We start from the raw sequence: 230,686 nt of genomic DNA, 5'->3' as shown, positions 1-230,686 counted from the left end.
TGCAAGCTCTTGAATTTCGGCATGGTAAAACCAAGCAAAGTCAAGACCAGGACTAATACTAAGGCTACTGCCACAGCGATGATCCAGCTCATACCGGTATCGGTTTGGTACACTTTATAAATCCCACCAAGACCGAGAATCGGTGCGTACAAGACCATGCGAATCGTCATGACTAACCCCATTTGAATCTGTTGAATATCATTGGTACTCCGGGTAATCAACGAAGCTGGGGAGAATTTTTCCATTTCCGCATTGGAGAATTGCAAAATTTTGTTGAATTGACCAACCCGCAATTCTTTCCCCACATCGGAGGAAACTAAGGATGCGATCAAGCCCACAAAAATTGCTGCAACGGCAGAGATCAAGGTCAAGATGACCATTTCGGTCCCTTTTTTGATCATGTAATCCGTTTGAATCTTTTGCGTGTCTTCATCTAGTGCTTTGTATTCTGCCAAGGTCAACTGGATTCCCACAGTTTTCATGGAGTCAGCACCTAAATCCCCTAGCTCGTCTTCCGTAGCTTCCCGAGCTGCCGCAACTTTGTCCGGCATAGCGTCGTTGGTTTTAGTGATTTCATCAGCGAGCTGTTGCGCTTGAGCCCCTTTGGCTTGAGCTTCTTCTCCCAGCTGGCTAGCTTCTGCACCTTTGGCTTGGGCAGTGGCCATATCTCCCGCCGCTGCGGCCGCTTGGGCATCTGCTCCGGCAGTTTTGGCTTGTTCCGCCAAACTTTGGGCTTCTTCTCCCAAGGCTTTGGCTTTTTTGCCATCTTCACCTAAGGATTGGAACGTGTCCATGACCTCTTTGGCTGGACTCTTTTCCTCATCGGATTGAGAAGTGGCTAACATCATCATGGGCAATTCAAAGATTTTTCCTAACTTTTCTTTGGTCATGCCTTTTTGTAAATTGAGTTCGTAAACGGTGGTTTCTTTGCCGTCTACTTTTTCTGTCTTTTTCTCGTAATTGTCTGCGATGGTTTCTTTTTCTTCATCGGTCATAAACAACTGGATGGCAGACAGCGTAGATTCGCGGATTTTCGTCGGGGTGACGGTTTCCAGGCCCCCTTGTTGAATTCCCACATCCACGATCTCCGAAGTAATACTTGGTAATGTCAAATCGCTGTGGGCCTGGACGACTAACAGCACCAGCGCAGCCAAGATGGCATACCAATATTTTTTGAGATACTTGAATAATTTCATGGCTTAACCTTCCTTACCTTATTCATTTTTTTCGGTGATTTCTTTGGCAGCACCGGATTTTAACCAGTTCAACTTCAACCGAAATTCTGTTTCGATTTTTTCCGTGTCAATCTTCTTATCCCCGGTGAGCATTTGACGATAGCCTTCTGCTACGGTGGAAAAGACAACGTGCATCAGCAATTTCACTAGAATCTTGAGTTCTTCCTGATTTTTCAACTTCAGCAACGAAAGATCCACGATGTCGTAAAAAGCCTGCCACTCTTCGTCCTGCATTTTGCGATGGGATGGATGATTGCTTGGGTGACTCCTGTCAAAAGGAGGCGCTACTTTATGGAAGGAACGATAGTCCATGTGCATAAAGAGGTTTTGGTAAAACGCCGCATTTGGTCCTTGCAACACTTCATTGACCATTTTGGAGAAATACAACTCAAACCCATCAAATAAGTTGCCATTGGCTTGTTCCATTGCCACTTGTAACTCTTGGCGAGCGTTTCTATGCATACTCTTGAAGTAATAGAAGTACAAGTCTTCTTTGTCTTCAAAGTACTGGTAGAAACTACCTCTGGGAATTTCCGCATCCTTGATAATTTGCGCAATTGAAGCCTCTCCTAAAGGCGCTCTAGAAAATTCTTTTTTCGCAGCTTTCATAATCCGTTGCTGCTTTTCTTTTGACAGATGAAAAAAGGTTTCCTTGGGCATGATTTTCCTCCTTACTTAAAAAATACTTTTGCAACACAAGTGACGCATTGTCATGTGACACTGTGTCATTATACGCTCATTCCCCTAGAATGCAAGGATTTTTGATTGAATTTTATTAGAAAACAGTCGCTTCTTTAATACCTGCCTAGGTACATTTGACATGATTGCTTTTACAAAAGAGATGGCAGGGGTTACAAACCTAAACAAAAAATCACCATTTTTCCAAACAAAAAAACCGAACCCACTCGTTGTTACTTTTACTCCCAGATTTTTCCAAGGAGTAAAAGCTAGCAAACGAGCGGGTCCGGTTCATTATTTTTCTTAGTGTGCTGCTACTTCAGCCACGTCTTCAGTAGTGTTCCCTTGACGACGAAATGCTTTGGTAATTTCACTAACAATCAATGGTACTAAGGACAACGCAATCACGATGATCCATTCGGTACCGGTCAAGCTTTGAACTTTGAAGATTTCTTGCAAGAATGGAATGAACAAGACAGCCAATTGCATGGCTAAACTTACAACAAAGGCTTTGTTCATGGCGCTGTTGGAGAAAACCCCAATGCTAAAGATCGAGCGAGTTTCACTACGAACGGCGAAGGCCCGGGTTAATTCCCCGAAGACCAAGGTAGCAAATGCCATGGTGTTGGCAGTGCCGTCAGCGATGTTTGGATCAGACAAGACGTATTCCCCTAACCAGTAAGCGGCTAGCGTAATCGCTCCGACCAAGACCCCGTAGAAAATCATGCTGGCAGCAAAACCATCGGCGAAGATGCTCTTTCTAGAATCCCGAGGTTTTTGTTTCATCACGCCAGGTTCCACGGGTTCCATCCCCAATGCCAACGCAGGTAGAGAGTCGGTTACCAGGTTCAACCATAACAATTGAATCGCCACAAGAGGCATTTGGTGGAAGTTCAAGGCAGTCGCCACGAAAATCGTGATGATTTCCCCGATATTACAGCTTAACAAGTACTGAATGGATTTCTTGATATTGGAGAAAATCCCCCGACCTTGTTCTACCGCATGAACGATCGTCGCAAAGTTGTCATCCGTTAAGATCATGTCCGCAGCGCCTTTGGCTACGTCTGTCCCGGTAATCCCCATGGCACAACCGATATCGGCTACTTTCAAGGCGGGCGCGTCATTGACCCCATCCCCGGTCATGGCAACAACCATGCCTTTTGCTTGCCATGCTTTAACGATTCGCATTTTATGCTCTGGTGAAACCCGGGCATAAACGGAATATTTGGTAACTTCTTCTTCCAAGATTTCTTGGGGCATTAAGTCTAGTTCGGCACCGGTTAGCGCCAAAGCCCCGTCCCGGAAGATATCCAATTCTTTGGCAATGGCTACGGCAGTCAACTTGTGGTCCCCGGTAATCATTACTGGACGAATCCCAGCTTCGTAACATTGTTCAACAGCTGCTTTGACTTCTTGACGAGGTGGGTCGATCATTCCGACTAAGCCCACAAAGGTCAAGTTGTTTTCCAAATCTTCAGAGGTTAACTCTGCTGGTACTTCGACGATATCTTTATACGCAACGCCTAAAACCCGCAATGCATTCGACGCCATTTCGGCATTTTTCTCGGCTATTACTTGAGCTTGAGCTGCTGGCAAAGTGCAACGATTCAACAAGACATCTGGTGCCCCTTTAACCATTACGCGGTAGCCTTGTTCCATTTTGTGCACGGTACTCATGAGTTTCCGTTCTGAATCAAAAGGAATTTCCGCTACCCGAGGCATGCCTTGTTCCAATTGATTTTTGTCCAATTTTTCTTCAAACGCTTTTGAGACAAAAGCCGTTTCGGTAGGATCACCGGTTACGTTAAAGTCGCTTGTGCTAGTGACGGTCAATTTAGAGTCGTTACACAACGCCCCAATCGTCAAAATATCGGTTTCCGATTGCCCATTGTCCACAAAGGTTTCCACGATGGTCATCTTGTTTTGGGTCAAGGTACCAGTTTTATCACTACAAATAACCGAAGTTGCCCCTAAAGTTTCCACGGCTGGCAATTTTTTCACGATTGCGTGACGTTTTACCAAACGTTGTACCCCGAGTGCCAAGACAATGGTCACAATTGCGGCCAAACCTTCAGGAATCGCCGCTACCCCTAAGGAGACCGCCATCATGAAGATTTCCAAAATCGGACGGTGATACAAAAGCCCTACGATAAACATCAAGACACAGATACCTAAACAGATAATGGACAACATCTTGGAGATTTCTGCCATTTTTTGTTGCAAAGGTGTGGTATTGTCGTCTTCGGTAATCAAAAGATTGGCAATCCGCCCCACTTCGGTTTTCATCCCCGTGTCCGTTACAACACAGGTTGCCCGGCCGTTGGTGATCACCGTAGAAGAAATCAGCATATTCTTCCGTTCTGCTAAAACCGTATCTTCTGGCAGACTATCCAAAGCCTTCTTGTTCACTGGCACGGATTCCCCGGTCATGGCAGACTCGTCTGCTTTCAAATTCGCCGCCGTCAACACTCGAGCGTCGGCAGGTACCAAATCACCAGCTTCTAATTCAATGATATCCCCGGGAACCAAAGTCGCAGTTTCCACGTGTTCCAGTTTGCCATTGCGGATGACTTTCGCTAAAGGCGCAGACATCTTTTGCAAAGCTTCTAGGGATTTGCTGGCATTGTTCTCTTGAGAAATCGAAATAATTGCATTGATTACCACGATTAAGAGGATAATCACGGAATCGATCCAGTCTTCAAATCCACTGGACACATAAGATAGAAACGCCGCGATTAACAAGACGATAATCATCGGGTCTTCCAGTTGGCCTAGCACTTTTTTCAGCAGGCTCTCTTGTTTCTTTACTTCTAATTCATTTCTACCGAACGATTGCAGTCGTTTCTCTACTTCTTGACTGGACAACCCTTCCTCGACATTTGTATCCAAAGAGCTTAAAACTTCCTCTTGGGATTTGGCAAACCATAACGCCACAGTATCCATCTCCTACTTTCTTTTCTGAATGTTTCCTTGTTATTGTACTTCATTTTCTGTATTTTTTCATTGGTTATCAAAAAAAACACCTGGAAAACTTTTTGTGCTTTCCAGGTGTTCCTAAGACTTCGCTAACTAGGATAAGTCAGCTCGGTATAAATTCCGAAGCAGACTGCTTCTCGCTACTTGTGCTTACTTTTCTCACAAGAGATGGTTGTCTTTTAAGACATCCCCAATGTACGTATGATCAACTTTCTTGGCGAAGTGTTCCAAGACGTGTTTTTCCACAAAAGGCAAGTCCATTTCCGATAATTTCTTCCGGTCGGATAAATAGTAAACAGAACTTGCCAAAGTGCGCAAGTCGTAGGCCGAATCAAAGACTTCCGGCACTCCCCGTTCCACATCCAATAATTGGTAAACAGCTTCCATGGCGGTCCGCACAGAGTATTCCGTGGTGAAGACCGTATCTCGTTCTGTATCCGCAAAGTTGCCGATAAAGGCCAAGTTTTTCGAACCTTGTGGCAAGACTTTTGGCCGGTCTCCAGGTTCCCGCAACATGAAGTAAGACGTGATAAAAGGCATATAAACCGGAATAACGGTACAAGCTTCTGCTGCCATCTTTTGAATGTCGGCTTCAGGTACGCCTAAGTGGTACAAGAGTTCTTGAGCGATTTCTTCTCCGGTACATTGTTCGATCGGTTTCTTCACGTAATTGCCCACTTGATTGGATAAAAGACCGTAAATCCACATAACGGTTTGATTGGCATTTTGTTCTTTGAAGTGAGGTTGACGGTGAATGGCAAAGCTCATCAACCAGTTGGAGTCTTTAACGGTAATGATTCCGCCTGTGACGACTTTCCCTGTATTGAGCTTCCGCTGGGTCAAGCGACAGATATAGGGTTCAATCGCCGCCGTGTCCCAAGTAGCCGTAGCCGAAACAAACCAGCTTTCTTCCGGCAAATTGTCGCAGAAGACTTCTGGATGACCAAATTCTGGAGATTGTTTCGCCAAGTTCTTCCATAGATTCCAGCTACCGCCCAACTCGTGGGTAATCGGTGCCGGTGTGTGGTGGTCTCCTTGAGTGGAGCTTTCTGTAATGGAGCCATTCGTCACGAAAACCAGGTCATTTTCCGTCAACGGAATTTCTTGGGTCTTCCCTTCTTTTGTTAAAAGTAGCGTTTGTGCCACTTTGGTTTCCGGAGTAATGGCTACTTTAATATCGTTGATTTTCGTTCCGTATTGGAAGTCGACTCCTTGATCTTCCAAGTAAGCAATCAACGGTTTCACTAGTGATTCGTATTGATTGTAGCGGGTGAATTTCAATGCGGTAAAGTCCGGCAAACCTTTAATATGGTGAATAAAACGCATGACATAGCGGCGCATTTCAATAGCAGAATGCCATTTTTCAAAGGCAAACATCGAACACCAGTACAACCAGAAATTCGACTCAAAGAATTCTTCCCCGAAAACATCCTCGATTTTTTTACCAATCAATTGATCTTCTGAGGTCATGAAGAGTTCTACTAATTCTTTTTGCGCTTTTTTCGACAAGGTGAAATCTCCATCGTCTGCGGCCCGTTCGCCCCGATTATGGATAATCCGACAGTTGGAAGAATTGGGATCATCTTGATTCAACCAGTAAAATTCATCCAAGACAGAGGCATCCTCGACTTCTAAGGATGGTACGGAGCGGAAAAGATCCCACAAACACTCGAAATGATTCTCCATCTCCCGGCCACCCCGGGTCACAAAACCATCGTGGGGGATGAACTTCCCATCCAATGATCCACCAGACAAGGACAACTCTTCAAAAAGATGGATGTGTTCCCCTTTCATGTGACCATCACGAATCAAAAAGACCGCTGCCGCCATACCAGCTAAGCCGGCTCCGACGATATAGGCACTCTTGTCATCGACACCCTCGGGTTTTCTTGCACGAGCAAACGCTTCATAGTTCCCATTTGTGTATCTCATGATTTTCCCTCCAATAAATTATTTTTTCAGTACGCATTTATTATAACGGGCTACCCCTTGAGACCAAAAGATTTCGACTTCTAAACCGCTAGACAATCAGACAATTAGGAGGAGTTGTCTAAATTTCGCTCCATCAGACAAAAAAAGCTCCAACCAAGGGAGCTGTATCTAAAATTGAACCATCCTACTCATTATAGAAATGATGCGCTTGCCCCCAGTCATCATCCTGAGCTCCATTTTCTTGATTGAAATACAACAAAAAACCCCTGATTTCTCAGGGGTTCCAATCTTTCGATAACTAAAATTAACGACGGATTTCTTTGATACTTGTGAAAAGTCGTTAAAGTATTGATATAAAAAGATTTTTATTACCTCTGACTACACTTTGACTAGTTTATGAAAAATTGGCTCTTTAAGAATCCTATAATACCAGCGTTTTCACCGTATTTTAGTCTTCCAAAGAACGAAATGCAAGTAATGGTTTTACCTTTTCATTATTAGTCAAATGACGGTAGATTTTTGAAGTCGTTTTGTCCGTATGACCTAATCGATCCTTCAAGACATCCCAACTACAATACTCGGCTACTAGACTAGCCATTGTGTGGCGAGCTAAGTGAGTATGGAATGACTTTCCAATCCCTGACCGCTCCACGCACCGCTTAACGTGATCATTTACATATTCCCTGCGATAAGGCACCCCACGTTTACTAGCATCGAGATAAACAAATAAATAAGTCTCATCCACAATAAAGCGATGATGCCCTCTCATCTCAGCTAAAGCACGAATCAATTGCTTTAGCTTTTCCATCGCCAATGGTGTTACCGGCACTCGTCTAGCAGAACTAACTGTCTTAGTAGTTTCAATACGAAAATCTTTACTCTTTCCTTTAACCGCTGTCTGTTTATAGAAGAGAATTTCATTTCTTTGAAAATCAATATCTTCTGGTTGTAAAGCAAGTGCCTCACTAACACGGCAGCCTGTATAGAATAGAACATGAAAGAGAACTGACATAGGTAATTCTTCATGGACAATCCCATAGTTCAAGAACGTCCTCAACTCATCTACCGTCAAAAACTTATCTTCCACATTATTGACAGCTTCTTTCAAATCCCGAACGGTTACTTGATACTTAGGTATTCTGACTGTCTTCATTGGATTTTCACTTACTAACTGCTTTTTGAGACAGTACTTGAAAACCATGTTTAGGACTTGAATCAGAGATTGTAGACTATTTTTAGCATAGCCTAGGTCTGTACCGTTGAGGCCTCGTTCCTTCAAGTTGAAAACCAACTCTTGTAGTTCATCTGATGATAAATCACAGAGTCGTTTATTGCCAATCCAACGATTGATGATAGTCAGTTGTTCTGCTCGCTTATCATAGGTCGATTCTTTTTGTTCATTTAAGGACCGGTAATATTGAAACCATTTTTCACCTACAACGCTAAACTTGTCGTTGCTTGCAACAATCCTTTTCTTGTGTCGTTGCTCCTTTTCCATTTCCAGATAAGCAAGTTGTGCTTCCTGTTTTGAATTGAAACCACGTCTTGTTGTTCGAAATGCTTGAAAATACCAAGTGACTCTGCCAGTAGAACTAATTTGTTTTTTAAAACGATCTTTTGTTTTCATTTATTGATTCCTCCTATTTCGAAGGAACCCAACAAGCGAAAAATCTTTGGAAATCTTTCTATCTATGCTTCCATTGTACCGCATCTTAATAAAAAGATGTAACCTATAAAGATCGAAGTAGTCGCATTTGTTCACGAAAGCCATCTGCATCACTCTTCCTCATCCATTCTAAAACATCGTCTCGCAGGTAGTGTCCTCGAATTCCATACCAACAAGACGGAAAATCGCCAAGTTTGACCAAGCGATTTAACGTACTATCACTGATTTGAAAAAGACGTTTCAAATCAGTATTAGTAAGTACTAGTGGTAGTTGCGCCATAGCAAGTAGCCTATCTGTGTATTCTTCTAGTTTCTTTTGCAAGTACGGATAAAAATCAGTTTCAAGAACTCTTTGATTAGTAGGATATTCCAATTGCTTCACCTCTTCTCTATCGTAAAAAATCTTCCCAGTATTTCTAAACAAAAATTAGGTATTCTCAAATGTCAAATTAAGCTAGACAAATCGTCCTGACGCACATGACTCAAAAATACTTCCAATGGTGTCTTGTAATGCAGTGATTTTCTGGGAATATGGTTTCTTTTAGAAGCGACACTCTGAATGAATGATTCGGGGACTTCTCTGAAGTCCATTGACTTAGGAAGCCCATCTTTACGAAGCAACCCGTTTGAATGTTCGTTCAGCCCGCGTTGGGAAGGAGTTCCGGGATCAGCAAAAAAGATCTCGATATCATTAGTATTGCTGATCGATTTCCAGTTGGAAAACTCTTTGCCACAATCAAAAGTGATGGTCTTGAAAAGGTGTGGTGGAAAAGTTTGAAACCAATGATTCAATGTAAGTTCAATGTCTTTTGCCTGTCTACCAGCGGGTTTTAAGGTAATGATTGCTTTGGATAGGCGCTCCACTAGCGTAATCACAGCACTTTTGTGCTTCACTCCAACAATTGTGTCACCTTCAAGGTGACCGAATTCTTCATCGAAATTCTGATAGCGGGCGTTTCTTTCGTGAATCGTTCTTTTGTAAGCTTGCTTACCACGTTTCTCTTGGTGTCCATTGGGTTTACGCTTCCCTTTCTGGATTTGAGTCAATACCTCGGACACGATTTGTGAGAATTTTTTCGAGATTCCAGCGGGTGAGTATCTCATCGTTTCGACCAGCCGTCAAACCAAAACCGTTTGACCGCTGATCGAAGCGATGAAGTTGAAGCCCTGTGGAAATCTCGCCAAAAAATGTAGGTGGTAGCTAGAAACTAAGCTTGCAATGCCAACTCCTCCATCTGATTTGGTGTTAAATAGTTGATACTACTATGGATTCGCTTGCGATTGTAAAATCCTTCAATGTATTGAAATAACGCTAAATGAGCAGCTTCAAAGTTTTCATACGCTTTTGATGGATAGACTTCTTCTTTTTTGAGTGAGGCGTGAAACGATTCGATACCGGCATTATCGTAGGGACAGCCCTTACGACTGAAGGAGTGCCGAATGTTCAATTCATTCAGCTTTGCCTCATAGGCTTCGCTAGTGTACTGAGAACCCAAATCTGAGTGGATGATCAAGTTCTCGGAGGGTGTTTGGTTTAAGAGCGCATGGTCAAGGGTTTCGATAACCAATTCTTTCGTCATCTGCTTGCCAAACTTCCAACCGATGACTTTCTTTGTGTGGAGGTCTTGGATAGTGGAGAGGTAGGTCCAGCCATCTTTTAGGGTATGAATATAGGTAATATCTGTCACCCATTTTTGATTGATCGACGTAGTGGTAAAATCTTGGTTTAACAGGTTTTTACGTCCTTCACTTTTAACTTTCGCTTGTTTGCCAGGCTTGTACTTCTTGAGGGTGACTGAACGCAAGCCTAATTTTCTCATCAGTATTTGTACTTTCTTTAAGGACAAGGTCTCGCCACGGCCAACAAGAATCTTATGAATTTTAGGCGCACCATAGATACCCTTGTTTTCAAAGTAGATTCCTGAAATCAAGCGGTTTAAGCGTTTGTTTTCTGATTGGCGCTTGGAAGGTTTCTTTTTCTTCCAGTCATAGTAGCTGGATTTCGATGCTTCCAAAACGGTACACATTTGTTTTACGTCATGATCATGAACATTTGATTGAATAAATTCGAAGACATCACTCATTTTTACTTTTGAGCGAATATGGTTAAAGCCTTTTTTAGGATAGTGTTTTCCTCCTGCATGCGGGCCATTTCCTTTTTCATCGCTAGGATTTCTGCCTCAGTCATGCCGGTTGCTACATTCTTTGTATGAAGCTTCTTCCAACGATAAATCGTTTGTGTAGCGATACCATATTGCGCTGCCAGTTCCTCGACCGATTGGCCAGACTGGTTTAAATCTAAGATCATCTTCTTAAAGTCTTCATCAAATTTTTTCTTGGCTTTTGCCATCGTGGACACGTCCTTTTCTTAGTAGTTAGATTCTACCAAATCGTGTCCATGAAATCATCCTAACATCAAAATGCTCATGCAATGGTGGATAAAGATGATATCCTAGCAGGCAACCGATAAAGTTTAAGAAGATATCACTTATCGCAAATGTGCCAAGGTAAAACACAAACTGTATCATCTCAATCCCCACAATCGTCAGGAGAGCTACGATGACAAACTCCCGATAACGAGCCTTCATCCCATACAAAAGTCCCAGTGGTATGAAGTAGCAAACATTTAGTAGTGCCTCAAGCCAGCTTAGCCTCCCACCCATCAAAAAGTCGATAGGATTCAGAATCAAGGCCTGATAACGGGGAGCCTTGGTGAATAAAACGACGAACAATAAGAACAAATACACACTAAAAAATAGATAAAGATAAACTACGGATAATTTTCCTAAAGACCACTGTAGGTAAAACAACCAAATCACCAATGCAAGAAAACTGATTAACACCAATTCAGTATAGACAAAACGCTCCATCGTCTGGGCAATCCGAGGATACCCCGCTAGAACCGGCAGAGCAATAAAGTGGATTAACAGACCACTGACGCCCACCGCGACTAGCAACGCCACCACGTTCTTGATTACTCTCACGTCATCCACTTCCTTTCACAAAAATGGCGCCCCACATCAGGACGCCATTCATCACTATTGGTACTTAAAGGTCCAACTCACCTTTCAAGATGTCTTGCACCCGTTTCAACTCATCTTCGGAAACCCGTTGGTAACTGATATTGTCTTGCATGAAGCCTTCTCCTTGCATCTGTTCTGTCTTCACATTGGTAAAGGCATCCCGGTAATTCAAGGCAATCTTCTTCATGTCAGCAAAATGCATATCCGTGGTCACATTGGACTCCATCGCCTCTAAGACTTCTTGATACTTAGTAATCCCATCCATCGACAACAGCTTCTTCACGACACCGACGACGATGGCTCGCTGCCGTTCTTGCCGACCATAGTCTCCTCGAGGATCTTCCTTACGCATCCGGGAAAAGGCAAGTGCCCTATCGCCATCCAACGTGTTTAACCCATGCTTGAAGGTATAGCCACTTTGAGTGAACTCACCACTATTGGAAACTTCCACGCCACCTACCGCATCCACCAGTTCCTTGAGGCCTTTCATGTTAATAGCTACATAATGATCAATCGGAATATCCAGATAACTTTCCACCGTATCCATCGACATCGCCGCTCCACCAAAGGCATAGGCGTGGTTAATCTTATCATCTGTCCCATGACCCACGATCGGCACATAGGTATCTCTGGCAATGCTGACAATCGTAGTCTTCTTATCTTTCGGATTAACCGTCGCCACCATCATGGTATCCGAACGCCCTTGTTCCGTCCGACCCAAGTCCCCGGTATCAATCCCAAGTAACAAGACTGAAAAAGAATCTTGCTCTTCCAAGTCTACTGCCTGTTCCCGCTTGGCTGGGTTTTTACGTTTAACAGATTCATACGTCTGATCCGCTGACCCTCGGACATCGAAATAAACCTTGGCACCAAGTCCGACTACTACCAATGTGATTGCAAGAATTAGTCCCACGATTCCTAAAATGATTTTTTTCCCTATTGACAATGAATGATCCCTCGTTTCCCTGACTAAGTTAAACAATAGTACTGCCTATTTACTCAATAACACGCTATTCTTAATGATGTTAGGATGATTTCATGGACACGATTTGGTAGAATCTAACTACTAAGAAAAGGACGTGTCCACGATGGCAAAAGCCAAGAAAAAATTTGATGAAGACTTTAAGAAGATGATCTTAGATTTAAACCAGTCTGGCCAATCGGTCGAGGAACTGGCAGCGCAATATGGTATCGCTACACAAACGATTTATCGTTGGAAGAAGCTTTATACAAAGAATGAAGCAACCGGCATGACTAAGGCAGAAATCCTAGCAATGAAAAAGGAAATGGCCCGCATGCAGGAGGAAAACACTATCCTAAAAAAGGCTTTAACCATATTCGCTCAAAAGTAAAAATGAGTGATGTCTTCGAATTTATTCAATCAAATGTTCATGATCATGACGTAAAACAAATGTGTACCGTTTTGGAAGCACCGAAATCCAGCTACTATGACTGGAAGAAAAAGAAGCCTTCCAAGCGCCAATCAGAAAACAAACGCTTAAACCGCTTGATTTCAGGAATCTACTTTGAAAACAAGGGTATCTATGGTGCGCCCAAAATTCATAAGATTCTTGTTGGCCGTGGCGAGACCTTGTCCCTAAAGAAAGTACAAATACTGATGAGAAAATTAGGCTTGCGTTCAATCACCCTCAAGAAGTACAAGCCTGGCAAACAAGCAAAAGTTAAAAGTGAAGGACGTAAAAACCTGTTAAACCAAGATTTTACCACTACGTCGATCAATCAAAAATGGGTGACAGACATTACCTATATTCATACCCTAAAAGATGGCTGGACCTATCTTTCCACCATCCAAGATCTTCACACAAAGAAAATCATCGGTTGGAAGTTTGGCAAGCAGATGACGAAAGAACTGGTTATCGAAACCCTTGACCATGCGCTCTTAAACCACACGCCCTCCGAGAACTTGATCATCCACTCAGACTTGGGTTCTCAGTACACTAGCGAAGCCTATGAGGCAAAGTTGAAAGAATTGAACATTCGGCACTCCTTTAGTCGTAAAGGCTGTCCGTATGACAATGCCGGTATCGAATCGTTTCACGCCTCACTCAAAAAAGAAGAAGTCTATCCATCAAAAGCGTATGAAAACTTTGAAGCTGCTCATTTAGCGTTATTTCAATACATTGAAGGATTTTACAATCGCAAGCGAATCCATAGTAGTATTAATTATTTAACACCAAATCAGATGGAAGAGTTGGCATTGCAAGCTTAGTTCCTAGCTACCACCTACATTTTTTTTGCGAGATTTCCACAGGGCTTCAACTTCATCGCTTCGATCAGCGGTCAAACGGTTTTGGTTTGACGGCTGGTCGAAACGATGAGATACTAACCCGCTGGAATCTCGAAAAAATTCTCACAAATCGTGTCCGAGGTATTGACTCAAATCCATAATAATAATTAAATTAGTGGGGGATGTCAAAGCAAATTTGATCTGTGGTTAAATAATAGAAGATTCTCTTAATGAGAGTAATCAATAACCTGTTCGTACTTCGCTGAGTTAGTTTATAGATGCGCTTTTTAAAAATTCGCTAACTACTCTATCCATAATCTGAAAATCAAAAATATTATCTATTTTTTTCCTCTAAATCTCTCTTAATCTGGGTAGTGGAGATTTCCGGTGTCCGAGGCAAATAAATCACCTCAGCCTCAGTCTGATCTTCAATAAAATCAAACTTGCCAGCCCAATCATCACCCATGACAAATTTGTCAATGTGATACAATTCAATATCTGTTGTTTTTTGTTCCCAATTTTTTTCTGGAATAACCAAATCCACATAGCGAATTGCTTCTAATAATTGTTTGCGTTTTTCATAGGAGAAATAGCATTTCTTTTGTTTTTCATCCCAGTTAAACTCATCAGTAGATAAAGCAACAACAAGATAATCACCTTGTTCCTTCGCTCTTTTAAGTAAATTAATATGACCATAATGTAACAAGTCAAATGTTCCATAAGTGATGATTCTTTTCATTTTAGTTGCTCCTTTTATTTCTTTTAGACGTTGCAATATTACTATAACTAAAAATCCATCATTTATTATGTTTATAAATTCTCTTTAATTTAATAAAATTAGTTCTCAATCTTTTATTAAGTAAAATACAAATCAATAAATAAAAGATTAAATAAAAGATTGCTTTTCCGAATACACTTAATAGATTATTCCCTAAATAAGGTACCTGATATACAATGAAAACTGAGATAATAAAAGCCGAACAAAATGTCCAATCCATTTTGAAGATTTCCGAAAAAGATAGATACTTTCGTGTTACATAAATTCTTAGGAAACAAATTATTCCTTCCGTAAAAACTAAAATAATACTGGCACCCACTGCACCATAGAGTGGAACAAATATATATAATAATATTGGATTAACTACGGCGCCAATTACAAAAGGTATAGTATAATTCACATATTGTCCCTGTGATAAAGTAAATTGATTTGAAAATACCCCCCCAAACGAAATAAAAGGAATTAAAAGGGAGGAGATAATGAGATTAATTTCCATACTTTGAAATTTTTCTCCAAAAAAAATTGGAATAAACTCATGGGATACCACTATTATTTCTCCACAAAATAATAGCGATAAAAATAGGGTTAAATCAATTGAAGTCTTCATCAACGAATTACGCTCGGACCTATCTAGCTTAACCATTTTCGGCATAAGTATTAAACTCATTGATGAAACGATAGAGTTTATAATTCTGGGTATCTTCTGAGATTGATCATAGAAACTCAGTTCTGTATTACTCAATAACCCCCCTACAATGGTCTTATCCAAAGAACTATATACCTGAATTGCAATTTGTGGAATAAGTAAAACCAAAGCTGCTTTTATAAAGAACATTTTGTTTGTTCTTAAACGTGAAGAACTAAGTCTCAGCGGACTGAAAAATTTCCTCAGATTCCCCCAAAAAATGATATTACTTAAAAGCTGTCCAACACAATTTATTACTACATAAAGGTAATAGTCTTCAATATTTTTAACAAAAACTATAGTTAAAATAAGTGTGACAATTTTAATAAACAGATTTCTTAAAACCACACTAGTAATTTGCTCAATGCCCCAAAAAAACCAAGAAATATCTAGAATATAACTAATTAACATTGGTAAAAAAAGTAGTGCAATAATATGAGTCTCATTCATTACTTTAAGTAATACAAAATATATTGGGATTGTTACAATACCTACTAATAGTTGCATTTTCCAAAGAGAGGTAAAAGTATTCAAAAGGTCATTTTTACTACCCTCTTCATTTATTTTCGATATTTCCCTAACTCCTAACTGATTAAGTCCCATCATCACGAACGAACTTAAAAAAGTAATGATGCTGGTCACATAAGAGTAACTTCCTAGCAATTCAGGACCTAGTACCCGCGACACATATGGGATAGTTATCACTGGAATTGCAATAAGAAAAAATTGATAAATTGCATTAAAAATGAGATTTTTGACTGTTTTATTCAATTACTAATACCTCACTAATGAGAAAATTACATAAATCTATAGTACTCGAATTATTATTACTACTTATAATCGATTTTAAATAATTATATCTGTCCTGATAAATTGGGGTATTCCAGCCTTGTTTTTTTACTTCACTTTCTAATTCCTCTTGGGTTTTTACTATCGGTCCAGGAACAAAATTTTCATAGTCAAAATAAAATCCTCTTTCAGACGTCTGATATTGATTAAGATCATACGCAAAGAAAACCATTGAATTCTTTAGTAGAGAATAATCAAAAAATAATGAGGAATAATCTGTAATCAGCACGTCAGAAACTAGCAACAACCTATTTACATCTGTGTTTGATTTAAAATAAATTACATTGTCTGATTTATAAGAGTCGTTGGCTGTAATATTAGGGTGAAGTTTAACTAAGATTCTATAATTATTTCCAAGATTTTCGCTAAACTTTTTAAGATCGATTGGATATGGAAAACCCAACATTCCATCTTGACGAAAGGTTGGTGCGTATAACACGTTAATTTTTCCATCAAGCAAATTCAAATCTTTTTTTATAGTTTTTATTTTCTCATCAGTATTTACCAAAAAAAAGTCTTCTCTTGGAAGTCCTTGATTCCTTATTACTCTGTCATCAATTTCAAAGGCGCTCTGAAAAAATCTATCAAAATACTTTGATGGAGATAAGAACATATCCCAATATTTTGCAGATAATATCCATCTTCTCTTTTCAGTTTTCAGAGTTTCATCTATGATATCATTACCGATTTTTTTTAAAGGTATCCCATGCCAGGTTTGTAAATAAAAGGTTTCCCGTCTCGGTTTCATAAACTCACTAGTTGTAACATTAAAAATCCATAATTTTGAAGTAGCACAATAAAAATAATATTTCATACTGCCAAATTTGACAAATTGAACATTCTTATCTTGTATCTTTGATTGGTAGTACGCATCATTAAGAACGATAACGTGTTCAATTGATTTATTATCGTTTGATAAGGAACGGTAAATTTCCAACGGACTGTCAGAAAATTCTTTCCCATAGTGAGACATATAAAGCACCCGATTGCGGGTTACGGGCAGTAACTTAAAAAATGTAAAACACATAATATTGATTACTTTTCTTATTCTCCACATGCTTTTTTCACCATCACTTTATAGCTAAGAAGCATTTTAAACATATATCTAACTAGTTTATTCATTAAAAGACTTGATAGTACATCACCATATCCCGTAAGTGAAAACTTATTTTTTTGTATTTTTTCAACACCCAAAGTAAATCTTTCATAATAATAGTTGAACTTCTGTTTCTGTTTATTATTAGTAATAAATTTTTTATATTTTTTTTCTGAAAATACGTCTGATTTATCTTTAATTCTCTTTTTATAGTCTTCTCGAATAAATATATCAGTCATTATTTGTCTGTATACATTACTTTTTGTCATACTATTCTTGCGAATACGATAATATAATAAATAGTCTGGCAAAGACCTTATTATTATTCCTGCTGATAACATTCGCAACCATAAATCATAGTCCTCTGCGGTTTCTAATTTCCTATACCCCTTCATTTTCAAAAACGCTACTTTTTTCCCCATAACGCTAGGATGAATAATTGAAGAACCAATCGGTAAAATTTTTTCTATTGCCTCTTTAGTTGTTGGAATTTCAGATTTTTTTCCAATTAGTTTTCCATCCTCATCTATATAAAAGCAATTTGTACTCAAAATATCTGTACTCGGATGATTTAAAAAATGAGCTATCTGCCTCTCAAATCTATCCTTAGCCGATATATCATCAGCATCCATTCTCGCAATAAGTTCTCCATTTGCTTCTTGTAATCCAATGTTTAGGCTAGCAGCTAACCCCATATTCTTTTTGTTTGATATAATATGAATTCGATTATCCATTTCTGCATATTTCTCAACGGTACTTAATAAATTCTTATTATTTGGATTATCTATAATAATTATAAACTCAAAATCTGTGTAACTTTGTTGTAAAATCGAGTCAATCGCTGAAGAAAGTTCCTTTGTTTCTTCATTGTAAGTACTCATGATAACTGAAATTTTAGGCACGTTCCCCAAAGTGCTTCCTCCGTTCAGACATAATAATCAAATTTTTAACAACCACTAAAAATACTAAGGGTATACCGCTTCTCATAAGTTCGCCTTTATAATTACCAATCAATACTAATACGAACAAAGTAAACGGTAATAAATCCAATCTTCTTAAATCAAAACTTGCTTTATCATTAACAGATATAAAATCGTTCCTCTTATTTAAATTTGAGAGTGTGTATAATAAAATAGACCCATATTGTAAAACAATATAAATTAAACCACCAAGATATATATCGTTAATATATCCGATATCTGATCTAGGCAATAAAATATTTGATGCAGTTCCGCCAATAACTCGTGTCCCTAGTCCAAAGATTAAATCAAATCCACTAGGTAACACAAAACTGTTTGATAATGCAGCTATATTTCCTGTTTTTACATTATCTCCAAAAAGATTCGCAATATCTCCAACCATTAACATGAACCATTGATAAGTATTTGGGCTGGCTATTTTTATGACCATTAAAGATGCCCATGTAAAGCTGCCAATAATCAATAGGTAAAGGAGACTCTTTCCTATATAATTTGGATTATTGATTAACAACAATAATAACATCATTACTGCCCCAATAAAAAATATGACTAATCCAGTTCTTCCATTTAGAATTATCACTAAAAAAATAAAAGGAAGATATAATAAATATTTACTATTTTTTATCATAGATAGCCAGAGTAAACAAACTCCTAATAATCCATGGTAAATAGGAGTAAAAAATGTATAATCTCCACTTATTCCATATATCCTCATTCCAGAAATAAAAATATTCTCTTCCCTACCAAGATAGTATAGTTGAAGTGCAATTTGCTTTGTAGAAGGGAGAATCAGCATGATAATACAAAAAACAGCTTGAATCATCGCTAAATTTGCAAGAAAAAGAATCGCATTTTGAAAAAGACTATATTTGTTGTTCAATCTAATATGATATCTATTTAAGAGATACGTCCAAGTAAAAATTTGAATGATAATATATACATTTTGCAAAAAGCGATTCTGATACCCATTTTGCATAGAGATTAAAAGTAAGTAGGCTGCGTTAAGAAGAATACAAAGAAAAACCACCTGAACTTCTCTAGATAAAAATGGAGAGACTCTTTTTGCAAGAATTTTTTTTAAAAAGAGTGAAACTAACATTAACATTCCAATGAATCCAATTATTACTTGAGAAGGAACACCGAATCTCAAAAAAAGTTCAGGACTATAAACCACATAAAAACCAACTACATACAAGCAATACGTTTTAATTCTTTCCATTATCTATTACCGTATAAATCTGATAAACGTTTTTTAAATAATTCGGAATCAGAGTAGGAGCGAATGCTTTTTTTTGCACCTTCTTCCAATGATCTGTACCTATTATTTTCCAACAGATTTAATATCCTTTCTACCATTTCCTGTTTTGAATCTACAATAGCCCCATTCATATCATTTACAAACTCAGTAATTCCACCGTTATTATATGTAATAACTGGAACGCCTAACTGTAAGCTTTCTGCTGCGGCTAAACTAAATCCTTCCCATAATGATGTAACAAGCATTATCTTACTATTTGAGATAATACTTTCTGGATTATGTACAAATCCGAACATATCAATATCAAGGGAATTTGTATCGATGTATTCACTTACTTCATCTCTAAGTGATCCATCTCCTAAAATAGCTCCTTTTAATTTCAAGCCTTTTTTCGTTAATGTATTAAAAATCTCCAGATATTCAATTGGATTTTTTACCGGTTCAAGTCTTCCCAGAAAAATCAAATCATATTTTTTTTTGACAAGAGTCTGAACTTCCTTCATTGGTAGTAGATAATTGGGTAAAATTACTTTTTTATTTGAAGGTAATGAAAATATATATTCGTTAAAAAAATTCTCGGAGACAGATACTATTTTGAAAAATTTTCTAGCACGTATATGATACAGCGTTGATTTTAATCCTTTCTTACTAATCCAACTAGGATTTTGATGTATATGTGATATAACAGTAATACTTTTCGGTAAAAAACTAGCTACTATACTTGCCTTAAAATCATGCGCATGTACAATATCAATTTGATTTTTCTTGCAAATACTATATAACTGAGAATATAAGTTGCCCTTTTCTAAAGAAACAAACGGGATCTCACTTTGTTCTAAGATAGTACGAATTGGGCCGTCAAAAGAGCAATAATATGCAAAACCTTCTGTATTTTTAATAATATTAATTGCAACTTTTTCTGCTCCTGATAATCGATCTGTAAAAAGCAAATGCAAAACCTTCATATTTTCACCCTTAAAAAAATTTTTGATAAAACAGATAAGAAATTGATTCCTACAATTTCAAAAAAATTTAACCTTCAAATACTTCTATATATTTTAAGCATTTTCATATTTACAACAGAAATATCATATTTCATTGATTTTCTGTAATTATAATTTCCAAAATCATTTAGATGGTGATTTGATTTTAAAACTGTTGATATAATATCAGTTACATTTTTAGAGTCTTTAGGATTAAACAAAATCCCACCTTTGTTATTATCCACCAAATCAATATTACCTCTAATATTTGATGCTAGTATTGGCTTTCCCTTTGCCATCGCCTCAATAACAGAAACCGGAAGCCCCTCTCTAAAAGAGGGGAAAACAAAAATATCTGATTTTTCTAAGACATCACTAACATCAGTTCTATATCCCAACAATTTCACGATATTACTTAAATTATTTTCCTTAATATAATCTTCATATTTGCTTTCATTTTCACCTGTACCACAAATCCAATATTCTAAGTTTTCTTTATCAGGCAAATACTTGATTGCTTCTATGACTGTCATATGATTTTTGTTATTATTTAACTCTCCAACAGAAAGTAGAATCAATTTATCAGACCCATTTGACTTAGTACGATTATCTTTAGGTTTAAATTTTTGAATATCCACACCAACTCCTGGGATTTTCTCAACCTTTTTAAAACCCATTTTTTTAGCACGTTCATAATCTTCATTATTAATTGTTATTAACACATCTGTTTTCGATGCCAAGAGACGCTCAACAGGATAAAAAAGAAGCCAATCGCGTTTTCGTCCCCCTTTAAAGAACTGAAAACCATGAGCAGTATAGATTATTTTAGTTTTATGTTTAATATTGGCAACTCGTACTAATGCACTGGCCAAAGGAGAATTTGTGTGAATAAATTTGTATTGCTTATCTGAAATTAATTTTCTTAGTTGCAAAACAACTGCAATATTTCTTTTTGGAGAACCTATTCCTCTTTGAAAATCAACTTGATGAAACACAATACTATTCTCTTTAAAGGAAGTGAACATTTTGTTTTTTTTATCTTTACTGATTGGATCTATTTCACCAAAATTTGCTGCAACTTCAACATCGTAACCTTCGTCTTTAAGCAGAGAAATATTCTCCATATTAAAATTTGCAATCATGGATCCAACAGCACCAACAATTAATACTTTATCCTTCTTACTCATCTCGCACCTTCCCCTGTTAAAACAATTCCCACAGTTTTTAATAAAATAGCAAGATCCATTTTTAAAGACTTATTTTTAATATAATATAAATCTAGTTCCAATTTTTCTTCTGGTGAAATATCATAACCACCATTGACTTGTGCCCAACCAGTTAATCCCGGCTTAACTTCCATTCGCTTTGGAAAATTAGGAATCTCTTTTGAGAATTCATCTACAAAAACTTTCCGTTCCGGTCTTGGACCAATAATGCTCATATCACCTTTTAAGACATTAATAAGTTGAGGCAATTCATCAATCCGTGTTTTCCGAATAAAATGACCTACTTTGGTAATCCGATCATCATTTTTATCTGCCCATTTGGCACCATTTTTTTCAGCATCTAATCGCATGGAACGTAATTTAATCACCTTAAATTCTATACCTAACAACCCTAAACGTTTTTGAAGATAAAATGGATTTCCAGGACTCTCTACCATAATCGCTAAAGTGGTAACTAAAACAATTGGTGTTGCTGGAACTAAACCAATAATTGAAAAGACAATATCAAATCCTCTTTTTAAGGTACTAGATAAACCATTTTCCTGATTATTTAAACGATAGGAATCATTCATCTTCATTAAATCAATCCGCTCCTCCACTTTCTTACCTCCCTAAAAATTCAACCAACTTGGATAAACCTTGGAAAATTGTGTTTTCAACTGTAAACCCTAATGATTTCAATGCTGAAATATCTGCCACAGAGCGATGAATATCTCCTACTCTAGCTGCTTCATGCGTGACTGGTAATTTAAAACCATAAATTTTATTTAATTCAGCGATAACCTGATTTAGGTCAGTTTCTTTTTCAGTACCGACATTAAATACTTGACCTAAAGAATTTTCAGATTCTGCTACTAATAGTAAGGCATGTAGTACATCTTCAATAAAAATAAAATCACGAACTTGGGTTCCATCACCAAACAATGTAAATCCAATCTTTTCTCCATGAAGATTTCGCGTATAGCAATCTAGTAAAATTGAAATCACACCTGAATAAGGAGATTCTGGGTTTTGATTTGGACCGTAAACATTAAAGAAGCGTACAGCAGAAGCTGGTACGTCGTACAAATTATTAAAAATAACCGCTGTTCTTTCAGCAGCAAACTTATCAACTGCATATTGGGTCATTGGTTTGATTGATGAGGTTTCTTTTTTTGGTAATTCTGGATCATCACCATAGACAGCTGCAGATGAAGCAAAAACAAACCGTTTTAAATTTTGTTGGTGTTTACGAATAAAATCCAAGATATTCAAAACTGCATTGTAATTAACTTCATGAGTTTCTAATGGACGGGCAACTGAATCCGCAACGCTTGCAACCGCTGCCAAATGAAAAATATAATCAAACTGATGATTTGTTAGCACTGATTCCATTAAAGCCCCATCTATAATCGACCCTCTAATGAATTCTACTTTTGAAAGGTCATTGAAATTTTCAATTTTCCCCATTGATAGATCATCAACCACAACTACCTCATGACCCTGAGCGATTAACATATTAGTCAAATTAGAACCAATAAATCCTGCTCCACCTGTTATCAAATATTTCATGTAAAAAATCCTCCTAAGATCTCTCCAATTATCCATAAAAAGCGATATTTCTAAAAAACTAAAATAATCCAAACCGTTTCTTCTTAACTTCTGTATAATCTGGGTATGTGACCGCATCCCCATTTATCAAATCTTTCGCCACTTGTTCCATAGCTTTGACTTTTTCTTCATCAAAGTCATGTCCGATTTGGCGAAAGGCTTCTTTCATTGCAAACGTTCTTTTTTTGATACCATGAGCGTCAGACGCCATAATCTGAACGAGGTTATGCTCAACCATCTGTTTTGCCGCCTTTTGGATGTCTTTACCAAAGACACCTATGTAGCTTGGAGCGGTGAGTTGCGCGAGGCACCCCATCTCCAAGTATGGAATCAGGCGATTGGGATCTTCGCGAAACTTCGCATTTCTTTCCGGATGGACGATGACTGGCACCTTTCCCATATTTCGCAGCTTGAAAAAAAGTTGCTCCGTATAGGCTGGGACATCCATCGTAGGAAATTCAATCAAAAGATAGGTATCTGCCAAATCTGTAAACAAAATCTGATCTTGTTGGATTTCTTCTACTAAATCCCCCGTAATCCGCACCTCTTGCCCTTCCAGTAGGGTCAGAGGGAGGTTACGACGATCGAGTTCCGCCTGGAGCTCAGTCACTTTATCGATAACCGCAGCTTTCGGATTCACATATTTCCCATTATTATGATGGGGGGTACACAAGATATGTGTGATGCCTTGGCTGATGGCTTTTTCTGCCATGGCAATGCTATCAGCTAACGTATCTGCCCCATCATCTACTCCCGGTAAGATATGACAATGAAGATCAATCATCCAATCTCCTCCTCAAATCAATTCAACTTAATTACCATAATAATAGTAGTAACCTTGGTCTTTCATATTTTGCGTGCCATTGTATACCACGCCTAATACTCGCGCTTGCACCATTTCCAACAGATTTTTCGCATTGGTTAATGTATCTTTTCGCGTGACGTTTTCTCTAACAACTAGCAGTGTGCCGTCAGCTTTTGACGCCATAATCTGAGCGTCCGTCACGGCGACCACAGGTGGCATATCGAAAATAACAACATCATACAGGTGGCGCGCTTCCTCAATAACTTGGTTCATACGTACAGAGCCTAGTAATTCAGAAGGGTTTGGCGGCTTAGGCCCACTTGGTAAGATGGACAGATTTTCGATTCCGACTGTGCGCGTATTTTCCAAGACGCTTTGATTGGTACTCAAGACGAGGCTCAGACCGGTATCATTACTTAACCCAAATGTTTTGTGAACCGTTGGCTTACGCATATCCGCATCCACCAAAAGCACACGTTGACCGGAGCTAGCGAAGACCACGGCAAGATTCGCTGAAATCGTGGATTTACCCTCTGCCGGTCCAGATGATGTCACGACGATGGTCTGAATTTTTTTGTCTGCTGAAGCAAACTGGATATTGGTCCGAATCGTCCGGTATTGTTCTGAGATTGGTGACGTTTTGTCTGCTAGTGTGATGAGACTGACGGCACTAGTTTGTTGGCTATGATGTTTACTGTTTCGTTTTCCCATAATCGATATCTCCCTATACTCGTGAGCGACTGCGACGAGCTTTGTCTTGTTTGTTTGTGGAATTGTCCTGCTTTTGCACTGCAGTCACTGATTTTGTTGTCTTCTTAATTTCTTTATCTGTCATTTGTGGGACTGAGCCAAGGATGGTAAAGCCGAGATTTTCTGCTACGAACCGGCTATCTTTGACGGTACGGTCCAACAGTTCCAATAAGAAGGCCAAGCCAACCCCTACCATCATCCCTAGAACCAAGCCGATTGCTAAGTTCAGCTTGTTGTTGGGAGAGACTGGTGTCATGGAGGCTTGTGCATTTGAAATGATTGAAATCTTGTCGACATCCAAAACATCTTTGGCATTTTCTTGGAAGACTTTCGCTGTGGTGTTGGCGATATGTTCCGCATCCACTGGTTTTGTATCGGTTGCTACGATGGAAAACATTTGGGAATTCTGGGATTGTTGGACTTGGATGGCACCTTTGAGTTCACTGACAGTTTTATCCAGATTATATTCTGACTCCAGACGATCTTTGACAGTGCCCATGACCAAGTCGCCAGTAATCATATCTTTATACGTATTAATCATCAATAAGTTCGTATTGACATCTCCGGCATTGGTACTGTCGGTACGAGGCAGCTTCACAATCAGCTGGGCCTGCGAATCATATTTTGGTGTGATGATAAAGAAGGTGGCAACCCCTGCTAGGGCTAATCCAGCAAACATACTAAGTAATATCGTGGTGATGTGTTTTTTCAAAATCTCGAAAATCTCTTTTAAACTGATGGTTTCTTCCATTTCTTGTCTCCACTTTCTCTCTCATTTTCTCTAGATGGATTGAATTGTTTATTCGTAATCCTCAGTATACTCATCTTCTGTGTAGGTCTCATCTTCGTAACTAGTATCATCTTCAGAGTAAGTCTCTTCTGATTCGCTTTCGTTATCTTCACTGGTGGAAACACTACCGTAACCTAGCTGTTCACTGATTATATTTAGGGAAGTAGTGAAATCGGCTTTTTTTGCCTCGTTACGAACTTGGCTGATACTGTCAGCTAAAGCGATGTAATTATCGTATGTGGCATTTTCAGTGATTTGGCCATCTTTCAGCAATTCCCCTAGCGTTGTTTCAATCTCTTTGATGCGGGTCAGCTGCGCATCTGCAAAATCTAGATACTCAGTGATATTTTTTTGCCATTGGTCAGCTAACGTCGACAGTTTCAAGGTTTCTCGAATTTCTCCGATTGATTCGTCTGAAATGTCTTTTTTAATCACTACATCATTAACCGGCTTCTGCCAAGAACTCACAGGATTCTCAAACAAGTTATTGGTCTTTTCTTGAATAGTTAATTTGTCATTGACCAAATTAACTTTTTTCACAAGGGCGTCTTTGGTCTCTTGAATCCCCCCAGCATCGTCTGTTAGGTCTTCTGCTTGAATATGGTATTCTTCAGCATCAACTTTGACAGATTCAAGCTTTCCTCGTACGGCCGCAAGCTCGGACTCCGTCAAATTTTCTCTCAAAAAAATTGATTGACCTTCTTGATAAAACGAATCAATGGTTTTTGTGAGAGTCACTAACTGCTCTTGGCTTTTTGCAATGGTGCTATTGGCGTACTGAACTCGTTGTTCATACTGATGTGTTTTATCGGCTCGGTAACCGATGTAACATATACCCAGTGCTCCGATACCGACGGCTACGACAGCTAGGCCTTTTGCTAAGGGTCTTCCCATCTAACTTTACTCACTCCCAAAAAATTGTTATTTGTCACAATTGTTCATATTATACTATATTCAACTAAATATTGATGTTAGGATGATTTCATGGACACGATTTGGTAGAATCTAACTACTAAGAAAAGGACGTGTCCACGATGGCAAAAGCCAAGAAAAAATTTGATGAAGACTTTAAGAAGATGATCTTAGATTTAAACCAGTCTGGCCAATCGGTCGAGGAACTGGCAGCGCAATATGGTATCGCTACACAAACGATTTATCGTTGGAAGAAGCTTTATACAAAGAATGAAGCAACCGGCATGACTAAGGCAGAAATCCTAGCAATGAAAAAGGAAATGGCCCGCATGCAGGAGGAAAACACTATCCTAAAAAAGGCTTTAACCATATTCGCTCAAAAGTAAAAATGAGTGATGTCTTCGAATTTATTCAATCAAATGTTCATGATCATGACGTAAAACAAATGTGTACCGTTTTGGAAGCACCGAAATCCAGCTACTATGACTGGAAGAAAAAGAAGCCTTCCAAGCGCCAATCAGAAAACAAACGCTTAAACCGCTTGATTTCAGGAATCTACTTTGAAAACAAGGGTATCTATGGTGCGCCCAAAATTCATAAGATTCTTGTTGGCCGTGGCGAGACCTTGTCCCTAAAGAAAGTACAAATACTGATGAGAAAATTAGGCTTGCGTTCAATCACCCTCAAGAAGTACAAGCCTGGCAAACAAGCAAAAGTTAAAAGTGAAGGACGTAAAAACCTGTTAAACCAAGATTTTACCACTACGTCGATCAATCAAAAATGGGTGACAGACATTACCTATATTCATACCCTAAAAGATGGCTGGACCTATCTTTCCACCATCCAAGATCTTCACACAAAGAAAATCATCGGTTGGAAGTTTGGCAAGCAGATGACGAAAGAACTGGTTATCGAAACCCTTGACCATGCGCTCTTAAACCACACGCCCTCCGAGAACTTGATCATCCACTCAGACTTGGGTTCTCAGTACACTAGCGAAGCCTATGAGGCAAAGTTGAAAGAATTGAACATTCGGCACTCCTTTAGTCGTAAAGGCTGTCCGTATGACAATGCCGGTATCGAATCGTTTCACGCCTCACTCAAAAAAGAAGAAGTCTATCCATCAAAAGCGTATGAAAACTTTGAAGCTGCTCATTTAGCGTTATTTCAATACATTGAAGGATTTTACAATCGCAAGCGAATCCATAGTAGTATTAATTATTTAACACCAAATCAGATGGAAGAGTTGGCATTGCAAGCTTAGTTCCTAGCTACCACCTACATTTTTTTTGCGAGATTTCCACAGGGCTTCAACTTCATCGCTTCGATCAGCGGTCAAACGGTTTTGGTTTGACGGCTGGTCGAAACGATGAGATACTAACCCGCTGGAATCTCGAAAAAATTCTCACAAATCGTGTCCGAGGTATTGACTCAAATCCATATTTCCAAAGTATCCAAAAATAACAAAATAGATAACATGAAAATATTTGACCACAACACAAGATTGTGATATTTTTTACATAGTTTTATTTATATGGGAGTGACGAAATGCCATTTATAGTCTTTTTCTTTATATCATTATTAACAATATATATTCCTTTACCAACATTATTAATGTATTTCCATAGACTCTCAGAAAAACATGACACTATAGTCACTATAGATAAACATATATTGGTTATACTTGTCTTATTAGATTATTATATTAGCTACTATTTTCTTAAAAACTGTAAGATTAAAAAGAGATACTACTTTTATTTAATTGGATTAAATTTGATTGAATGGGGAATACATTTAAGCTTGTACTTAAAATTCAACGCTACAGCATTAACTATAGTTTTAATTTTCCAAACGATACTTTTAATTTGCATGTTTACCTTCCCATTATCTGGTAAATTCAGAAATTACATATTTAATCAAAATTGATCCTACAATTTCACGAGGTAGCTAGATACTCTTCATAAATACTAACCAGTGTGTTTGGATTTGAGTCAATATCTTGGACACATTTTAGTAGAGACGGTTACGCCATTTTTTCTTTTGCTAACTCTTCAAACTCCTGAGGGGTTAGATAGTGAATCGAGCTGTGAATTCGATTCCGGTTATAAAATCCTTCAATGTAACTAAATAGTGCTCGATTCGCTTCTTCGAAGTCTGAGTAAGTCGTCGTGTATACTTCTTCTTTTTTCAATGATGCATGGAAGGACTCAATTCCTGCATTATCATAGGGTGTTCCTTTGCGACTATAGGAATGTCTTATTTTATTGTTTTCAAGCCAACTTTCCACTTCGATTGCTGTATATTGACTACCTAAATCGGTGTGTAGAATCATTCCTTCTGGAATGTGGTACCGTTGTTTCGCTTGATTGAGTGTTTGTAACACACAATCGACAGTCATTCGCTTAGAAAATGTATAGCTAATAATCTTTTTCGTGTGTAAATCCATAATTGAAGATAAGTAACACCAACCATTTTTCTTAGTTGGAATGTAGGTGATATCAGCTACCCATTTTTCACAGATAGTTTTAGTAGAAAAGTCCTGATTTAAGATGTTCTCTTTTAAAACAACCGGCTGAACAGACCGTTGAGGTCTGTATTTCTTAACCACAATTGACCTTAGATTTAATTGTTTCATCAATTTTTGAACATGCTTAAGAGATACTGAAATTCCTTCTTTTAGCAACACTTGATGGATTTTTGTTGCACCATATCTCTGTTTATGATCAAAAAAGATCGTTGAAATCTTCTTTTTCAATTGGTTATTTCTGACTTCTGTAGCTGTTAACGATTTATTTTTATAAAAATAGTAGACGCTCCTAGGAATTTCTAATAACCGACACAACAAAGAAACAGTGTAATCCTTACACCATTTTTCAATGAATCGGACAAGTGACTTCAGGTCTTTCGAGAGAATATGGCTGCGGCTTTTTTTAATATTTCAAGTTCCTCTTTCAAACGAGCATTTTCTTTTCTCAAATCAGCCGCTTCTTTTCCGGTTAGTCCTGTGGACGGATCAGGTAAGTATAAATTCTTCCACTTATAAATCGTCGCTTCAGCTAAGCCATATTCTTTCGCCAACCCTCGAACAGAACGTCCAGTTTGATTTAGTTCAACAATCATCTGTTTAAAATTTTCTTCATATCGGGTCATAAAATCCATCCTCTCGTAGATAAGTTTAATTTATTTCTGTCTCTACGAAAAGATGTCTAAGATTTGATACTAACACTAGTTTTAGCTCTCTTATTTCCATATAATGGCACATAATCAATTGCATTCAATATTTCTGATAGCTTGATTTGATCCTCGTTCCATTTAAATACAAGAGTTCCATTTGGCTTTAATACTCTGAAACATTCTTTGAATCCTAATGCTAAATCTTCTTTCCAAGTTTCGGGATTTAATTTTCCATACTTTTTGACCAACCAGCTATTCTCGCCTGCTTTAAGCAAGTGTGGCGGATCAAATACTACATGATAAAATGATTCATCTTCAAATGGCATATCTCTGAAATCTCCAATGACATTAGGATTGATATCAACGACATGTCCGCTATAGTGTTTTTTGAAGCTATTTGCGATAAAGATTCAAAAAAACTAAGCATTGTACACTTTTAACTCTAGTGATGCACCAACTATAGTACGTTTCGCATAAACGATATTTTATCAAATTGGATAGTCAAAATATGACTACCTACTTCGATATGCAAAAAAACATAAAAGTATGAATCTATCAAATTATGCAGCATTCTGGAATAAACTAGTTAGCTGAGTACAAGTCTCTGGCTGTACTTAGTAGATTTTCCTGTTGTTCCTATCATAGTGGCTGTCCAGAATTATTACAAGTAGTATTTTCTGAGTTTTTTTCGAAAAAATGACTTTTCTATTTCCCGCAAAAAGAATCAGTAACTAGAAAAGTCACTCATAGATGTTGTTTAATGTAAGTGTGTAGGATAAGTCTGCCGAATAACTCCCGGCAGTAGCATCAAATTATGATTTTCAATTTTAGCACTAAGAGCGTACTGCTACATCCCAAGTCAAGGATGTAGTTATTCCCAATTTAGTGTTACCAATCCAAACCGATAGTAACTTATAAATATCCGTCAAATAAATTGACACTAAACTTAGGAGACAGTTTTATGAACAGATACAGATGCTTATTTCTTTTGTGAGTCTCTTTTTGATTTGCATACAAGAAAAAAGTGTTGGCAGAAAATCGGTTTCGATTTTCCACCAACACAAAATATTATAGAACCTTGATTTCATACGCATTACTTAGCCTTGCTCCACTAAATGATACAGATTAACTAGGACACTCGTATCATTTTCTCCTGCGGTTCCCTTCCAAAAAAACCATTAAATCAATATTAATCTCAGAAATTAATACTAAAAAACCGCATCATTTATGATACGGTTCCCCATGATTGATCCACCTTACTTGGTGAATTCACTCTACCAACAATAACATCATTCACCTATTATTCTAACTTGTTTTTATTCAGAGACAATAATTCTCCAATTTCCATCATTTTGTAATTCCAATTCATACTGAAAGTAATTCGTTACTTTTGATAGAGTATCAAGGTATTTTACATCAACTCTCACTTGAATACTTTTTTCATTTTGTGTATAAATTGGATTCACTAATTCCACAAATTTAAGATTCGAATTGATTGGTCGCATAACATCATTTTCTACATAATACTCAAGTTCTTTTTCTGATGCAGTTGGATAAAGCTTGAAAAATGTCTCTAAAAATTCAGTGATTTCTTCCGCTGTTTTGGCATCAATTTCTGAATCACTTGCCACTGGTTTTTCCTCATACTTCACTTTTTCTGGTTTTCCAATCATCGTAGGCAGACTCGTCACAATATGGTTGCCTTTTTTATCTTCAAATATCCTCACTTGATATGCAGAAAAAACCTGTTGTGTCTTTTTCCCCTCTGTAATCTTTTGCTCCACTAAAAATGAAATAACAAATTCTTCTGAGTGCTTCTCAACATCTAGAATTTTTACTACTTGAACTTCGGAACTAGTGGGAATATCCGCTCGAACCATATCTTGACTTAAAGTCACCCCTTCCTCAGTCAGATATTGTTCAAGAGTAGTCATTCTCTTTTCGATGGCTTCTTTGTCATTCTTCCAAGAAAAATACTCCTTCGCAAAATCAATCGTAAAGTTCTCGACACCAGAAGTATTCACTATTTTTTCTTTCACAACCACTTTCTCATGAGTCGTGTGTCGGTCAATTGCTGTGAAATTTTTGTATATCCCAAAAGCGAGACTACAAAACAATAAAAACCAAAGGACAAGAACCATTTTTCGATGCTTGCCCACTGAAATTACTCGTTCTTTCTTCTTTTTTGGAGTCTTCTCCTTCTGACTTCGTTCAATTTTTATGTTCATTTTCCATTCCTCTTTTCTATTGTTTGTATCGACCGGCTCCGATAAGATGTTGCTGCCAATAGGGTTCGGTAAGATTCGTCCAGCCCACTGGATCTCCCGCATGGAACATCTGATTCTCTCCTGCATAAATGCCGACATGAGTCACGTAAGTACCAGCATCATAAGTTGAGTGAAAGAAAATTAAATCTCCTGGCTTGGCATCTTTTAGGTCAATATGACTCATGGCATCATACTGATCCTGTGCCACCCGTGGAAGTTTCAGACCAACTTTGGCATAACACCATTGAGTTAAGCCACTGCAATCAAAACCCGTTGCGGGACTTGATCCACCAAATACATAAGCCATTCCTTCATACTTAAATGCCTCGTCAAAAATCCCTTGGACTGTTTTATCATCAAACTGTATCGTGGTCAGATATTGTTTCACCAACAAACAATAAAACATATTTCCGTAGTTGTAGCGCCACCCGCCATTTTCTTTAATGGCGATTGGATTGGGGTAATCAACTTTTTGACCACCTGATTTTTCTTTTGAAAAGGATTCCGCCAAAGCAAAACTATGCTTCTTTCCATTTTTTGCGACATGATTTATATAGCCTCCACCATAATTATAGGCTTGGATGATACTATCTTGATCACAGCCTAACTCTTTAGCTCGTTTAACCAGAGAAGCAAAATAGAAACACCCTTGTTTAATGGATGCCTCGGTATCTAAAGAATTAGGTGGTAAGCCAGCTGATTCAGAGCTTTGCATCACGTCTTTTGCTGTACCACCCGACTCCACTTGAATAATCGCCAAAAGAATCGGTACATAATCTGAAATGTCCGATTCCTTGGCATACTTTTCTACCAGTGACCGATGTTTTAGTACTTCTTCTGAGACACTACTGCCACCGGGAGAGGTACCAGAACTGTTGCTTCCTTCACTATCCTCACCAAATAATAAGCCGACACACATCAAGATGCCCATAAAAGAAATCGTCAGGATTGCCAACGAGATTGTACTCAAATTTCTTATGGTCATTTAGTCTCACCCGGCCTTAGTTTTGGAGGATGACTCACTTTTTTTTGTACTTTTCGATTGCCTGCTTTTGCAAGAATAGATCGCTTCTTCGCCTGTTGGATAGGAGTCACTTTTCTTACTGGTTGATTATTTTCTTTCGTACTCAATTTTTGATTTGAGAGTCTTCTTTTGATTTCAGGATTCGAATTCATTTTTACAATTCGATTGGCTGGTACATTCTTTGGTATCTTACTTTTCTGAGATTTGGATTCCTCTTTTATCGGAACATTGCTCCTACCTTTTCTATGACGATTTGCTGAATTTCCCAATACTTTCCGCTTTTCAGCCATTTTTTCATCTCTACGTTGTCGTTGTTTTTCTCGCAACTCCGCTCGATTCGCTTTTTCTTGGACAAGTCCACGCTTGAATTCTTCTGGTGCTTTTTTCGTCTTTTCGATTTCTTTATGCAGATTGTATTTCAAATTAGTTGGTGTATTCCTTACTTGATCCTTTACTTGTTGTGCTTTGGCTTTTACCATTGATTGGGTATCTAGTACCTTGCCGATTTTTCTTCCGGCCAAATTCATTCGAGATTGTTTCTTATTTTTTGAGATTGGATTTTCCTTATTCGGGTCAGATATTACCTCTTTATTGTTAGATAATGATGGATTCTTTCGTGGAGAACAACCAGAAGACTTCGATCTGGTTTTTGATTGATCTTTTGCTAGTTTCCCACCAACTGCTGCACCACCACCAAAAGCCAATGTTCGCCCAACATTTCGATTAAGTTGCCGTAGTTTACGATTCATCAACATTTGCGGTTTCCGCATGACACGTCTGCCCATTGACTGGCTATCATTGCTTTGGAGGTTGAACATACTCATAATGTCCCCCAATTTGAAATAAATCCCGGCAAAAGTCACAATTTGCAGAAATGCTACCATAAAGAAGGGATAGGTCGCTGAAATATTGAAAAACATGGTAGAAATACTGAATGCCGTGGTGATAACCAAGGTCACTCCCGCTCGCATCATAATCGTATTGAATAAGCGAATAATCGCCTTTTTCCCCAAACTTTCATAAGTTGGCAACATCGACAATAAAAAGCTAATAGGTAGAAACATCGCAAAGATAATGAAGAGAATTTGTGAAAACAACATAATTCCTGTCAGAAGAAAGACAAAGAAGGAAATCCCAATATTGAACAGCACCAAAAAAATCACGGTCCCTAAGCGGCTCATGGTCTTGGTTATACTTAGATTCGCATTGTCATTGTCTTCAATCTCCGCTTTGACCGCTTCTTCCCGATCCTTGCCCTTGTTTTCATCCGGACTCACGGATAGAATCTTGTTGACCCGATCTTCGCCAATTTCCTCTATATTGGAATCATCAAATTGCAAGAGTAACCAAGGCTGCTGGACTTGAATTGAAAACAAACTATCCCGAATCAAATCCACGCTATCTTTTCCTTGGCTTTTTGAATTGGGTACAACAATCTCGGTCCCAAGGCTAAGAGCCGCTTCACTAACATCTGAACTAAAGTCATTAATTTTTGTGATATAGGTAGGCGCATACGCAATAAAAGAACCCGAAAGTAGAAAAATCATCACAAAATTAATCACGGCTCGAACTGCTTTCGTGGTTTCTCGTTTTAATAATCCGGTATACGCCACATACACCCCTAGAGCTAAAATCATCAATAATAGAAACCCAAAATAAAATCCGGAGGTCTGGAGTCCATTTTCAGTAATACCAGCCAATGTTTGGATATTCTTTCCAATACTTTCAGCCGTATCCGAAATGAAATCTAGTTTATAAGCTTCTTGAACCACATAACCCGTGGCATTCGACAAATACAAACTCACCGTCCAAATGAAATTAGTAATGGCATAAAGACCATACATTACGCTCTTTCCTAAGCCATCGCCCCAATTCCACGGTAGCCAATCCCATGAACTATCCACAAAGAAATCCAACTGATAGTTACCAAGTGAATATTGGGAATAAAGATTTCCGGCTTCAACTGTATCATCAACCAGACCAGTTGCCTCAGCTATCGTACCGACTAAACTCAATAGAACTGTCAGAGTGATGATGCTAATAAAAACGATTCCCACAATCCGAAAAAGTTTCTTTTTCATCCCCTCACTCCATTCTCTCATGAATAGGTGGACGGGTATCAAAAGCATGGAAGAGTTCTTCAAAGACTGGATGAACTTGAACCACACCTACTCGCCCATACAAATCTTGCATTAAACACTGACCGTTTTCCAAATCTCTCAGGCGTTTTTGATTGCTTTCATCTTCTCGATCCAAGCCAAAGAATTCCAAGGTTTTCTTGATTTCATGAATATCGGTACTGCGAAACGCAAACTTCAACCCGATATTATTCTTCAAGCGTTCATCCAGTAAATCATCACTATTTTGCGTAACAAAATAAACTCCGGCATTCATGGCCCGCCCAGCACGAACGAGCTTATTCGATAATGTTTTTCCTTGTGCCACTTGAAGAAAACTCCACGCCTCATCCAAGTCCACTATCTTGAAAATTTCTCGGTTGCTATGGATGAAGTCCAAAGCAAAAGTGGAAATGACGATTAGCATAGAAACACTAAGCAACTCCATGGTGGTATATTCTTCAAAAGTGGTTTCTGCATCTGGTAAAACTAAATCCGCTACTTGAATGATATTTAACTGTTTATCTAAACTAATCGACTGGGTAATCGAACCATCTGAGAAAAGCAAATGAGCAAAATCATAATCGGTAAAGGACTCGATATGATCGGCGATATTTTCCGCAACTGTTGAGCCCTCTTTTCGAAGCTCATTAATAACTTGTAGTAACCCTCGTTGATCACTTTGAGTAACGGTTCGAATGGCTTTGCGCAAAACAGGAAACTTCTCCCCATCCCGACTAGAAATTCCTGTTAAAAAAGTCAGGATATCAATCGCTAGACTTTCTGAGTCTTTCTTTTTCTTCATGATGACATAGGGATCAAGTAAGCCTTGATTTTCTGGCTTACTAGTCAAGTTGAGAATATTAATTTCATCCGCAATTTCTGGCAAGGTTTCTTTCCATCCACCACGTTCCCCTTTTGGATCGACAATCACAGCTTGACCACCAAAAAGGACAGCATAATAGACTAAGAGATTATTACTAAAGGATTTACCTCCACCAAGAGAACCAAGAAAAGCTGCGGCAAGTGCATTGGTAACTGACCCCTTTACCCCTTGTGAAGCCAATGCCGGTTTTAGATAAACATTGCGCCCCGTATCTACATTGTAACCAAAGTAAATGCCTTCCAATTCTCCTAACATTTGAGTGGCGCCAAAACCAAGTCCTGCTAAAAAATCAGACGTAACATATTGGATATAGTCATTCATATATCGCTTACTAGAAGGTAAGAATTCTTCATGTAGACCCATCATATCGCCAAAGGGCCGGACTAGTTTTACATTGGTATCGTCATAAAAATCCAAGACTTCGTCACAGCAGCGTTTTAGTTCATCAACTGATTCTGCACTCACTCGAACCACATAGCTCAATTTGTACATGGATTCCTTGGACTGATCCAAGGTGGTTTCTAGTTCATCTACTGAATCCAAAGCGTCCAAAACATTCGAATTGGTCTCATTGTCGGATTGATAGGCATGGTTGTCTAAGTCTTTCAGTTCCTTTTTCTTGTTGCGAACGGTGGCAAGTGCCTTTTTATTGGTGACAATCTCTACATTCATACTCGTGTCGATAGGAAACGTGAATTGTTGTTGCTGGTAATAAAAAAGTTCCGAGGAAGGAAATTCCATCTCTCCCACAATCGTGTTGATTGTTAGATACGCGACATAAGACTCGTGATTTTCATGTTCAATCCGTAAGTACCGGGACTTTTCTTCAATCAAACAACGACTGGGACGTAATAAGTCATAACGTTTCACCAGCGTTTCTGATTTCAGCTTTTTCTTTGGCAGCTGAAATTCATATTCTTCAAATGGTGTACCTTTTTCACCATAGATATGTTCAATCAAGTAAGTCAGATCACTCGGTGTGACTCGTCTGACTTTAAATCTCCGAGCTAATTTACTTTCCATTAATTTTTCAAGCTTAGTATACCGGCGAATTTCTTCATTGGATAAAGAAACAAAATCCCCCATCAAATGATGATTCACCCCATAGACAAATTCTTGAATCCCAGAAAAGAAAGATTTTTTGAGACTTTTTAGATTGACCTCTTCATCCGTCGCAATCAGTTTGAAGCCAATAAAAAAGCGATAATCAATCTGACTATCGCCAATCATAGATACTAATGCATCTGTCTGTAAATCAATTCGTTGTAATGCAACTTCTTTGAGTCGCCCGGTAATCTCTTTCTTCGATCGTTCTTGCGTGGCCCGAATACTACTTTCTGTGGCAATTTGTAAGGCATGGATCTTGCCCTCACGATTCTGGGCAATCAATTGGCGAAAGTTGTCGTGTACTTGATATTTTTGTTCAGGAGATAAAAAGGAGTAATTGTAAGGAACTAATTCATAGTAGGCAAAACACTCTCCTTCTTGGTTAAACACAAGATTGTTTTCGATATACTTAATCGGGTACATAGTTCACACTCCTCACTAAAGTGACAGGCTCGTCCCATCGTTTCTTCTGTTCTTTGACTTTCTTTCCTGCAAACGTGACTTTAAACCGCAAGTGATAACTGATAAAGGATCGTAGAAATCCCAATGGTTTCTTGCCGTCAAAGGTCTTTTGCGACATAAACCACGTGACCGCCACCGGTATGCCCAAGTATTTTAAAAAGGCCCCCTCTATCATGGATAGCGGAGGCATATGGGCAAATACGATGACAAACAGCAAGGATAAAACAAACCAAGCCATCTGGTTAAAGGTCACAGGAAAAGGCAACTGAAAGTCATTGATTGCGTAAATGACTTTTTCAACTGCCCAAATACTGGTGTAGCTTTTTATTTTTTTCATTGACTCATCTCCAAATATATTATTATCCATGTTGAAAATTCTGTTATAATTAAAGGCAGTTAGGAGGTAGATCGGTTTGAAACAAGAAGAACTTAATCTTAAATTGTATGAGCTATTATTGAAAATCCAAAATGAAGCAGATATACTCACAAATGCTGATATCTCAGAATCAGACGCAGAGCTTTATAAGTATATTATTTCTAAAGGATTAGTTCATAATTTAAAAATCGAACATTATTACAGCGGTCCAAATATAGATGCTAGTCAGGCAATAATCACAGATAAAGGATATGCCTTTATTGAGCAAATTAGTGAATCGAATAAACCTATTAAAATGAATCGTGAGAATCGATATAAGCAACTCCAGATATTTCTCAAACGATTAGATGATCAAGACGATGATTTAAGAACTCCAAACAAACGTGTTCGAGAAATTGACTACTACGACTTAATTAAATATGCTATTGATTCAAATTTCGGGCTCATTGTCAAATAGTGTTGTTTTAATTAAATCACCTTGAGGAAACGTTTCGACGTTTCCTCTTTTTTCGTTATTAAATAATCTCACAGAGATTTTGTTGAATCAAGACTCGCATACGCAGATGTCGAAACGTCCGAAAGCCAAACGCGATGCGTTTAATGACCTTGATTAAATTGTTTTTCCCTTCCAATTTGCCGTTAGAATAGGGATATTTCAAAGCATTGATGATGCCTTTTTTATATTTGTTTAACGAAAGAATCGCTTTTTTAAATCCTTTATCCAATGATACTGGTAATGTGTCGATCAACTCGAAGAAGGCAGTAAAATCTTTTGTTTCCAAAGCAGCCAACAATTCCTGATAGACTTCATAACTTTCATGTAAGTGCTTATCGATTGAGAGCAGATAGTCTAGGACGTCTGATTCGGTCACGTATTTCCGTTGGAAAAGCGGAAATTGTCGAAGAGAAGTATAGTTGATTTTTGTTTCTTTCTTCAAGATCGTTCGCCAGTATTTTTTTAATTTACGATAATCTTTCATTGCTTTAGGATTGTTTTTCTTTAACCGGTTCATGGTTTGGATTCGTTGCTTATTGAAGGCACGAGTCAATTGTTGGACTATGTGGAACCGGTCGATCGATACACAGGCATTCGGAAAAAGAGCTCGTGTCACTACGTGATAAGAAGCATTCATATCCATTACGATATGAGTCACATTTTGCCTTGCTTTTAGGGTGAAGCGTTGGAAATAGGCGGTCAATTTAAAATTTCTCCGATCATCTAAAATATCAAAAATCATTCCAGTGTCGGCATCACTGAGAATAAAGCACATCGCGCCTTCACAATCTTTGGTTCCTTTGAATTCATCAATCATCAAATGTTTCGATAAGTAAGCAGGTTTTAACTGTGGTTCTTCAAAGAAAGAGTCTAGTACGCGTTCGACCGTTTTGGTCGATACAAAGTATCGAGCCGCAATATCTTTCATGGAGATTTTCTTCTTTAAATCAATAGCGATCGCAAATTTCAATGGTTGCGAAAGATAGCAGTTTTCAGCGACATAATCAGTTTTGGCTGTAAATGTGTGTCGACAATGTTTACAATAAAAGCGCTGCTTGAATAAACGAAGATAAGAAGGAACTTCTTGATAAGGAATCAGCTGGATCAAGCTCTCTTTATACGAATGATAAATCACTGTTTCAAAGCCGCACAGTTCGCAGTGGTGCGGTTTATAAGTCAATATTCCCGTAAAGGCATTGGCCATTCGGCCATGGCCCCACTCTTTGGTTAGCGTATCTTTGGGAAAAGCGATGTTTGAATCTTCGATATTTAACAGTTCTTTGATCATCTGGTCTGTATTTTCATCTTTTATTTTGATATTCTTAGGTAAAGACATTTGAATTCTCCTTCTATAAGTGGTTCAGCGACTTAATTATAGAGGAATCAAATGTCTTTTTGTTATAAAAAAATATTTGGTGTCCTTACTCGTTTTGAGTAACAACACCAAATATCATAGAACCAAATTTCGTTAAAGGAATTGCTATTAAATATGCTAGTAACAAACCTCATCTCTTTTTATCACAATTTGCAAGGATTACTACAGAAGGATACGATGTATTAGATACTCCCTATCCCAAAAACGACTCATCCGATGCAAGCATTAGTAACATCTACAATATCTATGGTGGGGATCAAAAAGGTGCAAGTTTCGGTAGTAATAACACAACTAATAATACTTAACAGAGGAGTTTAGTATGGATTATCTAACCAAAGAAAAAAAGTTAAATCAACTTCTAAATTTCGTTTATGACGGAACTACTGTTACATCAGACTTATTGGAGCTGTCCCAACAAGAATTTGCATCATTATTGGAAAGTGCAACAAAGTCTGGCTATATCCGAGGAGCATCTATAACAAAAACCAAAATGACTCCCATAATTTGGACTGATGACGTCGAACTAACAGAACCTGGAGCTGAGAAAATTCATCCTTCAGAAAAAAATAGTCAGTCGATTCAGACAACAAATACCTTTAACTTTAACTCTTCAGGTGACTATAGAGGAGCAACATTTGGAAACAATAATACTGTCACAAACAACTGGAATACTTCTCTTGATGAATTAAAAGAATATATTGATGCTTTACCACCTGAAGATCAACGAGTGGGCAGAGAACTTATCGAAATCGTAGAAACAAAAGATTTTAAACCTAACGTTTTAGAACGATTTTCTGAGTTTCTCGAAAAGCATCCAAGAGTTGTTACTTTAGCTGGTAACGCAATTGTTTGGGCACTTTCTAACACTGATAAACTTCCATTAATAAATTGAGATATACGCCATTCAAATTGAATGGCGTATATTTTTATATTGCATACTCAAAAACCCCACGACTCGTAACCAAATAATTCCCTCCTATCTCCAAATCTCGACCATATGCTTCATAGTCAATATAATTTTGTAGATGAGCTGGCACTTCACCAAGTGCACCCGTGTCTTCAATCAAATAATAAGCGACATCACTCATGTCATTACAATCGGGATAATAGATAATATCATCCACATGCTCTACCATTTCTTCGAAAGAACTGAAGAAGGCATGTTGAATCTCAGAAGCAACTTCACCAATCAGCGTTCCTTCTAGTTCCTCTGCCAATTCACACAACCGATTAATCTCTTCAATTGGTGTATACTCATCAATCTCAAAAGGCAGTTCATAATCATGAATTGCGTACTCTTCGTATTCGTCATTCAATCCAATCCGTTCTTTCACTTCATCAAAATCGACAGGTGGGGTAAACCACGCCCCCACCAACTCACCTTCGTTATATTTCCCAAGGTTCACAACATAAACACGCATCTGTTCCATAGTGATTCCCCCTTACGCACCGACAATTCGGTTAAACAAATTGAGTAAGACATCTTTCACGCCAGAAGCATTAAAGACTAACCCTACCGCAATCAAGGCAATCACCAAGAAGCCAATCAATTTGGAAAACTCTCGCTTAAATCCTAAAAACAAACCAATGACCACAATCGCCAGTAAGACTAAGGATTGGGCATTGGTTAAAAACCATTGATATAAATTTTGTCCGAAATTCATCTTGTCACTTTCCTTTCTTTTCCATTGCCCGGTCTGCTACTGCACTTGCATGCATTAGGCACATCACAGTAACACCAAGCAGACTGCCACCAAATACCAATAAAATATCTTTTACAATTCCCATCACAATTCCTCTTTTCATATAATCAAGTTTTCGACTGCCATACTCTGCTGTTCCAAAATCTTTTTATGTCGGTCTGAGAGTCTCGCATTATTTACCATATTCTGGATATGCGCTGTCTGATTCAAACGATCCAACTCCTTGGCCATCTTCCACGTAGGTGCAACTTGTCGGCCAAGCCAATTTAAGGTTCGTTCAATCGTGTACGGTTTCGGCTCAGAAGTTAATTGAATTTCCTTGCGATTCCGTCCAATAAAGCGACCCCATTGTTCATTCAAGGGCCAATTGGTTCGCCGTTTGCCTTCCACCTTATCGGCAAATCGCAAGTAACGATTGATAATGGAAAAGGTGGTACTTTCAATGCTACGACCTTTTAACAAATCTTGAATCGCATAATAAGCACGATCATTTTTCAACCGAATCTCAAAGCGGTTCTTCGTTTCCGTCTGGTCTAAAGGAATTCCAAGCTTGATATATTGCTCATAATCTTTTTCGTACAAACAAAAATAAACCTCACTCTTGAGGCTTCCAATATACAAGGTATTGCCCATACCATCCTTTTCATCAGGTTTCAAAAGCTCCCCAGAACGATAACTTTTAAATGTCCGGAACAAGGAAATACATTCTTCCTTCTGACATTTTTTCGTTAAATCAGGAATATCCAACAAGCCAACTCGATCATTGATTGCTAAGTCCAGCCGTTTCATCACGCCACCGGCCTTTAGACAATCTTCGAAAAAGTCGTACCAGCTACGCTTTTGAGCGAGTAAAAAAGTTTCAAACTGTCGACAACCTCTCCCCTTTAGTTCCAATAGCACGCCTTTGTCTTCCTCATGAGAAAGCATCACCACAATATCCCCCATGACATATTGTTCCTGATAGGAGTAAAAGGCATAATCCTCATGAAGCATATAGTCAAATTTCAAATGGAGAATCTCTTGAATGATTTTACGCACGTCCGTTGTGGGAAATCGAATCCTTACATAATCAAATAGTAACGTCAAAGGCAAATCGGGATTAAAACTTTCCAGTTGGTCAAAAATTTTTCTCATGGTCTTTTCTGATGGTATAAATAGACCTGATTCAATTTTGTTAATATATTCTCGGGTCAAATTACATGCGACAGCTAATTTGTTCTGTGAAATCTTATAATTCTTACGCTTTTCTTTCAGCATTTCCTTGCTCAAATTTCTTTTCGCCAAATAATCACCTCCTAAATAAAAGTGTGAAGTAATTGACGAATACTTCACACTTAATGAAATAGCTAAATTTCCTTGATACAACAACAATTCTTAATCGTTGCTTGCTTATTTTTTATGTTTTTGTACCCCCCTGTTAGATACGGGGGGTGAGACATCATGGCCGGCTAGCGCCGACCATGAACAGGCACAGCACCACGGAGGATTTCTGCTTCGCAAATCCCCCGTGGTCAGCGCCTATCAGTGGTTTATTTGGCGGTTACTCCTCGGCAATGCCCCCAATTTCCAACTCCGCCTTAATCTCAAACAAGTCTTGACGGATATTCGGTTCTTTTGCATGATCCGCAATCCGTTCCAATTCACTGATGACTTGATTCAGCTCAATTCGAGCATCGGTTTCCTCGTCCATTACATATGAATCACCAGGGACTTTCACCCCATTTTTGCAAATATCAAAATTGAGCCGGCGCAATTCTTCTTCTAGTTCCGGATCTGACTTAATTTTGCCGATAACCCAATAGATTTCCCCAATCAACTCATCATAAATCATGCCTCTCCACCTCCTTTAATCTTCTGGCAATATCCAAAATGACCGGAACTGTTACAGAGTTTCCGGCCTGCTTATACAACTGACTATCTGAATTGACTTGAGATGCCCGGTCAAAAGCCCAATCAGGAAAGCCTTGAAGCCGCCAGCACTCTCTTGGCGTAAGCTTGCGAATTCGATACTGATCCGTGACGACTGCTTGTTGGTCTCCTGTTAATAAGGTATGCACACTTTGTTTCCCAAGACGCCCCCGGCGACTTGTGGAATTAGGAAAAGCCAGGTTCACACTATCCCCTGGCTTTACTTCTTGGTATTCAGTTTCATTTTTCCGAATCATAATTTTCGTTCCACCTTGTTTTGTTGACAAAGTAGGGCCGTTCCAGTTACTTCATAAACCCGATTGCCTTGTTCAAAATTTCCCGGTAATATACCCACCACAGAAATCCCCTCATTTGCAGGCAATGCGATTTTGATTCCTTCATCTCCTGTTAAGGTTGGTGCCACGCCATCTGGCCCATAGATTTGTCCACCCATTCCACGATTGGAAGGATTGATATTTACCAAGTTTCTGATGTTTTGATCAGATGTTGTAGACGATCCAATGATAGGAAATACTTGTTCGGTACATGCGTCTCGAGAATGTCCGATAAGGAAGACCCGCTCGCGACTTTGGGGAACGTAGGCCTTTGAGTTAAGCACCTACCATTCCACATCATACCCCAATCCATCCAGCGTTCGGAGGATCGTCTCGAACATAGCCCCTCCTTCGTGATTGAGCAATCCCCGGACGTTCTCAAGGAATAAAAACTTAGGTTGGAGAAGAGCGGCGAACCGAGCAATTTCAAAGAAGAGAGTACCTCGAGTATCGGAAAATCCTTGCCGCTTTCCCGCAATTGAAAAAGCTTGGCACGGAAATCCGCCGCAAAGGATGTCCACTGGTCCGAGTGATCGAACAAACTCGTCTGATACACTTGTGATGTCATGCATTTCCACCTCCTTACTTGTATCATGAATTGCCTTATAACTCCGTCGAGCAAATTCATCAATTTCACAAAAACCGATACACTGGTGGCCCGCTTGTTCCATCCCTAAGCGAAAGCCACCAATCCCGGCGAATAAATCTAAAAATGTCATAAATCACCTCATTCATTGCAAAGAAAAAAGCCAAGAACATTTTCGCTCTTGGCTTCTAAGTTATTAATTTGTCTTACTATTTTTTATCTAGCCCAACTAATTTTCGTTGTTTTTCGTTAGCTTGATCGGCAACATACTTAATCACCGTTTTAAATTCTTTTGCAGTCGCATTTTCCGATAAATCCGCAATACTCTTATTGTATTTATTTACAATTTTTGTTACTTGTTCTTTCTCAGTCATGTAATTGAACCTCCAAATCTTCCCTACTATACCCTAGCGGTAAAAATAATTCTAGGTTATCCGCAGCATAATGAACTTCAGAAATGTTATTCATATAATCTTTTATAATAATATGAAGCAACACATCTGGATGTTTACTTTTTACTTTTGCAATGTTTTCTCTTGATTTGAAAAAAGCGTTAATAAATGCCTTTTTCGGCACATGACGTCCCTCTGCAAGTTCACGTTCTTGTGTAAAATTCCAAGCGATTTTAGGATCTTGATAAACGTAGAAAATCGTCACTCGAAAATGCTTTTTCAACGCCCGCGAGATATTTTTTTCAGCACTTAATATAGCAAAAGTTGCATCTAGAATAAAAGAATAGCCATGCTCTAAGACATATCTAAATGCCTGCTCCACTAACCAAGAAGATGCTTTTTGAAAGAGACTAGAGTTTTTTCCATTATAATCAGGAAACTGGGTGCGAAAGTAATCCGCATCAATAATCACATGGTTATCATAATTCTCAGCCAATCCAATGGCAACCTCTGACTTTCCAGCCCCAGGACTCCCTGCCATAAAAACTGCGTCTCGTCCAACTTCGGGGGATTTTCCTTCGATAATATAAGAAATAAAACTATCCTTATTTGCTTTTGCATACTCTAAATAAGAATCAGTATTTTCCATATTAATTATCCCCTTTCTTCCTACTATATAAAAGTATTATACGTTACTTGAAGTATAAAGTCAGTATTTGAAGGTCACTCAATCATTCATCTTTTCTAATTTACTAATTGAATCTAAGAAATCATACCCTTTTGGCACAAGTGGTGTATAAAACTCACTAATCACACTACCTCCTGTGTCCACATACCCTCGACCTTTAATCCGCTTCATAAAGAAGTTTTTGTCGACCTCGCCAAACATCATGGAATACCCTAGCTCACTCATTCGACCCAAAGCAACACGAAAATTAAACTGATCACGAATTCCATCTCCTAGATATTTCGCATCCGGTCTTTGACAAGCCAGAATCAAAAAGAAACCAGATTGACGACCTAACATCACGATTTGTTTAAGCTTATTCAAAATCACGGCACTTTCCTTCGTCGTTAACATTTCCATAAAAGCCACATATTCGTCAAAAATCAAAAAGTTTGGCGGAAGACCAAGAAAGGCATAATTCTCCCCTGTCTTGTAATTTTTCATTTCTTTCATGGACTTACTACGAGCCATCATGCGTTCATAGAAATCTTCTACACAAGCAGAAATTTCTTCCTTTTGGGAATATACATTGGGCATCACCGTACTTAAATCTGCCAGGTCCGCAGTTTTGGGATCAAGGACAAACAGTTCTGCCTCAGATTTTAGTAGTGCCTGAATAATCGTGAGTAGGAAATAGGTCTTGCCTCCACCAGTGCCGCCAGCGATTAACATATGAGGCAAGGAATCATAGGCCCACACTTGATTTTTCATCAATCGTAAGGTCCCATTTTCTGCCACCACCTCTTCAATCCCAATCCGATTGGCAATCATATCGTAAAGCAGTGTATATTCTACATAAGAATCTTTGAGTTCTTTTTCCACCAGCTCACAGTACAGCCCGCTTTCCAATTTTTTTTCCAACTTCAAGAGCTGATCCTGATATTTCCCCAGTGAAATTTGGACGCGAATCGAAAGCAAACCGTCCTTCATACGGTAATAAATTTTTGGGAAATAGCTGATTGTCTCTTTGGTTCGACTCCTATCAAGATCTTTGAAAAATCCCTTCCTTTGGGTCTGCTTCACTTCATACCAATGGTTTTCTAGAATCATCCGAGCTAGCTTTTGTCGATGCCACAAACTCCGCCAATGATCTTGGAAAAAGTGAATGTAAAGCAAGAACATGCTTTCTGACAGTGCTAGACTTCCCAATAGACAGACTAAATCCTTCATAGACCAGGCAATTTCAATAGTGAAAAGGGATAGACTAGAAAAATCTAGTTGCCTAAGCTCTTGAAAATAAAAGATGACCATCCACCCGATGAATAAGGTGATTAGCCAGCCAAGAACAAAGTGATAAACCAAGTGCTGATTTCCTGCTCGTATATGGTGTCCTTTGTACATTCTGATGTTTTCCACCTCCAACCGAAAAAGCCCATGTGATTGATTAGCCAATTTCAATGATCATCCCTAATCTTTTACCACAACAGGAAGTTGCTTGGTTTCTACTAGTTTCTTTAAAAATCCTTCAATGGCATCCGGCATCTCCACCCCAAGGTCTTCCAAGATGGATTCAGCTTCTCGACATAAGTGTTCATTTACTTCCACAATCATGAAGAATGACTCTTCTTCCCCCAGCCAATCTAAAACATCAAAGTCTCCTTCACTATTGGTATCTACTTCTAGTAAACCTTGATGCATAATCAGAAACATTTTTTCATCATAGGTCAAAGCCTTCGTGAGTTGTTTTTCAGTCAATTCTCCTTTGCCATATTGATCTAGGCAATCTAAAATATGTTCAACATCAATTTCCATCCTCTTCACCTACTTCTTTCCCTCATTTTGATTGGTAGAAGTCCCTTGATTTTGCGGGCGTTTTAGCACCAAATCATCCGCTTTGATGAACCAATTGACGGTAGTTCCTTCTCGGAAAACATAATTGGCGACTGTATCCACAATCGGATTGACCAATTCGACTTCTGCATCATAGGCAAACTCGCGTAAGGGCACATTGGCTGGAATACTGACTTGAATCATGCGACCCTGAGCCGAGGATTTCAAATTATAGGTCCGTTCTTTCACCTCGTTACTAACGGTTCCATCTTCATTTTGTTTGCGAACTTCCCGGCGCAATGCGGAAAAACGCAATTTGCCAAATGTTAATCCTGAATCTACGACAATACCTTCTGTTAATCTCATATTCTCTTCCTCCTATGCTTTCACTAAATCATCGACATACAACACGTAATCGGTAAAACCGCGGTTCTCGATTTCATAGCCCTTGGCAACTAAGTGGGGATTGACAGCCTTCAATGGTTGATCTTGATCAAAATCCTTTTCCCCGGCTTCCGCTGCTACCACCACTTCGATGTCATCTGCTCGTTGTTTACTGGAAAATAAGTGATAACTTCGACCAATTACGGTGGTATTCCGACCGTATCCTTCTGTTAGTACTTCTCCTTCGCCACCATAAGTTAGTTTTCCAAACGTTTCAGCCATATCTGGTACGACAAATTTCAATTCCATATTCTTTTCCTCTTTTCGTTTTAGTTTTGGATACAAAAAAGCGCGACCACTGTTATTAGGAGGCGGTCGTGCAAGTTGGTTCTTAAGATTTACTTGTTTCATCTCATCACCTTAGTTCCGACGATTCCAGAAATAATACCCAGCCGTCGCAAAGATCAAGGTAAACCCAATGAACAGTAGCACATTGGAATTTTTCTCCCCAGTTTGAGGGAATGTCTTCACTGTGGGACTAGATTCTTGAGAGTCACTTGGAACAGTTGGTGTTTCCGGTTGTTCTGGTGTACTAGGTGTTGTCGGAACTTCTTTTGGTGTTAAGGTTTGGGATTTTTCTTTCAGATCTTCATTGTGTTTGCCATTGATATTGCCATCTTTGTCGTAATTGATTTCCGCAAAGGTAAACTTAGTTCCTTCTGGGTACTTACTAGTATCGACTTTTTCTGCAAGCACGGTTTTGGTAAATTCTTTGTCATTCACTTCGTAATCAATCTTGCCAGATTTCCAAATTTCTTTGTTTGTACCATCTGGTAGTAAAGCATACAGAATTGTTTCGAAAGCTTCTTTTGAGCCATCCAGTACATCATGGGTAATCGACACATCATCAAACATATCCACCACGTCACCATGAGTAAAAGTTTGCGAACCATCTTCTAGGTGGGCTTTGGTTTGAATGGAAACATGGCGTTCCATTTCACTCTTAACCGTTTGCGCTTGATTGTTCAAACTAGCATCCTTCGCTACAGGCTCATCACCCGTTTCAAAAGCTTCCTTACTTTCATACACATAGTTGAATAAGACGATGGTTTTATCCAAAACTTGTTCGGCGGTTAATTTATGCAGAATTTCCCAAGTTCCTGTTTTCTCTTTGTTTGCCAATGTTGCGGTTGTTTCCGCAATTACGACTGGTTTCGCTTGTTCATCTTTTTCTTGGGCAACTTTTGTGGCTTCCGCATCAATTGCTTGGGCTACCACATACCAGTCGTCTTTGATTTCATGCAAGTTATAACTCAATTTATCGAGTAATTCAGTAGATTCCAAGCTAGTTAATTCTTTGTTTCCGTTTTTCCAAGTCGCAAGAGAAGTCAAGATATCTTCTTCCTCAGGTAAATCATAGAGCATCAAACGGTTCAAGCTAACAGAAAATGCTTTGTTAGTCAGCTTCTCGTAAGGGACTTTTACCGTCTTAATCGGTTGTTTTTGCCCTTTTTCTGTAATGGTAAAAATGTATTCACTCTTGGTGTAATCCTCTTTGTTTTCCTTAAAAGTAGAACGGATTTCTAGTGGCGTAATTTTTTGGAATCCTTCTGGTGCTTCTACTTCTTCTAGTAAATAATCCCCATAAGGCAGATTTTCAAATTTGCCATATCCATCAAAACCTAGTTGATCATTATAGGCTGTGATCTCCTCATCTTCAGCACCTGTAATTTCATTGGTTCCTTCCAATGGTGTTACCTTAAAGGTTAAGTCATTGAAGCCCGTATCGGTAGTTCCGGTAGCTGAGCCGGCAAACTTAAAGAAATCAAAGTCGAAACGAATTACTTGTTCCTTGGCAGTTACTTCGTGAGTGATAACCGCATTCTGAGCGTCATCATCCACTTTCTTGATGGATACCGGATATTTCGTTTCATCCAAGGTATAGCCTTCTGGTGCTTTGGTTTCTTGCCAGTAATACTCATTGATGGCTAAATGCTTCACGGTCACTTGATTCTTTTCGTCTAAAGCTAAAGTCACCGTTTCATCAGAAGCTTTCGTTCCTTTCACTAATTCTGGTTTAAAAGCCTCACTCCATTTAACAACTTTTCCATCCTTAGCAGTAAACAAGGTGTATTCGGCTCCTGTAAATTCAGCTTTTCCTTGTGTTTTCTCACCGGTATCTTTGTCTTCTTTTGTCAAAGTGGTTTCGCCAGTGATTTCTTGGTTTTGACCTTTTACATTGCTAGTAACCAGTGCCACGGTTTGATTGGCGTATTTCAATTCGACTTTCACCGGTTTGAAGGTATTCACGAAGCCATTGGAAGCTTTGGTTTCTGTCACATAATACGTTCCTAACTCCAACGCATTGGCAATCTCTTTTGGTGTTTCCCCATGACCTTTTTCATCAGTCGTGATTTCTTTAACGATTTCACCAGTTGGGCTATCTTTGCGAATAGCAAATGTGTTTCCAGCTAAGGAATAACTCTCATTCCAAAGATCTGTTCCTGACTCAATCCCGGTTTTATCCAGAATGATTTGTCCTTTTTCCCGAGTATTTTTTGAAGTCACAGAAATGGTCTCACCGGCTTTAATGATTGCGGTCAGTGGTGTGGTGTCAATCGTATAAGGAACCGGGACGGATTTTTCAGTAATCGTTACTTTCGTGCCATGAGGGATTTCATCCAATGTTGCCACTCCGTCTTTATCCGTAGTGATATCCTTCTCAGGTAAGACTTTTCCAAAATCCAAATGGAAAACCGTTCCTGGTACCACGTTGCCAGATTCCTTATCAACTTTCTTGATCTTTAAAGATCCTTTTGTTTCTACATCAATTTTGATTGTGTAGGTATTAGGCTTCTCAATTGCCCCCGCCATCAAGGTCTGTTGGCCCGCTTTTTTGTAAGCCACAGGCGTTCCGGTACCAGCAGATTTCTTTAAAGTTAACACGCCGCTTTCTTTTGAATTGGCGTTTGGGGTAATCACTAATTGATTGCCACTCACGCGATAATCAATGTTTGCAGTATTTTCGACAACTTCATCAAACTCCGATAAATTCAAGCCATTCGTATCCGTCACAGTAGTCGATTGACCTAAGACTGTTTTTACTGTGGAATTATGAAAACTAGGTTTCTTTTGATAATCGGCAACGGCCTGATTGATTTTCGCCTCAATAGCCCCGATATTTACTGCACTACCATCGGAACGTTTGATGGAGTGTAGCGTGTAGCCATTGACTTCTTGCCAGATCATCTTCTGAGCTACAATATGGGTATCCACATCCGTACCGGCTTCCTTCCATAAGACAGAAACTAGCTTTGCTTTTTCGGGCATAGCTGGTAATGGATTCTTCTCATATCCAGGAGTGTACTCATTGTAAATCGGCACCCCTGGCTCAATACAGAAAATATCTTGTTTCACACCATTGTAGACAGCATAGTGCGGAACGGTGACTTCTGACATGGGACGACCATCACTAAAAGTGCCTTCAACCGCATATTGATGCGCTAAATCCAGTTCAACCGTCACCGTTTGTGGATGGGTGATTTTCTCGGCAAAAGCAATCATTGGACTAATTGATCCCCCAAGTGTTTGACCTAATAAAGCTAACGCCGCAAACAAGCGCCAATTCTTAAATCTTGGCTTTTTCATAAAATAAATCTCCTTTCGTTTTTGGGTAATAAAAAAGACGTTCAAATTTTTAGTTTTGAACGTCTGATTTAGAGTGCTACTATTTAGTTTTCTTTGTTTTAGATAAGTTGTTTCTCTGTTTATAGATTTTGATTCTTCGATAATCAAACCCTATCTCTGCCATTAATTCCTCCCAATTTTTATTTGTTCTTTTCATTATTGTATCAACTGACGGCAGCCTCGGTGATTGAACGAGTTTCCGAAATTTCGTCATTGATAAATCATCCTGTAGTTTTAATCGGATTATTTCATTTTTTAATTCTAACAGCAGTTCGAAATCAGTAAATCGAGGACTATCATTTTTTTCTTTAAAAAGTGGACGTATATCTCCTAGTCTCTTTTTAACAGTACTAAGTGAAGGGATATCCTTCCCTACCGATTTTTGTTCGTACATTCGTTGGGAGATTATCTTCTCACACTTAATAAAGGATTCTACTATTTCCAATAATTCTTGTTCTGACATTCTAGCCCATTTCCCATAACCAGTATTTTCTCGTCCTATACTAATCAACAAATTCTCCCATGATCCATATTTTTTTTTAATAAACCACATACTTGGTGCAGAATTTGGATTTTCTGATAGTTTCTTCTGGTATTGACGACTAGATTTAATTCCATGTTTTTCGATGAATTCATTAATTTTTAAAATCAGTTTTAAATCACTTTGATTTTTCCAAATGATACGTCCATCATTTTGCTTCACGATAAAAACTCCTAATAATTATTTAGATAGAAGCCTATCACATCAACTTTTTAGTAGAAAAGTACATGTTTTGTCTTTTTTGCTAGTAGCTGACCCTTTGAGAAACTTGGGTTCAAAAGTTGCTAAATTCGGTAAATGTTTTGGTATTTTTCGTATTATATTTGTCGTCAAGCTGACTACTAAATTTTGCCCTATTTTGACGACACTGATAGTCAATGTCGGACAATCTAGGACAATTTAGGGGAATATGGGTGAAAAATGAACCAAAACAGCCAAAAATGGCTTAAAACTGTGATAGAGAAAAAAGAAAAAGCCCTTGATATACAAGGACTTTTCACAGATTTCAGATTTCCAAGGAAGTTTTCCGTGTTTATCTTCTGATTTCTTTGATACGAGCTGCTTTCCCGTGTAAAGCGCGCAAGTAGTACAATTTCGCACGACGAACTTTACCGTAGCGAACTACTTCGATTTTCGCAACACGTGGAGTGTGCAATGGGAAAGTACGTTCCACACCAACACCGTTTGAAATTTTACGAACAGTGTAAGTTTCGCTGATGCCAGCGCCACGACGTTTGATAACGACGCCTTCAAACAACTGAATCCGTTCACGAGTTCCTTCGACAACTTTCGCGTGTACGCGGACAGTGTCCCCAGGGCGGAAAGCTGGGATGTCAGAACGTAATTGTTCTTGGGTTAATTCTTGAATCAATGGGTTCATTTTGCATTCTCCTAATTTCCAAACATTCATAGGGTGACTCACCCCAGCGGAATATCGTAATTGTTGAGCAGTGCGCTCACCAAAACATGATAGCACACTCTTCCCAAGGTGTAAAGAAATTTTCTTGGCAGCTTCTAAAGATAATCAACAGCTCCTAGGACTTGGCAGCTTGTAAAAATCTGCTACACTAAAAAGAAACAAATCCGATCAGGAGGTTCTCCCATGATTATCACCGAAAAACTAACCGCTGAACACATCCCCCAACTGTGGGCGATTGACCGGGCGATTTGGAATACTCAAAATACACCGGCCTTAGAACAATACGAAGACTATGAGCGTTACGCCACAGGCCTCAAGCGCCAGCAGCTTTTGTTAGCCTTGGATGAAGCTACTGGAGCGGTCTTAGGGGCTTTGAGTTATCATCATCCCTCCCCTTTGCCGGCGCATCGGCGTCACTGGGTGTTAGGCATTGGCATCGCCCCCAGCGCCCAAGGTCAAGGCGTGGGCCAAGCGCTGATGCAGCGCCTACTCATAATGGCCCCGTCTCATGATATCGGGAAAATTTCTTTACGGGTGTTTGAAACAAACCCAAATGCCCGGCGCTTCTATCAAAAATTAGGCTTTCAAGAAGAAGGCTTCTTGCCTAGAGAATACTGGCTCAATGACCAGTGGGTGGCAGAATACATCATGGCCTATTACATCGACTAAAAAGCAGTCCCCAGACCCACCGTACCAGTTACGATGATGTCTGAGGACTGCTTTTTTATGATTCGTCTGAATCAGTGTCTTGAGACAGTTCACTCTTGATTTCTGCGAGCAGTTTCTTCATTTCCGGTGTCAGTTCAAGCTTTGCCAACATATCCGGTCGGCGAGTGTAAGTGCGCCGCAAAGACTCTTTCAAGCGCCATTCTTCGATTAATTTGTGATTGCCATTTAATAAGACTTCTGGCACCGCTAGGCCTCTAAAATCCGCTGGCCGAGTGTATTGGGGATGTTCCAAAAGCCCAGTGGAATGAGAATCCGTCTGAGCCGAGGTTTCATTGCCCAAAACTTCCGGCAACAGGCGCACGGTGGCATCGATCATCACCATAGCTCCCAGTTCCCCGCCAGTCAACACGTAATCCCCCAAGGATACCTCGTCGGTGACCAAGGTGCGAATGCGCTCATCGTAGCCTTCGTAATGACCGCAAATAAAAATCAAATGCTCCTCTTGGGAAAATTCTTCCGCCATCTTCTGGTCGAATTTTTTCCCTGCCGGATCTAGTAAAATCACCCGTTTTTTGGTTGTCGGCGTTGCTTGTTCGATGGCTGCCAAATTGTCAAAAATCGGCTGGGCCTTCAATAACATCCCCGCACCGCCCCCGTAAGGATAATCGTCTACGGTGTGATGTTTGTTGTCGGAGTAATCCCGAAAATTGGAAACATTCATCTCCAACAAGTCTTTCTCCCGGGCTTTGCCGATAATGGACTCGCCCATGGGCCCGGCAAACATCCCCGGAAATAACGTCAACACATCAATTCTCATCGTCTAACAACCCTTCCGGAATTTCCACAAGCACTTTGCCCCCTGCCACATCGATGTCTTTGACCACGGATTCGATATAGGGAATCAAGGCATCCTTTTGCCCCGGCCGTTGCACTACCCAAACATCATTGGCCCCGGGAGATAGGATTTCTTTCACTTTGCCGATGACTTTGCCCTCCGCATCTTCCACCGTCAAGCCAATAATTTCGTGGTAGTAGAACTCATTTTCTGCTAGGGTGCCCAAATTGTCCTTGGAGACTTTCAGCACCCCATCCCGGAACGCTTCCACATCATTAATATTGGGATAGCCTTCAAAGGTCAACAAATCAAAGTTTTTGTGCTTCCGATGACTCGCCACGGTCAACACCAAAGGATCCTTATGCTCGCGAAACAAGACCAAAGTCGCCCCTTTTTGGTAACGCTCCTGCGCAAAATCCGTCTGGGAAATCACCCGCACTTCCCCACGAATTCCGTGGGTATTGACGATTTTGCCTACATTTAAATATTCAGTCAAAAAAATTCCTCATTTCTGCTTGGATAATCTGCTCTATTTTACCACGGGAGCGAGCGTTCTGCTAGGGTGGCCATTTGTAGGATTGACGCTAAAACAAAAAAACGGAACAGCCCGGGACATCCCCGAACCATTCCGCTTACTCAAAAGAGCTTATCCTTCAATATGTTTCCGGCCTTTCATGAAGTACAGACCAGCTCCGGCAATCGCAACCACGCCTACCGCTACAAAAGCTACAATCCCTTTGCCACCAGTTGATGGTAGAGAGCCTTTGTGCTTGTTGTTAATCTTAAGCGTTGCAGTACCATCATCGGCAACAAACTTAAAGGTATTTTGCGCTAATGCATATCCTTCTGGTGCTTTAATTTCTTTTAGTTCGTAATAGATGATTGCACCTTTCTCATCAGTTTTGGCTAATCCAGAAACTTCAAATTCACCTTGAGCGTTTGATTTAAGAACTGTTGCTTCAAAGCCAGCATCACCTTCAGCACCCCATGCTTGAACTTTTGTACCATCTTCTTTCGTAATCATACCTAGTAATTTACCTTCTGAATTCAAAACGTGAAACTTAGCATCAGCTAAAGGATTTTTAGAATCAGCATCGATTTTCAAGAATTTTTTCCCGTAAGTTTTTACGGAATCTTTTGCAGATTGATCATCAAAGTTGTTGTCGAAAGTAACTTCATTGTTGATATCAGTCGCTAAGTCTGCACCTTCTTTAACGGACATCACTACCTTGAATTCGATTGTTTCACCAGCTTTTCTCTTAACTTCATCTAAATTGAAGTTTACAGTGAATTTATTCCCTTCGATTGTTACACCAGTAACCAAATTTGCCATTTCTGGATCCATGCTAGCTTTTATCTCATCCAATAAATCTGCCTCTGTATCGTTTGCCAATTTCAAAATTGGATCAAACGTATCAACTAAAGCAAATTGGGTATAATCTGCAATATCAGTTGGAATCTTTTGAGTGATTGTAAATGTGATTTCTTGATCTTGATCAACATCATGATCGTCAGCTTTTTTGGTTGGAACCGGCACTTTGTAGTTATATGCACTAGCAGTGGTTTGTCCAGTCACTTTATTACGATCAATATCATAGTAATTATAAGTCACAATCATATCAGAACTTACACGGGCAGTAACAACTGGATTCTTTTCAACGTTATAGTGATAGACTTGATCCCCATCAGTAGTTTGTTTTCCACCCTTAGAAACAGATGAATCTACTTCATAAAATTCATAATCACCAGCATCAAGAACTAATCCAGGAACACTAACTTTCCCGTAATTATCAGATTTGATATGAGATGCCTTAGTATATTCAGTTATATCAAATTTGCCAGTTTCGATGTTATAGTACATCTCATTGGCACCTTTTAAGATAAATTCTGCTCCTGGCAAGATATCCAAAACACCATGTTCGTCGACACCCATTTTTGTGAATTCAAGCTTCAATTCTTTCACTTCATTCTTAGGATAAACGTGAACTTCGTCTTTGGCATCGTCTGTTCCTTCATCATAAACAGGTAATCCTAAGATAAAGTCTGCTGATTTAGATTGAACAACACCGGCTGGAGATGTTGTTTCTTTAAATTGATAGATAGCATTGCGCATGATAGGCTTGCCCTCTTCATCAACCCCAACTTCAACTTTTGTAGCGAGGGGCAGTGAGGCTATACCATCAGCATTAGTTTCAGGAAATGCTGTACCTTTGCCTAAATCATCATTTGTTAATGCTCTTACTGCAGCTTCAGCGGCAGCAGTTTTAAGTCCGTCATTACCTTCAGCTTTATCATACGCAGCCCAATAAACCGCTGTTACATCATAGGCGGTGAAAACTGCTCCAGCTAAAGGCTTACCACTGAAATCCATTTCGTCACCAGTATTTTGGGTTGGATTTTCAGGAAGGGAATCATATTTTAGTTTATGAATTGTCACTGTTTGTGTATCCGGTACTTCTGCTGCCATTACATCCGTCATGCTACCAAAGCCCAACATAAACGGTAATACCATGATCAATGTTGCTAGAATTGTTCGCCAATTACTTTTCTTTTTCATTTTGTTACTCTTCTTTCCCTTTTTTATTTTGCCACCAAACAACCGCCACCACAGCGATTAAGATTGCCCCGATGATCACCAACATACGATTCTTGGCTTCACCGGTTTTTGGAAATACTTTGTCGATTACTTTGTCAACCGGACCGGGTTTTGGTGCTTCCGGTTTTTCCGGCGTAACGGGTACTACGGGTTCAGCTGGTTCTGGCGTTTTCAAGTTGACCACTTGTAACACCCCAGTAGCACCTACCGTGTAGCTGTCCTTGGTAATTGTGAAGTCCACAGGGGTTGTGCTTAATTCGTAGCCCACTGGCGCTTTAATTTCTTCCAAAGCATACTTGCCATACGCTAAACCATTAATGGCGAAAGAACCATCTTTACTAGAAGTCAAAGTTACTAATGCAGGATCATTTTTATCTGTCGTCCAAGTATAGCCTTCTGTCGTTTTCGCTAGGAATTGGCCTTTTTCGTCAACCACACGGAACTCGGCCCCGGCTAAAGTCGTCTGAGTGTCCTTTAAGTCCACTTTGACAAAATGATGTCCACCAGTGTTCACTGTGACTTCTTTGGTAATCGTTTCATGATCCGTGTCCAACACGGCTTCATTGGCAAAACTGTTGGCTTCTGGATCAGTTGCCACGAGCATCATGTCATAGCTGATCGTCAATTCCTTACCAGCAAATTTTCCTAATGCCTTAATATCCGTGAAGTTGATGCTAAAGCCATGTTCGCTTGTTGTGAGTTCATAAATGGCAGGGATTGCTTGACCACTTTCGCTCACTTTCAAACTATCCGCTTGAAATACCAAGGAAGGATCAGCCGTATCGTTAATCACGAATTTCTTGTAGTCCAAAATATCTTTTGGAATTTCGACGTTGATTGCAAAAGGAATGATGTCACCAAATGTATAGCTTTCCTGTTTACCGGTGACGGTCTTTTCAAAACCTGGTTCCTCGTGAATCACTTCTTCATTCTTCGGATACAAGTGAATCGTTGACAAGTTTTCACCAGCTGAATTTTCCACTGGCAAAACCACTACTAAGTCATGAGATTTTTCTTTGATAATGTCCGGTGCTGCGGCTTCATGGAAGAGATAAACCGCATCCTTATCCCCAACCTTGCTTGGCAAAGAGAAACTAGCAGTTCCGTCTTCTCCACTAAGTTCGCTGGTAATTTGGGTAGCCACCGGTGTGCCTAGCTCATCAGCAGATAATGCACTCAAAGCAGCTTGAGCATCCGTGACGCTTTGCCCTTTTGCCCGCAATTCGTAAAACTTCGCCGACACATCGTAGGCTTCAAACGTCACATCGTTTAAACCTCGGTATTCTTGTAACAATGAGGCGTGTTCCCCATTAGTATCCCCGGTATTCAACAAATCATCCGGCATCTCCCCGTTTGGAAAGACGATTTTGTGTAAGATAAAATTCACCGAATCTGCTTCAGACGCTTGCGCTTGACTCCCACTAAAGAAGAATGGCACCAACAAAGCGAGAAATGCGAGATATTTAACCCATCGTTTCATCTTAAGCCACCTCCTGATCTTTGCGGAAGTAGAAATACAAACCTGTCGCACCTAAGGCCAAGATACCGATTAGAGAGAAGAGCAATGTTCCCGGTCCCCCGGTAGATGGAAGTGGGGCTTTTGGATCGTTCGCTACGCTTAAGGTGATTTCGTTATTGCCATTTTCAGCGAGAACATCTTCTTGTACAACACCATCAACCTTGACTTGACCTAATGCATCAATCTCGATTGTAATTGGCTCTGTTAATCCTCGATAGCCGTCCGGTGCCTTAGTTTCCGTCAAAATATACGTACCTGGTGCTGTTAAACCAGTAAACGTGAAGGTTGCACCATCTTCAGACACAGTAGCAGTGAATTCCTTATTATTAGCATCAACTAATGTAAACTCGGCACCTTTCAAAGCCTTGCCTTGATCATCGGTTTTGTTTACCGTTAAGTCGAAAGGTTTCAATTTGTTGACAATTTTAATGTCTGATGGTTTAGTCCCATCTTGCCAAACAATCACCAATTCTCCATTTTCATCTTTCACTTCAAAATTCCAAGGTCCGCCTAATTGATAACCGTCTGCAGTTTTGGTTTCGGTTAAAGTATAATTACCAATTGGCAATTCAGAGAAGTTTACCGTTCCGTCCGCCGCCGATTCTACAGGTTTCTCACCACTGGTATAACCGTTGTCCCCTGTTAATGTGAAGGACACACCGGAAAGCGGAGTTGATTCATCATTACCAACTTTAGTAAAGCTAAAGTCCCTGGTCATCAATTTATTTATAACTGTTAATGTTGTACCAGTCTCAGATGTGCTCGTAGGCTCTCCTGGATCTTCATATCCAGGAACTCGATCTTGCTCTGAAGTACTGCCTGCTAGTCTTTCAACTACACGATATTGAGCAGCTTTCCCATCTACTGTTGAAGGAACCTCATAATCTTTAGAAAGAATCGATGCATCATGAGCAATGTCAAAAGTCTTATAATCTTTCCATTCGCCTGAACCAATTTTTTGTTGCAAAACTAATTGAATATCTTGGCGGGTGTAATCTTTATATTTTTCATCGTCTTGCCAATCTTTTTGAATTTTTAATAGTGTTAGTATCAAATCTTAGACATCTTTTCGTAGAGACAGAAATAAATTAAACTTATCTACGAGAGGATGGATTTTATGACCCGATATGAAGAAAATTTTAAACAGATGATTGTTGAACTAAATCAAACTGGACGTTCTGTTCGAGGGTTGGCGAAAGAATATGGCTTAGCTGAAGCGACGATTTATAAGTGGAAGAATTTATACTTACCTGATCCGTCCACAGGACTAACCGGAAAAGAAGCGGCTGATTTGAGAAAAGAAAATGCTCGTTTGAAAGAGGAACTTGAAATATTAAAAAAAGCCGCAGCCATATTCTCTCGAAAGACCTGAAGTCACTTGTCCGATTCATTGAAAAATGGTGTAAGGATTACACTGTTTCTTTGTTGTGTCGGTTATTAGAAATTCCTAGGAGCGTCTACTATTTTTATAAAAATCTCAAATGTCAAATTAAGCTAGACAAATCGTCCTGACGCACATGACTCAAAAATACTTCCAATGGTGTCTTGTAATGCAGTGATTTTCTGGGAATATGGTTTCTTTTAGAAGCGACACTCTGAATGAATGATTCGGGGACTTCTCTGAAGTCCATTGACTTAGGAAGCCCATCTTTACGAAGCAACCCGTTTGAATGTTCGTTCAGCCCGCGTTGGGAAGGAGTTCCGGGATCAGCAAAAAAGATCTCGATATCATTAGTATTGCTGATCGATTTCCAGTTGGAAAACTCTTTGCCACAATCAAAAGTGATGGTCTTGAAAAGGTGTGGTGGAAAAGTTTGAAACCAATGATTCAATGTAAGTTCAATGTCTTTTGCCTGTCTACCAGCGGGTTTTAAGGTAATGATTGCTTTGGATAGGCGCTCCACTAGCGTAATCACAGCACTTTTGTGCTTCACTCCAACAATTGTGTCACCTTCAAGGTGACCGAATTCTTCATCGAAATTCTGATAGCGGGCGTTTCTTTCGTGAATCGTTCTTTTGTAAGCTTGCTTACCACGTTTCTCTTGGTGTCCATTGGGTTTACGCTTCCCTTTCATTGGCAAATCCAAAATATTGAACTCATTGTTTTTGAACTTCCGATACAAAGTGCGCGCCGAGCAATCAATTATTTTCTCGCCACGACCGATGAGCACATCTGGTGGCCACCCTTGATTGACCATCTTTTGAATGTATCTTGTTTGATCATCAGGCAAGACAATGGGGCGTCTGCCGCAGCGGGATTTGTTTTGCTTGTATTGTTTATAGTAATCCAGCGCATTCTTTCCCTGTTCCAATGCGTGATAGACATTGTAGATCGTTTGTCGAGAGCGTTTTAGAAGTCCCGCGACTTTGGAAGCGGGTTGGTGTATATGGAAATAAGACTCTATCAATACGAGTTCGTCTGGTGTAAGATGGGTGTAGGCCATTTGTGCTCACTCCTTATAATTCTTTCGACGGAACTATTTTGAGTGTAGCACAAATGGCTTTTTTCAACTGTCTAGCTTAATTTTACAATCGGCGAAATAAATCGTTAACAGCTACAGAAGTCAGAAATAACCAATTGAAAAAGAAGATTTCAACGATCTTTTTTGATCATAAACAGAGATATGGTGCAACAAAAATCCATCAAGTGTTGCTAAAAGAAGGAATTTCAGTATCTCTTAAGCATGTTCAAAAATTGATGAAACAATTAAATCTAAGGTCAATTGTGGTTAAGAAATACAGACCTCAACGGTCTGTTCAGCCGGTTGTTTTAAAAGAGAACATCTTAAATCAGGACTTTTCTACTAAAACTATCTGTGAAAAATGGGTAGCTGATATCACCTACATTCCAACTAAGAAAAATGGTTGGTGTTACTTATCTTCAATTATGGATTTACACACGAAAAAGATTATTAGCTATACATTTTCTAAGCGAATGACTGTCGATTGTGTGTTACAAACACTCAATCAAGCGAAACAACGGTACCACATTCCAGAAGGAATGATTCTACACACCGATTTAGGTAGTCAATATACAGCAATCGAAGTGGAAAGTTGGCTTGAAAACAATAAAATAAGACATTCCTATAGTCGCAAAGGAACACCCTATGATAATGCAGGAATTGAGTCCTTCCATGCATCATTGAAAAAAGAAGAAGTATACACGACGACTTACTCAGACTTCGAAGAAGCGAATCGAGCACTATTTAGTTACATTGAAGGATTTTATAACCGGAATCGAATTCACAGCTCGATTCACTATCTAACCCCTCAGGAGTTTGAAGAGTTAGCAAAAGAAAAAATGGCGTAACCGTCTCTACTAAAATGTGTCCAAGATATTGACTCAAATCCAAGTATCCCCCAGTAGCAAAGTGTGTCCAAGCACTTGTATCGCCAAATTTCAATTGTGAGGAAGAGATTGTCCCATCATCGTTAAAGACAACTTCAACTGTTACAGTCTCACCATTTATCGTTGCACTTGCATCAGGTCCCTCTGCCCAAATAACATTATTATTAAGATCTGATGCGCTCAACCCATCTAAGGCTTTTAAAGGCTGATCATATTCACCAAGTTCCTTTGCTGCTGTTATTACAGATTCAACGAAAGCAGCTCGATCACCAGTGTCTAAATGGTTCAAGGTCCAAATAAAAAAGGGGCCATTTTTTATTTGTCTTGTTATAACAAAAGTAGGACTAACATCCCAATTGACATCATTACAAGATGGTTCACATGTAATGCTATCGATTGCACTTTCTGTAATAACTGGTGTTCCCTCTTCATAATAATCACTTGGAACTTCTTGGATTGTATATTCGAGGACCTTATCACCATCTTTAACAATTGGTAAGTTTTTCCAATCTCTAATGGTTACATAGTTACCATTTGCATCAGGCTCAGTGGGGCACTTAATTTCTTCAGTTCCATATACTTTATCACCTTGCATAATATTTATGGTAACCGGTGGTAAACTTGCTGGATCGACCCCTTCTGGAAACTTCCACGTCTTTTCAAATTGTAAGGAAGTTATATCAGTAATAGTAGGTATAACACCAACGTTCGTATTTGCTCTAACATCACTTGAAGCACTTACTTCATCCTCAACATCCGCTTCTTCTGTTGCTTCCGTAGAATCAGTTGTTGCTTCTTGTTCCGTGGAGCTCGTCGTTTCACTTACAGCTACTTCAGTAGAAGAAGTTGCTTCCGTTGCAGAGGATTCACTTACTGGTGCTTCGCTTGCTGCAACAGCACTATTTTCACTGGTGCTTTCGCTTGTTGCAACTTGTGGAATCGTAAAGCTCTTACCGGTATTTCCAGCCAGTAGATCCGTTGCTGGATTAACATCGGCAATCAGTTTTGGCTTGACCGTCATCGCGGTGTAACTGCGATTAGTGTCAAATGTGATTACTGCTGAACCGGTTGTGGTTGCGGCTGTTTCGGACATTCCTGCTGTGATTTGTCCAGCACCGTTACCAGCGGCAAAGTTCATTGTCGGATTGCTTTTAGTGAGAACCTGGACATTTTCTGGTGTCACGGCTTGTCCATCACCAGTGACTTCCACCATGAAACGAGTCGCAGTTTCCTGTGTCGCTTTAGTGAGATGGACGGTCCATTTCAAGCGCTCAGTACTCGTTTCTTCATAAGAGACGGAGGCATTCCCAAATTCGTTATCGAATAAACTTCCGCTACTCTCTTCTTTCGTTACCGCAATTGCAGTAATATTACAAAACGTCATCAGAAAAACTTGCGCCAACAGCAGGACGAGCGCAGCTAAAGTGAGTGACCTTTTGTGTCGTTTAACCATTTCCAACACCTACCTTATCATTTCATACAAGTACTAATATACACATAAACGAAAAAAATCACAAAAGCGATTTAAAGGGAAAATGCTGTGTTTTCAACCGGTTTCATTTCATTGTATTTTTGCTATTTTAAAAAAATCAGTTTTTTATTCATCGCCGATTGTAAAATTAAGCTAGACAGTTGAAAAAAGCCATTTGTGCTACACTCAAAATAGTTCCGTCGAAAGAATTATAAGGAGTGAGCACAAATGGCCTACACCCATCTTACACCAGACGAACTCGTATTGATAGAGTCTTATTTCCATATACACCAACCCGCTTCCAAAGTCGCGGGACTTCTAAAACGCTCTCGACAAACGATCTACAATGTCTATCACGCATTGGAACAGGGAAAGAATGCGCTGGATTACTATAAACAATACAAGCAAAACAAATCCCGCTGCGGCAGACGCCCCATTGTCTTGCCTGATGATCAAACAAGATACATTCAAAAGATGGTCAATCAAGGGTGGCCACCAGATGTGCTCATCGGTCGTGGCGAGAAAATAATTGATTGCTCGGCGCGCACTTTGTATCGGAAGTTCAAAAACAATGAGTTCAATATTTTGGATTTGCCAATGAAAGGGAAGCGTAAACCCAATGGACACCAAGAGAAACGTGGTAAGCAAGCTTACAAAAGAACGATTCACGAAAGAAACGCCCGCTATCAGAATTTCGATGAAGAATTCGGTCACCTTGAAGGTGACACAATTGTTGGAGTGAAGCACAAAAGTGCTGTGATTACGCTAGTGGAGCGCCTATCCAAAGCAATCATTACCTTAAAACCCGCTGGTAGACAGGCAAAAGACATTGAACTTACATTGAATCATTGGTTTCAAACTTTTCCACCACACCTTTTCAAGACCATCACTTTTGATTGTGGCAAAGAGTTTTCCAACTGGAAATCGATCAGCAATACTAATGATATCGAGATCTTTTTTGCTGATCCCGGAACTCCTTCCCAACGCGGGCTGAACGAACATTCAAACGGGTTGCTTCGTAAAGATGGGCTTCCTAAGTCAATGGACTTCAGAGAAGTCCCCGAATCATTCATTCAGAGTGTCGCTTCTAAAAGAAACCATATTCCCAGAAAATCACTGCATTACAAGACACCATTGGAAGTATTTTTGAGTCATGTGCGTCAGGACGATTTGTCTAGCTTAATTTGACATTTGAGACATTCTAATCTAGTCCACTCTTAATTATAAAATTGCTGTGAATTTTTTCTTAAGAAATTGTTACTGTCGGGTTTCTTAAACAAAATTCCTACGTATTTTTTGAAACCCCTTTTTTATCTTATTGGGAATCTTTATTACAAAAAATGTTTTTTACGTAATTTGATATTCTTGCAAAAATCGTTATTTTTGCTCATTATTTTTCAAATATCTTTTGAAAATAAAAAGTAGCAAAATCTAGAAAACTAGATTTCACTACTTTTTTTCGAAATTATGAGTAAAAATCGGCTGTTTTTATTCCATCGAAACCGCCATCTCTAAGGCTGGCAAGGGATCTTCGTGGCTCACGGTGTAGACCACCTTGTCTTCTTGCCAGGTGATGGTGTTGGCTTCTTGATTGGAGGCAGTGAGGTCGATGATGATTTGCCCTACGGATTTTGGTATTGGTAAAAAGGCTTCTTCTAGATAGTTCACGACTTCTTTGGCAGTAGTTACAGGTTCTTGGCCCAAAACATTGGATGCGCGAACTAGTAGCGACCAGTTGCCTTCCTTCCAGCTCAAATAAGTGGAGCCGGTACCACTTTGCTGATAGCCCGCGATACTATGACCCAAGTCTACTTTTTGACCGCCATCATCGTATTGGTACCCTACCGCCGCCTTAGCCTTACCCACCGTATCGTACGTGGTCTTTTTAAAGCTAGCAAATGGCGTTGCTTGATTAAGGGAGTGGTGGTTCATCACCAAAGCCTGTGGGAGATTGTAGTAGAGCACAGACAGCTTATCCTGATTCCCTACAGCCGCAATATTCAAAAACAGCGACTCATCTCGGGGCAGTTTTCGAGGCATCTTCACATCAGGGTAGGCCTTCGTCAGCTCTTGAAAAGCACCATCCGGCGTTTTTTCTTCACTGGCTTTCGTCTGGCTTTCTTTGGAGCTACTTTGCTTATTTGATTCTTGCTTTGTGCTAGTATTTTGGGCCACACTGCTATTGTTTGTCGTTTTTGTCGTACTATTTTCACTTGGGCTCTGGTTGCTACTACAAGCCGCCAGTAATCCTAATAAAACGGATAAAATAACCAACTTTTTCATCCTGTCGCCTCCTTTTTCTTTAAATCAAGGGTAATCCTTCCTCGAAAAAAAGACAACTAGAATGCGTTTGTCACAAGACATCACTCAGCCAGTTTTTTAGGTTGTTAAAGGCTTCTACTAAAAAGCTCCAAACTTGTTGTAAAAATTCCGCCGCACCACCTTCAAAAATCAGCCAATGACCCCAGTTCAATAAATCATCTTTAAAGACCCACAGTAAAAAGATCGTGAAAATCACGCCGATAATCCGCCATAAAACCGAACCTACTTTAATAATTGCCAAGATAATCGCAACAATAATCAAGATTGCTAATAATTCCATCTATATCCCTCCTTATTAGGAGTCTATCATCTCACAATCCCGCCCACAAAACATGCGTCTCGAGACCGAAAAATGCGCTTGGATTTTCCGGAAAGGAGGGGTCTTGGAATGAACACCGAAATTTTCACCAAAACCAAAAAAGTCTGTTCTTTTCCTTTGACCAACTTTGACCAAGGGTGTATACTTCTTTTTAGCAGGATAAGCTGAACTGTGCTAAACTATTTGTGAAAGCAAATGGCAAGACGCAGAGCTAGTAGTATTAGGCCCTGTGACAGCTTCAGCACTTTACTTTTAAGGAGGAACTAACTTATGAATTTGATCCCAACAGTCATTGAACAATCATCTCGGGGCGAAAGAGCCTATGATATTTACTCACGGCTTTTAAAAGACCGCATCATCATGCTAAGCGGCCAAGTTACGGATGATTTGGCAAACTCCATCATTGCACAATTGCTTTTCTTGGATGCCCAAGACTCAGAAAAAGATATCTACATCTACATTAACTCTCCTGGTGGTAGCGTAACGGCTGGTATGGCGATTTACGATACTATGAACTTCGTCAAAGCGGACGTAGTAACCATCGTTATGGGGATGGCCGCATCTATGGGCTCCTTCCTATTGACTGCCGGTACCAAGGGCAAACGTTTCGCATTGCCAAATGCCGAAATCATGATTCACCAACCACTTGGGGGCGCGCAAGGACAAGCGACTGAAATCGAAATCGCGGCTCGTCACATCTTGAAAACCAAGGCTCACTTGAACGAAATCCTTTCCGAACGGACGGGTCAACCATTAGAAGTCATCGAAAAAGATACGGATCGTGACAACTACATGACCGCTCAAGAAGCCAAAGATTACGGTTTGATTGACGAAATCATGGTTTCTTCCAAAAGCTTGGACAAATAAAACCACTAATTAAAACCACCTCACCGCTACCTGTTCGAACAGGCGTGGTGAGGTGGTTTTTTTAACGGGTTAAAAGGTAACTATCATCCAGTAAGGGAATGATTTCGGCTAGGGGTACCACGCCGGTTAAGAGGACGGAAAGCCAGTTTTCCTTGTTCATGTGGTAAGCCGGAAAAATCCCTTCTCTCCCCTGTAAAATCAGGGCCAATTCTGGTTTGACTTTTAGATTAACCAGGGGCACTGCTTCTACGCCTGCTAGTCCCAGTTTGTCTTTTGACACTAGCATCAAAGCCGCGTACCATTTGCGATTGTGCTCATGGCGCAAAATCGTATACTGAGAGAAGCGTTTGAAAGGATGATCTCCCTTGGTTCCGTATTCAGTCGCCACATAGTCTAAGAGTTCTTGGCGCAAATCATGTTCCATCTTTGCCACATCCTATTCCTGAATTTGCGGAAAATCGCCGGCAGCATGGCGTTTGCCCATTTCCAAATAGTGTTGGATATTAGCCTGATTTTTCGCAATTTCGGCTTTTGTTAAAGGACGAATCACTTGCGCCGGTCGACCAAATGCCAAAACATTGGGCGGAATCACTTGCCCTTGGGTGACCAAGGAACCAGCACCTAACAGGCTATTTTCCCCGATAACCGCGTGATTTAGCACAATGGAACTCATGCCAATCAACGCTCCCGTCTCAATGGTACAGCCGTGCAGCATGCACTGATGGCCCACGGTAACGTCTGCAGCAATTTTCGTAGGAGCATCGTGATCCACATGAATAATGGTACCGTCTTGGATATTCGTACGGTCGCCGATTTCAATAAAATTGGCATCCCCTCGTAACACACAGCCATACCAAATACTCACATCTTCCCCCAGGCTCACTTCCCCAAGCACCCGAGCGGTATCTGCAATAAAACGACTCATGCTTGTTCCTCCTTTTTTTCGGCCAAGCGTTGTTGCAAGTCCAAGTCATAATTACGAGCTACGGGAATCAAGAAGGTGGCGATCCCGCAAAGAATCGTCCCCACGCCCGCAATCACAAAGAGCTTTTCCACCCCAAAACGATCGGCTAAAGGTCCGGCAAAAATCAACCCCACCGGCCCGGTGATACTCATTAATGAATTCAAAACCCCTAACACGCGACCTAAATACTGTGGTTCATAGCTCTGTTGGATCATGGCCATGATCAAGGTGCTATAAAATGGAGTCGCCAAGCCCGCCACGGTATTGAGCACGACAAACCAGAAAAAACCTCGTTGATTTCCCGGTAAAAGGCCGCTTAAAACAAAAGTCCCGCCGATCACAAAGAAGGAAAACAAAACTGGGGTCATGCGGTTCTTCCATTTGCCAAAGACGCCGATAACGACGCCCCCTAAAAGCATCCCCACGGAATACACCACTTCGATCAAGCCTGCTTGCCCCACCGTGCCTTGAAAATATTCTAAGGTCATCAAAGGATACATACTCACCGCCGGCATGAAGATCAGAGTAAAAGCCGAACCCAGCAACGTAATGTACCATATCCCCTTATTTTTCACTAACAGAGCAAAGCCTTGCTTGGTATCCGTCAGCAGATGCACCTGTTCTCCTAGGGCTTGCGTTTTGGGGATCCGCACAAAGAGCAAGAGACTAATCCCTAAAATCGCTCCTAAAACATCCAATAAAATCAAAAAATTCATAGGCACAAAGGCGAAGAGAAACGCTCCTAGTGCCGGTGCAATAATCATATTCGCTGACTGCACCATGCCCAACTGCCCATTGACCCGAGTTAACTCTGATTCCGGCACCATTTGCGGCAAGATGGACTGGATGGTGGGCATCTGAAAAGTCTGGGCCACGGAGCGCATAAACAAAGAGACAAAGACCAACCACAAAGGAAAACGATCCGCTAGTGTTCCTGTAATCGACAAGACCAAGGCAAAAAGTGCCACGATACAGTCCGTTACAATTAAGAGTTTTTTCTTGTCCAAGCGATCCACAAAGGGCCCGGCAAAAGGACTCAAGACCACCATGGGAATCATCCCGAGCAATGTCGCCAAACTCAAGACCGTAGCGGAGCCCGTCTCCTTGGTTAAATACCAAATAATGGCATACTGCACCACCATACTGGTGATTCCAGATAAAAACTGGCCAGACAAAAAGAGCCCGATATTTTTTTGCCAGCCCTTCAAGTCAAACCCGGTTGATTGTTGTGTATTCATAAGACCTCCTAAAATAATCCTGGCACAAAGATGAGTGATTGATTGCTTTCGTGCTACTACTAGTTTACCCGATTCCCCGGCAAAAAAATATCAAAAAAACCGCTGCTAGTAAAAGCAACGGCTGTTTTCTTTGTTTTTTATTCGTAGTCCCCGTCTTCGGCAAACTGGCTTTGATAGAGTTTGCTATAAAAGCCTCCCTGGGCCAACAAGCTATCGTGGGTCCCTTTTTCAATAATCGATCCGTGGTTCATCACTAAAATCAAGTCTGCTTCCCGAATGGTGGACAAGCGGTGGGCAATCACGAAACTAGTGCGCCCTTCCATAACTTTGTCCATGGCCTTTTGAATCAAAGCCTCCAAGCGCGTGTCCACAGAACTGGTGGCTTCGTCTAGGATCAAGATTTTCGGATCGGAAATCACCGCCCGAGCGATGGTCAACAATTGTTTTTGACCTAAGGAAACATTGTCCCCTTCCGCATTGATCTTCATTTCGTACCCGTCAGGCATGGTGCGGATAAAGTGATCCACATTGGCAGTTTTGGCGGCATCCACCACTTCGTAATCTGTGGCATCCAATTTCCCAAAGCGGATATTGTCCCCGATGGTTCCTTCATACAACCAAGCATCTTGTAAAACCATCCCGAAGACCGAACGCACTTCACTGCGATCCAGTTGCTTCGTGTCGATGCCGTCCACTTTAATCGCCCCACTGTCCACGTCGTAAAAACGCATGAGCAAGTTGATCAAAGTCGTTTTCCCGGCACCAGTTGGTCCGACAATTGCCACGGTTTGCCCCGCTTTGACTTCAAAGTTCAAATCTTGAATCAAAGGATTTTTCGGATCGTAACTAAAGTCCACGTGTTCAAAAGTAACATTGCCAGCCACTTCAGCCGGTAATGTTTGAGGCTCGTCTAAGCGGCTTTCTTCGGCTTCATCGAGAATTTCAAAAACCCGACGAGACGCCGCCGACGCACTTTGCAAAACAGAAGACAGCTGAGTGATATTCCCCATAGGCTGACTAATTTGCCAGATGTACTGGATAAAGGCTTGCAATTGCCCTACCACAATAACTCCGGCAATTACATAATGCCCCCCTAAAACCGCCACAGCAATATACGTCAGATAAGCCGTGCTGGAGACTAAAGGCATCATGATACCGGAAATAAAGGCCGCTTTAAAGCCATAGCTGCGGACAGAATAATTGACCTTTTTAAAGTCTTCCAAAGTTTGTTTTTCCCGACCGTAAACTTTCAACACCGAAAAACCGGTCATGTTTTCTTGGGCAAAACCATTTAAATCCCCCAATGCGTTTTGCATCCCTTGGAAGTACTTTTGGGAAACTTTCACGATAAAGCGGGAAATCAAGAAAGAAGCTGGAATCATGATTAAGGATAACAAGGCCATTTTGACATTGATGTAAAACATCATGGAGACTGCCACTAAAATCCCCAAAATCGCATTGACGATCCCAATCAAAGCCTGTTGCATGGCACCAGAGACGGCATCCACGTCATTGGTTACCCGGCTTAAGATATTCCCTTGTTGGTTACGGTCAAAGTAGGACACTGGCAAACGATTGATCTTGTGGTCGATGTCTTCCCGCAAGTCGAACATGGCGCTTTGCACCACGTTGGCGATCAACCAACCGGCCAAAAGCTGAGATACACAGTAGCCGATACCGACTACGGCAATGGCAATCAAACACTTAATGACATAATCAAAGTTAATCGCGGCCCCTGCTGCGACATTTTTCGCTACTTCTGTCGTAGGCAAGCCCGCCACGTAAGGCAAGGCCCCGTTAAAGGCCACGGTCAACACGGTGAAGAACATCACCAAGAAGAACTGGCGCTTGTAAGGTTTAAAGTAATGAGCTAAACGAGTTAAAGAAGAAAATGATTTCATCGGTTCAATTCCTCCTCTGATAATTGTGATGCGGCAATGTCATAGTATACCGGACACGTAGCCAATAACTCCTCGTGAGTGCCCATGCCGATAACATCCCCTTCATTTAAGACGATAATCTTATCCGCATGCATGATGGTTCCCACTCGTTGGGCCACGATTAAGACCGTGGACTGGGTGGTTTCCTGTTTCAAGCGAGCCCGCAATTTCGCATCGGTCTGGTAATCCAGTGCGGAGAAGCTATCATCGAAAATATAAATCTCTGGCTCGCGAATCACCGCTCGAGCGATGGACAGGCGTTGCTTCTGCCCACCAGAGAAGTTCGTCCCACCTTCTGACAAGTGAGCATCAAAGCCCTCAGGCAATTCCGCAATAAAATCTGACGCTTGGGCGATATCGACTGCTCGTTCCATCTCCCCTATGGTTGCGTCTTCTTTTCCGTAGCGCAGGTTTTCGGCAATCGTTCCGGAAAACAGCAACGCTTTTTGAGGAATGTAGCCGATCTTTTGCCGTAAAAATGCCATACTCATGTCCCGGACGTCTACACCATCGACTAAAACGCGACCTTCACTCACATCGTAAAAGCGGGGAATCAGCTGAATCAAGGTGGACTTCCCGGAACCGGTACTCCCGATAAAAGCCACGGTTTCCCCAGGTTTTGCGGTGAAACTCACATTGCGAATCACAGGACTTTCCGCATGACCAGGATAAGCAAAGGTCACATTTTCAAAAGTCACGTACCCATGAGTTTCTGTCTCGGTTACCGGATTTTCAGGATCTTTAATCTGGCTTTCAGCATCCAAGGCTTCTTGAATCCGTTTGGCCGACACCGCTGCTCTAGGATACATCATAAAGACGGAAGCAAAGAGCATAAAGGAGAATAACGCGTGGAAAATGTATTCGATAAAAGCGATCAAGTCCCCGATTTGCAAAGTACCAGCATCGATTTGCTTTGTTCCAAACCAGATGATCAAGACCATTACAATATTGAACAAGAAGGTAAAGCCCGGCTGTGCCACGGCCATTAAGCGAAAGAGGCTCTTAGAACTCTCCGCATAGGCAGTATTGACCTTGTTAAAGCGGGACTCTTCAAACTTCTCATTCACAAAGGCTCGAATCACTCGCAACCCGGATAGGTTTTCCCGTAAAATTCCGTTGATCTTGTCCAAGTTCTTTTGTTGCTTCGTAGACAATGGCTCGGAAAACTTCGCGATAACGACTACGGCTACTAATAATAAGGGTAAAGCCCCTAAAACAAACCAGCTCAAGCTTGGACTAGTGCGGAAAATCATATAAAGACTAACGATAAACATCATGGGGGTCATGAAACCCATGCGCAAAATGTTTTGCAAGAACAACATGATTTGATACGCATCGTTGGTCACTCGGGTGATTAAGGAAGACACCCCGATATCCTCATATTCTTGATGAGAATAACTTTGCGTCTTAGCAAAAAGGTCGTCCCGAATGTCCGCCACGATATTCGTGGTAATGCGTGTAGTAAAATACCCTAGCATGATGTTCATCACCACACCGATTACTACTACTAACAACATCAACAAGCCCAACTGATTCACCATGTCGCCATCTTTTTGCGGAATCCCTCGGTCGATCATCTGCGCCAAAATCGTGGGCAAGCCCAACTCGATTAAGATAAAGCCAAACACGCACAGAAAATCAAAGAGCAACAGCTTCTTGTAGCGCATGGTATAGTGCCACATTAATTTCATTAAAAAATACCTCCAAACTTACAAAAAACTTCTGAACACTGACCAAACTACGGAACCCAATCGTCATGCCCATAGTTATGGAAAGCGAGGCAGTGATTTTCTTGATAAATCAAGCCTCTTTCGGTTTTTGCGAATACCTTTACTATAGCATAGGGAAAATTTTAAGAGAACACCAAATTTGCATCTTTTTCCTTCAGTAACCCCTTTCAAACATCCGGGTTTCTATACTTCTCTTCCTAACTATGCTAAAATAAAGAAAATTATGATATACACTGGTTGTATATCTCGGACGGTTGAATAGTTTCAAAACATTTGGAAGGCAAGGACGAGGCTTTCTCTTGTTGGCGACAATCAGTATTGGTCACCAAGGAGCATACCGACAGACGAAGGAGGTCCTTCGTGTTTTGTCATGCACCGTTACTAAAATCTTAAAGGAGCTAGATTTATGATCTACAAAGTTTATTATCAAGACACCAAAGTACGGAACCCAAAACGGGAACAAACTCATGTTCTTTACTTGGAAGCAGCAGATGAAGTTGCGGCTCGCGCAGCAGTCGAAGCCAACACCCCATACAATATCGAATTCATCCAAGCTTTAGAAGGAAATCACTTGGCATACGAACAAGAAAATGCCGAGTTTACTTTAACGGAGTTTTAATTTATGAAACTCAATTTAAAAAATAATGAAACCGGCGTTTTTGGCGTCGGTGGATTAGGCGAAATTGGGAAGAACTGTTATGGGGTTCAATTCCAAGATGAGATCATCATTATCGACGCCGGCATTATGTTTCCGGAAGATGATCTTTTAGGAATCGACTATGTAATTCCTGATTACAGCTACATCGTGCAAAACATCAACAAAGTCAAAGCCCTTGTGATCACCCACGGTCACGAAGACCATATCGGTGGCGTGCCTTACTTGTTGAAACAAGTCAATGTGCCAATCTATGCTGGGCCGCTAGCCATGGCATTGATTCGCAACAAACTGGACGAGCACGGTCTTTTACGGGATGCGGAATTGCACGAAATCAATGAAGACACGGTTTTGCGTTTTAGAAAAACCTCTGTCTCCTTCTTCCGCACCACCCACTCGATTCCAGATGCTTTAGGCGTCGTTGTGAAGACCCCTTCTGGCAATATCGTTCATACCGGGGACTTCAAGTTTGACTTTACCCCTGTAGGCGAGCCGGCCAACTTGAGCCGCATGGCCAAAATCGGTGACGAAGGCGTACTGTGCCTGTTGTCCGACAGTACCAATGCGGAAATTCCGACTTTTACCCAATCGGAAAAGGTCATCGGTCAATCCATTCAAAAAATCTTTGAAAAAGTCGAAGGTCGGATCATCTTCGCCAGCTTCGCCTCCAATATCTCCCGGTTGCAACAGGCAGCCGAGGCGGCAGTGGCTTGTGGACGGAAAATCGCCGTCTTCGGTCGTAGTATGGAAAACGCCATTGTCAATGGTCAAAATCTAGGCTACATCAAAGTTCCTGAGGGTAGTTTTGTTGACGCCAATGAAATCAAACGCCTACCTGCCAATGAAGTTATGATTCTTTGTACCGGTTCTCAAGGTGAACCCATGGCAGCTTTAAGCCGGATTGCCAACGGAACTCACCGACAAATCAGCATTCAGCCAGATGATACCGTCATCTTCTCCAGCTCACCGATTCCAGGAAATACCACTAGCGTCAACCACTTGATTAACCTCTTGATGGAAGCCGGCGCCAAGGTCATCCATGGCAAACTCAACAACGTCCATACTTCTGGACACGGGGGCCAACAAGAACAAAAACTGATGCTCCGTTTGATCAAACCGAAATTCTTTATCCCGATTCATGGGGAATACCGGATGCTGAAAATTCATTCCGGCTTAGCCCAAGATACCGGTGTACCAAAAGAAAACTGCTTCGTCATGGAAAATGGCGACATGTTGGCACTAACTGCCGACACTGCCCGCCTTGCCGGCCACTTTAACGCAGGCGATGTCTACATCGACGGCAACGGCATCGGCGACATCGGCAATGTAGTTTTACGGGATCGCCGCATTCTTTCAGAAGAAGGACTGGTCTTAGCCGTAGCCACCGTAGACATGAAGAAAAAAGAAATCATGGCGGGTCCTGACATCTTGTCTCGAGGATTCGTGTATATGCGGGAATCTGGCGATATGATTTACGAAGCGCAAACCTTGCTCTTCCGCACATTACGGGAAGCTTTAAAGCAACCCGATGTGACGGAACACAAGCTAAAAGAAGCCATGACTAATGCGTTGCAACCTTTCTTATTCGACAAAACCGAGCGTCACCCGATGCTCTTGTCCATGATTATGGCACCAGAAGAATAAGCCTACTCAATTAAACAAAACCCACCCAAGTCAGACGCGGTTAGCGTGAATGACTTGGGTGGGTTTTTCTTTTATCTAAGATTTTTTGTGTGCTCAGCAAATTTTTCCATAAACTGCTTTCCATCTATCGGCAACTCTACCCAGCGTTCTTCCCAAGTGGACAATAGCGCTCCATGAATCAGCTGAAAGTCTTTTTGATTTTCGCTAACGGGGATGCCTGAAGCGCTCCCAGTCCTTGATTCAATGCCACTCTCCGTTATCTCTTGTAAAAAGCGTTCTATGACTGCCCGATGGCTTTTGCGCCGTTGGTCATTATCGGTAAAGGTGATAGTCGTGGTTTGCTCCGGGGTCTGCCAAGTAAGCTTCTGTCCTTCATAGCGAAAACTGCCTTTTTCACCAATGATTTCCAAGCGTTCCTGGCCCAAAGGTTCATTAAGACTCGCCACAAAGGTTCCCAAAAGCCCCTCGCGATACTTTAGCAATAACACTGCTTCATCCTCTACTTCAATATCTCGGTAACGCCCAAAGGAAACTTGTGAAACCAGTTTTTCCGGCAAACCAAACAAAAAGTTCACCAAATCCAACTGATGAATTGCCTGATTTAGCAAAATACCGCCGCCGTCTTTTTCCCACGTGCCGGTCCAGTTGCCCTCGGTAAAGTAAGACTGAGGCCGGTAATACTGGGGTACCTCCCAGTGAAACCGCTGCAAGTCACCTAACTCTGGCAAATGCTGTTTTAGCCATTGAAAGACAGGACTAAAGCGAGTTTGGAACATCACGTCGCAAACCAGGTGTTGTTTGTTTGCCAAGTCGGTCAGTTCTTCAATTTCCGCAATGCTCAAAGCAGCTGGCTTTTCCAATAACACATGCTTGCCGGCATTTAAGGCCGTTTTTGCCATGGAAAAGTGGAAGCGATTTGGCGTGGCAATCAAAACTGCCGTCACCTCTGGGTTTGCGATCACCTCGTCAAAGCTTTGATAAACAGTCATGCCCGGAAATTCTGCTTGCAACTGGTCAACTTTTCCCGGACTGTTTGTCTGACCACTGACTTGCCAGCCGTAAAAAGGCCGCGTCGCTAAATCCCGTAAGTACTTCATGCCCATATTTCCCAGACCAATTACCGTGAGCTGCTTCATGGATACGCCTCCTTGTAGCGTTATTTTTTCTCTCTGCGAAGTTGTAGCTGTTCATTGAAATAATTGCGATAGGCCGTATAACCGGCGATGATCGAACCTAGGCTAGTAGTAGATAAAAGCATGAAGGTCACCATGATTTGGTATTTAATCGCATGCACTGGATCGACTCCGGCAAAAATCAAACCGGACATCATCCCCGGCAAGCTCACCAGTCCCACGGTTTTGGCGGAGTCAATAGTCGGCTGCATAGCGGCCTTGATACTTTCCCGTAAAATCGGCAAGGAAGCGGTCTTGGCATCAGCTCCCAAAGCTAATTTTTCCAAGACTTGCTGCCGTTGGTCTCGAAACAAACTGGCTAAATTGCGATAACACAAGCCAATGGCAACCATGGAATTTGAGGCAATCATGCCGCTGATGGGGATAATCTGAGAAGGAATAAATTTAATCGCTCCAGAGAAAACCAAGACCCCCATGGTGACATACGTGCTGACAAAAATCGCCAACAATGAAGTCCAATAATGTTTGTATTGATTAGGATTGCGCTTATGGGCGTTGGCCGCGGCATTGAAGACAATAAATAGACTCATTACCGTGGTCAGCCAGCGATTGTCCACTTGAAAGACATACTTCAAGAGGTAGCCTACCAAGACTAATTGCACAATCGCCCGAAAAATACTGTAAAAAATGTCTTTTGAGAGCTTCAATTTTTCCCGGTAGCTGATAAAAACTGCAATCAGCACCAGTAAAAAGGCAAAGATCAAGGATTGATTATTGACCGCTAATTGATTCATGCACCAAGCGCCCCCCTTCAATCTTGATTTCTCCTTTGGCCTGACGTAGGTCCTCCTCGTCATGGCTCACTTGCAAAATGGTGACTCCTTGACTGTGTACCTGACGAATCAGGGCTTGCACGATTTGCTTGCTCTCCTCATCCAGCCCTACCGTCACCTCATCCAAAAGCAACACTTGGGGCAAAAATACCAGATTGCGAATCAAGGCCACTCGCTGACGCTCCCCACCGGAAAGTTCCAAAATCGACTTATCGAGAAACCGTTCCGGCAAATCCACTTGCCGTAAAAGCTCACGGACTTTTTCCAGTTTAAATTCCTCCTGACGAATCTCAAAAGGAAAGCGCAGATTATCTTCTACCGTCTCCCCAAAGAGTTGCGGCTGCTGGAAACAATAAGAAACTTGTCTGCGATACTCCGTCACTGGATACGCTGATTGTGACTTGCCTTGAAAATTGATTTCCCCTGTAGTGGGTGTAAGTAGCGTCGCAATTAGCTTCAAAAGCGTACTCTTGCCCCCACCGGAAGGACCGGAAATCGCCAAATAAGCCCCCTTTGGTACGGTAAAACTGATTTCTTGCAAAATAGGCGTTCCGTAAGGCTGAAATCCTACTGCCTCTAATGTAATGATTGACATGCTAGCACATCCTTTCAAAGCTTAGTATAGCAAAGGAAGGCCACTATTGGGTATTCATTCTCAGATAAAAGCTTATCAAACGAAAATTGTCAATTTTTGTTCTTAAAAAACAGATCGATTCCTATAATTATGGTAAAGCAAACATTTTTTCTTCATTTTCCAGAGCTTGCTCTAATAATAAAGTAAATTCCATATCTTCAACTGCATCATCCACGCCGTAAAAACTATAGCCAGCTTGATAAAATTCGCACATCTTTTGTAAGACTGTAGCGGTAGCAAGATCGTCATCCGAAAAAGCTACATTAGGCCAAGGATTTTGATAGACCCACTGCCCGTTAAATTGAATTCCCTTTAAGCCAAAACCTTCCATGTTTTCATTAATCCCACGTTCAATTCGTATTAGCTTGCCCTCTGCTGGACCGTCAGCTGAAATATAACGAACAAACTCATCTCTTATCTCTCCTTTTTCTCCGCGCACGTCCAAGGAAGAGAATCGCGTATAACTTCGATGCTGATTACTTTCGAAATCATAGATTCCATGACCATTTTCAAATTCGACTAGTGCCAAAACTCGTTGTTCCTTTTGCTTTTCTGTTCCCATGGTATCTTTTTCGCGACTAAATCCGGAACGAGTCGGCGAAAAGAAACGCTCGGTACTAACAGAATGCAAACGGCCCGGTGTTCCTAAATAACTTTTCATCAAGCTAAAAGCGTGGTAATTATTGGTTACTGAAATTTGAGCCGTATGCGGTTGCCCAATAATCCCTTGGTTGATAATAGTTAATTGTGCTTGTGATAAAGGTCGATAGCGATATTGTTCTGCAACTTGTAGGTACCTGCGACTTTGTGGATGATTTTGAATTTTTTGTAGTTCTTGCCATGAAGTTCCCAAGGGCGTTTCAACTAAAATCGGAATTCCGATGTCCAATAATTCCAAAACCTTAGCAGCCTGAAATTTCATATTGATGCAAAGTAAAATAAAATCGGGTTCTTCTATTGCCAGGCCTTCTTCAAGTGTTGCCACACAAGTGAAGCCCTGCTCCGTGTAGAGTAAATTTTTTGTATTATTTGTTGTGATTACAGCAGTGACCTCATACGAATGAGCAAGAGTCTTCATAATACGCAAATACCCTTCTACTCGCCAACCGCTCCCATAAATCAGTACCTTTGACTTCAAGTAAACACTCCTCTCTAATAAAAGCAAAAGGAAGCAAAATTAAAATTGGACCCTGGTAAAAAGATGAATTCTACAGAGTATTGGCCTTTCAAGCACTGGTCAAAATCCAAAGAGACCGCCTGAGACGTATTACTTTGCTGCACATCCAGTAAATAGCGCAACTCTTGCCCATCTTGGGTCAACTTGATTTGAATCGAATTGGTCGCATCAGGGGCATTGCCTTGAATTCGAATCCCTTTCGCACCAGTTTTCCCAAAGTCAAAGCGCTCAAAACCAATGGTCACATTATTGCCTATCTGCTTAATCCCGGTATCTGTGACTACATAACTATCCCCGTAAAGCCAATCATATTCTAAAATGGAAGTTTGCGAGAAATCATGTGCTTCTTCTTCAAAGTAAAATTCTTTCAAGTGGACTTTTTGTGAAAAAACAAAAGTAATCGTTCGAGTCCCGCTAAATTTCTCTGACAACTGATACGATTGTTCCTGATAGGTATTCCAGATGCTCCCCTTGGTGTATTCCACTCTATCAATAAGTCGTGCCGTGCTTTCAGCAGGATACCCCTCATAAATATCAATTGAAAAGATATTGCTTTCTAAAGGAAAAAGCGATAGTGTCAACAACTTGGAGCCATTTCTGCCAAAATCCACTTCATCAAATGTGACCCAGCTCTCCCCTTGGCGTAATGTAGCAATTCCTCGCTCATTGCCATTGGTCAGTTGAACATTACTTCTTGAGTAGCGCCCTCCCGATACCGGGCGGTAAGGATTGATTTTACTGTCTTTTAAGCCTGTAAAAGTCAAAGGTAAAGACGCGTACAAGTCCAAATGGTTTTTCCCATTTTTTACACCACAACGTACGGTTACATTGCCATTAGCTTTAGGGGTTATGAAAAAGACATTGCCCGCTGGTATCCCCTCACCTAAGTCAGTATCAATCCCTTTTTCATCAGTTAATCGCCAAGTAACTTCTTGATCATCCGCATTTTCCGGTAAGCATTTTGCTTTAACCGCGATTCTACCATCTGAACAAATTTCTTTATTCAATATTACTTTTCGAACTGGAAGGGCCCGTTCTGTCTCTTCATAAGGAACAGTAGCAAAATAATTACTTGTTCCCGGTAAAAGGGGAGTCTCATTTGACACAAACTGTACTTTTTTAGCCGGCAGTCCTTTACTTCGACAAATTATTTCAATTTGTCCGGATTCCTTAGTAGAACCGATAATAGCCAATAAATTCCCATTAAATAAGCGCTTATGGCATCCCTGATACTGAGTGTAATCAGTACTGTCACCGTTATCTAGTCCTAAAAGACGTCCTGCTCCTCTTACTTCAACGGTAATATCGTTATTAGCATTTTGAACAATCTGCCCATTTTCATCAATCCCGTTTATTTCTACAAAAAGTCGATCTTGTCCATCTGCTTGTAGTTCGCTACGCCCTGTTTTTACAACCAATTCTTGAACGTCCCCAAAAGATTTTTGAACGTCTTCAGCAATCACCTGCCCCGCTTCATTATAAGCCACCGCTTTGAGTTCTCCCGGTGTATAGTTGAGTTGCCAATCATGGAGTAGTTTTTCACCATGTAGCGGATCATTCAGTCGTCTTCCCAATGATTTGTCGTTAAAAAACAACTCGATCTCCGGAGCATTGCTACAAACTCGAACATCAATTACTTGTCCCTCCGTAAAATCCCAATACGGAAAGATATGGATCATCGGCGCTTTTTGATAATCTGTCCACGCAGCTTGAAACGTATAATACGCATCTTTAGGAAAGCCCGCTGTATCGATCTGTCCTAGATAAGCATTTTTCGTATTATACGGCGTTGGTTCCCCAAGATAATCGAAACCCGACCAGATAAATTGGCCTAATGAAAATGGCGTATCGCGATCGTTAATGATACAAGCTTCAATGCTTTCCGCGCCCCAGCTAGTGCGACTATTACCTAAAGCAGAACATTGAAAATCATCATCTGCTAACATGCTGAGACTCAAGGGAAAATGATAAACTCCTCGACTTTGGACCACAGATGCCGTTTCACTACCATAAATCACCCAATTCGGATACTTTCGATGATGCTCTTCATAGATACTTTCTGCGTAATTGTAACCAACTGCTTCAAGGTATTCCGCCACTCTTTGGGTATTTTCCCACAACATATAATTCGAGCCAAAACTGATTGTAGCATTGTGTAATGGATCATCTTTCTTTACTAGCTCAATCAGTTGCTTTGTAGTCTCGATTCCATCATCACGCCCATGAGTATCGTAAATTTCGTTGCCGATACTCCACATAAAAACACAAGGATGATTGCGATCTCTTTTAATCCAAGCTCGGACATCTTTTTCGACCCATTCTTCAAAAAATCGACCATAGTCATTGGCATTTTTCGAATGTTTCCACATATCGACAAACTCTGATTGGACTAAAAACCCGATACGGTCTGCTAATTGATAAAATTCTTTTGAAAAAGGATTATGGGCCGTCCGAATAGCATTCACACCCATGTCTTTTAAAATTTTTAACTGGCGTTCAATCGCAGCTTTATTCGCTACCGCTCCTAAGGCTCCTAAATCATGATGTTGACAAACCCCTTGAATTTTTACAGGTTGACCGTTAATCACCATTCCTTGATTACTATCCAAATGAATGTCGCGGAAGCCCACATCACATCTTACTTTTTCTTGATGCTCACCATACATAAGTTGTGTTTCTAATTGGTAAAGCTGAGGGGTAGCCGGCGACCACAAATGAGGCTCCTCAATCACCATAGAAAGCTCAATAATTTCCTGATCCTCCACGATTTTCAAAAATCTTTGGCTAGTTTGAATCAGTTGATTACCAGCGAATAAGCGGTGAGTCAAAGTCACATCTTGAGGTATACCCAACTCATTATTAACCTCTGTTCGAAGAGTTAAAAGCCATTCATTTTTTTCTCTTGTGACCAATTCAGTGTGTACATATTGTCCTTGAGGAGGAATATGCACTTTTGGTACCTGATGAAGCCAGACATTGCGATAAATCCCCGCTCCAGAATACCAGCGAGAATTCGGTGGCTCGTGTCTAACTCGTACTACAATCTCGTTATTGCCTTGTTGAAGATGTTTGGGTGAGAAGACAATCGGTGTATAGCCATATTTCCATGCCAATTCTCGCTGACCGTTCACGTATATTTCCGAATCCATATAAATCCCATCAAATTCAAAATAATACACAGAATCAGTGCAATCTGATAACCAAAATTCTTTTCGATACCAGCCCTCACTTGGACGATAAAGATTGTGAGTATCTGTGATTAACCAATCATGAGGCATTTCAACAGGTTGAAATTGCTCAGCAACCGCTTTTAGATTTGTTAATGAGAATTGTTTGCAAAGCGGTGCTTCATAAAACGTCCAATTATCTAAAAATAGAGTTTGCATTTACATAACCTCGCCTAAATCTTTTATATAACAAAAAAAGATTTCCAAGCTGCAACGAGCTAGGAAATCCCTTTTTAGTACCCAGCTTACTCGATTATTCCACCACTTTTAGTTGGTTAATCCAATTTGTAAGTAGCTCTCAATTTTTCTGCTTGTTCTTGGGTTTTTGTATAAACATAATCAGCGGCGTCATCTAAAGATAACCCTTTTAATTCCATATTTTCTAGCGCATCAGAAAGAATGGTTTGCAAAGTTGCATCTTCGTAAAAGACTGTTTCGTTTAATGATTCGACATTTTGAGAGTACTCATAGCCTTGTTTCACTGCACCTTGAATCATATCTGCATCTACCAATGTTTGAGCAGCTTCCTTAGACGCTGGCACACCACGCGTAACACCGAGAATTTCATTGGCTTTTTTCCCATTAATAAAATCATTTACGAATTTGCCAACTTCTTCTGTGTTCTTTTCGAATTTGCTCACAGCAATCAAGAAGGTTGGTTTGGCAATGGAGTAAGCACCTTTCGCATCAGCATTTTTCAACATATCGGCTACAATTAATTCTTGGTCGGCATCTTTCAGTGCTTGTTCATTTCCGGCAATCCCACCTGTCCACTCTAAGACACCGGCGTATTCTCCAGCGATAAATTTAGCATTTTGGGCCAATGAGACAGGTTCTGTTCCCACATTTTCCAAATAATCTTTACGGGAATTAAAAGCACCCGCTTCTACCATTTCGGTATACCATTGAAGCGCTTCTTTGTATTGTTCTTTACTGTAGTTCATATTGCCTTTATCATCAAATTCCGTTTCCCCTGTCATTTGTTGCAAATAAATCCCAGTTCCGAAACGCGGAGTTGGCAAGACTAAAGGATAAGAACCTTCTGGGAATTTTTGTGCTGCTTCTTTCAATTCATCCCAAGAAGTTGGAATTTCCGCACCAACTTTTTCAAAGGCCGTTTTATTAAACAAGACAGATACTACATTTTTCCCTAATGGAATCCCATTTTGTACACCATTGAATTGTCCAGTTTTTAAGAATTCTGCATCATAAGTAGATAAATCAATTCCTTTGATCTTACTTAAATCATAAAACCCATCGCCTTCTGGTGAGAAGCGTGCGACTTGTGCCCGGTCAAGTTGCATAATATCAGGAGTTGTCGACTCGCCTCCTGTTAACATCGTCGTAACTTTTTCTTCCAATGAACCAAACCCAACGTATTCTGCTTTGATATCAATTTTCGGATTTTCTGATTCAAAGTTTTTAATCATATTCAGCGTTGCTTGGTGACGATCGTCATTGCCCCACCACCAAAAGCGCAATGTCACATCTCCATCCGCAGACTTACTTTCTTTTTTACCGGAGCCACAAGCGGATAATGTGCCTAACATCGTTAAAGCTGCCATCATACTAATCCCAATTTTTTTCCATGTTTTCATTTCTTTACTCTCCTTCTTTTTTAAAGATTCATTTGGTTGATATATAACTCTAGAGAAAACCTTCTTTGAAGATTTTTCCAAATGAGCATATTGATAAAGCCACCGATAAAGATAATGTAATAAATAGCGACAAATTGAATCGCAAAAATAGAGACTCCAATGTACACCATATTCAACAAGGTCACTTGTGGTAAGCGATAACTGAGCATAAGGCCTGAAGTTAGCTTTTTACCAAAAGAAAGCTGACGGGATTCCTTTTTAGTTTGCATCAATAAGACAAATAAGAGGGTATTCATCAGAAAGATTGAAGTAATCAATACAGCCAGCAAGAAAACTGCCGAATTTGTATACGTCATTAGAATTTTCAAATCGGTAAGAATTAATACGAGAATCCCCGTAATCAAGACTTCCGTCTGCCAATTTTCCTTAAACACTCTTGGATAATCCTTGAAAAACTTTTTAAGGGAATAGCTTTCAATATCGGGCAAAATATGAAATTGCATGATGATACTTTGAACCAACAGAAGCAATGGAATGATAAAGAACAGCAGATTGGTAAAACTAATTTTGAAGACAAATAACGCTAGAAAACCTACTAAATTAGAGAGGATAAAATAAGTATTTACTAGGAAAATGGTATAGAAACTAGTCACTCCACTTACCGTCCACTTATTTAAAAGATCCATGATGTTTCTCATTTGCTCACCTTTTTTCTGTTTAACCTTTGATACCTGAAGAAGTAACACCTTCGACAAAATACTTTTGAGCACTGAAGAATAAAATCAACGCTGGTAACAAGGAAATCAATGACATCGCTAAGATTTGATTCCATTCGACAATCCCAGAGGAGGTGTCAATACTCATCTTCAATGCCAAAGCGACAGGATATTTATCAACTGAAGAAATATAAATCAATGGGCCTAAGAAATCGTTGAAGCTCCAAACAAATTGGAAAATAATACAAGAAATCAAAGCCGGTCGCAATTGCGGCAGTAAAATCCGCCACAAAATTTGAAATGTGTTACAGCCGTCAATGGTCGCTGCTTCGTCCAAATCCCTAGGAATGGAACGTAAGAACTGGATTAACATAAAGACAAAGAAGGGTTCTTGCGCAAAGACTGTTGGCGCAATCAACGGAACATAGGTATCCAACATATTGAATTGCTTCCAGAAGATATAGAGCGGAATTCGCGTAACAACCGCTGGTAAGAACATCGTTGCCATCAATAATGCAAACAAGATATTTTTAAACTTAAAGTTAAACCGCGCGAATCCATATGCTGTCACCGTGGAGGAAACCAGACAGAAAATAATTTTCGGAATGACAATTTTAAACGTATTGGCGAAATAGGTAGTAAATGTATATTCCGTTCGTGTCTGCCAGCCTTCAATATAAGGAGTAAAATCGATTCGTTTTGGAATAAAACCAATTTCAGTAAAAATCTCCGTATTTGTCTTAAACGAGGCACCCACCAACCACAGGATTGGATAGATCATAATCACCGCAACGATTGTCAAAATAATGTAACGAATCGTAGAAGATAAGAGTCTTTTTCGTTTTTCTCTTTTCTGACGCTCACTTGTTTGTAGCTTTACTTCCATTACTTCCCACCTCCATCAGAGTAGTACACCCAACGTTTCTGAGAACCAAACACAACTAATGTCACTACAACAATCAACATGAACAAGATCCATGATGCAGCACTGGCATAGCCCATTTCAAATGACTTAAAGGCTTTGTCATAAATGAACATGGAAGAAAGGTAAGTTGCATTTAAAGGCCCTTTCCCCGTTACCAAGTATGGTCCGTTAAATTCTTGCAGTGCATTATTCAATTGCATAATCAAATTGAAGAAAATGGTTGGTGTAATCAATGGAATCGTAATGGTAAAGAAAGTTCTAACCTTCGTTGAGCCATCCATAGCAGCGGCTTCATAAAGGTCTTGCGGAATTTCCTTCAAAGCAGCTAAGAACAGCAACATAGAAGAACCAAATTGCCAAACTTTTAACAATACGATAACCGCCATCGCTCCACCTGGTGTGGACAACCAATTAACCGGCGAGATCCCAAATGTTTCAAGGAAAGTATTAATAAAGCCGTCTGGTTGAAACATAAAGCGCCATAAAATTGCAATAGCGACGTTTCCCCCCAATAATGAGGGAATATAATAAGCCGTTCGGTAAAGGCTGATTGCTTTTAGTTTGAAATTCAAAATAAAAGCAACAAACAGCGCAAAAATCAATTGAAGCGGTACGGTTATCACCGTATACTTCAAAGTTGCAATTAGTGAATTCACAAATTCTTGATCATTAAATAAGTTTAAATAATTTTTGATACCCACAAGATTTGGTTCTGCAATCATGTTGTAATCGGTAAAGCTGTAATACAACGAACTGACAAACGGCCAGATTGTTAACAAACAAAATCCGATTAACCATGGGAGTATGTATACATACCCCATTTTTTCGTTTTTCATTTACTTAATCCCCTTTCGAATCATTCTTAATTCAGATCATCTTCTTTTGTAACTGTGGAATAGAAATTGTTTCAGCCACAACCCTGCCTCCTTCTTCACTAAGGTGCAAGCCGTCCCCGTTGTCACACTCACTATTTAATCTCGAAGGATGCTGTTTAGAAGCAACGGCCAAATCAAAATCAAAATAACCATCATAATAATTGTTATTACGAATCCAATTGTTTACTTCTTGACGATATTCCTCAAGTTTATCTTCGTAGAAAATCGACTCACCAAATGGCATTAGCGTTCCTATATAGCAAAGTGAACCGTGGGAATGTGCAATTTCCGCGTATTGACCTAATCCTTGAATTAATTGATATATGGTCACTTTTTCAGAACCTTTTTCCAAAGTAATCAAATCATTAATGCCATGTAAAACAATTACACTATCAACCTGTCCTCGAGAATAGATATCTTTTTCAAAACGCTCTAAACCACTAGTTCCATGACGCTGATAATCATCGAAATTTCGATCTGTCCCCTTTAAAACACGACTCCCTCCAATTCCAGCGTTCAAAACTGCTAGATTTGGATAGTTTCTTTCTAAAACTCGTAATTTTAGTCCGTCTACAATGTATCCTTGCTGAACTAATGAATCCCCAAAAAAGACAATAGAACTATTTCCTTTACTTTGAGGAATTTGAATTTCCGATATTCCATAAATGTATTGCATCCGATTATTCTCCGCAACCATCCGAAACAAATCCTTTTGTTCTATTTGCTCTTCCAATTGATAATTGGTTACTTGTGTAATTAATTTGGAATACGTAACGATTCCACCTGTTAATTCAACCGATTCCATTGTATAAGTATCAATTATCAACACATCTCCAACAGACATTGTTACTTGTACTGGATCGCTGATTAAATTAGCTCCAGGTAGGATATCGATTTCTGTAGACTGATTGACAGTCACTTTTGCCAATTTTCCATTTACATTAATTGTTACTTGTTCAAATCTAAGAGGCTGGCGACCATATTCATTAGAAAATCGAAGTCGTATTTCTTTAGTATCGTGATTCATCTTAACCTTAATTTTTTGATGGTCAGGGATAACCGTGGAAGGCCACGAACGATAATCTAACTGACAGTAGCTCCAAATTGACTCCCAGCTTTTGTGATTACTAGAGTCATTCATAAATCTTGCGGTCTTTTTCATCCACAACACCTGATTTCCGATAGAAATACGTGTTCACTTGATCCCGCCATTCGACAGCCATTTCATATTGTTCCTTAAGTAATTCACGAACGTTTTTAAAACTTACTAGGTCAATTTCTCCTGATAATGATTCCCATATCTTTTGATAATCAGCCACACGTTGGACACCATCAAAATGGTTATCATAAATATCTTGAATCAAGGTTTTGCCATTTTGTAAAACATGTTCATAAGGAACATGATGGAACCAAAGTAAGAATTCATCGGGACATGTAGTAACATCGTTATATTCTTGACAACGAGTCGGGGAGTATTGCTGAACGTATTTGGTACCATTCAAGGTTCGGTCGTTTCCAATACCATTTCGATCTGCAAAATGATAGGTTCCCCACCGATCATATTCATATCCGTCAATTGACGGGCCATAGTGTACATTAGGTTTGCACATGAAGCCAACACCATTTGGTGCATTATATAAGCGATAGGTTTCCCGAGAAGTAGTCAGCATTGATACAATTTTTTCATGTGCTTTTTGACTAATAGAGAATGTCAAACTGGACCATTCTTGTGCAATTTCTTCACTGCTCAGTTGGTTATCCCAGCAAAGGCGACCATATGCGTAAATGTTACTTTGCATTAATTTGTGATGCGTCCAGTTATCATCCATTCCTACAACCCCTACAGCGCAGATCCCTGATAATTTAGGATTTACTGAATTGGTCTTTAGTAATTTTTTTACAATAGATGGTTCATAATCGTATTTTGTATCAAAATCTAAAACTTCCTTCCAAACTGGAACTTGATAGTAAATAGCTCGCTGTTGACCAGTGTATTCCTGAGTTAGCTGGAATTCTATAATTTGATTTGTATGACGTAAAGCACCAAACAACGGAGAAAGCGGTTCAATTACTTGAAAGTCCAAAGCCCCTAGTTTAATTTGTAGGATTACGTTATCATCAAATTTACCATCTAACGGTAGAAAGTGATCATACGCCGCACGTGCACGATCAATAGAACGATCTCTCCAATCTTGTGCACAGTCATAAACAAAGCAGCGCCAAATGCAGAGTCCACCAAATTTTCCTAAAATGCGTCCAAAGAGATTTGCACCTTCATCATGCCCCCGCCCATAAGCAAAAGGTCCTGGCTCCCCTTCAGAATCCGCTTTAATGACAAAACCTCCAAAGTCTGGAATCACTTGGTAAATTTTAGCAATAGTATTCTCCCAAAATTCAATTACTTTCTCATCAAGAGGATCAGCTGTATGCAATCCTCCGATTTTTTTTGGAGCTGCAAAGTTAATCGATAAGAAAGTCTTAATACCGTATGCTGCAAAAATATCATTTAGCATTTTTACATCAGGTAAACTAGATTCTAAAATCAAACGGGTTTCAACTTCATGAACATTTACATTGTTGATACTCAAAGCATTGATTCCGACGGATGCAAGCAAACGAGCATATTGCCTTACTAAATCGTAGTCGCGTCGAAAAGTATTATCTTTATAAAAAATTGAATCACCGGCGTAGCCCCGTTCAATGGATCCATCCATGTTATCCCAGTGATTAATCATTCGAAACGACTGATCTGGTACTGAACGACCAGTTACCAATGGCTTATTCTGCCGTAGTTGCTGATAAATATAGAAGAATCCGTATAACAATCCTTTTGAACAATTTGCTTTAATTACTACCCGCGAATTTTCGCTTTCAATATAGTATCCTTCTTCACCTAGTTCTTCATCTTGAATGAATACAAAAGCCAGATCCCCCTTCCCAGATATTTCTTGAGTATCTGGAAACAAAATGCTCATCTCTTCGCGAATAGTGGTAACGATTCGATCTTTATCCTCTATTGAAAAAGTCTTGAAATTTGTATTAGATACTGTTCCTTGTAGCCAACAAGGGTCACGATTAATTTTCATCATAATTGTCACGCCTCTTCATATTTAAAATAATCAAAATCAGCTGGCAATCGATAGCCAGAATAGTCTATGTTCACTAATCCCACAAAAGCACCGGTAAAGAAACCACCATAGGTTTGCAAGACATAATCATCAGAAAGAATAGCTGAATCAAGCACTATAGGAACTTCCACCCACTCTTTCCCATCCAGTGAATATGAATACGTATAGTATTGTGTTCGAACATTTACTCTGAAATATACACTTTCTACATCATCAGGAATTTGGATTGCTTGATCTTTTAAGTAGCTAGTGAAGATTCCACGATTATTTTCGGTGATTTCAATTACTCTTCCTTTATCTTCTTGCCAAGTCACTTGAATCATAGACCAATGTTTTGAATTGTAATAATTCGCCAAACCTGCCATTTGTTGGTAGCTAAAAGGTTGGTAATTAACTTTAGTTTCTGCCACAAAATCAAATGATTGCCAGCGACGTGCAACAAAGCTTACATCATGATGACTTGTCAAGGAGTCTTGACCAAATAATCGTAACCAACCAGACCGTTCTGATAAACTTCCCATTTTTTTAGTGAATGGGATCCGTAGAGTATTAAAATGAATATTTAATTCTTTGCTATCAAAATGATCAAGCGGGTTAACACTAGGAACAGGATGCTCCTCATAACCGATTGGTGCATCAACTTCTAAGCTACCCTGCTTTCCACCAACAATGTATGGCCAGCCTTTTTCATTCCACTCCACCTTTTGAATGGCAGTTTCTCGTCCTAAAGTGCACCATCCCCTAGGATCATGATGAGACTCTGTTTCATGATGCCAAGGCCGACCTGTTAGATGTGCAAAATACCATTCTCCATTCTCAGTATCCACTAAAGAACCATGTCCACATTTTTGTAACGGATTGTCACCATCATAAAAAGCAGTTAGAAATGTCTCAGATTGGGTTTCATAAGTACCATATAAGTCATTTGATCGAGCTACCACCTCTTGATGACTCCATACTGTTCCCCCCTCAGCAGCAAAGAGGTAGTAAAAACCATTTAATTTATAAATGTGAGGCCCCTCTGTCAGCTTAACGTTCGTTCCGTTATAAATAATTTTACCCGTTTCAGGTAATAGACGTTGTTGTTCCACCGAATACTCGGTTAACTTGATTCCGTGGAAAGGATGATGATATTCACGGTGATCCCATTCCATTTGAACCAAGTACTTCTTACCGTCATCATCATGAAACAGTGATGCATCGAAACCAACACCATTTAACCGAATTGGTTCTGACCAAGGGCCACAAATATCTTCAGCGGTTGTCAAATAGTTTGTACAATCTTTAAATGCTCCTTCTGTAACCTTGACATCGGTATAAACAAGCCAAAATTTACCATCACAGTAGGATAAATCTGGTGCCCATATTCCTCCAGAATCATCATTGCCTCGCATATCCAATAAACTTACTCGATCAAGTGGATGAGTAATCAATTCCCAATTTACAAGGTCTTTTGATTCATGGATTTGAACACCTGGAAACCATTCAAATGTCGAATTAGCAATGTAAAACGTATCCCCAACACGAATAATTGATGGATCAGCGTTAAATCCTTTTAATACCGGATTCACGATTTTCATTTGAACACCTCAATTTAATAGTAAATTTTAGATAGTTAACAAGATAAACTAACTTTCGAAACTAATATATATGTTTTCGGCTAAAGTGTCAAGCGCTTTCAAAAAAGATTTCGGTTAATTTCATAATATTTCTGATCCAAAATTTAATAAAAAAACAAATAAAGTAAACATACTCATTAGTTAAAGCTTATTCCTATCACTTTTCTTAGATATTAGAAAACTACTAAACATTAACTGTTTTCCAACTATATCTAAATAAATCAATTAACTAGAAATATTACTCTAGTAAAAACAAAATAATTTATTATTAATTAAACCACTAACCTAATTCAGAAATATTTATAATTAACTAGCCAATTAATTTTGAAGTAATTACTCTTTTTTTAGTTAAAATTACCTTTTCACATGTATCAAAATTGTAAATTATAAACAAAAAAACCGATCCTCCAAAATGGAGAATCGGTACGTTTTCTAAGATATTAGTCTTTAGTAACGTTTACAGCTTGAGGGCCGCGGTCTGAATCTTCAACGTCGAAAGTCACTGCTTGACCTTCTTCTAAAGTTTTGAAACCTTCGCCTTGGATTGCTGAGAAGTGAACGAATACGTCGCTACCGTCTTCCCGTGAGATAAATCCGAAGCCTTTTTCTGCGTTGAACCATTTAACTGTTCCGTGTTCCATGTATAATACATCCTCTCTCGTGCGTCAGCACAATTCAAAATTTTGTAACGTTGCCTTGCATGCGATAGAGGTATAACTCGTTGTTAAGAACTTCTATGGAGCAAACAAAATTACAAGACCTATTGTACACATAGAAATTGAGAATTGCAAGCCTATTGCTTATTCTTTCTCTTTTCTTGTAGAGAAATGTTCGGATTAAATGACAAAGTCTCACGCTTGATCCCAAAAACCTTCCTCTCGCAGACTTAAATAACGACCGTGACCAATGATTAAATGATCCAATAATTCAATGCCCATTAACTCCCCACATTCGATTAAACGCCGGGTAAAAGCCAGATCATTGCCGGAGGGGGCAGGATTGCCACTAGGGTGATTGTGGACGACAATCATCCGGGCAGCAGAAACACGCAAGGCTCCTTTAAAGATTTCTCTGGGATGAGCGATACTTTGATTCAAAGACCCAATAAACAGTGTTTCTTTTTTGATGATTTCATTTTTAGTATTGAGGTACAAGCAAAGCAGATGTTCTTGTTGGTAGTCTTTTAACTCTTCCATAAGTTGGCCGGCCAACTCCACACTACTGCGAATGGCCCCCAGTTTTGGCTGAAAGGCTTTTTGAATGCGACTCCCTAGCTCAATCACCGTCAAGATTTCCAGCGCTTTGACCTCCCCTACTCCGGGAAACGTCAGCAGTTCCTCTTTTGTAGCGAATTTTAACTCATAGAGACTTGGGTAGCGGTGTAAGATTAGCGCCGCCAAGTCCATAACGTGGAGCTGCCCAGTACCTGTTCTAAGCAAGATAGCTAAGAGTTCTTGGTCGGATAAGGCCTGAGCCCCCTGGGTCAACAGGCGCTCTCTGGGACGGCTAGTGGCGGGGATACTCTCTGACAAGCGGGACATAAAAAGCCCTCCTTCGCGTTTTCGATTGAATTGCTTCAAAGGAAGATACGCGAAAGAGGACCAATTTCCCTAGTTCTTATTTTCACCCTAAAGGCTGGAGGGTTTATTTTTCGATCAACTTGGGATTGCTCTGTGCCCGCTTTTCTCTGAGCCATTTTGTCAAGGGACCAAAGAATAGCAATAAGGTGCTTACAGCTATGGCAACAACGAGCAAAAAGATACTCGTCCCTAGAGCTTCAGCGAAGGAGTAATCCCAACCTGTCTCCGGATCAAGCTGATCATAAATATAAGGACTCCAGACTCGAGCATAACCAAAAATAGCAAAAAGAGTCAGATACAAAACTGTCAAAGACCAGATTGGCCACCGGGATTCAGGATACAAGAGAAACTCCCCATCGTGCTCTAAACTCAAAGTTTGATACTTTCGATACGCCCAAAAAAGCAACAAGCCGCTTACTAGGAGTAACAGGACAGGCTCCGGCCAACTAAAAGGATCCTTCCTTAAATCAAAGGTATAAAGTCGCGGAAAGCCATTTCCATAAAAATAATTCAGGCGATCGGGTAAGTACTTGTGGTGCATCAAATAATAGATCAACTCACTCAGCCCCCCAAGCATATTCGGTAGCAGTTGCAAAGACCACAGGAAAAGGGCATACGCCACAGGACCAAAGACCAGATTTCCCAACATCACCCCACAAAAGCAACTAATCCCAAAGAAAAAGAAGCAAGTCACAAGTCCCATCAAACCGGAGGAAACCAATTGAACAAAGGAGATATTTAAATAAGGGTGAGGAATCCCCAGCCGTAACCCAATGCCGCTACCCAAAAGACCGAGGACAAAGGCCGCAAACAGTGGCACCGCTCCATAAAGCAATTTCCCTTTAAAAAGCTGTTTCCGGCTGACCCCTAAACTAAAGAGGAAGCGATTGAAACTGGTCTTTTGGTCCACAAAGAAGAGCAAAAAACCACAAAGCGCCACAATCACTGTTGCCACGATAAATGAGCTCCCCCCATAACGCATATAAGAAAGATCTGCCGGAATCAACTCTTCCGGTCCGACACTTGACGAAGAATCGTCCATAAAGAGATAGGATTCCTTTTCGATATATTCTTCTAAGGTGTATTCATTGACGATTTCATTGCCTTTTTTATCATAGTCATAATCCCCATAGGCCTTAGGATCCATCATGAATTCTTTTTTAAATTGCGCGCTATGGAGCCACTCGTGGTTACTGTGCCACGTGCGTACGATGGAGACAGTTTGTAGCGCAAAGACCCCTAAGATTACTAAGATAGCGGCTACCAGTGCCTTACCGTAGCGCTTGGTGTAAATCGCTTTTAGCATTAGACTTTTCCTCCTTGTGAGCCCATTTTTTCTTGGCGGAGATTGGCTTCAAACAAATCCTCTAAAGACAGTGGCAATTCTTCCATCACCACAGGCTCTAAGGCTTTTAGCTGGTCCGCTAATTCTGGGGTGTATTCCTCGAAGATCACCGTGACCACTCGCCCTTGAATGGACAAGAGTTTCGCTTGCTCCTTCACAAAGGCCGGCACACCTTTCCGGCGAAAGACTAATTGAAGCTTGCGAGCGTGTTCCCGCATTTGTTCTAAGGAATAATCCTTTACGATACTTTTTCCCTTTAAGAGAAGCACCCGATCGATGATACCTTCTAACTCCACCAGATTATGCGAAGCAATCATGATGCTACAGTTTTCATGAGTGGCTAAATGATCCAGTAAAAGAGCGATGACCTTCTTGCGCACAATCACGTCTAAGCCGTCAAAAGGCTCGTCTAGCAAAAGGTAGTTCGCCTCAGAGGAAATGGCCAAGATCATCTGATACAGCCCTTGCATCCCCTTAGACAGCCGCCGATAGCTCATGCGTTGGTGGAATTCATTTTCTTTGAGCAAAGCCAAGTAACGATCTTGATCGAACTTAGGATACGCCAAACGGTAAAACTCGTTGATTTTCTTCAAAGAATAATACTTCAAAAAATTGTCCAATTCATCGATATAAAACAACTGTGTTTTTTGCTCCACGGCTTTTGCAAGATCCATCCCTGCGATGGTCACTTCCCCGCCGTCTAGTAAGTAATGCCCGGCCAAAGTGCGAAACAAGGTGGTCTTCCCAGAGCCATTGCGTCCGACTAGCCCGACGATTTCCTGAGGGTTCAAAGAAAAATTGATTTCCTCGAGAATCGCCTGTCCATCAATCGTTTTTTGTAGGTTGTTGACTTTCATCTTGACTTCCTCCCAATTCACTGAAGTTTTCTGCGAGCCACTTCATTAGCTCCTCTTGGCTGACGCGTAAATGGGCCGCTTCCACCACTAGCGCCGACAGCTGCTCTTTTAAATGACGAATTCGCAACTCGTCTCGGGGTAAATCCTCTTCTTTTTTGACGAAGGTCCCCTTGCCTCGAATGGTTACTAGCACTTGCTCATTTTCCAGAATTTTGTAAGCCTTACTGACGGTATTAGGATTCATCAAGAGCTCTTTGGCCAACTCCCGTACCGAGGGCAAGCGATCCCCGGGACGCAAAATCCCGTGAAAAATATCGGCTTTAATACTGAGCATCAACTGCTCGTAGTATGGTTTGCTGGAGCTTTTGTCAATGGCAACCATAGTCTGCTCCTCTCTCTTCTTTTTCCAGAAGTGTTCTACGTGTACTATTATACATAGTACACTAGTTAGAAACAAGCTTTTCTTCAGAAAGCGAAAAACTCTTTTCCCACTTCACCATGCATTGGTAAAGTGAGTCGAAAAAAGAAGTTCTGACTGCCTGCTCACGCAAGCTATCAGAACTTCTTTAGTAGACAATTTAATTCGTGATTACGCCTTAGCTAAAAATTCTTTGACCTGATGCAAATCCGGTAAGACGGCCAAGGTTTTTTCCGCCAATTCAGTGTCGGGTTCCAATAAATCAGGAACCATGATTACGGGAATTTCTGCAGCAATGGCCGCTTTCACCCCATTGGCCGAGTCTTCTAGAACCAAAAGTTCATGGGGTGACAATTGCAACAAATCCGCCGCCGCTAAAAAGATTGCCGGGTCTGGCTTTGCCCGATGGACATCCTCCGCCGAAACAACCACGGGGAAGTCTTGGGTAAGATCCGCTTGGGCTAAAAGTCGTTCAATCTCCGGGCGATTGTTACTGGAAGCTAGAATCCGTTGAATCCCTTGTGCTTCCAAATAATGCAGTAATTCTGCCACACCGGGTTTGGTTGCCACCAGACCGGCGTCGAACATTTCTTTGGTATAGGCATAGGAGCGGCGGATAAATTCCGTCACGGTTTCTTCCCCATAGTCTTTATCGTAGTCACTATGGGCCACTTGCACGTATTCTTCATCAGAAATCCCCAAGTAGCGCAAGTAATCCTCCTTGCCAAAGGTGATTTGCAATTCATCGGCAGCCCGTTGCGTAGCTTGATACACCAAAGTCTCCGTATCAAAAATCAAGCCGTCCATGTCAAAAATTACCCCTTTAATCATCTTCGCTATCTCCTCCCATTTCTAATAATAACTTCCGCACATCGGAAACAAAGTACAAGGACCCGGTAACCAGTAAAAGCTCATCCGGACCACTCATTTTCTCTAAGATTTCTCCTAAGCCAAACTGCCACAAGGATACCACGGTAATCCGATCTTCCGAGACATCCGAGAAATTGTCATCTAATTTTATCGCCTTTGGATAATCAAAGGTCGTCACGTAAATCCGAGCGTTAGGGATTTTCAACAAGGCCGAGAGCATCCCCGGCACGTCTTTTGTGGACAAAGCGGAAAACAAAATATGGATCTGATAATCCTTGAATTCCTTCTTCATGGTTTCCACTAAGCGTTCGATGGCATGGTCGTTGTGGGCCCCGTCCAGTAAAATCAGCGGCTCTTCACTTAAACGCTCCATGCGGCCGGGCCAGTGGACTTGTTTTAGCCCTTGACGCACCACTTTAGGCGCAAAAGGCAAGCCTTTTATTTGGCAAAACTGATAGAAAAGCTCCACGGCCACGCCGGCATTTTCCGACTGATGCCGCCCGATTAAAGAAGTCTGCAAGTCGCTGAGCTTGCCGGCTTCGTTTTGGAACGTAAAGACTTCTCCCCATTCCTCGTGGGGATGGCGATAGGTCACTTGGTATTCTTCTCCAAAGCGGAATATAGGCGCTTGGTTTTGGTGAGCGACACTTTCGATGACCGCCAGTGCATCACTGGCAATCTTCCCGGTAACCACCGGGACTTGAGGTTTGATAATGCCAGCTTTTTGAGCGGCAATTTTCTCCAAAGTATCCCCTAAAATGTCCGTGTGATCCAGACCGATGGTGGTAATGCCGCAAAGTAAGGGCTGAACCACATTGGTAGAGTCCAATAACCCGCCTAGGCCGACTTCGATAATCGCCACATCCACGGCTTGCTCCCGGAAATAATCCAAGGCCATAGCGGTTAAAGTTTCAAACTCCGTGATACCTTTTACCGCTTCATCTTCGTCCAACTGGGCTACTAAAGGCTGGTATTTTTCCACCAAGGCGACTAAGGCCTCATCAGAAATCGGTTGTCCGTCAATGGCGATCCGCTCATTGAAACTTTCAATGTAAGGAGAAGTATAGGTCCCCACGATCAGCCCGGTTTCCTTGATCATTTCCATTAAATAATTCACCGTGGAGCCTTTGCCGTTGGTCCCGGCAATGTGAATCGTCGGGACGCTTGCCTCGGGATGATCCACCAATGCTAATAAGGCTTGGACACGCTCCAAGCCTGGCCGGGTACCAAAAGGTAAGCGACTGTGAATCCATTCAATCGCAGAAGTAATTTTCGTTTTCATGTTGCACCTCATTTGCCATTTACTCTTACAACTCCACGCTTTTAAGACGGCTCAGCTAGGAAACCTTGCTATGCTCGTAGCTTGGCGCAAGTCTATTAGCCTGAGTTGTTTGTCTCTTTTAAGCTCGTATCCCCATTATAGCAAAAAGACCAAAAGAATAACGGCCTCTCGTTTACTTTTTGCGATTTTAGACATCGACAAAAAAGAGACACGCCGCGGGTAACAGCATGTCCCTCATTAAAAAAATTTGCTCCACGTGTTGGCTAGTCTACCCAAGCGGCAACTTCTTCCGGATTGCTAGCAATCCAGTCTTTTGCAGCTTGTTGCGGAGTTTTGCCTTCTGTGATGGCTAGCATGACACTTTCCATGTCTGCTTGCTCCCAATGAAAGGCGTCTAAAATCCGATAAGCTTCTGGCAAATCTTCTTTTAGTCCTTTACGAACCATAGTGTGGATGCTTTCAGAACCACCCATGGTTCCTTTAGGATCGTCCAAGTATTTCAAGTCATACTTAGCGAACATCCAGTGCGGGGACCAGCCCGTAATCACAATCGGTTCTTCATTTTTGATGGCTTTGTCTAAAGCGACGGTCATAGCGCCCGAAGAAGCAGAGGCCACTTGCCAATCTGCCAAATTCCCATAAGCTTGTTGGGTAGCTTCCGCAGCTTTCATCACTCCAGCTCCAGGTTCGATGCCTGTGATGGTCTGATCTGCTTCTTGCCCTAATTCAGCGATCGAATCCACATCCATGTAACTCGGAACGACTAAGCCTAATTTGGCCCCTTTTAAATTGTCTCCCAAATCAGTTAATTGATCTTTGTATTTTTGATACTGGGCTTCATGGGTCGTTGGTAGCCAAGCCGCAACCATACCATCGGTTTCACCGTTGGCCACCGATTGCCACATAACCGTCATGTCTAACGGTGTCAACTCGACATCATAGCCTTCAGAACGCAAAACTTCCGCGACCACATTGGTTGATGCGATTTCCGTATCCCATTCCACGTAAGCTAGATGAACTTTGCCTTTTGCACTACTTTGACCGGCTCCCAAGGTTGCAGCGGCAATTAAGGCTAGTACCGCCACTCCGGAGATTACCGTAGCAACTTTGCCCTTTTTACTTTTCAATAAGGAAGCTCTTTTTTGCTTGGCTTTTTTCGGCGCGTTTAATTTCTGCGTGAAGCGATCAATAATAATCGCTAAAATAACCAACGCTAGACCATTGACAAAGCCGTTCCCCACTTGGGCTTGTTGCAAGGCTGACAAGACGCCGCGACCTAGACCGGGAGCCCCAATCATCGAAGCCGTAACCACCATGGACAAGGCCAACATCATGGTTTGGTTAATCCCCGCCATAATCGTGCTTTTCGCTAAAGGTAATTCTAGTTTGAATAGTTTTTGACGACCGGTACCACCAAAAGAATCCGAAGCCTCCACTAACTCTTTAGGAATTTGCCGAATGCCTAAGTTCGTCATACGAACCGTGGGCGGTAAAGCAAAGATTACCGAGGCAAAGACCCCCGGAACCATCCCAATCCCAAAGAAAGCCACGGCTGGAATCAAATAAACAAAAGCCGGCATGGTCTGCATGAAATCCAGTAACGGCGCAATCAAGGCATTTCCTCGATCGCTTTTCGCCATTAAAATCCCCAAAGGAATCCCGATTACCACCGATAAAACACTAGCCAACAAGACTAAGGTAACGGTGTTCATCAAGTCTGTCCACAAACCTTGATTATAGATAAACAGCAACCCGAAAAAGGTCAAAAGGCCTAAACCCGGTTTCTTTTTGCCTAAGAAAAAGGCCGCAAAGGTTAATGCCACAATCCAGACAAGTGCTGGAATAAACAATAAAAAGTTGGTCACTCCGTCCATGACCCCTTGGCCGATAGACTGAATAAAAGAAAAGAGCCCGGCAAAGGTCTGAGTGAGCCAGTCTGTAAAGCTTTCCACCCAATCAGCTACTGGGATTGCTTGTTGTAAGAAATTAGTCAATGTGTGTTCCCTCCTCGTTTCGATCTGATTGGGACAACGCCTCGATTACGCTGCCACGAATAACGACACCTTTTAGCTTATCGCTCTCGTCCACGACGGCTAATGGAGCCTCGGCATCTTTGATTACTTCAAAAATATCGGTGACGAGCATCTCTTCGGGAATCTTTTTGACGTTTTTGTCGATGACCGTTTTCAAATCCAGCCCATCCCGACGAGCTTCCAAAGCCTTCAATGCGGTTAAGCTGCCCTTTAGCTGTCTTTTCTTATCCACAGCTAACAACATGCTGACGCCTTCTTTACGCATCCGATTCAAGGCCACATTCGGTCCATCCGCTTCGATATTCATCGTAATCGCCGGTTCCATAATATTTTTCGCCGTTAAAACTTTGGAACGATCCACGTCTTCCACAAAGTCCCGGACATATTGATTCGCCGGATTGGTTAAGATTTCTTCCCCTGTGCCGATTTGCATAACTTGACCGTCTTTCATCAAGGCGATGCGATCGCCAATCCGCAGTGCTTCGTTCAAATCATGGGTAATAAAGATAATCGTTTTTTTCACGTTTTCTTGTAAGTCCAACAGTTCATCTTGCATTTCTCGGCGAATCAACGGATCCAGCGCCGAAAATGCCTCATCCATCAAGAGTACTTCTGGATCGTTGGCTAACGCCCGGGCTAGTCCCACACGTTGCTGCATCCCCCCAGAAAGCTGGTCAGGGTATTGATCTTTAAATGACAACAAACCAGAATTATCCAAGGCCTGCTCTGCTTTCAAGCGTCTTTCCTCTTTGGAAACGCCCCGTAGTTCTAAACCTAACTCAGTATTCTCCAAAATCGTCCGGTGCGGGAAAAGGGCAAAACTTTGAAAGACCATATTGATCTTATGCCGGCGAACTTCTTGCAACTCTTCTTTGCCCATTTTGGCGATGTCGACACCATCAATGTAAATTTCCCCACTGGTAGGATCGATCAAACGGTTCAAAAGGCGAATCAAAGTCGATTTCCCTGAACCAGACAACCCCATAATCACAAAGATTTCCCCTTCTTCTACTTCAAAACTGGCATCATAAACTCCCACGGTCGCCCCAGTTTTTTTAAGAATTTCGGTTTTCGACTTATCTTCTGCCATCATGCCTAAAGCTTGTTGTTGCTTCTTACCAAAAACTTTTGTTAAGTGTTCTACTTTTACTTTTGCCATTTGTCTCACTCCTTTAGTATTTTCTGATAATATTCATGGATTCTTTCATTTTTTCGCAACAAAACCGCTTCGTTGCTTGACTTGAAAAAACTGACCACGCAACTGTATCATCGTGTGGTCAGTTTGTCAAAAAAGCAAGAAGCTGAAAACAAGCGTAATCGTTTCCAGCTTCTTGCTACTAGGCTTCCGTTTGCTTAAGCTTTTCTTAATCTTTGTCGCTGCGAGGATAAAAGAAATGTTCCATTCGTTGAAAAACGAGCTCTTCCCCGACAAAAAAGACCGTTTCCCCGACTTCAAATTTCGCATAGGGACCAGGAGAAAGCAACAAGCGATCGTCATGCTGCAAAGCTACTACCGTTGCACCTGTTTCCTGCCAAATATTTAACTCCCCGATTGACTCATTTAAGTGACGGGCATTTTTGTCTAGTTTAATTTCATAAGGTAAAAAGGGCGCCGTCTGTTTAGTTCGTTTCGTATGGTTCACCAAGGTATCCAAAAGAGCAGAAAAGTTCTCCAACTCTTGCTGCTGACGCTCCACGCTTTGTAAAATATCTTGTTTAATCTCTTGAATTGAGCTGACATCGTGGTATTGCGCCAAAAAAGCTTGAGCCTTCTCTCGGGAAGCTACGTAAGCGCCACTCCCATGGCGGACTTCCATGATGCCTAAATCCACCAACACATTGATTGCTTTACGGGCTGTTTCCGGTGACACATTAAAATTACTCGCCAAAGTCGAGCGCGCATGGAGCTTTTCTCCCTCATGATAACGATTGTCGACGATTCGTTGTGCCAATTCAACAGCAATCTGTTGGTAACGAGGAACTGTTAATTTTTTCCCAGTCATCTCATTTCCTCCCTGACTAATGATATCCTTACTTTCCCACGAAACGATAAAAAGAACAAGTAAAAACGAAGAGAACTTGGGGTTCCAGGTTCTCTTCGTTTTATTTTTGTAGAAAGGCAGCTTAGATTGACTGCAACTGTTCAATCCGTTCGGCTACCGCTTTGTGTTTTTCCAAGTAGTCTTTTTCTTTGGCCCGTTCTTGGTCAACGAGTTCTGCTGGGGCATTGGCCACGAAGCGTTCGTTGGCAAGCTTGCCTTGAACCCGGTCGACTTCTTTTTGCCACTTGGTCAATTCTTTTTCCAAGCGGGTGATTTCGGCCTTGATATCGATTAAGCCAGCCAATGGCAAGTAAATCGTCGCGCCAGTTAAGACTGCGGACATGGCCAAATCAGGAGCTTTCACCTCTGGGGAGATCACCAATTCTTGTGGATTACAGAAGCGTTCGATGTAGCTTTGGTTTTCGATCAAGAAGCGATCGATCACTTCGTCGCTAGTTTGAATCAACAGGGTGATTGGTTTAGACAATGGGGTATTCACCTCAGAACGGATATTACGCACCGCACGAATCAGTTCAATCAAGCTGGCCATGCCTTTTTCCGCTGTTTGGTCGGCGAATTCCGGATGAACCACTGGATACTCTGCCACTACTAGAGAAGTCCCCACATGTGGCAATTTGCTCCAAATTTCTTCGGTGACAAATGGCATGATTGGATGCAAGAGACGCAAAATTTGATCCAAGGTGTACACCAAGATGCTCTTATTGGTTGCTTGGGCTGGGCTAGCATCACCGTAAAGGGTCTCTTTACTCATTTCGATGTACCAGTCACAGAAATCATCCCAGATAAAGTTATACAATTGACGGCCGGCTTCCCCGAATTCGAAGCGGTCGAAAAGTTCCGTAACTTTTGCCACAGTTTCGTTCAAACGGCTTAAAATCCAGCGGTCTGCCACGGATTTTTCCCCGGTGATATCGATATCTGCTGCACTCATGTCTTCTACGTTCATCAAAACAAAACGAGAGGCGTTCCAAATCTTATTGATAAAGTTCCAAGCAGCGTCCATTTTTTCGTAGCTGAAACGCAAGTCTTGGCCTGGAGCAGAACCGTTGGATAAGAACCAGCGCAAGGCGTCGGCACCGTATTTGTCAATGACATCCATTGGGTCGATCCCGTTCCCTAGGGATTTACTCATCTTACGGCCTTGTTCGTCTCGAATCAAGCCATGAATCAACACGTTGTTAAATGGTCGTTCCCCAGTGAATTCCAAACTTTGGAAGATCATTCGGCTCACCCAGAAGAAGATGATGTCGTAGCCGGTAACCAGCGTATTCGTTGGGAAGTAATGTTGGTAATCCGGTGCACTTTCATCCGGCCAACCCATGGTCGAAAATGGCCACAATGCCGAACTGAACCACGTATCCAAAACGTCAGGGTCTTGTTCCCAGTTTTCGCTGTCGGCTGGGGCTTCCATGCCTACGTAAAGTTCTCCCGTCGTTTTGTGGTACCAAGCCGGAATCCGGTGGCCCCACCACAATTGCCGAGAGATTACCCAGTCGTGGACATTTTCCATCCAACGCAAGAAGGTTTGGTCAAAGCGTGGTGGGAAGAATTCTACGGCATTGTCGGTTTGCTGATTGTCGATGGCTTTTTGGGCCAATGGTGCCATGCGCACGAACCACTGAGTAGACAAACGAGGTTCCACTACGACACCGGTACGTTCCGAATGACCAACACTGTGGGTCATTTTTTCGATTTTCAGCAAGCGTCCGATTTCTTCCAAGTCTTTGACGATCATTTTACGAGCGGCAAAGCGATCCATTCCGGCGTATTTACCGGCTAAGTCGTTCATGGTGCCGTCGTCATTCATCACATTAACTCGAGGAAGATCGTGGCGATTGCCTACTTCAAAGTCATTAGGGTCATGGGCTGGGGTAATTTTTACAACCCCGGTTCCAAATTCCATATCTACATATTCATCGGCAATGACAGGGATTTCCTTGTCCACTAGTGGCAAGATTACCTTTTTCCCGATTAAATGAGCATAGCGGGCGTCTTCCGGGTGAACCGCCACGGCAGTATCTCCCAACATGGTTTCCGGCCGTGTCGTGGCGATTTCCACTTCCCCAGTGCCGTCAGCCAATGGATATGTTAAGTGATAAAAGGCCCCTTCCACGTCTTTGTGAATTACTTCGATATCGGACAAAGCGGTGCGGGCTTTTGGATCCCAGTTGATGATGTATTCGCCCCGGTAGATTAAGTCTTTTTCGTATAAGGTTACGAAGACTTTCCGAACGGCTTCGGACAAGCCATCATCCAAGGTGAAACGTTCCCGGCTGTAATCCAAGGACAAGCCCATTTTGGCCCATTGTTCCTTGATGTGGTCTGCGTATTCCCCTTTCCACGCCCAAACTTGGTCGATGAATTTTTCCCGACCTAAGTCGTAGCGGGAAATGCCTTCTTCCCGGAGTTTTTCTTCTACTTTCGCTTGGGTGGCGATCCCTGCATGGTCCATCCCCGGCAACCACAAAGTGTCGTAGCCTTGCATGCGTTTTTGGCGAATCAGCATGTCTTGTAAGGTGGTGTCCCAAGCATGGCCCAGGTGCAATTTCCCTGTAACGTTTGGCGGTGGAATCACGATGGAATAAGGTTTGGCCTCTGGATTGCCATTAGGTTTAAACAACTCTTGATCCAGCCAGTTTTGATAACGGCCGGCTTCGACTTCATTGGGATTGTACTTTGTAGATAAGTTTTCAGTCATTTGGTCTCCTCCTTTTTGAATACAAAAAAAAGCACCCTAAGAATCACTCTTAGGGCGCTTTGAAACGCGGTACCACCTAAGTTGCAGGAAAACTCCTGCCCCTTTCTGCGTACGGTAACGGGTACGAAACGGCTGACCCTACTTGCTTTCAGGTCAATGACTCCCAAGCTACCTTCGCTGCCTTAGGTAAGGATGTTCCAGCCTTGCATCCTCTCTCTTTTCCCTTAGGTCCCAGCTACTCCTCTTGTTCTACGTCTTGGTTCATTCTACAATGGAAATTTCTGAAAGTCAAACGAGGAAAAAAGATTTTAAAGACGGATTGCGAGCAGTTTGCCTAGCACTACTAGCTCCTGTTCTTTTTCAAGCACGCCAGCGATTACAGCGACTTTTCGCACCCCTTTTAGCCCAGGCGTTCTGCCAATTTCTTTTGATAATTTTCATCGAAGAAAATCAAGGTTTGCAATTCTGTGGTCAAATCGATGTATTGAACGTGAACGTTATTGGGCACATCCACCCGGTCTGGGGCGAAGTTTAAAATCGCCGTGATGCCCGCATCCACGATCTGATCCACCGCGCTTTGAGAGTATTGGGAAGGCACAGTGGAAATCGCCACGGTACTGCCTAAATCCGCCACCACTTGCTTCAACTCACTCATGGGATGGACGTAGTGGCCGTCGATTTTTTGGCCGTAAACTGCGGGGTCACTATCAAAAACCGCCGTGATATTCAAGTTGTTATTGCGGCGGAAGTTGTTTTTCGCCAAGGCTTTTCCTAAATTACCAAAACCCACCAAAACAATGCGCTTTTCTTCATCTGTATTCAAAATCTCATTGAAGACTTCGATTAAATAGGCCACGTCATAACCATAGCCGCTGCGGCCCAACTCCCCTAGATGGGAGAAATCCCGGCGAATGGTCGCCGAAGGAACTTGGGTCAGCTCACTGAATTCTTTGGACTTAATCCGGGTGACCCCGGAATCTTGGAGCATATTCAGATAACGTAGATATAAAGGCAAGCGCTTAGCCGTGGCCTTTGGTACGTTTTTTAAATGCAATTCATCAACCATAAGAGGCTCCTTTGTTCGTTTTTTCACATAGTTAGTGTATCACGCAGTTGCCAATCATGCAATAGTTTTCCCCAGGGATGCTTTTTGTGAAAAGTCCGCAGAAACCTTGCCAGAGCAACAAAAAGACCGCCGGCGCCTACTATGAGGTTTTAGCGGTCTAGGGATTACAAATTATAATAGATCGGCAAATTCGGCTTCTTGTTGGCTGTTTTGTCCCGGTGTGATTTCCGAGATTTTTAAACCGGCCAAAGAGCGGGCAATCATGCCGTCAATATCCAGCCGTTCTTCGTAATACTGCACTTTTTCCAGATTTGGCCGCGTCTTCGGTTGCGGTGGTGCAAAAATCGTACAGCAGTCTTCAAAAGGTTGAATCGCCAATTCAAAAGTATCGATGTCTTGAGCGATGTCGATGATTTCCAACTTATCCATGGTCACCACCGGACGAATAATCGGTGTGGCGGTGACTTCATTAATGGCCACCATGGATTGTAAGGTTTGAGACGCCACTTGCCCTAAGGATTCCCCATTAATAATCACAAGGCCCCGACGCATTTCCCGGATTAAGTCCGTCAAGCGCAACATCATCCGCCGGGTAATGGTCATCCAGTACCCTTGAGGCACGTGTTTTTTGATTTCTTCTTGGACTTCCGTAAAGGGTACTTCGATAAATTGAATCTTGCCCACATAAGGAGTCAGTTTTTCTGTCAGGTCCTTGGCTTTTTGCAAGGCTTGTTCACTGGTGTATGGCGGCGAAGCAAAATGCACCGCTTCGATTTCCACTCCTCGTTTCATGGCTAAGTAGCCGGCCACTGGTGAGTCGATTCCCCCTGAGAGCATCAACATCCCCCGGCCACTGGTACCCACAGGCAAGCCCCCGGCCCCTTGAATGGTTTCATAGGACAGATACGCGCCATTTTGTCGGATTTCCACTCGCAGGTTGATATCCGGGCGTTTCATTTGTGCTTTAATCCCAGGTAGGACTTGAAAGACTGCGGAACCTAACGTTTGGTTCAACTCGTCTGAAGTTTGCACGAATTCGTGGTCACTGCGTTTTGCGGTGATTTTGAAGGTTTCACTGCCGGTGTAGATTTTTTGCATCAAGGCTTGCACCGTGGCAATAATCACGTCCAAATCTTTTTCTACCCGAATGCTGGGGGAAAAGTTTTGAATGCCAAAGACCTTGGTCAAGCGTTCCATTACCGGTTTGCTGTCTGTACCATTCAAGTACAGGTGCATCCGGTCCCGGTCCCCTTTGACGGTCACTGCGGGAAAGGCCGCCAAAGCGCCTTTTACATTTTCTGCCAAACGCATGATAAAGCTACGGCGGTTCTTGCCTTTAGTGGAAAGTTCCCCGTAACGCACCATGATTTCGGTATAATCTAAGTTCATCATGAACCTGCTCCTTTAATTTGTTTAGATTTTCGCAAATTTTTCCGCTAATTGCCGGAAGATAATCAAAAATTGTTCCACTTCTGCCATGGTATTGCCCTCGTCTAGGGAAATCCGCACGGCTGAAGTCGCCAAAGCCTCCGGTACGTGCATGGCACCTAGTGTGGAGCTGGCAGTCTTACTGCGACTGGAACAAGCGCTCGTGGTGGAGGTGTAAATCTGCTTTTGTTCCAAGGCGTGAACCATGACTTCCCCCCGAATCCCCCGAAAGCCAAAGGTCAAAATGTGGGGAGCGAAGTTTTCCGTGCCACTAAACAAAGTGACGGCGGGATTGCTGGCCAAGGCTTCTTGTAAGTAAGTCTTCAAGGTTGCCACATGATTTGGTCGTTCTGCTTGTTTCATCAACGCTAAGCGCAACGCTTTTGCCATGGCTACAATCCCCGGCACATTTTCCGTGCCACTGCGGCGATTGTCCTCTTGGCCCCCACCACTTAACAGAGGGGTCAGCTTACGGCCTTCCTTCCAGTAGATGAAGCCCACGCCTCTGGGCCCGTGGAATTTATGAGCAGAAAAGGTTGCAAAATCCACCCGCTCCGTCAGCCATTTTTCTTGAGGAACTTTGGCAATGGCCTGCACCGCATCCACATGAAAGTGAATCTTCGGATGATTGGCTAAGACTTCCGAAATGGCTTCAATGGGTTGAATCGCACCAATTTCGTTGTTGACCGCCATAACGGAGACTAAGATGGTTTCTTTTTTGATCAATTTTTCTAAAGCCGCTACATCTACAAAGCCTTTTTGGTCCACAGGCGCGATGGAGATTTCAAAGCCCAGTGCTTCTAGCTCTAAAGCCGCTTCTCGCACGGCAGGGTGTTCCACGGCGGAGATGATCAAGTGCTTGCCGTATTGTTGTTTTGCCAAGGCGGTACCCTTAATCACCCAGTTGTCCCCTTCCGTTCCCCCGGAGGTAAACCAGATTTCCTGACTGCCCACTTTTAAGAGCTCAGCGATTTGTTTTCTGGCTTGTTGCAACAAACGATTGGCTTGATTGCCTAAATCATGCAAACTGGCCGGATTGCCAATAATCCGTTGGCTGGTCTTCACGTAAGCATCCAGCGCTTGGGGATGAATCGGGGTCGTGGCACTATTATCAAAGTAAATCATTTTTTATCCCTTCTTCTACTATATGTAAACCCACCTGGGGCGAAAAAATTCTTTCTCATTATATACGTTGTTTTGTCTGCAAGCAAGAAAAGCCGGCCACCTTCCACTAATCCTAAACAGCAAAAATGGTATAATAAAGCCAATATTCCGGATTAGTTTCCGGATGATTAGGAGGGATTCATTTGAAATACGAATGGCGCAAACATGACCCATACAAAGCCAAAACCAAACCCGAATACGTGGAAGTCTCCACGCAACAATACTTAATGATTGCCGGCGCCGGTGATCCTAATGAACCGGACTTTTCCGAACACGTAGGAGCGCTCTATTCCTTGGCTTATCCACTGAAAATGAACTTCAAAAAATTCGCCCAGACCATAGATTGGCAAGCCCAATATCCTTACGAAGACTACACCGTCTTCCCCTTAGAAGGCCTTTGGAGTACTACCAATCCAGAGGACTTAACCGATAAGGCTTCTTTTACTTATCAAATCATGCTGCGACAACCAGATTTTATCACCCAAGAATGGTTTGCTGCGGCCATAGCACAAGCCAAAGCAAAAAAACCTCACCCTTACTTGGATGAGGTACGCCTCGTGGAAATAACGGATGGCCCCGCAGTCCAAATTCTCCACAAAGGCCCGTTTGACACGGAGCCTGCTAGTTTTGCCAAACTGGATCAGCTGTGCCAAGATTTAGGTCTTACTCGCCGCGGCTACCATCACCGGGAAATTTACCTTACTGATGTGCGGAAAACCGCCCCGGAAAAAGCCAAGACGATTTTGCGGTATTTTGTGGAAAAGTAACCACTTAGCAGCACACTGGCCCTGTCTCTCAAAAACTAGATTAACCCATACTTCTTTTTAATGCGCGATAACTTTTCAAGAAAAGGTTTTGCCAAGACGCCTAAAAAAATCGCCGTGGACAAAGCGTGAACTAAGTCCATGGGAGCCCCGGAGATAAAAATCGCCACCAGCGCTTTGATATCAAGCGTGGCAGAATACATCAGCAAAGAAGCGGGATTCATAATCAAGCCGTAGATGAAAAAGATACTAAAAAAGCCAAAGGTGCATAACGACCAGCGATTCGTTTTCAGCCAGCCAAGCCGATAAAAGACCCCTGCCACAAACCCAATCATACCAAGGGCGAACATCTGCCACGGAGTCCAAGGCCCTTGGCTAAAGAAGATATTGGAAACCAAAGCAGTCATACAGCCCACTAAAAAACCGGCCTCCCCGCCAAAAGCCACTCCACTAATAATCACAATCGCCGCCACCGGCTTAAACTGAGGTAGCATGAAAAAAGCCCCTCGACTGGCCACCCCAATCGCCACCAACACGGCAATGACGATTAACTCCCGGGCTTGGGGCTTGCGGTCTTCAAAAATCATGAAAAAAGGCAACATGGCCAGCAGCAACAACAGCAAACTAATCACTAAATAATGGCGATTGCCCAGGCGTAGTCCAAAATAAATCACGGCAGGAACCAATAAAACTAAGAGTACCAAAGCGCTTTTCGTACGCCGGCTAATCCCTGGGCGCACCACTGGACCTTGCCAACTATCCCAAGCCTCTGCCTCGGTGTCCTTTTCAAAGGTCGCCGGGGTCTTTTTGTTTGCACTGGGCACATCTTGATAGAAATCATTTAAGAAATTTCTTGTGTTTTGAGACATTCAATCACATCCTTCACGGTCACAGCATCAGGGAAATACGTCCGTGCCATGCGGTTGGCCGCTGTGGTATAAAAACTATTGCCAGCAAAAAAGTCCTGAGCGCTTTTACTGGAAACCACATTGCCATTAAAGAATAGGCCACAACTATCGGCAAATTCTGCCACAAACTCTACGTCATGAGAGACCATTAAAATCGTCACTCCTTGGGCTTTTAATTGGCACAAAATCTCCCCTAATTGCCGCTTATAAAAATCATCCAAGCCCTTGGTCGGCTCGTCTAATAACAAAATCTGAGGTCGCATTAATAAAACCTTAGCCAGTGCCAAGCGCTGTTGCTCTCCACCACTTAAATCATAAGGATGCCGCTGAACCAAATGGATTAGCTGGGTCAACTCGACGATTCCCTGGACCGCTTGTTCTTTTTGCATCTGGGCTTGATACGCCGCGCTTTTTTTCTCCTTAGGCCCATCGATGACTTCGTAAAGATCCTCCAAAACCGTCTTTTTCACAAATAAACTTTGGGGATTTTGGGGCAAGACGCCTAAAAAATTACGGTAAAGTTCTTGCTCACTGTATTTTCTCAAAGGACGTCCCCCTAGTTTAATCTTCCCCCGATAAGGCTGGCGAATGCGGCTGATTAATGACAAACTGGTACTTTTTCCCGTACCGTTGCCCCCCACAATGGCGAAAAATTCTCCCTTGGCAACTTGTAAAGATAGCCCTTTAATCACATCCGCCTCGGAGCGGTCATAGCGAAACCAAACATCTTTTAGCTCAATCATCGCTTCCGTGATCTTTCGCGGCTGTTCTACCTGTTTTGCTAAAGGTGTTAAGGACAAATTCGTTAACCAATTACGTCCTTCTCTCACGGTTAAAGGCAATTGGTCTGGGGTAAACTGAGCCGCGATTTGCATAGGGGCTGGCATAGCAACGAATAAATCCCCTTGGCTTTTTTGCAACTGCTGACCGATTTCTCTCGGGCTAGCTGCTGCGATGAGTTTCCCTTGATCCATTAGTAAAACTTGATCGGCCATGGGCAAAACATCTTGCAAGCGATGCTCCGTCAGTAAGATCGTGGTCCCAATCTCCCGGTTGATTTTTTGCAAGGTTTCTAAAAAATCGCTAGCAGCAATCGGGTCTAACTGGGACGTGGGTTCGTCCAAAATCAACAGTTGGGGATGCAACACCATAACACTGGCCAAATTGAGCAGCTGCTTTTGCCCCCCGGAAAGCTCCTTGACGTCTTTTTCAAACCAATGCTGGATGCCAAAATAAGAAGCCATCTCCGCCACTCTCAGGCGAATCGTCGGGGTGTCATAGCCGAGACTCTCCAAGCCAAAAGCCAACTCGTGCCAGACTTTATCCGTGACGATTTGATTGTCCGGATTTTGCAAGACAAAGCCGATTTGACTGGCTTCTTGTCGCAGGGCTAACTGGTTTAACGGTTGATCTGCGAAAAAGATTTCCCCACTGACTTGCCCATGAGGCGCCAAGACCGGTTTGAACTGGCGCAAAAGCGTGGTTTTGCCACTGCCACTTTTGCCGAATAACACATTGAAACTCCCGGGAAAAAGCGTTAAAGACACGTCTTGTAAGGCAGGCTGATCTGTTTCGGGATAAGAAAAATTAAAGTTTTGCATCGTCACGAGTGCCATCACAAGGACCTCCAGTTGAAAAATAATAAGGAACAGTTGCCTGGGTATTTGCTTGGCGCAACAAGCGGCGCCAGCGGTAATCATCGTAGAGGCCTAAAAACAAAGGCAAATTTGCCAAGAGGAAAAAGGCCACAAAGCCCGCCCCACTGCCTAGGGTCAAAGGCCAACCTTTGATCATGATTTGGGGATTGTAACTCGTGTAAAGAGCACCACTAGCCCAACTTAATAGAAAGATACTTCCCGTAACTCCTAGCCAGATAAGTAACACTACGTCTCTTTTGTCAAAGCGATAAGGAGCAAACGCCGTGCGCCCTTTTAGCCCATAGCCCCGCGCTTTCATAGAGTCAGCCGTGTCAATGGCATTTTCCAAAGACCAGGTAATCATAATGGAAAAAGTCGTCAGCGCGTACTTGATCTTCTGCCACAAGCGACCATTCTCCATATCTCGGCCGATGCTCTTTTGCCCTTGGCGCACCAGTTGCAACTGACTTTGAAACTTCGGCACAAAACGAAAGACCATGGAAAGAATCAACGAACTGGCGGGGATGATTTTGCCAAAGAGGTAAATAAACTTATCACTGGTCATCACCAAATTATACGTACTAAACCACGTGAGGCTGACCCCTAAAACCACGGCTAAAGACAGGCCGTATAAGATAGCCTCCAAGGTCACGGCATTGCCATTTTCCAAATAAAGCAACGGTGTCACCCCGTAGTGATTAAAGGCTGGATTAACAATAGCGACCACCAACATCCCCGGCAATAAAAACTTCACCAGTAAACTGAAAGTCCCCCGCCAACCTTTAAGGCGAACGCCATAGGCCAAGCCACTGATCAAAGATAGCCCTAAGATTACCGGATGTAAGCAAAACATACTAATGCCAATCACTAAACCATAATAGAGAAAATTAATCATTGGATGGGCCTGTATGAAGGCGTCATTTTTTTTATCCATCTTCTATTCAGCAGAATGACCTGTGCCACTCTTCCTCCTTCTTCCTTCATCAGTTTCTTAATTGGCCCCTAAGTCATGACCTAAATCACAGGTGTATGCCATTTGGATGACATCCCCATCGTGCAGATCCGTGTATTTGGACGTCCCGTAATTGGGGAACCAGCCATTGACTTGGAACATCCACCCGGACAACCCGCCGCAATCAAACTCATATAACTGATTGATTCCCTCGATGTAATACGCATCGTACATGGGCGTCCAACTGGCTTCCATCTGAATTCCTGCATCTCGGGTGGCACGTACCAAGAGATCATAAACCGAGTCCCCCGCTTTTAAGGGAACTTTGGTCGGCGCTAAAATCCAGCCGTCCTTGGGTACAAATGGTTGTTTTTCTTTTTTCAGCTGATCCCAGTTGTTCAAAATCGTTTTGGCAGAAATCGAAAAAGTGACCGTCGCTTCTTTATTTGGCGTCGTCTCTTTATCGGCTTCCGAATTGCCTTTTGATTCGGATTTTTCTCCCGGAACAACTTGGCTTTGATTGTTGGTAACCGACGGATTTCCCGCTGCTTCTTGTTCGGCAGCGTCTTTGTCGCCGGCAAGTTCTGTTGTTGCCAGCGTCCCGGTGGCACTGTCGGCAGTCGTCGCTTCATCTGGAGCAGCCGGATTCTCTGTCTCCGTAGTGGCACTCTCACTAGTAGCAGTTGTCGGTGCGCCTGAGGACTGGCTTTCTGAGCTGCTAGCTTCTTTTTGACTATTTCCAGCTACTAGGTAATAGTCCACATCACTTTCTAAAACGCGAAATTTCAAAGTGGTGGTTTTCCCTTGTTCCAAAGAAACCTCGGAGCCTTTGACTTGTTTCAATTTTCCTTTGATTTTCCGAACCAAAAAAGCTTGGTCCACCGACCATTTTGTCGGCAGAGTAATGGCCAACTGAGGCGTGCCTGCCAATTCCATTTTTTCAATGTGCAACTGCAAAGCTTCTTGGGCGTTGTTGGCTTGTTTTTTGATATCCTCTAGCTTTTTGTCCGTGAAGGTCACCCGCAAATGCTGGGTGACCGGATTTTGGACTTGTTGTCCCGGGTAAAACCAAGTATAACGAATCTGCTCTTGCTCCCCGGTAAAACGATAGGTTGCTTTTTTGCCCACGATGGTAGCCATTTGCTCTTTTTTGATTACCCCATCTGCCGGCAATTGGGTCTCGATTTTTAAAGGAGTCACTTTCTCGGTTGCCTTATCCGTTTGGTGACTGCTACAAGCGGCTAAAAATACGGTTAATAATGCTAATATGGTGACAGTTAGACGTTTCATCTCAAACTTCCTCTCATCTTTTACCCGCGTTTTTTCCAAAACCAGAAGCCCGTTGCTCCAGCGGCCGTCCCTAGGGTGATCAAGCCACCAACTTTTACGAATACGGACACTTGTTGATTTTCTGACTTTTTAGCAGCAGCTTTCTTATGAGCTTTGTTAGCATCTGGTTGATAACTTTCCCCTGCAAACTGCCAACCCTCATTGGTTGCTTTTTCTTTTGCCTTTGTATTTTGCTTAGATGTCGCTGCCTGGTTGCCAGCGACTTGACCACCACGGGTTCCTTGGATGTTTTTGATAGTTCCAGGTTGGCTTTGACCGCTAGTAGCAGTTACCGGAGCAATTTGGGTACCTCCTTTGATGAAAGGTGTAGCGCCAGAGCCCTTTGTAACCACAGACATTTGCGAATTTCCTCCATGCCCCGGGTTCTTTTCCGTGCTTGGAGTATCCACCACGGGTTTTGGCTGAATGGTGTTTTCCCCTTGTTTTAAATGTTGCAAGGCCGCTTCCACCGCGGTTAATTTGGCAAGATTGGTGACCAACCCTTGAGCAGCATGGCTCAATTGATTGTAAGCTTTGCGTACCAAAGCCACTTGTCCTTCGTCTTGTAGGCGAATTAAGGCTGGCTCCGGTAATTGGCTAATGGCTAGACTGACTTTTCCCGCAGCCGCTTGATTATCGGCTTGCTTTTGTGCTTCCTCTGCTTCAGCCACTAATTTGGCGATGGTCTTTTCTGCTTGTAGCAATTGTTGATAAACTTTATTGTCCAGTAAATTTTGTTGGGTAGCAGTTAAGCCTTCATAGGCCGAGCGTGCAGAAGCCACAATATTTCGTTGATCCAGACTGGTGATCTTGCCTAGAGCTTTGATTTGTGCCGCCACTCTGTTTACCGCTTGCTGGTCGGCTTCAACGGGCACATCGTTCATATTATAAAGGGAATTGGCTTGCTTCAAGAAGCGATCATAGGAAATCAAGGCATACATCCCTTGTTCTGTGGCAATCCCATCCACTGCTCCAGGAGCGCCCCCACCATTGCTATCGCCTCCAGGTAAGACGTGCATAAAACCACTACTTGCAATATGGAAACTCTTCAAAGCGGTAATCAAATCATACTGCTTCACAAAACGTTGGTCTTCCACGGGATTGATCCCTAATGCGGTCAATGCAGTAATCACTTGGGCTACTTCTTCCACATTTTCCGTTGTGGTGTTGCCAAAGGTTCCGCTGGCGTTTTGAGCTTTGGAAAGGGCGGTCAGAGCCCGATTGGTCGCTGTGGCTACTCGACTATCCTTTTGGTAAGGTGCCAAGGCTTGCAGAGCCATCCCCGTTAAGTCCACACTCATGGTCTTTCCATAGAGCGTCCAGCCCCCAGTGGCTAGTTCATTTTGTAAGATATAATCAATTAGTTTTTCTCTGGTTGTGGCTTCTTTTACTCCTGCTGGCTTGGTAAAGTGGTAATCCTTGCGACTATCCACCGCAAGCAAGGCAAAAATCGGGCCATTGATTCCTTGATACGTAACTTTTTGGAAGTCACTTAGCGCATCAAATAAGTTATAGCCACCTACATCTTGGGCATCTTTTCCTAGCGCCGTTAAGGCTAAGGCCAGACGGGAATATTCCGTGTATTTCACCTTGTGCAATTCCCCTTTCACCCCTTGAATGTAGTTCACCACATTTTCGTAATAGGTTTTAAAGAGCGGACTGTTTACATCGTAGCCATTCCGAGCCAAGTCCATCATCAGCCATTCATTGGTAAAGTTTGGTTGATAATTTTTAAATAAACCCAGCACGTATTGGTTCGTTTCGTCTAAGACTTTCGTATAGCTGGCTTGTTGCGTCATTAATTCCTGTAGTCGTTTTTCCGCAGCGGTTAAAGTAGCATAGTTCGTCACCAGTGCTTTTTGCGCTTTGGTCAATTTTGTGTAACTATCCCGAATGCTCGTAATTTGTCCCCGATCTTTTAAGGATAAGTCGGACAATTTCGGCAATGCATCAATTCCCTTGATCACCGGTTGAGCTTTAGCTAAATCGGCTTTTAGTTCCGTCACGCGTTGACTAATTGCTTGGATTTTTTTCACCGAATCCGAGGACAGACGCGCTTTTAATTCCTCCGACAATTCGTTGTACTTTTCGACTACGGCTGATGCCTTCTCAAGATCTGTCACCGTCAAATCACTAGCTTCGGGCAAGTTCTTAATGGCCGCTTCCACCTCTTTTAGCTCTTTTTCTGCTGCTTTTAGCTGTTCCATGACCTTTTCAGCTTTCACTAAGATGGCCAAATCTTCACCAGAAATCAAAGCTTTTTGAGCCTTTGTCAAAGCTTCGTAGCTGTTCCGGGTATTGGTCACAAAACTTTCATAGGACAAAGACCACATGTGCATTTGATCCAATAATTTCAGGTAATCCAGACTCTTCTGAACGTAATCGACTGCTTCTTGATCACTTTCCAATTGATACAAGCGTTCTTGACAGCTTTGCAATTTTTTCAAAACTTCAGGCGTCAGCAATTTTTTAGCTGCTTCCGTCAATAATTTGTATTCTGAGCTAGCCTGATTAATCGCTGCTTGGTCTTTTAAAGTGACCTCCGCTGGCGCTGGTAAAGCATTGATTAAGTCCGTCACTTTTTGGGCTGCCGCTGCATCACCGTCTTGGGGCAAAGCCGTTACTGGATTTTTGTCAAAATCATAGATGCTACCTTGATTGTTTTGTTGGAATAAAAATTGACTTAAGCCGTGAGCCGCTTGATCCGTTGCTCGGGGATCATCCGTTTCATCACTCAACATCCACTTAAAGCCCCCGTTTTCCGTCTGGAATTCCAATAAGCGGGTAACCGGGTTCTGCCCATTTTCTTTCGTATAGTTTTTTGAAGTTAAATCTTCCCCACAAGCAGCTAATCCTAAAATTGCTTGGGCTTGACTGTTGGCATTCGGACCTTCTGAGTACCAGCGGTCCACATAAAAATCGGCATCCCCCGTTAGATTCTTTTGTAAAAAGGCGATTCCTTGCTCAATGGCAGTGGCAACTGCCTTTTGATCCCGGTAAGGAGCTAGTGCACCGAGCGCCATCCCGGTCACATCGATATCCCCGTCATTGCCATATAAAGCCCAGCCCCCATCTTTTAATTGGGCCCCTACTAAAGCGTTGAGCAATCGCGTAATCTGTTCGTTTTGCGCTTTTATTTGATAATCTTTAGCGCTCAACACAATCAAACCAAAGATTTGATTGTTAATCGTTCCGGTCAAATCCTCTTGGGCCATTAATTTAATCAAGTTAAAACCGCTGATATTCGTCGGATCGCCGCCGAGACTCAAAATTCCAATGGCTTGCCGTTCCGCATCGGTCCAAGGGGCTTGTCCGCTATTACTGCCATAATTCCCATTCACGCGGATAATTTCTTGGGCCAAATCTTTATAGGCAGCTGTCCGCATGGCTTCACTTGCAGGATATCCCGAACGAGACATTGCCAGTGCCGACCACTCCCCAATGCTTCCTCGGGCTTCAATATTTTGGGACGCCCGCTTTAAGGCAGCCGCCACGTCTTGACTCTTTTGCAGACTAGCCATTTTTGCCACTGCCCCTTGTAAAGTAGCGTAATTGGTCACGAGTTTTTTCTGTGGGTCGCTTAAAGCATCATAGGCTGTTTTGGCTTGGGTGACTTTTGCTTGATCGCTTAGTTGCAACTGGTCCACTGCAGGTAAAGCCGCAATCTGTTCACTGACCTTTGTAGCTGCTGCTTGATCTTCCAGTTGGCTGATTTTCTTTTCGGCGGCTACTAGTTGCTCGACTAAAGCTTTTCCCACTTGTTCCTGTTGAGCTTCAGCCAGTGCGTCATAAGCTGCCCGGGCCGCTTGGACTTGTTGTTTTTGCGCCAAATCAGTGATTGCACCTAAGGCTTGAATCATTTGTTTTACGGCTTCCACGGGATTTTCTTCTGGAGTAGTCACCGGATTTTCTAAGCCTGCCAGCGCTTGATCTACTAAATCTTGGCTAGCCGTCAAATCCGTTAATTGGGTCATGGCAAATTCATAGGCCTTTTGGTAAGCATCTCCTTGGGCTTGCCAAGCTGCCGCGTCTTGATTGATTTCCCCGATTTTTTTGGTCAATGCCATCTTATTGGCAATCGCCAAGGTGCCTGTTCCCCCATTACCTAAATCCGATCCGTAACCAACTAAGGAAAATTGGACCCGGAAAACATCCCCGTCTTGAGGTTTTTTGCTCCCCATCCCCACACCGGGAAAGTCGTTGTTAACGGAATACAGCCAGCCAGACATAGGCGTGTAAGAGAATTCTCTCAAAGTGCTACCGAATTGATTCGTCGCATTCTTCAATGCATCGTTCCCGCTAAAATCAACGAGCTCTTGGGGCACTTTGGTTTGACCATTGTCCGCATTTTCGATTCCCGATAGATAGAAATTACTTCCCAGCGTTCCCGTATGGCTGTATTGCAGACCTTGTTTTGCAAAAACGTCATCCAAGACTTGTGCATAATTCATCTCGGTTGTTAATTGAACTTCCATGGGAGCCACTACATAGCCTTGACCTAGGACAAATTTTTCCACCGACAAAGTGATGGTCTTAGTCGACGTAGCCTTTGATTGATCCATCAATTTTTGAAGGCTCGCAGCTGCCTCTTGCAACGTTTGAGCGTTGGTGACTTGCGCTTTTTCTGCTGCACTTAACTGGTTGTAGCGTTCAATCAGTTCATTAACTCGGCTTTGATCCTTTGCCTTCAATTCATCGAGTTTCAGTGCTCCAATCTCATCAATCAATGCTTGAACCCTTTGGGAGACAGTTGGTGCTTCACTTGTAGAGGTTGCTGCCTGTTCATTTTCACTAGGGGATGTGGCACTCGTTGCCGTTGTCGCAACCGCACTACTACTAGTCGTTTCGGTTGCCGCCTCTGAAGCCGTCGTCCCTGTAGTTATCGTCGCACTTGTTTTTTCGGTATCACTTGTTTGTGCTGCATACACCGCGACACCGTTATTGACCACCACTTGCCCCAATAACAATGTGGCCGCCAAACCTTGAACCAGTTTTTTCATTTCTCATTTCCTCCTATGTTTCTAGACTTTGCATCAAAAAAAGACACTCAGAGTGAGTGTCTCCAGCAGCCATATCTAAATAAACATACTAGCCCATAGGCGTATGTCAGTGAAATGGATGCTGGACAACTCTCCCTGTTATCATGCCCAGTGCCAACCATCCTAGGTATCCTGACTTCACTTCATCCTACCTGCTCCTCTTCCCAAGTGATGCTACCTCAGTGAGTAATGAGCTTTCGTCCGTGTTACAGTAGAAAGGGACTGTCGAGGATTTGCACCCCGTTCCCTACGATCGTTAGTTCCTGTATTAAAAAAATTTGTTCCCTAACTTAATGAATGATTCGTAGCCCGTTTTTTGACCGTGACCAAACTCCTGGTTTTTACCAACTCACCAAGAAGCTACGAATCAATCAGCCAATTATTTATCCAGCACCCACCTTTCATTTCTCAGAAGAATAAAAGAAGCTCCTTAATAAAAACGAAAAAGGTTCATTCCTTTTCGTGTTTTATTAAGGAGCTTCATTGCTCATCATTTTTAGGGCACCTCATTGTGCTATTTGAATTATAGGGCAACTAGCCCAGTGCGTCAACCGCTTTTTCTGAAATCCCCTAGGGTAAGGTATCATCCTTTTTAGCTAGTAGTAGGCCTATTAGGTGTTTTCTTCGTTTTATGAGTTAACCTATAGCAAACAAAAAAGCCAAAAACCTCTTTTCAGGTTTCTGGCTTTTCTTTGTTTTTTATACTAAATCCCGATTGTTGAAGTAGAAGGTTTCGATGCGTTTGAAAGCGCCCGGTTCTACTCGTTCTAAGGCTTGGCCGATTTCATCCAAAGCCGCTTGGTACTTGTAGTCTCTTTGGAAGAGTGCCAGGCTGTGGTCGATAGCCGCTTTGACCTCTGGGTGAGAATGACGGTAACGGTTGGCATATTGCATCATTTGCTCGGTTAAAGCTGCCGCGTCCACTAAGTCGTTGGTTTTTACTTCCAACTGCTTAATGTCTGCTTCACAAGCTGCTACCAATTCGTTGACTTCTACCATATTGACGCGAATCTTATTCAATGCTTTGCTCAAGTCTTCCACCCGGTCGGTTACCATGAAGAAGTATTCCAAGTAATCTCCAGGAAGTCCAGGCAAGCGTTGTTTTTCCACGTAGCGTTTCAAGTTCCGTAAGCGGAATTCGAATTGTTCCACCTTGGCTTGGGCGTCGCTTTCTCCTTGACGTAGTTCCCGCAACCCTGTGTCGATGACCACTTGTTGGGTTTCCACATCGTCTAAAATCTTGTAGCCGTCTTTGTAGAAAGCTTGGACTTCGGAGTAAGGAATGTTGTTGGCATCCATCAGTGGATTGATTTCATTTTTTCGGCGGTTCAATTCGTCGATTTCTTGTTGGAAGCCACGAACCTTGCCTAGTTCATTGTGATTCAATGTATAGCTTTGAGCGGTATGATCGATTTCGATTAAGAGTTGACGGTTGTTTTTATTTGCGTGTTGAATGTACTCTTCAATCACTGAGCGATTCTTCCGCACGTATTTGCGAGCGTTGATTTCCCGCTCCATGACATTATACAAATCGTCAATGGCATGAGCTGTATCTCGGTTTGCTAGTTCCACGGTTTGAACTTCTGTCTTAGCCAAGTCGGCTTTCGAAGTTTCCACCCGTTTTTCTACCCGCTCGATATCTCCCATAAAGTTTTCTTCAGGGAAGACATAGTCGTCTGCCAGTAATTTCTTGTAGCCTTCTTTGATTTCTTTCAATTGATTTGGGAAATCGGTGCTTAGCTCTTCATAAATCGCTGGCACGCGCTTCATCAAGTCTTGCAACTGATACGTGTGTGTTTCGGCTTGTTCCAAAACTTCTCTTGCTTCCACTGGATCACCGGAAGTATTCAAAGTCACAAACTGGGTAAACTCGATTTCCACATTTTTCAACTGCTTTTGCAATTCGGAATAGGCCGGTCCGTATGCTTCGCCGTTTTCCCGCAATTCCGTTTTCAACTCTTCATAAACATCCAGAGCTTTTTGGACTTCCAAGGAATTGCGCTCTTCGCTTTCCCGTAATTCCCGTAAACCGGCCCGGACTTCTTCCACTTCCGTTTCCATCTGGTTCATGGTCGCTTCCGCATCCCCGATGGCATTTTTGGCTTTGACAAAGCGGAATGTTTCATTCAGGCTTTCGACTTCAAAGATCTGACTTTCCAATTCCGCAAAAGAGCTGGTGGAAATGTCGGTCCATTTTTGATTCCATTCTCGGAAGGTGTTTTGGCTTTGTCCCACCAAATGCATCTTCTTCACGTCGTCCACTTCTTCTAAAACGGGTAAATCAAACAGATCTTCTCGCCGCTTTTCCAATTGTTGCAGTTTTTCTTGGTTTTTCTTTCGCATAAAATAACCGACACCGTATAAGATGGCAGCAACCACGATGATGAAAATGATGATTCCGGCGATAATTTGTGTAGACATGGATGGTCTCCTCCGCATTTAAAGTATCTCGTTCAATCCCAGTCATGGGTGAATTTATATAGATAGGTAGTAAAACGCTTTTCCTGGCCAAATTCGCCACAAGGGAAAAGGCATCTACGCTAGATTATAGCATAAAGGTTTTAGTGAAACATTAAGATTCAAAAAAAAGTTTCGGCTTTTTACCAGAGGAACGGTCGTCTTTTGCCTCCTTTGGACAACAAACCTAGACTTTTTTTCGGGAAAAATGACACAGAAACGACTACAATTCGAAATTTTCTCACTATTCATCGGATATGCCTTGCTTTTTGCCTAGGATTTTTGTACTCTTAACCATAATACAACACCAGCTACTGATTACGGGGAGCGCTGGCAAAAGGGGAGATTGGATGAAAGTCATCAAGTTTGGGGGAAGTTCGCTGGCATCCAGTGAACAAGTTGCAAAAGTCGTCGCCATCGTCAAAGATGATCCACAACGACGCTTTGTGGTGGTCTCGGCACCAGGCAAGCGGTCAACGGAGGACATTAAAGTCACGGATTTATTGATTCAACTCTATGAAGCCAAACTGGCTCATCGGAGTTTGACACCATTGGTAGAAGAGATTTTTGCTCGCTACTTGGAGATTGGGGAAGCCTTTGAGATTGGCGAGGAACACTTGGCGGCGATTCGCATCGACTTGGAGTCCATAGCCGCCCTACCAATTGAAAACAATCCACACCTGTACGACCACATTTTGTCCCGGGGGGAAGACAATAATGCGAAACTAATTGCAGGGATTCTGCAAGCCCAAGGAGTCACCGCTCGTTACGTGAACCCTCGGGATTTAGGCATGTTGGTCTCTGATGAACCGGGAAATGCCCGGGTCCTTTACAAAGCCTACAATCAAATCAAAAAATGGGCCCAGCCTGATGGGGTCTTGGTGATTCCGGGCTTCTTTGGCTACACCGAAGAGGGCAATATTTGCACCTTCTCCCGGGGAGGTTCTGACATTAGCGGTTCCATCGTGGCTGCCGGCGTCAAAGCTGATCTCTACGAAAACTTCACGGACGTGGACGGAATTTTCGCCGCGCATCCTGGCTATGTGCACAAACCGGAAATCATGAAGGAACTGACCTATCGGGAAATGCGGGAATTAGCTTATGCAGGCTTTACCGTCTTCCACGATGAAGCTTTAATGCCTTCGTTTCGGGCGAAGATTCCCGTGGTGATTAAAAACACTAACAATCCCAACTGCCGCGGCACGAAGATCATTCCAGAGCGGGATTTGACCGAAAAACCCGTGGTGGGCATTGCCAGTGACGAAGGCTTCAGCATGATTTACATCAGCAAGTATCTAATGAATAGAGAAATCGGCTTCACCCGGCGAGTTTTGACAATCTTGGAAGAATTCGGCATTGGCTATGAACACATGCCTTCTGGAATCGACGACATTTCCATCGTCATCCGCAGCAACCAACTGGACGATGACTTACAAGAACAACTCATGCGCAAAATCGCCTACGAAATCGATCCCGACGAATTGCGAATCACCCACGATTTGTCCATGATTATGGTCGTCGGCGAAGGTATGCGCCAACGTGTCGGGATTACCGCGGAAAGCACCGCCGCCCTGGCTCGTAAACGCATCAACTTAGAAATGATCAACCAAGGTTCCTCCGAGGTTTCGATCATGTTCGGAATTCATAAAGAACAAGAAAAACTAGCGATTCGCACCTTGTACTACACGTTTTTTGATTAAAGAGCAAAGGACCGAGACAAATTGTCCCGGTCCTTTTTGCTGTCTAAAATCTCCTGATGTCGGATCACAAGCCCTGTTCTTTTACTTCTCGTTGCCGGGCGATTTCTGCTGCAATCTTTTCTTCTGGTGCGAAATCTCTGTTCCAGTTTTCCGGCTTCAAGACTTTATTAGTCACCGGATCGTAATGAGGCTCTCCGTCTGGGAAGCGTTTGGCCAGATTTGCTTCGTGAACAATGGCCATAATCGGTGCCGGATCCACGCCCATTAAAGAAAAACTGCCATAGGTCAAGTACAACAAATCCACTAAAGCATCGGCTTGGGCCACCAAAGGATCCGTCTTGGCCGTTGATTCTTTAGCCAGCACCTTCCTTTGAGCTTTGTCCAATGCTTCGTGGAGTCCTTGCACTAATTGATCGAACTCCTTGTGATCTTGGGCTGCGGCATAGAGAAACTCCACCAACTCTTCTGCTTTAAAATCAGCCCGATGAAGTGCCTCTTTTGCAGTAAAAGCAGTGGGTACATCCGGTTTTCGTGGATCAAAAATGTCATGAAAGGCCTCGGCCATCTCAAATGGCGTCAGTTGATTTTCCGATTGTTGTGCCAAAAGAATTCCTCCTAAATAATCTCAAAGTGTGCTAACGCTTTGGCGATACCGTCTAAGTTATTGGAAGCCGTCACGTAGTCCGCGGCTTCCTTGGCAGCCCGTTTGCCGTTGCCCATGGCCACGCCAATCCCTACACCTTTGAGCATTTCAATGTCATTTTGGTGATCCCCAAAAGCGATCACGTCTTCAGACTGCAGTCCTTTTTCTGCCAAAAAAACTTGGATGCCGTGAAATTTCGAGCCCCCTTTTGGTACTAAATCCACGGAAAAGTGATTGGAGCGCAAAAGATCACACTGGCTCAACGCCGCCCCTACCTTGGGATCTTCGGACTCGGGATTAAAGAGCATACACTGATAAATCGGCTCTTTTAAAATCGGCATATCTTGGTAATGGGTCTTGGAACGATAAAAGTGCCCGGCTTGTAAGAGTTTTTTCACCGGTTTCACGGGAAAGCGTTTGGGTAAAAAGCGGACTAAACGCTGGGCAATGGCGGACTGGCCCAAATTCATCAGCCGACTACCGGTGACTTGATCCGCCGCACCAAAGCTTAAGGATAAGTCTTTTTCATCCGCATAGTTGATAATCTGATCCAAGGCGAATTTGCCAAAGGGCCGCGTGTAGAGTTCCTTGTCTTTCGTGTAGACCAACTGGCCGTTATAAGTCACGCAAATATCTAAGTCTAACTCGCCTAAAAGATGGTTCACTTGCGCGGGTCCACGACCGGTGGCGACCCCGACATAGATGCCTTTGGCCTGGGCTTGGGCAATGGCCTCCTTGGTACTGGGGAGCACTTTGCCCATGGAGGTCAGCAATGTCCCATCGATATCAAAAAAAATCGCTTTAATCACGTAACCCCCTCCTTTCATCTATCTTATCAAAAGTTACGCCAAATAACAGGGGAAAGCTCCTCTAGAAAACAGCTGGGTTCCCCTAATCTGCGGATTTCGTGCTACAATGGCACTGAAAACTGACAAAGCAGGTGAATCCTATGAAACGAATTTTAGTCCTTCACACCGGTGGCACGATTGCCATGCAGGAGGATTCTTTAACGAAAAAAGTCGCGCCCGGCGCTAGCAATCCGCTACTCTCCGCCCCAATTACGGTGCCGATGGATGTGGAACTGGTAGTAGAAGACATCTTTAATCTCCCCAGTCCTCACATCACTCCCCAAGAAATGCTCCAACTAAAAGAACGCATCCAACTGGCAAAATTGGCAGGTTTTGCGGGAATCGTCATCACCCACGGCACGGATACCCTAGAAGAAACGGCCTTTTTCTTGGATACCACCATTGGCAACCTGATGCCGATTGTCATTACCGGTGCCATGCGTTCTTCCAATGAACTGGGCAGTGACGGCTTATACAATTTTGAAAGTGCCATTCGCGTGGCGGCGTGTCCTGAAGCGATAGATAAAGGCGTTTTGGTGGTCATGAATGACGAGATTCACTCCGCTCGTTACGTTACGAAGACCCATACTACAAACGTCGCCACCTTCCGCACCCCGACCTTGGGACCGATTGGTTTGGTGTCAAAAAAACGGATTCTCTTTTTGCAAGAATTACTAGAGATACCTCGTCTGGATGTGGACCAAATGCAAGGTTTAGTGCCGATTATTAAAGCCTATGCGGGAATGCAAGGGGACTTTTTGGAGGCTTTGTCTCAGACGGCCATGGATGGCTTAGTCGTAGAAGCATTAGGCGCCGGTAATCTGCCCCCGGCAACCTTGCCTCCATTGCAAAAAATCTTGGCCTCAGGGCTTCCGGTAGTCTTGGTGTCCCGTTGTTTCAACGGCATCGCCGAACCGGTTTATGATTACGACGGTGGTGGCCAACAGCTCCAAGACATGGGGGTCATCTTCTGCAACAGCATCAACTCCCAAAAAGCCCGGCTAAAACTTTTGGTCGCTTTAAATCGGGACTTAAATCGTAAGGAATTGGTACATTTTATGGAAAGCTGAGGGCTGACTGCCTGCTCTCGCTTCCATCGCAACAAAGGAGGAAAAAATCTGGTGACACTTACCATTCGCCCTGCATCCCCCGCCGATTTAGATGTCATTATGGACCTGTGGCTAACCGGCAATCTCGCCGCCCACGACTATATCTCAGCCAGCTTTTGGCACGCACATGAAGCTGAAGTGCGCCAAGCAATGAGTGAAAGTCAACTGTGGGTCGCTGAAGAAAACAATACCCTTCTCGGCTTTCTCGGTCTGGTTGACGACTACATCGCCGGTTTATTCGTAGATGCTAAGGCGCAAGGCCAAGGCGTAGGTGGCAAACTTGTGGCTCACTTGCAAACTACTCATAAGCGCTTAACCTTAGCCGTCTATCGAAAAAATCAACGGGCTATCCGTTTTTACCAGCATCACGGGTTTATCATTGGCAACAGTCAAGTGGATGAAGCCACCGGGGAAAAAGAATATTTGATGACTTGGGAAAAGAACTAAAAAGACGCTGAACCTCTGAAATCACAGGTTCAGCGTTTTTTTAGCTTTCTTTAGCATTCATTCGCTTCTTTGTAAATGCAATAAAGGATAGGGTTTGCCCCAGCCGTCTTTTGGAGTTTCACCGACGATTTGAAAGCCGTGCGCTAAATAAAAATCCTTGGCCCGTTTATTTTGCCGATTGACATCGATTCGCTGGATATCTGCGTGATTCACCAGCCACTGCAAGATTGCGCTGCCGTAGCCGTGTCCGATTGCCGCTGGCTCCAAAAAAAGCATCTCCAAATCCTGTCCATGGGTGCCACTAAAACCAATTAACCGCTCTTGGTCATACCAAAGGATCAAGGAAACTTGCCCAAAATACTGAGTAATCTGCTCTTTGTAAAACAAGCGATCCGCCTCTTCCAAAAAATCATGGGTGGCGATTACCGAGCGTTCCCATAAAGCTAAGAGAGTGGCGTAGTCGTCAGGGGTTCCCGGACGCTGCCGTAAAGTGTCACTCATGCTTTTTGCCACACAATATTGGCTTCACAGCAGACCACGTCGCCACAACGAATCTCGTGGCGGGTTTCGATAGTCCCCTCAGCGGTTTCCACAATTTGGTAATGGCTTTCCACTTGATTGCCGTACTCCACTTCTTTTTCGAAGCGAATGGCGGTAGACAGCGGCGTGTGGCTGCTTAAAAAGTCGTAGCCTAACACATCGAAAATCCAAGTAAAGTAAACGGAATTGTTCACGTGATGGTTGTTGTCAATGTCGTAAAAGCGCACCCGATATGGCTGAGAAGCACCTTTTTCTGCTTCTACTTTAGCCAGTTTCGGATAGCGACGAATCTTTTTGACCTTTTCACTGCCGTAAGGAGCGATGATTTCATCAGAAACCGTGGCCACTTTCCGCGTGTTTAAGTCCATCAACGCAAAAACCGCCTCGATTTTCACTAGCTCATTGCCCGCTTCGTCTTCCAACCAAAAATTCCGATAACAGAAAAATTTGTTGTATTCCATGGCCATGGTGGAAACGGTGATGGTCTCCAAAGCCCGTGGCAAACGGTTATACGTAATTTGATAATTGGTGATAATCCAAGTCACCCCAAGGCTTTGGACAAAATGAGAATCCCGGCCTAAAGCTGCACTTTGGGCTTCTGAAATCTCAATGGCCACCGCCAACATCGCCGGCTGGGTCATGTGTCCGGTCACGTCACACTCGTAATAACCGACCTTGTGTTTTTCTCCATATTTCTTTCCCAAAAAATTGTTCCTCCTTCAATGCACCCTAAAAATTCTGCAAAATCCGATCCACTTGCGATCCGTAACTTTCCCCAAATTGATTCAAGTGAACCAATAAATAATACAACTGATAAATCGGCTGCCGGGCTTCCCAGCCTTCTGGCAAGGGAAACTCCGCCAAATAAGTCGCCAAAAATTCGTCCGTAAAGCCACCGAAGAGCTGACTCATGGCGATGTCCAACTCTCGATCCCCAAAGCTGACTGCCGGATCCAAAAAGACCACTTTGCCCTTAGAAAACAACACATTTCCCGACCAAAAATCTCCATGAAGCAGACTAGGAGTCACTGTGCGAGGCGCCCAGTCTTTTTGGATAAATTCCTTTAAGCGCAAGTAGTGGGCTTCACGCTTGTCATGCCAAACATTGTGTAACTTGGCTAACTCCACCTGGACATCCAAGCGACAGGTAATAAAAAACAGTGGCCAGTCGTCCGTTTGGGCATTCACTTGAGGCAAGATGCCCATGAAATTGTCTTCCGGCCAGCCAAAAGTCTCCGCTGTCTGCCGGTGAACCTGAGCCAATGCTCGGGCCAACTCTGCTTGACTGCCGGCTTCCGGCTCCAGCCATTCCATTAGTAAATAACTATCTTGATCCGCTTGGCCCCAGTCATAGACTTTTGGCACCCGCACAAAAGGCGCTAGAGCCGCGAGTCCATCGACTTCGGCAGAAAAAAAATCCGGCCGACCATTGGGTTGTAACTTTATGAAATAACTGCTCTCTGAGGTATTGATCCGGAAGTTCTGATTGACATCTCCTCCCGCAATGGGCAGCACTTGCCCATCCAAGTTTAGCTGTGCCATAACCTGCCTGACTCCCATGCTGCTTCCTCCTTTTTACTCCCGATACAACCGACGAAAATCCAACAAATCTTGGTGTGACAAGCCTAGCCCTTCATGAAAGAAGCCGGCCACATCCCCGTAATGCTCTTGAATGGCAGCGTAACTTTCCCCTAAATAATCTGCTCGCGCCGCCATTAAGTCTTTGATTCCCGCCAACAGATAGTCCGGGGCCCCTTCTTTTTGAGCTTGATCCAACATCTGCTGCAAGGTTTGCGTCAGATTAGGATTGGTTTCCAAATAATTGTCTAAAATCGTCTGACGATCGACTTCCAGTCCCGCCAAGACTAAGGCTGCCCCAAAGCCGGTGCGGTCTTTTCCTGCGGTGCAGTGAAACAAAACGCCGGAGTCAGGTGCTTCATTTGCCAAAAGAATCTCAAAAAAGCGCCGATACGCTTGTCTGGAGTACGCTTCTTCCACGAAATGCCGGTAAACCGAGCGCATTTGCGTAGCCGCATCGAGCCCCGCTTGAATCTGTTCAAAGAGGGTGCCGGGAGCCGCCGAAGTGGTAGTTTGCTCAGGAAAAATCGGCAAAAAGATATTTTCCGCTTGTAAAATCTCGGCATCCGGTGCCGCGCTTCGCTCTTTTGCCGAACGAAAATCCACCACTTTGGTCACGCCATACTCTGCTAATAAGGTCTGGTCTGCCGGCGTCAAATCTTGAATGCCCGCAGAACGAATCACCTTCTGATAGCGGACCTTAGCGCTCTTTTCCCCGCTTTGGCTGACATAGCCTCCTAAATCTCGGACGTTCGCCGCGCCTTTTACGTGCAATATTCTGTCCATCCTGTCCCCTCCTTACCTTGTACTATTGAGTATAGCAGAATGCCTTTCCTGCGTCTAAAGCAAAAAAGCCTAAAAGGAATCACTCCTTCTAGACTTTATTACTGGTGAGTTTGATTTAGCAAATTATTGAGCGTCAATGACCGCCGCTGGATCGTGTAACACGTCGCGATCCAAGTCGTTTAAGCGGGCACTCGTAACGATACCGGCTACCATGCTATCGGAAACATTAATGGCAGTCCGAGCCATGTCGATCAACGGTTCCACGGAAATTACCAAGCCGACGATGGCGATTGGCAAGTTCATAGAGCCTAAGACGATTAAGGAAGCAAAGGTTGCCCCGCCACCGACACCAGCTACCCCAAAGGAACTGATGGTCACGACAGCAACCAACATCAAGATGAATTCCCAACTGAAGACATTCACACCCACAGTCGGTGCTACGATCGTCGCAAGCATGGCTGGGTAAACACCGGCACATCCGTTTTGCCCAATGGAGATGCCAAAACTAGCAGCAAAGTTCGCCGTAGCGTCGTCCACCCCAAAGGCTTTGGTTTGGGTTTCGATATTTAGTGGTATGGTGCCCGCAGAAGACCGGGAAGTAAAGGCAAAACTCAATGTCGGTAACGCCTTTTTCAAGTACGTGACTGGACTGACTTTGACCCCGGCTAACAGCAAGAGATGTACCAGCATTACCACGATTAGCGCCGCATAAGAAGCCAGCACAAACTTCGCCAGATTCAAAATCGCATCGAAATCACTGGAAGCCAAGACGTTGGTCATTAAAGCGAAGACCCCATAAGGCGTTAAGCGCAAGACCAAGGTCACGATTCGCATCACGATTTTGTACAAACTGTCCATTAAATCCGCAAAGGTTTGGGCTTCTTTCGGCGCTTTGCGTTTCACACCCAGATAAGCCACACCCACAAACGCCGCAAAGATTACCACGGCAATGGTACTCGTGGAACGGGTACCGGCTAAGTCGGCAAAGACATTTTTAGGAATAAAGGACAAGATTTGTTCTGGAATCGACAAGTCTTGTACTTGGGCTTGCCGCTCGGCTAGTTCCGCGATTCGGGCTGTTTCCGCCGCGCCTTCCGTGAAAGACGCACCGTCAAGACCGAAAAGCATGGTGCTGCCAATCCCGATTAAAGCCGCCACAGCCGTTGTGGATAAAAGAATCGCCAAAACAGAAAAACTGATTTTCCCCAGCTTACTGGATTCTTTCATGCGGGTAAAGGCCCCTACGATGGAGACAAAGACCAAAGGCATAACCAGCATCTGTAAGAAGGCCACATAGCCGTTGCCGACGATGCCCATCCATTCCAAGGACGTGGTAACGACCGTGTCCTTAGTGCCAAAGATCAGTTGCAACAAACCGCCAAAAACGATTCCGGCAAAAAGTGCGGTGAAAACGCGGGTGGAGAATTTCACGTGTTTTTGCTGCATGCGATAAAAGACATACAGCGCCGCCACGAACACGGCGAGAATTAGTACGATGAGCAGAGTTGTCATAGAATAACATCCTTTCAAAATAGTATGACAAGTCCGTCAAAGGAAGTAAAGGTTCCCAGTGACCATTCTTCAATAGTTCACTCGAGGGCTGGTTCTAAAAAAGGCCACAGCTCACCAAACTGCCGTCTTTTCCTGTCACCAAGCCCTCGTGACGTTGTTAAGTATAACAAAAGATGAGAAAAATGTCTTTGGATATGCCTTTTCACGGGTGTAAGTTTTCTGAAAGGTTGCTTTTTTACATGAGTTTTGACAAAAAACACCCCGACGTTAAAACGCCGGGGTGTTCTACTTTTTCTATGAGTCTGTCTTACGCCAAAGCGCCCATTGGATCCCATGGCGCCAAGACTTTTGGTTCTGCTTCGAAAGCCGCTAGTTGTTCTGGGCTTAAGAATTCTTTTCTAATCACGATTTGGTACGTGTATTCGTCCATCCAGGCGTCGCTCATAACGAAGAAACCTTTTTCGCCGACTTTATCGCCCCAACTGTTTTCCACTTTCCATTTAGTAGACTGACCGTCGACTACATCCACACCGGTCAAGACCATGGCATGAGTCATCAAGCTTTCGCCGTAGTCTAAGCGTTCAGCTTTGGTCATAGTAAAATCAATGTCAAACAAGCCATTAATATCAAAGGCATCCATGGCCATAATGCCGGAGTCCCGGGTAGAAGATTGACCCACATCACAACCGAACCAGATAGACTCGCCGCTTTCTAATTGCGCAATGGCCAATTTCTTAAAGCTGTCCATGTCCACGTTTAAGTATTTGACTTGTTTGCCCCCTACTACGTTCCCCAACATGGAAACGGTGTAGGATTTGTCGTAAGGTTTGTCAGCGGTTGGTGCGTTGATGATGCTCACGTAATCATCCAAGTTGACCCCTACGTATTTTTCAAAGAAAGTTTGTGGTGTCAAGTTTTGGTCGATATGGTAGTTCTTATCTTCATCCCGATATTCAAAGTCAAAAGTTTCTGGCGGTGTTCCCAAAGAGATGCGTAAGAAGTTGTAGATTTCTTCCAACATGGCTTTTTTCGCACTTTGAATGTCGGCATCGGATTTGCCCGCTGCGACCATTTCACGCAAGGTAACGGCATCTTTCCGAAGTTTTTTGTTCAAGTAGTTGTTCAAATCCCGGGAGTTAGAAGAGTTGGTACTTTCTGGCATTGCAGCCTTTGGCACCACGCCGTATTTTTGGAAGATAGAGACGATCATGTCCCATTGGCCCCCGTCTTGTTGTGGCATTTGCAATAAGAAGGCCACTTCTCGGCTCGTCAAATCTTGGTCTGCGGTAGCCAAGATATTTTCATAGAAGTAATTGGCTTTTTCATACTTGTCCCAGAAGAACGTATAGTTTTGGGAAAGTTCGAAGTCTTTTAGTTTGAAGCTGTTTAACATTTTGTGACGGAACGTATTCAACGCTGCAAACATCCAGCACCGACCAGATTGTTTTTGATTGGCAACAGCACCGGTAGCAAGGTCAATGGAAAAGACTGGTGCATTTTCCACATGGCTGGCGATGTTTTCCCCAGAAGCGGTGATTCCGTTTTTGATAACGCTGTGCGCTACGACTTGGTGTTTGTCATTGGCTGCGTAAGTTTTGGCAAATTCTGCCGTCATTTCTTGTGTAATTTCTGGCATGTTCTTCATCCTTTCGACTGCTAGCCCGAGGCTGTGTTCCTCACCTCTGGCGCTTACGATACCCATTCTACCCCTTCCTTTGGTCAAATTCAATAAATGTGCAAATAATGCGAAAATTCTTCACAACTTCTCCTTGGAGGGATTTCTCTTGTAGTTTTGTCTTGTTTGTATTACACTTAGTCATACAAACAAGACAAAGAGAGGCGGGAATTCATGATACTGGAAATCGATACTTTGTCGGTCACACCCATCTATCAGCAGCTCCGTGATCAAGTGATTCTGGGCATCGCCAAAAAGGAGCTTTTGCCGGGAGAGTCCTTGCCCACGGTGCGGCAGTTAGCCGATGAGCTGGGGGTCAATACCATGACCATCTCCAAGGCGTATAACCTGCTAAAAGACGAGGGTTACCTGATTACCGATCGCCGCAAAGGTTCCTTGGTACGCTTGCCAGAGCCTTTTCAAGCACAAGAAGCTCAGGCCAGCCGCCAAGCTTTGGCACTGCTTTTAGCGGAAATCAAACTCCACGGCACCAGCAAAGAAACCCTTTTAGCAAACATTCACGACATTTGGCAAGACTTTGAAGGAGGAACAAACAATGACGAAAATTAACCAATTACAAGAATACTTACCGGTTTTACTCCCTTTAATCATTTTACAACTAGGTTTGGCTGTCTACACGGTAGTCGATGTCTGGCGCCATCCCCATTACAAACGGGGTTCAAAATTACTGTGGACTTTAGTAGGAGCGCTTCTTTCCTTTATCGGGCCAATCCTGTACTTTGCCCTGGGAAAAGGAGAAGAAGAATGAACGCTTTGACTCTTGCAAACGTAACGAAACAATTTGGTGGCAAGAAAATCTTGCAAGGGGTGGACTTAGCCGTACCCGCGGGAAGCATTTACGGCTTTGTGGGAGAAAACGGCGCTGGGAAAACCACTACTTTGAAGATTCTCTTAGGATTATTAGCAGCGGATTCCGGTAGCGTGAGTCTTTTTCAAAATCCGGTGACATTTGGTCAAGTATTACCAGAAAAAGTCGGCTACTTGCCAGACGTGCCCAGTTTTTATCCTTATATGCGGGCTGGGGAATACTTGCACTATGCCGGCAAAATCGCCGGCCTGAGTCGAGAACAAATCAAAACTCGCAGTGAAGCGGTCTTGGCACAAGTGGGGCTGACGGGAGTCAACAAGCGCATTGGCAACTACTCTCGGGGTATGAAGCAGCGGCTGGGACTCGCCCAAGCCCTCTTAAATGAACCTGAACTCTTAATATGTGACGAGCCGACTTCTGCTTTGGATCCCTTGGGCCGCAAAGCCTTTCTGGAGATTTTCCAAAGTTTGAAAGGCCAGACTACGATTTTATTTTCCACCCATTTGCTCACGGATGTGGAAGCCATTTGTGATGATGTGGCGATTTTGCATCAAGGAAAAATCGCCCTCGCCGGCAGTCTTTCGGAGCTAAAAAATACCCACGGCCACTATGTGTACGAGCTTCATTTTCCTAAGGCCCAAGACTCTCAGCGTCTCATGGAGCTTTTGCAAAAGGACAACTGGGCCGTCACCGAAGAACGTCAGGTCTTACACGTGACAGTCGCTGATTACCAAAAAGACGGCCAACACCTGTTACAGCTCATCACAGAAGCAAAGCTAATGCCAGAGCGCTTTGAATTGGTCAAACCTAGTCTGGAAGAAGTCTTCTTAAAGGTGGTGCAAGGATGATGAAACAACTTACGGCTCAATTACAAAAAGAACATTTGGAAGCTTGGCGCCGCAAACGGGTACTCTTACTGTTACTGCTCTTTGTGGCTGCGGGCATGATGTCCCCACTCTTTGCCAAGCTCACCCCAGAAATCACGAAAGCTGCCTTGCCAGAAGGAAGCTCCATCTCCTTGGCGGCACCTACTTCATTGGACGCCTGGGGGCAATTTTTCAAAAATGTCAGCCAGTTTGGGCTCTTAGCCTTGGTCCTCTTGTATGGGGATACCCTAGCCGGAGAAGTGGAACGAGGAACACTTCTGCCACTACTTCCTTTAGGTCTGAAACGAAAATCTTTAGTCCTAGGTAAAGCCGGCTATCTCATGCTCACGTGGACTATAGGCTACTGGTTGTCCTTTGGCATTTGTTACGGTTATACCCGCTACTTTTTTGACGATCAGTTGAGTCGGCACTTGACCGCAGGGGTCGTTCCCTTGTGGTTGTACGGCCTCCTCTTGTGCGCTTGCTTACTAGTGACCTCTGCCTTGGCGCAAAATGGCCTGCAAAGCTTACTGTTTTTTGCCATTTTTTTTGCCGGGACGCTACTGTTAGGCCTTTTCAAACGAATCGATGCCTACAATCCCTTCACCCTTGGCAGTAACAATGCCGCTTGGCTAGCCGGAACTAGCTCATTAAAAGACAGCCTCCCCGCTGTATTGATTGCTATTTTCTTACTTTTTATTGCCCTTTGGTGGGCGCAAGCTAGCTTTAGCCGACGCCTGATATGATGAGAAAGGAAGGACAATCATGACCCTGAATTTGATTTTATTCATTACTTTGGTCTTTGTGAATGCAACCATGGCCTTTACCTTGGGGATCGCCGCCAAGCCCCACAAGCAGGTAATCATCGAAAATACCTTGCCAAAAGACAAGCTCACTGACCCTGCCGTCCACACCTTAGCCAAAGAATATCGCTTGCGTTTATGGCAACTAGCCGGCTTGGTCTCGCTTTTTTCCATAAGTCTGCTTTTCCCTCAGCGAGAATCCTTTTTAATGACTCTTTTTTGGCTGTCTTTACTGCTGACACTGGGCCTGAGTTACGCTTTAGAGCTTCGCTACATTCGCAAAATGCACGCGCTAAAAGTCGCCCGCGGCTGGCAATTGCCCGTGGCTCCGATTATGGTGGACACCAAGCTTGTGCAAAACAAAAATCGCAAATTGGTTTCCTTTATTTGGCTCCTTCCTTCTTTGGTGCTGACTTTAGGGTATCTCTGGTGGTTAGCCCGCCACGATCCGGACAGTTTTGCACCTTTAAGCCTAGCCGCAATCAGTCTGTGGCTCTTTTCATAGGCCATGTGGTTGGTGATCAAGCATCTTCCCGTGCGACCTGTGACCAAAGAAGCCCCGATTAATCAACAGTTCAATGATCTGACCAAGCACACCTGGTCCATGATGATGGTCGGGATGCCGTATTTCTTGTTATTCCTCCTGTGGTTACCCCAAGTGATGATGAACACCACAGGGATTGTGTCCACTTTAAGTTCCGTGGTCTTTGGGCTTTTGATCGTGGTCGGATTCATCCTGACGCTCTGGCTGTTATTACGCCTTCGAAAACGCCAAGATCAGCTGCTAAATCAAGTGCCCGACTATCGCTATACAGGCGAAGACGAGTATTGGCGCTTTGGTATGTACATCAATCCCCAAGATAGCCGGATCATGGTCCCGGATCGTGTAGGCATGAATATCGGGATAAACCTCGGACGCCCCGCCGGTAAAGTTTTCGGTATTGCCTCTTTGGTACTGATTTTTGGTTTGATGATCGGCACTTTGATCCCCGTGTACCGCATGGATTTTGTCAAAGATGCCTTCATAGGAAAAATCACGGAAGACACGCTGGTTCTCGATGCCCCATTTGCTAGAAAAAGTGAGATTCCTTTAAGTGCCATCAAAGCCGTGGCCTTAGTACCTGAAATGCCTGGTAAAACTGTGCGGACCAATGGCTACGGCGGTGAAAACTACCTAACCGGGGATTTTAAAGTGGCCGGTAAAAAAGCTACCTTGTATCTCAATGTCAAACAGCCGCCTTACTTACACGTAAGTACCAAAAACCGAGATTACTACTTCAGCAATCGAACTGAAGCACAAACCCGGGCACTTTACGAAAAAATCCAAAGTCAATTCCCTGATTAATCAAACCCACCACCAGAAGAGTTCTGGTGGTGGGTTTTTAAGTTTTATTTCGCTAACCCGTCCCGTAAAATGGCAGTGATTGGTAGCTAAATATCTACACAAAAAAAGCCCTTCCCAAGGCTTGGGAAGGGCTACTCCGGCAGTAGGACTCGAACCTACGACATCATGATTAACAGTCATGCGCTACTACCAACTGAGCTATGCCGGAATAAGTGATTCACTTGATAGAAATATCTTACCAAGATTGCTGGCGTTTGACAATCCCTTTTTTGCCTCTTTTTGGGAAGATTCGGATAATAATCTGATTGGCATTTTCCTAACCGACGTTTCCGGGAAAAAAGCACAAATTCTTATGAAAAAGTGTTGACTTCAATTCCCCCATATCATATAATTCTATTTGTGCTTATCAATTAGATAACAAAAAGCTTTAAAAATGCCGCCTTAGCTCAGCAGGTAGAGCACCACCATGGTAAGGTGGGGGTCGTCGGTTCGAATCCGACAGGTGGCTTTAAAAAAACCTTTCAGAGATTTCTGAAAGGTTTTTTCTTTGTGCTTTTTTTATAAATGCCGCTGCTTGAAAAACTACCTCGCCTATTTTAGATTTGCTCACAATAGGCCAATAATTCCCCCGGTGTTGCTACACAGTGACTCGCCCCGGCGCTTTCCAACTCCTTGCGATCCCCAAATCCCCACAAAACACCGATACCTGATAATTGGTTGGCATAAGCCCCGGTCATGTCGTGCTTCCGGTCTCCAATCATCCAACTCCGATTTTTGGCCACATTGCCGGCACCCTCTAAAGCGTAGGCTAAAACTTTGGCCTTGCTATCTCGCTCCCCGGCTAAATCTGCCCCGTAAATTCCTTGAAAATAATCCGCTAAAGCAAACTTTTCCAACATTTCTTTGGCAAAAACTTCCGGCTTCGAAGTCGCAATGTACAACTGATTTTCCTCTGACAAATGGGCTAATAATTCCGGTAGCCCTTCATAAACTGTGGCTTGAAATAACGCTCCTTGGCGATAATGTTCCCGGTAAAAGGCCACACCTTCATTTGCCTCTTTTGCGGTCATGCCCAAATTCAAATAAGAATCTAGCAATGGCGGTCCGATAAACGTCCGTAAAACCTCCGGGCTCAAGGGCTCTCTGCCCATTTTTTCCAAGGAATACGCAATCGATGCATAAATCCCCGGGGAAGAATCCACAATCGTCCCATCCAAATCAAAAAACAAATGCTTCTTTTCTTTCATTTCTTTGACTCACCTCATTGATTTTCTTGGTAAATTATAACATAGGTTTCCCTGAAAAAGACGACTGGCTGTCACGGCCGCCCTCCTATCCGCCTAAAAAAGGTTCTAAAAAAATCAGCTAAGCGCAAGGCTTAACTGATTTTTTACTGGAATGCTGTCTGGCTTCACCAAGCCATGTGACAAAGCGCCTAAAAATAGGGCATTCCTTCAATATCATAGTTGCGGATAATTTCCCGGAATTTTTGAGGTTCTTCCCAATAATAGCCCGCGGGAAGCTCGCTCTTTTGGGCCGCTTCTTCGGCTTCAAAGACAAACATCGGGACATTTTCTCGGTTGATTTGGCCGTTGGTTAACTCCACTAGATCGATCTTTTTCACGTCAAGCTCAACGGTGGTCTTCAACAATTCCAAGATATTGGCCAGACCCGTCTTGCCTTCTGAGTAGTCCGCGTAGGCTAACTCCAACGTGCTCCCAGTTGCGTGCAACAAAAAACGTTTGGCCCCGTCTTCCAAATGAAGCATGACGATTCCTGCGACTTTTCTGTTTTCCAAGGTACCACCTCTTATTTTTTCTCATGCCCACATTCTAGCATGATTTCAGAAAATGTACATAATTATTTCCTTAAGGTTTCATTATGTAAGTTTTGCAAGGCTTCTTCGATCCACCCGGGTAAGCGCTCGGCAATACTGCGAAAACCGATGCGTTTGTTCTTATTGGTGAAATAACGTTTTCGAGGACTGCGATGCTTTTCATAGACAGTTTCTAAAGAGCGCTTGGATAAACTAATCTTATGGGAATACTCGTCGATGTCGATGATTTGCACGGTGACCTTTTGGCCGATTTTAACCACATCGTTGATATTTTTGGTATAGCCGGACTGGATTTCCGATACATGGATCAGCCCTTGGGTGTGTTCATCCAAGGCTACGAATGCGCCATAGGGTTGAATCCCGGTAATGGTGCCCTCGAGTACTTGGCCGATTTGATACGTCATATCATTCCCTCTCTTCTACTCGTCCTATTATACTGTAACTCGTAGATGAAGTCACCTTGTATCCACAACCGGGGCTTCACGACGCTCTGTGGCTTAGGCTCCTGAAATTCATCCCTCTGTCAATCGACGGCATTTTTGATTATACTAAAGCTATCGCAAAGCCCAAGGTAGAAATTCCCTGGGTTTTCTAGTAACGACTATGAAGGAGGAAATCTGATGCAGGATTTTGACCACATTTACCCACGAGTTGACACGGATAGCGTCAAGTGGGACAGTATCAAAACAACTTACGGCAAGGATGATTTAGTACCATTATGGGTGGCGGATATGGACTTTATGGCGCCGGCCCCCGTAATTGATGCCTTAAGCGACTATACAAAGCGAGGGCTTTTCGGTTACTCCCTCGTGCCAGATGCCCTCTACCAAGCAATTTTTGATTGGGAAAAGACCCATTACGACTATTCCTTAGAAAAAGAAGATATCCTCTTTTCTCCAGGGGTGGTGCCTTCCATCGGGGTGGCGATTCAAGCATACACCCAGCCCGGTGACAGTATTTTGATTCACGATCCCGTGTACCATCCCTTTGCCAATATGGTCAAAGCCAATGAGCGCAATCTGGTGACTAGTCCCTTAGGAATTGAAGACGGGCATTTCGTCATGGACTTGACGGACATGGAGGCCAAAATCAAGAATAATCAAGTGAAAATGCTGATTCTCTGCAATCCTCACAATCCCGGCGGTCGGGTCTGGACAAAAGCTGAGCTCATCGCTTGCGGCCTCCTTTGCCAACAATACGGAGTGCTAGTCGTCTCCGATGAGATTCACCAAGATTTGGTATTTGCGCCTCATCAACACCACTCTTTCCATACTTTGGCGCCGGACTTTGCCGACTTCTCGATTATTTTAACGGCTGCCACTAAAACTTTTAACTTGGCGGCGGTGAAGCTCTCCATGGTGTACATCAAAAACAAAGAACTTCGAGCAGCTTTCCAGAAGGTCCAAAGCACCACGGAACAAAATACCATTAACACCTTTGGCTATGTGGCGACTCAAGCGGCCTACGAAAAAGGCGAGCCTTGGCGTCAAGATCTTTTAACCTACTTAGCAGAAAACAGCCGTTACACGGAAGCCTTCTTTAAAGAACACCTGCCTCAGGTTAAAGTCATGGCTCCAGAAGGTACCTATTTAATGTGGCTGGACTTTCGTGCTTACGACTTGTCCCCGAAAGCCTTGGAAGACAAGTTGGTGCAAGAAGCCGGCGTGGTGTTAAACAACGGCGCCATTTTCGGCAATGGGGGTCGGGGCTTCATGCGCTTAAACCTAGCTTGTCCTAGAGAAACCTTAGCAGAAGGCCTAGAACGCATTCGCAAAATCTTTGGCTAAGAAACTGCCGATCTACTAGTAATACTTGCTACTTCTAGCCAAATCACATTCTACTCAAAAAACCAGCCACTTTTTTCGTGGCTGGTTTTTTGTCAGCAGTCGCTCTATGATACAATAAAAGAAAGCGCATTTTTGGATGTTTGTATGCTTCGTGATTGCTTTTTGCCAAAGCGTTTGGCAATTTACTGCACCGGGTTGTTAATTCTAGCCTTGGGGACTGCACTATTTCCCTTAAGTCGTCTGGGAAGTGGCGCCATTGTGGCCTTGCCGGTAGTTCTCAGCCACTTCACCAACCTGACATTGGGCCAAGGAAGCTTTTGCCTCTTTTGCCTGTTTATCTTCCTGCAAATCCTCTTAGAAAAAAAGTTCCGGCTAAAGACGTTATTGCAGCTGCCCTTTTCCTTAGTCTTCGGTGCTTTAGTGGATTTTTATAGCTTGACTTTGGGCTTAGCCGCATGGCAACCAGAAGCCTGGCCGGTACGCTTGTTTCTAGTGGCGGCTGCTATTTGTGCCACCTCCCTGGGGCCCTTTTAATGGTCAAAGGCGATATTATCCTAAACGCCCCGGACGGCTTCGTTGTCCAGTTGGCGAAAAAATGGCAAAAGAGCTTTGGTCAAACCAAGCTAGTGGTGGATGGTGTGCTATTGGCTGTAGCGGCTCTGCTGGGCTTGGTCTTCACCGGCTCTTTAACTGGACTCGGTATCGCTTCTTTTATCGCCGTCTACTCCGTGGGTCGCCTAATTCAGCACCTAGATCAACGCTTGTTTACGGAAAAAGGAATACGTGAAAAGGCCTGAGGAAAATTCCTCAGGCCTTTTTCATCCCGCTGAGCAAGTGCTAATCAGCTTTTTGGGATTAATCCTTAATCTCAATGGTTTCAATCACTACGTCATGGACGGGACGATCTTGTGGTCCCCGTTGCACGTTGGCGATCTCGTCCACCACATCCATGCCTTCTAGTACGTGGCCGAAAACCGTGTGACGGAAGTCCAACCAAGGAGTACCCCCACCCTTGTAAGCTTCGATGATTTCGCTTGGGTAGCCCGCGCCTTCTAATTGGCCCAACATATTGCCAGGAACGTTTTGGTTGTTCACGATGAAGAACTGGCTGCCGTTGGTGTTTGGTCCGGCATTCGCCATGGACAATGCCCCACGAAGGTTAAACAATTCTTTTGAAAATTCGTCTTCAAACGTACCGCCGAAAGAGCTGTCGCCGCCCATACCGGTACCGGTTGGGTCGCCCCCTTGAATCATGAAGTCTGGAATGACCCGGTGGAAGATGATGCCATCGTAATAGCCGGATTTGGCTAAGGTTTCAAAGTTTTCGACGGTGCGCGGTGCTAGTTCTGGGAATAATTGTACCAAAATGTTGCCCCGATTGGTTTTGATCAATGCTTGGTGGCCAGTTTGGGCATCCAAGGTAAGCTGTGGAAATTGAGACATGGTAGTCCCTCCTTTTTCTTAATAATCTCATGATAGCAGAAAACTGGTTTTTTGCCACTTCTTTGTTATAATGCCTCTAACTGGCTTTCGGCTAGTAACTAGAAAATCAAGTGACAGTTTAAATAGATGAGGTGGAACCATGGAAGTATACGACGTAACGATTCTAGGCGCGGGACCGGTGGGACTTTTTGCGGCCTTTTACGCTGGCATGCGCAAGCGCAAAATCAAGGTCATCGACAGCCTAGATCAAGTAGGCGGACAGCTAGCGGCCTTGTACCCGGAAAAAGTGATTTACGACATCCCCGGACAGCCGGAAATCGCGGCCGGTACGCTGATTAAAAATTTGGAACAACAACTGACGAAATTTCCCGTGACCTATGCGTTAGGCCAGCGGGTGGAAAATTACCGGGAAGAAGGGGATCTGCTCGCCATTGAAACCGATCAGGAAATTCATTACACGAAGACGCTGATTTTGGCTACGGGACAAGGTTCCTTTGCCCCAAGAAAGCTAACCGTTCCCGGGGCTGACACCTTTGAAGGCCGGGGAATTTCTTACTTCGTGACGGCACCGGAGCAGTACCGCAATCAACGGGTATTGATTGCCGGTGGTGGGGATTCCGCTTTGGACTGGGCCTTATCTTTAGAAGCCCTGGGCGCTGAAGTCGGTCTGGTTCATCGTCGGGATAAATTCCGCGCCCACGAGTACCAAGTGGAAAACTTGGAGAAATCCGGAGTCAAACGCTATACGCCTTACGTGATTGCCGAGCTTCACGGGGACACTCGCTTGCGCCAAGTGACCTTGGTACACAAGAAAACCGGCGAGCAAGTGATTCTGCCCACTGACGAGCTGTTGGTCAATTACGGCTTTGTCACCGACCGCAAGTCCCATTGGCCTTTGGAACAAGACACGGCAGGCATCACCGTTTCCAGCAACATGGCTACGAGCTTTCCCGGGGTCTTTGCCTGTGGGGACGCGGCTAGCTATCCCGGCAAGGTGAACTTGATTGCCACGGGCTTTGGGGAAGCGGCCACTGCGGTGAACAATGCCGTAGCCTTCCTTGACCCAACCAGTCGCCGGCAACCCGCTCACAGCACCAGCCTCTTTGCGTAATCGACCCCAACTTTTCTGCCTTGTGTTATCATAGAGGAAGTGAAGCACTTACAGAGTTTGGAGGAATCAACATGGTTATCGAAACAAAATCATTAGAAGAAAAAGCCCGGGAGTTATTATTTAGCCGCGGCGTTACTATGAAAGATATGGGGGAATTGGTCTTCTTCTTACAAAAAGACTACATTGAAGACATTACTCTGGAAAAATGCATCGAAAGCGTGGACGCCGTTTTGACGAAGCGAGAAGTTCACAATACGATTATCACCGGGATTCAATTGGACATTCTGGCGGAAAAAGGCGAAATGATCGCGCCTTTACAAGAAATCGTAGCCGAAGACGAAGGCCTCTATGGTATCGACGAGATTTTGGCCCTATCCATCGTCAATGTCTACGGCTCCATCGGTTTTACCAACTATGGGTACATCGACAAAGTGAAACCGGGGATTTTGAAAAAACTTAACGAACACAACGGCAAAGATGTCCATACCTTCTTGGATGACATCGTGGGCGCTATTGCCGCCGCAGCCGCAAGTCGTTTAGCCCATGCCACCCCCGGCAAATCCCATACTATTTTGCAGTGAAATTGCTGATAAAAAAACCGGAATCGAGTTTTCGATTCCGGTTTTTCTTTTTAAAGCCCAGGAAATTCGTGGTATGCATGATCCCGGTGAGTCAATTGACCGCTCCAGATTTTCTTAGCGGACCAGTCTTCCTCCGGCGCTTGCCAGAAGGCTTGGTCGGCTGGAATCCCTAGTGGCAGCATGACTTGCAGAGCCAAATAACAGCTCCCCACGTTGATATACGGTTCTCCCATATCCGGTTGGGCCCCGAAGACCCCTACCGTCAAAAAGCCGCGGTCGTCGAAATTGCTTTTTGCGGACATGACTTTGCGAATAACTGCGGTCAACCCACTGCGGACTTGAGCCGGCGTCACCTCAGCTGGCAAGAAGTCTTCCAAACAAGCTTGCGCCAGATGTTGGAAACAACCAAAGCGATAGCACATGGAACGGCCATAAACTGGATAAGTTCCATCACAATTGATCAAAAGTTCTTGGTATTGGGCAAAACGAGTCGCCCGCTTCATAACTAATTCAGGCAATTCCTTGTCGTAAATCTTGGCATTGGTGACGATAATCGGATAACGCTTAATCAAGTCCACCAAAAACGGTTGGATCACGAAGCTATTGTAGTAATCATTGGCAAATTCTTCCCCGTCGCCGTAGATGCCATCGCCTTTGTACCAACGATTGATCAGTTGAATCCCATAATCAATGCGCATAGGATCAAAATCACTACCCAAAACATCCAATCCCGCTTCTACCATGGCAGAAAACAGAATCCAGTTGTTGTTATGATGCACGATATTGCGGCTGCTCTTTAATGCTTGGATCAATTGATCTTTAACGATTTGCGGTAATTTTTCGGTAATTTGCGTCTTTGCCCGCAGTAAGCCATGGGCTAAAAAGGCCGCATCCACCAAGGCTTGATCGCTGACTCCGGGTTCATTGGTGAAAAAGTAACGTTGGTCGTTTGCCGGGTCGCTTAAGTAGGCCAAAGCTTGTTGGGCCATCTCCCGGTATTCGGCTTGTAAAGCGGCCTCTGCTGCCGGCACTTCCTCTAGTTCCAACCAAGGGGCAATCCCCGCAAAACTCCGGGCGAATGCTTCCAGTGGAGAGACCAAACTATCCGTGTAGCGCTTCATCACTTGGGGCAGTTGATTGCTGGCTGCCGCCTCTAAAACCGGGCGGGCGATTTGATCCAAGGTTTGGACCCAATACGTACGTGTATCTGTCATGAAATCTCCTCATCTCATCCTCGGAGGCCCATTTAGTTTACTAGGCCTGACCTGTTCTACAGGATCTCTGGCGCTACACACCCTCGCCAAAGTAACCTTACGTGCTTATTTTATTTCTATTTTAGTAAAAGTCAAACAAAAATTCTAAAAGAAACCGGTTCTTTTTTATCAATACACCGAAAAATAGCTATAACATCGCCCTTTATCCTTTTATTCGTTTACTAAAATATTTTCTAATCCACAAAAAACCGCAGTTCACGCCTAGGCGCAAACTGCGGTTGATCCGTTTATTTTCTCAATGACCGGCGCCCTACAAGGACCATCGAAAAGAAGAAGAGTTCTAATAAAACAAAAGCTAAGATAAAGCAATACATGAAAAAGCCTTCTGGTAAAACATTGATAATAGGATCTGTGGCCGGGTCAAAAAGCCAGTCGTAGTTTGAAAAAAACAACTCATGAAACTTCACAAAAAAGGTGTCGAAACCAATTGCCATGAGAAAACCGAGAATAACTGGTACTCCCATGCCCCACTGAAAGGGCCGCACCAATTGCCACAGGCGCCCATTACGCTTCAAGTAAAGTAAGTAAGCTACAGCCGGTATCACCGTTACCAAAAGCACAGCGTAATTCAACAAAAACAAGTATTTCACGTCTACGAAATGACCGTATCCAGCAGCTGACATGGGGAAGTCCGGTAGGTTCATAGACGTAATCCAAGGTTTGTTTAAAAAGTCCATCAGCTGATCGAAATTCTTCAACAAGGTCCCTTGATCCAGCCCAGAAATCGTCAAGAGATCAAAGCGCTGAATGCTAAAGCGATACAGTGGCCGAAAATTTATCGTAATCGTAATCGCCAAAGTCAGCAAGAACAAAAACAAACTCACTAGCCCGAAAATGGCCAGTACGCGTTGCTTTTTGCTGTTAAGCGGTCGCGCTTTTTGGGAGATAGCGCCTTTGTCTCGGCGACTCATGACTCAAACCGCCACTCGTCTAACGAGTCCAAGACGAAGGTTGGCGCCACGGGCAATTCAGGGACTTCTGCCTTTGGCGTAAAGCCGGTTAGAACCAAGAGTGTGTCTAAGCCATTGTCAATCCCAGCGCGAATATCGGTCAAGTAATTGTCTCCCACCATAAGGACCTCGTCTTTTTTCAATCCGATTTTTGCCACGGCCGCTTCCATAATCACCGCTTCTGGTTTTCCGATAAAGATTGGTTCCACTTGGGTCGCGGTGGCTACAAAGCTCACTAATGCCCCGGCTCCCGGCAACAAGCCCCGCTCAGTGGGGATATTTTTGTCCGGATTGGTGCCGATAAATGTCGCGCCTTTTTGAATCGCCAAGGTCGCGGTGACGAATTTCTCGTAGGTCACTTGGTTGTCTAGGCCCACCACCACGTAATCCGGCGTAGTCTCTTCCCAGACGAAGCCTGCTTCAAGTAACAGATCAATCAGCCCGGTTTCCCCAATGGCATAAAAACTCGTGCCCCCATGTGCTCGCATGTAATCAATCGTCGCTAAGGTTGCGGTGTACACAGTCTCCGGCCCCACGTGGATGTCGAATTCATTTTTCAAACGATCTGCCACGGTTTCCGGTGTTCTGGTGGTGTTATTGGTCACAAATAAAAAGGGCAACTGGCGAGCTTGCAATGCTTCCACAAAGCGTTTGCCCGCCGGAATTGGTTCACTGCCCCGGTAAATGGTGCCGTCTAAGTCAATTAAATATCCTTTATAAGTCACGTATTCTACTCTTCCCGTTGTTTAATCACGAAACCGCGTTTGCTTCCTTTTGCTGTGCTTTTTTCTTGTGAGGTTTCGGTTGTTGTTTTTTTTGTTTCCACCGGTTTGTCTACCCGTTTGGTAATCACCGGTTTGTGGCGCTTGGAGAGGTCTTCTTTGCGCTCTTTAATGTGAGCTTGGCCATTTTTTTGTGGATTCGCCTTGCCTTGGCCTCGTTGTCGTTTGTCCCGAGTGCGGTTGCCTTCTTTGGCTCCAGATTTTCCGGATCCCCCAGGCTTATTGCCACTAGCATTTGCCTGGGTTGCCTCTGGATTTTGCGTCGTACGGCCTTCTGTAGGACGTTTCGTGTGGCGCCGGCGATTGGAACTCTTTTCCCGTTTGCCGCCGACGCGCTTAATGACGAAATACGCACAGCCAAAGTTACAAAACTCGTACAAGTAATCTTGTAACGTATCAATGCGCTGGTCCGGTTGTGCCTTACGATCGTCGGCTTCAAAAAAGCCCTTTAAGCGCAACTGCTCATAGCCCCAGTCTCCCACTACATAATCGTAGCGCGCCAAGACTTCACTGTAGCGTTCCCCGAGTTTTTCCGCATCGAAGCCTTCTCGATGATTGGCCACTAGCTTGTATTCCCGTTCACCGATTAAAAAGTCTGTTTCGTTCACCACAGTAACCACTTCTCCTTTGACGGGTTTCGCCTCGGCTTCTGGTTGCGTGGCCTCTTCAATCGCCGCCGTCAATTCTTGATCTAAGGTAGGCTCTTGTTCTATTTTTTGCTCTGTTTTTTGATTTTTATGTTGTGGGTGTTTCTCTGCTTTTATGGCTTTAGGCTTGCCCTTGTACCCCGCTTTTTTGGAGGCTGGCTGTGCCTTTGCCTGATGATTTTGGTTTTGATTTTTGGTCATTTTTTCACCGCCTGTTCTCCATTATACCTTGTTTTGAAACCCTTGGATAGTGACCAGCTAAATAGTGACCCAAAACCGAGCGGATAAATTCTGGGAACAAAAATTCATTGTCCCCCATGATTTCAATCGTCGGGAAAAAAGGCACAAACATAAAGTGATCCACTGTGGTCAAGGTGTAGTCTTTTTCCGGTTCCAAGTCTTTGCCTTGCCAGAGCACCCGGCGATTAATCGGGTCGTATTCGATGCCACTGTAGACGATTTCCCCGAAAATCTTCCCCCGAAAGCCCATGCCATAAACCGGAAATTGGCGCAAGAAGAAGCGGTTTTTCTCCATTTCCAAGACTAGTCGGTACATATCGCGACCTTTTAGAGTCACCCGAATCAGGTGCATAGGATGGGGCAAACACTCATGAAGCTGGTCTTGATCCACGACACCGGCCGGTAATTCCGTCAAAAACAGACCGGTGTTTAAGACCGCCGCTTCCGTTTGTCCCCGCTCTTTTAAAGCTACCAAAGTTTCTCGAATCAAGGAATGCTCCGAAGCCAAGTTTCGCTCCAGAGTAAAGGGCAACTGGGCCACTTGCTGGGCTTGCAATAAGCGATGCCCTTCTGCTAAGTACCCGTTGATTTCTTCCTCGTCTTCGGCAAAGGCCGGCAAGCTAGCCGTCTCCACCGTATGCGCCTCCCGCTTCACCAAACGATGCTCTTCGTCTAATAAAAGCTGGACCTCCCCAATATGCTGACCAAATTTTCCCGCCGCGGCCAGCAACACCCCATTTTCCACACGACCTTCTGGCAGTAAGTGATGGGTATGGGAACCAATGATTACATCCAGTTGGGGCAAGTCTTGGGCGATGCGCAAGTCTGCGGAAAGTCCCAAATGGCTCATTAAAACTAGCACATCCACCTGTTTACGCAGACGGCTGACCATGGCCGGCAAAAGTTCCATAGGCTGGCGGATATCCCAGCCATTCGGTCCATAGGTCAAAGGAAAAGGCGCGGTCATGGCAATCAGCCCGACTTTGGTGCCGGCATTCGTCTCACGAATCGTATAAGGTTGACACCAGTCAGGGGCCTGTAAGGTCTTGGGATCATACAAATTGGCTAAGAGCACTTGAAAGTCCGCCTCGTCGTACAGGTGATTCAACTCGACTTTGGAATTGCCGATACCTTCATTATTGCCAATGGTAGCCACATCGTAATGGGCCTCGTTCATCAAGCGGATATTGGCCTTGCCATTAGTCGCCTCGGTTAAAGGATGCCAACGATCCACAAAATCCCCCAAGTCCACCGTTAAAACGCCACTGATATCTTGCAAAGCCCGCCGGCGAGAATCCAAATAGCGGCGAATCTTCGGCCAGTTTTCCAGATGGGAGTGCAAATCATTCGTATGTAAGATGGTTAATTTTTCCATGATGTTCGCCTCACTTTGCCTCCAGTCTACCATAGAAGCCACGCTTTTTTCCCGTGTTTTTCCTTGCGAAAGCTCACCGTGGCATATCTTTTTTCGAAACATTACTTCCATGATAAACTGAAAGAAAAGGAGCGTGAAAAAAATGTTTGAAAAACTACGACAAGAATGGGAAGAACACTTCGGAAAAGACCATGATTTTACAGAATTAAAAGGAAAAACCGTGGATGAAGCCGGGCAATTCGTCGATCAAGACGGCCATGTCACTCCTGTATGGACCCAACCCACCGTGGATTCTTTAAACGAAATGATCACCGGGGACTGGAATCGCTTCTTAACCGAAAGTGATGTCTACCGCAATTTATCCGAAGAAGAAAAAGTTCAACTGAAAATCGAAGGCCCAAAATACGAAAATTATAGTGGAGATTAAGGGCAGACCCCCAAATAAATGAATAAGAAAAAACAAGACTTCTCCTGCATTAGTTTGGGAGAAGTCTTGCTTTTTCATTGGCTAAATTTTGTAGCTTACGGGGTGCCTTTCTTAATAAAACCCAGCCCTTATTTTTTCCGACTTAGCCGGGCCACGCGCATCATAACCAAACCGATTACGATTAGGAATGCACCTAAAATGATTTGCCAAATACTTTGGCTGCCTAACAGTGTAAAAATTTCAGATGAAACCAAAGGTCGTACATGACCTAGGTGATGATGCTCGCTAATTTCTGCTCCAAAAGCGACCACTTGACCAAATGGTAGCAGAATTTGGGCACAAACCAAGATCCCCACCAACAACTTCCAACTCTTTTTCATCTCCGTGCCTCCCCTCACAAAAACGTATCTCTTTACCATATTTTAACCATTTTATTATTTTTAGGCAAATTTTTCTATATTTTAGTTGCTTTTTTATTCAAAATAAGAAGTAAATGACCTTATTCTCTCGGAAATTGTCTTTTTCTTCTTATTTTTATTTGACTATCCTGTGATTACTAGTTAACATTAGAATATAATTAAAATGAATTTAATTACGTCTGAACAAAAATTTATCATATCCAAGGAGGCTCTTATATGAAAGGCAAATACCTGATTTTTCCCTTGCTACTAGCAATCGGACTTGCTGGTTGCACTTCAACCGGTGATTCAGATGACACCACCGTCACCAGTCAAAGCACTAGCGCCACCAGTCACTCCACCACCGCTAGCACTTTACCTGACACAGCACCCACTACGAAAGCAACCTTTGCTAGCGAGACGCAAAAGCTAGCCGACGATCCAAACTATCAAGTGGATAAGATTGAAATCATGGACAAAGACGGCTTCGATTGGATCATGGTGCGTCTGGATGATAGCGTCCATGAGCTTTCCGAACAAGAACAACTGGCCCACTGCCAAGAGCTCCATCCCCAGATTTTAGCGGCCTATGAAGACTACTACGCCGACGAGACCGAGAGCATCCATCGTCCGATTGCTTCTTACTTCACGGAAGGCTTTGATGAGATTGCTCGCACCGATCCCAATGCGTCGGACTACGAGACCATCACTTTGATGAATGCCACAAAGTAACTGCTTGAATTTGTATTTCAAAAAAAACTGCCATGATGGGCTTCACTAGTTAAGCTGAAGCGCTCCATGGCGGGTTTTCTTTTTTTAGTTTCCAGGCTGTGCTATCAGTCTCGTCCATTTTGCGCCCATTTAAGATAAAAATAAAAAAGACAGGCACCAGGGCCTGCCTTCACTACTATGTATCGGACACATGGCTGCAACTGCTTAGGGCTGCTTCCTTCCAGATCTGACCCACTTCACTGCCCAGCCATTGTCCTAGCCTTTCGGCAAAAATAAGTATACCGCACTTTTTTGATTGATGCCACCCTTTTAGTAAATTATTTAAAAAGGGGCAAAAAAATACTGACTACCTCGGTAAACAACGGCTACTTCACAAACGCTTAAATAATCAGCTATTCTTCCCCAGCTTCAATCTCTAAGGCTTGCTGGGCTTTTAAGGCTTGTTTCCGGCGTTTTTTTTCGGCGCGCAACTGGCGGAAAAAGTCGGTTAACAACTGTCCGCATTCTGCCTCTAAAATCCCGCCTTCCACATAGGCCCAGTGATTAAACCGCTGATCCTCCAATAAATTCAACAAGGTTCCCCCGGCACCGCCTTTGGGATCATAGGCCCCAAAATAACATTCTTCCACCCGAGCAAGCTGCATGGCACCACTGCACATGGGGCATGGCTCCAAAGTGACAAATAACTGGGATTGTTCCAAACGCCAGCTTTCCAGATTGGCACAAGCGGCTTTAATGGCAAACAGCTCCGCGTGGGCAGTGGCATCTTGGCTGTGCTCCCGTAAATTATGCCCGCGACCGATGACTTCCCCATCCAGCACCACGACACAGCCAATGGGCACTTCCCCTTGAGCGCCGGCTTTTTGGGCCTCCAGTAAGGCCAGACGCATGAAACTTTCTTTTTGCGCCTGAGTTAAAGTTGATGATTTTTCCACGGAATTCCTCCTGTTTCGTTCTAGCTCCAGTATAACGAAAGCCCCAAAATGCGCAATAGCTGAACGTAATCCCCCTAGCACGGTCACGGTGGCTCAAATACTCTTAGTTTTGAGTGGGGTCATCTGATTTGCCTAATTTCGTCAAAAGGGCTAATAACTGCTCTTGTTCAGTCCCAGAAAGGGAGGAAAAAAAGGCGCCTCCTTGATTGCGTCGTTCTTCTTGCAACTTCTCAGATAGCGTTTCGCCACTGTCAGTCAAAAAGTAGCGGTTGCGTCTGCGATCGGCGGGATCTTGTTCTTTTTTTATCAAAGCTTTTTGCTCCAATTTCGTCAAAACTTCACTTAATGACGCTGGGCGAATTCGCATAAACGCCGCCAGTTCCTTTTGACTACTGCCCCCATGATGCCCCAACACCCGTAATAATCGGGCCTGACTTGGGGCCAATTCTTGGGAGACCGTCCCATTAATCTGAGCCAGACTTCTTCTCATTTGCCGATGGGCTTGTTGAAACGCATCAAACAGCGCTTGTTCCTCCATAAAACCACTCCTTTTCCCCTGGCCTAAGCTTTTCAGGGGGTGCCACTTCCTGGAAAAACCGTTAAGGTAAGCAGGCTTTGCTTAGTCTCAGTTTATAAGACTTTCTTAATTCGGTCAATTAGTTAGGTACCTTTCTATTTACAGAATTCCACAACGGGCGTATAATAGATAGGTACCTAACAATTGACTAAAAAATCAGCTTACTTGGTACTTTTCAATAAAAAAGGGGGAATTTGTATGCCACGTATGCGTTTTGAACCGGCACCGAAACACGTGCCCAAACTAAGCCTGGCTTTTGTTCGTCGAATTGTCCGTTATTTTGCTCCCTACCCTACTCGTTTTTTTACTGTGATTTTTTTGATTCTCGCCAGTGCCGCTTTAGGATTGGTTCCGCCATTGTTGTTACAAAAAATCATCGACCAAGCCTTGCCATACCAAAATTTGCCCCTGTTGGCTGGACTGGTAGGATTATCTATTGGTGCCACGATTTTATTGAATTTACTGGGGGTGGCTCAAGGGTATTTGAGCACCTGGATTGCCAAACAAATCACCTTGCACATGAAAAACCAACTGTATGAAAAACTGACTCACATGCCCCAACGTTTTTTTGCCAACTTAAAAGAAGGAGAAGTCCTGACCCGCTTGACTAGTGATGTGGACGGGATTCAGCAAGTCTTCCAAACCACGGTGGTCAATGCTTTAACGAGTATTTTTGTTTTGGGCACCAGCCTGGTAGCCTTAATCAGCCTGAATCCTCTGTTGGCCTTGGTTGGCTGTGCTACCTTGCCCCTGTTTCTTTTGCCCACGAAAAAAGTCGGCAAACTCCGCTGGCAAATCACTTCCCAAAGTCAAGAACAGCTCAGCGCTTTGAATTCCCATGTGCAAGAAACTTTAAGCCCTGGTGGCAGTCTTTTGCTAAAACTCTTTACCAATGAAAAACAAGCCATGGACGAGTTTGCCACCATCAATCAAGAGGTCACACGCCTGCAACTGAAAGAAACTTTGGCCGGCCGCTGGTTTCGTATGAATATGAGCGTCTTTACTACGATTGGCCCCATGCTCGTTTACTTAGTGGGGGGATATTTGCTAACGCAAGGGCAAATGACCGTGGGAGGCATCTTGACCTTTGCTACCCTTTTAGGTCGCATGTACAACCCCGTGACCCAGCTTTCCAATATCCAAGTGGACTTTATGCGCTCCTTTGCTTTGTTCGACCGGATTTTTGAGTATTTGGACTTAGAACCAGAAGTAGACCAAGATGCTGTTAGTGAAACAAAAAACAGCACCATCACATCGCCTAGCGTTATCTCCAAAGAAAAACTAGCCGGTGGAGCGATTCGCTTTGAGCAAGTGGCCTTTTTTTACGAGCAACAAGCAACTTTACAAGACATTAATTTGACGATTCCAGCAGGGCAAACCACCGCCATCGTAGGACCCTCTGGCGCCGGCAAATCCACTTTGACCAATCTTTTACCCCGGCTTTACCAGCCAACGAAAGGCCGGATTACCATTAACGGCCAAGATATCGCCGGTATGCCTTTAGCCCAGTTGCGCCAGTCTATCGGCATGGTCACCCAAGAAGCCTTTCTGGTTAACGGCACGATTAAAGACAACCTGCTCTACGGGAAACCTTCCGCCAGTCAGGCAGAACTGGAAGCCGCCTGTAAATCCGCATATATCCATGATTTTATCCAAGGCCTGCCTCAAGGATACGACACTCCCGTGGGCAATCGTGGGGTCAAGCTCTCCGGTGGGGAAAAACAACGTCTGGCCATCGCCCGGGTCATGCTAAAAGACCCGCAAATTTTGATTTTGGATGAAGCCACGGCGGCACTGGACGCTTTGTCTGAACATTACGTGCAAAAAGCCATGAATGCTTTAATGACCGACCGCACCGCCATCGTCATCGCCCACCGCCTGGCCACCATTGCCAACGCGGATCAGATTGTCGTTATGGAAAAAGGCCGACTGGTGGAACAAGGAAATCACGACTCCCTCTTCCAACAAAACGGCCTGTACGCTAAACTCTACCGGACACAATTTCGCTTGGAAAATGACGCCCAAGCTTCGGCCGCTCCTTTCGACCAATTACCGAAAACAAACGGGATCGACATGCCTAAAGATCAGACAGTAACAAATGCTCCAAAAGAAAAAGCAGAAAAAGAAACCGCAGCGTAAAATGCAAAATTTTTTACGCTGCTTTCTTCCTATATTAGACCTCTTTTTCCCGTCGTTTTGTCCTTGATGCATATTCCGATTTCCCTTGAAGGCCTCTCAAGAATAGCCTATCATGAAGATACCCACAAGAAATGGAGGTGGTAGTATGGAAGCACTCTTTCACTGGCTCCAAGAACAATTGCACGCCTTACCCAGCGCCGGCCGCTTTGTAGTCTGGTTGGTATTAGGAGTCCTTTGTTTGCTCGTTTTAAGCCTGCTGTTTTCGTTACTCTTTAGCCCCTTTATGTGGCTGTACAATCGTTTCACGGATCGCAACCGCAGCAATGTCATACCGGAAAAGGAACTGGTCACCGGCGAGCTGACGGTGAAGATCAAAGGAAATTCCACTGGCGAGGTCATGGAGACCGATTCTGGTAGCGCCCGCTCGGTCCACCCGGCGCGTCTCTTTGATGAAAAAGAAATCGCCGCAGATACCCTTTATCCCATTGGTACCAAGGTCCTGATCATCGAATTCGATGAAGCAGGAATTGCATTAGTTGTTCGTAACCAACAATTTATTTAAGGGAGTGAAAACATGTTTACAGTTATTTTAGTCGCCGTCATCGTTATCTTTCTACTCGTCTTTCTTATGGTTCGTTACCGCATCGGTAAGCCCGACGAAGCCTTAATCGTCACCGGGTCCCTTTTAGGCGGAGAAGGCATCAAAATCTTAAAGAACAGTGGGACCTTCGTGATTCCGATCATTCAAAAAGCCCATACCCTGAGCCTTTTGACCCATAAATTGGAAATCGGCACACCGGAAGTTTACACGGAACAAGGGGTGCCCATTAAAGCATCGGCCACCGTTTTGGTCAAGATTGGCAATTCCACCGAAGCCATCAAAACCGCGGCAGAACAATACCTAGGTAAGTCCACGGAAGAATTAGAAGACGAAGCCAAGGAAGTCTTGGAAGGTCACTTGCGGGCGATCCTCGGCACCATGACCGTAGAAGCCATTTACAAAAACCGAGACGATTTCGCAGAACAAGTCCAAAACGTGGCCTCCACGGACTTGAAGAAAATGGGTCTGGAAATCGTCTCCTTCACCATTAAAGACGTCTCCGATCCCAACGGTTACCTAGACGCTTTAGGGCGGCCGCAAATCGCCGAAGTCAAGAAAAATGCCGAAGTTGCGGAATCCAATGCACTGCGGGAAACTCGGATTAAGCAAGCGGAAAACGAACAGTTGGCCCAACACGAAGAAATTCGCCGGAAGACGGAAATCGCCGAAGCCAACAAAGATATGGCCTTGAAACAAGCCCATTACCAACAAGAACAAGAAGTCGCACAGGCCCAAGCGGAACAAGTAGCCGTGGCGGAAAAGATGAAAGTCAACTTAATCGAACAAGACAAAAACATCGAAATCCAAGCCAAACAAGCGGAATTAACCGAAAAACAATTGACCGCAACCTTGCGGAAACAAGCCGAAGCCGACAAATATGTCGTGGAACAAAACGCCTTGGCGGAAAAATCCCGCCAAATTGCCCAAGCGGAAGCCGAAGCGGAAAAAGTTCGCCTAGCCACTGCGGCAGAAGCGGAACGCATCGAAAAACTAGGGAACGCAGACGCCGAGAAGATTACCAAAGTCGGTTTGGCAGAAGCGGAAAGTCGCGAAAAGATGGCAATTGCTTTGACCAAACTCAACGAAGCCGGGATCTTGATGGAATTCATCAAAGTCTTGCCAGCCATCGCCAAAGAAGTCAATGCCCCACTTTCCAATATTGACAAAGTGGTCAGCTTTGGCGCAGGAGACGGCCTACCCGAAATGGGACAAGCCGGTCTGGCCCGCACCTTTGACACCATTAAAGAAACCACTGGCTTGGACTTGGTCACCTTGATCAACGACTCCTTGTCCACTAGAAGCGGCAACCGGGAATTGGTAGCCGCGGTAACGGAAAAAGAAACAGCGGGGAAAGAGGAAGAGCTGTCCTCTCCAAGCCAACCAATGGAACAACCTGAAACGAAGTAAACACCATAAACAGCAAAAGGAGCGTGTCCACCAGGGCCACGCTCCTTTTTTAAAACAATCCCCGCACTTCCGGGGCAAAATAATCCGGCACAATCACATCCGCGATTCCTAAACTAGCTAGCTCCTCACGATTATTCCCGGTTTCCAAAGCGATAATCTTCTTTGCTCCGGCATTTTTCGCCGCTGCAAGACCGGAATGGGAATCCTCAAAAATCACTGCCGTCTTAGGATCGACGCCGATTTTCTCCGCCGCTAAGAGATAATAATCTGGAGCGGGCTTGCTGTTCATATTGCCGTTATCATAGACGATGGTGTCAAAATCAAACCAGCGCTCCAAACCGAAAAAGTCAAAGTAAAAGCGCACGTTGCCATAGCCTGCCGCCGTGGCGATATTCACAGGAATGCCGCGTGATTTTAATTCATCCAAAAATTCCGGAGCACCGGGCATCAACTGCTGAGTCGCCGGAGTTTGCCGTACCATTTCCCGGTAGATGTCCTCTTTTTGCTCCCCTAACTCTAGGGCTTCTTCTTTAGTCAATGGACGGTCGAAAAGATACTCCAGCACCAGCCGATTGTTTTTCCCATGGACATTCTTTTGAAATTCTGCCGGGGTCAACACCTTCCCGGCTGCCGTTTTGGCAAATTCTAGCCAAGCCGCTTCGTTTTGCGGGGAGTCCGGCAAAAGCGTTCCATTAAAATCAAATAACACTGTTTCACACATGTGGCCACTTCCTTTTTAATATAAAGAAGAAACTATTTCCCCTGAAATTTGTTCTCACAATAACTGTATCACAGAAAAACATCCACTCTAATTATTTTTAATCATACAAAACTGACAATAAATGGCCAAATCACGCTTGCTTATTTTTCTCAATCACTTCTTTATACCAATAGGCGCTTTTTTTGGGAATTCTTTGTTGCGTCTCAAAATTTACGTAAAACAACCCATAGCGCTTATTATAACCATTCGTCCACGAAAATAAATCCTGTAATGACCATACAAAGTACCCTTGAACATTGACTCCTTCATTAACGACTCTTTCCACTTCTTGAAGATGTGCTGAAAGATACTCAATACGTTCATCATCAACTATTTCATTATTCTCATCGGGTCGTTCTTTGCGCCCTAAACCATTTTCGGTAATGTAGATTTTTTTCACATTAGGAAATTCATGATTAATTCTGCGTAAAGTATCAGCTAACCCTTTAGGATATATAGGCCAATCCCATTCTGTTGTTGGAATGCCACTAGGTAATAGTTCCTGACCTACTCCTTGCAATTGACGCAGTGATGTACCTTTATCTCCAGTTCCATTGTGAATAAATTGAGACTTCCCATCATAATTTGCTACAAACTTACTATAATAATAATTTACTCCAACAAAATCAACTGTTTGAATTGCTTCTTCCAGCATGGATAATTCCGAATCGAGTATTTCTATCTTCTGTTGTCCATTTGCCGATAAAATTTCATTAATTATACTCAGAGTTTTCTCAGAATACTCACCAGCTAACGTCCCTTCTAATAAAAAAGCATTTTCCAGTACGTCCTGTTTCTTAGCAGCAATTTTATCACTGGGATTTTCACTGTAAGGATAAACAGTTTGAATAGCATGAACTATGCCTATTTCTCCAGATATTTTTAAATCATGAAATAGCTTTACCACCTTAGCATGGGCGACATTCATATTATGCTGTTGTTGAAAACAAGCAGTGAAATTGTATTTGGTATTAGGTGGAAATGTCCCGGTAATATTTTGCTGCTTTGCTAAAGTAGATGGTTCATTGATCGTGATCCATTTTGTAATTTCCGTAAACTCTGTAAAACAAAAACGCGCATACTCAACAAAGTGCTGAATCATATCTTTATTTAACCAATCGCCTTGCTTAAATAGCGTTTCCGGACTATCAAAATGATGAAGCGTGACGAATGGTTCAATCCCGTTATCTATCATTTTTTTGAAAAGACGGTGATAAAATGCAACTCCCGTTGGCTCAACTTTTCCATATCCCTCTGGAAAAATTCTTGACCAGGCAATCGAAACTCGTAGCCCATTGAGTCCAAAATCACGGCAATTCTCTATGTCTTGTCCATACTGATGATAAAAATCACATGCTGGATCTGCTGTATAGTGCTTTTCTTTTTCTAAATAAGAATCCCAGATTACGCGCCCTTTGTTTCCCTCTTTGGTAGCCCCTTCACACTGATACGCCGCAGTCGCCGCTCCAAATATAAAATGTTTTGGAAAATCCATTTTTCTTCATCCTCATTTTCAATAATATATAATAACTGGAGATAAAATTCCCACTGGTTGTCTAACCTGTGCTCCGGAATGTTTCTCATAAATTTCTTTATCCACTGTATTTGTTACATCAATGACCAAACTATTAGTACCTTTCACCAAGTTACACTCAGAAAACCGATATGGCGGACAAATGCGTGATCCTAGATTGACTCCGTTTAAGGTAATTTCTGCAACTTCAAAGACCTCATCCAAGAAAATCTCCGCTTCCTCACTAGACTCTTCCATTTCAAAGGAAAATTCGTATCGAATTGTTCCAGAAAAAGTAGGTGCAAGCTTTCTGGAAATATCAACTAACTTATGGAGTTGCTGTTTTCCATGGAAAATTGGATACTCTTTCGCCGAAGAAAAGGAAATATAGGGATTTTGTGAAAGCTCCATTTTTTTAGCATTCTCATGTTTTGAAGGAGTAAGTTGAATATTATCAGCACTTCCATCAACTATTAAACATGATTCATAAGCCACCAGACAAAGATATCCATCTTGTAGTTCAGTTACTTGATTATTTAATAAATCTACTCGATAAGGTCGTTTGATACCTAGGAATTCGATATTAACATCTATTTCTTCATAAGGATGCTCATTAAAAAGCATGAAATAATTTTCTTTATTTTTTTGATATTGATAACTTCTGAGATATGGCTCTTTACTAGAAATCTTAATCGGTGACAAATCAGCAGCCTCTATGAAATCTCTATATTCTTCCAAAGTAAGAACTTCAGCATGTTTTGACAAACTATCATGACTAAAGTTTACTCGTTGCTCATATGTTCCTTTGGGAAAATCCTCAAGAAATATGACCTTTGTGCTATCAGTACGACAGATAAATTCATATAAATCATCATCCATATATTCACAATAGGGAATGACCAATTGTGAATATTCACTATTTTGAAATTTCAATTCATTTTTCAATTCAATCTGATAATCATTGCTTTTTTTGAAAATATCATTTGGAAGAATATCAAATTCTACTTGTTGTTGGGTTAAAATTTTTGCTGGTTTTTGTACGGACATATACTTACCCGTCCACTCACTTTCTGCATGGTAAATCAACGCGACTGAGCTTTTAGGTCGACCATTAGAAAAAAGAGTTCCCATTTTATTTGTATAAGTCATCAATTTCTTAAAATAGCGAAATTGTGGATTATAACCATGAGCATAAAAATGTGGTGGGCAATCTTCATCTGGGAAACTTGCTGGTGAAAAAGCATGCGGAACAAAATGATTAACCCCTCTGACTAGGAAATGATCCAAAATCCATTTCATCAATTTCAATCCCTCGTGCCAGCCATATGCGCCAAATACTTCCGTCATCGAATTTCCATGTTTTTTTGGATCCAAGTACGCTAAGGAAGACGTCATTTTCCCAAGTGCATAGTGAAAAAATTCTCCATCCCATACTCCTCGCGCCCATGAATGCATCCCTTCGTCTAGACCTGGAATCAACTGATTTGAGATAATATCAGACCCGGCCATATCCTGACCAATCATGGAGCGATAAAAATGTCCTGCTCCAACGCCAAGTCTTGCATGGGATTCCCGATCTTCGATAATGTGACCGATATACTTCACATCACGGGATCGACACCAATTTCCTAATGCCATACTAAAGTTCTCTTTATATAAATTTGTCACGATATCCATGTATAATTTCCGAACTCGAGCGGTATCTGAATTTATTTCTCGCCATAGATGAGGCAAGAAACATAGATACTGTTCGCCAAACTGTTCAATTAAATTTTCTTCAACTTCTAAGCTCCATGGAAGTGGCATCTCCTTTCCAATCAGGCTATCACTTTTGACACCCTTCTCATTTTGAAACCCAGGCTCATCGGAAAAGAATCCCAGGATTGTTTGACCGAATTCTTCGGAAAACTGTTCATAATGCTTTTCATAAACTTCATGAATTAGGATTTCACAGGATTTTTTATCCACCATGTTAATGTAATCAGAAGCTACGTCTGTTTGTTCACTAATCGATAGTACATAGAGGTCCCAACGCCCTTCTGGCAATTCAAAATAGAAATAATCACCTATTAATTCCCCAGATAATTGAAGTGTAGTTTGTTGGGAGACCGCAACAACTCCAAGAAATACAGCCGTTTTATCTGTTGGATATGGTTTTTTTATGTCTACGGAAAAATGTTTACAAGGACCTACAGTGTTTACCATATGATAGGTCAACACTTTCTTGTTCAATCCTGGGTAATTTTTCACCCTTCCATTTGCATAACCAGTAGGAAAATGAAAATCATCTAATATCCAAAATTTCATCCCTCTTTTTTTGGCTTCTGAAATAATCAGTTTGAGTCTTTCCCACCATGGCTCTTCGCAAAAGCCTTCAAACGGTCGGGCCTCCACACAAAATTCCTTAATATCAGAATCGTACATTTGTTGAATATAATTCACGATAACTTCTTTGGTTTCAACTCCCTTTTGCCAGAAAAAAGGGAGTACATGATTTTCATATCTATTATTCAAAACATCTCCCATTGTGTATTGCATAAATTTACTCCTAACTACGAACCACGATTTCACTATCAATCGACAATTGTTCTACAGATTTATTAATTTGCTTCTGTTGTTCCGTTGGTTTGTCCTTGTTCAAGTGCATAGGCTTTTTTGTCTAGGACTTTGAAAAATGGATAGTATGCGATAACAGAGAAGACTAGTAAAACTACTTGATAAAGAGCAACACGCCAACCGCCTAACAAAAATCCTTGTAAGACAACTGGAATACTCCAAGGTAACTGAACACCATTGAGAATTGGTAAAATACCAACTTTGGTTAAGAAAAAGGCAGCAAAAATAGAAATCGTCGGAATCAAAATAAATGGAATGATCAGCACTAGATTTAAAACAATTGGGGTACCAAAGATAGCTGGTTCTGCAATACTAAAAATATCTGGAATAATTGATAATTTCCCTAAAGTTCGGTATTGCTTGCTCTTCGCAAAGAATGTCATTAAAATGATTAGTCCCATAATAACTCCTGCGCCTGTTGCACCACCGTATACATTCGTAAAATTCTTACCTATAATTCGAGTTGCTTCAAGACCTGCGCTTGTCTGTTCCAAATTATCTAGATCGATTGAAATCAAAATTGGATTGACAACAGAAACCACGACAATCCCATGAATCCCAAAGAACCACACAAAGTTACTTAACATCCAAATAAGTGCCACTGCCCAAACAGAATTCCCAATCCCGGAAAGTGGTGTTTGGATTAACGTTGAAACCATCTGTGGGAACGTTACGAAAGAAGTATTTTTCAATACCGCTGCAATCAATAAGAATACTGTAATAATGATAAAGCCCGGGATAATAGCGCTGAATGCCCGAACTGTTGCAGGTGGAACATTTTCTGGCATTTTTATTTCGATATTCTTTTCTTTCAATACAACAAAAATCTTTCCAACCACAACCCCAACAATCATTGCCATAAACATCCCCTGTGCTCCTAGCCAAATGATTGGTATTCCTTTGCTACCACTTTCTAATACTTCAAACGGTATCAAAAGAACAAAGCTACAGATTGAAATAATACCTGCTGAAACTCCGTCTTGATTCGCCGAATGAGCGAAACTATAGGCGACTGTAAACGTTAATAAAATACTAACGATTCCCATAGTCGTATTGTTTGGTAAAGATAAGTAATCCTTGATCCCAGTAGAATCAATAAAATCTAAATAAGGTTTGATTTGTATATTTCCCAGTAAGGTGTAGATTGAACCAATAATGATTGCCGGTATTACTGCTGAAACCCCATCAGTAATAGCTTTTACATAGCTAATATTGCCAAACTTGCTGGCAAACATCTGCACTTTATTGATATACTTTTCCATAATTTTCTCTCCTTCATCAAGCGTTTCCAACGTTGTTATATATATCCTATACTTGATGTAAAAAATAGAAAATGGTATTTTTTATTATGATTACTATCGATTTCTATGATTTACTCAAAGGAGCTAATACAATGGATTTTAAAGAGTTGGATGATTTTTTGCATTCTTATACAGATCACGAACGAGAATACTTAACAAAGAAAAAGATGTCTAACGAGGAAATTGCTTATACCCCCAGAAAGAGTAACTTAAAAATTTTCGATTTTAAAAAGACCAGTCGTTTTCTATCAGTCACTGAACACAATCACGAATACATCGAAATGAACTATGTTTACTCTGGAGAGATCAAACAAGTCATTAACAATACAGAAATACTTTTAAAGAAAAACGATTTAATTATTCTTGACACACAGGTTCGTCATTCAATCGCGCCACCCGGAAAAAATGATATTCTTCTTGCTTTTCGCTTTTCAAAAAAATATTTTACAAAGATCTTTTTCAAGGATTTTAATCCCGATAACCCCATTAGTGACTTCCTGTTAAAATCACTCTTTGAAAGTCAAAAATACAATCGCTACCTTTTTTTCCCTATTCAAGATGAGTTCGAACTTATCTGCATTCTTAAACTACTAGTAATTGAGCTAATTGAACACGAAAAGACAGATGAATCAATTTATAATCACTACATTACCATTATTTTCGAAAAGCTATTAAAGTATTATGAGAAAGCCCTCGTTTCTAACAAAGAATCTTCCAAAACAAAAGATACGAAATTGTATTTCGATATTCTCTCATTTATTGAAGAAAACCACCAGAATGTCACTGTAAAATCCATGTCCCAAATATTGAACTACTCCCCCAATTACCTGAGTAGCTTAATCAAAAAAATAACTGGGAAAAATTTTTCCCAATTAATCTGTGAAATACGCCTAAAAAAAGCCATCATATTGTTAGAAAGTACCAATTTGCCAATTTCTGAGATTTGTGAAGAAGTCGGATTTTCTAATCAAAACACCTTCTATACGATGTTTGAAAAACAGTTCCACACTACTCCAAAAAAATATCGTAATATGAACAAATATAATTAATCACATTCCAATCTATGTTATTATAGCTTTTCTATTTAAAGTCCGTAACTAATTCCAATAAGTCCCGACCCTTTTTCACTGTCAAGGTGGAAAGGATCGCACGGGGTGGGCCGCGGCTTTAATCCTCGGTCTCTTAGGGGTACCAAAAGAGACCATCTACCGAGACTATCTCTTGACAGACGTCTACAACCGTCCCCGTAACGAACAACGGATGGCAATCTATCGCCAATATACGGACAATGCCTTTGTTTTGGACTACCTAGCCTCCTTGCAACAAACCAAAGTTGCCTATCTGGACAGCGCCTTTGACGCTTTAACCAGTCATTACGGCGACATGGAAACCTACGCAAAACAAGTGCTTGGGCTTACAGAGGCGCAGTTAGAAGAGTTTAGAGAGATGTATTTGGACTAATCCATCCAAAAAAGCCTGGAAAACAACGCCATTTCACGTTGTTTTCCAGGCTTTTTATTTTAAAATTGTACATCCTCATCCACCAACAGGCCTTTTGCTACCACATTGGTCGGACCTATTAAATCTAGTTGTTTGCCCCGTACTGCCACAGCGAGCTGGCCGCCGAGTACGTCAAGGACGACTGGCGCTCCAGTTTGAACTAATTCCCGTTGGACCAAACTATACGCCACAGAACCCGCCCCGGTCCCACAGGCCAAGGTGAAGTCCTCCACTCCTCGTTCATAGGTCCGGACGATTGCCCGTCCCGCTGGTTTTACTAAGTCCGGTGAAGCCTCGCTAGCAAGGTCGGCAGTCACGATTTCAGAGTCAGGAACCGATGCTACTGCCACAAAGTTCACATTGGCCCCTTTCGGTAAGGCTGACCAGTTCCGCAGTGCTTGCGCTAAAGGTTTCAAATCGGCTAAGGCTGTCTCGGCTAATTGCGGATAGCCCACCACCAAATGAGGCAATCCGGGATCCCCCAACTCCACATAGTCAAGAAATGAAATGCCCTGAGCTCGCTGACTCAATGATTGCCCAATCGTTTCTATGGCTTGATCTACCGTTGCGGACCCACTTTTCGCGGTCTTCTCTTCCAGAGCGTCTTCTAACAGCTCCTCTACCAGCTCTTCTTTAGAAAAATCCAAATTCGCTGTGTATTTCGTCGGTTCATTTAAGCGGACCCGATACGTGCGCTGGTCTTCTCGCCAAGCAGGGACAAGGCCCGCCAAGGTTTCGATTGTCATAACAGGTCCGGCGATGCCTTCTTCATAGGCATAGCGGGCCAAACAGCGGGCGCCATTGCCACACATTTCCGCCTCGCTGCCGTCTGCATTGAAGAAAATCATGCGAAAATCCCCAGTAGCTCTTGCCTCATCCACCACCATCAGGGCATCCCCCCCAAGGCTCACCCGCTGCCGACAAATCTGCTTAGCCAAAGTACTTAATTGCGCCATAGTAAAACCATAGCGGCGGTTGTCAAAGATGATAAAATCGTTGCCGCAGCCTTGCATTTTGTAAAAAGGGATTTCCATTAGCGCCACTCCTCTAGGAAACGTTCATTTTGAATCATTTGTTCATAACTTTGGCGAGCCACGATTAGCTGATCTTGACCGTCTTTCACCAAGACCACGGCGGGAATCGGCAGCTTGTTGTAATTCGAAGCCATAGAATACCCGTAAGCCCCCGTGGTAAAAGTGACGAAAATGTCCCCGGCACTCAATGGTGGCACGGGTAGGTCTTTCATGAGGATATCCGTGCTCTCACAAGCTTTACCGGAAATCGTCACGCTCTCCGTTCGTTTTGCCGCTGCTTTGTTGGCAACAAGGCCGGTATAGTCCGCCTGATAAAGACCGGGACGGATATTGTCGGTCATGCCCCCGTCGATGGCCGCATAGGTGCGCAAGCCGGGTAAGGTTTTGATTTCACCAATGGTATGCAGACTGATACCGGCTTCGGCAACTAAAGAACGCCCGGGCTCAATGACAATATTTGGCCGCAGCAGTCCGTGCTCCCCGCAGTAGGCTTCTGTCAGCGCCATTAAAGGCTCCAAGAAATAACCATAGGGCTGGCGCACATCCCCCTCCACGTATTCCACACCGAAGCCCCCGCCGTAATTTAACTCTTTAATTGTAAAGTCGTAGCGTTCTTTAATCTCATTCACCAAGGACAACGCGACTTTGGCCGCGGCTAAATGGGTGCTATTGTCCGAAAGTTGGCTACCAATATGAAAATGCAGACCGTAAAATTCGATTTCCGGCAAAGCAATCGCCGCTTCGATTTGCGGGAAAAGGATTTCCGGATTTAAAGGAATGCCGAATTTGGAATCTTTTTGGCCGGTGGAGATGAAATCGTGGGTGTCCACGGTAATCTCTGGGGTAATCCGAAACAAGATTTTAGCGGTTTTCTGTAAACGACGGCAAATTTCTGCCAAGCGCTCCACTTCAGTCAGCCCATCCACGATAATCCGACCCACGCCGTATGCTACCGCCATTTCCAGTTCGGCTTGGGATTTGTTGTTACCATTAAACTCGATATGTTCTCCGGGAAAGCCGGCTTTCATCGCCGTATACAATTCCCCGCCAGATACCACATCCAAACTCAGCCCTTCTCTGGCGATTAATTGGCACATGGCCACGGTGTTAAAAGCTTTCGAGGCAAAAGCCACCCGCACGTTGTCGTATTTGGCGAGAAAGTCTCGGTGCAACTCTTGCGTGCGCTGTAAAATGGCATTTTCCGATAAGACGTACAAGGGGGTGCCGTATTTTTGGGCTAAGGCCACCGTGTCGCAGCCGTCCCAGTACAGATGATTGTTTTCAATGGTTTTTACACTCATAGTTTCGCTCCTTTTTGATTGAACTCCGCCAACAACCCTAGGTAGCACTGGATGCCCCCTAGAAGATTCTTTTCGTCAAACTGCATTTTGTTACTGTGTAAAGGGTGAATGTACCCCCGCTCTTCATCCCGGGTCCCCACAAAGAAGAACAATCCCGGGAAGACTTGCTGATACATGGAAAAATCCTCCGCCAGTAAATAAGGGGGCGTAGTGACGTAGCTGTCTTGAGCAACCGTTTCTAGTGCCGCCACCATTTGCGGGTCATTGTCCACCACCCGATACATGTGACGAAATTCGACCTCTCCGTGACAGTCGTAACCTGCCGCCACTTGGTTTACAACGGTTTCGATGCGGGTCACCATGGTCTCATAGACGTCATCGTCAAAGGCCCGCATGGTTCCTTCTAAAGTGACTTTGCCGGGAATGATATTCATGGCCTCCCCGCCGCTGATTTTGCCAAAAGTCAGAACCGCACTGTCTAAAGGGGACAAATTCCGGGAAATGATGCTGTGCAAAGCTTGAATCACGGCACTCATGGCTAAAATAGCATCTTGGCCTTGCTGGGGCTGGGCTCCATGGGCCGATCGCCCGGTAACGGTAATGGTGACTTCCCCATTGCGGGCCATCATGCCCCCACTTCTCGCGGCAATCACCCCTTCAGGAAATTCCGGAAAGACGTGGAGGCCGACGATTTGTTCCACGCCTAGCTCCTGTAAAATCCCCGTGTCTAAGAGCAGTTGCGCACCCCCGGGACCTTCTTCTGCCGGCTGAAAAATCAAGACCACCCGGCCCACTAGCGCTTTCTTGTGTGCTAACAAATACTGCGTAAAGCCCAGCATGGTCGCCGCGTGTCCATCATGGCCGCAAGCATGCATGCGTCCGGGATAACGAGAGGCAAAGTCAACCCCGGTGGCTTCCATTACCGGCAAAGCATCGATATCCGTGCGAAAAGCCACGCACTTACCAGCCGTCGCTCCCTCCAAAACCACCACTAAAGCCGTTTCCAAAGGTTGATGAATGGCTGTATCTGGCACTCCCATGGTTTTCAGTTCTTTTTTCAAATAGCGACAAGTTTCATATTCCGCCAAGCCCAACTCCGGTATTTGGTGCAAATCCCGGCGCCAGCGCTTCACCTGAGGCAAGAGTGCCGCCACTTCCTTGGTAATCTGCAAAGAACCATCCCCTTCTCAAGAAAAAATGCGTTTTTTTAAGAGATTTAGTAATATTTTCATTCATTATAGTATATAATCCTAATAATACAGGAATTTTCTGAATATAAAACTATTTTCAGAATAATTTTCAAATTTTTTATTTTGACAAAAGAGTCAAGGAAATCTCAGGGAAGAAAGGTTGAGGAACATGGCGATTTTTGAAGGAGCCGGAGTAGCGTTGGTTACTCCTATGAATGACGACGGTAGCGTGAATTACACCGAGCTACAAAAGCTGACGGAATGGCAGGTCCAAGAAGGCGTAGATGCGATTATCGCCTGTGGCACCACGGGGGAAGCCTCCACGCTGAAAGACGAAGAGCACATTAAGGTAATCGAAACCGTGGTCAAGCAAGTAGCTGGCCGGATTCCCGTTATCGGGGGCACAGGTTCCAATGACACCGCCCACGGGATTCACTTGGCCAAAGAAGCGGAAAAAGCCGGTGCCGATGCGTTATTAGTGGTGACACCTTACTACAACAAAGCCACTAAATCCAGTCTGGTGGCTCATTACGAAGCGATTTGTAGCCAAACGAGTTTGCCGGTAATCTTGTACTCCATCGCCGGGCGCACGGGGCTAAATTTAACGCCGGAAATGGTAGCACGCTTGAAAGAAATTCCCAACGTTCAAGGAATCAAAGAAGCCAGCGGAGACATCTCCCAAATCGTGGCGATTGCCACCTTGGTGGACGATAACTTCGCCTTGTACTCCGGTAATGACGACCAAGTCTTGCCTTTATTATCTGTGGGAGGCTCTGGGGTGATTTCTACTATTGCCAACCTCTTGCCAAAAGAAACCTCGACTATGGTCCACGATTACTTAAAGGGCAACTGGCAAGCGGCTCAAAAGACCCAGCTGGCCCAACTGCCTTTAATCAATGCGATTTTTGCCGAGGTCAATCCGGTACCGGTTAAAGCCGGCGTCAGCCTCTTAGGCAAATGCTCCATGAACTATCGCCTGCCTCTGGGCGTACCGGAAGCTAGTACCCTAGCCAACTTGAAAAAAGCCATGAAAGACTATGGGCTTTTAGCAGAGGAGGTCTAATATGAAAAAAATCATTATTAGTGGCGTCTTAGGGCGCATGGGCCAAGTCTTACAAAGAGCCATTCAAAACGATCCCGGCCTGGTGATTGTCGCAGGGATTGACGCCCATCCGGAAAAAGCCCTACCCGGACAGATAGACTTTCCCCTGTATCAATCGGCAACCGAATTGGCGACTGAGTTTGCCGACACAGCAGATGTCGTTATCGACTTTTCCCACCATTCCGTGGTACCGGAGTTATTAAACGTCTGTGTGGAAAAAAATCTGCCCGTGGTGGTGGCTACCACCGGCCTGGACGAAGACACTAAGGGAATGCTAGCCGTAGCGGCTCAAGTGATTCCCGTCTTCGTTTCCGCCAATATGTCCTTGGGGATCAATGTTTTACTAAAAGCCCTGCAAGCCATTAGCCCGGCCTTGGAGCCCGACTTCAATATCGAAATCATCGAAAAACACCACAATCAGAAAAAAGACGCCCCCAGCGGCACAGCTCTACTGCTGGCGGACGGGATCAATGACAGCTTAACTAAGCCGAAAACCTATGTCTACGGACGCCACGGGTTGGAGTTAAGCAATCCCTTAGACGAAATGGGCATCCACGCGGTGCGGGGGGGCACGATTCCCGGGGAACATACGGTGCTTTATGCCGGACCAGACGAAATCATCGAACTGACCCATACTGCCCTAAGCCGGGATATCTTTGCTAACGGTGCCTTGAAAGCCGCTCTCTTTTTGGCAAAACAACCACCGGGCCTATATGCCATGGCGGACTTACTAGACGCAAAAGAAACTAACTAAAGGACTGATTTTATGGAGTTTACCGATCCTTATGCACTAGCTCGTTACATTAAAGACGCGAAAAAAGCAACTCCGGTCAAAGCCTATCTCACCGGGGATTTACAGAGCATTGCCAATCAAACCCCTGACAATCTTCAACTTTTTGGCCAAGGCTCGTTTTGGTTGGCGATTGGGGATGAAGCGGCGCTGACGGACTTTCTGGCAGCACACCAAGATTTGATTCACAACTCCTACTTGGAAAATGACCGGCGCAATTCCGCTATTCCCCTTTTGGATTTGACCAAAGTGGATGCCCGCATCGAGCCGGGGGCGATTATTCGCGAGCAAGTCACCATTGAAAAAAATGCCGTGATCATGATGGGGGCGGTGATTAATATCGGCGCCTTTATCGGGGAAAACAGCATGATCGACATGAATGCTGTCTTAGGTGCCCGGGCCACCGTGGGCAAGCGCGCCCATATCGGGGCCGGGGCGGTCTTGGCCGGTGTCTTGGAGCCCCCTTCTGCTAGTCCTGTAATCATTGAAGACGACGTATTAATCGGTGCCAATGCCGTAGTCTTAGAAGGCGTCCGGGTCGGCCAAGGCGCCGTGGTGGCCGCCGGATCCGTGGTCACCGCCGATGTCCCAGCAAAAGCCGTAGTAGCTGGCTCTCCAGCCAAACTCATTAAGATGAAAGACGAAAAAACCGCAGGAAAAACCGAGATATTGGATGATTTACGGGGGTAGTTGTCCCTCTTGGTAGATAGAAAAAGGGGCGTGACAATAGTTAAGTCACCGTCCTACGAACCGAATCATACCAAACGTGAGACGCAAGCAAAAGAAGGCTATCTTCCATTAAAATCATTGGAAGATAGCCTTCTTTTCATTGCTAAAAATCTCAAACGCTGACTAAACTTGATTTCATCAAGCTAAGTCAGCGTAATTTGCTTTTTCTCTTTATACGTATGGTAATGTTCTCTCTTCGGACTATGACACAAGAAGTGTCATGATTTTCTATCATCCAAACTTTCTTAATCAATCAATCGTAAACATTCGTTTTTTATCATGTGAAAATTACTTAAATCACAGTCTCGTTTTGCTGATATGTATGGCAATTTGGGAATCAGTGGCCTGCTTTTTGGCTTTCTTCCACAAATTTGATTTCCATTTTTTTGCCTAGCTTTCCGGCAATGTCGACTAATAAATGAATAGAAGGCTCCATGTTACCACTCTCAATTCGAGCGATAGTTGAGCGACTTTTTTCGACTTTTTTGGCAAAAGCGGTTTGATTCAAACCTGTCTGTTGTCGCAAATCGTATACTAGGTCTGCCATATTCAACTTCATAGTTTCTTCTTCATAGGATACGCGAAACGTTTCGCTCGTTTGACTTTTGTCCTTAATCAATTCACTTACTTTACTCATTCGAATGCCTCCTTTTCCTTCAAGCTATTCTGTGATTCGCCTGCGAATCATTTTTGCTCGTTGAATTTCTTTTTTCGGGGGTTTGATTGCTCTTCTTGCTAAAGCCATGGGTGATGTAATACTGGTTTCCGCGCAATTGAAAATAGCAGCCTCGAAGCCAGTGTTCATTGGTTTGAGCACGAATTTCATACAGGTCTTTTTCGAGACGTTTGACTCGTTCTTTACGAATTGAATCTTGTATCCCAGACACTTCTATACGCTGAATGACGGCTAAAAATTTTGCTAAGTCTTTTTCGTTTAATGAATCCAAATAGCTTTGAAACTCCACGCCCCAGTCAAATTCCGGCTTGTTCATCGGCTACCCCCTTGATTGTAGCATATACGCTACACAATGTAAAAAACTTCCCGTCATCAAAACATACGCGTTTTGATAACGAGAAGTCTGTAATAGCAGTGCTTTATTCCCCTTCCACCACCACGACAATGCCATTGGGATCAAGCACAGTCAGGCGGTTGGATTCTTTTTTAAAGTCCACGCCATTTTCTTTAAAGTGTTCTGCCAAGCGAGTGAGCTCAGCCGCATTTGGCACTTGATAGGTATAGTAATCCAAACCCAAATCATGCTCTTCCATAGGCGGAACATTTGCGCCGAGCCAGTTGTTAGCTCCTAGATGATGGTGATAATCACCGGCTGCGAAAAATTTCGCTTGGCTACCGAAATTTCTGGTCAAGGTCAAGCCCATGATTTCCGTGTAAAAGGTGTCGCTAGCGATAAGGTCTGCCACTTTCAAATGCACGTGGCCCACGGTGGTTTCTGGGACAAAACCGGTCCAGTTACGATCTGCCGCCCCTAATACCCCTTCTGCATCCATGGGTTCCGTGACCCCGACGATTTCCCCATCGGCTCGGATATCCCACTGGCTGTGCTCTTTGTCATGATAGACTTCGATGCCATTGCCCTCGGGATCGGTCAAGTACAGCGCCTCGCTGTAGCCATGGTCGCTGGCTCCGGCTAATGGCGCTTCGACTTGCAAATAATGAAACAACGCATTGCCCAAATCCCGGCGAGTTGGCAGCAAAAATGCCACGTGATACAGGCCGGTTCTTCTTGTTAAAGGCAGTGGCTCGGTGATTTTACGCAGACGCAAAAGCGTAGTTTGGCCCACTCCTAGCACGCTTTCCTGTTCATTACTGGCTAGGAGGCTCAGGCCAATCACTTCTTGGTAAAAGGTAGTCATTTTCGCTAAGTTGGCGACTTTCAGGGCTACGTGGCCGATTTTCGTCCCAGCGTCGATTTTAAAAGCAGTCGTTGTCGGATTCATTTCAGGTTCCTCTTTTCTTTTCGCTAAGTGAAGTAACTAGCCTTAGTATATCTACTTACTTTTAGTTAGTACACTTATTTGCTCAAAGGAATCCGACTCACTGTCAGTCGTAGCGGTTAATTGCCTTTTGCCACTTGCTTTTGGTGTTCTTCTTTGATTGCTGCCAAAAGTTCTGGATCTTGCAGTAAATCCAAAGCCGTGGTGGCCAAAAGCTCTGCGGCGATCCCGATGGAGGCTAGGCCTTTGGTGCTGCGGGCGGCGGCTTTAAACTCTTCGGAATGACCGGCGATATACTCGTCGGCAATGGAAACCGTGGGCTGAATCGTAGGAATCACTTGGCTGACATTGCCCACATCAGAAGAACCTTTACTCCCACTATCCCGTTCTTGAATCTCTGTTTCTGGCACACCGGCTTCCTCAGCGTGGCGGAAGAATACTTCATCGAATAAGGGCGTCACGATCACATCGTCCACGGCGTTTTGGAAGAGGCCGAATTCATAGGTGGCACCGGTGGCCAATGCCGCGCCTTTCACGATATTTTCCACTTTTTCATAGACTTGATCCAAGGTTTTCCGGTTGGCCGCCCGCAAATAGAAACGGGCCGAAGCGAACTCGGGAATCACATTGGCGGCTTGCCCGCCATCGGTAATGATGCCGTGGATGTTCACGTCTTTGGGCAAGCTTAGACGCAGGCCGTTGATCCCATTAAAGACTTGCAATAATGCCTCCAAGGCGCTGATACCGGCTTCCGGAGCCCCGGCAGCATGAGATGCCACCCCGTAAAACTTGATATCCACGGGATCGTTGGCCAAAGAAGCCGAGGTTTTCTGGTAGCGATAGCCGGGATGGATGCACAAGGCCGCGTCCACGTCGGTAAAGTACCCATGCTTCACAAAACTCCCCTTAGCCGAGCCGTTTTCTCCGCCTTCTTCCCCGGGAGTGCCGTAAACCCGCAGCTCCCCGCCCACTTCGTCGATCAATTCCTTCAACGCACTGGCTGCCAAGACGGAATACGTGCCAAACAGATTGTGGCCGCACGCATGACCGATGCCGGGAAGGGCGTCAAATTCGGCTAAAAAGGCCAAAGTAGGGCCGGGCTTTTTCCCCTGGTAGCGGGCATCAAAGCCGGTGCGGTGGCCTGCAACGTCTTGCGCTACGGTAAAGCCTTCTTTTTCCAGTTGGGCGACTAAGGCCCCGGAAGAATAAAATTCATAATTGCTGACTTCCGGATGCTCGTGGATGTCTAACGCCAAGGCTTGGTATTCCGGTAAGCGTTTGGCGATAAATTCCTTAATAATCGCGGTTTGAGCTGGCGTATTGGTAGTTTTCGTCGTAAGTGGGTTTGTCGTAGTCGTGGTCATGGTGGTTCCTCCTTTTTTGTTGGGTTTTTCTAGCTGTGTTTGTCGGTCTGGCACAAGTAGGTTTACTTGCGGCCGAAATCTTCCCATGCGGGGATACTCGAGCCTTTCGAGGTTTCTGCAATGACTTTTTCGGTTTCTTTCGTCTGGTAGGCATCGACAATCTTCTGATAGGTTTTATTGTTTGCGTCTTCTTTCCGGGAAACGATGATATTCACATAAGGCCGGGCTTTGTCGTCCACCGGTTCCAGATAAATCGCGTCTTTCGTCGGGGTAAAGCCAGCATCCACCGCTACGCCACTGTTAATCACGGCAGCATCCACATCCGCTAAAGCCCGGGCGGTTTGGGAAGCGTCCAATTCTTCAATCTTTAAGCCCAATTTATTGGCGGTAATATCAGAAGTCGTAGGTGTCTGACCTTTATCTGGGTCCACTTCAATCAGCCCCGCAGTCTGCAAGAGTAAGAGCGCCCGACCGCCATTGGTCACATCATTGGGAATCGCCACCGTAGCTCCGTTTTTCAAGTCTGCTACACTGGTCAATTGATCCGAATAAATCCCTAGAGGCGCGTTCACCGTATTGCCAATGGACACAAGGTCTGTGCCGTGTTCTTTGTTGTAGTTATCTAAGAAAAACTGGTGCTGGAAGGCATTCAAGTCGATTTCCCCTTGGGCCAACGCATCATTGGGCTGATTGTAATCGGTGAATTTCACGTACTCTAACTTGATGTCTTCTTTGGCTAGACGTTTTTGCACATCGTCCCAAACATCCGTATCGTCTCCCACCACGCCTAATTTCACCGTGACAGTCTCGTCTTTAGCCGACTGAGCCGCAGAATTGCTGCAACCCGTTACGAGTAATAAAAACGCTGCGGCGACCAATAATTTCCCTAATTTTTTCATGTGAGTTCCTCCTAATGGCTAATTTTTTTGATAATCAAATTGCTGACAAATTGGCTGATAAATACTAAGACGAGAATCAATAAGGTGGCGACCAACGTCACGTCGGTCTGGAACCGATTGTACCCGCGGGAAATGGCCAAATTGCCTAAGCCCCCGGCGCCCACCGCTCCTGCCATGGCGGTCAAGCCGATCACATTAATAATGGTCAAGGCCCCAGCCCGAACGATTCCAGGCAGGCCTTCTTTTAAGTACACCCGGAAAATGATGCCTAAAGGACTAGTTCCCATGGCTTGGGCGGCTTCGATTACCCCCGGGTCGATTTCCAACAAGGCATTTTCAATCTGGCGGGCAAAAAAAGGAATCACGCCGACGATTAAGGGCACCAAAGCGGCCTTTTCTCCGATGGTCGTGCCCACTAAAAAGCGGGTCGTCACCGCCAAAAGCGCCAGTAAAATAATGAAAGGCACCGAGCGAATCACGTTAATCGCTTTGTCCAAAATTTGATAAACAAAGCCCTGCGCCAAAATGCCTCCCGGGCGAGTCACCACTAACAGCACTCCTAGGAAAATCCCCAGAATTCCGGCAACTAGCGCCGTCCAAAAAGACATGTAAATCGTCTGTTTGGTGGCGGCCCAAATCTCGTTGGGAATCGCCACCACATTGGGAAATGTCTCATAAAACCACGCTTGCATAAAATAACCTCCTTTGATTGTGTAGTAGCGATTGAGAAATCTTAGGCAGAAGCTTCCGTGGCGAGGGGCGCTACCCCAGCTTCTTGCAAGACTTGTACGCTAACCCCTTGTTGCTGCAAATGACGCAAGGCCTGTTGCCGCTGATGAAGCTCCCCTGAAAGAATCACAATTAGGCTACCAATCGGCGTATTTTGCAGAAACTCCACGTTGCCGTAAAGGATATTCGTCGTCACTTGGTAGCGGCTATACAGCTGGGCAATCAAAGGCTCATTGGTCTGCTCTCCCACGTAGGAAAGCTCCACTAGCCATTGATTACTCGCCAGCTTTGCTAGTGTCGGCTGACTAAAAATCGTCTCTAAAGCTTGATCCAAGTGCGTCGCCGTGCGGATAAAGTCTTGAGTCAAAGCTTCTTTAGGTTGGCTGAAAATCTGGACGCTGTTGCCAACTTCGAGAATCCGCCCTTTTTCCATCACCGCTACTTTGTTGCAAATTTCTTTGACGATTTGCATCTCATGAGTAATCAAAACAATCGTCAAGCCTAGCTCTTGATTCAGCCGTTTGAGTAAAGCCAAGATTTGCAAGGTCGTCTTCGGGTCCAAAGCGCTAGTGGCCTCGTCGCACAGAAGAATCGCCGGATCATTGGCCAGCGCCCGAGCGATGGCTACCCGCTGCTTTTGTCCCCCGGAAAGCTGACTAGGATAAGCTAGCTCCTTGTCGGCTAACCCCACCAAATCCAAAAGCTCCGTCACCTTTTGCTGTCGTGCTGCCTTACTTTTGCCCGTATATTTTAAGGAAAAGTCCACATTGTCAAAAACCGTGCGACTATCCATCAGATTAAAATGCTGGAAAATCATCCCGATGCCCTTGCGCTTTTCTCGCAGTTTTTTTTCCGAAAGGGCGGTCAGCTCGGTGCCCGCCACCCAAACCTTGCCGGAACTAGGCCGCTGCAATAAATTCATCACTCGCACCAAGGTACTCTTACCGGCGCCAGAATAGCCTACGATGCCAAAGATATCGCCTTTTTCCACCTGTAGATTGACCTTTTGGACCGCTGTCAGCGCCCCACCTTTTTGTGGAAATACTACGGACACCTCTTGTAATTCAATCATGTCGTTCCCTCCTTTTTGCAGATGCTTGTGCTTCAATAAAAAAAGCATCCTCAAGCAGACGAAAATTCATCTGCTTGAGGACGCTTTTTTGCGTGTTACCACCTCAGTTTGAGCTGCATTCACACGCAACTCCTCTTCAAGTACTACCATACTCTAGCACGCTATCGGGTGCACCCGTTGCCGCCTTACGCAAAAACGCTCGGAGCAAATCACTCGGTGGCCATTTTCTGAAAAATTCCCTTTGCTTCTTCTCAGCAATCGAAGCTCTCTGTTGAAAGTTTGTTTTTCATACTTTCCACGTCACAGTGAAAATATTCTGTTTTTCATTGGTGCTTTTCAGTAAAGTCACTATAGCATGGGGACCCCTTGGGAGGCAATGAATCCGCCAATAGTGTTTTTTTATGAGTGGTTATAGGATTTGGCTATAGGGGGGGACATGCTCTGTGTGAACGATTTTAAAAAGTAGACACCTTTTGAACAAGTGAAGTAACTAACTGAGGTGTTTCCCCCCTTAAATAGTATTGCTTTCATCATAAGATACAAAAAGGTTGCTCAGCACAAAAAATGCCAAGCAACCTAACAGCCTACCTACTGATATAAATTTTCTAACGTCTAACTACAATTAATCTTTTTACCACAGTAAAAATTCTTGTTACTTATTGCTTTTGTTTTCTGCTTTTCCAGAACAAGACTACTGCTAACAAGATGAAACCAATTCCTAACAACAACATATTCTCAACAACTGTATTTGTTTTAGGTAAATTTTTACGAGATGTTTGTGTTCCAGCAACTTGATTTTTCTCCTCTGACTCTTTATCTTTTTCTGGCGAGTTAGGATTTACCGCTGGCTCACTGCTTTCCTTTTCATCTGGCGTTACGGCCTCCGGTTCTGGCTCTGGTTTTGGTTCGGCAGGATTAACGGGCTCATCTAGCGCAACCTCTTCTGTATGCAAGAACACATTGCCTAATTGAGCAGTACTTAAGTTTTTAAAGCGCTCAGTGGTTTGGAAATCCGCAAACCATTCCCCGATTAATTGATTTTTAAAGATTGGTCGTTGAATCTTTAAGGCAGCTACTTTTAATTGTTCAATAGTAAAGGTGCGCGGGTTGCTTTCCGGATTCTTCCATAATCCTGACTGATAAAAAATATTAAAGTTCTTGATTTCCCACTTGGCTTCCAAGACGAGATCTTTTTCATAACCTACTAATCGATCCGTAGCGTCCTTAGTGAATTCAGCATTTTCATCTTGGTAATACCAACCTAAGAATTTATAACCTAATCGCATAGGCTCTTGTAGATCTAAACCTACTTTGGGATCTTGGCTCGTAGGATTATCCGGATGATTGGTACCTCCATTTAAGCGATAATTCACGGCGTAAGTCTGCACTTCTTGATTTTGCACTTCTTTTACTTCACTTTTAACTGGTTCAAATGACAATAGTTCCGTTATCTCTTGATCATAAACTGGTCGGGCAATAGATGCGGTGCCATCTGGAGTAGTTTCATCAAAGTAAACGGCCACTACATTAACGCCTCCTTCTGGAAAATCAGCAATTTTATAAGTGGCACTCTGATTGATTACCGGAATCCGTTCGGTCTGTAAGACTTCACGGCCTACTTCATCATAGAGGTAAAAGGCCATCTCTCCATGAGTTCCTTCTTTACTTAGCTGTCCTTTTACAGTTACCTCTTGGCGATTATTCAGATAATAACCTTCATTTTCATCTTCAATCGCTATCACTTGGCCTGGTTCTTCCTCTTGATTTTCCAAGGAAACAACAGGCTGATTGGGATCTACCAAAGCTTTACGGAGGCCCTCCTCGGTCACATTAAGTTTCAGACTAGTGAAAGCAAAATCGCTATTGTCCTTTGCCACAGCCTTTAAGCGATAGCGCCCAGAATCAAGCTGGCGAAGCTTTTCAAAGGTTAAATTTCCTTTTGTTTGATAAGGAAGTAACGCCTCTAAATCTGGCGCTGCTTTTTCTTCAATGGCCACCCAACTCCCATTGTAACTATCAGAAGCTTCTTGGTAATAATTCCAGTCAAAGTCAACATCTGTGACGCTAGTATCCTTCAAACTACCGACTAATTCCAATTTTTCCCCAACGGATGCTAGAACATTCTCAAATTCATTTAATTCCATCACACTGTTATCTGTCAATATTTTAACTACTAAGGCTCCATCCAATTGGTTGGCTTCTGTAGCAATTGGTTGCAACGGGCTACATTTTTTATTGTTATTAGCATCATAGGATACTGAACGAATTTTGAAGCGGTATTCTTGGCCTGGTTTTAAATCAGCCACTGAATAATGGTCATCACTTGTCTTCCCAATCAATTTATACTGGTCACCAACTTGTTGGAAAAGCTCATATTCTGTTCCCTGACGCTGGCCGACTTCTTTCGTCCAAGCCAATTGAACTGCTGTAGTCGCTACATGTTTCACATGAAATTTTGTTGGTGGTTTGGGCGCAAAGCTGTCCACATCACTATCAGCATTGGTTTTCACCAAGTGTCCTAAGACAATGGGATGATCATCTAAGGCTTCTCCGCCGGCATCTAGTTGGTCTTGTTTTTCCGCTTCACTTAAGCCATTATTCACTACTGAAGTACGCCAAACAGCTGGTTTAACAGTGAAGAAATAGTCTTCAATCTTGGACTTTCCTACTGTGGTTTCTTGGAAGATAGCTTCATCAGGACTATATAGACTAGGATAGTTAAAATCAAATTCCGTTTCATCAAAGCTCATATCCGTCCATAACTGACTATAGCCACCTTGGAGGGCAACGCCAAGATCAACTTTTTGGACGAACTTCACAAATATTCCCTCTTGAGATTCAAAATGAAATTTTGCACCTAGAGCAAGCTGAATATTAAAACCGTGAGAATCGGCTTGTTCATTAGAGATTTTTAGTGAATATTGATCGCTCTTTCCATTATTGTTCACAAGAATCTCTTGGTTCGCATCATGGAAAGCAGTTTTTTTCTTATCTTTTGTTTGAACAGGGATTGCTGACTCACCCCCAATTCTTTGATAAGTGGTTGGGTCCCCTGTCTCGTAGTTAGATACTCCTAACACTTGATTCATATCGATTTCTGGATAGTGTTCCTTTTCCTCTAATAATTCATTGGCCTTCTTTTGGGCTCCATGATAACTCTTTAAAGATAGTCCGCTATAAGTTGCTGGATGCTGAACGGGGATGACCAATTCTTCCTCAGTAGGATCACTGTCTTTTGTTTTCAGCTCATCAGGCACAATAAATTTATAACGATAAGTCACAACGGGTTGACTCAACATCACCACGCTATCTTCAGCGGGAAAACTAAACCTACGGGATTCAATTTTGGTCTGCATTTTGGAGCTTTCCCCTATATATTGAGCCAAGAGCTCCGCATTAATACTCATGGAAAAGTCTGCTTCCGCAATAATAAAATTAGTTTTGATTCCCACAGTCGTCGAAGCATCTGCTTTCACCCCAGCATTCCAGCTTCCCTTCGTTCCCTTACCAGAGCCACTGGTCATCACAAAATCCGTGGTTCCCATGGGACTAGCATCGGCATGACGGGAAAGTTCTTTCCAATAAGGATTGGCTTGAACAATTGCGGCAATTTGCGGCTTACTCCAACTGCATTCTTTGCCCTCGTAGCTATATTGAAGCTGATCTTCATCTATATCGATTGGGACAGCGGTCAAAAAAGTCCCGTTGCCGTTACGATCACCAGCTTTAATCAGTGATTCATTTTCATAGTTGGTATGCATTTTCCCATCTTTTTCCCAAGAAAATGTAATACCCAAAGAATCACTAATACTGCTAGCTCTCCTGCCAATAACGGTTACCAATTGTTCCCGAGGTTCTTTGGCCGAAATCCGCATAAAATAAGCCGAACGGATATAAGGATTCGTTAAATTCTGACTATCTTTTTGATTGGCAACTAGTTGCAATTGGCCTGTTGCTGGATCAGACATAAAACTAGCTTCTTTAAAAATAACTGCTTGGGATTTTTGTTCATCTACACCCAAGGTTCCTGGATTAATATCTACAATTCTGCCACCAATAAAGGCAGATTCACGTAAGGTATTCTGATGATAGTTACCTACAGCTAAAGGAATCGGTTGTTTTAGATTCAGTATTTTCTTCGTTTTCCCGACGTCTCCCACAGTATGGGTTGCGATTTCTTTTGCACCCCCTACAGAGTTATTAAAGATCGACTGATAGCCCCACTCTTTCCCTTTACTTGCCACTGAATTTTTTTCATAGGAAATCAATTGAATCAAGTTCTTATTGCCATCTTTATTGGTTCCACCAACGAGCAGTTCTTTTACAGTATCCCCATTTAAGTCGCCTTCTTCAGCCGACGTAAACTGCATACCGTGAAACTGAGTCGCATAGACTTCTGCCATTTTCTTTTGCTTTTCACCTTGCTTGTAAATACTGTGAATCGAAAGCCAAGAACCTTCCACATCTACATCTACATTCCTATCCGGAGAAGCAGACAGACTGATTACTAGGTCATCCGCATTGGTCGTAAAATCTTTGCCATCTTGAGGATTTTTTGCCAGACTAGAAGTCGTCAATTGTACCAAAGGAAGCTGATTCCAAGCGAGTGCCGTTGCTTCGGAGCCAAATAGATTCTGAGCTTTATTCCCTCCGAGGCTGGCCAATTTAATCGGTGGCAAGCCATCTTTTTCCGTTAACTCCACAAACCCACGATCTTTTTTGTAACCCACAAAAAGAATCGTGGGTCCTTGATAATGACCGGTTTCGCCACAGGTAGAAGGCAAGTACACAGCTACCTCTTCAACCCCATCTCCATTAAAATCTCCAGCAGTCATGGCATTTAAGCCACTGACCCGATCACTATCCACATTTTCCATATCATTTTTTTTGGCTGTTGTTTTACTATCTGCCAAATGAATTTTATGGCGGCTGACACCGCCACCGTCATATCTAGCTAAACTGTAATTGGAAGTGTATTTATTCCGTCTAAAAACCTGAAACATCATCTTACTATATTCTGTGGTGTCGTTGTATTGGGGATTGTTTTCAATATCGTTGTACTTTCCCGCTCCAATAAAATTTTGCAAAACCAGTGGTGGCGCATCTTTCTCCCCCTTAAAACTAATTCCATTATTAAATTGATACTCAAAATTTTCATTCATAAAATCTACGTGAGTCCAATCTCCAAGCCCCTTTGCATTGGGCCACTGTGATTCATTGACGAGTTTCAGGCTTGCTGTCTTTTCCAAGGATGCAGGCTGTGTTTCTAAAAAACGACTACGCCCTTCAAAATGTTGCTCATCCATATTCATCCAACTGACGTATAATTCTGACAGCGAGGAAGTCTGATAACCCGATAGCGGAGCATTTTCTGCAACATCTTCATCAGTAAATGCTTCCGGGGGATTTAAGTCTAAATCAAAATTATCATAGATTTCATCCGTTACTTCATTGTTCTCTGCGGCCACCACCTGCTTTTCTCCTAGTGAGAAAAGTATATTTCCCCCGATACCCACCAACCCTACAAGTCCACCAAGAACTATTTTTTTCATAAAACCGCCCATTTTTAATCAAACCCTAATTTTTCTCTTTTTATTTTAATTATACCAAGAATCAAGCGTTTCCCCTAACAATTTCCCTCTTATAACAACCTTTAACGCCATTTTTCAGAAGAATCGATCCTTTATAACATTAAAAAACGACTATTGAATCAACAGAAATAACTGCATGACAACCACGTGTAAAATGAAGTTACCATAACATCATTTGATCAGCCGTTTAGGAGTTATCATGCGTTAACTTTATTTACAAAGATAGAAAGTTCAGAAATCAGTCGGATGGTCACTTCTATTTTTTCAGAGAACTGAAAGTCTCCCCTTTTTTCAAAATGTTCCTCCAACTTCCTCATAAATCCCCACAAAAAAACCAGCTTCTTCCTGGCTTTGGGGGCAGAAGTTACTGGTTTCTTGAAACTTATTTAATGACGTCTAATTTACAGAAAAGCATTTTTGATTGGATAGGCGCTTTTGCCTAACGAACCATTGCTAGTGCCCTACACCCCACTCCCCACTTTTGCAAAAGCTCGTTCCAAAGCCACCAACAAGTCTTCTACCCGCTCCAAGCCCACGGACAGGCGAATGGTATTAGGCTTGATGCCTTGTTCGGCTAGTTCTTCCGGCGTGGACTGGCTATGGGTGGTGGTGGCCGGGTGAATCACCAAAGATTTCACGTCTGCCACATTGGCCAAAAGGGAAAAGATTTCCAAATTGTCGATGAATTCTTGGGCGTCTGCTTGGTCGCCTTTGATTTCAAAGGTGAAAATCGAGCCGCCGCCTTGTGGGAAGTATTTCTGATAAAGCCCGTGACTGGTCTCTGTGGCCAGTGATGGGTGATGCACGGCTTCCACTTGGGGATGCTTGGCCAAAAAGTCCACCACTTGCAAAGCGTTTGCCACATGGCGCTCCACCCGTAAAGACAAAGTTTCCAAACCTTGCAGGAATAAAAAGGCATGAAATGGGGACAATGTAGCGCCGGTATCTCGCAAAAGTACAGCGCGAATGTAAGTAACAAAAGCCGCCGCCCCGGCCGCTTGGGTGAAGGAAACTCCATGGTAGCTGGGATTTGGCTCGGTTAACCAAGGGTACTTGCCACTAGCATTCCAGTCGAAATGGCCCCCGTCCACAATCACGCCCCCGATAGCCGTGCCGTGACCGCCGATGAATTTCGTCGCCGAGTGAACCACGATGTCCGCTCCGTATTCCAAAGGTCGCAATAAATACGGCGTCGCAAAGGTGGAGTCCACAACTAGGGGAATCTGATATTTGTGAGCCACTGCGGCAATTGCCTCAATATCCGCCACATTGGAGTGGGGATTGCCCAAACTTTCGATGAAAATCGCTTTGGTGTTGTCCTGAATGGCGGCTTCCAAAGCAGCGGGTTCCGGGTCGGCAAAAGTGATGGTTACGTTATTTTTTAACGGCAAGGTGTGGGCTAAGAGGTTGTACGTGCCCCCGTAAATCGTCTTAGCCGCCACAATGTGTTCCCCAGATTTCGCTAAGGCTTCGATGGTATAGCTTACCGCCGCGGCTCCAGAGGCCAAGGCTAGTGCGGAAACCCCGCCTTCCAAAGAAGCAATCCGGGCTTCAAAGACTTCCTGGGTGGGATTGGTCAAGCGGCCGTAAATATTTCCCGCATCCCGTAAGCCAAAGCGGTCAGCAGCGTGCTGGGTGTTATCAAATACAAAGGAACTAGAGGCATAAATCGGGACTGCTCTGGCACCGGTGGCCGCATCCGGTGTTTCTTGTCCTACGTGAAGTTGGCGGGTTTCAAAGCCCCAATTACTGAAATCTTCTTTGGTCATCTGTCTTCCTCCTCGATTTGCCAGACGTCTCCATCCGTCTGGTGATTGTCCGTATCATAACAAGCACTAGCTTCTTTGCCCAATACAAAAAAAACAGAGCCAGCCATAGTTTTAAACTATGACCGACTCTGTTGCTCATAAAGTTTTAGAAAGACACCAGCGAAAAAGCGGTCATTCCCCGATTGTCTCTTTTACTGGTTCAAGGCCCAACTCCGACCGCAATGCCGTCAAAAAACGTTTACCCATTTGGCTCAGTTGCATATTCTCCCGCATAATATAACCGATTTCCATGGTGCTGTTGGGGCAGTCAGGACTTTCCGCAAAGGGAATCGCCACATATTCGGAGCCATTTAACTCCTGAGAAATAATCCCGGAACACAAGGTGTAGCCGTTTAGTCCAATCATCAAATTCAACATGGTGGCCCGATCATTGGCCCGAATAATCTGGGGATACTCGTTGGTGGACAAAATCTCCTCCGCCAAATAAAACGCACTGTCATCCCCTTGCTCGAAGGCCAAACAAGGATAGTCCGCCAACTCCTCAAAGGAAATCGCCGGCTGCTGAGCTAAAGGATGCTCCCGCCACAAATAGACGTACGCCTGGCATTGAATCAATGGATAAAAGCGCAGATTGGCGCTTTGCAACAGCTTTTTCATAGGCTTGTGATTGGCCTCGGACAAATACAAAATCCCTAGCTCACTCTTTAAATCCCGCACATCGCTAATGACTTCTCTGGTCTGAGTCTCCCGAATGGCAAACTCGTAGCGGGACATATCAAAGGACTTAGCCAACTCCACAAAGGCCTTTACCGCAAAGGAATAATGCTGCATGGAGACCGCAAACTTTTGCTTCCGGGTACCCTCGTCCTTGTAAGCCAACATCAAGTCCTCATACTGCAAGTAGAGTTCCTTGGCGCTGCGCAAAAAATCCGCACCCTCAGGAGTCAGCGTCACCCCTTTGGAATGCCGGTGAAAAATGGTCAAAGAAAGCTCACTTTCCAATTCCTTGATCGCCGTGGAAATCGTTGGCTGAGACACGTACAAGGTCTCGGCGGCTCCGCTTAACGAACCACAGCTGGCAATGGTAATCAAATAATGCAACTGAACAATCGTCATCTTCTTTCCCCCAGTGAATTGTCAGATAATTTGTCCCAGTATAGCATAAAAGGGCGCAAGTGGGGGTTACACAAGCGCTACACCGAGACTAGCCACGGGACTAGCCGGTGGTGGGGAGGACAAAAACGACCACCGACTGCTTGGACCGGACCATTTTCGTAAAATTCACCAATTTTCGTCTAGCAGCCATTCCACCAAATTCCGATGACGGATTCCTTCCGCATCGCTGGTAAACAAATCTAACGTTAGCAAAAGCTTCTCGTAGTTGTCCTGGATTTCTTTCAAAGGTCTAAATTCCCTCATTCGGGTTTCCGCAGATGCTAAGAGATAGCTCACCTGCACATACTTTCGATTAATACCTGTAGCCCCCTTACGTTCAGCAATGAAATCCACCTCATATTGATTCGTTTTTCCTACTGAAACTTCATAGCCCCGTGCCATCAATTCTAACAACACAATATTCTCCAAAATCAGCTCCACATCTTCCTCATTTCGACCGATAATCGCTTGACGCAAACCGTGATCTACCACGTAATACTTTTCCTGGGAACCCAAAAATCTCTTACCTTGAATGTCGTAGCGGCGCAGTGGAATAATCGCATAGGCGTCTACTGCAAAACTCAAATAGTTCAAAACAGTAGTGACAGAAGCGTTGACTCCCTCATTCTTCAAATATTTCACTACCGAATTTGCAGAAAAAGTCCGGCCAATATTTCCAAGTACATAGCTCAATAATCGCCGCAATAGTTCTGGATCACGGATACTTTCCCGTTCAATGATATCCTTCAAGATAATCGAATTATACACGTCGGCCAAATAATTGACCCGATCTCGGTATTGCATATTTTGAGCCACCAAAAAAGGCATGCCGCCTTCCAGTAAATACGCTTGAAACAGCTCCTGATTGCTGCGCTCATCTGCCACACTCCTTCGCCCTTGAACATATTCCGAAAATTTGAAAGGGTAAATTTCAAACTGAACATAACGCCCACCAAGCAAAGTTGCCAATTCGCCAGAAAGCAGTTTCGCATTAGATCCCGTGATGTAAATATCCACTCGCTCTTGAAAAGTCGCTCGCAGTGAATTAATTACTTTTTCAAATTGCTGAACCTCTTGAATCTCATCCAAAAATAAATAGACTTTCCCTTCGATTTGCTGGATTTGTGCTTCTAGATAGTCGTTTAACGCGTGATATTCTAAATAGGGTTCAAAAATCAATTCCTCAAAATTCATGGTAATGAACTGATCACGACGAATTTCTTTTGCTAACAAATACTCCTGAATCATGGTTAACATCATGGATTTTCCGGATCGCCTGACCCCTGTCATCACCTTAATTAATTCCGTATCAATAAAGGGAATCACATCATTTAAATAGTTGCTACGAATAATCATTGCCCTCACCTCCATTTCCAGTATACTGGAAATTTAAGTGATTTCCAATTTCTTTGTCCACTATAATGGAAATAGAATCTTATTTAAGCAATTTTATCCAGTACAATGGAAACTAATTACGTTTCCATCAGTTTTATCCCTTACGCTAGAAACTCTCACGCTTTTCTTTCTACTTTCTTTCTACTTTCTTTCTACAAAAAAAACCGTCTCCCAGCATTCTGGCAGACGGTTTTCACACATAGCAATTTCTTTATTCTTCCCCTTCCTGAGCCACGTACTCCCGGCACAGTTCTTGGATTTCTTGGTAAATCTCTTGGACTTCTGCCAAATCTCGGGCATTGGCGCCACTGGCCAAAGGATGGCCGCCTCCATGGTGGCGCTTGGCGATGGTATTGATCACCGGGCCTTTGGAGCGTAGGCGCACCCGGTAATAGCCTTCTGGTTGGTGGACGAAAATCGCCCAAGCCAAGATTTCGTCAATGGTTCCCGGCAAAGGCACAATCGCCGCCGTTTCCGAGTCTACCACGCCGAATTCGTCTAAGCGTTCTTTCGGCAAAATCACTTGGGCCGCACCGTTTTTGTCGCTGGAGATGTTTTCGTACACATAGCCAGACAAGCGGGCAACTTTAAGGGAAATCTGTTGCAGCTGACGGTTTAACAAAGCCGCATCAAAGTCATAGGTCAACAATTTGCCAGCGACTTCCAAGGTGTATGAAGTGGTCGCCGGGTACAAGAAGCGCCCGGTGTCTCCTACGATACCGGCATAAATCAGCCGGGCCGCCTCATTGGACATTTTCAATAAATCCGGGAAGGAAAATGCCAAATCCGCAATCATTTCACTACAGCTAGAAGCGTGGGTATTGACCCAAACCAAATCTCCGTATGGCTCGTCGTTAGGATGATGGTCGATTTTAATCAGCAAATCCCCTAGATTGTAGCGCTGGTCGGAAACGCGCGGGGAATTGGCGGTATCCGTGACGATCACCAAAGAACCTTGGTACATCTCGTCGGTGACTGCTTGCATCTCCGCCAAGTAGTCCAAGCCTTCCACCGGGCCCCCTACTTGATAGATTTCTTTTTTGGGAAAACTTGCCCGCAACACTTCCGCCAAGCCCACTTGGGAACCTAGAGCATCCGGGTCTGGACGCATGTGGCGGTGGATGATAATCCGGTCATATTTTTGAATGGCACTTAAAATTTCTTGTCTAATACTGGGCATACTACCCCTCGTTTCTGTAAAGAATTTGCATAAATGGTACTTAACTTTCGCTGTCCCTCAGCCAGCTTATGGCCTTAGCCTAAGGTCGTTCCAATAATTGGCAGACCACTAGCGCTTTAGCTACCAAAGTGTTTTCCATGTAGACCTCGATATCAAGCTTTGCCGAACGCCGCCCCAACTCCAAAATCCGGGGTTTAATCACCAACTGGCTTTCCAGTTGAATCAAGCGGAAATAGTGCAAGTTGACTTGCTCGATCCAGGTATTCCGCCGTTGGGAGAGGTACAAGGTGCGCTTGGTGACATTGGCCACGATTTCGCTCAAGACCCCAAAAGAAATCGTCCCCACTTCGTTAACCATCTGAGGAGTCACGGCAAAGACAAACTCCGGCACATCTTTTTTGCGGCCTTCACTGTCTTCTTCAATTAACTGGATTTCCCCGGCGATTTGGTCGCTAATGGTATCGGACATCTGGGTCTGGCGCTGCACCAACTGCATAGCCTTCATAACGTCTTGACGGGAAACCAAGCCCACCAAAGTCAAATCATCGCTCACCACCGCCATGACTTCTAAGCCGTCCCAAATCATCTGGTGACTGACGGAAGCGATACTCATCTCCCGCTTCACAAAAATCGGGTCCTTGGTCATTACCCGCTCAATACTTTGTTTATCCGGTTTTTCCAAGATATCCTTGGCGGTAACGATCCCTACTAGGCGCATGCTGCGATTGACCACAGGAAAGCGGGAATGATTGGTCAACTCCGCGATTTTCTTGTAGTCTTTCACCGTGTCTTGGGTGTTCAAGTACATGGTTTTTTCAATGGGTACGTAAATATCCGACACCAGCATAATGTCTTTTTTGATCAATTGGTCGGACAAGGCCCGGTTAATCATGGTGGCCACGGTGAAGGTATCATAGGTGGTGCTTAAAATCGGCATCTCCACCTCATCGGCCAAGCGACAAATCTCCGGGGTGGTCTTAAAGCCCCCGGTAATCAGCACCGCCGCCCCGTCTTCTAGGGCCATCTGATGAACTTCTTCCCGGTTCCCCACAATCATCAAAGAGTCCGGAGTAATGTAGCGCTCCATGGCTTCTTCTTTCATGGCGCCGATGACAAACTTGTGCAAGACCTTATTCAAGCCCGCCTCCCCACCCAGGACTTCTCCTTCGATGATTTGGACGACTTCCCGGAAAGTCAAACGCTCAATGTGTTTTTTTAATTTTCGTTCAATGCGGATCGTCCCCACCCGCTGAATGGTGGAAACCAGTCCCACGTTTTCCGCGTCTTTAATGGCCCGATAAGCGGTACCTTCCGAGACATTCAACTCTTTGGCGATGCCTCGCACGGAAATCCGCTCTCCGATTGCCAGACTTTCAATGTAATTTAAAATCAAATCGTGTTTCGTGGCCATGGTTTCAACTCTTTTCTAGTGTAATGGATTCCCCCGGTTGTAGGACTTTGCCCATTTTCGCCGGCAGTTTTTGCGCAAAGCTTTCCGGATCTTGCTCGATCACCGGAAACGTATTGTAATGAATCGGTACTACCAACCGAGCGTTTAAATCCGCCGCGGCCAGCAAAGCTTCCTCTGGTCCCATGGTGAAATTATCCCCGATTGGCAAAAAGGCCACGTCTAATAAATGCTCCCGGCCGATTAAGCGCAAGTCGGAAAAATAATTGGTATCCCCAGCGTGGTAGATGCACTGACCGTCAATGGTCAAAACCAGTCCCGCGGCTAGCCCCATGTAGCGAGCCACCCCGTCGATGGTCAAGGAACTACTGTGTTGGGCGGGCACCATTTTCACCCGACCGAAAGGAAAGGTAAAACTGCCTCCCAGATTCATGCCGTGGGTCTTTTTGACCCCTTGGCTCGCCGCGTATTCCGCGATTTCCACCATGGCAATCACCGTGGCGTCGCATCTTTTGGCAATGGCCACCATGTCCCCGATATGATCGGAGTGGCCGTGAGTAATCAAGATATAGTCTGCTTGGGCTTCACTGGCGGAGATGTCCGCTAAGGGATTGCCGGTGAAAAAAGGATCAATCAACAATTTGTGGCCGGCTTTGGTAGTGATTGCTACCGCCGCGTGCCCATGATAAGTAATTTGCATTTTTTTCGCTCCTTTTTCAATCTCTGGCATAACAACCAAACCTCATAAACAATGGGGCTTTGTGCGCCAGCCCCCAATAACGATTGCAACAGATACAGTATAACAGATAAAACAGTAGAAATCTTCTGGAAGATTTTGAACGGGACTATTTTTCTGGCACAAAAAAATCCCCCAGTCAACAGACTGGAGGTATAGCTAAAGACTCTAGTAGGGAAGAATCTCACACTCGCTAGTTATTTGGCTCGACTAAAGAAGAACGAAACCACGGCGACTAAAATCACCGCACCTAAAATCGATGGAATCAGCGCCATGCCTGCTAAGGATGGTCCCCAAGAACCGAAGAGGGATTGCCCGATAGCAGAACCCACCAAACCAGCAATGATATTCGCAATCCAGCCCATTCCTTTTCCTGTGATTGCACCAGCAACTGCACCAATAATAGCACCGACAATTAATGACCAAATAAGACCCATAATAAATTCCTCCTTTTAAATTTTTGACTATGCTTGTTTGCGATAATCCTCACTAATTTTTTTCACTTGCAATATGACCGGTAGAATGACGATGGCTAAAGACAAAAGCAACTTCACTTTACTTTTTTTCATGCGTCACAACTCCTTTTTTTGTTTTTACAAGTTAATCGCTTCGCCGCCAGTCACCCCATAAATCTGGGCAGTGACATAGCTCGCTTCATTGGATGCCAAGAAGACGTATACAGGGGCTAATTCCACCGGTTGTCCTGCTCGTTCCATCAAAGAATCTTGACCAAAGACTGGTAATTTTTCTTTTGGTTGCCCTTCGTCTAGCTGTAAGGCCGTCCAAATCGGTCCCGGTGCCACACCGTTGACTCGGATGCCCTTTTTGCTCAACTGCTTGGCTAGCCCTACCGTGAAGTTGGCGATGGCGGCTTTCGTCACCGCGTAGTCCAACAAATGGCCACTCGGGTTGAAGGCTTGTACCGAGGTGGTGGTGATAATACTTGCTCCCGCCGGTAAATGAGGCAGGGCCGCTTGCACCGTGGCGAACATGGAAATAATATTCACCTCAAAAGTGTCCCGGACTTGCTCCATGGTCAGCCCTTCAATGGTAGGCTGGGTAATCTGCTGAGCGGCATTTAACACCAAAGTATCCAAGCCACCCAGTTCTTTTGCGGCCTGCGCTACCATTTTTTCCGGTGCGTCAGTTTCTCGCAAGTCATAGGGTAACAACACGGCTTTGCGTCCAGCATCTTCTACATACTACTTTGCCACTTGTTTGGCATCTGGTTCTTCCCCAGGATAAAACTGGATGGCGACATCCGCTCCTTCTCTGGCAAAGGCAATCGCCGCCGCTCGTCCAATCCCCGAGTCCCCTCCGGTAATCAGCACCCGCCGATTCAGTAGACGTTCGTGACCTTCGTAGCTGTCCTCGCCACAATCCGGTACAGGTTTCATCTTCTTCTGTAAGGCCGGGGTGTCTTGATCCTGCTTGGGAAACTCGTCCTCGTAAAATAACTCACGGGGATCTTTCAAAATCGGGTCAGTCATTTCCTCACTCCTAACATAATGTTGATGTTCCAATTTTATACTAATATAAACATCATTTTTTTAAAAGGAAAGTGGATTATTCTTGCATAAAAGCCTTGAAAATTGACGTTTTTATGCAAATGTTCTATCGTAAAAGTGAGTGCTATAACAGTCATCCTTACAGATAGTAAGCGATTTCGTCAGTCAAATGTGGTCCCTTGCCTAGTCATTAATTATTCTGAAAAAGATTAAAGGAGAATGAAGATGATTTTGCGATTTAGTATAACAAAAGATGGCATTATTTCTGCTAATGAAGAACTTTGTAACTGGCTAGTCATTCAAGAAGCGAGCACGACTGAACTCACCCAAATCGTGAAAAAATATCAACTGCCCCATGATCTGTTTATCGGTGGCGATGACGCCGAGGAAATCACCCACTACGAAAAAATGCCCAATGGCAAGCTTGGGGCATTGACCATCCTTTCTTTGATGAACTTAAATACCGATCAAGAACTGCCCATTGAAAAACGTCTGGAACCACTGATTTTCGTCTTCGCTCAAGAGCTTACCATTACCTTTGTAGGAGACAACTCCCACTTTATCGACGACTTTCTCAAACAAAATGCTCAAAAAATCACAAGCAAAGAACGCCTCTGCGGCTACATCATTAAAATGACCTATACGCATTATTTGAAAGAATTAAAATACATTAAAAAAGAGATTGACGCTTTGGATCAAGCCGCCCGCACCACGACGAAAAACGAAGAGTTGTTTCGCCTAGCAGACACCCAGCGCACCATGGTTTATCTGGACAATACCCTGCAAGGGCAAAAAGAAACCTTGAACTACCTCTGGGAAGAAACCGATTTTCCCGACCAACTGGACGAACCCAATTTGTTATACAATATCCGCCTACGACAGGCCCACGCGGAAGAACGAGTGCTGATTTATCGGGATTTACTGGAAACCATCGGCGGTCTGTTTAACGACATGATGAGCAATAATTTGAACCACTTGATGAAATACTTGGACTCCGCGGCGCTGGTGATTTCCGTGCCCGCCTTGATTTCTGGTATTTGGGGGATGAATACCGGGGGACTCCCGGGCAAAGGCACTAAGCTCGGCTTTTTCTTCATTATCATTTTAGGTGTTATTTTAACCCTCCTCACCGGACTGCATTTAAAACGCAAAGATTTCTCAAAAACCAAATAAGGAGGACGGCCATGTTAGTCATTGTCGATATGCAAAACCGCATTCTCGATGAAAACGACGAGAATTACGTGCCCACCGCGACGAAACTGATCCCACCTATTAAAGAACGCTTGAATCACGCACGGCAAACAGGTGAACTGGTGATTTACACCCGGGACATCCCTGTGGAATATCAAACTGAAGAAGAACACCCTAAACTGCAAATTATCTCGGAATTGGTACCCCTTGCTACGGAAATGATTTTAAAGAAGCACTACTTTGCGCTTTCACCCCAACAACTTTTGGAAATCCAGGCTTTACCAGAAGTAGAAGGCCAAAAAACCATCGAACTGGTAGGCGCGGAATTGAACCTCTGTGTATTGGCCAACACGCTGGCCTTGCAAAGCGTCTTTCCCGAAGCTGACTTATTTATCAAAACCAAGCACGTCACCGGTAATGCCCTCAGCCAAGAAACGTTGGCGTTGTTACGGGAGTTCCATGTTCAAGTGGAGTGACTTTTTTAGAAAACCACACAGCACCTGTCCTGTCCCTTTTGCCCAAATTAGAAAAGGAGCCTAAAAATGAACAAGTATCTAAAATTTTTCCTGATGATTGCCACTTCTACCCTTTTGATGTTTTTCATGATGTATTTCAATCTTTTTTCGTTTAGTCATTTCTTTTTCAGCCAGACTCGGCTGTTTATGGCATTGATGATGGGCGCTGCCATGGCGATCATCATGCTTATCTTTATGTGGAAAATGTACTCTAATAAAAAAGCCAATGTCGTTATTTTATGTGGCAGTATCCTGCTTTTTGCCGGTTCTCTTTTTATGGTCCGCAGTCAAACCGCCGTGGATGATGTGGCCTGGATGAAAGCCATGATTCCCCACCATTCCATCGCTATTCTCACTAGCGACCGGGCCAATCTCACCGATCCTGAGGTCAAAGAACTGGCCAAAAAGATTCTAGAAGCCCAAGAAGCAGAAATTGACGAGATGAAAGAACTCATCGAGAAATTAGAAGAGCAATAATGTAGCATAAAAAAACGAGGGGCTTATCCCTCGTTTTTTTATAATCGCTAACTAGCAAGCTGCTGGGCGTCTGTTCAGTGCTTCACCAAAAACTAGTAGCCGCAACTGGGCAAAGCTATTTTGAGAATCGCAAAGTCGTGCTACACTAAAGCAAAACCTTAGGAGGACTTTATGCAAAAAATCTACTTTCTCTGCACCGGCAATTCCTGTCGCAGTCAAATGGCGGAAGGCTACGGGTGTGCCTTGTTGCCTCGCGACCAATTTGAGGTCAAGAGCGCCGGGATCGAAACCCATGGCCTGAACCCGAAAGCCGTGGCAGTCATGGCAGAAGACGGCGTGGACATCAGCCAGCAGACTTCGGATTTGATCGATGCGACTTATTTTCAAGAAGCGGACTTGATCATCACTTTGTGTGGGGACGCAAAAGACAAATGCCCGCGAATTCCCCTCACGGCTACCCATCTCCACTGGGATTTGCAAGACCCGGCCAAAGCCCAAGGCAGTGAAGCAGAAATCATGGCCGCCTTTCGCAAGACTCGGGATTTGGTGAAGGCGCATGTGCTGGAATTACTCAACGTAACAGCTGAGGAAAACTGCCCCAGCTGGAAAATCCCCGCCCCGCCCTTTTAGCTAGACGAAAGCTCTTAACTAATTTGCCACAAAGGATGATTCCATGGAACTAACGATTAAAACCTTTCAAGAACTGACCACAAAAGAGCTGTATGAAATCCTCAAAGTCCGCGGGGCTATTTTCGTGGTGGAGCAAAGCTGTGCTTATCAAGACATCGATGGCTTAGATGAAGCAAGTCTGCATCTGTTTTATGAAGCTGGCGGGCAAGTCCAAGCTTATCTACGGGCCTTTGAAAAAGAGCCCGGGGTCGTACAAATGGGCCGGGTTTTGACCTTGCGCCACGGGGAAGGTCTAGGCGGTCGCCTCTTACATGAAGGCATCCTCGTCATTAAAGAACAGTTTCATCCCAGAAAAATCGTGATTGAAGCCCAGTGTTACGCCACAGGTTACTACGAAAAAGCCGGCTTTCAGCGCTGTTCCGAGGAATTCCTAGAAGACGGCATTCCCCATGTGAGGATGGAGCTTACGCTGTGATGTGCCGGTTTCGCGATAAGAACATAGGAAAAAAGGCGCACCCATCTTGGGACGCGCCTTTTTAATTAGCTCAGGGCTTTTCGTTGTGTTTATTTTTCTGTGTCCCACATGCGCTTCATAAACCATTCCACCTGTTCCGGCGCATCATGATCGAAGAAAGCAGACTCTTTTTTGTCCATGGATTGGATGGTGGCCATGTCTGAGGCCGTCAATTCAAAATCAAAGATGTCGATATTTTCTGCCATGCGTTCTGGATGCACAGATTTCGCCAAAGCTACAATGCCCCGTTGCATTAGCCACCGTAAGACGACTTGCCCCACGGATTTCCCGTATTTGCTGCCAATTTCCGCCAAAATCGGATTGGTGAACAAGTCGTGATGCCCTTCTGCAAAGGGTGCCCAAGCCTCCACTTGCACCCCGTATTGCTCATGCCAAACAAGGTCCGCTTCTCGTTGATACCAAGGGTTGACTTCAATTTGATTGACTTGTGGTTTCACTTCATTTAAGCCCACGAATTCAATCATTTTCGCCGCTTTAAAGTTGGAAATCCCAATTGCCCGCACTTTGCCCGCCTGTTGAGCCGCCACCAGAGCCCGCCAAGCGCCATAAATATCGCCATAAGGTTGGTGAATCAGGTAAAGATCCAAATAATCCAAGCCCATAACGGACAAGGAATGCTCGATTGTGGCAGCCGCCTTGTTTTCCGGTGTCTGCAAGATAAAGAGTTTTGAGGTGACAAATAATTCCTCCCGGGTTACTAAACCTTCTTCAATGGCTTGCTTAATCCCTGCCCCGGTTTCTTTTTCATTGCCGTAAACCGCCGCCGTGTCGATCAAACGATAGCCGATTTTAATGGCTTCATAGACCGCTTGAGCAGTCTCGTCACTGGGAATTTGGTAGACGCCAAAGCCCAATTGAGGCATGGTAACGCCGTTGTTTAATGTAATAGTGTTCATTTCATTTCCTCCTTTAATTCAAGCTCCGGAGTTCTTTTTCACCGGCGCCTGTGGTAACAAACTCAGACTAAACCCTGAAGTGCACTCCAAGGCAAGAACAATGCTTCAGTTTCGCTCCCAAAGTTTTTCTACTTTCGCTGGAGGGATTGTCCCAGCTTGGAATTTACCCACATGCTCGTCATAAGTCTCGATTTTGTAGACTAACAACTCCCGCACCTGCCGCATTTGCGCTAGTTTTTCGTCTAACTCTGCCAGCTGATCGTGCAAAATCTGTTTTTGGGCTTCCTCCACATTTTGTGTCTCCCGGAGCTGAGCCAAATGGGCAAACTCGATTAAAGATTCTACAGAAAGCCCGGCATTACGCAGATTTTTTGCTAAGTAAATCCAGTTCAAATCATTGGTCTGATAATCCCGATAGCCACTTTCATTGCGATTCACCGGGGGAATCACCCCCACCCGTTCGTAATAGCGCAAGGTATCCACACTTAAGTCAAACATTTCTGCCGCTTTTTTAATATTCATCTTGCGACCTCCCAACTTTTATCACTAGTATAAACCCTTGAGTGAACTCCAAGGCAATGAAAAACACCTCCCTTTTACGAGAGGTGTCGTGATTTGCTTGATTTGCTTGATGAACGTTAGCTGTAACATCCTGTCAGCTAACTAGTTGCTTCCCCGCTGCACCACCGGATCAGGTATGGGCAGTGAAGCCAAAAGTTTCTTGGTATAAGCTTCTTTTGGTGCCGTCAAAATCTGGCCCCCGGTGCCTTTTTCCACGATTTGTCCTTTGTACAAGACGGTGATGTAATCAGATACCATGTCGATAACCGCCAAATCGTGGGAAATAAAGAGACAAGCAAACTGCAATTCGTCTTGCAGTTCTAAGAAAATCTTCAAGACCTCCGCCTGCACGGAAACGTCCAAGGCCGATGTAGGTTCGTCGGCAATGATAAAATCCGGCTGCAAGGCGAGTGCTCGAGCCAGCCCCACCCGTTGTCGTTGGCCCCCGGAGAGTTCGTGGGGATAACGGGTGGCAAAAGATTGGGGCAGATGCACCATTTCCAACAATTCCGCCACTCGGGGCAATGCGTCCTTGGCTTTTTTCACCCCAAAACCTGAAGGAGAGTTCGGCCCGGCGACAATCATGGGTTCTGCCACGGCTTCCCCAATGGTCAACAAGGGGTTAAACGAACCATAGGGATCTTGGAAGACATAGCCAATGCGCTGGCGCAACAGCCGCCGCTCTTTCGTGGGAATCTCCGAGAGCACATCCCCGTAGACTTCCAACTTGCCGGAAAATGGCGAGAGCCCCATGATCGCCCGGCCAATGGTGGACTTCCCGGAACCGGATTCTCCCACGAGCCCCATGACTTCCCCTTTGCGAATTTCAAAGGAAACGTCTTTGACCGCTTGAAAGGCGGGACTGCCTCCATGAGCAGGATAGGTCACGCTCATGTTTTCGGCTTTCACCACGATGTCTTCTGGCCGAGCATCCGCATCCGGTGCCACTAATAACGGCACTTTTCGGGTGTTTGCCCGGCGTGTCTCTTCGGCGATTTTCGGTACCGCCGCCAAGAGTTTTTGGGTATAGGCATCTTTTGGCGCTTGGAAGAGTTCGTAGACATCGGCGCTTTCCACAATCCTTCCTTGGTTCATGACAATCACTCGGTCCGCCATGTCCGCCACCACCCCCATATTGTGAGTAATCAACAAAATGGCGGTGTTAAACTCGGCACGAATGTCTTTTAACAAGGCCAAGATTTCCGCTTGCACGGTGACATCTAGGGCCGTGGTGGGCTCGTCGGCGATAATCAACTTTGCACCTAGCACCAAGGCTTGGGCGATGACGATTCGCTGTTTTTGCCCCCCGGAAAACTGATGGGGATAATAATCCACCCGGACTTCCGGATCGGGAATGCCGACTTTTCCGAGGATTTCAATGGCTTTTTTGCGGGCGGAGTCTTTGGTCAGCTTGGCACCATCGCAAAGTTCGGGATGAGCCCGTAAGCCTTCCGCGATTTGCCAGCCGACTTTATATACCGGGTTCAAGGCGGTGGCAGGTTCTTGGAAGACCATGGCCGCGTCCACTCCCCGCATTTTCCGCAGTTCATTGGCAGATAGTTGGTGCACATCCACGAGGCCTTTGTCCCCTGAGCGTAAAAACACAGTGCCGGCTTCAATGGCGGAATCCGGTAGCATTTGCAAAAGGGCCTTAGAGGTCACGGATTTTCCGGAACCAGACTCTCCCACCAGGGCCAGAATCTCCCCGGGGGCAATGGACAAAGAGGCGTCTTTGACCGCATCGAAGTCCCCGTTGTCGGTACTAAAGCGGACTTGTAAGTGGTCGATTTGTGCCACGTCTTGTGTGGTTTTGGTATCTAGAGTCATTTTGTTGCCTCCTTTGTAAAAGGTGTCGGTTTCTTCCGCAAGCGTAAGCGAGGATCGGCTAAATCGTTCAGCCCTTCTCCTAAAAGGGTGATCCCGATTACCACGATAACGATGGCCAAACCAGGAAAGACCGCAGTCCACCAGATACCCGCCGTCACGTCGGAAATCGCCCGGTTCAAGTCATAGCCCCACTCGGAAGCGGCAGATGGCTCGATGCCTAGGCCTAAGAAGCCCAAACCTGCCAAGGTCAAAATCGCTTCGGCGGCATTCATGGTGATAATCACCGGCAGCGTCCGCGTGGAATTGCGCAACACATGACGGAAAATAATCCGACTTGTGGAAGCCCCAATCGCTTTGGCACTATCCACGTAGGCTTCGTTTTTAATCTTCATTACCTCGGAGCGCACCACCCGCAAATACTGGGGCACGAAGACCACGGTAATGGAAATCCCGGCAGACATGATGCCCCCCATGACGCTGCCGCCATTGGCATTGAGCATAATCGCTAAGACAATCGCCAAGAGTAATGACGGAAAGGAGTACACCGCATCGGCAATCATCACCATGATGCGATCGAACCAGCCCCCGAAATATCCGGCTACTAGCCCTAAGAAAGTCCCTAAGAATAAGGAAGCCACCACGGAAATGATAATCGCCAAAAGAGCCGTGCGAGAGCCCCAGATTACCCGGGATAAAACGTCTAAGCCCCCGACCGTCGTCCCTAAAAGGTGGCCTTCTCCCGGCGCACTTTGAGGCACGAAAGACACCCCATCCGCTTTCGTTTGAGAAAAGCCATAAGGGGCCAGTTGAGGGGCAAACAAGGCGCAGAGTAAAAAGAGCACCATGATCACGAGACCGCACAGAAGCATAAAGCGCTGCAAGCCAACAGATTGGCGAATTTGTTTGATTAAAGGCCATTCTTTTACTTTTTCCATCACTTGCTCTCCTCCTTCTGGCGAATTCTCGGATCGATGGCCGCAGCCGCCACATCCACGATAAAATTGGTCAATGAAACGATCACCGCGATTAAAATCACGATCCCTTGCACCGCATTAAAGTCCCGGGCTTTGATCACTTGGGACAATTGATAGCCGAGACCCTTCCATTCAAAAGTCGTCTCCGTCAAAATCGCCCCGGCCAACATCATGGCGATATTCATCCCCATGACCGTGATAATCGGCATTAAGGCCGGTTTCCACGCGTGCTTGTTGACAATCCGTTTTTCCGTCACCCCTTTAGAGCGGGCGGCAAAGACGTAATCCGTGGACAAAGTAGAAATCAAGTTCGTGCGAATCAAGCGGATAAAAGTCGCCGCCGTCAGCAGTCCTAAGGCCAAAGCCGGCAAAATGGCGTGTTGCAAAACGTCCACGATAATCGCTGTATCTCCGGTTTGGAAGGCATCAATCAGGTTAAAGCCTGTGGGACGGGGGACACTTTGCAGCTGAGCTTCGTAAAAAGCGGACACCCGACCGCTAGAAGGCAGTATGGGGATGTACACTGAAAAGATCAGCTTCAAAACCAGCCCTAAAAAGAAGACCGGTGTGGCGTAACAAACGATGGAAAACAGGCGGATCACCACGTCCGGCCAGCGATCCCGGTAGCGAGCCGCCAGTTTCCCTAGTGGAATCCCCACGACTAAAGCTACGATGGTCGCCAGTATCGCCAACTCAAAGGTCGCCGCGCCGTATTGTTTCAAGATTTCCGTTACTGGCATGGACATGGACGTGGAATTTCCCAAGTCGCCTTGCAATAAATTGCCTAGATATTCGATGTATTGCACGATTACTGGGCGGTCGTAGCCGGCTTGATGTACCCGGGCAGCGATTTCCGCCGGGGGCAGTTTGCCAGACAAGGCCACGGTAATCGGGTCTCCCGTTAAACGAGTCAAGAAAAAGACCACCGTCACCAAAATCAGGACTGTCGGAATGACGAATAAAAACCGCACCAGACAGTACCGGAAAAAGCTATTGGTTAAGGGGGACTTTATGTGCTTTTTCTCCATGTAGCAAATCCTCTCTCCTATTAAAATCCTTACTCAGGGGTTCTAGGGGTTTTTGTTTGAAAACAACAGTTGGTAAAGCAGTCTGGCCTTGCTTCCGGTGGATTATGCAGGTGGCAGTAGGACCGCCAAATGACAAATGAACTTTTTGTGGCATTTTCCGCTCCCACAGCGACGTGAGCAATTCACTGGAATCAAGGAAAAACAACTGGCTTCACATTTTCACCAGCACCAAACAGCAAACCCGGCGGTGCGCACACCACCGGATTGCCGGTTTTACACAAGTTATTTCGAAATCGCACCATAGCGGAATTTGAAGGAAGCATCTAAGGTATCTTCCACACCCTTCACATCCGTACCGGAAACGGCGATTTGTTTGCCTTCCAAAAGTGGCAAGGTTGGCAAGTCTTTCGCCAGGGTTGTTTGCAAGCCTTCGATTTTCTTTGTCCGACTGTCGTGATCCAGATCAGAGATTTCTGCCGCCAACTGGTCTTGTACCTCTTTTGAGTCATAGCCGTTGTGAATGAAATTGTCTTTGCCAAAGAACGGGGTCAAGTAGTTGTCCGCATCGGAAAAATCTGGGAACCAGCCCAATTGGTAAATCGGATAAGAACCATTGGAATCATCGGTGATTACCCGGTCTTTGGAGTAGGTCGACCACTCTGTTTGCGCCAAGTTCACGGTGAAGAGACCGGTTTCTTCCAATTGTTGTTTCACCGCCGCGTATTCATCCGGGGAAGAAGAACCATAGTGATCCCCGTTGTACTGGATGTTGATTGCCAGTGGCGTCTTCACACCGGCTGTTTCCAAGACTTCTTTGGCCTTGTCCACATCCGCGCCCCCTTGGCCGTCGCCGTATGCTTCTTTCAAGCTTGCCGTGAAGCCGGTGAAAGAAGATGGGACGAAGGAATACGCTGGATCGTAGGTGCCCTTGTAAACATTATCCGCGATTTCTTGCCGGTTAATAGAGTGGGCAATCGCTTGACGCACAGCTAAAGCTTTGGCCTCATCCGCTTCTTCGGTTGCCGTACCAAATGGTTGAATCGCCAAGTTAAAGGTCATGTAGCGCAATTCCCCACCAGGGCCTTCGTGAACTTTCACATTGTCTTTGGCTTCCAAATCTTCAATGTCTGTGGCTGTCAAAGAACGGAAAGCCACGTCGATTTTGTTGTTTTGAATGTCCAGTTTCATATTGGACGCATCCGCATAGTATTTCACTTGATACTTGCCTGCCGCCGCATCCCCATAGATGCCTTGGTAGTCTTCATTTTTCGAGTAGGCCACGGAGTCGTTAATAGCATAGGTGTCAATCACCAGGGGCCCGGCAAAGGCTTTGGCCTTCACGATGTCCGCATCCGGCGTCAAATCATCGGGACTAAAGACTTCCTCATCCACGATTGGTCCCGCCGGTGTCGCTAGGACTTGCTCCCAAGTGACATTGTTCGCCGTCTTCAAGTGGAAGACTACGGTGGTGTCGTCGGTAGCTTCCACGGATTCCATGTCTGCTAGTAAAGAAGAAGGGCCATTGCCTAAGTCTTTGCCGTTTTCCCCGATGGTCACCACTCGTTCAAAGGAGAAGACCACGTCTGAAGCGGTTAAGTCATGGCCATTGGCAAACTTCAAGCCCTCTTTAAGCTTCACCGTGTAGCTTAAGCCATCCTCGGAGAAAGCCCCTTTTTCCGCCGCAATATCCGGTTCCGGCACATCGGAACCATAAGGAAAGTTGTACAAGAACGGATAGACATTGTTTTCCACGGTAAAGGAACCATTGTCATAAGAGCCGGCTGGATCGATGGTCACGATCTTATCCGTAGTCCCTAAAACCACCGTATCTTTCGGAGTACTCCCACCACCACTGGCTTTTTTGCCAGAATTTGAACTGCAAGCCGACAAAACCAACAATGACGCCAAACTAATTCCTAGCGCTGTCCACGCTTTTTTCTGAAATGATTTTCCACTCATACCATAACCCTCACTTTTAATAATTATTCAATCCAACTGCCAAATAAAAAAACTTTATACGATTACTTATTTCTCAGTTTTCATGTATTTCTCATCACAAATTACCAGTTTGCTCGTTCCTTCAAAAAATGATGGTTAAAAAACGCGCTATTATCGCTTTTATCCCCATATCTTTTACTTATTTCCTCCTTTTTTATAATTGTCGGAAAATTTCCATAAAAATACTATGGTTTATTATACATACACTTGAACTATGAGACAAGTAAAAAGATTAATTTTTCAGAAAATTCCTTTTCTTGCGACAAATAGTTAAGGAGCTATTATTGACTGTCACGCAAAAAAAAAGACGAGGAACTACTCCCTCGCCCGTTTTACTCAGCTAGTTTTTTAAATCTCCACTCCTAAATAATCCGCAATTTGCTCCACGTCTTTGTCTCCCCGACCGGAAATCGTGATGATCACCACATCATCCCGGCTCATCTGAGGTACTTGCTTCATAGCTTCGGCCACCGCGTGAGAGCTTTCAATGGCCGGAATGATGCCCTCCGCCTTACTCAAGGTCAAGAAGGCTTGCACCGCTTCCTCATCGGTAATCGCCTGATACTCCGCCCGGCCGCTGTCTTTCAAAAAGGCGTGCTCCGGCCCCACCCCGGGATAATCCAGGCCAGCGGAAATGGAATAAACCGGCGCTACGTTTCCTGCTTCATCAAAGAGGCCATAGGTGTTCATCCCGTCTAAAATCCCCACCGTGCCCTTGGTCATCGTCGCCGCGTGTCGCCCGGTGGCCACTCCATCCCCGGCCGCCTCGGCACCAATCAAACGCACCTTAGGATCCCCAATGAATGCCGCAAAACTGCCAATGGCATTGGAACCGCCACCGACACAGGCAAAGACCGCATCTGGCAAGCGCCCTTCCTTTTCCAAAATCTGCTCTCTGGCCTCCTCACTGATGACTTTTTGGAAATCCTTGACCATCATGGGATAAGGATGGGGCCCCACCGCCGAGCCGATAATATAGAAAGTATCTGCCAAATGCTCCACTAAATCCGCAAAAGCCGCATCCACCGCTTCTTTTAGGGTAGCTTGTCCCGCTGTCACCGGCACCACCCTAGCCCCCAGCATCTCCATGCGAAAGACGTTGAGTTTTTGCCGGCGACAGTCTTCAGCTCCCATGTACACCACGCACGCTAAACCAAAGCGCGCCGCCGCAGCCGCTGTCGCCACCCCGTGTTGTCCCGCCCCGGTTTCCGCAATAATCCGGGTTTTGCCCATGCGTTTTGCTAGAAGGATTTGGCCTAGGACGTTATTTAACTTATGGGCACCTAAGTGATTCAAGTCTTCGCGCTTCAAATAAATCTTTGCCCCACCTAGTTGTTCGGTTAATTTTTCCGCATGGTACAAAGGCGTCTGGCGGCCGCAGTAATCGGCTAAAAGCGCCCGGTATTCCTCGTCAAATGTCGGATCGGCCTTGGCCGCTTCATAGGCTTCCGTAATTTCATCCAAGGCAGTTAGCACCTCATCCGGCACGTATTGCCCTCCAAAATTTCCATAGTAGCCGGAATTGGTGTCTTTTTCTTTTGCATCCACGGTTGTTTGATTCATCATTTCGTTTTTCATTTTGCTTCCCCCATTGTTTTGATTTGGCAAAAAAGGTAAAAAAAGACCGGCAAGCTGAAAATCAGCTCTCCGGTCTTCCAGTAAAAGAGTGATGACCGGCATAGATGTCTTTGGTGTACGCCAAAGCTGCATCTATGCCAACGCATACACGCAACCTCAACTATGCCAGTTCCACCAGTAACATGCGCGCTTACTCATCTCTTTCACTCCTTCTCGTTTAGTTTGTCAAAGTATAGCAAGTTCAAAATACAATTGCAAGAATTTTTTTATTATTTTGTCAATTTATTAAAAAATCACCGACAAGCGCAGGTTCTGCGCTTGTCGGTGATTCATTTCCCTTAATCTTCAAAAATCGGGGTCTCAATGGTTTCGATATACTTGGCTTCTTTCACCTGGTCATAGAGCTTCACATCGTCTTTTTCAAATAAATTCAAATCCCGCAAAACATTCATGCAGTCTCGTACCGTAAGCTCCGGCAAGTTGTCCGCCGTCAAGCGTGGCTCCAAATTCCGGCGTTTGCCCTCACTGTCTAAAAAGGTCATTCGTAGTTTTTTCATCTTTCTTCCTCCTAGTCTGCTGCGTACTCTGTCTTTTCCGTCTCCACAACACTGGTGATCTCGTGGTCTTTTGGCAATAAGGGACCAAAAACGTCCATCAAACCGAGAATCTCATTTTCTCCGCCCCCTTGAATGCCATTGTTCATCGTTTGCTTCACCGGATTTTTTTCTCCCGGCACTTGAATCATCACGCCAAAGCTGGTTTCCAAATGTGCTTTCATTTTGTTTCCTCCTAAATTCGTTTTTGTAGGCCCTACACTATTAACACGAATAAAACAGTTGTAATGTCAAAGGTTTGGATAAAAGTTTTTAAAACTTTTTTTCAGCTGACAGCGATAATACGACAGCCGGGAGCGGCTAAAGCCCGTCTCTTGGGGTTCTTTGAGCAATACCCAAAACTGTCTTTGCTGAGACGGGCGCAAAGATTCCCAGCAAGCGGCAAAGTGTTCCTCATCTTCCAAGGCTTGTAGCACACTTTTTTGGGTGTCAGCTAAAACCTCGGCCACTTCCGCTACTTCCACCGCTCCTGAGACTTGCTTGCAACTTTGCCGGCGGAGGTCCAACAAAAACCATAGCAAGCGCTGATAGATTTTTTCTTCCGGATAGTCCAGCAAAAAGTGCAGCAAGGTGGGACATTTTTTCATCCACTGCACCAAGACCAAATTAAGCTCTTGGCGATAGTCCTCATAGTCCGGGTGAAAATAAAAGACACCCCCGCGACTGAGCACCCGATTGATTACCTCTGTGTATTCCCCTAACAAACGACTCATTTCTACTTCGCTCATCTTGTTTTCCTTCTTTGTCTTAAATTCCGGCCGGTGACAAAAGAATAACAAGTCAGCGCCTAAGAACAGCGCCAGAAATTCGGTACCCAATCAGTCAAAATCACCTAGAGCCCCCGGAAAATAACTGCCAAAAACAAATTTTTTTGGGCCACTATCCCCCGCAAGCGTCCCTTGTTTTCCTTGGCTTTCTCCCTATCTGCCCCACCACAAACCTCAGGAGAAATTCCCTATGGTTTGGTGGGATTTCCGACTGATTAGAGGATTTTTCATAGGCCGTCAGGGGTTTTGCTAACGTGGAGCAGGACAACGCCTCACGTTTTCCCAATCGTTTCCCCTTGATTTGCCTCCGTATACACAGGATTCTCATAGTCTGCGTCCTCTTGGTAAATCCAGGCCAATTCCGCCGGGGTCGGGGTATAGCTCGTGTCCACCTCGTAGCCTTCTCCCATGAATAAATAACACTCTTTTTGCAAACGCAGCCAGGTTTTCCGATCCACTGAGGGAGTTTTCAGCTGGCTCCAGTCGATACTATCCCCTTTTGCGCCACCTTTATTTCCCCCAGAAGACTTATGAGCAGCGGCTTTTGCAAAGCCCGCCGACTGGTGAGAAAACCTTTGGGAACGCTGGGCTTGATAGGCCGCAATGCTGGCTAAATCAGAAACTCCGGCCTGGCGCCACTCCTTTAAACAACTGCGCACAAAGGACAAAGCCCGGGGCGATTGCACTTGTTTTTCTCCGGCGATTTGCACCGCTTGGGCCACTACCTCATCCCCGAAGTCGGTGACTAAGCGGGCGATTTCCTTTTGCACCAGGGCATTGGGCATTTGCCAAAGGGCACACCACGCCTGATAACTTGCGGTAGTTGCGAGCTGGGGACACTCATGAGATAAATACCCCGCCTTTTGTTTCGTGGCGGGTACGTTCGCTACAGCCTCAGCGCTTGTTTGTTTCGTGGCGGATACGGTCGCCACAGCCTCGTCACTTGTGGGAGTTGTCAGTCTCCCAGCATCGCCTTTTCCTAAGTCGGCCTCAGGTTCCGGAGGCATGGTCGTCGCCAAAGAAGCCAGCTCGCTGTCACAAAAATCGGCTCCGACTTCTTTACCAACAGGAACAGAAATTCCCTGATTGCCCAACTCCTCCACCACTACGGACGTATCTGGCACAAGCGTTGTCCCCTGGTCATTCCCCTCACGTGAATACTGGGAACAAGGACTTGTTTCCATCCCTGAAATTGGATTTCCAGCAAGGGGCACTGCTTTTTCCGAAGGCGTCGTCTCTGTAGTTTCCTTTTCAGCCTTCGCCAAGTGGGTCAGCTGTAAATTACTCCGAGCGGCCTCGGGCACGAGAAAATACTCCGCCACCATGTTCACCCCTTTGCGCTTATACGTCGCCGCCAAATAATGCCGCTGAATCTCCTTGGATGTCAAAATCCCATGGGAGCTAAAGCACTCCTGGTCAAATAACCCCACCGCCAGCGCCTTTTTCACCACAGCGTGCACCACTTCCTCCGTGGAAAAGCTATCCACCGCCACCAGAAAACACAGGTCATCATTCCATTCGGCATAGTAGCCCCGTTCTTTGTACACCGCCCCCAATAGGGTCAGCAAAATCACGGTACTGATTGGTCCAAAGGCATGATTCAGCTGCCGCACCTTGATCTCCCGATAAAATTCCACGTCCAAAGGGTGATAATCCAGTCCTTGCTTCAACGGTCTTGCCATGTTGCATCCTCCTCTTTTTACCGGCTTTACTCTTAACACGAAAAAAACACCCGTTTTGTCAAAGGTTGTCGAGAAATTTTTTAAATTAATTTTAATTCGTCACAAAAGGCCTGTCTGCTAGCCGCCTGCCTGGGGTTTGAAAGCACTTGCCTTGCGCGCACTTTCTCATGCTAGAACTACTTTAAGCAAGCGGCGGCTTTTCTTTTCTATCCTTTACTTTTCTTTTCTTTACTTTAGGGGTTATGGCTATCCGAAACCCCGCTGTGTTATCTTTGTTTCCTTCTTAAAAGGAGTAACTTGCCTCTTATCCCATTTTTTTGCACCAATTATGAGAAAAGTTGTTATCTCAAGGTCTTTTCCGAACATACATTCTCATAGTACACTAGAAGGGTAAAAATCGTGATGGCAAGAGACTTCCTTTGTCTGCCCGGTCTTTTTGCCTGAGAGGAGCCCCTATGCTAACAGAAAGCCAGTTCGTCCAATGTGAAAAAATCGCCCATCAGACCATGCCCGCCTTAAAAGCACAGCTCGACCGGCTGGATGCCGACTACCTCCATAAGGGCTTCGATTTGCCTCTTTTGGCCCAGATGATGGAGCCCCTCATCTTGCAACACGCCATGGATTTCAGCCAGACGATTCTGGCCTTGTGCCCTTTACCTGCCAGCGAAAATCAAACCTTGGTCGTGACGAAAGCTGGCCTTTACAAGCTCAATCGCCGGCCCAGCCACATCCTAAACGAACTTTTGCAAGAGCATATTCAACTGCCCTTTGACCGGACCTATGAAGGTACCCTTTGCCAGATTTTAGGCGACAAGCACTATAAGCTCCCCGCCGCTTGCCCGTATTTCAGCTTGTTTCCCGTGGGTTCGAAAAATGACGAAGGCCAGACCCTGTGGCTCAATCCCGCCAGTCTCTACCATATTTTGCCCGCAGACTTTGGCCAGACCATCATTCACACTACTTATGGCCTGAGCCTTTTGGTGAGCCAGCGTCCGGATTCACTGACCAATCTTTTGCGACAAGCTTGCCTGTGCCACGGAATTTTGAAGCGGCAAGAGCGGCGAGTTCCCGGTCCTACCACCGCTCTCCAGTCCTTTTTAGGCTTTAGCAGTACGCCGATTTTGGACCGGGTCTTGGACAAACTCTGCGTTCAAGACATTCCCGGGAAGCGAGGAAGTTTTTTGCCGACTTATTTGGCTCTCCACGACGCCCAACACCGGGAAGACTGGGAACTCGCCGCCGAAGCAACTCGCCGCAAATGCTTGGCCCAGGGGTAGTGGGCCTGGGTAATCGCTTTGGATAGTTAGTTTAGATAGTCGGCCTGGATTATTGGCCTGGCAAATCAGCTTTGATAATTTCCTTGGCTACTTTTCTCGACCGCTTATTTCGCTAGTATCCTAGCTGAGCTATTCTTAGCACACCGCTACTTCTTTACACAAAAAAGCCCCCTGCTCACCACAAGCAGAGGGCTTTTTCAAATTACTAACCAATTTTCCTTTACAAAAACAGTCACACCAGCTGACTTTCGCTTTTTTTCTCCTTTGCCACCGTTTAAGGGTGCATTTCCCCATAAAGGAAGCCAGACTTGTCCAGAACAGGGAGTCGTGGCTTCTTTTTTTACCGACTATTCCGCCGGCATTTTTTCAGAAGGCTCCTTTGTAGCAGCCGCTTTTGAGGTAGCTACCGGGGGCTGTTCCTGATCCAGCAAGCGGCTTTGACCTTCCAGCTTTTGGATTTCCGTAATGTCCTGAGTGACCTCCAGACAGCCTAGATAGCCACTGTCGTCACGCAAGGCAAAGTAGCGGATATAGACTTTCTTAGGCCCCAGGTCGATCCAAAACTCGGCCTGATCCCGGGTTCCCGCCCGAAAGCCGTCCAAAATCGCCTGAACCATGTGCATGCTTTTCGGCGGGTGGCAGTTGACCACCGCCCGGCCAATCACCGACTTCGTCCGGGGGAAGACCCGCTTGTGCCCCTCGGAATAAAAACGCACGATATCCTCAGCGTCCACAAAGGTCAAATCCACGGGCAAGACTTCAAAGATGCCTAACAACTCTGGCAAGCCCAGAACCCCGGTGGGAAAGACCACTTGTCCCGGAGAATCTTGTTTTTCCCAGTCGTACTCACTGGCTGGTGCCCCAGCTTTCTTCTGAGCACTCTGGTCGCCGGTTGCATCTGCCAAAGATTCCCCCGCCGCCAAACCCGCGGCGATTTCCGCCGTGGTCTCCCGGGCTTGTTGGATTGCCGCTTGCCGAGCCGGCTCCCGCTCTTTTTCCTGTTCCAAAGCTTGTACGCTAGGCTTCCACGGCAAAGGTTCCGGGATATAGGCAAAGCCGATGTCAAAGCTATCGGCGGCGATTTGCGCCCAGTCCCCTAGACTGAAGACATCCAAGGTCATGGGCACCATGATTTCCTCTTCCTTGAAAATCATCTCCTCGATCTCCTGCTTCAAAGCCTCCCACTTTTCCGATAGGGGATTAAAGGCCGCTTTAGGATTAGCCACATAGGCCCGCAAGTCTTTGATCATATCCCGCACATCGTCGTCCACGCCCCACATCACCTTAGGAGGCGCCGTGATGCCGTATTTCTCCATATAGCTGAAAATCAACGTCTCTTTCCGGGCATAGTGGCGATCCAACTGCCCCAGATCCGTCAGTGCCGCTAAAAGCCGTTCCCGCTGGCTCCAGTCCCCTTTTTCCAGCTTCTTCAATAAATCATCAATCTCATCGGTCAATAAAGACTGCAACACCTGATTTTCCAATTTCAGCGTGTGTACCGGATGTCCCGGCTGCTCGTGGTCATAGTTCGAGCGATGAATCTCGTTAATCGACCCTTTAAAGACCGCCGCGTGAATATTGCACAGGCGTTGAATCTCCGTGGGGTCCAAGCCACTTTGAATCAAAGCCTTTTCCGCCGCGGTGATCTCCGTGACGTCCACCCCATCAAACTCTTCATTGAACAAAGCTTTGGCCTCTTCAAAAGAACCCCCTTCGTGCAATAAAGACAAAATCTCCACGATGCGGTCTTGCCGCCGTTGTTTTTCTTCCTTCATCTCGTACCTCCTACTTACTTACTCGCCAATCTCAAACCCCGCTGCTTGAAATGCGGCCACCACTTGTTCCAAAGGGATTTTTTTCAATTTCGCCCCTTTTTCGATGGTCATATAGCGTCCCGCCGTCTGCAACATGCCAGGAGCTTTGATTTCCTTAAAGCCCAGCTCCACCATGATCGCCACCACTTCCGGATATGCTTGCACCACTTCGTATAAAGGACGGCCTACGTCAATTGTTTTCGTCATTTTCCTCATCCTTTGCTGCGTTCACCATTTTCTGAGAATGATTCTCAACGACTTTCATTATACCGATTAATTCAGAAATGCCAATAGGAAATATATAATAATTGTATATTTTTATTCTTAACCACTCAAAAGCTCTGCACTAGCCTAGCATGAAGCAAATATTATAGCCATTTCAGCGCACAAAAAAACCGCTATGTTTACACATAACGGTTAGTTGCGTGGCGACGTCCTACTCTCACAAAGGGAAACCCTTCACTACAATCGGCGCTAAGAAGCTTAACTTCTGTGTTCGGCAAGGTTACAGGTGTATCCTTCTCGCTATCGCCACCACACTATTTAGTTGAGTAAGTCTTTGCTCACTCAAAACTGGATTTGAAATACGTTTGAAACAACCAAGTCCACGATTCTTTTGGTTAAGTCCTCGATCGATTAGTATCAGTCCGCTCCAACCATCACTGGCCTTCCACTTCTGACCTATCTACCTGATCATCTCTCAGGGATCTTACTTCTTTAAAAGAATGGGAAATCTCATCTTGAGGTGGGCTTCACACTTAGATGCTTTCAGCGTTTATCCCTTCCCTACATAGCTACCCAGCGATGCCTCTGGCGAGACAACTGGTACACCAGCGGTAAGTCCATCCCGGTCCTCTCGTACTAAGGACAGCTCCTCTCAAATTTCCAACGCCCGCGACGGATAGGGACCGAACTGTCTCACGACGTTCTGAACCCAGCTCGCGTGCCGCTTTAATGGGCGAACAGCCCAACCCTTGGGACCGACTACAGCCCCAGGATGCGACGAGCCGACATCGAGGTGCCAAACCTCCCCGTCGATGTGGACTCTTGGGGGAGATAAGCCTGTTATCCCCAGGGTAGCTTTTATCCGTTGAGCGATGGCCCTTCCATGCGGAACCACCGGATCACTAAGCCCGACTTTCGTCCCTGCTCGACTTGTAAGTCTCGCAGTCAAGCTCCCTTCTGCCTTTACACTCTGCGAATGATTTCCAACCATTCTGAGGGAACCTTTGGGCGCCTCCGTTACCTTTTAGGAGGCGACCGCCCCAGTCAAACTGCCCATCTGACACTGTCTCCCAGCCCGATCAGGGCTGCGGGTTAGAGTGGCCATAACGCAAGGGTAGTATCCCACCAGCGCCTCCGTCGAAACTAGCGTCCCGACTTCTACGGCTCCTACCTATCCTGTACATGCGGTACAGACACTCAATATCAAACTACAGTAAAGCTCCATGGGGTCTTTCCGTCCTGTCGCGGGTAACCTGCATCTTCACAGGTACTAAAATTTCACCGAGTCTCTCGTTGAGACAGTGCCCAAATCGTTACGCCTTTCGTGCGGGTCGGAACTTACCCGACAAGGAATTTCGCTACCTTAGGACCGTTATAGTTACGGCCGCCGTTTACTGGGGCTTCAATTCGTACCTTCGCTTGCGCTAAGCACTCCTCTTAACCTTCCAGCACCGGGCAGGCGTCAGCCCCTATACGTCATCTTTCGATTTTGCAGAGACCTGTGTTTTTGATAAACAGTCGCTTGGGCCTATTCACTGCGGCTGCTCTTACGAGCAGCACCCCTTCTCCCGAAGTTACGGGGTCATTTTGCCGAGTTCCTTAACGAGAGTTCTCTCGCACACCTTAGGATTCTCTCCTCGACTACCTGTGTCGGTTTGCGGTACGGGCCGTTCGTTTCTCACTAGAAGCTTTTCTTGGCAGTGTGACATCAGAAGCTTCGGTACTATTAGTTCCCTCCTCATCACAGCTTGTCCGTATAGTGATAAGCATTTGACTCATCACAAGACTTACTGCTTGAACAGACATATCCATCAGTCTGCACTTCTTAGCCTCCTGCGTCCCTCCATTGCTCAAACAAAGCGAACGGGTACAGGAATATCAACCTGTTGTCCATCGCCTACGCCTATCGGCCTCGGCTTAGGTCCCGACTAACCCTGGGCGGACGAGCCTTCCCCAGGAAACCTTAGTCATTCGGTGGACAGGATTCTCACCTGTCTTTCGCTACTCATACCGGCATTCTCACTTCTAAGCGCTCCAGCAGTCCTCACGATCTACCTTCAACGCCCTTAGAACGCTCTCCTACCATTGTACCAAAGGTACAATCCACAGCTTCGGTAATATGTTTAGCCCCGGTACATTTTCGGCGCAGGGTCACTCGACTAGTGAGCTATTACGCACTCTTTAAATGATGGCTGCTTCTGAGCCAACATCCTAGTTGTCTGTGCAACCCCACATCCTTTTCCACTTAACATATATTTGGGGACCTTAGCTGGTGGTCTGGGCTGTTTCCCTTTCGACTATGGATCTTATCACTCACAGTCTGACTGCCGAATATGAATGAATGGCATTCGGAGTTTATCTGAATTCGGTAACCCGAGATGGGCCCCTAGTCCAAACAGTGCTCTACCTCCATCATTCTCAACTTCGACGCTAGCCCTAAAGCTATTTCGGAGAGAACCAGCTATCTCCAAGTTCGATTGGAATTTCTCCGCTACCCACACCTCATCCCCGCACTTTTCAACGTACGTGGGTTCGGTCCTCCAGTGCGTTTTACCGCACCTTCAACCTGGACATGGGTAGATCACATGGTTTCGGGTCTACGACTACATACTCATTCGCCCTATTCAGACTCGCTTTCGCTACGGCTCCGTCTCTTCAACTTAACCTCGCATGCAATCGTAACTCGCCGGTTCATTCTACAAAAGGCACGCTATCACCCATTAACGGGCTCTAACTTGTTGTAGGCACACGGTTTCAGGATCTATTTCACTCCCCTCCCGGGGTGCTTTTCACCTTTCCCTCACGGTACTGGTTCACTATCGGTCACTAGGGAGTATTTAGCCTTGGGAGATGGTCCTCCCGGATTCCGACGGAATTCCTCGTGTTCCGCCGTACTCAGGATCCTCCTAGGTGTCTTCCAAATTTCGCCTACGGGGTTTTTACCCTCTTTGACATACCTTTCCAGGTATTTCGGCTATCTGAAAAAACTACCAGATTGGAGTCCTACAACCCCAAGAGGCAAGCCTCTTGGTTTGGGCTTTTCCCGTTTCGCTCGCCGCTACTCAGGGAATCGAATTTTCTTTCTCTTCCTGCAGGTACTTAGATGTTTCAGTTCTCTGCGTCTACCTCGAGTAGGCTATGAATTCACCTATTCGTAACATCCTATCAAAGATGTTGGGTTTCCCCATTCGGAAATCTCTGGATCATAGCTTACTTACAGCTCCCCAAAGCATATCGGCGTTAGTCCCGTCCTTCATCGGCTCCTAGTGCCAAGGCATCCACCGTGCGCCCTTATTCACTTAACCTTAACGACCTTACGGTCGGGTTTTGAGCACTTCTTCTAGCGATAGAAGGTTACTCAAGAATAAGCAATTGAACGAATTTCTTCATCCAAGTGCGGTGTGTGTTCTCGGTTTGTTTTTCTTGTATTTCAATATCCAGTTTTCAATGAACAAGTCTTTTTGAGATACCCGTAGGCCTCTCAAAACTGAACAAAAGCAAAACACTGTGTAGTCTTCCGTAATATTCCTTAGAAAGGAGGTGATCCAGCCGCACCTTCCGATACGGCTACCTTGTTACGACTTCACCCCAATCATCTATCCCACCTTAGGCGGCTGGCTCCAAAAGGTTACCTCACCGACTTCGGGTGTTACAAACTCTCGTGGTGTGACGGGCGGTGTGTACAAGGCCCGGGAACGTATTCACCGCGGCGTGCTGATCCGCGATTACTAGCGATTCCGGCTTCATGCAGGCGAGTTGCAGCCTGCAATCCGAACTGAGAGAAGCTTTAAGAGATTAGCTTAGCCTCGCGACTTCGCAACTCGTTGTACTTCCCATTGTAGCACGTGTGTAGCCCAGGTCATAAGGGGCATGATGATTTGACGTCATCCCCACCTTCCTCCGGTTTGTCACCGGCAGTCTCGCTAGAGTGCCCAACTGAATGATGGCAACTAACAATAAGGGTTGCGCTCGTTGCGGGACTTAACCCAACATCTCACGACACGAGCTGACGACAACCATGCACCACCTGTCACTTTGTCCCCGAAGGGAAAGCTCTATCTCTAGAGTGGTCAAAGGATGTCAAGACCTGGTAAGGTTCTTCGCGTTGCTTCGAATTAAACCACATGCTCCACCGCTTGTGCGGGCCCCCGTCAATTCCTTTGAGTTTCAGCCTTGCGGCCGTACTCCCCAGGCGGAGTGCTTAATGCGTTAGCTGCAGCACTGAAGGGCGGAAACCCTCCAACACTTAGCACTCATCGTTTACGGCGTGGACTACCAGGGTATCTAATCCTGTTTGCTCCCCACGCTTTCGAGCCTCAGCGTCAGTTACAGACCAGAGAGCCGCCTTCGCCACTGGTGTTCCTCCATATATCTACGCATTTCACCGCTACACATGGAATTCCACTCTCCTCTTCTGCACTCAAGTCTCCCAGTTTCCAATGACCCTCCCCGGTTGAGCCGGGGGCTTTCACATCAGACTTAAGAGACCGCCTGCGCTCGCTTTACGCCCAATAAATCCGGACAACGCTTGCCACCTACGTATTACCGCGGCTGCTGGCACGTAGTTAGCCGTGGCTTTCTGGTTAGATACCGTCAAGGGGTGAACATTCTACTCTCACCCTTGTTCTTCTCTAACAACAGAGTTTTACGATCCGAAAACCTTCTTCACTCACGCGGCGTTGCTCGGTCAGACTTTCGTCCATTGCCGAAGATTCCCTACTGCTGCCTCCCGTAGGAGTCTGGGCCGTGTCTCAGTCCCAGTGTGGCCGATCACCCTCTCAGGTCGGCTATGCATCGTGGCCTTGGTGAGCCGTTACCTCACCAACTAGCTAATGCACCGCGGGTCCATCCTCAAGTGACGCAAAAGCGCCTTTCAAATCAAAATCATGTGACTTTGATTGTTATGCGGTATTAGCACCTGTTTCCAAGTGTTATCCCCCGCTTGAGGGCAGGTTACCCACGTGTTACTCACCCGTCCGCCACTCTTTTGTTTTCGGTGGAGCAAGCTCCGGTGAAAACAAAAGCGTTCGACTTGCATGTATTAGGCACGCCGCCAGCGTTCGTCCTGAGCCAGGATCAAACTCTCATAAAAAGTGTTTGAACGAGATAAACTCGTTTAAGCTCATTTGTTAAAAATTGACTTTGCTAGCAATTGCTTGCAAATGTTGTTTGCTTTGATTAAATCAAAGCGCCCTACACATTGGTTGTTTTGCTTTTTGTTCAGTTTTCAAAGGTCTACTGTGTTGCTATCAGCAACTCATTAATCATATCAGGTTGCTTTTCAAAAGTCAAACACTTTTTAAAACTTTTTTTCGAAGTTCCAGTAGTGCTTTCACTCGAATGACGTTTCCGTCGAACAGCGACTTCGTTAGTTTAACAGGCTTAGACGACTCTGTCAACAGCAAATTTAAAATGTTTTTCAAGCTGTTTTCCAAAGTTGTTTTCTCACTTGCAACGTTGTCTAATTTATCATTTCTTAAGAAGTTCGTCAAGGGATTTCGTCAAATTCTTTTTGGAACAACAAAAGCAAAAATCACCTTTATTTCGCTATTATTCGCCTTTTGAACAACAAATGAATACTCAATCATCCATCCATCTGATTTCCCCTACAAAAAGCGAACTCTCCCATCGTCTCCCCTCCTAATCGATTGACTAATTTTTTTCATCAATTGCCCTCTTTTTATGCTGAAAGATCCAACTCAGACTCAATTTTAGATAAAAAAGCTCGCCATTGGTCAGATGGCGAGGGAGGAGAAAATGAAAAAGTGTTAGGGTTGTTTATTGGTATGAATCCACTATACCTAGATAATTTAAAGAAATTATGATCACAAAAAGACGACTCCGTAAAGATTACTTGAGAAATAACGAAACTTTCTTCTTGTTATGATTTCTCAAACAAAAAAAGGCTAGGAAAGGCTTCATACAGTCTTTCCTAGCCTTCTTATAGGTCTTACCCCACGGACCCTTCCATTTCCATGCTGATCAAGCGGTTCATTTCTACCGCGTATTCCATCGGCAATTCTTTGGTAAATGGTTCTACAAAGCCCATGACGATCATTTCCGTGGCTTCTTGTTCAGAAAGACCACGGCTCATCAAGTAGAAGAGCTGCTCTTCGGAAATCTTGGAGACTTTGGCTTCGTGTTCCAAAGTGACGTCGTGGTTTAAAATCTTATTGTAGGGAATCGTATCGGATTTCGATAGGTCATCCATAATAATCGTGTCACATTCAATATGGGATTTGGAACCGGCGGAGTTTTCCGCAAAGCGTACTTCACCCCGGTAATCCACTTCCCCACCGTCTTTGGAGATGGACTTGGAGATAATAGTCGATGAAGTATTCTCCGCATTGTGGATCATGCGGGCGCCGTTATCCAAGACGATGCCTTTTCCGGCAACGGCGATGGAAAGCATCGTGCCCCGGGCGCCTTTGCCGTTCATGTAAACACTTGGGTATTTCATCGTAGCTTTAGAGCCTAAGTTGCCATCGACCCATTCCATGGTGGCATTTTCGTAGGCCACACCCCGTTTGGTTTCCAAGGAATAAACATTATTCGACCAGTTTTGGATGGTGGTATAACGCATATAGCCGTCTTTTTTCACGAATACTTCGACGACTGCCGCATGGAGGGAGTCACTGGAGTAAGTCGGTGCGGTACAGCCTTCTACATAGTTAATGCTGGCGCCTTCGTCCACGATAATCAGTGTCCGTTCGAATTGCCCGGTGTTCTCGGAGTTAATCCGGAAGTAGGACTGGATAGGAATCTCGGTGCGGACGCCTTTTGGTACGTAAATGAAGGTTCCCCCGGACCAAGCTGCAGAGTTTAAGGCCGCTAGCTTGTTGTCTCTTGGTGGTACCAATGTCCCAAAGTATTCTTTAAAGAGTTCTGGATACTCTTGTAGTGCAGTATCCGTATCCGTGAAGATGATGCCTAGTTCTTCAAACTCTTCTTTCATATTGTGGTACACCACTTCGGATTCGTATTGAGCGGAAGCACCGGCAAGATAAGCTCGTTCTGCTTCAGGAATCCCTAAGCGTTCAAAGGTATTTTTGATTTCTTCTGGTACTTCATCCCAGCTACGAGCTTTTTTGTCGCTGGAGCGGATAAAGTAATTGATTTTATCGAAGTCCAATTCAGACAAATCTGGGCCATAAGGGGGCATAGCCATTTCATTGAAGGCTTCTAGAGATTTCAGACGAAAGTCCAGCATCCATTCCGGTTCGTTTTTCGCTGCGGAAATCTTGCGGATGACCTCTTCTGACAAGCCATCCCCGGTAGTATAGACAGGTTTGACATCGTCATGAAAGCCGTATTTGTATTCTTCTGTTTCAGGTACCGTCATTTCCATCACTCCTCGTCGTGTTTTTGGATATTGCCGCTTTCACCCACGTACTCGTTGTCATTGACCGCTTTGCTTAATGCTTTCCAGGCCAGGGTGGCACACTTGATCCGGGCTGGGAATTTAGCGACGCCGGCTAAAACTTCGGCTTCCCCTAAGTGCTCGGCTTCCGGGACGTCTTTGCCTTGCACCAAGTCGGAAAACAACAAGGTCAAGTCTTCAATCTCGGACACAGGTTTGCCTAAGACCACATCGGTCATCATGGAAGCACTGGCGGTGGAAATCGAACAGCCACTACCGTCAAAGGCGATGTTTTCGATAATGCCGTCTTTGACTTCCAATTCAAGGTGAATCACATCCCCACAAGTAGGGTTGTTCATTTCCACTGTTAAATCGGACTTACCCAGTGTCCCGTGATGATGCGGATGACTGGAGTGGTCCAAAATTACTTGGCGATACAAATTGTCTAATTTAGATAGTGCCATGTTGGAAAAACTCCTTTGTCGCGAGGATGGCCGCCACTAAGCGATCCGCATCCTCCTTCGTATTGTAAAAATAAAAGCTAGCCCGGGCCGTCGCCGGTACTTGTAAATGTTGTAGTAACGGTTGGGCACAGTGATGACCAGCCCGTACTGCGACGCCTTCCATATCCAAGGCCGTCGCCACATCATGAGGATGAATTCCGTCCAAGTTAAAGGCCACGACCCCGGTGTGTTCCGCTGGATTTTGCGGGCCGTAAACCGTTAAGCCTTCGATTGCCGTAAGTTTAGGCAAGACATAGTTCACCAAGTCCTGTTCATATTGGTGAATGTTGTCCATCCCTAGTGCGGATAAGTAGTCAATGGCCGCACCTAAACCGATTGCTCCAGCGATATTCGGCGTACCGGCTTCAAACTTCCAAGGCAACTCTTTCCACGTGCTGTCGTAAAGGTTGACGAAATCAATCATCTCCCCACCAAATTCCACCGGCTCCATTTGCTCTAGCCACTGGCGCTTGCCATATAACACGCCGATGCCGGTAGGACCACACATCTTGTGCCCACTAAAGGCATAAAAGTCACAGTCTAAAGCTTGCACGTCCACGGGCATGTGAGGTACCGCTTGGGCCCCATCCACCACCATCACCGCATTTGCAGCATGGGCCAAGGCAGTCAATTCGGCAATGGGATTAACCCCACCTAAGACGTTAGAGACTTGCGCGATGGAGACGATTTTGGTCTTGGCACCGATTTTTGCTTTGGCATCGTTCATGTCCAAGTGACCCTCTGGGGTAATGTCCAAATAGACCAACTTGGCATTTTTCCGCTGGGCCAATTGTTGCCAAGGGATGATATTGGCGTGGTGTTCCATATAAGAAATCACGATTTCGTCCCCCGCTTCGATAAAGGCCTCACCGAAGCTTTGGGCCACCCAGTTCAAACTCGTGGTCGTCCCTCGAGTAAAGAGGATTTCCGCGGTTTCCTTGGCATTCACAAAGTTCCGGACTTTTTCCCGGGCTGCTTCATAGGCTGCGGTCGCCCGTTCTGCTAAGGTGTGAACGCCCCGATGGACATTGGCATTGTCATGATGATAGTAGTCATTCAAAGCAGTCAGGACTGCTTGAGGCTTTTGGGTAGTCGCCGCATTGTCCAAATAGACTAGGGGTTCATCGTTTACGATTTGGTCGAGAATCGGAAAATCTTGGCGAATTGTTTTGCCATCAATCATGCGTCCAGCTTCCCTTCAATGACCCCGATAAATTCATTTTGGGCTTCTTTCATCGGAATGGCCGTAATCACAGAACCTAAAAATCCTCGGATTACCAAACGTTCTGCTTCTTCTTTATGCAAGCCCCGGCTCATAAGGTAATACATCTCATCCGGGTCTACCCGGCCCACAGAAGCTGCGTGACCGGCTGTAACTTCATTTTCATCGATTAATAAAATTGGGTTAGCATCGCCGCGGGCCCCATCAGACAGCATCAATACTCGGCTTTCTTGTTGGGCATCGGCGCCTTTTGCCCCTTTGATAATATGACCGATACCGTTAAAGACCAAAGCAGCATGGTCGCGAATCACCCCGTGTTGGAGAATGTGACCAATGGTGTGTTGGCCAATATTCGTCACTCGGGTATCGATAGCTTGCATTTGGGTACCGGAAGAAATCGCTACGACTTTACACTCAGAGTGCGCCCCAGCGCCCACCAAGTCCGTATCGAAGTCCGCCACGATATCCCCGTCGTTCATTACGCCAATGGCCCAGTCGATTGTCGCATCTTGCAAAATATACCCACGGCGATTCAAATAAGTAGTCAAGTTCTTGCCTAAGCGATCCACGGCGGAATACTTGATGCGCGCGCCGGCTTTGGCAATGACTTCCACCACGATATTTCCTGGCCGTTCTACACTTTGCCCGTCTGCGCTTAAAAAGCGTTCCAAATAGTTAAACTGACTGTTTTCTTCGGCCACGATTAACACGTGATGGAAGAAATGGCTATCGCCCATTTGTTGGAAGACAGCTTCCACTGGTTCATCGATAACGAGATTTTTCGGAATGTAGAGAAAAGCCCCGCTGTTTAAAAAGGCCAAATGCGCCGCGGTTAACTTATCTTCATCAAAGGTCACGGCTTGTTTCATAAAGTAGGCTTCTACTAAATCGCTGTGCTCTTTAGCCGCGGTAAAGAGATCCGTAAAGATTACCCCGGCATCGATTAAGTGCTGGGGCAGTTGTTCTGCCACCGTGATGCCCCCGGCTTGGACCAATAATGGATGATCTTCCATGGCATCAAAAGCCATCACCCCAATGGAGTCCGGCAATTCGCTGTGCTCCATGGAATCAGCAGTCACATCAAAAAGTGGCCAATCCCGGTAACGCACTTGGTCAATATGAGGCAAGTGTAGTTCATCCACTTGGGCCAAAGCCGCTTTCCGGCGTTCCAATAACCAAGCTGGTTCTTCCTGAGTGGCAGAAAATAATTCCACGGCCTCTAGATAATCTTTCAATTGTGTCATTATCTTTGGCCCCCTTAGACTTCTTCTTTGTATTCGATACCGAGCTCTTCACTAATACCGGCATAGCCTTCTGCTTCCAGGCGTTTTGCCAAGTCCGCATCCCCGGTTAAGACCACCCGGCCATCCATCATGATATGCACCACATCAGGGGTGATATAGTTCAACAGGCGTTGATAGTGAGTGATGATCAAAGAACCGAAGTTGTCCCCTCGCATTTCATTGACCCCTTTTGCCACGACTTTCAAAGCATCGATATCCAAACCGGAGTCGATTTCATCCAAAATCGCAAAGCTTGGTTCTAGCATCATCAACTGCAAGATTTCGTTGCGTTTTTTCTCCCCACCGGAAAAGCCTTCGTTCAAGTAACGTTCTGCCATTTCTTCCGGCATGTTCAAAAGCGCCATTTTTTGATCGAGTTTTTTCAGGAATTGCATGACATTTAGTTTGTCTTCTTCCGGACGTTTCGCATTGATGGCCGCCCGCATGAATTCTGCATTGGTAACTCCCGGAATTTCGGAAGGATATTGCATCGCCAAAAACAATCCTTTGCGCGCCCGTTCGTCGACTTCCATCTCTAAGACATTTTCCCCATCCAAGAGGATTTCCCCTTGGGTTACTTCATAGTTTGGATTGCCCATGATGGCTGCAGACAAGGTGGATTTCCCGGTACCGTTTGGCCCCATGATGGCATGGATTTCTCCGGTTTTCAGGGTTAAATTAACCCCTTTCAGGATTTCTTTATCTTCAATGGACACGTGTAGGTTCTTGATTTCTAATGTAGACATGCTTTTCCCTCCAAATCTTTTCAATTCTCATTCATTTTACGCTAATTGAGAATGATAAGCAACGACCTTGCCTATTTTTTTACCGAGCTTATTCTTTTATTCACAATCTTTTTTTGAAATGCTTTTTTCCGAGTCTATTCGGGATTTTCCAAGGAATTCTCCCAGGAAATCTCTCCGCCTCTTTGCGCTTCTTTAATCTGGTATAGCTAACAAACGATAGCTAGTTTAGAATAATTAAAAAGCTAGACCGTATTCTTCCAAAGAATCACGATCTAGCAAATACACACAGATAGATTTCGTTACTTTTATTGTTGGCTCATTTCCCGGTTTTTTTGAGCCGCTACTTTCACCGCGTTGATCACCGCGCTACGCAAGCCTCGGTCTTCTAATTCCTTCACCGCCGCAATCGTGGTGCCCCCAGGGGAAGTCACCTGATCCTTCAAAGCACCGGGATGCGCTTTTGTTTTCAGTACCATTTGTGCCGAGCCTAAGACGGTTTGCGCGGCAAATTCATAGGCCATCTCGCGACTCATGCCTTCTGATACGGCCCCATCGGCTAAAGCTTCGATAAACAAGTACACATAAGCCGGCGCAGAGCCCGCGACTCCCACCACGGCATCGATGAGTTTTTCTTCCACCAATTCCGCTTTCCCGAAGCTATTGAAAATCCCCAAGACTTCTTGGACTTCTTCTAAGGTGACAGGCTCATTGTGGGCCACAGCAGACATCCCTTCCCCGACCAATGCCGGGGTATTCGGCATCACCCGAAACAGCTTGTGTTCTTGAGACAAGAGGTCCGCCATTTGCCCCAAGGAAATCCCCGCAGCTACAGAAATCAAACTCTGCTCTTTGGTCAAGACCGGGGCTAAAGCTTGCAAGACTCCTGGTAAAATCGCCGGCTTCACTGCAAAAAGAATCACCTGGCTCGCTTTGGCCAAGTCTTCTGGTGTCTGAATTGCGGTTACCCCATATTCTGCGGCCAATTCTTCTGCCACGGCCCCATGACGGTTATAAATCAAAAGATCATCTACCGGATAGCCAGCTTTCACCAATCCTTTTAACATCGCTTGTCCCATATTGCCCATTCCATAAAAACCAATTTTTCTCACAGTACTCATCCCTTCTTCACTCCTATTTGTACTCTAGTTTGCCTCAAAAAAGGCGTGACGTCTAGCCAGAGTCCTTCTTTGAAACGCCACATTTCATCCGCTGTTCGGTTTCACCGGTTTTTTTACTTGAATCCTCACGAGACAAGTTCATTGCGTATTCTGTCTTCGGTTGTTATACTTACATTAAGTAAGTAAAGGAGCTGACATTTTATGCTAGATACAACAATTAAAGGTCTCCATCATGTGACTGCTATGACCTCTAGTGCGAAAAAGACCTACCGCTTTTTCACAGATATTTTAGGCCTACGCCTGATAAAAAAAACCGTCAACCAAGACGATATTGAAACCTATCATCTCTACTTTACCGATGATCTAGGTAGTCCCGGAACGGATATGACATTCTTTGATTTTCCCGGCGTCGGGAAAGGCAGCAAAGGAACCAATACGATTTCTCGCACCGGATTCCGGGTACCCAGTGATGCCTCTTTAGAGTATTGGCGCAAACGCTTTGAGGAATACGATGTAGCCCATGGGGAAATCCGTAGTCGCTTCGGCAAGCGCTATTTAGAATTTCATGACTTTGACAACCAACTGATGCAATTGGTCTCAGACGAAACCAATCACGGCATGGCTGGCGGTACACCATGGAAAAAGAGCAATGTGGCCCCAAAACACGCCATTCTCGGATTAGGTCCTGTGGTGGTTACCGTAAGTGAGTTGGAGCCATTTACCGAAACCTTAACACAAGTCCTCGGCTTTAAAGAAACCCTCCCGGCAGAAGACAGTTTGCATCACTTTGAAGTCGGTGAAGGGGGCAACGGGGCTACACTCTTAGTAGATCATCAACCAGACTTGCCACCAGCGTTAGAAGGCTACGGCAACGTTCATCACTTAGCACTGCGAGTGGCCGACCAAGCTGCCCTCCGTCACTGGATCGACCGCTTGAATGAAGGCAACTTCCGGAATTCTGGTTTCGTAGATCGTTTTTATTTCCAATCGGAATATTTCCTAGCCGGTCCCCATATTCTTTTTGAACTAGCAACAGACGGACCGGGCTTCTTGCAAGATGAGACTTATGAAAAGGCCGGGGAAATCCTCTCCTTGCCTCCCGACTTTGAAGAAAAGCGCCAAGAAATCGAAGAATACGTCCGACCATTCGACACCTCGGATGCCAATACGCAACGAAAGTAGGTCCGTCTATGATTGAATTTTCCGCCCAAGAACTCAGCGGTCTGCAAAATTACAAGTTTCTTACGGGGAGTGTTATTCCCCGGCCGATTGCTTGGATCACCACGAAGGATCCGACTACCCAAGTGGTCAACGCGGCACCATTTAGCTACTTCAATGTAGTAAGCAGCCAGCCACCCCTTGTGAGCCTCTCCATTAATCGCGCACAAGGCCTCGCAAAAGACACTGCCCGTAACTTATTGGCGCAAAAAGAAGGCGTAATTCATATTGTCAATGAGGATGTACTAGCGATTATGAATCAAACCGCCGCCAGTCTTCCACCTGAAATTAGCGAGCTGGAACAACAACCGGTTACCTTGATTCCCAGTCAACAAGTGGAGGTGCCCAGCATTCAAGAAGCGGCGATTCGCCTGGAAGTTCGAGTCCACCAGTACGTTCCTGTCACGGATCAAAACCAGCGTATCGTCAGTGACTTATTTATTTTAGAAGTCCTACACTACGCTTTTGACCCAGCCATCTTTTCAGCAGAGCGTCAATACATTCTCCCAGAAAAACTGGACCCAATCGCTCGCTTGGCTGGCAATACCTACGCAAACTTAGGGGACACATTTGATATTCGCCGGCCTTATTAGAACTAAAAAAGGTGTTTCTACTCTAACTGAGCAGAAACACCTTTTTTTATTGATTGGTTATCCTAGAGAAATTATGTAATCACACAAAAAAAGAACCAGAAAATAAAACTGGCTCTCCTATAAATTACCTTAATTTTTCAATCCACATGTTTCGCTAACATGACAGCTAGTAAGCCATATAGCAAGCTCCTAGAAACTAATTCTAGATTAAACAACCTATTAAATCAATACAATTAATCAGTGACTTTGAAAAATGACACTAAAAATAATTACTCGAAAATGAAGTCCCTTCTTAAGTAAAAGTCTTATCAACGTTACAAAGATTCTTCTTTAAAAAATACAAAAAAAAGACAGTCGAAACTGTCTTAAGAACTCCGGCAGTAGGACTCGAACCTACGACATCATGATTAACAGTCATGCGCTACTACCAACTGAGCTATGCCGGAATGATGCGTGGCGACGTCCTACTCTCACAAAGGGAAACCCTTCACTACAATCGGCGCTAAGAAGCTTAACTTCTGTGTTCGGCAAGGTTACAGGTGTATCCTTCTCGCTATCGTCACCACACTATTTAGTTGAGTAAGTCTTTGCTCACTCAAAACTGGATTTGAAATACGTCTTACAACCAAGTCCACGTTTCTTTTGGTTAAGTCCTCGATCGATTAGTATCAGTCCGCTCCAACCATCACTGGCCTTCCACTTCTGACCTATCTACCTGATCATCTCTCAGGGATCTTACTTCTTTAAAAGAATGGGAAATCTCATCTTGAGGTGGGCTTCACACTTAGATGCTTTCAGCGTTTATCCCTTCCCTACATAGCTACCCAGCGATGCCTCTGGCGAGACAACTGGTACACCAGCGGTAAGTCCATCCCGGTCCTCTCGTACTAAGGACAGCTCCTCTCAAATTTCCAACGCCCGCGACGGATAGGGACCGAACTGTCTCACGACGTTCTGAACCCAGCTCGCGTGCCGCTTTAATGGGCGAACAGCCCAACCCTTGGGACCGACTACAGCCCCAGGATGCGACGAGCCGACATCGAGGTGCCAAACCTCCCCGTCGATGTGGACTCTTGGGGGAGATAAGCCTGTTATCCCCAGGGTAGCTTTTATCCGTTGAGCGATGGCCCTTCCATGCGGAACCACCGGATCACTAAGCCCGACTTTCGTCCCTGCTCGACTTGTAAGTCTCGCAGTCAAGCTCCCTTCTGCCTTTACACTCTGCGAATGATTTCCAACCATTCTGAGGGAACCTTTGGGCGCCTCCGTTACCTTTTAGGAGGCGACCGCCCCAGTCAAACTGCCCATCTGACACTGTCTCCCAGCCCGATCAGGGCTGCGGGTTAGAGTGGCCATAACGCAAGGGTAGTATCCCACCAGCGCCTCCGTCGAAACTAGCGTCCCGACTTCTACGGCTCCTACCTATCCTGTACATGCGGTACAGACACTCAATATCAAACTACAGTAAAGCTCCATGGGGTCTTTCCGTCCTGTCGCGGGTAACCTGCATCTTCACAGGTACTAAAATTTCACCGAGTCTCTCGTTGAGACAGTGCCCAAATCGTTACGCCTTTCGTGCGGGTCGGAACTTACCCGACAAGGAATTTCGCTACCTTAGGACCGTTATAGTTACGGCCGCCGTTTACTGGGGCTTCAATTCGTACCTTCGCTTGCGCTAAGCACTCCTCTTAACCTTCCAGCACCGGGCAGGCGTCAGCCCCTATACGTCATCTTTCGATTTTGCAGAGACCTGTGTTTTTGATAAACAGTCGCTTGGGCCTATTCACTGCGGCTGCTCTTACGAGCAGCACCCCTTCTCCCGAAGTTACGGGGTCATTTTGCCGAGTTCCTTAACGAGAGTTCTCTCGCACACCTTAGGATTCTCTCCTCGACTACCTGTGTCGGTTTGCGGTACGGGCCGTTCGTTTCTCACTAGAAGCTTTTCTTGGCAGTGTGACATCAGAAGCTTCGGTACTATTAGTTCCCTCCTCATCACAGCTTGTCCGTATAGTGATAAGCATTTGACTCATCACAAGACTTACTGCTTGAACAGACATATCCATCAGTCTGCACTTCTTAGCCTCCTGCGTCCCTCCATTGCTCAAACAAAGCGAACGGGTACAGGAATATCAACCTGTTGTCCATCGCCTACGCCTATCGGCCTCGGCTTAGGTCCCGACTAACCCTGGGCGGACGAGCCTTCCCCAGGAAACCTTAGTCATTCGGTGGACAGGATTCTCACCTGTCTTTCGCTACTCATACCGGCATTCTCACTTCTAAGCGCTCCAGCAGTCCTCACGATCTACCTTCAACGCCCTTAGAACGCTCTCCTACCATTGTACCAAAGGTACAATCCACAGCTTCGGTAATATGTTTAGCCCCGGTACATTTTCGGCGCAGGGTCACTCGACTAGTGAGCTATTACGCACTCTTTAAATGATGGCTGCTTCTGAGCCAACATCCTAGTTGTCTGTGCAACCCCACATCCTTTTCCACTTAACATATATTTGGGGACCTTAGCTGGTGGTCTGGGCTGTTTCCCTTTCGACTATGGATCTTATCACTCACAGTCTGACTGCCGAATATGAATGAATGGCATTCGGAGTTTATCTGAATTCGGTAACCCGAGATGGGCCCCTAGTCCAAACAGTGCTCTACCTCCATCATTCTCAACTTCGACGCTAGCCCTAAAGCTATTTCGGAGAGAACCAGCTATCTCCAAGTTCGATTGGAATTTCTCCGCTACCCACACCTCATCCCCGCACTTTTCAACGTACGTGGGTTCGGTCCTCCAGTGCGTTTTACCGCACCTTCAACCTGGACATGGGTAGATCACATGGTTTCGGGTCTACGACTACATACTCATTCGCCCTATTCAGACTCGCTTTCGCTACGGCTCCGTCTCTTCAACTTAACCTCGCATGCAATCGTAACTCGCCGGTTCATTCTACAAAAGGCACGCTATCACCCATTAACGGGCTCTAACTTGTTGTAGGCACACGGTTTCAGGATCTATTTCACTCCCCTCCCGGGGTGCTTTTCACCTTTCCCTCACGGTACTGGTTCACTATCGGTCACTAGGGAGTATTTAGCCTTGGGAGATGGTCCTCCCGGATTCCGACGGAATTCCTCGTGTTCCGCCGTACTCAGGATCCTCCTAGGTGTCTTCCAAATTTCGCCTACGGGGTTTTTACCCTCTTTGACATACCTTTCCAGGTATTTCGGCTATCTGAAAAAACTACCAGATTGGAGTCCTACAACCCCAAGAGGCAAGCCTCTTGGTTTGGGCTTTTCCCGTTTCGCTCGCCGCTACTCAGGGAATCGAATTTTCTTTCTCTTCCTGCAGGTACTTAGATGTTTCAGTTCTCTGCGTCTACCTCGAGTAGGCTATGAATTCACCTATTCGTAACATCCTATCAAAGATGTTGGGTTTCCCCATTCGGAAATCTCTGGATCATAGCTTACTTACAGCTCCCCAAAGCATATCGGCGTTAGTCCCGTCCTTCATCGGCTCCTAGTGCCAAGGCATCCACCGTGCGCCCTTATTCACTTAACCTTAACGACCTTACGGTCGGGTTTTGAGCACTTCTTCTAGCGATAGAAGGTTACTCAAGAATAAGCAATTGAACGAATTTCTTCATCCAAGTGCGGTGTGTGTTCTCGGTTTGTTTTTCTTGTATTTCAATATCCAGTTTTCAATGAACAAGTCTTTTTGAGATACCCGTAGGCCTCTCAAAACTGAACAAAAGCAAAACACTGTGTAGTCTTCCGTAATATTCCTTAGAAAGGAGGTGATCCAGCCGCACCTTCCGATACGGCTACCTTGTTACGACTTCACCCCAATCATCTATCCCACCTTAGGCGGCTGGCTCCAAAAGGTTACCTCACCGACTTCGGGTGTTACAAACTCTCGTGGTGTGACGGGCGGTGTGTACAAGGCCCGGGAACGTATTCACCGCGGCGTGCTGATCCGCGATTACTAGCGATTCCGGCTTCATGCAGGCGAGTTGCAGCCTGCAATCCGAACTGAGAGAAGCTTTAAGAGATTAGCTTAGCCTCGCGACTTCGCAACTCGTTGTACTTCCCATTGTAGCACGTGTGTAGCCCAGGTCATAAGGGGCATGATGATTTGACGTCATCCCCACCTTCCTCCGGTTTGTCACCGGCAGTCTCGCTAGAGTGCCCAACTGAATGATGGCAACTAACAATAAGGGTTGCGCTCGTTGCGGGACTTAACCCAACATCTCACGACACGAGCTGACGACAACCATGCACCACCTGTCACTTTGTCCCCGAAGGGAAAGCTCTATCTCTAGAGTGGTCAAAGGATGTCAAGACCTGGTAAGGTTCTTCGCGTTGCTTCGAATTAAACCACATGCTCCACCGCTTGTGCGGGCCCCCGTCAATTCCTTTGAGTTTCAGCCTTGCGGCCGTACTCCCCAGGCGGAGTGCTTAATGCGTTAGCTGCAGCACTGAAGGGCGGAAACCCTCCAACACTTAGCACTCATCGTTTACGGCGTGGACTACCAGGGTATCTAATCCTGTTTGCTCCCCACGCTTTCGAGCCTCAGCGTCAGTTACAGACCAGAGAGCCGCCTTCGCCACTGGTGTTCCTCCATATATCTACGCATTTCACCGCTACACATGGAATTCCACTCTCCTCTTCTGCACTCAAGTCTCCCAGTTTCCAATGACCCTCCCCGGTTGAGCCGAGGGCTTTCACATCAGACTTAAGAGACCGCCTGCGCTCGCTTTACGCCCAATAAATCCGGACAACGCTTGCCACCTACGTATTACCGCGGCTGCTGGCACGTAGTTAGCCGTGGCTTTCTGGTTAGATACCGTCAAGGGGTGAACATTCTACTCTCACCCTTGTTCTTCTCTAACAACAGAGTTTTACGATCCGAAAACCTTCTTCACTCACGCGGCGTTGCTCGGTCAGACTTTCGTCCATTGCCGAAGATTCCCTACTGCTGCCTCCCGTAGGAGTCTGGGCCGTGTCTCAGTCCCAGTGTGGCCGATCACCCTCTCAGGTCGGCTATGCATCGTGGCCTTGGTGAGCCGTTACCTCACCAACTAGCTAATGCACCGCGGGTCCATCCTCAAGTGACGCAAAAGCGCCTTTCAAATCAAAATCATGCGACTTTGATTGTTATGCGGTATTAGCACCTGTTTCCAAGTGTTATCCCCCGCTTGAGGGCAGGTTACCCACGTGTTACTCACCCGTCCGCCACTCTTTTGTTTTCGGTGGAGCAAGCTCCGGTGAAAACAAAAGCGTTCGACTTGCATGTATTAGGCACGCCGCCAGCGTTCGTCCTGAGCCAGGATCAAACTCTCATAAAAAGTGTTTGAACGAGATAAACTCGTTTAAGCTCATTTGTTAAAAATTGACTTTGCTAGCAATTGCTTGCAAATGTTGTTTGCTTTGATTAAATCAAAGCGCCCTACACATTGGTTGTTTTGCTTTTTGTTCAGTTTTCAAAGGTCTACTATGTCGCTATCAGCAACTCATTAATCATATCAGGTTGCTTTTCAAAAGTCAAACACTTTTGAAAACTTTTTTCGAAGTTTCAGTAGTGATTTCACTCGAATGACGTTTCCATCGAACAGCGACTTTGTTAGTTTAACAGGCTTAGACGACTCTGTCAACAGCAAATTTGAAATGTTTTTCAAGCTGTTTTCCAAAGTTGTTTTCTCACTTGCAACGTTGTCTAATTTATCATTTCTTAAGAATTTCGTCAAGGGATTTGGTGAAGTTTTTTCAAAATAAATGCTGACTTCTCCCCGCTCCAAAACCAGCTCAAAAAATATCCGGCAAAAGCAATCGGGGAAGTCTGCCCTTTCCCTCTAAAAAGGAGCGTGAATAAAATAACTACGGTACCGCCGATAAACCAGATATCCCAGCGTACAACCGAGAAAGTTTGCCAGAATGTCGCTGACTGCGAAGATCCCAAGGTAAAAGACATACTGGGCCGTCTCAATGCCTAGGATCGTCACAAGGGCAATAATCACAAACTCCCAAGGCCGAGAATGCGCGCCATACCAAGCGCCCAAGGGAATAAAAGCCACCACATTTAATAAAAATTCCAAGACACCAGGATGCCAATTCAAAAAGTCCAAGGGATTCAAACTCACCGCATGACTGGTGTCCGCTTTGGTAAACAACATGACAAATAACAAACACGCATACAGGCTATAAGCCAGATACCAGTAGACCGGCCAGAGTGTCCGCTTTAGCCATTGCAGATAAAACAACCACAAAGCCAACGTCATGGCACCGATTAAAAGCACATCGGTAAAGTCAAAACGTGCCAAAACCCGTTCCAAACGAGCTGACCTGGCGATGACTTCCCGCATTAATAATTCCACCGCTAAATAGCTCGCAAGTCCTGCTAAAATCAGCGAGCCACCATAATTCAGCCATTTCTTTGCTTGTTCCACACCATCACTTCCTTTTCACTGGTCTTTTTGCTTGTTTCATTGTAGCATGACCAGACGCGCTGGCCAGCCTCAAAGGCCAGAACTTAGAAAAATTTAGATAGCCCCAAGGTTCGCTTAAGGATATTCCTGACACGGTGCCTAGACAAAAACCAGGCGAGGAGAACTCCCCGCCTGGTTATCCAGTTAGCCTTTAGGAATAAAGTCCTGGGGCAACTCCTCACTCACTCCCAGCACATAAGCCAAGCCTTGCAAAATACGCTGACTGGCCTGGCCGTCCCCGTAAGGATTGTGAGCTTGGGCCATGCGCTCATAAGCAGCTTCCTCTTCAAAGAGCTCCGTAATCGCCGCTGCCACCTGCTCTTCATCTGTGCCTACTAAGCGCAAATTGCCGGCCGCCACGCCTTCTGGACGCTCCGTGGTCTCTCGTAGCACCAAAACCGGCACCCCTAAAGAAGGCGCCTCTTCTTGCACCCCACCGGAATCCGTCACCGCCAAAAAACTCGCCTTTAAGTAATGCTGAAAGGCCGCAGCTTCCAAGGGTTCAATCAGATACACGGAGTCGACTCCCGCCAGCTCCATTGCCACAATCTTTCGTACCAAGGGATTGGCATGGACGGGAAACACCACCGCAGCCTGAGGATAGCGAGCCAAAACCTGCTTCAACGCTCGGAAAACCTGATGCATCGGCTCCCCGAGATTTTCCCGACGATGCATGGTCACCAAAATCACCTGGCGCCCGGCTAGCTCAGCCAGCAGCTCCTCTTGGAAAGGTTGCGCCAAAGTCTCCTGCATGGCATCGATCGCCGTATTACCTGTGACAAAAATCCGCTCCGGCCTGCGACCTTCCGCTAGCAAATTGTCCCGACTGGCCGCTGTGGGTGCGAAATAAACATCCGCCAAGACATCCACCAGCTGACGATTCCCCTCTTCTGGAAACGGCGCAAACTTGTCATACGTCCGCAAGCCGGCCTCCACATGCCCCACCGGAATTTTCCCGTAGTATGCCGCCAAAGCCGCTGCGAAAGTCGTCGCCGTGTCCCCATGAACCAACACCATATCCGGCTGCTCCTGAAGTAACAGTGGCGTCAGCTCGGTCAACACCCGCGCCGTCAAATCCGGCAAGGTCTGCCCGGTCGTCATCAAATCCAAATCATAATCCGGAGTAAGGTGAAAAGTCGCCAGCACCTGATCCAACATCTGCCGGTGCTGGGCGGTAATCACCACCACCGACTCAAAGCGCTCAAAGGAAACTGATTATCGTATTTGTAAGCACCTTTTCTGTGGAATTGATTGTCTCGCCAAGTAGGAGCGTACAAGATGATTTTCTGGCCTTCCTGAAGCCCCAGTTTCTGCAAAACCTGCTGGCGATTGGCCGCCAAATGCTCCTCGTCTTGCAAGATATCGTTTCGCGGGTAGCCGATTTCTAAAACCGGACCGGTATAAGCAAAAGCTCTTTTAAAAATCGTCGTACTATAAGCATTGGGAGAAAGTAAGTAATCCCACCGTGCAGACTCTTGGCGAAAATTCTCCCGGTAGCGCTCAGTGTCCGTATCCGGCATATTGACCTGCTGTATATCTAGTCCTAAGCGTTTTAAAGGGGTGCCGTGCCAAGTTTGGACAAAAGTAGTGCCCGTAGTTTTTTTCATCCACTTAGGCATGCGAGTGTTGAAGATCCAATATTTAGCCCGGGGCATGGTCAAAAGCCAATTCAAACCCATGCGTCGCACATAGGGCACATCATTATCGATAAAAGGCTGTTCAAAACCTTTTTTGACTGCCCAGACGCAAGTAGCTTCAGGATATTGGCTTTGTATGTATTCATATATGGCTCTTGGATTGTCGCTGTATTGCCGGCCGTGGAAGCTTTCAAAAAAGAAAAGCTCCCGTTTCGGCAGGCGCCCGACCACGGTAAAAGTGGCGGTCACTACTTTATGATACATACGCTCCAAGGTACGTCTCAGCTTGGCATTCATCGATGATCTTCCATTCTAGTTGATTCTATAAGTAATCAAGACTGCTGGTCAGTCTTTACGCGCAAACTTCATTGCTACTCATTGTCCCAGCTCAGTCGGCGGATTCTTTCTCCTTTTGTCTCTTGGTATTTTCCCGCCAGACGCAAGCAATCGGTCAAACTCAAATCCGTTGTTACTAGTCGGATAAAGTGCCGAAAATGCTTGGTGATAGTCACTGGATTGGCACTGGTCAAAAGAGCTTCTTTTATCAAGCGCAACACGTGTTCTTGCCGAGCAAAGACACCAAAAACTCCCGGAGCATCTTCCTGATAAGCAATAAACCGTGAAAAAGCCGCGGAATCTAAAGATTGCGGCCCTTTGGGAAAAGCTTCTTCGCAATTTTGAAAATTATGTTTCTCGTCTGCTCCCGAAACCTGCCCATGATAGGTAAAGGCTTTAGGATTGCGAACCTCAATCGTCTCTTTTTGCGCAAATAGAAACTCCCGTAAACTGGCTTGAGTTAACAGAACATAATGATCAATGGCTACATTCAAGGCTTCTGCTAACCAG

Annotated in this window: 197 protein-coding genes, 3 tRNA genes, 6 rRNA genes, 1 other RNA gene, 6 pseudogenes, 1 riboswitch and 2 other annotated features (2 of these 216 only partly in view); of the genes and pseudogenes, 46 read left to right on the top strand and 167 right to left on the bottom strand. The window is 44.2% G+C overall.

Going from position 1 to position 230,686, the window contains the following annotated elements; translation table 11 throughout:
• From I579_RS07410 to I579_RS07360, 10 genes and pseudogenes are all read right to left on the bottom strand, one after another.
• A protein-coding gene (locus I579_RS07410; RefSeq protein WP_010754235.1) for an ABC transporter ATP-binding protein crosses the window boundary here: on the bottom strand, positions 1–1,196 show its 5' portion. The gene continues 1,189 nt to the left of window position 1, outside the view; 1,196 of the gene's 2,385 nt are visible here — the first part of the coding sequence; it begins with the start codon at positions 1,194–1,196; its stop codon lies off the left edge, out of view.
• A gap of 18 nt (positions 1,197–1,214) precedes the next feature.
• Entirely contained in the window at positions 1,215–1,895 is a 681-nt protein-coding gene (locus I579_RS07405) for a TetR/AcrR family transcriptional regulator (protein WP_010754236.1), read from the bottom strand.
• Positions 1,896–2,216: 321 nt separating this feature from the next.
• A complete protein-coding gene (locus I579_RS07400) occupies positions 2,217–4,856 on the bottom strand; it encodes a calcium-translocating P-type ATPase, PMCA-type (protein ID WP_051091753.1) in 2,640 nt (879 codons plus the stop codon).
• 192 nt (positions 4,857–5,048) lie between these two features.
• Entirely contained in the window at positions 5,049–6,821 is a 1,773-nt protein-coding gene (locus I579_RS07395) for an oleate hydratase (RefSeq protein ID WP_010754238.1), read from the bottom strand.
• 448 nt (positions 6,822–7,269) lie between these two features.
• On the bottom strand, positions 7,270–8,448 hold the full coding sequence (locus I579_RS07390) for a tyrosine-type recombinase/integrase (protein ID WP_010718181.1): 1,179 nt from the start codon (positions 8,446–8,448) through the stop codon (positions 7,270–7,272).
• Positions 8,449–8,551: 103 nt separating this feature from the next.
• Entirely contained in the window at positions 8,552–8,809 is a 258-nt protein-coding gene (locus I579_RS07385; RefSeq protein WP_370570052.1) for a helix-turn-helix domain-containing protein, read from the bottom strand.
• A 122-nt stretch (positions 8,810–8,931) separates the two neighbouring features.
• Positions 8,932–9,519: pseudogene (locus I579_RS07380) on the bottom strand (IS30 family transposase); the annotation flags it as partial.
• A gap of 176 nt (positions 9,520–9,695) precedes the next feature.
• Positions 9,696–10,837 (bottom strand): IS3 family transposase gene (locus I579_RS07375; RefSeq protein ID WP_155854779.1). Its coding sequence is split into 2 segments (ribosomal slippage): positions 9,696–10,609 and positions 10,609–10,837, totalling 1,143 coding nucleotides; the frame shifts between segments, so codons are not numbered across the junction.
• Positions 10,838–10,862: 25 nt separating this feature from the next.
• Entirely contained in the window at positions 10,863–11,471 is a 609-nt protein-coding gene (locus I579_RS07365) for a VanZ family protein (RefSeq protein ID WP_010754240.1), read from the bottom strand.
• Between the two features lie 64 nt (positions 11,472–11,535).
• A complete protein-coding gene (locus I579_RS07360) occupies positions 11,536–12,456 on the bottom strand; it encodes an LCP family glycopolymer transferase (protein ID WP_010754241.1) in 921 nt (306 codons plus the stop codon).
• Between the two features lie 142 nt (positions 12,457–12,598).
• Between I579_RS07360 and I579_RS07350 the strand changes: the two genes are divergently transcribed.
• Positions 12,599–13,740 (top strand): IS3 family transposase gene (locus tag I579_RS07350; RefSeq protein WP_129316744.1). Its coding sequence is split into 2 segments (ribosomal slippage): positions 12,599–12,827 and positions 12,827–13,740, totalling 1,143 coding nucleotides; the frame shifts between segments, so codons are not numbered across the junction.
• A 352-nt stretch (positions 13,741–14,092) separates the two neighbouring features.
• On the opposite strand, the gene tagD is transcribed toward I579_RS07350, so the two are convergent.
• The 13 genes from tagD to I579_RS07285 all read right to left on the bottom strand — a co-directional run bounded on the left by tagD (position 14,093) and on the right by I579_RS07285 (position 26,442).
• The gene (gene tagD, locus I579_RS07345; protein WP_010754242.1) at positions 14,093–14,497 is read right to left on the bottom strand and encodes a glycerol-3-phosphate cytidylyltransferase; all 405 of its coding nucleotides are present in this window, start codon (positions 14,495–14,497) and stop codon (positions 14,093–14,095) included.
• Between the two features lie 58 nt (positions 14,498–14,555).
• Positions 14,556–15,992 carry an oligosaccharide flippase family protein gene (locus I579_RS07340; RefSeq protein WP_010754243.1) on the bottom strand — a complete coding sequence of 479 codons (1,437 nt, stop codon included), beginning with the start codon at positions 15,990–15,992 and terminating at the stop codon, positions 14,556–14,558.
• The gene (locus I579_RS07335) at positions 15,985–17,097 is read right to left on the bottom strand and encodes a CDP-glycerol glycerophosphotransferase family protein (protein WP_010754244.1); all 1,113 of its coding nucleotides are present in this window, start codon (positions 17,095–17,097) and stop codon (positions 15,985–15,987) included. The genes I579_RS07340 and I579_RS07335 overlap by 8 nt, the downstream gene beginning before the upstream one ends.
• A gap of 17 nt (positions 17,098–17,114) precedes the next feature.
• The gene (locus I579_RS07330; RefSeq protein WP_034810621.1) at positions 17,115–18,047 is read right to left on the bottom strand and encodes a glycosyltransferase; all 933 of its coding nucleotides are present in this window, start codon (positions 18,045–18,047) and stop codon (positions 17,115–17,117) included.
• Positions 18,048–18,060: 13 nt separating this feature from the next.
• Positions 18,061–19,365 (bottom strand): hypothetical protein, encoded by a 1,305-nt coding sequence (locus tag I579_RS07325; RefSeq protein WP_010754246.1) that lies wholly within the window; start codon positions 19,363–19,365, stop codon positions 18,061–18,063.
• Positions 19,365–20,369 carry a glycosyltransferase gene (locus tag I579_RS07320; RefSeq protein ID WP_010754247.1) on the bottom strand — a complete coding sequence of 335 codons (1,005 nt, stop codon included), beginning with the start codon at positions 20,367–20,369 and terminating at the stop codon, positions 19,365–19,367. Before I579_RS07320 ends, I579_RS07325 begins: the two co-directional genes overlap by 1 nt.
• A 74-nt stretch (positions 20,370–20,443) precedes the next feature.
• Positions 20,444–21,574 carry a glycosyltransferase family 4 protein gene (locus I579_RS07315; protein ID WP_010754248.1) on the bottom strand — a complete coding sequence of 377 codons (1,131 nt, stop codon included), beginning with the start codon at positions 21,572–21,574 and terminating at the stop codon, positions 20,444–20,446.
• Positions 21,571–22,212: a sugar transferase gene (locus I579_RS07310; RefSeq protein ID WP_010754249.1), complete on the bottom strand. Its 642-nt coding sequence runs from the start codon at positions 22,210–22,212 to the stop codon at positions 21,571–21,573. The genes I579_RS07315 and I579_RS07310 overlap by 4 nt, the downstream gene beginning before the upstream one ends.
• Positions 22,213–22,216: 4 nt before the next feature.
• Entirely contained in the window at positions 22,217–23,164 is a 948-nt protein-coding gene (locus I579_RS07305; protein ID WP_010754250.1) for an NAD-dependent epimerase/dehydratase family protein, read from the bottom strand.
• 58 nt (positions 23,165–23,222) lie between these two features.
• Positions 23,223–23,987 carry a tyrosine-protein phosphatase gene (locus tag I579_RS07300; RefSeq protein WP_010754251.1) on the bottom strand — a complete coding sequence of 255 codons (765 nt, stop codon included), beginning with the start codon at positions 23,985–23,987 and terminating at the stop codon, positions 23,223–23,225.
• Positions 23,988–24,014: 27 nt separating this feature from the next.
• Complete coding sequence (locus tag I579_RS07295; RefSeq protein WP_010754252.1) at positions 24,015–24,719, bottom strand: CpsD/CapB family tyrosine-protein kinase; 705 nt, start codon at positions 24,717–24,719, stop codon at positions 24,015–24,017.
• Between the two features lie 13 nt (positions 24,720–24,732).
• Entirely contained in the window at positions 24,733–25,509 is a 777-nt protein-coding gene (locus tag I579_RS07290) for a YveK family protein (protein ID WP_010754253.1), read from the bottom strand.
• Positions 25,510–25,557: 48 nt separating this feature from the next.
• Positions 25,558–26,442 carry a hypothetical protein gene (locus I579_RS07285; protein WP_010754254.1) on the bottom strand — a complete coding sequence of 295 codons (885 nt, stop codon included), beginning with the start codon at positions 26,440–26,442 and terminating at the stop codon, positions 25,558–25,560.
• A gap of 140 nt (positions 26,443–26,582) precedes the next feature.
• Between I579_RS07285 and I579_RS07275 the strand changes: the two genes are divergently transcribed.
• Positions 26,583–27,724, top strand: a protein-coding gene (locus I579_RS07275; protein WP_129316744.1) for an IS3 family transposase whose coding sequence is annotated in 2 segments (ribosomal slippage) — positions 26,583–26,811 and positions 26,811–27,724 — 1,143 coding nt in all. Because the reading frame shifts where the segments join, the coding sequence is not laid out codon by codon here.
• Positions 27,725–28,008: 284 nt separating this feature from the next.
• Complete coding sequence (locus I579_RS13005; RefSeq protein WP_010718394.1) at positions 28,009–28,386, top strand: hypothetical protein; 378 nt, start codon at positions 28,009–28,011, stop codon at positions 28,384–28,386.
• 97 nt (positions 28,387–28,483) lie between these two features.
• Here the strand turns inward: I579_RS13005 and I579_RS07265 are convergent.
• From I579_RS07265 to I579_RS07230, 7 genes are all read right to left on the bottom strand, one after another.
• A protein-coding gene (locus I579_RS07265; RefSeq protein WP_155854775.1) for an IS3 family transposase occupies positions 28,484–29,610 on the bottom strand; the annotation gives its coding sequence in 2 pieces (ribosomal slippage) (positions 28,484–29,382 and positions 29,382–29,610; 1,128 coding nt in all).
• Between the two features lie 56 nt (positions 29,611–29,666).
• Positions 29,667–30,044, bottom strand: a complete 378-nt coding sequence (locus tag I579_RS07255) for a class I SAM-dependent methyltransferase (RefSeq protein ID WP_034810450.1) — start codon at positions 30,042–30,044, stop codon at positions 29,667–29,669.
• Positions 30,045–30,950: 906 nt separating this feature from the next.
• Positions 30,951–31,862 carry a conjugal transfer protein gene (locus I579_RS07250; RefSeq protein ID WP_010718205.1) on the bottom strand — a complete coding sequence of 304 codons (912 nt, stop codon included), beginning with the start codon at positions 31,860–31,862 and terminating at the stop codon, positions 30,951–30,953.
• Positions 31,863–31,878: 16 nt separating this feature from the next.
• A complete protein-coding gene (locus tag I579_RS07245; protein ID WP_010754258.1) occupies positions 31,879–32,886 on the bottom strand; it encodes a bifunctional lytic transglycosylase/C40 family peptidase in 1,008 nt (335 codons plus the stop codon).
• Positions 32,883–35,006 carry an FUSC family protein gene (locus I579_RS07240; protein ID WP_010754259.1) on the bottom strand — a complete coding sequence of 708 codons (2,124 nt, stop codon included), beginning with the start codon at positions 35,004–35,006 and terminating at the stop codon, positions 32,883–32,885. Before I579_RS07240 ends, I579_RS07245 begins: the two co-directional genes overlap by 4 nt.
• 4 nt (positions 35,007–35,010) lie before the next feature.
• Complete coding sequence (gene tcpF / locus I579_RS07235; RefSeq protein ID WP_010754260.1) at positions 35,011–37,458, bottom strand: conjugal transfer ATPase TcpF; 2,448 nt, start codon at positions 37,456–37,458, stop codon at positions 35,011–35,013.
• Positions 37,445–37,834 (bottom strand): conjugal transfer protein, encoded by a 390-nt coding sequence (locus I579_RS07230; RefSeq protein ID WP_010754261.1) that lies wholly within the window; start codon positions 37,832–37,834, stop codon positions 37,445–37,447. The genes tcpF and I579_RS07230 overlap by 14 nt, the downstream gene beginning before the upstream one ends.
• A gap of 76 nt (positions 37,835–37,910) precedes the next feature.
• Here I579_RS07230 and I579_RS07225 point away from each other — a divergent pair, with 76 nt between their 5' ends.
• The gene (locus I579_RS07225; RefSeq protein ID WP_010754262.1) at positions 37,911–38,330 is read left to right on the top strand and encodes a hypothetical protein; all 420 of its coding nucleotides are present in this window, start codon (positions 37,911–37,913) and stop codon (positions 38,328–38,330) included.
• A gap of 58 nt (positions 38,331–38,388) precedes the next feature.
• On the opposite strand, the gene I579_RS07220 is transcribed toward I579_RS07225, so the two are convergent.
• Positions 38,389–39,705, bottom strand: coding sequence for an ISL3 family transposase (locus I579_RS07220; RefSeq protein ID WP_010754263.1), 1,317 nt, complete (start codon positions 39,703–39,705; stop codon positions 38,389–38,391).
• 358 nt (positions 39,706–40,063) lie between these two features.
• On the opposite strand from I579_RS07220, the gene I579_RS07215 reads away from it, so the two are divergent.
• Positions 40,064–40,636 (top strand): hypothetical protein, encoded by a 573-nt coding sequence (locus I579_RS07215; RefSeq protein ID WP_010754264.1) that lies wholly within the window; start codon positions 40,064–40,066, stop codon positions 40,634–40,636.
• 34 nt (positions 40,637–40,670) lie between these two features.
• On the opposite strand, the gene I579_RS07210 is transcribed toward I579_RS07215, so the two are convergent.
• The 15 genes and pseudogenes from I579_RS07210 to rplS all read right to left on the bottom strand — a co-directional run bounded on the left by I579_RS07210 (position 40,671) and on the right by rplS (position 52,657).
• Positions 40,671–41,174, bottom strand: coding sequence for an antirestriction protein ArdA (locus I579_RS07210; RefSeq protein WP_010754265.1), 504 nt, complete (start codon positions 41,172–41,174; stop codon positions 40,671–40,673).
• Between the two features lie 12 nt (positions 41,175–41,186).
• Positions 41,187–41,408, bottom strand: coding sequence for a hypothetical protein (locus I579_RS07205; RefSeq protein ID WP_002298822.1), 222 nt, complete (start codon positions 41,406–41,408; stop codon positions 41,187–41,189).
• A 4-nt stretch (positions 41,409–41,412) separates the two neighbouring features.
• On the bottom strand, positions 41,413–41,550 hold the full coding sequence (locus I579_RS12685; protein WP_143139896.1) for a DUF3789 domain-containing protein: 138 nt from the start codon (positions 41,548–41,550) through the stop codon (positions 41,413–41,415).
• On the bottom strand, positions 41,547–42,731 hold the full coding sequence (gene mobT / locus I579_RS07200; protein ID WP_010754267.1) for a MobT family relaxase: 1,185 nt from the start codon (positions 42,729–42,731) through the stop codon (positions 41,547–41,549). Before mobT ends, I579_RS12685 begins: the two co-directional genes overlap by 4 nt.
• A 256-nt stretch (positions 42,732–42,987) precedes the next feature.
• A complete protein-coding gene (locus I579_RS07195) occupies positions 42,988–43,278 on the bottom strand; it encodes a hypothetical protein (RefSeq protein ID WP_010754268.1) in 291 nt (96 codons plus the stop codon).
• Positions 43,268–44,409 (bottom strand): annotated as a pseudogene (gene dcm, locus I579_RS12930) (DNA (cytosine-5-)-methyltransferase). The gene I579_RS07195 and the pseudogene dcm overlap by 11 nt, the downstream one beginning before the upstream one ends.
• A 76-nt stretch (positions 44,410–44,485) precedes the next feature.
• A complete protein-coding gene (locus tag I579_RS12895; protein ID WP_010754272.1) occupies positions 44,486–44,650 on the bottom strand; it encodes a hypothetical protein in 165 nt (54 codons plus the stop codon).
• Positions 44,643–45,317: a zeta toxin family protein gene (locus I579_RS07180; RefSeq protein WP_010754273.1), complete on the bottom strand. Its 675-nt coding sequence runs from the start codon at positions 45,315–45,317 to the stop codon at positions 44,643–44,645. Before I579_RS07180 ends, I579_RS12895 begins: the two co-directional genes overlap by 8 nt.
• Positions 45,318–45,395: 78 nt before the next feature.
• A complete protein-coding gene (locus I579_RS07175) occupies positions 45,396–46,736 on the bottom strand; it encodes an FtsK/SpoIIIE domain-containing protein (RefSeq protein ID WP_010754274.1) in 1,341 nt (446 codons plus the stop codon).
• Positions 46,737–46,802: 66 nt separating this feature from the next.
• A complete protein-coding gene (locus tag I579_RS07170) occupies positions 46,803–47,147 on the bottom strand; it encodes a hypothetical protein (RefSeq protein ID WP_010754275.1) in 345 nt (114 codons plus the stop codon).
• Positions 47,148–47,156: 9 nt separating this feature from the next.
• Positions 47,157–47,531 carry a YdcP family protein gene (locus tag I579_RS07165; protein WP_010754276.1) on the bottom strand — a complete coding sequence of 125 codons (375 nt, stop codon included), beginning with the start codon at positions 47,529–47,531 and terminating at the stop codon, positions 47,157–47,159.
• 12 nt (positions 47,532–47,543) lie between these two features.
• Positions 47,544–47,858: a YdcP family protein gene (locus tag I579_RS07160; RefSeq protein ID WP_010754277.1), complete on the bottom strand. Its 315-nt coding sequence runs from the start codon at positions 47,856–47,858 to the stop codon at positions 47,544–47,546.
• A 111-nt stretch (positions 47,859–47,969) separates the two neighbouring features.
• The gene (gene fss3 / locus I579_RS07155) at positions 47,970–51,197 is read right to left on the bottom strand and encodes a fibrinogen-binding MSCRAMM adhesin Fss3 (protein ID WP_010754278.1); all 3,228 of its coding nucleotides are present in this window, start codon (positions 51,195–51,197) and stop codon (positions 47,970–47,972) included.
• A 79-nt stretch (positions 51,198–51,276) separates the two neighbouring features.
• Complete coding sequence (locus I579_RS07150; RefSeq protein ID WP_010754279.1) at positions 51,277–51,939, bottom strand: hypothetical protein; 663 nt, start codon at positions 51,937–51,939, stop codon at positions 51,277–51,279.
• A gap of 370 nt (positions 51,940–52,309) precedes the next feature.
• Positions 52,310–52,657: a 50S ribosomal protein L19 gene (rplS, locus tag I579_RS07145; RefSeq protein ID WP_010754280.1), complete on the bottom strand. Its 348-nt coding sequence runs from the start codon at positions 52,655–52,657 to the stop codon at positions 52,310–52,312.
• Positions 52,658–52,879: 222 nt separating this feature from the next.
• Here rplS and I579_RS07140 point away from each other — a divergent pair, with 222 nt between their 5' ends.
• Positions 52,880–53,365: a GNAT family N-acetyltransferase gene (locus I579_RS07140; RefSeq protein ID WP_010754281.1), complete on the top strand. Its 486-nt coding sequence runs from the start codon at positions 52,880–52,882 to the stop codon at positions 53,363–53,365.
• 55 nt (positions 53,366–53,420) lie between these two features.
• Here I579_RS07140 and trmD read toward each other — a convergent pair whose 3' ends face one another.
• The 5 genes from trmD to I579_RS07115 all read right to left on the bottom strand — a co-directional run bounded on the left by trmD (position 53,421) and on the right by I579_RS07115 (position 59,369).
• A complete protein-coding gene (gene trmD, locus I579_RS07135) occupies positions 53,421–54,182 on the bottom strand; it encodes a tRNA (guanosine(37)-N1)-methyltransferase TrmD (protein WP_010754282.1) in 762 nt (253 codons plus the stop codon).
• On the bottom strand, positions 54,172–54,696 hold the full coding sequence (rimM, locus tag I579_RS07130) for a ribosome maturation factor RimM (RefSeq protein WP_010754283.1): 525 nt from the start codon (positions 54,694–54,696) through the stop codon (positions 54,172–54,174). Before rimM ends, trmD begins: the two co-directional genes overlap by 11 nt.
• A gap of 150 nt (positions 54,697–54,846) precedes the next feature.
• Positions 54,847–56,757 carry a SpaH/EbpB family LPXTG-anchored major pilin gene (locus I579_RS07125; protein WP_010754284.1) on the bottom strand — a complete coding sequence of 637 codons (1,911 nt, stop codon included), beginning with the start codon at positions 56,755–56,757 and terminating at the stop codon, positions 54,847–54,849.
• Positions 56,758–56,761: 4 nt separating this feature from the next.
• A complete protein-coding gene (locus tag I579_RS07120; protein WP_010754285.1) occupies positions 56,762–58,276 on the bottom strand; it encodes a SpaH/EbpB family LPXTG-anchored major pilin in 1,515 nt (504 codons plus the stop codon).
• Between the two features lies 1 nt (position 58,277).
• A complete protein-coding gene (locus I579_RS07115; RefSeq protein ID WP_010754286.1) occupies positions 58,278–59,369 on the bottom strand; it encodes an LPXTG cell wall anchor domain-containing protein in 1,092 nt (363 codons plus the stop codon).
• Between the two features lie 63 nt (positions 59,370–59,432).
• Here I579_RS07115 and I579_RS07110 point away from each other — a divergent pair, with 63 nt between their 5' ends.
• Positions 59,433–59,687, top strand: a complete 255-nt coding sequence (locus I579_RS07110; protein WP_010754555.1) for a transposase — start codon at positions 59,433–59,435, stop codon at positions 59,685–59,687.
• A 112-nt stretch (positions 59,688–59,799) separates the two neighbouring features.
• Here I579_RS07110 and I579_RS07105 read toward each other — a convergent pair whose 3' ends face one another.
• Entirely contained in the window at positions 59,800–60,759 is a 960-nt protein-coding gene (locus tag I579_RS07105; protein ID WP_010752838.1) for an IS30 family transposase, read from the bottom strand.
• Positions 60,760–60,893: 134 nt separating this feature from the next.
• Here I579_RS07105 and I579_RS12680 point away from each other — a divergent pair, with 134 nt between their 5' ends.
• On the top strand, positions 60,894–61,625 hold the full coding sequence (locus I579_RS12680) for an IS3 family transposase (protein ID WP_071860554.1): 732 nt from the start codon (positions 60,894–60,896) through the stop codon (positions 61,623–61,625).
• Here I579_RS12680 and I579_RS12675 read toward each other — a convergent pair.
• Positions 61,522–63,117 carry a Cna B-type domain-containing protein gene (locus I579_RS12675; protein ID WP_016249782.1) on the bottom strand — a complete coding sequence of 532 codons (1,596 nt, stop codon included), beginning with the start codon at positions 63,115–63,117 and terminating at the stop codon, positions 61,522–61,524. The two genes, I579_RS12680 and I579_RS12675, sit on opposite strands and share 104 nt — an antisense overlap.
• 246 nt (positions 63,118–63,363) lie before the next feature.
• On the opposite strand from I579_RS12675, the gene I579_RS07095 reads away from it, so the two are divergent.
• Complete coding sequence (locus I579_RS07095; protein ID WP_010752838.1) at positions 63,364–64,323, top strand: IS30 family transposase; 960 nt, start codon at positions 63,364–63,366, stop codon at positions 64,321–64,323.
• 300 nt (positions 64,324–64,623) lie between these two features.
• Here I579_RS07095 and I579_RS07090 read toward each other — a convergent pair whose 3' ends face one another.
• Positions 64,624–65,418: a hypothetical protein gene (locus tag I579_RS07090; RefSeq protein ID WP_010754288.1), complete on the bottom strand. Its 795-nt coding sequence runs from the start codon at positions 65,416–65,418 to the stop codon at positions 64,624–64,626.
• 70 nt (positions 65,419–65,488) lie between these two features.
• Positions 65,489–65,737, bottom strand: a complete 249-nt coding sequence (locus I579_RS07085; protein WP_010754289.1) for a hypothetical protein — start codon at positions 65,735–65,737, stop codon at positions 65,489–65,491.
• Between the two features lie 309 nt (positions 65,738–66,046).
• On the opposite strand from I579_RS07085, the gene clpP reads away from it, so the two are divergent.
• Positions 66,047–66,643 carry an ATP-dependent Clp endopeptidase proteolytic subunit ClpP gene (clpP, locus tag I579_RS07080; RefSeq protein WP_010754290.1) on the top strand — a complete coding sequence of 199 codons (597 nt, stop codon included), beginning with the start codon at positions 66,047–66,049 and terminating at the stop codon, positions 66,641–66,643.
• A 61-nt stretch (positions 66,644–66,704) separates the two neighbouring features.
• Here the strand turns inward: clpP and I579_RS07075 are convergent, their stop codons facing one another.
• From I579_RS07075 to I579_RS07055, 5 genes are all read right to left on the bottom strand, one after another.
• Complete coding sequence (locus I579_RS07075) at positions 66,705–67,067, bottom strand: MmcQ/YjbR family DNA-binding protein (RefSeq protein ID WP_010754291.1); 363 nt, start codon at positions 67,065–67,067, stop codon at positions 66,705–66,707.
• Positions 67,068–67,079: 12 nt separating this feature from the next.
• A complete protein-coding gene (locus tag I579_RS07070) occupies positions 67,080–67,568 on the bottom strand; it encodes a gamma carbonic anhydrase family protein (protein ID WP_010754292.1) in 489 nt (162 codons plus the stop codon).
• On the bottom strand, positions 67,565–68,845 hold the full coding sequence (locus tag I579_RS07065) for an MFS transporter (RefSeq protein WP_010754293.1): 1,281 nt from the start codon (positions 68,843–68,845) through the stop codon (positions 67,565–67,567). Before I579_RS07065 ends, I579_RS07070 begins: the two co-directional genes overlap by 4 nt.
• A gap of 137 nt (positions 68,846–68,982) precedes the next feature.
• Entirely contained in the window at positions 68,983–70,746 is a 1,764-nt protein-coding gene (locus tag I579_RS07060) for an ABC transporter ATP-binding protein (RefSeq protein WP_010754294.1), read from the bottom strand.
• A complete protein-coding gene (locus I579_RS07055; protein ID WP_010754295.1) occupies positions 70,743–72,476 on the bottom strand; it encodes an ABC transporter ATP-binding protein in 1,734 nt (577 codons plus the stop codon). The genes I579_RS07060 and I579_RS07055 overlap by 4 nt, the downstream gene beginning before the upstream one ends.
• 445 nt (positions 72,477–72,921) lie before the next feature.
• Here I579_RS07055 and I579_RS07050 point away from each other — a divergent pair, with 445 nt between their 5' ends.
• Both I579_RS07050 and rnjA read left to right on the top strand, forming a co-directional pair.
• Complete coding sequence (locus I579_RS07050; RefSeq protein WP_010754296.1) at positions 72,922–73,134, top strand: RNA polymerase epsilon subunit; 213 nt, start codon at positions 72,922–72,924, stop codon at positions 73,132–73,134.
• Between the two features lie 3 nt (positions 73,135–73,137).
• Entirely contained in the window at positions 73,138–74,814 is a 1,677-nt protein-coding gene (rnjA, locus tag I579_RS07045; RefSeq protein ID WP_010754297.1) for a ribonuclease J1, read from the top strand.
• A 71-nt stretch (positions 74,815–74,885) separates the two neighbouring features.
• Here the strand turns inward: rnjA and I579_RS12540 are convergent, their stop codons facing one another.
• The 26 genes from I579_RS12540 to I579_RS06915 form a co-directional block, all read right to left on the bottom strand.
• On the bottom strand, positions 74,886–75,950 hold the full coding sequence (locus tag I579_RS12540) for a Gfo/Idh/MocA family protein (RefSeq protein ID WP_010754298.1): 1,065 nt from the start codon (positions 75,948–75,950) through the stop codon (positions 74,886–74,888).
• Positions 75,951–75,970: 20 nt separating this feature from the next.
• Complete coding sequence (locus I579_RS07035) at positions 75,971–76,741, bottom strand: ABC transporter permease (protein WP_010754299.1); 771 nt, start codon at positions 76,739–76,741, stop codon at positions 75,971–75,973.
• Positions 76,719–77,375 carry an ABC transporter ATP-binding protein gene (locus tag I579_RS07030; RefSeq protein WP_010754300.1) on the bottom strand — a complete coding sequence of 219 codons (657 nt, stop codon included), beginning with the start codon at positions 77,373–77,375 and terminating at the stop codon, positions 76,719–76,721. The genes I579_RS07035 and I579_RS07030 overlap by 23 nt, the downstream gene beginning before the upstream one ends.
• A 127-nt stretch (positions 77,376–77,502) precedes the next feature.
• Entirely contained in the window at positions 77,503–78,552 is a 1,050-nt protein-coding gene (locus I579_RS07025) for a Gfo/Idh/MocA family oxidoreductase (protein WP_010754301.1), read from the bottom strand.
• Positions 78,553–78,566: 14 nt separating this feature from the next.
• Positions 78,567–81,977, bottom strand: a complete 3,411-nt coding sequence (locus tag I579_RS07020; protein WP_010754302.1) for a glycoside hydrolase family 2 TIM barrel-domain containing protein — start codon at positions 81,975–81,977, stop codon at positions 78,567–78,569.
• Positions 81,978–82,093: 116 nt separating this feature from the next.
• Positions 82,094–83,416, bottom strand: coding sequence for an ABC transporter substrate-binding protein (locus I579_RS07015; protein ID WP_010754303.1), 1,323 nt, complete (start codon positions 83,414–83,416; stop codon positions 82,094–82,096).
• 20 nt (positions 83,417–83,436) lie between these two features.
• Positions 83,437–84,114, bottom strand: coding sequence for a hypothetical protein (locus I579_RS07010; protein ID WP_010754304.1), 678 nt, complete (start codon positions 84,112–84,114; stop codon positions 83,437–83,439).
• A gap of 19 nt (positions 84,115–84,133) precedes the next feature.
• Positions 84,134–85,018, bottom strand: coding sequence for a carbohydrate ABC transporter permease (locus I579_RS07005; RefSeq protein ID WP_010754305.1), 885 nt, complete (start codon positions 85,016–85,018; stop codon positions 84,134–84,136).
• On the bottom strand, positions 85,018–85,893 hold the full coding sequence (locus tag I579_RS07000; protein WP_010754306.1) for a carbohydrate ABC transporter permease: 876 nt from the start codon (positions 85,891–85,893) through the stop codon (positions 85,018–85,020). Before I579_RS07000 ends, I579_RS07005 begins: the two co-directional genes overlap by 1 nt.
• 31 nt (positions 85,894–85,924) lie before the next feature.
• Positions 85,925–87,094 carry a GDSL-type esterase/lipase family protein gene (locus I579_RS06995; protein WP_010754307.1) on the bottom strand — a complete coding sequence of 390 codons (1,170 nt, stop codon included), beginning with the start codon at positions 87,092–87,094 and terminating at the stop codon, positions 85,925–85,927.
• On the bottom strand, positions 87,066–89,021 hold the full coding sequence (locus tag I579_RS06990) for a hypothetical protein (protein WP_010754308.1): 1,956 nt from the start codon (positions 89,019–89,021) through the stop codon (positions 87,066–87,068). Before I579_RS06990 ends, I579_RS06995 begins: the two co-directional genes overlap by 29 nt.
• 5 nt (positions 89,022–89,026) lie before the next feature.
• Positions 89,027–90,640, bottom strand: a complete 1,614-nt coding sequence (locus I579_RS06985; protein ID WP_010754309.1) for a glycoside hydrolase family 43 protein — start codon at positions 90,638–90,640, stop codon at positions 89,027–89,029.
• 479 nt (positions 90,641–91,119) lie between these two features.
• On the bottom strand, positions 91,120–91,320 hold the full coding sequence (locus I579_RS06980) for a cold-shock protein (RefSeq protein WP_010754310.1): 201 nt from the start codon (positions 91,318–91,320) through the stop codon (positions 91,120–91,122).
• A gap of 210 nt (positions 91,321–91,530) precedes the next feature.
• The gene (gene radC / locus I579_RS06975; RefSeq protein ID WP_010754311.1) at positions 91,531–92,220 is read right to left on the bottom strand and encodes a RadC family protein; all 690 of its coding nucleotides are present in this window, start codon (positions 92,218–92,220) and stop codon (positions 91,531–91,533) included.
• A gap of 103 nt (positions 92,221–92,323) precedes the next feature.
• Entirely contained in the window at positions 92,324–93,565 is a 1,242-nt protein-coding gene (locus I579_RS06970; RefSeq protein ID WP_010754312.1) for an ABC transporter permease subunit, read from the bottom strand.
• Positions 93,565–94,461, bottom strand: coding sequence for an ATP-binding cassette domain-containing protein (locus I579_RS06965; protein WP_010754313.1), 897 nt, complete (start codon positions 94,459–94,461; stop codon positions 93,565–93,567). The genes I579_RS06970 and I579_RS06965 overlap by 1 nt, the downstream gene beginning before the upstream one ends.
• The gene (locus I579_RS06960; RefSeq protein WP_010754314.1) at positions 94,430–94,843 is read right to left on the bottom strand and encodes a GntR family transcriptional regulator; all 414 of its coding nucleotides are present in this window, start codon (positions 94,841–94,843) and stop codon (positions 94,430–94,432) included. The genes I579_RS06965 and I579_RS06960 overlap by 32 nt, the downstream gene beginning before the upstream one ends.
• Before the next feature lie 207 nt (positions 94,844–95,050).
• Positions 95,051–95,710: an HAD family hydrolase gene (locus tag I579_RS06955; RefSeq protein WP_010754315.1), complete on the bottom strand. Its 660-nt coding sequence runs from the start codon at positions 95,708–95,710 to the stop codon at positions 95,051–95,053.
• Entirely contained in the window at positions 95,703–97,031 is a 1,329-nt protein-coding gene (locus I579_RS06950; RefSeq protein ID WP_010754316.1) for a bifunctional folylpolyglutamate synthase/dihydrofolate synthase, read from the bottom strand. Before I579_RS06950 ends, I579_RS06955 begins: the two co-directional genes overlap by 8 nt.
• Before the next feature lie 263 nt (positions 97,032–97,294).
• Positions 97,295–99,025: an ABC transporter permease/substrate binding protein gene (locus I579_RS06945; RefSeq protein ID WP_010754317.1), complete on the bottom strand. Its 1,731-nt coding sequence runs from the start codon at positions 99,023–99,025 to the stop codon at positions 97,295–97,297.
• Entirely contained in the window at positions 99,018–100,223 is a 1,206-nt protein-coding gene (locus I579_RS06940) for a quaternary amine ABC transporter ATP-binding protein (RefSeq protein WP_010754318.1), read from the bottom strand. The genes I579_RS06945 and I579_RS06940 overlap by 8 nt, the downstream gene beginning before the upstream one ends.
• Before the next feature lie 205 nt (positions 100,224–100,428).
• Positions 100,429–101,067, bottom strand: coding sequence for a GntR family transcriptional regulator (locus I579_RS06935; protein ID WP_010754319.1), 639 nt, complete (start codon positions 101,065–101,067; stop codon positions 100,429–100,431).
• A 121-nt stretch (positions 101,068–101,188) separates the two neighbouring features.
• Positions 101,189–103,825: a valine--tRNA ligase gene (locus tag I579_RS06930; RefSeq protein WP_010754320.1), complete on the bottom strand. Its 2,637-nt coding sequence runs from the start codon at positions 103,823–103,825 to the stop codon at positions 101,189–101,191.
• Positions 103,826–103,872: 47 nt separating this feature from the next.
• Positions 103,873–104,086, bottom strand: a binding site (T-box leader).
• Positions 104,087–104,225: 139 nt separating this feature from the next.
• Positions 104,226–104,891 (bottom strand): redox-sensing transcriptional repressor Rex, encoded by a 666-nt coding sequence (locus I579_RS06925; RefSeq protein WP_010754321.1) that lies wholly within the window; start codon positions 104,889–104,891, stop codon positions 104,226–104,228.
• Between the two features lie 171 nt (positions 104,892–105,062).
• On the bottom strand, positions 105,063–106,283 hold the full coding sequence (gene thiI, locus I579_RS06920) for a tRNA uracil 4-sulfurtransferase ThiI (RefSeq protein ID WP_034810452.1): 1,221 nt from the start codon (positions 106,281–106,283) through the stop codon (positions 105,063–105,065).
• A 21-nt stretch (positions 106,284–106,304) separates the two neighbouring features.
• Positions 106,305–107,444: a cysteine desulfurase family protein gene (locus I579_RS06915; RefSeq protein ID WP_010754323.1), complete on the bottom strand. Its 1,140-nt coding sequence runs from the start codon at positions 107,442–107,444 to the stop codon at positions 106,305–106,307.
• Between the two features lie 182 nt (positions 107,445–107,626).
• Here I579_RS06915 and I579_RS06910 point away from each other — a divergent pair, with 182 nt between their 5' ends.
• Positions 107,627–108,250: a GyrI-like domain-containing protein gene (locus tag I579_RS06910; protein WP_010754324.1), complete on the top strand. Its 624-nt coding sequence runs from the start codon at positions 107,627–107,629 to the stop codon at positions 108,248–108,250.
• A 35-nt stretch (positions 108,251–108,285) separates the two neighbouring features.
• Here I579_RS06910 and I579_RS06905 read toward each other — a convergent pair whose 3' ends face one another.
• From I579_RS06905 to I579_RS06880, 6 genes are all read right to left on the bottom strand, one after another.
• Positions 108,286–109,116: an ECF transporter S component gene (locus tag I579_RS06905; protein ID WP_010754325.1), complete on the bottom strand. Its 831-nt coding sequence runs from the start codon at positions 109,114–109,116 to the stop codon at positions 108,286–108,288.
• On the bottom strand, positions 109,089–110,771 hold the full coding sequence (locus tag I579_RS06900; RefSeq protein ID WP_010754326.1) for an ABC transporter ATP-binding protein: 1,683 nt from the start codon (positions 110,769–110,771) through the stop codon (positions 109,089–109,091). The genes I579_RS06905 and I579_RS06900 overlap by 28 nt, the downstream gene beginning before the upstream one ends.
• Positions 110,743–111,726: an energy-coupling factor transporter transmembrane component T gene (locus I579_RS06895; RefSeq protein WP_143139860.1), complete on the bottom strand. Its 984-nt coding sequence runs from the start codon at positions 111,724–111,726 to the stop codon at positions 110,743–110,745. Before I579_RS06895 ends, I579_RS06900 begins: the two co-directional genes overlap by 29 nt.
• 57 nt (positions 111,727–111,783) lie before the next feature.
• On the bottom strand, positions 111,784–113,034 hold the full coding sequence (locus I579_RS12535) for a DUF4430 domain-containing protein (RefSeq protein ID WP_010754328.1): 1,251 nt from the start codon (positions 113,032–113,034) through the stop codon (positions 111,784–111,786).
• A 20-nt stretch (positions 113,035–113,054) separates the two neighbouring features.
• On the bottom strand, positions 113,055–118,073 hold the full coding sequence (locus I579_RS06885; protein WP_010754329.1) for a DUF4430 domain-containing protein: 5,019 nt from the start codon (positions 118,071–118,073) through the stop codon (positions 113,055–113,057).
• 164 nt (positions 118,074–118,237) lie between these two features.
• A riboswitch (cobalamin riboswitch) is annotated at positions 118,238–118,361 on the bottom strand.
• A gap of 450 nt (positions 118,362–118,811) precedes the next feature.
• Positions 118,812–120,533: a septation ring formation regulator EzrA gene (locus I579_RS06880; protein WP_010754330.1), complete on the bottom strand. Its 1,722-nt coding sequence runs from the start codon at positions 120,531–120,533 to the stop codon at positions 118,812–118,814.
• A gap of 386 nt (positions 120,534–120,919) precedes the next feature.
• Here I579_RS06880 and I579_RS06875 point away from each other — a divergent pair, with 386 nt between their 5' ends.
• Positions 120,920–122,269 carry an aspartate kinase gene (locus I579_RS06875; protein WP_010754331.1) on the top strand — a complete coding sequence of 450 codons (1,350 nt, stop codon included), beginning with the start codon at positions 120,920–120,922 and terminating at the stop codon, positions 122,267–122,269.
• A gap of 64 nt (positions 122,270–122,333) precedes the next feature.
• Here I579_RS06875 and I579_RS06870 read toward each other — a convergent pair whose 3' ends face one another.
• Positions 122,334–122,834 carry a pyrophosphohydrolase domain-containing protein gene (locus I579_RS06870; RefSeq protein ID WP_051091766.1) on the bottom strand — a complete coding sequence of 167 codons (501 nt, stop codon included), beginning with the start codon at positions 122,832–122,834 and terminating at the stop codon, positions 122,334–122,336.
• 50 nt (positions 122,835–122,884) lie between these two features.
• The gene (locus tag I579_RS06865) at positions 122,885–123,721 is read right to left on the bottom strand and encodes a Cof-type HAD-IIB family hydrolase (RefSeq protein WP_010754333.1); all 837 of its coding nucleotides are present in this window, start codon (positions 123,719–123,721) and stop codon (positions 122,885–122,887) included.
• 140 nt (positions 123,722–123,861) lie between these two features.
• Here I579_RS06865 and I579_RS06860 point away from each other — a divergent pair, with 140 nt between their 5' ends.
• Both I579_RS06860 and I579_RS06855 read left to right on the top strand, forming a co-directional pair.
• Entirely contained in the window at positions 123,862–124,830 is a 969-nt protein-coding gene (locus tag I579_RS06860; RefSeq protein WP_010754334.1) for an asparaginase, read from the top strand.
• Positions 124,831–124,881: 51 nt separating this feature from the next.
• Complete coding sequence (locus tag I579_RS06855; protein WP_010754335.1) at positions 124,882–125,316, top strand: N-acetyltransferase; 435 nt, start codon at positions 124,882–124,884, stop codon at positions 125,314–125,316.
• 57 nt (positions 125,317–125,373) lie between these two features.
• Here the strand turns inward: I579_RS06855 and I579_RS06850 are convergent, their stop codons facing one another.
• From I579_RS06850 to I579_RS06825, 6 genes are all read right to left on the bottom strand, one after another.
• A complete protein-coding gene (locus tag I579_RS06850; RefSeq protein ID WP_010754336.1) occupies positions 125,374–125,817 on the bottom strand; it encodes a GNAT family N-acetyltransferase in 444 nt (147 codons plus the stop codon).
• Positions 125,814–126,560 (bottom strand): acyl-ACP thioesterase domain-containing protein, encoded by a 747-nt coding sequence (locus I579_RS06845; protein ID WP_010754337.1) that lies wholly within the window; start codon positions 126,558–126,560, stop codon positions 125,814–125,816. Before I579_RS06845 ends, I579_RS06850 begins: the two co-directional genes overlap by 4 nt.
• A 25-nt stretch (positions 126,561–126,585) precedes the next feature.
• On the bottom strand, positions 126,586–127,416 hold the full coding sequence (locus I579_RS06840; RefSeq protein ID WP_010754338.1) for a fructosamine kinase family protein: 831 nt from the start codon (positions 127,414–127,416) through the stop codon (positions 126,586–126,588).
• A gap of 15 nt (positions 127,417–127,431) precedes the next feature.
• Positions 127,432–128,220: a tyrosine-protein phosphatase gene (locus tag I579_RS06835; RefSeq protein WP_010754339.1), complete on the bottom strand. Its 789-nt coding sequence runs from the start codon at positions 128,218–128,220 to the stop codon at positions 127,432–127,434.
• 123 nt (positions 128,221–128,343) lie between these two features.
• Entirely contained in the window at positions 128,344–129,732 is a 1,389-nt protein-coding gene (locus I579_RS06830; protein WP_010754340.1) for an L-cystine transporter, read from the bottom strand.
• Positions 129,733–130,039: 307 nt separating this feature from the next.
• Positions 130,040–131,368, bottom strand: coding sequence for a C1 family peptidase (locus I579_RS06825; RefSeq protein WP_034810456.1), 1,329 nt, complete (start codon positions 131,366–131,368; stop codon positions 130,040–130,042).
• Positions 131,369–131,581: 213 nt separating this feature from the next.
• On the opposite strand from I579_RS06825, the gene I579_RS06820 reads away from it, so the two are divergent.
• From I579_RS06820 to I579_RS12995, 6 genes are read left to right on the top strand one after another with little or no spacing between them, the layout of a single operon-like run.
• Positions 131,582–131,977: a GntR family transcriptional regulator gene (locus tag I579_RS06820; protein ID WP_010754342.1), complete on the top strand. Its 396-nt coding sequence runs from the start codon at positions 131,582–131,584 to the stop codon at positions 131,975–131,977.
• Positions 131,964–132,176 (top strand): PLD nuclease N-terminal domain-containing protein, encoded by a 213-nt coding sequence (locus I579_RS06815; protein ID WP_010754343.1) that lies wholly within the window; start codon positions 131,964–131,966, stop codon positions 132,174–132,176. Before I579_RS06820 ends, I579_RS06815 begins: the two co-directional genes overlap by 14 nt.
• A complete protein-coding gene (locus I579_RS06810; protein ID WP_010754344.1) occupies positions 132,173–133,084 on the top strand; it encodes an ABC transporter ATP-binding protein in 912 nt (303 codons plus the stop codon). The genes I579_RS06815 and I579_RS06810 overlap by 4 nt, the downstream gene beginning before the upstream one ends.
• Positions 133,081–133,848 carry an ABC transporter permease subunit gene (locus I579_RS06805; protein ID WP_051091754.1) on the top strand — a complete coding sequence of 256 codons (768 nt, stop codon included), beginning with the start codon at positions 133,081–133,083 and terminating at the stop codon, positions 133,846–133,848. Before I579_RS06810 ends, I579_RS06805 begins: the two co-directional genes overlap by 4 nt.
• A 19-nt stretch (positions 133,849–133,867) precedes the next feature.
• Positions 133,868–134,410, top strand: coding sequence for a hypothetical protein (locus tag I579_RS13000; RefSeq protein WP_010754346.1), 543 nt, complete (start codon positions 133,868–133,870; stop codon positions 134,408–134,410).
• 12 nt (positions 134,411–134,422) lie between these two features.
• On the top strand, positions 134,423–135,250 hold the full coding sequence (locus tag I579_RS12995) for a PH domain-containing protein (RefSeq protein ID WP_010754347.1): 828 nt from the start codon (positions 134,423–134,425) through the stop codon (positions 135,248–135,250).
• Positions 135,251–135,384: 134 nt separating this feature from the next.
• Here the strand turns inward: I579_RS12995 and I579_RS06795 are convergent.
• Positions 135,385–135,458: transfer RNA gene (locus tag I579_RS06795), tRNA-Asn, on the bottom strand.
• Between I579_RS06795 and I579_RS12670 the strand changes: the two genes are divergently transcribed.
• A complete protein-coding gene (locus I579_RS12670) occupies positions 135,429–135,617 on the top strand; it encodes a hypothetical protein (RefSeq protein ID WP_081633660.1) in 189 nt (62 codons plus the stop codon). The two genes, I579_RS06795 and I579_RS12670, sit on opposite strands and share 30 nt — an antisense overlap.
• A 68-nt stretch (positions 135,618–135,685) precedes the next feature.
• Positions 135,686–135,758 (top strand) — tRNA-Thr (locus I579_RS06790).
• A gap of 88 nt (positions 135,759–135,846) precedes the next feature.
• Here I579_RS06790 and I579_RS06785 read toward each other — a convergent pair.
• From I579_RS06785 to I579_RS06775, 3 genes are all read right to left on the bottom strand, one after another.
• Positions 135,847–136,497 (bottom strand): HAD hydrolase-like protein, encoded by a 651-nt coding sequence (locus I579_RS06785; protein ID WP_010754348.1) that lies wholly within the window; start codon positions 136,495–136,497, stop codon positions 135,847–135,849.
• Positions 136,498–136,685: 188 nt separating this feature from the next.
• Positions 136,686–137,018 carry a hypothetical protein gene (locus I579_RS06780; protein ID WP_174270019.1) on the bottom strand — a complete coding sequence of 111 codons (333 nt, stop codon included), beginning with the start codon at positions 137,016–137,018 and terminating at the stop codon, positions 136,686–136,688.
• Positions 137,019–137,110: 92 nt separating this feature from the next.
• A complete protein-coding gene (locus I579_RS06775) occupies positions 137,111–137,491 on the bottom strand; it encodes a CvfD/Ygs/GSP13 family RNA-binding post-transcriptional regulator (protein WP_010754350.1) in 381 nt (126 codons plus the stop codon).
• 216 nt (positions 137,492–137,707) lie between these two features.
• Between I579_RS06775 and I579_RS06770 the strand changes: the two genes are divergently transcribed.
• Together I579_RS06770 and I579_RS13140 are read left to right on the top strand one after the other, a co-directional pair.
• Positions 137,708–138,874: a MalY/PatB family protein gene (locus I579_RS06770; RefSeq protein WP_010754351.1), complete on the top strand. Its 1,167-nt coding sequence runs from the start codon at positions 137,708–137,710 to the stop codon at positions 138,872–138,874.
• 144 nt (positions 138,875–139,018) lie between these two features.
• Positions 139,019–139,671 (top strand): annotated as a pseudogene (locus I579_RS13140) (YczE/YyaS/YitT family protein).
• A 58-nt stretch (positions 139,672–139,729) separates the two neighbouring features.
• Here the strand turns inward: I579_RS13140 and I579_RS06760 are convergent.
• Positions 139,730–140,317 (bottom strand): peptidylprolyl isomerase, encoded by a 588-nt coding sequence (locus tag I579_RS06760; RefSeq protein WP_010754354.1) that lies wholly within the window; start codon positions 140,315–140,317, stop codon positions 139,730–139,732.
• A gap of 139 nt (positions 140,318–140,456) precedes the next feature.
• On the opposite strand from I579_RS06760, the gene I579_RS06755 reads away from it, so the two are divergent.
• Positions 140,457–141,428: an NAD(P)/FAD-dependent oxidoreductase gene (locus I579_RS06755; RefSeq protein ID WP_010754355.1), complete on the top strand. Its 972-nt coding sequence runs from the start codon at positions 140,457–140,459 to the stop codon at positions 141,426–141,428.
• Positions 141,429–141,499: 71 nt separating this feature from the next.
• Positions 141,500–142,009: a phosphatidylglycerophosphatase A family protein gene (locus I579_RS06750; protein ID WP_010754356.1), complete on the top strand. Its 510-nt coding sequence runs from the start codon at positions 141,500–141,502 to the stop codon at positions 142,007–142,009.
• A gap of 50 nt (positions 142,010–142,059) precedes the next feature.
• Here I579_RS06750 and I579_RS06745 read toward each other — a convergent pair whose 3' ends face one another.
• The 5 genes and pseudogenes from I579_RS06745 to I579_RS06725 all read right to left on the bottom strand — a co-directional run bounded on the left by I579_RS06745 (position 142,060) and on the right by I579_RS06725 (position 147,277).
• Positions 142,060–143,223, bottom strand: coding sequence for a DUF2264 domain-containing protein (locus tag I579_RS06745; protein WP_010754357.1), 1,164 nt, complete (start codon positions 143,221–143,223; stop codon positions 142,060–142,062).
• A 287-nt stretch (positions 143,224–143,510) separates the two neighbouring features.
• Positions 143,511–144,194 (bottom strand): TIGR01906 family membrane protein, encoded by a 684-nt coding sequence (locus I579_RS06740; RefSeq protein ID WP_010754358.1) that lies wholly within the window; start codon positions 144,192–144,194, stop codon positions 143,511–143,513.
• Positions 144,191–144,958 (bottom strand): TIGR01457 family HAD-type hydrolase, encoded by a 768-nt coding sequence (locus I579_RS06735; protein ID WP_010754359.1) that lies wholly within the window; start codon positions 144,956–144,958, stop codon positions 144,191–144,193. Before I579_RS06735 ends, I579_RS06740 begins: the two co-directional genes overlap by 4 nt.
• Positions 144,959–145,299: 341 nt before the next feature.
• A pseudogene (locus tag I579_RS13080) lies at positions 145,300–145,728 on the bottom strand (YutD family protein); the annotation flags it as partial.
• Between the two features lie 139 nt (positions 145,729–145,867).
• Positions 145,868–147,277, bottom strand: a complete 1,410-nt coding sequence (locus I579_RS06725; protein ID WP_010754361.1) for a bifunctional metallophosphatase/5'-nucleotidase — start codon at positions 147,275–147,277, stop codon at positions 145,868–145,870.
• A 142-nt stretch (positions 147,278–147,419) separates the two neighbouring features.
• Here I579_RS06725 and I579_RS06720 point away from each other — a divergent pair, with 142 nt between their 5' ends.
• The gene (locus I579_RS06720) at positions 147,420–147,704 is read left to right on the top strand and encodes a hypothetical protein (protein WP_010754362.1); all 285 of its coding nucleotides are present in this window, start codon (positions 147,420–147,422) and stop codon (positions 147,702–147,704) included.
• 128 nt (positions 147,705–147,832) lie between these two features.
• Here the strand turns inward: I579_RS06720 and I579_RS06715 are convergent, their stop codons facing one another.
• Positions 147,833–148,084 (bottom strand): hypothetical protein, encoded by a 252-nt coding sequence (locus I579_RS06715; RefSeq protein WP_010754363.1) that lies wholly within the window; start codon positions 148,082–148,084, stop codon positions 147,833–147,835.
• Between the two features lie 255 nt (positions 148,085–148,339).
• Between I579_RS06715 and I579_RS06710 the strand changes: the two genes are divergently transcribed.
• On the top strand, positions 148,340–148,834 hold the full coding sequence (locus I579_RS06710; protein WP_010754364.1) for a hypothetical protein: 495 nt from the start codon (positions 148,340–148,342) through the stop codon (positions 148,832–148,834).
• A gap of 176 nt (positions 148,835–149,010) precedes the next feature.
• Here the strand turns inward: I579_RS06710 and ffs are convergent.
• The 3 genes from ffs to I579_RS06700 all read right to left on the bottom strand — a co-directional run bounded on the left by ffs (position 149,011) and on the right by I579_RS06700 (position 150,307).
• Positions 149,011–149,095, bottom strand: an RNA gene (gene ffs / locus I579_RS12665) — signal recognition particle sRNA small type.
• Between the two features lie 131 nt (positions 149,096–149,226).
• Positions 149,227–149,769: a tRNA adenosine(34) deaminase TadA gene (gene tadA / locus I579_RS06705; RefSeq protein WP_010754365.1), complete on the bottom strand. Its 543-nt coding sequence runs from the start codon at positions 149,767–149,769 to the stop codon at positions 149,227–149,229.
• A gap of 103 nt (positions 149,770–149,872) precedes the next feature.
• Positions 149,873–150,307 (bottom strand): MarR family winged helix-turn-helix transcriptional regulator, encoded by a 435-nt coding sequence (locus tag I579_RS06700; protein ID WP_010754366.1) that lies wholly within the window; start codon positions 150,305–150,307, stop codon positions 149,873–149,875.
• 237 nt (positions 150,308–150,544) lie between these two features.
• On the opposite strand from I579_RS06700, the gene I579_RS06695 reads away from it, so the two are divergent.
• The 3 genes from I579_RS06695 (at position 150,545) to I579_RS06685 (ending at position 154,493) form a co-directional block, all read left to right on the top strand.
• Complete coding sequence (locus tag I579_RS06695) at positions 150,545–152,485, top strand: ABC transporter ATP-binding protein (RefSeq protein ID WP_010754367.1); 1,941 nt, start codon at positions 150,545–150,547, stop codon at positions 152,483–152,485.
• Positions 152,486–152,630: 145 nt separating this feature from the next.
• Entirely contained in the window at positions 152,631–153,047 is a 417-nt protein-coding gene (locus tag I579_RS06690; RefSeq protein WP_010754368.1) for a hypothetical protein, read from the top strand.
• A 12-nt stretch (positions 153,048–153,059) separates the two neighbouring features.
• The gene (locus I579_RS06685) at positions 153,060–154,493 is read left to right on the top strand and encodes a flotillin family protein (RefSeq protein ID WP_010754369.1); all 1,434 of its coding nucleotides are present in this window, start codon (positions 153,060–153,062) and stop codon (positions 154,491–154,493) included.
• A gap of 49 nt (positions 154,494–154,542) precedes the next feature.
• Here I579_RS06685 and I579_RS06680 read toward each other — a convergent pair whose 3' ends face one another.
• The 4 genes from I579_RS06680 to I579_RS06665 all read right to left on the bottom strand — a co-directional run bounded on the left by I579_RS06680 (position 154,543) and on the right by I579_RS06665 (position 160,644).
• Positions 154,543–155,214, bottom strand: coding sequence for an HAD family hydrolase (locus I579_RS06680; RefSeq protein WP_010754370.1), 672 nt, complete (start codon positions 155,212–155,214; stop codon positions 154,543–154,545).
• Positions 155,215–155,344: 130 nt separating this feature from the next.
• A complete protein-coding gene (gene lacG / locus I579_RS06675) occupies positions 155,345–156,748 on the bottom strand; it encodes a 6-phospho-beta-galactosidase (RefSeq protein ID WP_010754371.1) in 1,404 nt (467 codons plus the stop codon).
• Positions 156,749–156,766: 18 nt separating this feature from the next.
• Positions 156,767–159,304: a hypothetical protein gene (locus tag I579_RS06670; RefSeq protein WP_010754372.1), complete on the bottom strand. Its 2,538-nt coding sequence runs from the start codon at positions 159,302–159,304 to the stop codon at positions 156,767–156,769.
• A 62-nt stretch (positions 159,305–159,366) separates the two neighbouring features.
• The gene (locus tag I579_RS06665) at positions 159,367–160,644 is read right to left on the bottom strand and encodes a PTS sugar transporter subunit IIC (protein WP_010754373.1); all 1,278 of its coding nucleotides are present in this window, start codon (positions 160,642–160,644) and stop codon (positions 159,367–159,369) included.
• Between the two features lie 131 nt (positions 160,645–160,775).
• Here I579_RS06665 and I579_RS06660 point away from each other — a divergent pair, with 131 nt between their 5' ends.
• Positions 160,776–161,732 carry an AraC family transcriptional regulator gene (locus tag I579_RS06660; protein WP_010754374.1) on the top strand — a complete coding sequence of 319 codons (957 nt, stop codon included), beginning with the start codon at positions 160,776–160,778 and terminating at the stop codon, positions 161,730–161,732.
• A 76-nt stretch (positions 161,733–161,808) separates the two neighbouring features.
• Positions 161,809–162,144: pseudogene (locus tag I579_RS06655) on the top strand (tyrosine-protein phosphatase); the annotation flags it as partial.
• A 59-nt stretch (positions 162,145–162,203) separates the two neighbouring features.
• On the opposite strand, the gene dapF reads toward I579_RS06655, so the two are convergent.
• The 3 genes from dapF to I579_RS06640 are packed head-to-tail and all read right to left on the bottom strand — an operon-like array spanning position 162,204 to position 165,690.
• Entirely contained in the window at positions 162,204–163,217 is a 1,014-nt protein-coding gene (gene dapF, locus I579_RS06650) for a diaminopimelate epimerase (RefSeq protein ID WP_010754376.1), read from the bottom strand.
• Positions 163,217–164,518: a diaminopimelate decarboxylase gene (gene lysA / locus I579_RS06645; protein WP_010754377.1), complete on the bottom strand. Its 1,302-nt coding sequence runs from the start codon at positions 164,516–164,518 to the stop codon at positions 163,217–163,219. Before lysA ends, dapF begins: the two co-directional genes overlap by 1 nt.
• Entirely contained in the window at positions 164,515–165,690 is a 1,176-nt protein-coding gene (locus I579_RS06640) for a M20 metallopeptidase family protein (RefSeq protein WP_010754378.1), read from the bottom strand. The genes lysA and I579_RS06640 overlap by 4 nt, the downstream gene beginning before the upstream one ends.
• 187 nt (positions 165,691–165,877) lie before the next feature.
• Here I579_RS06640 and dapA point away from each other — a divergent pair, with 187 nt between their 5' ends.
• Genes dapA through dapD form a run of 3 tightly spaced genes read left to right on the top strand, consistent with a single transcriptional unit; the run spans position 165,878 to position 168,290 of the window.
• The gene (gene dapA, locus I579_RS06635) at positions 165,878–166,771 is read left to right on the top strand and encodes a 4-hydroxy-tetrahydrodipicolinate synthase (RefSeq protein ID WP_010754379.1); all 894 of its coding nucleotides are present in this window, start codon (positions 165,878–165,880) and stop codon (positions 166,769–166,771) included.
• Position 166,772: 1 nt separating this feature from the next.
• Positions 166,773–167,564 (top strand): 4-hydroxy-tetrahydrodipicolinate reductase, encoded by a 792-nt coding sequence (gene dapB, locus I579_RS06630; RefSeq protein ID WP_010754380.1) that lies wholly within the window; start codon positions 166,773–166,775, stop codon positions 167,562–167,564.
• Between the two features lie 12 nt (positions 167,565–167,576).
• Positions 167,577–168,290, top strand: coding sequence for a 2,3,4,5-tetrahydropyridine-2,6-dicarboxylate N-acetyltransferase (gene dapD, locus I579_RS06625; protein WP_010754381.1), 714 nt, complete (start codon positions 167,577–167,579; stop codon positions 168,288–168,290).
• Positions 168,291–168,666: 376 nt separating this feature from the next.
• Here dapD and I579_RS06620 read toward each other — a convergent pair whose 3' ends face one another.
• The 16 genes and pseudogenes from I579_RS06620 to I579_RS06545 form a co-directional block, all read right to left on the bottom strand.
• On the bottom strand, positions 168,667–168,966 hold the full coding sequence (locus I579_RS06620) for a helix-turn-helix transcriptional regulator (RefSeq protein WP_010754382.1): 300 nt from the start codon (positions 168,964–168,966) through the stop codon (positions 168,667–168,669).
• Between the two features lie 19 nt (positions 168,967–168,985).
• Positions 168,986–169,321, bottom strand: coding sequence for a type II toxin-antitoxin system RelE/ParE family toxin (locus I579_RS06615; RefSeq protein WP_010754383.1), 336 nt, complete (start codon positions 169,319–169,321; stop codon positions 168,986–168,988).
• Positions 169,322–169,424: 103 nt separating this feature from the next.
• On the bottom strand, positions 169,425–170,288 hold the full coding sequence (locus I579_RS06610) for a VOC family protein (RefSeq protein WP_010754384.1): 864 nt from the start codon (positions 170,286–170,288) through the stop codon (positions 169,425–169,427).
• 116 nt (positions 170,289–170,404) lie between these two features.
• Positions 170,405–171,649, bottom strand: a complete 1,245-nt coding sequence (locus I579_RS06605; RefSeq protein ID WP_010754385.1) for a M20 family metallopeptidase — start codon at positions 171,647–171,649, stop codon at positions 170,405–170,407.
• A gap of 62 nt (positions 171,650–171,711) precedes the next feature.
• Positions 171,712–172,548, bottom strand: coding sequence for a MetQ/NlpA family ABC transporter substrate-binding protein (locus tag I579_RS06600; RefSeq protein ID WP_010754386.1), 837 nt, complete (start codon positions 172,546–172,548; stop codon positions 171,712–171,714).
• Positions 172,549–172,559: 11 nt separating this feature from the next.
• Positions 172,560–173,240 carry a methionine ABC transporter permease gene (locus tag I579_RS06595; RefSeq protein ID WP_010754387.1) on the bottom strand — a complete coding sequence of 227 codons (681 nt, stop codon included), beginning with the start codon at positions 173,238–173,240 and terminating at the stop codon, positions 172,560–172,562.
• A 41-nt stretch (positions 173,241–173,281) separates the two neighbouring features.
• A complete protein-coding gene (locus tag I579_RS06590; RefSeq protein WP_010754388.1) occupies positions 173,282–174,349 on the bottom strand; it encodes a methionine ABC transporter ATP-binding protein in 1,068 nt (355 codons plus the stop codon).
• Positions 174,350–174,422: 73 nt separating this feature from the next.
• Positions 174,423–174,662: a binding site (T-box leader), on the bottom strand.
• 343 nt (positions 174,663–175,005) lie between these two features.
• Positions 175,006–179,901: a fibronectin type III domain-containing protein gene (locus I579_RS06585; RefSeq protein ID WP_162138697.1), complete on the bottom strand. Its 4,896-nt coding sequence runs from the start codon at positions 179,899–179,901 to the stop codon at positions 175,006–175,008.
• A 500-nt stretch (positions 179,902–180,401) separates the two neighbouring features.
• Entirely contained in the window at positions 180,402–181,709 is a 1,308-nt protein-coding gene (locus I579_RS06580; protein WP_010754390.1) for an O-acetylhomoserine aminocarboxypropyltransferase/cysteine synthase family protein, read from the bottom strand.
• A 171-nt stretch (positions 181,710–181,880) separates the two neighbouring features.
• Positions 181,881–182,825 (bottom strand): LysR family transcriptional regulator, encoded by a 945-nt coding sequence (locus I579_RS06575; protein ID WP_010754391.1) that lies wholly within the window; start codon positions 182,823–182,825, stop codon positions 181,881–181,883.
• Between the two features lie 165 nt (positions 182,826–182,990).
• Positions 182,991–184,220, bottom strand: coding sequence for an ATP-binding protein (locus tag I579_RS06570; protein ID WP_010754392.1), 1,230 nt, complete (start codon positions 184,218–184,220; stop codon positions 182,991–182,993).
• Between the two features lie 250 nt (positions 184,221–184,470).
• Entirely contained in the window at positions 184,471–185,439 is a 969-nt protein-coding gene (locus I579_RS06565) for a DHH family phosphoesterase (protein WP_010754393.1), read from the bottom strand.
• A 79-nt stretch (positions 185,440–185,518) separates the two neighbouring features.
• Entirely contained in the window at positions 185,519–186,850 is a 1,332-nt protein-coding gene (locus I579_RS06560) for a DRTGG domain-containing protein (RefSeq protein WP_010754394.1), read from the bottom strand.
• A gap of 4 nt (positions 186,851–186,854) precedes the next feature.
• The gene (locus I579_RS06555) at positions 186,855–187,547 is read right to left on the bottom strand and encodes a metal-dependent hydrolase (protein WP_010754395.1); all 693 of its coding nucleotides are present in this window, start codon (positions 187,545–187,547) and stop codon (positions 186,855–186,857) included.
• 233 nt (positions 187,548–187,780) lie between these two features.
• The gene (locus I579_RS06550; RefSeq protein WP_010754396.1) at positions 187,781–188,020 is read right to left on the bottom strand and encodes a GlsB/YeaQ/YmgE family stress response membrane protein; all 240 of its coding nucleotides are present in this window, start codon (positions 188,018–188,020) and stop codon (positions 187,781–187,783) included.
• Between the two features lie 156 nt (positions 188,021–188,176).
• Positions 188,177–189,073, bottom strand: a pseudogene (locus I579_RS06545) (SDR family oxidoreductase).
• Positions 189,074–189,316: 243 nt separating this feature from the next.
• Between I579_RS06545 and I579_RS06540 the strand changes: the two are divergent.
• From I579_RS06540 to I579_RS06520, 5 genes are all read left to right on the top strand, one after another.
• A complete protein-coding gene (locus I579_RS06540; protein WP_010754400.1) occupies positions 189,317–190,264 on the top strand; it encodes a magnesium transporter CorA family protein in 948 nt (315 codons plus the stop codon).
• An 11-nt stretch (positions 190,265–190,275) separates the two neighbouring features.
• Positions 190,276–190,758 carry an isochorismatase family protein gene (locus I579_RS06535; RefSeq protein ID WP_010754401.1) on the top strand — a complete coding sequence of 161 codons (483 nt, stop codon included), beginning with the start codon at positions 190,276–190,278 and terminating at the stop codon, positions 190,756–190,758.
• Between the two features lie 66 nt (positions 190,759–190,824).
• Positions 190,825–191,274, top strand: a complete 450-nt coding sequence (locus I579_RS06530; RefSeq protein WP_010754402.1) for a DUF305 domain-containing protein — start codon at positions 190,825–190,827, stop codon at positions 191,272–191,274.
• A gap of 171 nt (positions 191,275–191,445) precedes the next feature.
• Positions 191,446–191,904, top strand: coding sequence for an arsenate reductase (thioredoxin) (arsC, locus tag I579_RS06525; RefSeq protein WP_010754403.1), 459 nt, complete (start codon positions 191,446–191,448; stop codon positions 191,902–191,904).
• Positions 191,905–191,947: 43 nt separating this feature from the next.
• Complete coding sequence (locus I579_RS06520) at positions 191,948–192,379, top strand: GNAT family N-acetyltransferase (protein WP_010754404.1); 432 nt, start codon at positions 191,948–191,950, stop codon at positions 192,377–192,379.
• An 89-nt stretch (positions 192,380–192,468) separates the two neighbouring features.
• Here I579_RS06520 and I579_RS06515 read toward each other — a convergent pair whose 3' ends face one another.
• The 11 genes from I579_RS06515 to I579_RS12520 form a co-directional block, all read right to left on the bottom strand.
• Positions 192,469–193,335 carry an aldo/keto reductase gene (locus I579_RS06515; protein WP_010754405.1) on the bottom strand — a complete coding sequence of 289 codons (867 nt, stop codon included), beginning with the start codon at positions 193,333–193,335 and terminating at the stop codon, positions 192,469–192,471.
• 105 nt (positions 193,336–193,440) lie between these two features.
• Entirely contained in the window at positions 193,441–193,857 is a 417-nt protein-coding gene (locus I579_RS06510; protein WP_010754406.1) for a MerR family transcriptional regulator, read from the bottom strand.
• Positions 193,858–193,998: 141 nt separating this feature from the next.
• Positions 193,999–195,723, bottom strand: a complete 1,725-nt coding sequence (locus I579_RS06505; RefSeq protein ID WP_010754407.1) for a dipeptide ABC transporter ATP-binding protein — start codon at positions 195,721–195,723, stop codon at positions 193,999–194,001.
• Positions 195,720–196,658, bottom strand: coding sequence for an ABC transporter permease (locus tag I579_RS06500; protein WP_010754408.1), 939 nt, complete (start codon positions 196,656–196,658; stop codon positions 195,720–195,722). Before I579_RS06500 ends, I579_RS06505 begins: the two co-directional genes overlap by 4 nt.
• Positions 196,658–197,725, bottom strand: coding sequence for an ABC transporter permease (locus tag I579_RS06495; protein ID WP_010754409.1), 1,068 nt, complete (start codon positions 197,723–197,725; stop codon positions 196,658–196,660). The genes I579_RS06500 and I579_RS06495 overlap by 1 nt, the downstream gene beginning before the upstream one ends.
• Positions 197,726–198,007: 282 nt before the next feature.
• On the bottom strand, positions 198,008–199,684 hold the full coding sequence (locus I579_RS06490) for an ABC transporter substrate-binding protein (RefSeq protein WP_010754410.1): 1,677 nt from the start codon (positions 199,682–199,684) through the stop codon (positions 198,008–198,010).
• Between the two features lie 387 nt (positions 199,685–200,071).
• Positions 200,072–201,301 carry a tryptophan synthase subunit beta gene (trpB, locus tag I579_RS06485; RefSeq protein ID WP_010754411.1) on the bottom strand — a complete coding sequence of 410 codons (1,230 nt, stop codon included), beginning with the start codon at positions 201,299–201,301 and terminating at the stop codon, positions 200,072–200,074.
• A 338-nt stretch (positions 201,302–201,639) separates the two neighbouring features.
• Positions 201,640–201,858 carry a DUF2922 domain-containing protein gene (locus I579_RS06480; protein ID WP_010754412.1) on the bottom strand — a complete coding sequence of 73 codons (219 nt, stop codon included), beginning with the start codon at positions 201,856–201,858 and terminating at the stop codon, positions 201,640–201,642.
• Positions 201,859–201,869: 11 nt separating this feature from the next.
• Entirely contained in the window at positions 201,870–202,079 is a 210-nt protein-coding gene (locus tag I579_RS06475; protein ID WP_010754413.1) for a hypothetical protein, read from the bottom strand.
• A 66-nt stretch (positions 202,080–202,145) separates the two neighbouring features.
• Positions 202,146–202,643, bottom strand: a complete 498-nt coding sequence (locus I579_RS06470) for a hypothetical protein (protein WP_010754414.1) — start codon at positions 202,641–202,643, stop codon at positions 202,146–202,148.
• Between the two features lie 311 nt (positions 202,644–202,954).
• Positions 202,955–204,364 (bottom strand): DUF4373 domain-containing protein, encoded by a 1,410-nt coding sequence (locus I579_RS12520; RefSeq protein ID WP_010754415.1) that lies wholly within the window; start codon positions 204,362–204,364, stop codon positions 202,955–202,957.
• 455 nt (positions 204,365–204,819) lie between these two features.
• On the opposite strand from I579_RS12520, the gene I579_RS06460 reads away from it, so the two are divergent.
• Complete coding sequence (locus I579_RS06460; RefSeq protein ID WP_010754416.1) at positions 204,820–205,641, top strand: hypothetical protein; 822 nt, start codon at positions 204,820–204,822, stop codon at positions 205,639–205,641.
• A gap of 347 nt (positions 205,642–205,988) precedes the next feature.
• Here the strand turns inward: I579_RS06460 and I579_RS06455 are convergent, their stop codons facing one another.
• The 11 genes from I579_RS06455 to proC all read right to left on the bottom strand — a co-directional run bounded on the left by I579_RS06455 (position 205,989) and on the right by proC (position 219,903).
• Positions 205,989–207,416, bottom strand: coding sequence for a DUF438 domain-containing protein (locus tag I579_RS06455; protein ID WP_010754417.1), 1,428 nt, complete (start codon positions 207,414–207,416; stop codon positions 205,989–205,991).
• 18 nt (positions 207,417–207,434) lie between these two features.
• Complete coding sequence (locus I579_RS06450; protein ID WP_010754418.1) at positions 207,435–207,662, bottom strand: DUF1858 domain-containing protein; 228 nt, start codon at positions 207,660–207,662, stop codon at positions 207,435–207,437.
• A 216-nt stretch (positions 207,663–207,878) separates the two neighbouring features.
• Positions 207,879–207,994: ribosomal RNA gene (rrf, locus tag I579_RS06445) — 5S ribosomal RNA — on the bottom strand.
• A 77-nt stretch (positions 207,995–208,071) separates the two neighbouring features.
• Positions 208,072–210,985 (bottom strand): 23S ribosomal RNA (locus I579_RS06440).
• Between the two features lie 228 nt (positions 210,986–211,213).
• Positions 211,214–212,772: ribosomal RNA gene (locus I579_RS06435) — 16S ribosomal RNA — on the bottom strand.
• The 16S, 23S and 5S rRNA genes sit together here, the layout of an rRNA operon.
• A gap of 858 nt (positions 212,773–213,630) precedes the next feature.
• A complete protein-coding gene (gene sufB / locus I579_RS06430) occupies positions 213,631–215,022 on the bottom strand; it encodes a Fe-S cluster assembly protein SufB (RefSeq protein WP_010754419.1) in 1,392 nt (463 codons plus the stop codon).
• 5 nt (positions 215,023–215,027) lie between these two features.
• Entirely contained in the window at positions 215,028–215,504 is a 477-nt protein-coding gene (gene sufU / locus I579_RS06425; protein WP_010754420.1) for a Fe-S cluster assembly sulfur transfer protein SufU, read from the bottom strand.
• Entirely contained in the window at positions 215,491–216,726 is a 1,236-nt protein-coding gene (locus I579_RS06420) for a cysteine desulfurase (protein ID WP_010754421.1), read from the bottom strand. Before I579_RS06420 ends, sufU begins: the two co-directional genes overlap by 14 nt.
• Entirely contained in the window at positions 216,723–218,009 is a 1,287-nt protein-coding gene (gene sufD / locus I579_RS06415) for a Fe-S cluster assembly protein SufD (RefSeq protein ID WP_010754422.1), read from the bottom strand. The genes I579_RS06420 and sufD overlap by 4 nt, the downstream gene beginning before the upstream one ends.
• A 14-nt stretch (positions 218,010–218,023) precedes the next feature.
• On the bottom strand, positions 218,024–218,794 hold the full coding sequence (sufC, locus tag I579_RS06410; protein ID WP_010754423.1) for a Fe-S cluster assembly ATPase SufC: 771 nt from the start codon (positions 218,792–218,794) through the stop codon (positions 218,024–218,026).
• 305 nt (positions 218,795–219,099) lie between these two features.
• Positions 219,100–219,903: a pyrroline-5-carboxylate reductase gene (proC, locus tag I579_RS06405; protein ID WP_143139902.1), complete on the bottom strand. Its 804-nt coding sequence runs from the start codon at positions 219,901–219,903 to the stop codon at positions 219,100–219,102.
• A 210-nt stretch (positions 219,904–220,113) separates the two neighbouring features.
• Between proC and I579_RS06400 the strand changes: the two genes are divergently transcribed.
• Together I579_RS06400 and I579_RS06395 are read left to right on the top strand one after the other, a co-directional pair.
• Entirely contained in the window at positions 220,114–221,094 is a 981-nt protein-coding gene (locus I579_RS06400; protein WP_010754425.1) for a ring-cleaving dioxygenase, read from the top strand.
• Positions 221,095–221,102: 8 nt separating this feature from the next.
• On the top strand, positions 221,103–221,723 hold the full coding sequence (locus tag I579_RS06395; protein ID WP_010754426.1) for a flavin reductase family protein: 621 nt from the start codon (positions 221,103–221,105) through the stop codon (positions 221,721–221,723).
• Between the two features lie 372 nt (positions 221,724–222,095).
• On the opposite strand, the gene I579_RS06390 is transcribed toward I579_RS06395, so the two are convergent.
• The 8 genes from I579_RS06390 to I579_RS06350 form a co-directional block, all read right to left on the bottom strand.
• A tRNA-Asn gene (locus I579_RS06390) sits at positions 222,096–222,169 on the bottom strand.
• A gap of 5 nt (positions 222,170–222,174) precedes the next feature.
• Positions 222,175–222,290: ribosomal RNA gene (rrf, locus tag I579_RS06385) — 5S ribosomal RNA — on the bottom strand.
• 75 nt (positions 222,291–222,365) lie between these two features.
• A 23S ribosomal RNA gene (locus I579_RS06380) occupies positions 222,366–225,279 on the bottom strand.
• A 228-nt stretch (positions 225,280–225,507) separates the two neighbouring features.
• A 16S ribosomal RNA gene (locus I579_RS06375) occupies positions 225,508–227,066 on the bottom strand.
• Positions 227,067–227,570: 504 nt separating this feature from the next.
• Positions 227,571–228,164, bottom strand: a complete 594-nt coding sequence (locus tag I579_RS06365; RefSeq protein WP_010754427.1) for a VanZ family protein — start codon at positions 228,162–228,164, stop codon at positions 227,571–227,573.
• Between the two features lie 183 nt (positions 228,165–228,347).
• Positions 228,348–229,391, bottom strand: coding sequence for a non-hydrolyzing UDP-N-acetylglucosamine 2-epimerase (wecB, locus tag I579_RS06360; RefSeq protein WP_233419262.1), 1,044 nt, complete (start codon positions 229,389–229,391; stop codon positions 228,348–228,350).
• Positions 229,382–230,137 (bottom strand): CDP-glycerol glycerophosphotransferase family protein, encoded by a 756-nt coding sequence (locus I579_RS12830; RefSeq protein WP_010754429.1) that lies wholly within the window; start codon positions 230,135–230,137, stop codon positions 229,382–229,384. The genes wecB and I579_RS12830 overlap by 10 nt, the downstream gene beginning before the upstream one ends.
• Positions 230,138–230,211: 74 nt before the next feature.
• A protein-coding gene (locus I579_RS06350) for an LCP family protein (RefSeq protein WP_010754430.1) crosses the window boundary here: on the bottom strand, positions 230,212–230,686 show its 3' portion. It continues 170 nt past the right edge of the window; 475 of the gene's 645 nt are visible here — the last part of the coding sequence; its start codon lies off the right edge, out of view; its stop codon occupies positions 230,212–230,214.

The organism is Enterococcus asini ATCC 700915 (assembly GCF_000407365.1).
Lineage (GTDB): Bacteria > Bacillota > Bacilli > Lactobacillales > Enterococcaceae > Enterococcus_C > Enterococcus_C asini.
The sequence above is the reverse complement of the archived record's forward strand: the minus strand, read 5'-3'. Positions and strand labels throughout refer to the sequence as shown.

What these genes read in the sequence shown, in the direction of transcription:
- I579_RS06805 (WP_051091754.1), top strand. Translation starts at nt 133,081, where the DNA reads ATGATGAAACAACTTACGGCTCAATTACAAAAAGAACATTTGGAAGCT.
- sufU (WP_010754420.1), bottom strand. Translation starts at nt 215,504, where the DNA reads ATGGCACTATCTAAATTAGACAATTTGTATCGCCAAGTAATTTTGGAC.
- I579_RS07395 (WP_010754238.1), bottom strand. Translation starts at nt 6,821, where the DNA reads ATGAGATACACAAATGGGAACTATGAAGCGTTTGCTCGTGCAAGAAAA.
- I579_RS06840 (WP_010754338.1), bottom strand. Translation starts at nt 127,416, where the DNA reads ATGGGAGTCAGGCAGGTTATGGCACAGCTAAACTTGGATGGGCAAGTG.
- I579_RS07125 (WP_010754284.1), bottom strand. Translation starts at nt 56,757, where the DNA reads ATGAAAAAGAAAAGTAATTGGCGAACAATTCTAGCAACATTGATCATG.
- I579_RS06780 (WP_174270019.1), bottom strand. Translation starts at nt 137,018, where the DNA reads ATGCTTCATTTGGAAGACGGGGCCAAACGTTTTTTGTTGCACGCAACT.
- I579_RS06580 (WP_010754390.1), bottom strand. Translation starts at nt 181,709, where the DNA reads ATGACCAAAGAAGATTTCAGTAATTGGGGCTTTGAAACCCGCCAACTT.
- I579_RS07030 (WP_010754300.1), bottom strand. Translation starts at nt 77,375, where the DNA reads ATGTCAATCATTACATTAGAGGCAGTAGGATTTCAGCCTTACGGAACG.
- I579_RS07020 (WP_010754302.1), bottom strand. Translation starts at nt 81,977, where the DNA reads ATGCAAACTCTATTTTTAGATAATTGGACGTTTTATGAAGCACCGCTT.
- thiI (WP_034810452.1), bottom strand. Translation starts at nt 106,283, where the DNA reads ATGATGAACTTAGATTATACCGAAATCATGGTGCGTTACGGGGAACTT.
- I579_RS06990 (WP_010754308.1), bottom strand. Translation starts at nt 89,021, where the DNA reads ATGATGAAAATTAATCGTGACCCTTGTTGGCTACAAGGAACAGTATCT.
- I579_RS06875 (WP_010754331.1), top strand. Translation starts at nt 120,920, where the DNA reads ATGAAAGTCATCAAGTTTGGGGGAAGTTCGCTGGCATCCAGTGAACAA.
- I579_RS06900 (WP_010754326.1), bottom strand. Translation starts at nt 110,771, where the DNA reads ATGGCACTCGTGACGATGCAAAACTTTAATTTTTCTTATCCCGAAACA.
- rnjA (WP_010754297.1), top strand. Translation starts at nt 73,138, where the DNA reads ATGAAACTCAATTTAAAAAATAATGAAACCGGCGTTTTTGGCGTCGGT.
- I579_RS06535 (WP_010754401.1), top strand. Translation starts at nt 190,276, where the DNA reads ATGTTAGTCATTGTCGATATGCAAAACCGCATTCTCGATGAAAACGAC.
- I579_RS06530 (WP_010754402.1), top strand. Translation starts at nt 190,825, where the DNA reads ATGAACAAGTATCTAAAATTTTTCCTGATGATTGCCACTTCTACCCTT.
- I579_RS07285 (WP_010754254.1), bottom strand. Translation starts at nt 26,442, where the DNA reads ATGGGAAGACCCTTAGCAAAAGGCCTAGCTGTCGTAGCCGTCGGTATC.
- I579_RS07010 (WP_010754304.1), bottom strand. Translation starts at nt 84,114, where the DNA reads ATGAGAAACATCATGGATCTTTTAAATAAGTGGACGGTAAGTGGAGTG.
- I579_RS07215 (WP_010754264.1), top strand. Translation starts at nt 40,064, where the DNA reads ATGGATTATCTAACCAAAGAAAAAAAGTTAAATCAACTTCTAAATTTC.
- I579_RS06965 (WP_010754313.1), bottom strand. Translation starts at nt 94,461, where the DNA reads ATGAAAGTCAACAACCTACAAAAAACGATTGATGGACAGGCGATTCTC.
- I579_RS12895 (WP_010754272.1), bottom strand. Translation starts at nt 44,650, where the DNA reads ATGACTGAGAAAGAACAAGTAACAAAAATTGTAAATAAATACAATAAG.
- I579_RS07075 (WP_010754291.1), bottom strand. Translation starts at nt 67,067, where the DNA reads ATGGAACATGATTTGCGCCAAGAACTCTTAGACTATGTGGCGACTGAA.
- I579_RS06490 (WP_010754410.1), bottom strand. Translation starts at nt 199,684, where the DNA reads ATGAGTGGAAAATCATTTCAGAAAAAAGCGTGGACAGCGCTAGGAATT.
- I579_RS12540 (WP_010754298.1), bottom strand. Translation starts at nt 75,950, where the DNA reads ATGAAGCAGCTCACGGTAATTGGTCTGGGAAATATGGGCATGAAGTAC.
- I579_RS07050 (WP_010754296.1), top strand. Translation starts at nt 72,922, where the DNA reads ATGATCTACAAAGTTTATTATCAAGACACCAAAGTACGGAACCCAAAA.
- I579_RS06520 (WP_010754404.1), top strand. Translation starts at nt 191,948, where the DNA reads ATGGAACTAACGATTAAAACCTTTCAAGAACTGACCACAAAAGAGCTG.
- I579_RS06620 (WP_010754382.1), bottom strand. Translation starts at nt 168,966, where the DNA reads ATGAGTAAAGTAAGTGAATTGATTAAGGACAAAAGTCAAACGAGCGAA.
- I579_RS06515 (WP_010754405.1), bottom strand. Translation starts at nt 193,335, where the DNA reads ATGAACACTATTACATTAAACAACGGCGTTACCATGCCTCAATTGGGC.
- I579_RS06915 (WP_010754323.1), bottom strand. Translation starts at nt 107,444, where the DNA reads ATGATTTACTTTGATAATAGTGCCACGACCCCGATTCATCCCCAAGCG.
- I579_RS06925 (WP_010754321.1), bottom strand. Translation starts at nt 104,891, where the DNA reads ATGGTTGATGAATTGCATTTAAAAAACGTACCAAAGGCCACGGCTAAG.
- I579_RS07290 (WP_010754253.1), bottom strand. Translation starts at nt 25,509, where the DNA reads ATGGAAGAAACCATCAGTTTAAAAGAGATTTTCGAGATTTTGAAAAAA.
- I579_RS06755 (WP_010754355.1), top strand. Translation starts at nt 140,457, where the DNA reads ATGGAAGTATACGACGTAACGATTCTAGGCGCGGGACCGGTGGGACTT.
- I579_RS06810 (WP_010754344.1), top strand. Translation starts at nt 132,173, where the DNA reads ATGAACGCTTTGACTCTTGCAAACGTAACGAAACAATTTGGTGGCAAG.
- I579_RS07055 (WP_010754295.1), bottom strand. Translation starts at nt 72,476, where the DNA reads ATGAAATTAATGTGGCACTATACCATGCGCTACAAGAAGCTGTTGCTC.
- I579_RS06560 (WP_010754394.1), bottom strand. Translation starts at nt 186,850, where the DNA reads ATGGCCACGAAACACGATTTGATTTTAAATTACATTGAAAGTCTGGCA.
- I579_RS06895 (WP_143139860.1), bottom strand. Translation starts at nt 111,726, where the DNA reads ATGGATAAAAAAAATGACGCCTTCATACAGGCCCATCCAATGATTAAT.
- I579_RS07295 (WP_010754252.1), bottom strand. Translation starts at nt 24,719, where the DNA reads ATGGGAAAACGAAACAGTAAACATCATAGCCAACAAACTAGTGCCGTC.
- I579_RS07405 (WP_010754236.1), bottom strand. Translation starts at nt 1,895, where the DNA reads ATGCCCAAGGAAACCTTTTTTCATCTGTCAAAAGAAAAGCAGCAACGG.
- I579_RS12675 (WP_016249782.1), bottom strand. Translation starts at nt 63,117, where the DNA reads ATGGTTAAACGACACAAAAGGTCACTCACTTTAGCTGCGCTCGTCCTG.
- I579_RS12830 (WP_010754429.1), bottom strand. Translation starts at nt 230,137, where the DNA reads ATGAATGCCAAGCTGAGACGTACCTTGGAGCGTATGTATCATAAAGTA.
- I579_RS06715 (WP_010754363.1), bottom strand. Translation starts at nt 148,084, where the DNA reads ATGAAAAAGAGTTGGAAGTTGTTGGTGGGGATCTTGGTTTGTGCCCAA.
- I579_RS06575 (WP_010754391.1), bottom strand. Translation starts at nt 182,825, where the DNA reads ATGACGATTGTTCAGTTGCATTATTTGATTACCATTGCCAGCTGTGGT.
- I579_RS07325 (WP_010754246.1), bottom strand. Translation starts at nt 19,365, where the DNA reads ATGGAAAGAATTAAAACGTATTGCTTGTATGTAGTTGGTTTTTATGTG.
- I579_RS07005 (WP_010754305.1), bottom strand. Translation starts at nt 85,018, where the DNA reads ATGGAAGTAAAGCTACAAACAAGTGAGCGTCAGAAAAGAGAAAAACGA.
- I579_RS06700 (WP_010754366.1), bottom strand. Translation starts at nt 150,307, where the DNA reads ATGGAGGAACAAGCGCTGTTTGATGCGTTTCAACAAGCCCATCGGCAA.
- I579_RS07000 (WP_010754306.1), bottom strand. Translation starts at nt 85,893, where the DNA reads ATGAAAAACGAAAAAATGGGGTATGTATACATACTCCCATGGTTAATC.
- I579_RS07205 (WP_002298822.1), bottom strand. Translation starts at nt 41,408, where the DNA reads ATGAATTTCGGACAAAATTTATATCAATGGTTTTTAACCAATGCCCAA.
- I579_RS06815 (WP_010754343.1), top strand. Translation starts at nt 131,964, where the DNA reads ATGACGAAAATTAACCAATTACAAGAATACTTACCGGTTTTACTCCCT.
- I579_RS07165 (WP_010754276.1), bottom strand. Translation starts at nt 47,531, where the DNA reads ATGAGATTAACAGAAGGTATTGTCGTAGATTCAGGATTAACATTTGGC.
- I579_RS06670 (WP_010754372.1), bottom strand. Translation starts at nt 159,304, where the DNA reads ATGCAATACACAATGGGAGATGTTTTGAATAATAGATATGAAAATCAT.
- trpB (WP_010754411.1), bottom strand. Translation starts at nt 201,301, where the DNA reads ATGAAAAACGAAATGATGAATCAAACAACCGTGGATGCAAAAGAAAAA.
- I579_RS06880 (WP_010754330.1), bottom strand. Translation starts at nt 120,533, where the DNA reads ATGTCTACACAAATTATCGCCGGAATCATCATTTTCATCATCGTGGTT.
- arsC (WP_010754403.1), top strand. Translation starts at nt 191,446, where the DNA reads ATGCAAAAAATCTACTTTCTCTGCACCGGCAATTCCTGTCGCAGTCAA.
- I579_RS06500 (WP_010754408.1), bottom strand. Translation starts at nt 196,658, where the DNA reads ATGGAAAAAGTAAAAGAATGGCCTTTAATCAAACAAATTCGCCAATCT.
- radC (WP_010754311.1), bottom strand. Translation starts at nt 92,220, where the DNA reads ATGTCCCGCTTGTCAGAGAGTATCCCCGCCACTAGCCGTCCCAGAGAG.
- I579_RS06830 (WP_010754340.1), bottom strand. Translation starts at nt 129,732, where the DNA reads ATGACAACTCTGCTCATCGTACTAATTCTCGCCGTGTTCGTGGCGGCG.
- I579_RS06455 (WP_010754417.1), bottom strand. Translation starts at nt 207,416, where the DNA reads ATGAAGGAAGAAAAACAACGGCGGCAAGACCGCATCGTGGAGATTTTG.
- I579_RS07220 (WP_010754263.1), bottom strand. Translation starts at nt 39,705, where the DNA reads ATGTCTTTACCTAAGAATATCAAAATAAAAGATGAAAATACAGACCAG.
- dapA (WP_010754379.1), top strand. Translation starts at nt 165,878, where the DNA reads ATGGCGATTTTTGAAGGAGCCGGAGTAGCGTTGGTTACTCCTATGAAT.
- I579_RS06695 (WP_010754367.1), top strand. Translation starts at nt 150,545, where the DNA reads ATGCCACGTATGCGTTTTGAACCGGCACCGAAACACGTGCCCAAACTA.
- I579_RS07390 (WP_010718181.1), bottom strand. Translation starts at nt 8,448, where the DNA reads ATGAAAACAAAAGATCGTTTTAAAAAACAAATTAGTTCTACTGGCAGA.
- I579_RS06475 (WP_010754413.1), bottom strand. Translation starts at nt 202,079, where the DNA reads ATGAAAGCACATTTGGAAACCAGCTTTGGCGTGATGATTCAAGTGCCG.
- dapB (WP_010754380.1), top strand. Translation starts at nt 166,773, where the DNA reads ATGAAAAAAATCATTATTAGTGGCGTCTTAGGGCGCATGGGCCAAGTC.
- I579_RS07170 (WP_010754275.1), bottom strand. Translation starts at nt 47,147, where the DNA reads ATGGAAATTGATGTTGAACATATTTTAGATTGCCTAGATCAATATGGC.
- I579_RS06950 (WP_010754316.1), bottom strand. Translation starts at nt 97,031, where the DNA reads ATGAAAACGAAAATTACTTCTGCGATTGAATGGATTCACAGTCGCTTA.
- I579_RS06710 (WP_010754364.1), top strand. Translation starts at nt 148,340, where the DNA reads ATGAAAGGCAAATACCTGATTTTTCCCTTGCTACTAGCAATCGGACTT.
- I579_RS06725 (WP_010754361.1), bottom strand. Translation starts at nt 147,277, where the DNA reads ATGGAAAAATTAACCATCTTACATACGAATGATTTGCACTCCCATCTG.
- I579_RS06760 (WP_010754354.1), bottom strand. Translation starts at nt 140,317, where the DNA reads ATGTCTCAATTTCCACAGCTTACCTTGGATGCCCAAACTGGCCACCAA.
- I579_RS06420 (WP_010754421.1), bottom strand. Translation starts at nt 216,726, where the DNA reads ATGATTGATGGCAAAACAATTCGCCAAGATTTTCCGATTCTCGACCAA.
- I579_RS07305 (WP_010754250.1), bottom strand. Translation starts at nt 23,164, where the DNA reads ATGAAATATTTGATAACAGGTGGAGCAGGATTTATTGGTTCTAATTTG.
- I579_RS06720 (WP_010754362.1), top strand. Translation starts at nt 147,420, where the DNA reads ATGTTTGAAAAACTACGACAAGAATGGGAAGAACACTTCGGAAAAGAC.
- I579_RS06450 (WP_010754418.1), bottom strand. Translation starts at nt 207,662, where the DNA reads ATGACGAAAACAATTGACGTAGGCCGTCCTTTATACGAAGTGGTGCAA.
- I579_RS07015 (WP_010754303.1), bottom strand. Translation starts at nt 83,416, where the DNA reads ATGAAAACATGGAAAAAAATTGGGATTAGTATGATGGCAGCTTTAACG.
- I579_RS07180 (WP_010754273.1), bottom strand. Translation starts at nt 45,317, where the DNA reads ATGGAAAATACTGATTCTTATTTAGAGTATGCAAAAGCAAATAAGGAT.
- I579_RS07320 (WP_010754247.1), bottom strand. Translation starts at nt 20,369, where the DNA reads ATGAAGGTTTTGCATTTGCTTTTTACAGATCGATTATCAGGAGCAGAA.
- tcpF (WP_010754260.1), bottom strand. Translation starts at nt 37,458, where the DNA reads ATGTACCCGATTAAGTATATCGAAAACAATCTTGTGTTTAACCAAGAA.
- lysA (WP_010754377.1), bottom strand. Translation starts at nt 164,518, where the DNA reads ATGAGTGTAAAAACCATTGAAAACAATCATCTGTACTGGGACGGCTGC.
- I579_RS12520 (WP_010754415.1), bottom strand. Translation starts at nt 204,364, where the DNA reads ATGGCAAGACCGTTGAAGCAAGGACTGGATTATCACCCTTTGGACGTG.
- I579_RS06740 (WP_010754358.1), bottom strand. Translation starts at nt 144,194, where the DNA reads ATGAGTCGCCGAGACAAAGGCGCTATCTCCCAAAAAGCGCGACCGCTT.
- I579_RS06785 (WP_010754348.1), bottom strand. Translation starts at nt 136,497, where the DNA reads ATGAAAGAAAAGAAGCATTTGTTTTTTGATTTGGATGGGACGATTGTG.
- dapF (WP_010754376.1), bottom strand. Translation starts at nt 163,217, where the DNA reads ATGGAAATCCCTTTTTACAAAATGCAAGGCTGCGGCAACGATTTTATC.
- I579_RS07250 (WP_010718205.1), bottom strand. Translation starts at nt 31,862, where the DNA reads ATGAACATAAAAATTGAACGAAGTCAGAAGGAGAAGACTCCAAAAAAG.
- I579_RS06905 (WP_010754325.1), bottom strand. Translation starts at nt 109,116, where the DNA reads ATGTCTCAAAACACAAGAAATTTCTTAAATGATTTCTATCAAGATGTG.
- I579_RS12670 (WP_081633660.1), top strand. Translation starts at nt 135,429, where the DNA reads ATGCGCTACTACCAACTGAGCTATGCCGGAATAAGTGATTCACTTGAT.
- I579_RS06510 (WP_010754406.1), bottom strand. Translation starts at nt 193,857, where the DNA reads ATGAATATTAAAAAAGCGGCAGAAATGTTTGACTTAAGTGTGGATACC.
- I579_RS07195 (WP_010754268.1), bottom strand. Translation starts at nt 43,278, where the DNA reads ATGATTTATGATGAGTTGATTGGGGAAATCTATTGGGTTATCGGCAAA.
- I579_RS06495 (WP_010754409.1), bottom strand. Translation starts at nt 197,725, where the DNA reads ATGGAGAAAAAGCACATAAAGTCCCCCTTAACCAATAGCTTTTTCCGG.
- I579_RS06460 (WP_010754416.1), top strand. Translation starts at nt 204,820, where the DNA reads ATGCTAACAGAAAGCCAGTTCGTCCAATGTGAAAAAATCGCCCATCAG.
- I579_RS06930 (WP_010754320.1), bottom strand. Translation starts at nt 103,825, where the DNA reads ATGACTGAAAACTTATCTACAAAGTACAATCCCAATGAAGTCGAAGCC.
- I579_RS07120 (WP_010754285.1), bottom strand. Translation starts at nt 58,276, where the DNA reads ATGAAACGATGGGTTAAATATCTCGCATTTCTCGCTTTGTTGGTGCCA.
- I579_RS06400 (WP_010754425.1), top strand. Translation starts at nt 220,114, where the DNA reads ATGCTAGATACAACAATTAAAGGTCTCCATCATGTGACTGCTATGACC.
- I579_RS06770 (WP_010754351.1), top strand. Translation starts at nt 137,708, where the DNA reads ATGCAGGATTTTGACCACATTTACCCACGAGTTGACACGGATAGCGTC.
- sufC (WP_010754423.1), bottom strand. Translation starts at nt 218,794, where the DNA reads ATGTCTACATTAGAAATCAAGAACCTACACGTGTCCATTGAAGATAAA.
- lacG (WP_010754371.1), bottom strand. Translation starts at nt 156,748, where the DNA reads ATGGATTTTCCAAAACATTTTATATTTGGAGCGGCGACTGCGGCGTAT.
- I579_RS12685 (WP_143139896.1), bottom strand. Translation starts at nt 41,550, where the DNA reads ATGAAAAGAGGAATTGTGATGGGAATTGTAAAAGATATTTTATTGGTA.
- I579_RS06395 (WP_010754426.1), top strand. Translation starts at nt 221,103, where the DNA reads ATGATTGAATTTTCCGCCCAAGAACTCAGCGGTCTGCAAAATTACAAG.
- I579_RS06590 (WP_010754388.1), bottom strand. Translation starts at nt 174,349, where the DNA reads ATGATTGAATTACAAGAGGTGTCCGTAGTATTTCCACAAAAAGGTGGG.
- I579_RS07175 (WP_010754274.1), bottom strand. Translation starts at nt 46,736, where the DNA reads ATGTACAAAGGACACCATATACGAGCAGGAAATCAGCACTTGGTTTAT.
- sufB (WP_010754419.1), bottom strand. Translation starts at nt 215,022, where the DNA reads ATGACGGTACCTGAAACAGAAGAATACAAATACGGCTTTCATGACGAT.
- I579_RS07035 (WP_010754299.1), bottom strand. Translation starts at nt 76,741, where the DNA reads ATGAATCAATTAGCGGTCAATAATCAATCCTTGATCTTTGCCTTTTTA.
- I579_RS07105 (WP_010752838.1), bottom strand. Translation starts at nt 60,759, where the DNA reads ATGGCCTACACCCATCTTACACCAGACGAACTCGTATTGATAGAGTCT.
- I579_RS13005 (WP_010718394.1), top strand. Translation starts at nt 28,009, where the DNA reads ATGCCATTTATAGTCTTTTTCTTTATATCATTATTAACAATATATATT.
- tagD (WP_010754242.1), bottom strand. Translation starts at nt 14,497, where the DNA reads ATGAAAAGAATCATCACTTATGGAACATTTGACTTGTTACATTATGGT.
- I579_RS12535 (WP_010754328.1), bottom strand. Translation starts at nt 113,034, where the DNA reads ATGAAACGTCTAACTGTCACCATATTAGCATTATTAACCGTATTTTTA.
- dapD (WP_010754381.1), top strand. Translation starts at nt 167,577, where the DNA reads ATGGAGTTTACCGATCCTTATGCACTAGCTCGTTACATTAAAGACGCG.
- I579_RS07110 (WP_010754555.1), top strand. Translation starts at nt 59,433, where the DNA reads ATGACCCGATATGAAGAAAATTTTAAACAGATGATTGTTGAACTAAAT.
- I579_RS07140 (WP_010754281.1), top strand. Translation starts at nt 52,880, where the DNA reads ATGATTATCACCGAAAAACTAACCGCTGAACACATCCCCCAACTGTGG.
- I579_RS06775 (WP_010754350.1), bottom strand. Translation starts at nt 137,491, where the DNA reads ATGACGTATCAAATCGGCCAAGTACTCGAGGGCACCATTACCGGGATT.
- I579_RS07230 (WP_010754261.1), bottom strand. Translation starts at nt 37,834, where the DNA reads ATGAAAAAAATAAAAAGCTACACCAGTATTTGGGCAGTTGAAAAAGTC.
- I579_RS06820 (WP_010754342.1), top strand. Translation starts at nt 131,582, where the DNA reads ATGATACTGGAAATCGATACTTTGTCGGTCACACCCATCTATCAGCAG.
- I579_RS06985 (WP_010754309.1), bottom strand. Translation starts at nt 90,640, where the DNA reads ATGAAAATCGTGAATCCGGTATTAAAAGGATTTAACGCTGATCCATCA.
- I579_RS07330 (WP_034810621.1), bottom strand. Translation starts at nt 18,047, where the DNA reads ATGAGTACTTACAATGAAGAAACAAAGGAACTTTCTTCAGCGATTGAC.
- I579_RS06685 (WP_010754369.1), top strand. Translation starts at nt 153,060, where the DNA reads ATGTTTACAGTTATTTTAGTCGCCGTCATCGTTATCTTTCTACTCGTC.
- I579_RS07070 (WP_010754292.1), bottom strand. Translation starts at nt 67,568, where the DNA reads ATGAGTCGTTTTATTGCAGATACCGCTCGGGTGCTTGGGGAAGTGAGC.
- rplS (WP_010754280.1), bottom strand. Translation starts at nt 52,657, where the DNA reads ATGAACCCATTGATTCAAGAATTAACCCAAGAACAATTACGTTCTGAC.
- I579_RS13000 (WP_010754346.1), top strand. Translation starts at nt 133,868, where the DNA reads ATGACCCTGAATTTGATTTTATTCATTACTTTGGTCTTTGTGAATGCA.
- I579_RS07315 (WP_010754248.1), bottom strand. Translation starts at nt 21,574, where the DNA reads ATGAGTAAGAAGGATAAAGTATTAATTGTTGGTGCTGTTGGATCCATG.
- I579_RS07240 (WP_010754259.1), bottom strand. Translation starts at nt 35,006, where the DNA reads ATGAAAAAGAAACTTTTTCGGATTGTGGGAATCGTTTTTATTAGCATC.
- sufD (WP_010754422.1), bottom strand. Translation starts at nt 218,009, where the DNA reads ATGACACAATTGAAAGATTATCTAGAGGCCGTGGAATTATTTTCTGCC.
- I579_RS06585 (WP_162138697.1), bottom strand. Translation starts at nt 179,901, where the DNA reads ATGAAAAAAATAGTTCTTGGTGGACTTGTAGGGTTGGTGGGTATCGGG.
- I579_RS07400 (WP_051091753.1), bottom strand. Translation starts at nt 4,856, where the DNA reads ATGGATACTGTGGCGTTATGGTTTGCCAAATCCCAAGAGGAAGTTTTA.
- I579_RS07060 (WP_010754294.1), bottom strand. Translation starts at nt 70,746, where the DNA reads ATGAAATCATTTTCTTCTTTAACTCGTTTAGCTCATTACTTTAAACCT.
- I579_RS06550 (WP_010754396.1), bottom strand. Translation starts at nt 188,020, where the DNA reads ATGGGTCTTATTTGGTCATTAATTGTCGGTGCTATTATTGGTGCAGTT.
- I579_RS06470 (WP_010754414.1), bottom strand. Translation starts at nt 202,643, where the DNA reads ATGAGCGAAGTAGAAATGAGTCGTTTGTTAGGGGAATACACAGAGGTA.
- I579_RS06750 (WP_010754356.1), top strand. Translation starts at nt 141,500, where the DNA reads ATGGTTATCGAAACAAAATCATTAGAAGAAAAAGCCCGGGAGTTATTA.
- I579_RS06480 (WP_010754412.1), bottom strand. Translation starts at nt 201,858, where the DNA reads ATGAAAAAACTACGAATGACCTTTTTAGACAGTGAGGGCAAACGCCGG.
- I579_RS06825 (WP_034810456.1), bottom strand. Translation starts at nt 131,368, where the DNA reads ATGCCAGAAATTACACAAGAAATGACGGCAGAATTTGCCAAAACTTAC.
- I579_RS07160 (WP_010754277.1), bottom strand. Translation starts at nt 47,858, where the DNA reads ATGGAATTGAAATTTGTCGTACCAGATATGGCTGAAACGTTTGGAAAA.
- I579_RS06615 (WP_010754383.1), bottom strand. Translation starts at nt 169,321, where the DNA reads ATGAACAAGCCGGAATTTGACTGGGGCGTGGAGTTTCAAAGCTATTTG.
- I579_RS06885 (WP_010754329.1), bottom strand. Translation starts at nt 118,073, where the DNA reads ATGAAAAAACTGGTTCAAGGTTTGGCGGCCACATTGTTATTGGGGCAA.
- I579_RS07095 (WP_010752838.1), top strand. Translation starts at nt 63,364, where the DNA reads ATGGCCTACACCCATCTTACACCAGACGAACTCGTATTGATAGAGTCT.
- I579_RS06935 (WP_010754319.1), bottom strand. Translation starts at nt 101,067, where the DNA reads ATGACTGGGAAAAAATTAACAGTTCCTCGTTACCAACAGATTGCTGTT.
- I579_RS06870 (WP_051091766.1), bottom strand. Translation starts at nt 122,834, where the DNA reads ATGGCCGAGGCCTTTCATGACATTTTTGATCCACGAAAACCGGATGTA.
- I579_RS06605 (WP_010754385.1), bottom strand. Translation starts at nt 171,649, where the DNA reads ATGACCACGACTACGACAAACCCACTTACGACGAAAACTACCAATACG.
- fss3 (WP_010754278.1), bottom strand. Translation starts at nt 51,197, where the DNA reads ATGAAAAAGCCAAGATTTAAGAATTGGCGCTTGTTTGCGGCGTTAGCT.
- I579_RS06665 (WP_010754373.1), bottom strand. Translation starts at nt 160,644, where the DNA reads ATGGAAAAGTATATCAATAAAGTGCAGATGTTTGCCAGCAAGTTTGGC.
- I579_RS06955 (WP_010754315.1), bottom strand. Translation starts at nt 95,710, where the DNA reads ATGATTAAAGGGGTAATTTTTGACATGGACGGCTTGATTTTTGATACG.
- I579_RS06540 (WP_010754400.1), top strand. Translation starts at nt 189,317, where the DNA reads ATGATTTTGCGATTTAGTATAACAAAAGATGGCATTATTTCTGCTAAT.
- I579_RS06660 (WP_010754374.1), top strand. Translation starts at nt 160,776, where the DNA reads ATGGATTTTAAAGAGTTGGATGATTTTTTGCATTCTTATACAGATCAC.
- I579_RS06960 (WP_010754314.1), bottom strand. Translation starts at nt 94,843, where the DNA reads ATGGTTGCCATTGACAAAAGCTCCAGCAAACCATACTACGAGCAGTTG.
- I579_RS06940 (WP_010754318.1), bottom strand. Translation starts at nt 100,223, where the DNA reads ATGGCAAAAGTAAAAGTAGAACACTTAACAAAAGTTTTTGGTAAGAAG.
- I579_RS06610 (WP_010754384.1), bottom strand. Translation starts at nt 170,288, where the DNA reads ATGAATCCGACAACGACTGCTTTTAAAATCGACGCTGGGACGAAAATC.
- I579_RS06555 (WP_010754395.1), bottom strand. Translation starts at nt 187,547, where the DNA reads ATGCAAATTACTTATCATGGGCACGCGGCGGTAGCAATCACTACCAAA.
- I579_RS07090 (WP_010754288.1), bottom strand. Translation starts at nt 65,418, where the DNA reads ATGAAAAAGTTGGTTATTTTATCCGTTTTATTAGGATTACTGGCGGCT.
- I579_RS06980 (WP_010754310.1), bottom strand. Translation starts at nt 91,320, where the DNA reads ATGGAACACGGAACAGTTAAATGGTTCAACGCAGAAAAAGGCTTCGGA.
- I579_RS06570 (WP_010754392.1), bottom strand. Translation starts at nt 184,220, where the DNA reads ATGATTATTCGTAGCAACTATTTAAATGATGTGATTCCCTTTATTGAT.
- I579_RS06745 (WP_010754357.1), bottom strand. Translation starts at nt 143,223, where the DNA reads ATGACAGATACACGTACGTATTGGGTCCAAACCTTGGATCAAATCGCC.
- I579_RS06505 (WP_010754407.1), bottom strand. Translation starts at nt 195,723, where the DNA reads ATGACTCTAGATACCAAAACCACACAAGACGTGGCACAAATCGACCAC.
- I579_RS06995 (WP_010754307.1), bottom strand. Translation starts at nt 87,094, where the DNA reads ATGAAAAAGACCGCAAGATTTATGAATGACTCTAGTAATCACAAAAGC.
- I579_RS06600 (WP_010754386.1), bottom strand. Translation starts at nt 172,548, where the DNA reads ATGAAAAAATTAGGGAAATTATTGGTCGCCGCAGCGTTTTTATTACTC.
- I579_RS07065 (WP_010754293.1), bottom strand. Translation starts at nt 68,845, where the DNA reads ATGAATACACAACAATCAACCGGGTTTGACTTGAAGGGCTGGCAAAAA.
- I579_RS06565 (WP_010754393.1), bottom strand. Translation starts at nt 185,439, where the DNA reads ATGCCCAGTATTAGACAAGAAATTTTAAGTGCCATTCAAAAATATGAC.
- trmD (WP_010754282.1), bottom strand. Translation starts at nt 54,182, where the DNA reads ATGAGAATTGATGTGTTGACGTTATTTCCGGGGATGTTTGCCGGGCCC.
- I579_RS06860 (WP_010754334.1), top strand. Translation starts at nt 123,862, where the DNA reads ATGAAACGAATTTTAGTCCTTCACACCGGTGGCACGATTGCCATGCAG.
- I579_RS06680 (WP_010754370.1), bottom strand. Translation starts at nt 155,214, where the DNA reads ATGTGTGAAACAGTGTTATTTGATTTTAATGGAACGCTTTTGCCGGAC.
- I579_RS06835 (WP_010754339.1), bottom strand. Translation starts at nt 128,220, where the DNA reads ATGGACAGAATATTGCACGTAAAAGGCGCGGCGAACGTCCGAGATTTA.
- I579_RS07335 (WP_010754244.1), bottom strand. Translation starts at nt 17,097, where the DNA reads ATGTGTTTTACATTTTTTAAGTTACTGCCCGTAACCCGCAATCGGGTG.
- clpP (WP_010754290.1), top strand. Translation starts at nt 66,047, where the DNA reads ATGAATTTGATCCCAACAGTCATTGAACAATCATCTCGGGGCGAAAGA.
- I579_RS07085 (WP_010754289.1), bottom strand. Translation starts at nt 65,737, where the DNA reads ATGGAATTATTAGCAATCTTGATTATTGTTGCGATTATCTTGGCAATT.
- I579_RS07210 (WP_010754265.1), bottom strand. Translation starts at nt 41,174, where the DNA reads ATGGAACAGATGCGTGTTTATGTTGTGAACCTTGGGAAATATAACGAA.
- I579_RS06690 (WP_010754368.1), top strand. Translation starts at nt 152,631, where the DNA reads ATGGAAGCACTCTTTCACTGGCTCCAAGAACAATTGCACGCCTTACCC.
- I579_RS07300 (WP_010754251.1), bottom strand. Translation starts at nt 23,987, where the DNA reads ATGATTGATCTTCATTGTCATATCTTACCGGGAGTAGATGATGGGGCA.
- I579_RS07245 (WP_010754258.1), bottom strand. Translation starts at nt 32,886, where the DNA reads ATGACCATAAGAAATTTGAGTACAATCTCGTTGGCAATCCTGACGATT.
- I579_RS06850 (WP_010754336.1), bottom strand. Translation starts at nt 125,817, where the DNA reads ATGAGTGACACTTTACGGCAGCGTCCGGGAACCCCTGACGACTACGCC.
- I579_RS06970 (WP_010754312.1), bottom strand. Translation starts at nt 93,565, where the DNA reads ATGCTAAAAGCGATTTACACCAAGCGCTACGGTAAGGCACTGGTAGCC.
- I579_RS06595 (WP_010754387.1), bottom strand. Translation starts at nt 173,240, where the DNA reads ATGCAAGCGTGGTTTTATGAGACATTTCCCAATGTGGTGGCGATTCCC.